This window comes from Streptomyces sp. NPDC111656 (assembly GCF_055656965.1).
On the sequence record NZ_JBVKCA010000004.1, the window covers coordinates 1 to 230,686 of the forward strand.

Here is a 230,686-nt window from a genome sequence, read left to right on the forward strand (position 1 = left end):
CACCGTCGGCCTGGACATCCTCGGCGGCATCGCCGCCCTGCTGACCGCCATGCTCCTGACCGCCGGCTTCCGCGTCGTCCACGTCCCCGGCCTGGCCGTCAACCGTGCCCGTCGCGCGACGAGGGGCGGCGAGAACAAGTCCGACCCCCGTGACGCCAAAGTCATCGCCGAACAGGTCATGCTCCGCGACGACCTGCGCACCGTCGAGCTGCCCGACGACAGCGCCGTGGAGCTGCGGCTGCTGGTCAGCCACCGCACCACGCTGGTCAAGGAGGCCACCGCCCGCACCGCACGGCTGCGCGACCTGCTCACCGGTATCCACCCCGGCCTGGAACGGGCCGTCGACCCGACGAACCAGTCCGGTCTCATCCTGCTGGGCCACTACGTCACACCGGCCGAGATCCGCCGCGCGGGCACCGCACGGATCGCCGGCTACCCGCACCGGCACGGGGTCAAGACCACCACCGCGCAGCCGCTGGCCGACGCGGCGCACACCGCCGCGCTCGCCCAGCACGCCGTCCTGCCCGGCGAACGCCGCACCGCCCAGCTCATCCGGGAACTCGCCGACGAGCTGCTGGCCGGCAAACACCGCATCAAGGCCCTGGAAGCCGAGATTGAAAAACTGGTGACCGGCCACCCTGACGGGGCCCTCATCCGCAGCCTGCCGGGGATGGGGGCCGGCCTCACCGCCGAGTTCATCGCGGCCGTCGGCGACATCCGCCGCTTCACCAGCGGCGACGCGCTGGCCGCCGCCTCCGGACTGTCCCCGGTACTCTCCCAGTCCGGCAAGATCCGCTACTCGCGCAGCGCGACCGGAGGCGACAAGGCCCTCAAACGGGTCTTCTACCAGGCCGCGTTCTGCTCCATCCAGCGCGACCCCACCTCGCGCGCCTTCTACGACCGCAAACGATCCGAAGGCAAACGACACCATCAGGCCCTGATCGCCCTGGCCCGGCGCAAGATCAACGTTCTCTACGCCATCCTGCGCGACCGACGCCCCTACGAGGCCCGGCCACCTCTCCGTCTCGTGGCTTGACAACAGCATTAGGCAGCGTCGACCTCCGCGGTCAGAGTGGTGAGCCGGGCCGCTGTGGTGTCCATCCAGCGGAGATCGGCGTCGAGGTGGGTGAGGGCGTAGTCGGCGGAGAGCACGGTCGCGAGATCGGCGCCCGGGCTCGTCTTCACCGCGGTCAGCTCGCGCATCCGCGCCATGTGCGCGGCACGCTGCGCCCGCAGATAGCCGGCGGCGTCCGTCGAGGCGAGGATCCCGACGACGACCTTGGCGAAGATCTCGTTCGTCACGAAGGGTGCGGGCGGGGCGATCTCCGTGGCCCAGTGGGCCAGTTCACGGGTCCCGTCCTCGGTGGAGCGGTACATGGTGCGCTCCGGGCCGCCGTCCGAGTCGGTCCCGTCGAGCTCGGCGAGTCCGTCGCGGACCAGGCGCTGCAGGGTCGTGTAGACCTGCCCGTAGGCCAGCGGGCGGGCCTGCGGAAAGCGTTCGTCGTGCCGTCGCTTGAGGTCGTAGCCATGGCTCGGGCCTCCGGCGAGCAGCCCCAACAGGATGTGACGGGTGCTCATACAGATCAGTATGCACTCGATATATGTACTGAGTGAATAGTGATCGTCGAAAAGCTCTCGGGGAACTCAGGAAGCTCGGGGAGTCGGGCTCCACCCGAACAGAATGTGACCAGACACACGTTGTCCGTCCGCATACGTCTGCCCCGGCGCCCGCTGGGTAGAGCTGCGATAACCCGCTTCCCGCCGTACGACGACAAGGAGACCCCCGTGGCCGCATCGGCACACCTTTTGCTCTCGGCCCTCTCCAAACGCCCGACGGAGCCCTCCGTCGAGCCCCATGTGTGCGTCTTCAGCGCCGAGGGCGCCTCCGTCGAACCGCCGCTGACCAGCGAGCCTCCCCTCCCCGATGCCGAGCCGCTGACCAGCGAACCGCCGCTGGCCGACGCCGCGCACCTGACCAGCGAGCCCGTCTCCACCGGCGCCGCCACGGACATCTCGGGGGTATAGATGGCGCCTCGCCCGCCCGCGGACCCCTCGCCCGCCGGCTCCTCGCCGGCCGGCCCTCCCGACCCGCACGCACCGCTGGCGCGGCTCGCCGCACTGCACGGCGTCGCCACCTCCTACAGCCCCTCCCCGGACCGTACGGTCGCGGCCACGGACACCGCGGTCGTCGCGGCCCTGGCGGCGCTCGGCGTCGACGCGAGCACCCCGGACGCCGTCCGCGCGGCCCTCGCCTCCCGGGAGGCCGAGACACGGGAGCGGCTGCTGCCGCCGACGGTGGTGTGCTGGGGCGGCAGCCCGCCCGCCGCGCTCGCCGGACTGCCGACCGGCACCCGGCTGCGCATCACCACCGAACAGGGCGAGACCCGCGCCGCCGCCGAGCAACTCCCGCCCGGCGTCCACACCCTGCACGCCACCGCCCCCGACGGCCGCACCGCCGAGGCCCACCTCGTCGCCGCCCCCGCCCGGCTGCCCGCGCCGCCCGGACGCACGTACGGACTCCTCGTCCAGCTCTACTCCCTCCTCTCCCGGCGCTCCTGGGGCATGGGCGACCTCGGCGACCTCGCCGAACTCACCGCCTGGGCCGGCCGGGCGCTCGGTGCCGGATTCGTGCAGGTCAACCCGCTGCACGCGGCCGTACCCGGCATCCCCACCGACCCCTCCCCGTACCGGCCCTCCTCCCGCCGCTTCCCCGACCCGGTCCATCTGCGGATCGAGGACATCCCCGAGTTCGCCTACGTCGACGATCCGGGCCGGGTAGGGGCGCTGCTGGAGCGCGCCGAGCGACTGCGCGCATCCGTGCTCCACAAGGGCGCGTTGATCGACCGCGACGCCGTGTGGGAGCTCAAGCGCGAAGCGCTGGAACTGGTGTGCCAAGTGCCGCTCGGGCCCGGCCGACGCGCCGCCTACGTCGACTTCCTCGCCGACGAGGGCGAGGCACTGGAGGACCACGCCACCTGGTGCGCGCTCGCCGAGGCCTACGGCCCCGAGTGGCAGCGGTGGCCGGTGGGCCTGCGTGACCCGCGCTCACCCGAAACCACCCGCGCCCGCGGTGAGTTGATGGACCGCGTCGACTTCCACAGCCGCCTCGCCTGGCTCACCGACGCCCAGCTCGCCACCGCCCAGCGTTCCGCGCGCGACGCGGGGATGGCGGTGGGCCTCGTGCACGACCTCGCGGTCGGAGTGCATCCCGGCGGAGCCGACGCCTGGGCGCAGCAGGAGTACTTCGCGGCGGGCATGTCCGTCGGCGCGCCCCCGGACGCCTTCAACGCACGCGGCCAGGACTGGGGCCTGCCGCCCTGGCGCCCGGACCGCCTCGCCGCCTCGGGCTACGCCCCCTACCGCCGCCTCCTGCGCGCCCTCCTCCGACACACCGGCGCCTTGCGCATCGACCATGTGATGGGCCTGTTCCGGCTCTGGTGGGTGCCGCAGGGACAGCCGCCCACCGAGGGCACGTACGTCCGCTACGACGCCGAGGCGATGCTCGCGATCCTGACCCTGGAGGCCTCGCGGGCCGGGGCCCTGGTGATCGGCGAGGACCTCGGCACGGTCGAGCCCGGCGTGCGCGAGACGCTGCACGAGCGCGGGGTGCTCGGCACCTCGGTGCTGTGGTTCGAACGGGACTGGGACGGCGACGGGAAGCCCCTGCCCTCCGAGCGCTGGCGCCCCGACTGCCTGGCCACCGCCACCACCCACGACCTGCCGCCCACCGCCTCCCGGCTCACCGGCGACCACGTCGAACTCCGCGACCGGCTCGGCCTGCTCACCGGCTCTCTGGAGGACGAGCGGACCGCGGCCACGGCGGACACGGGGGAATGGCTGGCGCTGCTCGCCCGCCTCGGGCTGCTGCACGGGGCGGGCGACGCGGGTTCGGCGGTGTCGGAGGAGGCCGAGATCCAGGCCGTGTACCGCTTCCTGCTGCGCACCCCGGCCCGCATGATCGGCGTATGGCTCCCGGACACGGTCGGGGACCGGCGACCGCAGAACCTGCCGGGCACGTGGGACCAGTACCCGAACTGGCGGCTGCCCATCGCCGACGCGGATGGCCGCCCGGTGACCCTGGAGGAGCTCGCGGCCTCGCCCCGGCTGTACGCGCTGATCGACGTGCTGCGGGGACGGTCCGGGGATCGCGGCGGGCGTGACGGAGGCGGGTGAGCGGGCGTGACCGGGGTGTGTGAGCGGGGCGTCCGGGCGGGGGTGCGGCCTCCGTACGGCACCCCGGGCGCGCGACTCATTCAGGTGTTCGCTACGTTTGCACCGTGGACAAGAAGAACGCCCTGCGCGCCGGCGCCCTGGCTTCCGGTACGACGCTGATGATGCTGCTCATGTCGTCCCCCGCGCTCGCGCTGACCCGCGACGACGGTGACGACCCCGGCAAGGGCCTGAGCGTGATCGAAACGCTCGGCCTCTACGTCGTGACGCCGATCGTCCTGTTCCTGGTCATCGCGGGCCTCGTGATGGTCCTGGACAAGTCCGACAAGCAGCCGAAGCGGACCTGATCCCGGCTCGCTTCCTGAAGCCCCGGCCGCGCGCCGAGGCCTGGATCCTTCTCGATCGAGGGAGTCCGCGCACCCACCGGGTGCGGGGACTCCCTCGATGTGTTTTCGGAGTCCCTCGGCGTGTTCTCGGGGGACTCTTTTCGGGGCCCGTCACGGATGCGGCGCCGTGAGATACCGCTGCACCGTCGGCGCCAGCCACGCCACGACCTCCTCGCGGGGCAGCGCGACGGCGGGCGGGAACCGCAGGACGTAGCGGGCCATCGCCATGCCCAGCACCTGTGAGGCGGTCAGCGCGGCCCGTGCTGGCGCCTGCTCCGGGTCGGGGCAGACGCGCAGCGCGACCGGCATGAGCTGGTCCCGGAAGATGCCCTGCATGCGCGCGGCGCCGTCCGGATTGGTCACGCCGACCCGGAGCAGCACGGTGAGCACCTCGTTCTCCTCCCAGAGGTCGAGGAAGTGGCCCACCAGGACGCGGCCCACCTCGTGCGGGTCCAGCCCGTCCGGGCCCGGAAGCCGCAGGTCGACGTCGAGGACCGCGGCGAACAGTCCCTCCTTCGAGCCGTAGTAGCGCATCACCATCGACGGATCGATCCGTGCGTCCTTAGCGATCGAGCGGATCGTGGCGCGCTCGTAGCCGTCGGCGGCGAAGCGTTCGCGCGCGGCGGTGAGGATCGCGGTGCGGGTGGTGTCCGAGCGGCGGGCCGCGGGGGACGGGGCGGGTGCGGGGAGTTCCTTGTCGGGCATGCCAACAACCGTAGGCCAACAGTTGTTGACAGTCCAGAGCGGGCTCTCTATGTTGGTAAACAAGCGTTGGCCAACAAACGTTGACCAACGAGCGTTGGCATCAGGAGGCCGCCATGAACGACAAGACGAACGGCCATGTGAACGGCGCCACCGTGCCCCGGAACGTGATCGTCGTCGGCTCCGGCCCCACCGGCCTTCTGCTGGCCGGGGACCTCGCCGCCGCCGGTGTCTCCGTCACCCTCGTCGAGAAGCGCCCGCACGGGATCAGCAACCTCTCCCGCGCCTTCGTCCTGCACGCCCGCACCCTGGAGCAGCTCGACGCCCGCGGTCTCGCCGACGAGCTGGAGAGTCACGGCCGGACCGTCGACCGCATCCGCCTCTTCGGTCGGCTCTCCTTCGCCCTCGACACGCTTCCCTCCCGTTTCAACCACCTGCTCGTCATCCCGCAGTACGAGGTGGAACGGGCCTTGGAGCGGCGGGCCGTCGAGGCCGGGGTGCGGTTCGTGTACGAGACCGAGGTGACCGGACTGCGCCAGGACGCGGCGGGCGTCACGCTCGAAGTCCGGGGTGCGGACGGGGCGGCGGGGGAGTTGGCGGCCGCGTACGTCGTCGGGGCGGACGGGATGCGCAGCGCGGTGCGTGAGGCGGTGGGGCTGCCGTTCCCCGGGAAGTCGGTCATCCGGTCCGTCGTCCTCGCCGACGTCCTGCTCGCCGAGGAGCCGGAGTCGATCCTCACCGCCAACGCCGTCGGCGACGCCTTCGCCTTCATGGTGCCCTTCGGCGACGGCTACTACCGTGTGATCGGCTGGCACCGCGGCCGCGACGTCCCCGACAGCGCGCCGCTCGAACTCGACGAGGTCAAGGAGATCGTCCGGCTCTCCCTCGGCCATGACTACGGCATGCACGACGCGCGCTGGATGTCCCGCTTCCACAGCGACGAGCGCCAGGCACCCGCGTACCGGGTCGGGCGGGTCTTCCTCGCCGGTGACGCCGCCCATGTCCACACCCCGGCCGGCGGCCAGGGCATGAACACCGGCCTCCAGGACGCGGCGAACCTCAGCTGGAAGCTCGCGCTGGTCGTCCACGGCCACGCGGACGCGGACCTGTTGGACACCTACCAGGCCGAGCGCCACCCGGTCGGCAGGGCGGTGCTGCGCAGCAGCGGCGGGATCGTCCGGCTCGCGATGGCCAAGCATCCGTGGACGCTGGCGCTGCGCTCCGCGCTCACCACGGTCCTCAACGGCGTCGGCCCCGTAGGCCGGAAGGCGGCGGGCCAGATCACCGGCATCGGCTTCGCCTACCGGGCTCCGCGCGGCTCTCACACCCTCGTCGGCACCCGCGTCCCCGATGTCGCCCTGAAGAACGGCCGCCTCTACGAGGCCCTGCGCGGCGGCCGGTTCGTCCTCGTCGCACCGACGGCGGCCGTCCGGACGTACCGCCTGGACGACCTCAAGGCGCGCAAGGACCGTCTCACCGTGGAGAGTTGGGCGAGCGACCGGCGTACGACCGTGCTGGTGCGGCCCGACGGATACGTGGCCTGGGCCGCCGAATCCCCCGACGCGGCGGCCGTCGAGCGGGCGTTGGCGGCGGCGCTGGGCGGGGATCCGTCTTCGAACCGATCTCGCCCGGAGGGGGAGTGAGGCGAGGGTGACCGCCGCTTCGTAGAAGCGTCGGGACATCAACACCGCGTCGGGTGCGGTATGTCACCGCGTGCGACGTTGAGTCGAACATGACCGATGGTAACGGTTTACGGTGATTACGACCACGCGTTCGACGCGATGCGTGACGGCGAGGGCAGGGACGTCCTCGTGCGCAAGGACGGGAAGATCTTGGTTCCGACGCATGACAGGTACCGGCCGTGACCGCGTTCCGGATGTACCTGAGAGTGGTCAGCGAGTCCCTGCAACCGGAGGAGATCTCCGCGCGGCTGGGGACCGGGCCCGACGAGGCGACCGCGATCGGCAGCCGTAGGCGCCCCCAGTCGCCGCCGCGCGCGCATGCGACCTGGATCCGGCACGTCTCGGCCGCGGGCGGACCCGGGCGGCCGGAGGATCTCGAACCGGTGGTCCTCGGCTGGGGACCGGAGTTCGCCACGACCCTGGGGCGGCTGGCCGCTTCCGGGGACGCCGACGTCTCCCTGGTGGTCGTCCAGGAGCTCACCGATCCCGAGGACCCGCGGCAGAAGGGCATCTTCCTGGGCGCGCCCCTGCTGGCCTGGTCGGCCGAGGCCGGGGCGTCGCTGGACATCGATCAGTACGTGTACTACGACTGCGACGACCAGCGGGGCGACGGCGACCCCGGCCAGTAGTGGTCGAGCCGCCCGACGCCGAGGACGGCGGCACGCGCCTGGATCTCAACCCGTGGGTTGAGGCGGAAACCCACCCTGGGCTCCACCCTGGAGCCGAGGTGGTTCCGCGTCGTGAAGCGCAAGCTCATGGGCATGACGACGACCGATTACGTGATCTCCGCGTCCCTCATCCTCCTCGTGATCCCGCAGATCCGAGGCGTCCGGCAGACGCTGCACAACACGCTGCTGCCGCTCGTGGCCGTCGCCGCCGCGGCCGCCTACTACCTCAAGTCCTTCCCGACCCAGGGGCACGACCTCGGACTCGACATCGCCGGTGTCGTCGCCGGCGCGGTCCTGGGCGTCGCCTGCGGCGCGGCCACCCGGCTGAGCCGCGCCTCGGACGGGGTCGCGTTCGCCCGCGCCGGGGCGCTCGCCGCGCTCCTGTGGATCGTCGGCATGGCCTCGCGCGCCGGATTCGAGTACTGGGCCACTCATGGCGGTTCCGGGAGCCTGGCGCGGTTCAGCCAGGACAACCTGATCACCGGTGCCGCCGCCTGGACCGCCGCGCTGCTGCTGATGGCACTGGCTCAGGTTCTGGGCAGGCTCGCCGCGATACGCGTCAGGTCGAGCCGGGTCGCCACGGCGGGCTGAGGCCCTCAGGGCCTGGTTCGGGGGCCCGGTCGAGACCCTAGGCGCCGGTGCCCATCAGCAACTCACGCAACAGGGCGGCCAGTTGACCGGCTCGTTCCTCGTCGAGGTGGGCCAGGGCCTCCGTCTGGACGGCGAGCCCCGCGCCGACGGCCTCATCGATGAGCCGCAGCCCCTTGTCCGTGAGCGTCACCTGGAGTCCGCGCCGGTCGTGCGGGTCGGGGGAGCGCCGTAGCAGCCCCGCGCGTTCCAGCTTGTCCAGGCGTCCGGTCATTCCGCCGGTGGTGAGCATGAGCGTCGCCGAGAGCTGCCGGGGCGAGAGGGTGTACGGGGCATCCGAGCGACGCAGGGTCGCGAGCACGTCGAACTCCCCGCGCGAGATCCCGTAGGGCGCGTACGCCTTCTCCATCCGGTCGCCCATCGTGCGGGCGAGCCGGAAGACGCGGCCGAAGACCTCCATAGCGGCGGTGTCGAGGTCCGGCCGGACGGTGGCCCACTGCTCGATGATCGCGTCGACGGGGTCCTGGGGCGTCTTCATGGGGGCGAGTATCCGCCGAGGGGTCGATTGCCCGCAAGAAAGTAGCTGACGAGGAAGTAGCTGGCAAGGGAGTTGCTTGGGGGTGAGTCGCTTGGGGGTGAGTTGTTCAGTGAAAAGTAGCTTGACCAAAAGTCGCTTATGGCTAAGCTACTTCCCACTGACCTACTTTGGAATCGGGTGCCCCCATGGCCGCGAACGCGAACCGTCCCGCCCTCATAGCCCTGACCGCACTGGCCCCCATCTCCTGGGGCAGCACCTACGCCGTCACCACGGAGCTCCTCCCCGCCGACCGCCCCCTGTTCACCGGGGTGATGCGAGCCCTGCCCGCCGGGCTGCTGCTCCTCGCGCTGGCCCGGGTGCTGCCGCGCGGCGCCTGGTGGGGGAAGGCGGCGGTGCTGGGCGCGCTGAACATCGGCGCCTTCTTTCCGCTGCTGTTCCTCTCCGCGTATCGGCTGCCCGGCGGCATGGCGGCGGTCGTCGGCTCGGTCGGGCCGCTGTTCGTCGCGGGCCTCGCGGCGCTGCTGCTCGGTGACCGCCCGACCCTGCGGACGCTCCTCACCGGTATCGCCGCGGCCCTCGGTGTCAGCCTCGTCGTGCTGAAGGCGGCGGGCGCGCTGGACGCGGTGGGGGTCCTCGCGGCGCTCGCCGCGACCGCGTCGATGTCCACCGGCACGGTGCTCACCAAGCGGTGGGGCCGGCCGGACGGGGTCGGTCCGTTGGCGCTCACCGCCTGGCAGTTGACGGCGGGCGGGCTGCTGATCGTCCCGGTCGCCCTCCTGGTCGAGGGCGCGCCGCCCGCGCTGGACGGCCGGGCGGTCGGCGGATACGTCTACCTCGCGTTGGCGAACACGGCGGTGGCGTACTGGCTCTGGTTCCGGGGCATCGGCCGGCTCAGCGCCACCCAGGTCACCTTCCTCGGCCCGCTGTCGCCGCTGACCGCGGCCGTCATCGGCTGGGCGGCGCTGGGACAGGCGCTGGCGCCGGTGCAGGTGGCGGGAATGGTACTGGCGTTCGGGGCGACGGTGTTCGGCCAGCTCGGGCCGCGTGGCGGGCGGCCGGCTCCCGCTGACCAATCCCGCCGGGCGACTCGGGGCCACCCTGCTGGGGGCACAAGGGCGCCGGGTGCGGCTCACGGGCGCGGCTGAGCTGGTGCTGCGGCACGCGGAGGCGGTGTTCGAGCAACTGGAACGGGCGGACGCCGAGTTGAGTGCGTACGAGCACGCGGAGGTGGGCGAGGTGCGGGGGATTCCTGGAGGCTCTTGTGGTCGACGGCGTGTGTCCTGGCTGCGGGAAGCAACCTGGCGATGGAACTGGGGCCGCGCGGGGTGCGGGCCTGTGGGCGGCATCACCGGCACCTTCGTCGACGTCACCGGCGGGATCCCGGGCCAGGAGGACTGACGGCCGCGGCGGTTGCGCCACCATGTGCGGGCCCACACAGCGCAGACGGCCGACCCCGGAGGCGACCAGGCTCTGCGCGGCGTACCCGCCCGTGCCGCCGACGCCGACCAGCAGCACCCGGGCCCGGCGCAGCCGGAGCTGGGCGTCCCAGGTCCTAGTCCGGGGGCCGAGGTCCATCCAGCGCAGCAGCGGCACTCCCCGGCTGTAGCGCAGCCGTTCCCGCTCGGACACCGGCACGGGCGCCGCCGCGTCCTCCATGAACCCGGCGTCGAGCAGGTCCGCCATGGCCTGCCGGGCGTCCTCGGGCGTGAGGTCGGGAAGTTCGGGATGCGCCCTCAGCACCTCGCCGACCACCGCCGACGGCTCACGCGTTCCGTCCGTCGTCTCGACCAGCGTCCAGACCCCCCTGCGGGTCCGCGATCCAGGCGCCGATGCCGTGGATGACGCTGCCGATGCGGACGTTGCCGTCGATCGTGCGGTACGGCCGGTGCTCGGGCTTGATCCGGGGCCTGCGGAGCGTGTCGACCGGCACCGTCACCAGGACCCCTTCCCGTTACAGGTACATGCCTTGACACTCTGGTCCCCCGAGTCGAGCCTTGACAGGACGCGGTCGGCGATCGCGCCCGCAACGCTCAACGTCCCTACCGACGGGAGGAGTTGGGGTGCCCACCAAGATTGTGATCCGCCCGTTGGACAAGAAGGAGACCACGGGCGACAGCAGCGGAGGCAACGGCGGCTGATCCGTTTCGCAGGACAGGTACTCGGCCACCGCAGAGCCCACACAGAGAGGGGGCCACATGGCCGCCAAGATCGTGATCCGTCCGCTGGACAAGAAGGAGACCACCGGGGACAGCAACGCGAACGGCACCTGACCGGAGCCCGGCATGCGGGGAACCCCGTATCCCACCCTCGGTGAGCTGCTGCGACGCGCTCGCGCGACGGTGGCGGCACGGCCCGGTGCACTGCGGTTGCGTGCCGTCGGGACCTCGCGTGCCGGCCGGCCGCTGTGGCTGCTGTCGGCCGGACACGGCCCCCGGCACATCCTCACGGTCGCCGGCGCGCACGCCAACGAACCGGTGGGCGGGGTCACCTCGCTCTCCCTGGCCGAGAGGTTCGCGCGGGAGCCCGCGCTGCTCCAGGAGTCCGGCTGCACCTGGAACTTCCTGCTCTGCCTCGACCCCGACGGCGCGAGCCTCGCCGGGCGATGGCTGACCGGGCGGTCCGGCGAGCGGCTGCCCGGCGAGGGGCTGCCCGGCGAGGGACCGGCGGCCGAGGCCTCGCCGACCCTCCGGGGTTACTACCGGCGCTTCTACCGGCCCGCCTTCGCCGCGCAGCCCGAGTTTCCGCCCGTCGCCAGTGACCCGCGTCCGGTGATGCCGGAGTCCGAGGCGCTGGTGCGGCTCATCGACGAACTGCGCCCGGTCGTGCAGTTCTCGCTCCACGGCGTCGAAGTGGGCGGATCCTTTCTGCAGTTGACTCGCGCGGTGCCGGGGGCGGCGGCCGCCTACCGCCGGATCGCGGCGGACCTCGGCATTCCGCTGGAACACCGGCCGTTCGACGGCATGGGATGGCTGGCCGAGAGCCCGGGCGTGCTCGTCCTGCCGGACAGCAGCCCCACCGAGGAACGGGACCCGTCCGGCTTCACCTCACAGGCGACCTGGCTGTACGCGATGCGGCACGGAACCGTGTCGGCGGTCGTCGAGGCGCCCTTCTGGAGCGTGGCGGGCGTCAGCGATCCACGGCCCGTCGCCGAGCCCCGGCGCGAGGTCGCGGAGGCGAGCGAGATCCTGCTCGGCCGGGCCAAACAACTGGAGGCGGTGGTCGGGGAACTGGGACCCAGGTCACCGGAGACTCCAGAAGAGATCGCCCACTTCACCGCCGCCCGCGAGCTCATGGACATCGGCCCCGGAGTCGTGGACACCTGGAACTCCGCCGAACTCGCCACCACCGTGGGCAACTCCGTCTCCCTCGGCGTCGCCGCCCGGCGCATCCCGCTGCGCGCTGCGGCCATGATGCGGCAGGCCCTGGACGGCGCCCCCGCGCTGGACACCCTCGTGGAGACCTGGGCCCGTGAGCTGGCGAGCACCTTCGACGCCCGCTGGGTCCCCGTGGCCGACCAGACCGAGCTCCAGACCCGCACGATGCTCGCACTCGCCCGCGCCCTGGCGTGACCCCGGGCGCCCACCCGCGCCCACCCGCGCGCTCATGCGAAAGGGGGCTCCCGGCACGACGCCGGGAGCCCCCACTCACGTACGACGGACTACGCGGACGCCGCCGCAGCGTCCGCCGCCTGGGCCTTCAGCGCGCGCTCGACCCCGGAGCGGGACTCCGAGATCAGGCGCCGCAGGGCCGGGGTGGGCTCGGCCGAGGCCAGCCACGCGTCCGTCTTGGCGAGGGTCTCCTCGGAGACCTGGACGGACGGGTAGAGACCGACCACGATCTGCTGGGCGATCTCGTGCGAACGGGCGTCCCAGATGTCCTTCACCACGGAGAAGTACTTGTCCGTGTACGGGGCGAGCAGTTCGCGCTGGTCGGTCTGCGCGAAGCCGCCGATCACCGCTTCCTGCACGGCGTTCGGGAGCTTGTCGGACTCGACGACCGCGGCCCAGGCCTCCGCCTTCGCCTCCTCGGTGGGACGCGAGGCCCGGGCCGTCTCCGCGTGCCGCTCACCGGCCGCCGTCTTGTCGCGCTCCGCCTCGGCGCCGATCTCCGCCTCGTCGTAGCGTCCGACCGCCGCGAGCCGCTGGACGAACGCCCAGCGCAGCTCGGTGTCGACGGCGAGGCCCTCGATGCTCTCCCGGTCCTCCAGCAGGCCCTCCAGGAGGTCCAGCTGCTCCGGCGTACGGGCGGTCGTCGCGAAGGCACGCGCCCAGGCGAGCTGGTGGTCGCCGCCGGGCTCGGCGGCCCGCAGGTGCGCGAGCGTCGCGTCCGTCCAGCGGGTCAGCAGCGCCTCGCGGGCCGTCGGATCGGCGTACAGCTCGATCGCCAGCTTCACCTGGCGCTGCAGCGACTGCACGACACCGATGTCGGACTCCTTGCCGATGCCCGACAGGACCAGGGCCAGGTAGTCGCGGGTGGCGAGCTCACCGTCGCGGGTCATGTCCCAGGCCGAGGCCCAGCACAGGGCACGGGGCAGGGACGACTCGAAGTCGCCGAGGTGCTCGGTGACGAAGGCGAGCGAGTCCTCGTCGAGGCGGACCTTGGCGTACGACAGGTCGTCGTCGTTGAGCAGGAAGACCGCCGGGCGGCGCCCCCCGACCAGCTCCGGTACGGCCGTCAGCTCGCCGTCGACGTCCAGCTCGACGCGCTGGTCGCGCACCAGCCTGCCGCTGGCGTCGTCGAGGTTGTAGAGGCCGATCGCGATGCGGTGCGGGCGCAGCGTCGGCTCACCCTTGGCACCCTCCGGGAGCGCCGGAGCCTCCTGACGGATCGCGAAGGAGGTGATGACCCCGTTCGCGTCGGTCTCGATCTCCGGCCGCAGGATGTTGATGCCCGCGGTCTGGAGCCACTTCTCCGACCAGGTCTTCAGGTCGCGCCCGGAGGTCTCCTCCAGGGCGCCCAGCAGATCGCTCAGGCGCGTGTTGCCGTAGGCGTGCCGCTTGAAGTACGCCTGCACGCCCTTGAAGAACTCGTCCATGCCGACGTAGGCGACGAGCTGCTTCAAGACGCTCGCCCCCTTCGCGTACGTGATGCCGTCGAAGTTGACGAGGACGTCGTCCAGGTCGTTGATCTCGGCCATGATCGGGTGGGTGGAGGGCAGCTGGTCCTGCCGGTACGCCCACGTCTTCATGGAGTTGGCGAAGGTCGTCCAGGAGTGCGGCCAGCGCGACTGGGGGGCGTAGGCCTGGCAGGCCGCCTCGGCGTAGGTGGCGAACGACTCGTTCAGCCACAGGTCGTTCCACCACTCCATGGTGACCAGGTCGCCGAACCACATGTGGGCCAGCTCGTGCAGGATCGTGGCGGCCCGCACCTCGTACGCGGCGTCGGTCACCTTGGACCGGAACACGTACTGGTCGCGGATCGTCACCGCGCCCGCGTTCTCCATCGCGCCGGCGTTGAACTCCGGCACGAAGAGCTGGTCGTACTTCTTGAACGGGTACGCGTAGTCGAACTTCTCCTGGAACCAGTCGAAGCCCTGCCGGGTGACCTCGAAGATCGCGTCCGAGTCGAGGAACTCGGCGAGTGAGGGCCGACAGTAGATGCCGAGCGGCACGCTCTGTCCGTCCTTCTCGTACACGCTGTGCACGGAGTGGTACGGCCCGACGATCAGCGCGGTGATGTACGTGGAGATCCGCGGCGTCGGCTCGAAGACCCAGGTGTCGTCCTTGGGCTCGGGCGTCGGGGAGTTGGAGATCACGGTCCAGCCCGTGGGCGCCTTCACGGTGAACTGGAAGGTGGCCTTCAGGTCGGGCTGCTCGAAGCTCGCGAACACCCGGCGCGCGTCCGGGACCTCGAACTGGGTGTAGAGGTAGGCCTGCTGGTCGACGGGGTCGACGAAGCGGTGCAGGCCCTCACCGGTGTTGGTGTACGCGCAGTCGGACACGACACGCAGGACGTTACGGCCCTCCAGGAGCCCCGGAAGCGCGATCCGCGAGTCCTTGAACACCTCGGCGGGATCGAGAGGGTCCCCGTTCAGGGTCACCTCGTGAACGGCGGGAGCCACCAGGTCGATGAAGGTCTCCGAGCCGCTCTCCTCGACGTCGAAGCGCACCGTGGTAACGGACCGGTAGGTGCCGCCCTCCTGCGCGCCCGAGAGGTCGAGATCGATCTCGTACGAGTCAACGGTGAGCAGCTTCGCGCGCTGCTGCGCCTCTTCGCGGGTCAGGTTTGTGCCAGGCACGCGGTCATCTCCTCGTTATGTGACGGTTGCGCCATCCTTCCATGGGACCTGCACGGATGCGATGTCCGTTTCCCGCCGGTGCCAGGCAGGCGCGGGCGCGAGCCTGGCGACATGACGACGCACACGACCACGGACGCGACGACGTACACGGCACGTCCCATCGATCCGGCGGTCCTGAAGGATCTCCGCACAGCTGACGACGCGGACCGTCCGATGGTTCCCTTCGCGGACGAGGAGGGCGGCGCGCCGCTGCGCTGCTGTCTGCGGCGCAGCGAACCGGGGGAGCGGATCGCCCTCGTCTCCTACGCGCCCCTGCGCCGCTGGGCCGCCGGGACGGGCGTCGACCCGGGCGCGTACGACGAACTGGGCCCGGTCTTCGTCCACGCCGACGACTGCCCGGGCCCCGACCTGCGCGGCCACCCCTTCCCGGGCGCTCACCGCACGGTCCGCCGCTACTCCGCCGAGGGCCGCATCCTGGGCGGCCGTCTGGTCGGGAACGCCGAGGCCCTCGACGGCGCCTTCGACGAGGCCTTCGCGGAGGCCTTCGCCGACCCGGAGGTGGCGCTCGTCCACGTACGGGCCGTGGAGTACGGGTGCTTCCTCTACGAGGTGCGGCGGGCGTGAGAAGGGGCGGTCACCCTGCGGTGACCGCCCCTTGGGCACGTGGTGCGGGTGTCAGCCCTTGGGCTCCGTCAGCCCTTGAGCTCCGCCGCCACCAGCTCCGCGATCTGGACCGCGTTCAGTGCGGCGCCCTTGCGGAGGTTGTCGTTGGAGACGAAGAGGGCGAGACCGTGCTCGGCCGTCTCGTCGGCGCGGATGCGGCCCACGTAGGACGCGTCCTTGCCGGCGGCCTCGAGCGGGTTCGGGATCTCCGAGAGGGTGACGCCCGGGGCGCCGGCCAGCAGCTCGGTCGCGCGCTCCACGCTCAGCGGACGCGCGAAGCGGGCGTTCACCTGCAGGGAGTGGCCGCTGAACACCGGGACGCGGACACAGGTGCCGGAGACCTTGAGGGCGGGGATCTCCAGGATCTTGCGGGACTCGTTGCGGAGCTTCTGCTCCTCGTCCGTCTCGTGCAGACCGTCGTCGACGATCGACCCCGCGAGCGGGAGCACGTTGAAGGCGATGGGGCGCTTGTAGATCCCCGGCTCGGGGAAGTCGACCGCGCCGCCGTCATGGGTCAGCTTGTCGGCGTCCGCGGCGACCTTCAGTACCTGGCCGTGCAGCTCGGCCACGCCCGCGAGGCCGGAACCGGACACGGCCTGGTACGTCGCGACGACCAGCGCCTCGAGCCCCGCCTCCTCGTGCAGCGGCTTCAGGACCGGCATCGCGGCCATCGTCGTGCAGTTCGGGTTGGCGATGATGCCCTTGGGGCGGTCGGCGATCGCGTGCGGGTTCACCTCGGAGACCACCAGGGGCACCTGCGGGTCCTTGCGCCACGCCGAGGAGTTGTCGATCACGACCGCGCCCTGCGCGGCGACCTTCTCGGCCAGCGCCTTGGAGGTCGCGCCGCCCGCGGAGAACAGCACGATGTCCAGGCCGGAGTAGTCCGCCGTCGCCGCGTCCTCCACCGTCACACCGTCGAGCACCGTCCCGGCCGAACGCGCCGAGGCGAACAGCCGCAGCTCCTCGACCGGGAACTTCCGCTCGACGAGGATCCTGCGCATGACTGTGCCGACCTGACCGGTGGCTCCGATGATTCCGACCCTCACGGCGACTCCCTTAGCGTGCGTTTTACGTGGTCCAGCGCTTCCATCATGCGTCTGACCCGTCCCCGCGTGTCCAATCCTTTGCCCGTGCCGCCCGAGGAATGGGACACGTCCGCCGTACGGCATTGCTGCGGCATCCGAAAGAAAACCGTCCGCCGGCCGCCGGGGACCGCAAGCCGTACGGCGTGGGCGTCCTCACCGGCCCCGGCCCGGTGTGACGTACGACTCCTTCGCGTGCGGCCGAACGTTTTGGCCCGCGTCGGCGTCGTAGAGGAAACGCGGGAGGGGAGGGGCGGAGTGCTGCGCAGAAAGGCACGCCGGGTCGAGGGGGCGGACGATCCCCTGGACGCGGCCCAGGAACGCCGGGTGCGGGCGGTGCTCGCGCTCGGTGGCGTACCGCAGGCGGACCTGCCGGACGGGGTGCAGCAGGTCCGCCTGCGGTTGCTGGAACGCGCGGCGAAGGGGGACGAGGCGCCGCGTGACGTGTCCGCGTGGGCGGCGGTCGTCGCCTCGAACCTGGCGATGGACTGGCACCGGGCCAAGCGGCGCCAGGAGCGGCTCGGTGAGCGGCTTGCCTCGCTGCGGCAGCCCGCGGACGCCCGTGACGAGGACTCCAGCGTGCTCTCGCTCGCCGTGGCGCAGGGGCTGGACGAGTTGCCCGACGCCCAGCGCCAGGTCCTCGTCCTGCGCTTCTACGCCGATCTGTCCGTGCGCGGGATCGCCGAGGAGCTCGGTATCCCGGAGGGCACGGTCAAGAGCAGGCTGCACTCGGCGGTCCGCGCCCTGCGCGCCCGCCTGCACGAGGACGAGGTGGTGTGACGTGGCCGAGTATGAGGGAGTGGACGCGCTGTTGGCCGCGATCACTGACGAGGCTCTGCCCGAAGGGGCCGGCGACGACCCGGAGTTCATGGCCGAGCACCGGTCGGCGGTGGCCGATGTGGCGCTGCTGCGGGAGCAGTTGGCGGTCATCGGGGACGCGCTGGCTGACCGTGCGGAGGAAGCGAAGCCGGTCCCGGTACGGGCCCCCAGGAAGCGCGCCCGCCGCCCCGAAGGCGCCCCCAGAAATCGCGGGCGCCGTCCCCTAGCTCTCGTCGTGGGCACCCTCGTCGCGGCCACCGTGGCCGCGATGGTCGTCGGCATGGGCTGGATCCTCGCGCACAACGGGGTGGGCGCGTCGGATACCAGCGGGGCCAAGGCGGCCGACAGCGGGACCGCGGGCGGCAGTGCCTCGCTCAGCGCCCCCGGCTATCTGGCCTGCGCCCGGCTCGTCGCGGAGGGCACGGTCGCCGACGTCGAGCCGCTCCCCGGCACCACGGAGAACCGGATCACCCTGCATGTGGACCGCTACTACAAGCCCGAGAAGGGGAAGGCCGAGGTCGTCCTCGTCCTGGACGAGGAGGTGGCTCCCCGGCCGCGTGAGGGCGAGCGGGTACTCGTCGCCCTCCAGGACGATCCGGCGACAGGGACCGGCTGGACCACGGGGGAGAAGGCCATCGCCGACGAACGGGCGTGGATCGTGAAGGCGCTGCCCGCGTCCCGCACCCTGACGTGCCCGTGAAGAAGGCACGTGCCCGTGAAGAAGGCACGTGCCCATGAAGAAGGGCGGGCGCCCGTTTCCGGACGCCCGCCCCTCGTAGGTCGGCCGGTTGCTACGGCGTGACCTTCTCGATCTTCACGCTGCCGAGGCCGGCGGCCGTGCCGCGGGCGTTCACCAGCTGGACCTGGCCGAAGAACTCGCGTCCCTCGGGGGCCGGCGCGGCCGCGGTGACCTCGCCGGACACCGTCGCCGTACCGCCCGTGGCGAGCTTCACCGGCGTCGACTCGTCGACCTTGACCGAGCCGAGCGCGGAGGAGAAGAACACGTCACGGTAGTCGTACGCGGTCGAGCCCGACGGGACCGAGTAGCCCACGACCTCGATGGTGTACGTACCGGCGGCGGGGTTGGGGATGGAGACCGCCTCCTCCGAGTCGCCGTCCGCGGACTGCGCGACCTGCTTGCCGGCGGAGTCGTACACCGTCAGGTCCAGGTCGGCGGCCGTGTCCGAGACGTTGCCGATGGCGACGTCGAGCGACGCGGCGCCGGCCGGCACCTCGACCGTGCTGGTCTGGGTGGCGCCGCCCGCGATGGTCGGCCGGGCCGTCTTCGAGGAGCCGAGCGGGCCGCCCTTCAGGGTGCCGTCGAGCGCCGCGAAACCGTTCGCCACCTTCCAGGAGGCGGTGACCGGCGTGCCGACCTTGGCCTCGGGGACCGTCACCACGGCCGGGTCGAAGGCCGCGCCGAGCACGGTGGCCTCCAGCTTGTACGGGTTGTCGAGCAGCGGCGAGGTACGGCGCGCCTCGACCTCGACCTCCCAGACACCGGGCTGCGGGTCCGCGTACGCACGCACGTCGGGCCTGCAGCCGTTGGTGTTCGGGTAGTTGCTGTAGCAGTACGGCGTGCCGGTGTCCTCGACCGGGACACCGTAGGGGTGGATGGAGATGAACCGGGTCTGGCTCAGGTCCTTCAGCCCGCCGATCGCGACCTCCAGCGCCTTCGCGCCCTCGGGCACGGTCAGGAAGTACGACTTGGTGCTGTTGCGCTGCACCGAACTCGACGCCGAGTAGCTGTACTTGAGCGGCGTGGAGACCGCGACCGTCGTCAGGATCTGCTTGTCGAGGCCCTCGGTCCGCGGGTCGTCGACCTCGAGGATCGCGCTCTTGATGCCGGCCGAGGAGGCCTTCGCGGCGACCTTGACGGTGACCGGCTTGTTCAGTTCGAGCTTGACCTCGTCGGAGCCGACGATCCGGAAGGTGTCACCGGCGTTGTTCTCGAAGTGCAGCTCGTGGCGGATCGCCTTGTCCGGGCCGGACGTACGCGTGATGGTGATGTCGTACGACTTCTTCACGCCGACCTTGAGGCCGCCCTCGCGGTCGTAGAGGCCGGTGCCGAAGCCCGGGGTCTTCAGGGCGTAGTCGATCGCGGTGTCGACGGGGGCCTTGACGGTGTAGTCGTGGGCGGTCGCGTCGTCCTTGATCGACTTCCACGCGTCCACGATGTTGATGAGGCCCGCGCCCTCCTCGTACGCCTGCACACCCTTGATGTGGTCGGCGGTCGAGGTGAGGGCCGTGCGCAGCTTGGCGGGCGTCAGGGCGATGCCCTTCTGCTTGGCGGCGCTCAGCAGCAGCGCGGACGCGCCGGCGGCCTGCGGGGAGGCCATCGAGGTGCCCTGAAGCATCGAGTAGCCGGCCGGCAGGGAGTAGCCGGCCTGGGCGACCGGGGAGCCCGGCAGCCAGGTCTGCGTGGTGTTGATCGCGGCGCCGGGCGCGGTCAGCGTCGGCGTGAAGCCGCCGTCCTCACGCGGACCGCGCGAGGAGAACGGCATCATCGCGTACTTCTTCTCCACGACGGAGCCGTAGTTGGCGGCCCAGGTGTCCTTGGAGATGGACGCGCCGACCGAGATGACCTTGTCGGCCAGGCCGGGGTCGCCGATGGTGTTGGCACCGGGGCCGGAGTTGCCCGCGGAGATCACCAGCTGGACACCGTAGGTGTCGATGAGACGCGTGTAGAGCTCGGAGCGCGCGTTGTTGCCGTCGTTCAGCGCGGGCAGGCCGCCGATGGACATGTTCACGATGTCGACGCCGTGGTTGACGACGAGATCGATCATGCCCTCGGTGAGCGCGACGTTGGTGCAGCTCGGGCCGAACACGCAGGCGCGCGACGAGACGATCTTCGCGCCGGGAGCGGCGCCGTTCATCTTGCCGCCGAACAGGCCGTTCGCGGAGGTGATGCCGGCGACGTGCGTGCCGTGCTCGCTCGCGATCAGCCCGATGTTGACGAAGTCGGCCTTCTTGCCGACCCAGTCGCCCCCGAAGGGGTCCATCGGCACGTCCTTGCGGATCTGCACGACGAACGGCTGGCTCTCGACGACGTCGGTGGCCGGGTTGTCGGTCCCGAAGTGACCGATCTGGTAGCCGTCCTTGTACGGCTTCATCGCGGTGTCGTCGCTGAAGTCGTGGTTGTTGTTCACGTCGACGGTGACGGTGCCGGCCGCCGGGTCGTACAGGACGCCCCACGCGTCGGTGGTGTCGCCGTCACGGTTCACGTCGCCCGCGGCGTCGCCGCCCGCGGTCGCGGACTCCCGGAACGTGCTGATCTCGTACGAGCCCGCCGGGGACGTCCAGCTCTGGCCGCCGTAGGTGAAGGCGGGCCCGGAGACCGCGCTGACCATGGGCCGCCAGCTCAGGTCGTTGTCGAGGATCGGGTCGGTCGAGGTGACCCAGTCGACGATCTTGCGCTCGCCGGTGGTGGTCTTCTGCAGCGCCGGGTGGCTCAGGTCCACACCGGAGTCGAGGATGCCGATGGTGACGCCCCGGCCGTCCGCCTTCGGGTTCTTCTTCACGAAGTCGACGGCGCCCGTCTCGAAGGACGGGTTGTACGGGTTCTCGGCGGGGGTGTTCTTGTCGGGCGCGGCGTAGGTCTTCGTGGCCTTCGAAGAGGCGCCCTTGGCCGTGTCGGCGCTCGGCGTCGGGTCGTCGAGCGCGATGTCCTGGCGCAGGTCGATGCCGTGCACCGAGGTCAGCTTGGTGGCGGCGGCGATGGCCGCGTCGGCCTTGGCGGTCGGGACCGTGGCCCGGACGTAACCGACCTTGTCGTACGTCTGGCCGACGGACCCGCCCTTGACCGCGTCCATCTCCTTGGCGACCTGTTCGGTCTGCCCGGGAGCGGTGGCGATCATCATCGTGACGTTCTTGGCGCCGTCGGCCTTGGCGTCGGCGAGGAGGTCCGCGTCGTCCGAACCGAGCTTGGCGCTCGCGGACTTGGTGCCCGGATCGGGCGTGGCGGGTGCGTGGTCCGCGGAGAAGGCCATGGGTATCGGCCCGGCCGCGGAGAGCGCGGCCACCAGGCCTGCGGCCACGGCGATGCGGGCCACGCGTCTCGCGCCCGATATCGGTGCGCGCTGAGGATCGGTCATCAGCATCCCTTGTAGGTAAAGGAACGAGCGTGGAGTGACCGGTCCCGACGTTCCCACGGGACACGATCACATCAGTCCGGTATGTGGACCCGGATGACCGCTCAGCTTTACCTAAGGGACAGTTGTTTGGGGAGAGTTGACCGGGGCGGGATGGAGCCATGGCGTACTTCCGCCATGCGTCACGACGGTCAAAGCTCAATATGACAGGACATCGACAAGCATCGTCAACCAATCCGTGGTCGCCCGTCGCCCGCGCCCGGCCGCTCAGGCCTCCCGTGTGCGCGCGTAGTGGCGGGACGCCTTCGCGCGGTTACCGCAGGCCGCCATCGAGCACCAGCGGCGGGTGCCGTTCCGCGAGGTGTCGAAGAAATGCAGGATGCAGGTGTCGTGGGCGCAGCGGCGGATGCGGTCGGGGGCGGTGGCGAGCAGTCCGAGGTAGTCGCGGGCGGCGAGCCAGGCGGGCCCCCAGGACGGGTCGCCGAACTCCGCCTCCTCGCCGGGTCCCTGGCCGGTCAGCGTCAGGCGGACGCGGCCGTGCGCGAGGACGGCGTCGATCCGGGCGGCGGCTTCCTCCAGGGTGCCGTCGACGGCCGAACGCAGGGCGTCACGGGCTTCCCGAGCATGCAGCAGCACGGCGTCGTCGGCCGGGAAGTCCAGCCCGTTCGCCGCCAGCCACACCGCCAGGCCCTCGGTGTCCGTGAGCAGGTCCTGCGTCACTCCCTCGCGGTTCCAGCGGGTGTTGAGCAGGTCGAGCGAGACCGGCTCCCCGGTGAGCGGGCGGGGATCGGCGGTGATGGACATGAGGAACTCCTTTCCGCGCTAACCGCTCAAGAGTAAGTCACTGGTTGACTCTCCCTAGTCTAACCTCTAACCTCGATGACAAAGGTTAGCTCTTCTGTGGGGCGGCCAACGGCAGACGGGACCGTCATGACCTTGCGCACCGGCCACATCGGCCTGAACGTCACCGACCTCGACCGTTCGCTCGCCTTCTACCGTGACCTCCTCGGCTTCGGAGTGATCGCCGAGGGCAAGGAGGAGGAGCGGCGGTACGCGTTCCTCGGCTCCCTCGCCGGAGACGGCCGCCCGGTGCTCACCCTCTGGCAGCAGGCGCAGGGGTCGTACGACAAGGCCCGCGCCGGCCTGCACCACCTCGCCCTCGAAGTGGACTCGGTCGACCGGGTCAGGGAGTACGAGACGGCCCTGCGGGACTACGGCGTCGACTTCGCGCACGAGGGCGTGGTCGCCCACCGTGAGGGCTCGGCGTCCGGCGGCATCATCTTCCACGACCCCGACGGCACCCGCCTCGAGATCTACGCGCCGAGCGGGGCAGAGGGGGCCCCGGTGCCGTCCGCCACCGCCCCCACCTGCGGTTTCTTCTAGGAGCTGTGGAGAGCGGGGCGTGTCATGACGTACCACTTCGGCTCACGGGCCGTACAGGAGCGGGTGGGTGTGCGCGAGGCCGCCGACCATGTGGGGCAGTCCGTCGGACAGGACATCCGCCCCGTGGCCGCCGCCTTCCTCGAACTCCAGCCGATGCTGGTGCTGGGCGCGGCCGACCCGGTGGGCGGAGCGGTGTGGGCCTCGCTGCTCACCGGCGAGCCCGGGTTCGTACGGGCGACGGGTGTCCGGCAGATCTCGGTCACGGGCGGCGGTCCCCGCGAGGGCGACCCCCTGGCGCGGGCGCTCGCCACCCCGGGTACCTCCGTCGGCACGATCGCGCTCGACCCGCGCACCCGCCGACGTATGCGCCTCAACGGCCAGGCCCGCCCGACCCCCCGCGGCTTCGCCGTCGAGGCCGACCAGGTCTTCTCCAACTGCCCGAGGTACCTGCAGAAGAGGGAGTCGTACGAGAAGGCCGAGCGTCCGCCCGGCACCCCCCGCCGGTCCGCCGCACTCTCCCCCGGGCAGCGTCGGTTCGTCGAGTCCGCCGACACCTTCTTCCTGGCCACCGTCCACGCGCACGGCGCCGACGTCAGCCACCGGGGCGGCAACCCCGGTTTCGTCCACGTCACCTCGCCGCACGAGCTGCATTGGCGCGACTACCCCGGCAACTCCATGTTCCTGACCCTCGGCAACCTGGAGACGGACCCGCGGGCGGGGCTGCTCTTCCTGGACTGGGCGGCGGGGACGGTGCTGCAACTGACGGGCACGGCGCGCACGGAGTACGCGGCCGACGGGGAGCGCACGGTCGGTTTCACCGTCACCGAGGTCGTACAGACGCCTGCTGCCAGCCCGATCCGCTGGTCGCCGCCGGAGTACTCGCCGGCCAACCCGTCCCTGCCGTAGGCGACTTGCCGCGCCCCCGTGCCGTAACGTCTGGGCATGCCGAAGCAGTTGAGGGTGGCGGCCTACGCCGTATGCGTGCGGGACGGGCGGATGCTGCTGGCCCGCTGGGTCGCGGGTGACGGAAGCAGGCGGTGGACCCTGCCCGGCGGCGGCATGGACCACGGAGAGGACCCCTACGACACCGTCATCCGCGAGGCCGAGGAGGAGACGGGCTACGCCGTCGAGCCCCTCGCGCTGCTCGGCGTCGACTCCGTACTGCGTTCGCACCCGCGCCGACTCGGCTCGCCCAACGACTTCCACGCCCTGCGGATCGTCTACGAGGCCCGCGTCACCGGCGGCGAACTGCGCCACGAGACGAACGGCTCCACCGACATGGCGGCCTGGCACCCGCTCGACGAGGTACCCGCCCTCGACCGGGTCGCGCTGGTCGACGTGGGACTGCGGCTGTGGCGAGAACGACCGCCCCTCGGCCGCGTCGGCTCCGAAGAGGCGGCGGAGTAGCCGCAGGGGAGAGCAGTGGCGGCGGACTCGTCCCCTACCCCGGAAAATGAACACGGAGTGACCGCGTCCCGGCCGTTCGGAGAGGGGTCGTGGACGCGCAGGGTGTTCCAGGATCCACGTACGGTGATCGGCGTCGGCCGTTGCCGCCTCGTTAACGTCCAGGTCACCCCCGGTGTCAACGATCCAGTATGAGCGGGGAGTTACCGCAACGAGCCCCCGCGACCACTGCCGACGCGTTCGCACTCGGGGAGATCGCGCCATGTCGCGCATACGCTCTGTCGCCACCTCCGCCGCCATGAACCGCCGTACCCTGCTCGCCGCCACCGGGGCGGTGACCCTCTCCGCGGGCATCGGCTACGCCCTGCGGCCCGACTCCGAGGCGCACGCCGCCACCACCGACACCGGTGAGTCCGCCGTCGCCGTGTCCCTCCCCCACTCTCGGCTTCGCTCGAGCGGGGGGACCCCCATGGCGCCCGCCGCACCCCTCGCTCCCTACGAGCGCGGCACCACCCTGGAGAGCGTGGCCGCGCCGCGCTCCGGCTCGGGCGACTACCGGCGGCTCGGTGACGGCCCCGCCTGGAAGCGGGTCGTTCGCAGCGACCTGGCCGCGGCCAAGTCGGGCCGGGCCGACCGGCGCACCGCACTCGCCGCGTTCGTGCAGTTCACCGACCTGCACCTGATCGACGTCCAGCACCCGCTGCGGCTCGAATACCTGCGCACCGCCGCGGCGGGTACCTGGCGTCCGCACGAGTCGCTGACCGTCGCCGGCGCCGTCTCGCTCGTCGAGCGGGTCAACGCGCTGCGGGGCGCCCCCGTCACCGGCTCCCCGCTGCACTTCGTCATGACCACCGGGGACAACACGGACAACAACTCCAAGACGGAGCTGGACTGGTTCCTGAAGGTCATGAGCGGCGGCCGGATCAGCCCCAACAGCGGCGACCCGCGCCACTACGAGGGCGTCCAGAACAGCGGCCTCAAGCTGTACTGGCAGCCGGACGCGGCCCTGCGCGACGCCGACAAGCAGCGCGGCTTCCCGCACCTGCACGGCTTCCTCGCGGCCGCCATCCGTGAGGTGCGCAGCCCCGGTCTCGGCCTGCCCTGGTACTCCACGGTCGGCAACCACGACGCACTGCCGCTGGGCTGCTACCGCCACGGCGACTCCTTCCTCGCCGAGTTCGCCGTCGGCGGCAAGAAGCTGATGACGCTGCCCGCCTCGGCGAGCGTCGCCCTGCGTGCCGCCATCAAGAACGACAAGGACCCCAAGGGCCTCCAGCTCAGGGACCTCCTCAAGACGCACGCGCGGCAGCTGCGCTCGGTCACCCCGGACGAGTCGCGCGCCCCCTTCACGCCCGCCCAGTACCTGAAGGCGCACCTCGACCCCGCGCACACCGGCCCCGGCCCGATCGGCCACGGCTACTCACAGGCCAACCTCGCCGCGGGCACCCAGTACTACGCCTTCCGCATCTCCGACGACATCATCGGCATCAGCATCGACACCACCGACCCGGGCGGCCACTACATGGGCTCCATCGGGACGACCCAGCTGCGCTGGCTGGACAAGACGCTGAGCGACAACAAGGACTCGTACGCCATCGTCTTCAGCCACCACACCAGCAAGTCGATGACCAACCGCCGCACCGACCCCGCGCACCCGAGCGACAAGCGCCACGGCGGCGAGGACGTGGTCGCCACGCTCGCCAAGCACCGCAACGTGCTGGCGTGGGTGAACGGCCACACCCACAAGAACGAGATCATCGCGCACTCCGCGCCGAACCACGGCTCCTTCTGGGAGATCAACACCGCCTCCCACGTCGACTTCCCGCACCTCGCCCGCATCATCGAGGTCGTCGACAACAAGGACGGCACGCTCTCCCTCTTCACCACCCTCATCGAGTCCGCGGCACCGCACCGCACGGACTTCTCCGACCTCAGCCAGACCGGCCTCGCGGCCCTCTACCGCGAGCTCGCCTTCAACGCCCCGGGCCGCAACACCGAACTGGCCGGCGCCTCGCGGGACCGCAACACGGAGCTCGTGCTGAAGAAGGCCTGAGGAAGCCCGAAGAACGGCCGAAATCCACTCAACTGACATACAGGCGGGCAACCTTCACTTCGGTCCGTCGAGTCCCTCCCCCCGACCAGGGGTCTCCGGTGAAGGGGAACGACATGTCAGTGCGTACGGGACTGGTGGCGGCGACGGCGGTGGCGCTCGCGGCCGCTCTGGCGGGGCCCGCGGTGGCGGCTCCCGCCGGGGCCGGCCACCACGGCGCGACCCGCGCCGCCATGGACGCCGCGGTGAAGGCCGGGGTGCCGGGCGTGACGGCGACGGCGCGGGACGCGGGCGGCAGGTGGTCGGCCACGGCGGGCGTGGGCGACGTGCGGACGCACACGCCGCGCGGCACGGCCGACCGCTACCGCGTGGGCAGCATCACGAAGACGTTCGTGTCGACGGTGCTGTTGCAGCTGGAGGCGGAGCGGCGGCTGTCGCTGGACGACAGGGTGGAGAAGTGGCTCCCGGGCGTGGTCCGGGGCCACGGCCACGACGGACGCCGGATCACCGTCCGTCAGCTCCTCAACCACACCAGCGGCATCTTCAACTACACGGCGGACGACGACTTCGCCCGCACGTACTTCCTGAAGGACGGCTTCCTCGAACACCGCTACGACACGAAGACACCCGAGCAGCTCGTGGCGATCGCGATGACCCACGCACCGCTCTTCGCGCCGGGCACGTCCTGGAGCTACTCCAACACCAACTACGTGCTGGCCGGCATGGTGATCGAGAAGGTCACCGGCCACTCCTACGCCACGGAGATCCGCCGCCGCGTCATCGAACCGCTCGGCCTGCGCGCCACGTCCGTCCCCGGCACCAGGACTACGCTCCCACGGCCCAGCAGCCACGCGTACTCGAAACTGTCCCGGGCGACGACGGGCCCGACGTACGACGTCACGCGCCTCAACCCCTCCCTGGCCTCCTCCGCCGGGGAGATGATCTCCGACTCCGCCGACCTGAACCGCTTCTACGCGGCCCTGCTGGGCGGCCGGCTCCTTCCCCCGAAGCAGCTGCAGGAGATGAAGACCACGGTGAAGGCCGACGAGATACCGGGCGCCCGCTACGGCCTGGGTCTCATCGACCGAGAGCTCGGCTGCGGGGTCCATGTGTGGGGCCACGACGGCGGCATTCACGGCTCGACGTCCTCCGCCGTGACGACGGCGGACGGCCGCCACTCCCTGGCCTTCAACTTCAACGGGGACTGGTCGGGGGACAGCGATGCGGTGATCGAGGGGGAGTTCTGCGGCAAGTAGGCCCCTGAACGGCCTTCTTGACGCAGGTCCGAGCCCGACGCAGCTCCGAGCCCGAGGTTCCCCACGGGTACCCGCACGAGGAGGGGCCGCCGGATCGCCGACGGCCCCTCCTCTCCCCTCCTGGTGCCGCCCCGGTCCGTCACTACCGGGGCAGGACCACGACATACGCCGCCGGATCCCGGTCGTTCGCCGCCATCAGCGCGGTGCGGACCACCGTCGCCTGCTGATCCATCGCTTCCCGCAGCTTCCTCGGAGTGATGTGGACGACCGTGATGCCCAGCCGCTCCAGGTGCTCGCGCTTACGGGCGTACTCCGACCAGAGCGCGTCGTCCTGCCGATCGCCTTGCCTGGGCACCCGGGTGTCCAGCTCGACGGCCACCGCCTGCTCGGGCCAGTACGCGTCGAGGCCGCCCAGGTGGGGCCCGCCCGGCAGGCGCAGGTCGACGTTCCAGACCGGGTCGGGCAGGCCGTACTCCCGCACCATCCGGTAGAGGCGGTCCTCCGCGATCGCCCGGCCCGCCGCCAGCAGCGAGTTCACCGCGTCCACCACGTGCGGCCGGCTCAGCAGCCGCGCCTGCGCCAACTCCCGCACCACCACCGGCGCGTCACAGTGCCCGGCGCGCACCGCCTCCGCCAGCAGCCGCCGTACCGCACCCGCGTCCGACAACTCCGCCACCGCGTCGGCGAGGGCACGCGGCACCGGGGCGACCGGGACACCCGTGAGGTACGAGGGTGCGGGCAGCGACGGCGTACGGACGATGTGGGCGCAGCCGTGCGAGCGCAGCCGGCGCAGCCGGGGGACCAGGACGTCGATCTTGTCGAGGGAGGTCAGCGGAGGCGCCGAGGTGAAGCCGTGCAGGGTGAGTGCGGCCAGGCCCGTGATCAGCGCGTCCGCGTACGGCTGCGGGGCGTGCGGTTCCTCGGCGCCCGGCTGGACGGGGATGCCCGACGTCGGCCGGTGCGCGGGGGTGCGGCCCGCGAACAGCAGGACCGCGTGCAGGCGTTCCTCGGAGGTGGGCGGCCCCGGGTGGAGGAGGAAGACGCCGGGGAGGATCTGCTGCCAGGGGCCGCCCGGCCGGCACTGCTCGGTGGTGTCGGCGGCCGTGACGCCGTGGGCGCGCAGCTGAGCGGCGGTCAGGACCCGCCGCTGCGTGTGGGACAGGTGACGGAGGGGGCGGGGGGACAGTGGGGTGTTGTGGTTCATGACCGGGGGTTTTCCGCGCCCGATCCGTCCCCTAACCGCTGTTACACACCCGTCGACAAATCCGGACAAGCTCGTCCTAAAGTACGGGCGTTCGACTGCCGAAAGACGCTGGTCCGGATCGGGGTTACGGGGCCCGGTGCGCGGGTTCCGTAACGGGGCTCCGGGCGGCCGCATGGGCGACCCGGGGCCCCGTCACCTCCCGGCCTTCGTCGCTACGAGCCCGCCGCCGTGTCGCACGCCTGCCCCCGCAGGGTGCGCGCCAGGTCGTCCCGCGCCTCCAGGACCAGACGGCGCAGGGCCGGTGCGGCGTCCTCGTGGGCGGTGAGCCAGGCGTCCGTCGCGTCCAGGGTCTCCTGGGAGTCCCGCAGGGACGGGAACAGGCCCTTGACCACGTCCATGGCGATCTGGATGGACCGCTCGGCCCAGACGCGCTCGATGGCCGCGAAGTACTTCGCGGCGTAGGGAGCAAGCAGCTCCCGCTGGGCGGGCTGCGCGAAGCCCGCGATGGTCGCCTCGACCAGCGCGTTGGACAGCGCGTCCGACTCGACGACCTGCGCCCAGGCCTGGGCCTTGACCGCCGCCGAGGGGCGGGCGGCGAGGCAGCGGACCTGGTGGCGCTTGCCGGAGGCCGTGTCGTCGCGGGCCAGTTCGGCCGCGAGGAGGGACTCGTCGGCGATGCCGTGCGCGGCCAGCGGCTCCAGGAACGCCCAGCGCAGCTCCTGGTCGACATCCAGGCCGTCGACCTTGGCGGTGCCCTCGAGGAGGTGCAGCAGCAGGTGCAGATCGGCCTGGTCGGAGGCGACCGTCGCGAAGAAACGGGCCCAGGTCAGCTGGTGCTGGCTGCCGGGCTCGGCGAGCCGCAGCTCCTTCAGGGCGCCCTGGGCGAGCAGCCGGCCGCCCTCCGCACGCCAGTCGGGGGCCGCGTAGTGGACGAGCGCCGAGTGCGCCCAGGCGTGCAGCATCTGCAGGACGCCGATGTCGGACTCGCGGCCCGCGAAGCGCAGCACCAGTCCCACGAAGTCCCGGGCCGGCATCAGCGCGTCCCGGGTGAGGTTCCACAGCGCCGACCAGCACAGCGCGCGGGCGAGCGGGTCGGTGATGTCGCCGAGCCGCTCGCGCAGCGTGGCCAGCGAGTTCTCGTCGAAGCGGATCTTGCAGTACGTGAGGTCGTCGTCGTTGACGAGGACCAGCTCGGGGGCGTCCGCGCCGACCAGCTCCTCGACCACCGTACGGGGGCCGACGACGTCGACCTCGGCGCGCGCGTACCGCACCAGGGAGCCGTCGGCGTCCTCACGCCGGTACAGGCCCACCGCCACGCGGTGCGGGCGCAGTTCGGGGTGCGACTCGGGGGCCTCCTGGAGCACGGCCAGCTCCGTGATGCGGCCCTCGGCGCTCAGGATCACCTGCGGGGTGAGGGAGTTCACCCCGGCCGTCTGGAGCCAAGCGCGCGACCAGGTGGCCAGATCGCGCCCGCTGGTCTCCTCCAGCGCCGACAGCAGATCGCCGAGGCGCGTGTTGCCGTACGCGTTCCGCTTGAAGTAGCGGCGCGCGCCCTCCAGGAACGCGTCCTGGCCGACGTACGCGACGAGCTGCTTGAGCACGCTCGCGCCCTTCGCGTACGTGATCCCGTCGAAGTTGAGCTTGGCGTCCTGGAGGTCGCGGATGTCGGCCGTGATGGGGTGGGTGGAGGGCAGCTGGTCGGCGCGGTACGCCCAGGCCTTGCGGCGGTTGGCGAAGGTGATCCAGCCGTTCTCGAAGCGGGTCGCCCCGACCAGCGCGAACGCGCCCATGAAGTCGGCGAAGGACTCCTTGAGCCACAGGTCGTCCCACCACTCCATGGTGACGAGGTCGCCGAACCACATGTGCGCCATCTCGTGCAGGATGACGTTGGCCCGGCCCTCGTACGACGCCTGCGTCACCTTGCCGCGGAAGATGAACTCCTCGCGGAAGGTGACGAGCCCCGGGTTCTCCATCGCGCCGAGGTTGTACTCGGGCACGAACGCCTGGTCGTACTTCCCGAACGGGTAGGGGAAGTCGAAGTGGTCGTGGAAGAAGTCGAGCCCCTGCTTGGTCACCAGGAACACGTCGTCGGAGTCGAAGTGGGGCGCGAGCCCCTTGCGGCACATCGCGCCGAGCGGGATCTCCAGCGTCGTACCGTCGTCGAAGGTGCGCGCGTAGCTGTCCGTGACGTAGTGGTACGGGCCCGCCACGAACGCGGTGATGTACGTGGAGATCGGCTTGGTCTCGGCGAACTTCCACACACCGTCGACGAGTTCACCGACGCCGTTGCTCCAGACCGTCCACCCCTCCGGGGCCCGCACCTCGGAGCGGAAGGGGGCCTTGAGGTCCGGCTGCTCGAAGTTCGCGAAGACGCGTCGGGAGTCGGCGGGCTCGTACTGGGTGTAGAGGTAGACCTCGCCGTCCTCGGGGTCGACGAAGCGGTGCATGCCCTCGCCGGTGCGGGAGTAGGCGCACTGCGCGTCGACGACCAGCTCGTTGTCGGCCCGGAGGTCCTCGAGGCGGATGCGGGAGCCGTCGAAGACCTCGCCGGGGTCCAGATCCTTGCCGTTGAGCGACACGGCGGTGACGCTCGGTGCGAGCAGGTCGGCGAAGCTCGTGGCGCCCGGCTCCGCGCAGCGGAAGCGGATCGTGGTCACCGAGCGGAACGTGCGCGGCTCGGCCTCGAGGTCGCCCAGCGCGGAGCGCAGGTCGAGGGAGACCTCGTACCCGTCCACGGACAGCAGCGCTGCCCGCTCCTGGGCCTCGTCGCGGGTCAGATTCTCACCGGGCACGGGCGGCACTCCCTCGGGGCGTCATGGAATGGACATGGGTACTGCGGAACGGACAGGAGCGATCCTGCCATGTGCCCCTGACGTGGGACACCCGGGAATGAGGCGTGACACCCGGGAATGAGGCGAGCGGCCTCCGGTGTTGCTGCGGGAAACACCGCTTTCCGAGGAGAACCATGCCCGAGACCCTCTCCACCAAGACCCCCGTCGACTTCTGGTTCGACCCGCTGTGCCCCTGGGCCTGGATGACCTCGCGCTGGGTGCTGGAAGTGGAGAAGGTCCGGGACATCGAGGTCCGCTGGCACATCATGAGCCTCGCGGTCCTCAACGAGGACAAGCTGGACCAGCTGCCCGAGGAGTACCGGGACATGCTGGCCACCAAGGCCTGGAAGCCGATCCGGGTGGTCACCGCCGCCTGGCAGAAGCACGGCGAGGACGTCCTCGGCCCGCTCTACACCGCGCTCGGCACCCGTATCCACAACCAGGGCGAGGGCCCGACCATCGAGGCGATCGCGGGCGCGCTCGAGGACGTCGGCCTCCCGGCCTCCCTGCTCGACTACGCCGACCAGGAGAACTTCGAGTTCGATGCCGAGCTGCGCGCCTCCCACAAGGAGGGCATCGACAAGGTCGGCCAGGAGGTCGGCACCCCGGTGATCGCGCTCCCCGGCGACGACGGCGAGCAGATCGCCTTCTTCGGCCCGGTCGTCACGCCCACCCCGCAGGGCGAGGCCGCGGCCAGGCTGTGGGACGGCACGCTGCTGGTCGCCTCGACCCCCGGCTTCTACGAGATCAAGCGGACCCGCACGAAGGGCCCGGACTTCAGCAACCTGTAGGGGGCACCAGGAGTCATTCCGGGTTGGGCATCTTCTGGGGCGGGTCGAACGGCTTGACCCTCGACGCCGTGCGGATGTTGCGGCAGTCGAAGTCGGTTCGCCCGCAGATCCAGTAGTCGTCCACATACGCGTTCGTCTTCTGGAGGTTCGCCAGCTTGCGGATGATGTTCCGCTCCCGGTCGTCCCGGGGCTGGCGGTGCGGCTGGTAGGACCCACACGTGTAGCAGGGGTACGTCATTTCCCTCGGCATCCCGCAAACGATGCCCCGGAAGCCCGCATACCGTAAGGCCCCGTGAGGCTCCTTTTCGCTCCTCACGGGGCCTTCGTGGTACTCCTGACAGACCCGGACGGCGGGCTTCCGTCGGAGCGCACACGTGGGCGCGCCCCGACCGGGATACTGGCGGGTCATGAGTACGACGAGCATGACCCACAGCGCCGTGAGTCCCGCAGCCTCAGTCAGCACGACCCTGCTGCTCGCCCGGCACGGCCGGACCGTCTGGCATGCCGAGAACCGCTACGCCGGAGTGAGCGACGTCCCGCTCGCCGACGAGGGCCGTGCCCAGGCCGAGGCCCTCGGCCGCTGGGCCGCCGCGCACCCCGTGGACGCCGTCTGGACGTCGACCCTCTCGCGCGCCGTCGCCACGGCCGAGCCCGCCTGCCGCGCCCTCGGCCTCATCGCGCACCGCGAACCCGCCCTGCGCGAATGCGACTTCGGGGTGGTGGAGGGCCATACCCTCGCCGAGTTCGAGGCCGAGAACCCGGCCCGGGCGAAGGCGTTCCGGGTCGACCCGGTGTCGTACCCCTTCCCGGAGGCGGAGGACCCGCGCACCGCGGCGGCCCGCGGGGCGGCCGTCCTGCGCCGGATTGAGGCCGCGCACCAAGGCGAACGCGTCCTGGTCGTCGCCCACAACACACTGCTCCGGCTGGTGCTCTGCTCGCTGCTGTCCATCCCCCTGGGCGAGTACCGCAGGGTCCTGCCGCGGCTGCGCAACGCCGCGATCACCGAACTGCGCATGACGGACGGGACCGCCGCGCTGCTGTCGCTCAACGTGCCCTGCGCGTGACGCGGGCCGTGTGCACAGGAGGGCCCCCGCGAGTCACGTCCTCGCGGGGGCCCTCCGTTTCTCCGCCTGCCACGTGAAAGGTGAGAAGACGATCACGAGCAGGACGTTTCCTGTCTGCCTCAGGGGGTCGGCAGCAACACGTTCGCGCGGGACCTGGCCGCCTCGTGACGCCGGGCCACGTCCTGCCAGTCGACGACCTGCCACATCGCGTCGATGAAGTCGACCTTCTGGTTGCGGTACTGGAGGTAGAAGGCGTGCTCCCAGGCGTCGAACACCAGGATCGGCACCGAGCCCTGCCCCACGTTGCCCTGGTGGTCGTAGATCTGCTCGACGACGAGGCGACCGCTGAGCGGCTCATAGGCGAGGACGCCCCAGCCGGAGCCCTGGGTGGTCGCGGCGGCCTTCGTCAGCTGCGCCTTGAACCCGGCGAAGGAGCCGAACGATTCGGTGATCGCGTCCGCGAGCTCTCCCAGACCGTCCACGGCGAGGGGCTCACCGCCGCCGTTCCCGGTCATGTTCGTCCAGTAGATGCTGTGCAGGATGTGGCCGGAGAGATGGAAGGCCAGGTTCTTCTCCAGGCCGTTGACCGCCCCCCACGACTCCTTGTCACGCGCCTCGGCGAGCTGCTCCAGCGTGTCGTTGGCCCCCTTCACATACGCCGCGTGGTGCTTGTCGTGGTGCAGCTCGATGATCTCGGGGCTGATCACGGGTGCGAGCGCGGCGTAGTCGTAGGGCAGCTCAGGGAGCGTGTAGACGGGCATGGCGGGGTCCCCTCCGGCCTCGTAAGACCTTATTGCACATAGCTTGCAATTGCACGTTAGCAACAAAAAGGCCCTCGTGCGGGTCGCACGAGGGCCTTTCGGGGAGCGGGAACGGTCGGCGGTCCGGGGCGCCGGAACGGTCAGCGGGCCGCGCGTGCCCGCTGCCAGGCGTATCCGACGGCCGCCAGGAACAGCGTCATCCCGCCCGTCGAGTACAGCTGCACCCGGGTGTCCGGCTGCCGGGCCATCAGGACGAAGATCGCGGCCATGCCGGCCAGCGCCACCCAGGTCAGCGCCGGGAACAGCCACATCCGCACGACCAGCTTCTCCGGTGCCTCGCGCTCCACCCGGCGCCGCAGCAGCAGCTGCGAGACCGCGATGAAGATCCACACGACCAGGATCACCGCGCCGATCATGTTCAGCAGCCAGGGGAAGACGTCGTCCGGCCGCCAGTAGCTCAGCAGCACGCACACGAAGCCGAAGACGCAGGAGACGAGCACCGCGACCCGCGGGACCCCGGCCGAGACCCCGCCGAGGGCCTTCGGGCCCTGGCCGCGCTCCACCAGCGAATAGGCGATGCGCGAGGAGCCGTAGATGTTGGCGTTCATCGCCGAGAGCAGCGCGACGAACACGACCACGTTCATCAGCTGACCGGCGCCGGGGATGCCCAGGTGGTCGAGGGCGGCGACGTACGGGCCCTTCTCGACGACCTCCTTCGAGTCCCAGGGGACCAGCGTGACGATGACCGCCATGGAGCCGATGTAGAAGAGCGCGATGCGCCACATCGCCGTACGGACGGCGCGCGCGACGCCCTGGACCGGGTTCTGCGACTCGGCCGCCGCGATGGTGACCGTCTCCAGACCGCCGTACGCGAAGACCGACGCGAGCAGACCGACGACCAGCCCCTCGCTGCCGTGCGGGAGGAAGCCGCCCTGGCCGGTGAGGTTCGCGGTGCCGGGGGAGTCGGTGCCCGGCAGGACGCCCGCGACGGCCAGTACGCCAAGGACCAGGAACAGGCCGATCGCGCCGACCTTCAGCGCGGCGAACCAGAACTCGAACTCGCCGAAGTTCTTCACGGCGGCGAGGTTCGCGACACAGAAGACCACCATGAACAGGGCGACCCAGGCCCACTCGGGCGTGCCGGGCAGCCAGCCGGTGACGATCTTCGCCGCCCCGATCCCCTCCAGCCCCACGGCCGTGCAGAGCAGCACCCAGAAGGACCACCCCGCGGTGAAGCCCGCCCACGGTCCGATCGCCCGCTCGGCGTGCGCCGAGAACGAGCCCGAGGACGGATACGCGGCGGACATCTCGCCGAGCATCCGCATCACCAGCATGACCAGCAGGCCGGAGACCGCGTACGCGATCACGATCGAGGGTCCGGCGGCGGCGATCCCCGCGCCGGACCCCACGAACAGACCGGCGCCGATCACACCGCCGAGGGCGATCATCGACAGGTGGCGCTGCTTGAGGCCGTGGGACAGCGGGGCGTGTGCGTCGGGAGCGTTGGGTGGGGTGTCGAGGGTGGTGCGGGACATGAGAGCGGGTGGTCCCTTACGTGCGAGTGGGCAAAAACGCCCACAGTCTGGGCAGCCTCTCCGCTCAGGGGGAGAGGCTGCCCAGTATGCGGACACCCGCGGTACGGAGCGTGAGATTCCCTTTACTCGGCCACGGACGTGCGGTGCGTGTTACCCGGCCACGGACGTGTAGTGCGAGGCGTCGCCCTCGATCGCGTAGCTCTCCTTGCCCTCGACGCCGACCGGCACGTCACCGGCGACGGTCACCCGGTGCAGGCGGCGCGGCCGGCCGTCGTAGTTGTCGATCGCGTAGTGCTGGGTGATCCGGTTGTCGAACAGGACCAGCTGGTTCGGGGACCAGCGCCAGCGCAGGATGTTCTCCGGCCGGGTGACGTACGACTGGAACAGGTCGAGCAGCTTGCGGGACTCGCCCACCGACAGCCCGGCGATCCGCTGCGCGAACCCGCCGATGAACAGCCCGCGCTCACCCGTCAGCGGGTGGACCCGGACGACGGGATGGGCGGTACGGAACTTGATGGACGTGAACTGGGCGCGCTGGGCCGCCTGTTCCTCGTCGATCTGCTCGTCGGGCACCGCGTAGTCGTAGTCGTTGGTGTGCTCGGCCCACAGGGTGTCGGCGAGCGCGCGCAGCGGGGCGGGCAGGTCCCGGTAGGCGGCCGCCGAACTGGCGATCAGCGTCTCGCCGCCGTACGGCGGGACCGTGATGCTGCGCAGGGTGCTGGCCTGGGGCGGGTTGAGGACGAAGGTCACGTCGGTGTGCCAGTGGTTGGCGCGCCCGCGCTCGCTGTCGACGGGGAGCACGTTCGGGGCGCCGTCGACGGCGGCCACCGTCGGGTGGGCGGTGGTGAGGTCGCCGAAGTGGCGGGCGAAGGCCTGCTGGCCCTCGTCGTCGAGGTGCACGTCGTCGAAGGCCAGGGCCTTGTGGACGTTGAGGGCCTCGTGGATCGCGGTGACCTGTTCCTCGTCGAGCGGCTTGGAGATGTCTACGCCGGAGACCCGGGCGCCGATGTTCGCGGTGACCTTGCTGATCTCGATGGACATGCGGGGTCGTCCTCTCAGACCGTGGCGAGTGCGGGAGTGAGGTACTGGTTGGCGGGGCGGGGGAGGCCGTAGCGCTCCCGGAGGGTCCGGCGCGGTCCGTACTCCGTGCGGAGCAGGCCGCGGGCCCGCAGGATCGGGACGACGTGGTCGACGAACAGACCGAGACCGGAGGGAAGTACGGCGGGCATGATGTTGAAGCCGTCGGCGGCGCCGCGCGTGAACCACTCCTCGATCGCGTCGGCGACCTGCTCCGGCGTGCCGGCGAAGGTGAGGTGCCCGCGCCCGCCGCCCAGTCGCCCGATCAGCTGCCGTACGGTGAGCCGTTCGCGGCGGGCGAGTTCGACGACGAGCGTGTAGCGGCTCTTGGCGCCCTCGATGACGTCCTCGGGCGGCAGGTCCGCTGGCAGCTGGGCGTCCAACTCCAAGGTTCCGGATTCCAGTTGCAGCAGGTGCTCCAGACGGGCCACGCCGTGCGTGTACACGATGTGGTCCTCCAGGACCTGTTCGTTCGCCCGCGCCTCGGCCTCCGTCGAGCCGAGCACCGGGACGATGCCGGGCAGCACCTTGATGTGCTCGGGGTCCCGACCGGCAGCCGCCGTACGGGACTTGAGGTCCGCGTAGAAGGCCTGGGCGTCGGCGAGGGTCTGCTGCGCGGTGAACACCGCCTCCGCGTAGCGCGCCGCGAACGTCTTGCCGTCCTCGCTCGACCCCGCCTGCACGAGCAGCGGGTATCCCTGCGGCGAGCGGGGCACGTTCAGGGCGCCCTCGACACTGAAGTACGTGCCCTGGTGGCGCGGCGGGTGGATCTTGGCGTCGTCGCCCCACACGCCGGCCGCCTTGTCGGCGACGATCGCGTCGTCCTCCCAGCTGTCCCAGAGCTTGAGCGAGACGTCCAGGAACTCGGCGGCGCGCGCGTACCGTTCGGCGTGCGCGGGCTCGGCGTCGAGGCCGAAGTTGCGGGCGGCCTCCGCACCGGCCGTGGTGACGATGTTCCAGCCCGCCCGACCGCCGCTGATGATGTCGAGAGAGGCGAACTTGCGGGCCAGGTTGTAGGGGGAGTTGTAGGACGTGGACGCCGTGGCGATCAGGCCGATGTGCTCGGTGGCCGTCGCCAGTGCGGTGAGCAGGGTGAGCGGTTCCAGGGCGCCGGCCGGTCGTTGGGCCAGGTTGCTCCACAACTGGGGTCCGTCGGCCAGGAAGAGGGAGTCGAAGGTGCCGCGTTCGGCGATCCGGGCCAGCTCGACGTAGTGGTCGAGTTCGACGTGGGCGTACGGGTCGCTCTCCGGCAGCCGCCAGGACGCCTCGTGATGGCCGGTGTTCATCAGGAAGGCGTTGAGGTGGAGTCGGCGGGTCATGCGTGGTCCTCCGTCACACCGAGGGCGGCAAGAAGGCGCTCCCGGTATTCACTCAGTACCGGCTCCCGGTAGGAGCGCGGGTGGGGGCGGTCGATGGTCAGGTCGAGACCGATCCGGCCCCGGTCGAGCACGAGCACCCGGTCGGCGAGCACGATCGCCTCGTCCACGTCGTGGGTGACGAGCAGCACGGAGGGCCGGTGGCGCTCCCACAGCTCGCGCAGCAGGACATGCATCCGGATCCGGGTCAGCGCGTCCAGCGCGCCGAACGGCTCGTCGGCCAGCAGGAGTTCGGGCTCACGGACGAGCGAGCGGGCCAGGGCGGCGCGCTGGGCCTCGCCGCCGGACAGCTCGTTGGGCCAGGCGCGTTCGCGGCCTTTCAGGCCCACCTCGGCGAGGGCTTCGCGGCCCTTCTCGGCCGCTTCCTTGCCGTTCGTGCCGAGCAGCACGTTGTCGAGGACCCGCCGCCAGGGCAGCAGCCGGGAGTCCTGGAAGACGACCGACACCCGCTCCGGTGCGGTGAGCCGGCCGCTTCCGGCGACCTCGTGGTCCAGGCCCGCGATGGCCCGCAGCAGCGTGCTCTTGCCGGAACCGCTGTGCCCGAGCAGGGCAGTGAACTGTCCGGCGGGCAGGTCGAGGTCGATGTCGTCGAGGACCGTGCGGCCGTCGAACGACCGTGTAAGACCCCGGAGTCGGACGGCGGGGGCGGTTGTCAGCTGCTGAGTGTGCGGCGCCATGACAGCACCCTCCGTTCGACGAGACGGACCGCGCTGTCGGAGAGCAGGCCGAAGACGCCGTAGATCAGCAGGCCGACCAGGATGACGTCCGACTGGCCGTAGTTCTGGGCCTGGAACATCAGGTAGCCGAGTCCGCTGGTGGCGTTGATCTGCTCCAGGACCACCAGGCTCAGCCAGGAGCCGGTCACCCCGAGGCGCAGTCCGACGAAGAAGCCGGGCAGTGCGCCGGGGATGACGATCTGGCGGACGAACTGGAGCCTCGACAGGCCCTGGACCTCGGCGAGTTCGACGTAGCGGTGGTCGATGCCGGACAGCGCGGCGTGCAGGTTGAGGTAGATCGGGATGTAGACGACGATCGCGATGATGGCGATCTTGAAGGTCTCGCCGATGCCCAGCCAGAGGATGAACAGCGGGATCAGGCCCAGGGTCGGGATCGCCCGGTTGAGCTGCACGGTCCCGTCGATCAGCGCCTCGCCGATCCGGCTGAGCCCGGCCGCCAGCGCGAGGACCACACCGGCGGTCAGGCCCAGCGCGAAGCCGTATCCCGCGCGTTCCAGGGAGGTGCGGACGTCGGTGGGGAGCGTGCCGTCGGTCCACAGGTGACCGGCGGTCTTCAGGACCGTCCAGGGCGCCGGGATCGCACCCGGGTCCAGCTGTCCGGCGGCGGAGGCGGCCGCCCACAGGGCGAGGAAGAGGGCGGGGCCGATGAGCCGGGAGGCGGGCAGGCGCTTGCCGGGAGCGAGGCCGCGGCGTCGCCTGCGCCGTACGGCAGGTGTGTCCTCGGCGGCGGTCACCGGCACGGTGGTCGTGGTCGTGGTGGTCGTCATGGCCGTCACTTCCGGTACTCCGCCGGGACGGCCTTCGCCGCGATGCCCTCGAAGCGCCGGTCGAAGAGCGAGCCGACCTTGAACGCCTTCACGAAACCGCCCTCGGCCAGCAGATCGGCGGTCTCCTGCTCCCACTTCACCGCCTCGTCCCAGCTGGGCGGGAACAGCGGCTTGTTGGCGAGCTCCGTGATCGACCGGGCCTGTGCGAGCGTGAGGTTCTGCGTCTTGACGTAGAACTCCTCGTTCCAGGCGTCCGGGTGCTCGTACGCCCACACCTGCCCCTGCGCCCAGCGCGGGATGTACGCGGCGACGGCCGCCGCCTTCGCCGGGTCGGCCAGCACGGAGGTGGGCGCCCACAGCAGGTTGAGCAGGTCGACCACGTCGGTGGTGATCGCGCGGGCGCCCTTCGACTCGTACTGCTTGAGGTACGCCGGTGTCTGGCTGTTGGCGAGCGGGGCGATGTCGACCTGGCCCGACTGCAGGGCCGTGAAGAACTGGTTGCTGGTCAGCGGGACCAGCTTCACCTCGTCGTACGCGAGCCCGGCCTCCTTCAACGCCCTCAGCAGGACGACGCCCTGGGCCTGTCCCTGGGAGAACGCCAGCTTCCTGCCCTTGAAGTCCGCGAGGGTGTGGATGTCGCTGCCGGGCTTGGTCGCGAAGAGGTAGTTGGGCTTGCGGGTGACGTCGATCGCGACGATCTTGGCGTCGTAGCCCTGGTAGTGCGCCTGGATCGGCGGGATACCCGCGTTGTTGGCGACGTCCAGGGACTTGGCGCGGAAGGCGTTGATGACATCGGGGCCGGCGCCGATGTTCACCCAGCTGGAGACGGTGAACGGCAGGTCGGTGAGGCCCGCGAGCTTGAACTGGAGCTGCTGGACGTTCTGGTACGAGGCGATCTTGAGGCTCGTACCGGAGGGGACCTTGGCGGACAGCGGGGCGGACAGGGACCCCTTGGACTTGCTGTCGGCGGCACTGGCTCCCGCGCAACCGCTCAGTCCGGCCGCGGCGGCCACGCCGAGCAGGGAGGACAGGAACAGCCGCCGGTCCACACCGGGCGCGATAGGGGACGACGAAGGAGACAGAGGTGACATGGGAGGACTCCGGGGATCCAAGTGACGGAAATGCGCGCGGAATTCCGGGCAGGGGGAATTCACCGAGGGAAGGAAGTGAAAGCAGCGAAATACGCGCGCATGAGGAGACGGGAGGCGCACGCCGAGGGCGCGGCAGAAGAAACCGGGTGATCGTCTACGCGTCGATGCGTCAACGCGTCAGCAGGTCAAGGCGCCGACGCGGCAGTGACCCGGCGTCAGCAACAACGCGTGCGTGCGACCCGCATAAGGTCGACGACGCGGCACTTGGTCAGCGGAACCTGCACCCGCGAGCTGCTCATGAGAAGGATGCTCCTGTCCTCGGACGACCGCTGTCAACATTCCGAGTTTCTGAATTAATTCGTCCCCGGTGACAGGCTCAGCGGATCCCGGTACACCACGTCGAGTGCCACCGATCCACCCGCCACGGCGAGGACGGATTCCGGGAAACTGGTCGGCAGGACGGAAGCCGCCCGGTCCGCACCCACCTCCGCGCGCAGCGCCCCGAGGCAGTCCTCCCGATGCACGGTCCCGACCTCCGCGACGACGACCGTGTCCGGATTGAGCACGTCCAGCAGCAGCCGGGCCGCCCGCCCGACCGTCCGGGCCCGCTCCAGCAGCAGACGTACGGCGACGGGGTCGCCGTCGGCCGCGGCGCCGACCACGTGCATCGGGTCGGCGATGGTGATGACCCCCGCCTCCCGTGCCCGCCGGCACAGTGTCCGCTCGCTCAACTCGGCCTGAAGGCAGCCGGTCCGGCCGCAGTCGCACCGCTCCGAGCCGCCCGGCAACGGCAGATGGGCGATGGTCCCGGCCTGGGAGCGGGGACCGTGGTGCACCTCGTCGTGGGTGGCGAAGGCGGCGTCCACCACGTTGCCGACGAACAGGTGCAGCACGCTGCGGCTGCCGCGCGCCCGCCCGAACAGCCGCTCTCCGTTGACCAACGCCCGCGCGTGCCCGTCCACATGGACCGGCAGTCCGCTCCGCGTGCCGAGCGCGCCCCGGACGTCGACGTCACGCCAGCCGAGCAGCGCGTGTTCCACGATCATCCCGGAGTCGCGGTCCACCCAGCCGCCGGCCGCGACACCGACGCCGAGGGGGGTGCGGCCGGGGTGGTCGGTGAGCAGGGCGGCCAGCCCGGCGGCGGCGTTCGCGAGTACGCGGTCGGGCTCCGTGCCGTCGTCGTGGGCGAGCCGTCGCTCCGTGACGACCCGGCCGCGCAGGTCGAGCAGGGCGACGGTGGTGTAGGGGACGGCCACGTGGACCCCGCCGACCACGAACCGGGAGTCGTCCAGGTGGATGGGGACGTGAGGACGTCCGACGCCGTTCGACTGCCGGGGCGTCGGAGCCTCCCGGATCAGGCCGAGCGCGGTGAACCGGGCGCAGTAGTCGGTCACCGAGGCGGGGGAGAGGCCGGTCAGCCGGGCGACGGTGCTGCGGGCGACCGGGCCGTGTTCCAGCACGGAGCGCAGGATGACGCTGGCGCTGGTGCGACGGCGGTCGCCTGCGGTGGCGCGGTGGGGTGTCGTGGGCGGGGAGGGGGAGAGGGAGGCAAGGGAGGTACGAGGCATGGCGCTTCCTGGGGAGCGTGTCCGAAACGGTCGCGTCTCGGCGAGCCGGATGCGCTCCGCCCGCCCTACCCGGGGCGACAGGTGGCGGTGCCCTGGCGTCGCAGGTCGACATAGCGACGCGACGCGAAGTTCTCAGCCTGGGCAACCATGCCCTGAAGGGTAGGTCTTACCCCCGATTCCGGCCAGAGGCGCCGTCCTTCGGCCGTCGGCCGACCCGGGGCTTTCAGGGGCGCGGGGAACTGCGCGAACGGCCCCCACCGGGCCGCAGCCGAACGAAGACGCCCGACGGGGTCCGGGGCGGAGCCCCGGAGGGATGGGACGGGTAGGGGCGGCGGGGGCGAATTGGCGAGACCCTACAGAGCGCGCTCGAAGCTCCCCCGGGACAAAACCATCCCACCTCAGTGACCAGCATCACGCCCCGATAGGTGTACGCGGCCTCCTTTGTAAGGGCTCCACCAAGTCCCGGATCCCCGCTTTGTCGATCGCACACGGTGATCCACCCGCCCCCCTGGGATAGCGTCACCGTGTCCCGACCCCCCCCGTCACCCGCCGGAGTCCCCATGAGCACCGCTGCCGCCACCCCCCGCCAAGGCATCCGCCCCGGCGAGGTCCTCGCCGACCTGCTCCCGGCCTCCCGCGTCAGGGACATCACCCTCGTACTCGGCGGAGCCGCCCTCACCGGCCTCGCCGCCCAGATCTCCCTGCCCGTGCCGGGCTCCCCGGTCCCGGTGACCGGACAGACCTTCGCCGCCCTCCTCGTCGGCACGGCCCTCGGCGCGGGCCGCGGCTTCCTCTCGCTCGCGCTCTACGCCCTGGTCGGCATGGCGGGCATGCCGTGGTTCGCCGACGGCGGCTCCGGCACCGCCGCCCCGTCCCTCGGCTACATCCTCGGCATGATGTTCGCCTCCGCCGCCGTGGGCGCCCTCGCACGCCGTGGCGCCGACCGCTCGTTCCTGCGCACCGCGGGCACGATGCTGCTGGGCGAGGCGATCATCTACGCGGTCGGCCTCCCGTACCTGGCCGCCGCCACCGGCATGTCGCTGAGCGCGACCCTCGCGGCGGGGTTCACCCCGTTCCTGATCGGCGACGCCCTGAAGGCGGCGCTGGCGATGGGCGTCCTGCCGACCGCCTGGAAGTTCCTCAACCGCTGAGGCCGTAGTCCCCTCGAAAGAGGTTCGCAGTCCCCTCGCAAGAGGCTCGCCGGGTCGTACTCCGACTTCGACCCGGCGAGCCTCTTCCGCGTTGTGGGGAAGGTGGGCCGGGGACGCCGCGCACACGGCGTCCCCGCCCACCCGGTCACGACTGCGGCTGCCGACGGGGCCGCCGCTGGGCCCACCACATTCCCGCCACCCCGACGGAGACGAGCGCCGCCCCCGCCGCGCCGAGCGGCAGCAGGTCACTCCCGGCGCCGGTCTTGGGCAACTGGTCGCCGCCGGGTGTCACCGGCTTGTTCTCGGTGTCGAGCAGCAGCGGAGTGGCCGGGGCGTTCGGCGACGGGTTCGTCGTACCGAACGGCACCGGGCCCTGCTGCCAGAACGTCTTCTTTCCGTCGCTGTCCTGTACCGGCAGGCAGATCTTTCCGGTCTTGCTCAGATCGAAGGTCGCGGCGACGGCGTACGACTGCGACTTTCCGGCCGCGAGATTTCCGACATCGCACACGAATCCACTGTTCGAACCCTTGGGCAGATCCTTGTCCGCCATGGCGGAACAACCCTTGACACTCTTGACCTGTAGGCCGTCGAATCCGACCACCAGTAGCCGGATCTTTCCGCTGTCCTTGGTTCCCTCATTCTTCACCGTGGCGGTCAGCGCCGTTTCGTGCGAGCTGTTGTCCACCGAGATCTTCTCGGGCAGCAACGTGGTCAGCTTCACCCCCGCCGGCGCCGGGTCCATGGCCTTTCCCCCCTTGCTGCTCCCCGGTCCCTGGTCGTCCGCGACGGCGGTGAAGGAAAGGATCATCACGGCCGAGAAAGATGCCGTGAGCAGTGATCCTGCGATGGTCATCGTGTGACGAGAACTCATGTTCGCCCCCCTTGGCTGCGCCTGAATTCGCAGTACTTGAAGAGGTACCACAAGATTTCTCCGCACTATGCTGGTACGGCATGAAGTGTGACCATTGTGTTTCTGCTGTGTCGGACGATTGTGGCGGGTGTTGAGGGGGTGCAGGGGATTGACGGGGAATACGAGTGGTGGTGTTCCGGGATTATTGGTGACGGGTCGATATCGGCTGGCCGAGAGTATTGGCCAGGGGGGAATGGGACGGGTGTGGCGAGCCACCGACGAAATGCTCGACCGGCAGGTCGCCGTCAAGGAAATGCGGATCGACGGACTCGACCCGGAGGACACCCGAACCCGCCGCGAACGCACCCTGCGCGAAGCCAGGGCCACGGCCCGGATCGACCATCCCAATGTCGTGCGCATCTACGACGTCGTGGACCAGGGCGAGCGGCTGTGGATCGTCATGGAACTCGTCGCCGGCCGCTCTCTCGAACAACTCGTGGTCGAGGACGGACCGCTCGACCCGCCCACCGCGGCCCGCATCGGACTCGAACTGGTCGCGGCCCTGCGCCAGGTGCACGCCGGGGGAGTACTCCACCGGGACATCAAGCCGGGCAACGTCCTGGTCGAACGGCGCGGACACCGTGTCGTCCTCACCGACTTCGGCATCGCCGCGCTCCAGGACGCGGAGGCGCTCACCATGGTCGGGATGCTGGTCGGCTCCCCTGACTACATGGCACCCGAGCGTGTCTCCGGACGCCCCCAGGGTCCGCCGTCCGACGTCTGGTCGCTGGGGGCGACGCTCTGTGCGGCCCTCGGTGGCCGCTCTCCGTTCTCCCGTTCGACCACGCTGGCGACGTTGCACGCGGTCCTGTACGAGGAGCCCGAGCTTCCTTCCACGGCGGGTGACTTGGGGGAGATCCTGGCCGCCCTGCTGGAGAAGGAGCCGTCGACCCGACCGGGTCTGGCGGAGCTGGAGACGGCGTTGCGCCCGATTGCCTTCCCTCGACCGGAGGAGACCGAATCTCCGGAAGCGGGGCTCGTCCCCGAACCAGCGGCGGATTCACCGGATTCACCGGAAGCGCCAGAGACACGGGAACCATCGGAAGCGGCAGAGGCACGGGAGGTACCGGAGGCATCCAAGACGGCGGAGGCATCCAAGACGGCGGAGGCATCCAAGACGTCAGAGGTGGGAGGGACGGCTGAGGCTCCGGATGCAGTGGAGGCACCGGAGGCATCGGAGACACCGGAAGCCGCGCCGCCCCCCGTCCCCCCTTTCCACCAGGAGTCGCCCACGCGCGCGCTCCTGGACGTGAGCCTCATACGCGCGGCGCAACACCTCCCGCCCCAGCGGGCTCCCGAGCCGACCCCCGCACCAGACTCCGAGCCGGACCCCGTACAGGACGCCATCCCGGAGCCCGTTCCCCTACCCGATCCAACCCCCGAACCCCCACCCCCACCAGCGCCCACCCCTGCCCCCGAACCAGCCCCCGAGCCCCTCGCACCCCCGCCGCTTCCCGAACCCCCCTCCCTCGCCACGCACACCACGGTCTCCCGCGCGGTGGTCATGCCGCCGGGCGAACTCCCCGGCCCCGCCGTGCCCGCCGTCCCACGGCGGGGCCGGCGCCGGATGGGCCTGGCCGCCGCCGGTGGCGTGGTGATCGTGGGAACCGTCGTCGGGCTCGTCATGACGCAGACGGGCGGCTCCTCCCACGACACGACCGGCGCGTCGACCTCGACCTCGCCATCGGCCTCGTCGACGTCACCGAACTCCGCGCAGAACCCGTCCACCACCCCCTCCTCCCCACCCCCCACCGTCGACGGCACATCACGCCCGCCGAGCCTGCCGGCGGGCGCCCGGAAGGAGGCCGGACTGTACGCGTGGGTGCCGCCGCAGGGTTGGCAGCGGGTGGCGCAGAGCGGTTCCGAGGTGCACTACACCTCGCCCGACCGTGCGCAGGAGATCGTGGCCAACGCGACCCCGGCCCGTGGTGACCTGCTGGCGCAGTGGCAGCAGGCGGAGGTGAGTACGAGCAAGGGCCTGAACTACCGCCGGATCCGCCTGGAGCGCACCACGTTCCGCGGCGCGCCCGCGGTCGTCTGGGAGTACACCGTCACGGCCAGGGGGCGGCTCTGGCACGTCCGACTGCTCGGCTTCCGCTCCGGCGGCACGTCGTACGAGATCAGCACCTGGTACCACCCCGACATCGAGGCGACCGCGCTCCCCGTCTACGACGCGGTCAAGAAGAGCTTCACGCCCCTGTGAACGGGGAGGGGCCCGGCGGCAGCTGCCGCCGGGCCCCTCCCCGCTACCGATTCCGTCTTACCGATTCCGCCGGAATCCGCGTCCGTGTGCTCAGGCCTCCGACGCGGCGTCGACCGGCTCCTTGGCGTCCACCGGCGCGTCGACGCCCGCGGGCTCGGTCGCCGCGGAGCCGCCGAGCCTCTGCTTCACGAAGGCGATCGCGAGGACGATCGCGGCGACGAGCAGCGACAGCAGCACGGTCTCGCGTCCGTCGTGTTCCGTGTCGGTCAGCATGTAGCCGAGGACGAAGACGATCAGCGCGGCCGTCGCCCAGGTCAGGTAGGGGTACAGCCACATCTTCACGACCAGCTTCTCCGGCGCCTCGCGCTGGATGATCTTCCGCATCCGCAGCTGCGAGAAGCAGATGACCAGCCAGACGAACAGGGCGACCGCGCCGGAGGAGTTGACGAGGAAGAGGAAGACCGAGTCCGGGAACTTGTAGTTGAAGAAGACGGCGACGAAGCCGAAGACGACCGAGACGACGATCGCGGCCATCGGGACACCGCGCGAGGTGGTCTTCGCGAACACCTTGGGCGCGTCGCCACGCTCACCGAGCGAGAACGCCATCCGGGAGGCCGTGTAGAGCCCGGAGTTCAGGCAGGACAGCACGGAGGTCAGCACGATGAAGTTCATGATCTCACCGGCGTGCGCGATGCCGAGGGAGTCGAGGGCGGCGACGTAGGAGCCCTTGTCCTTGATCGAGGGGTCGTTCCACGGCAGCAGGGCCACGACGACGAGGATCGAGCCCAGGTAGAAGACGCCGATGCGCCAGATGATGCTGTTGGTGGACTTGGTGACGGCCCGCTGCGGGTCCTCGGACTCGCCGGCGGCGAGGGTCGCGATCTCGCTGCCCATGAAGGAGAAGACGACCAGGAGCACACCGGTGAGGATCGCGCCGGGCCCGTGCGGCAGGAAGCCGCCGTGCTCGGTCAGATTCCCCAGGCCGGCCTTCGGGGCGTCGACGCCCGGCAGCACGCCGAAGATCGCGAGCCCGCCGACGATGATGAACGCGCCGATCGCCACGACCTTGATCCCGGCGAACCAGAACTCGAACTCACCGTACGAGCCGACGGAGACCAGGTTGGTCGCGGTGAGCACGATCATCACGATGAGCGCCCAGCCCCACTGCGGTACGCCGGGCATCCACCCTTCGAGGATCTTGGCTCCCGCGGTCGCCTCGACGGCCAGCACGACCACCCAGAAGAACCAGTACAGCCAGCCGATCGAGAAACCGGCCCAGCGCCCGAGCGCGCGGTCCGCGTGCGCGGAGAACGAACCGGAGGTCGGGTTCGCGGCGGACATCTCGCCCAGCATCCGCATCACCAGCACCACGAGCGTGCCGACGAGGGCGTAGGAGAGGAGGATTCCGGGGCCCGCGGTGGCGATACCGGAGCTGGAGCCCACGAAGAGGCCGGCTCCGATGACGCCACCAATGGCGATCATGGTCAGATGACGGTTCTTGAGTCCGGCCTGGAGGCCCGAACCGGGTTCTCCGGGGCCTCCGTGGCCGCTTGCGGCCTTTGTGGGGGTCGGCTGCGAGGTCATGAGGGGGATTCCTTTGCGCCGGGTGAGCAGATTCCCGTACGAGCGGTGTACGGACCCGAGCGGGCCCTTGTAGGGACCCTGTAACGAGCCGGTCCAGTGAATCGGAGGCAAAGGAATTCGTGAACCTTTGAATCCAGATCGTTACTTGAGGTTTCCTTGAGGTTTGTAGCCTTGCTCACAGTTTTCGCCAACGACACCCGGCGAGGTCCATCCGAAACGGCCGTGTCACACTCGGACCATGCGCGTGTATCTCGGCTCCGATCATGCCGGTTTCGAACTCAAGAACCACCTCGTCGAGTGGCTCAAGGCCGCCGGGCACGAGCCCGTCGACTGCGGGCCCCTCATCTACGACGCCCAGGACGACTACCCGCCGTTCTGCCTCCGCGCGGCGGAGCGTACGGCGGCCGATCCCGAGGCCCTCGGCATCGTGATCGGCGGCTCCGGCAACGGGGAGCAGATCGCGGCGAACAAGGTGGCCGGGGTTCGTGCCGCGCTCGCCTGGAGCGAGGAGACGGCGTCGCTGGGGCGGCAGCACAACAACGCCAACGTGGTGGCGGTGGGTGCGCGGATGCACTCCGAGGAGGAGGCGACGAAGTTCGTGGAGGTCTTCCTCTCCACGCCCTTCTCCGGTGACGAGCGCCACATTCGCCGCATCGACATGCTGTCGGCCTACGAAAAGACCGGCGACCTCCCGCCCGTCCCGCCCCACCACCCCCAGCAGGCCTGAGCCTTCGGCCGCGTGGGGGTTGCTCGCGCCTAGGGGTTCGGGGCTGCGCCCCGGATCCCCGGCCGTGCGAAGTTCTTCGGCCTCGGGTGGGTGGGGGTTGCTCGCGCAGTTCCCCGCGTCCCTGAGGGATCGGGGCTGCGCCCCGGATCCCCCGTCCGCCCGGAGGTCTTCGTCCGCGGGCCGGCGGGGGCTGGTCGCGCAGTTCCCCGCGCCCCTAAAAGCCCCATCCCATCCGGCGCCGGAGAACAAGCCCCCGCCCCGACCCGCACCTCCGGTCCGTCCGGAGCCTGAGGACAAGCCCGAAGCCGATGCCCCACCCGCCCCGGCCCGCGTCTCCAGCCCGTCCGGCGTTTGAGGACGAGGCCGTGCAGGCCGATGCGGGACGTCCGGGGCGGAGCCCCGCAGGGGTCCAGGGGGCGGCAGCCCCCGGCGGGGTGCGCGGGCGGAGCCCCGCGGGGGATTCGGGGGCGTGCCCCTGGTGGGGTGCAGGGGCGGCAGTCCCGCGGGGGTTTGGGGGCGGAGCCGCCGGTGGGGTTGAAGGGGCGGAGCCCCTGGGGATGATGGGGGTCCCCCCTGCTCGAGCGAAGCCGAGAGCTTGGGGGAGGGTAGGGGCGGCGGGGGCGAGACAACCCCCGAGCCGTCGACGCCGTAGAAGACACTGCTGCACGAGGAGGACCCCGTGCCCGAGGGGCACACGATTCACCGGCTGGCCGAGGACTACGAGGCCAGGTTCGCAGGCGGGCCCACCCGCGTCACCAGCCCCCAGGGCAAGTTCACCGACGCCGCCGCCCTCCTCGACGGCACCCCCCTCGAACACGCCGACGCCCACGGCAAACACCTCTTCCTCGCCTTCCGCACCGCCGACTGGATCCACATCCACCTCGGCCTCTTCGGCAAGGTGAACTTCGGCGACGCCCCCGCCCCACCCCCCACCGACACGGTCCGCCTCCGCCTCGCGAACGCCACGTCGTACGTCGACCTCCGCGGCCCCACCACCTGCGCCCTGATCACGGACGACGAGAAGCACGCGATACACGCCCGCCTCGGCCCGGACCCCCTCCGCGCCGACGCGGACCCGTCGGCGGCGTACCACCGCGTCTCCCGCAGCCGTACGACGATCGCCGCCCTCCTCATGGACCAGAAGATCATCGCGGGCGTAGGGAACGTCTACCGCGCTGAAGTCCTCTTCCGTCACGGCATCGATCCGTACCGCACGGGGAAGGACATCACCCCGACGCAGTGGGACGCGATCTGGACGGACCTGGTGGCACTCATGCGCGAGGGCGTCCGCAACAATCGCATCGACACCGTCCGCCCGGAACACACTCCGGAGGCCATGGATCGCCCACCGCGCGTGGACGACCACGGCGGCGAGGTGTACGTGTACCGCAGGGCCAACCTGCCCTGCCACATCTGTGGCGGCGAGATCCGCACCGCCGATCTCGCCGCCCGCAACCTCTTCTGGTGCCCGACCTGCCAGAACAGGTAGAGCAGTTGGAAGAACAGAACATGCAGTTGGAGCAACGGAACAGATGAACCGGGGTCCCCCCGGGGGCTAGAACCCGTGCGGCAACCAGGGCGCGACCGCCGACGAGAAGCCCACCGAGGCCTCCGCGAGCGCGCCCCGCCGCAACTCCCGCACCCGCCCCGCCGCCGCGAGCGAGGCCAGGGACACCCCGCCGAGATACGCCGCCCCCAACTCCCGTACGGACAGCGCGAGATCGGCGGCGTCCGACGTACGCACACAGGTCGCGCCCTTGGTGTCCCCGGTGAGCCGCCAACGCCCCTCGTTCCAGGGGCAGAACACGTCCTCCACCTCGAACACCACGTCCACCGGCGCCTGATACGTCCGCGCCTCCAACGCGACACCGACGTCCACGAGCCGCACATGCAGCGCGTCCCGCATCCGCACCGCGCAGCGGCGGATGTCGGACACCATGTGCTGCCACGCCTCGTCGACGGGGCGGCCGTGGGCGCGCAGCGTGGACGTCAGGTCGATCTCGAAGAGGAACCGCCACAGCGCCGCGTGCGACGCCGGGTCGAGCGCCTCCAGTTGGTCGAGGCGGACGGTGAACCCGGCCCCGCGGTGGTCGCCGTCCTGCTTGATCCGGTACCGGGCGTAGCCCACGACCTCGTCGTCCCGCTCGGCGACCACGCACTGCAACGGCGACGCCCCGTCCCGCTCGCTCTCCGGGTCGAGCAGCATCGCCCGGTCCCAGCCGGGCCGCCGCGCCAGCATCCCGGGCCGGCCCGGGACCAGCCGCGCGTACACCGCCTCACAGGCGTCGAGCACCTCGGCAGGCGTGGCGTACCGCAGACGTACGTCATCGGTGCCGGGCGGTACGGACAGCCGTACCCGGGTCGTGTCGATCTCGACGTTGTACTGATGGGTCGCGATGCCGTAGCCGAACCGGCCGTAGATCACCGGCTCCGACGCGGTCAGCACGGCGAGCGGTTCGCCCCATGAGCGGATGTCGTCCAGCTGCCGCCGCATCATCGACGTCAACAGCCCGCGCCGGCGGTGGGTGGCCGCGACGCTCACCATCGTGATGCCCGCGGCCGGTACGGAGGTGCCGCCGGGGACGGTGACCCGGAAGGAGAACGCCCCCGCGGTGCCCACACACTGGTCGCCGTCCCAGATCCCCAGGAAACGGTCGTACTCTGTGAGCGCGTTCATCACTTCGCGCTCCTCGGACGACTCCGGTACGCCCCCGAACGCGCGGACCAGGTTGTCGTACCACGTGTTCCACTCGGGCTGCCGCAGCACCCGCAAGTCAGTCGTCATACGCCATGCCTACCAGGGCAATGCGGTACGAGCGAGGGAATTTCCCCCACCTCCGGAGGCGCCGTTCACTGTGATGTTGAGCGCTCGGACGGGGGACAAGTGGGACCTCCCGTGCCAAGCACCTGGTCCGATGGATAGGGTCCCGAACTAATGGCAGCAGGACGAGAGCGGCGCGCGGAAGCCGAGACGTTCACGGCCCGGTTGAAGAAGCAGTGGCACCGGGCCCGCACCGGCGTGCGCAGATCCGCCGTCGACTACTTCCGCGGCGACGGTTCGGACTGGATCGCACTGGCCGGTCTGCTGCTGACCATCCCCGTGATCGCGGCCACGACGCTGATGAACTCGGTCTGGTGCTCCCCGGCCGCGCTGGTCCTGCCGATCGTCGCGGGCGGCCTTCTGCTGCGCCCCGCCAGCCTGCTCGGCCTGTACGCGGCCGCCGCCACCGCGCTGATAGTGGAGTCGGTGAAGCTGGGCCCGTACACCGAGGGCCCCTCGCGGGTCACCCCGGGCGTGGTCCTGGTCGTCGCGGCCTGCGGCTTCTTCGGCCTGCTGATCGCCCAGTTCCGCAGCCGGGTCGGCGTGCCCTGGCGGCGCGGCGGCACCATGCTCTTCGACCTGCGCGAACGCATCCGGGTGCAGAGCAAGCTGCCGGGCCTGCCGCTGGGCTGGCACCGGGAGATGGCGTTGCGCCCGGCGGGCGGTCAGTCGTTCTCGGGGGACTTCGTCGTGGCCGCACGTACGAACACCGGCCGAACGCTCGAAGTCGTCCTGACCGATGTATCCGGAAAAGGTATGGATGCGGGTTCGCGCGCCCTGCTCCTCTCCGGAGCCTTCGGCGGCTTGTTGGGATCGCTCCCACCTCACGCCTTCCTGCCCGCCGCGAACGGCTACCTCCTGCGCCAGGACTGGGACGAGGGCTTCGCCACGTCGATCCACCTGGTCCTGGACCTGGACTCCGGCGACTACGAACTCTTCTCCGCCGGGCACCCGCCGGGCCTTCAGCTCAGCGCGGGCAGCGGGCGCTGGGAGGAGAAGGCCGCGGAGGGTCCGCTCCTCGGGGTGTACGACGGTGCCCAGTTCGACCCCGTCAAGGGTTCCCTGCGGCCCGGGGACGTCCTGATGCTCTTCACGGACGGTCTGGTGGAAACCTCCGACCGTGACATCGTCGAGGGCATCGACCGTCTCACCGGCGAGGCCGACCGCTATGTCGCGGGCGGTTTCCACGGCGCCGCGTGGCACCTCATCGAGGCGGTCGCCAAGGACGTCAACGACGACCGAGCCCTCCTCCTGATCTGCCGGGACGGCGCCACGGCAACCCGCTGACGACGGCGGTACCGGGCTGCGACGGCGAGATCCGGATGAAGGGCGGCTCGGCTCCACCCGCCGCCGGTGCGCATGCTCCGCTGGGAGGCCCCGCCGGTCACCCCGGCCGGCATCGTCCTCGGCACGGCCATCGCGCTCGCCATGCTGGTGCCGATGATGAAGGGGCCGACCGGGCAGGGACCGTACATCCCGCCCCTTTTGTGCGGGTCCTTCGCCGGGGCGGTTGTCATGCTCGGTCTGACGGCGGTCACCGACCCCGCCCGCGCGGCGCTGCGGCGGGAGACACTGGAGGGGTGACGCAGACTCTCCTGACCCTGGCCGAAATAGAGACCCTCGCCCGTACGGCGCATGCCGCCCAGACCGACAAGGCGGGGCGGCCGTACACCGAGCACCTGCAGGCCGTCGCGGACGGGGTCCGTGAGCGCGGGGGCGACGACGAGCAGATCGCGGCGGCCTGGCTGCACGACGCCGTCGAGGACGACGTGCTCTCCGAGGACTGGCTGCGCGAGGCCGCGCTGACCGGGCGGACGAAGGACATCGTGCTGGCGCTGACCAAACGCGAGGGAGAGCCCCCGGAGTCGTACGCGAAACGCATTCGTACGACTCCGGGAGCTCTCGTGGTCAAGGCCTCGGACCTGGCACACAACGCCGATCCGGCCCGGCTCGCGGTCCTCGACGAGCACACCCGCGCGCGGCTGACCAAGAAGTACGCCGCGATGCGGGCGCTGCTCGGCCTGCCGCCGGGCTGACGGTGACCCTGTCGGGTTGACGCTGGTCGCACAGAGTTGACAGTGGTTGCGCCAGGTCAGGGCGATCGCGCCGTGTTGACGGTGGTTACGCCGGGGTCTTGGCCCGCTCGCGGGCCAGCTCCGTGGCGTCCCGCTTGAACGCCCACTCCATGCTGGGCTCCATCGCGAAGCGGAAGACCCGCCGGACCGGCGCCGTGCACAGCAGGGTGACGGCCACGCCCGCGACGAGGGTCACGAAGATCTCGCCGAGCGGCCGGTGCAGCCACTCGTGGTCGAACCACCCCCAGTAGTCGCCGCCCTTGACCAGGAAACCGTGCAGCAGATAGCCGTACAGCGTGCCCGCGCCGAGCGCCGTGAACCACATCCTGCGGCGCGGCACCCAGGCGAAGAAGCACGCCGTGAGCACCAGCGAGCAGCCGAGGAGGGCGAGCACCATCACGGGGCCGACCCACCAGGGGACACCCAGCTCCTGGGCGCTGTCGCGGTGGTAGAACTAGCCGGGGTTCATCCGCGGTACCGCCCACCAGCTCACGACCAGCGCGGCGGCGCACACCGGCACCGACAGGATGCGCACCTCGCGGCGGCGAACCAACTGGAAGTGCTCGGGCTTCATGCACAGGCCCAGCACGAAGAACGGCAGGAACTGGAGCGTCCGCTGCAGATCCAGGTCGTCACCGATGGACGGCGAGGTGGTCGCGAGCATGGCCACGAGGAGCGCGAGCGGAAGCGGCCGGCGGACCAGCTTCCACAGCGGCGTCGTCAGCCGCCAGATGAACAGCGCGCACAGGAACCAGGTGAGGAACCAGGGGTCGAGCAGGCTGACCGGCAGCGACGGATCGTCGTCGGCCCAGCGCTTGAAGAGGACGTACGCCACTTCGAAGACGACGTACGGCACGGCGACGCCGGTGACCAGGCGCTTCAGCCGGTCGGCGCGCATGTCGAAACTGCGGGAGAAGTAGCCGGAGATGATGATGAAGGCCGGCATGTGGAAGGCGTACACGACCATGTACGCGGCTTCGAGGACGCGGCTTTGACCCTTCAGGGGCTCCCACGCATGGCCCATGGCCACGAGCACGATCGCCAGGTACTTGGCGTTGTCGAAGAAGGCGTCACGCGGCTTGCCGGGCTGGGTGGCGGTGGCGGCCGCGGGGGCGGTGGCGGCCGTGGCGCCGGCCGGCTTCGAAGCCCGGTCGGACGGCAGGCTCGGGGCCGAGCGCGGGGTCGGCACCCCCTCCACCGACCGTACTGCCGGGGGGAGCGGCGTTCGACGGGGACCGTTCGGGTGGAGCGAGTTCGTCACGAAGCCTCCCACCAGAAACCGCGGGGAGCGGAGGGAGCGGGGGAGACGAACCAGGACCTTGCTGCTCTTGCGGGGGACGAGGCGGCGTGGAACATCTGAGGCACCCTAGCGTTGCCTGTGTGTCTTCGTAAAACTCCTGGCGTTATTCCTGCATATCACGTGTGAGTTCGTCCGTGAGTAACGTTTCGAGTACCCCGGATTTGGCGATTTCCCCTTACCGCATACGACAGTTGTGGCGCCGTTCTGTCCGCATTCGTCACGACTAATTGGTGCATAACACTCGCGGGCGACTCTGGTGAAATGTCCAGTCTTCGGTGCCTTCGGTGTCTTCGGAGCCATCTTCCGGACGCTCTCCGGCGTTTCTTCGCCGCGCCTGTGGCAACAATTGGAAATTCCTGCGAACGGGATGTGTGGACACAGCAACGACCCCCCGGAATTTCCCATGCGGGTGCCCGGTCGAATTGCCGTACGGGGTCGCACGGTTGGCCCGTCACGGGAGGGTGGGGGAGTGCGGTTCCCGGGCGGTCCCGGCCGACGATGTGTCACCTGCGGCATACGGGGGCCGCGTTGGTGGCACGATGGTTCTGGCGGGGGTGTGCGGGGCTGCACCCCCGGGCCGGGAGAGCGGACCGACCGTAGGGTGTGATCAGTTGTGGCCATTTCGCTGTCAGTGGTACTGCTGTTGGCGATCATCCTCGTGGTGTTGATCCGAGGGGGATCGATCAAGGCGGGGCCCGCCATCGTCGCGGTGCTCTTCGGCTTCTTCCTCGCGTCGACCGGAATGGCTCCGTCCATCCAGCGGTTCCTGGACTCGATAGCGCAGACGATCAACTCGATCAGTTTCTGATCCCTGGTTCTGATCTCCGGGCGGGACGGGCCGACGCCTTCACCGCCCCATTCATGGACGCGGACCCGACGGCCGCGCCCCGGGCCGACCGCGCTCTCCATGCCGACTCGATCAGCGATCCGACCGACCGACCGGGGAAATCCATCGGCGATCCGACCGACCGACAAAACGACCGGCGAAACGATTGGCGATCCGACCGACCGGTAAAACGCTCAGGGCCGGGCCGGAGGAGTGATCCTCCGGCCCGGCCCTGAGCCGTATGGAGCGGGCGACGGGAATCGAACCCGCGTAGCTAGTTTGGAAGACTAGGGCTCTACCATTGAGCTACGCCCGCACAGAGAGCACCGCAGGTCAGTGACCCCGGCACAGGAGGCATCGTAGCGGGTCGCACCCCGTCCCCGCACACCCCGTTCCGCGACCCCGCGGACGCTCGTGAAATGCGGCAGCCGCGCTGTCTCCGGGCATGTACCCTACGTGTCGCACCGACGGGGTGTGGCGCAGCTTGGTAGCGCGTCCGCTTTGGGAGCGGAAGGCCGTGGGTTCAAATCCCGCCACCCCGACCACCAGCCGGTTCCGGCGACACGTCAGGCGACGGATCAGGCGAGAGAACAGACGCCCGACGGCCGATGGCCGGGATCGCAAGATCGCCTTTTGGGGCGTGTACCGCCTGCGGTTACTATGCAGGTTGCGCGCCCGTGTGTCTGCACTGTTACGTCTCTCAAGGGCCGCGAATCCGCTGAGGCTCTGCCTGATCTCGGCAGAAACAAACAGCAGAACCCCGCAGCAGTACCCCCAAGAAGTCAGCCACAAGGAGACCGAACCGTGAAGAGCGCCGTGGAGAACCTGAACCCGACTCGGGTTCGGCTCACTGTTGAGGTGCCCTTCGAGGAGCTCAAGGACAGCCTCGACGCGGCGTACAAGAAGATCAACCAGCAGGTCACGGTGAAGGGCTTCCGGAAGGGCAAGATCCCGGCGCGCGTCATCGACCAGCGGTTCGGTCGCGGCGCCGTGCTCGAAGAGGCCGTCAACGACGCGCTCCCGAAGTTCTACACCGAAGCGGTCAACGAGGCTGAGCTGAACGTCCTCGGCCAGCCCGAGGTCGACATCACGGAGCTGAAGGACGGCGAAACGCTGAACTTCACCGCCGAGGTCGACATCCGCCCGACCATCGAGATCCCGGACTACTCCGGCATCGAGGTTGAGGTCGACGCAGTCGAGGTCGCCGACGAGGACGTCGAGAAGGCCGTCGAGGAGCTCCGTGAGCGCTTCGCGTCCACCTCGCCGGTCGAGCGCGCCGCCCAGGACGGCGACGTCGTCACGATCGACCTGGAGGCCAAGGTCGACGGAGAGGTGCTGGAGGACGGCGTCGCATCCGACGTCTCCTACACCATCGGCTCCGGCGAGCTGCTGGACGGCATCGACGAGGCCGTGAAGGGCCTGGAGGCCGGTGGCGAGGCCACCTTCGCCTCCGAGCTCAAGGGCGGCTCGGCGGCCGGCAAGGAGGCCGAGGTCACCGTCAAGGTCACCCAGGTCGCCGCGCGCGAACTGCCCGAGCTCGACGATGACTTCGCGCAGCTCGCCTCCGAGTTCGACACCCTCGACGAGCTCAAGGCGGACAGCCGCAAGCGCCTCGAGAACATGAAGCAGTACGACCAGGCCACGCAGGCCCAGGAGCGTGTCCTGGAGAAGCTGCTCGAGCTGGTCGAGGTCCCGGTCCCCGAGAAGCTGCTCGAGGACGAGATCAACACCCGTAAGCACAACCTCGAGCACCACCAGCTCGGCCAGATGGGCCTCGACCTTGAGAAGTACCTCGAGATCCAGGGCAAGACGGTCGAGGAGTTCGACGCCGAGACCAAGGAAGCCGCGGTCAAGGGCATCAAGACGCAGTTCGTCCTCGACGAGCTCGTCAACAAGGAGAAGCTGAACGTCAACCAGGAGGAGCTCACCGAGCACCTCATGCGGCGTGCGGCCTCCTCCGGCATGTCCCCCGACCAGTTCGCCCAGGCGGTCGTCGAAGGCGGCCAGGTCCCGATGCTGGTCGGCGAGGTAGCCCGCGGCAAGGCCCTCGCGGTCGTCGTCGAGGCCGCCACGGTCAAGGACACCAACGGCGAGGTCGTCGACCTCGACGACGAGGAGGACGAGACCGAGTCGGCCACCGAGGTCGTCGCCGAGGTCACCGACGGTGACGAGGCCTCCGAGGAGAAGCCCGAGGCGTAAGCCCACGGCGCTTCAGCAGCTGTACGACGGGCCCCCGGGGACTTCTTGTCCCCGGGGGCCCGTCGCCCTTTGGGGGCGCGGGGAACTGCGTGAGCAACCCACGACGAGCCGCACCCGCCGTTGGACCACCCGTGGCAGACGCGACCGCGGCTTTGTGGGGGCGGATCGCACAGTTCCCCGCGCCCCCGACGGGGCACAGCCCCGCCGAACCCCCTGTCCGACCCAGCGGAGCGCATGCGCTCACAGCGAACAGTTCCTTCTGCGGGATTCCCCGGAGGGACCCGCGCGTTAGGGTCCATGAATACGAGGGCAGGGGAGTCCCCGAAGCCGCCCCGGGCGGTTGTCGCACCGGGGTCCCACGCCCCCAGCAGAAGACGTGAGACGGCCCGGCGCCGTCGTAAGACGAGCAGGTGGATACGTGACGAATCTGATGCCCACAGCTGCCGGCGAACCCTTCGGTGGTGGCCTCGGCGACCAGGTCTACAACCGACTGCTCGGCGAGCGGATCATCTTCCTCGGCCAGGCGGTCGACGATGACATCGCCAACAAGATCACGGCGCAGCTGCTGCTCCTTGCCGCCGACCCGGACAAGGACATCTACCTCTACATCAACAGCCCCGGCGGATCGATCACGGCCGGCATGGCGATCTACGACACCATGCAGTTCATCAAGAACGACGTGGTGACGATCGCCATGGGCATGGCGGCCTCGATGGGTCAGTTCCTGCTCAGCGCGGGCACCCCCGGCAAGCGCTTCGCCCTGCCGAACGCCGAGATCCTGATCCACCAGCCCTCGGCCGGCCTGGCGGGCTCCGCGTCGGACATCAAGATCCACGCCGAGCGGCTGCTGCACACCAAGAAGCGGATGGCCGAGCTGACCTCCTTCCACACCGGTCAGACGGTCGAGCAGATCACTCGTGACTCGGACCGCGACCGTTGGTTCGACCCGATCGAGGCCAAGGAGTACGGCCTCATCGACGACATCGTGCCCACCGCTGCTGGTATGCCGGGCGGTGGCGGCACCGGGGCGTCGTAAGCCCCTCAGCGCCCCCCAGGGCGGCGCGTGGCCCCTCTGCCGCTCTCCGGGCGCACCCAGTGCCCCGGAGCGGCGCAGACGGCCCTCCAGCGCCCCCAGCCGACCGCCTCAGGCTCTTACAGGCTCTTCAGGAGACACAGTGAACGACTTCCCCGGCAGCGGCCTCTACGCCCGCACGCAGGCCGAGTACACCGGTCCTCGTGCGGAGTCCCGCTACGTCATCCCGCGCTTCGTCGAGCGCACCTCGCAGGGCGTGCGTGAGTACGACCCGTACGCGAAGCTGTTCGAGGAGCGCGTGATCTTCCTCGGCGTGCAGATCGACGACGCCTCCGCCAACGACGTCATGGCGCAGCTGCTGTGCCTGGAGTCGATGGACCCCGACCGTGACATCTCGGTCTACATCAACAGCCCCGGTGGCTCGTTTACGGCCCTCACGGCCATTTACGACACGATGCAGTTCGTGAAGCCCGACATCCAGACGGTCTGCATGGGTCAGGCGGCCTCGGCCGCCGCGATCCTGCTGGCCGCCGGCACGCCGGGCAAGCGCATGGCGCTTCCGAACGCCCGCGTGCTGATCCACCAGCCCTACAGTGAGACCGGCCGCGGCCAGGTCTCGGACCTCGAGATCGCGGCGAACGAGATCCTCCGGATGCGCGCGCAGCTGGAAGACATGCTGGCCAAGCACTCGACCACGCCGATCGAGAAGATCCGCGAGGACATCGAGCGCGACAAGATCCTCACCGCTGAGGACGCGCTCGCGTACGGCCTGATCGACCAGATCATCTCCACCCGCAAGATGAACAGTTCCGCGATCGTCTGACGTATCGCTGTATCGTCTGCCGCTCGTCTGTCGCCCGTTGGCGCGGTTCACGACAAAGTGAACCGTGCCAAGGGGGGCCCGAACGGGGGGCTCGGCAAGGTACCGTCGGACATAAGGCAGCACCAGGAGCCGCTGGACCTAGGCGTCTCCCAGGCGAAGGGGAAGCACACCGTGGCACGCATCGGTGACGGCGGCGATCTGCTCAAGTGCTCGTTCTGTGGCAAGAGCCAGAAGCAGGTCAAGAAGCTCATCGCAGGCCCCGGTGTGTACATCTGCGACGAGTGCATCGATCTCTGCAACGAGATCATCGAAGAAGAACTCGCGGAAACGAGCGAGGTCCGCTGGGAGGAGCTCCCGAAGCCCCGCGAGATCTACGAGTTCCTCGAGGGGTACGTGGTCGGCCAGGAGTCGGCCAAGAAAGCCCTCTCGGTCGCGGTGTACAACCACTACAAGCGGGTCCAGGCCGGTGAGAACGGCGGCGGTCAGAGCCGGGACGACGCCATTGAGTTGGCGAAGTCCAACATCCTCCTGCTGGGCCCCACGGGCTCCGGCAAGACTCTGCTCGCCCAGACGCTCGCGCGCATGCTCAACGTCCCGTTCGCCATCGCCGACGCGACGGCGCTGACGGAGGCGGGGTACGTCGGCGAGGACGTCGAGAACATCCTGCTGAAGCTCATCCAGGCGGCCGACTACGACGTCAAGAAGGCCGAGACGGGCATCATCTACATCGACGAGATCGACAAGGTGGCCCGTAAGAGCGAAAACCCGTCGATCACGCGAGACGTGTCCGGCGAGGGCGTCCAGCAGGCGCTGCTCAAGATCCTGGAGGGCACGACGGCCTCCGTCCCGCCCCAGGGCGGACGCAAGCACCCCCACCAGGAGTTCATCCAGATCGACACGACGAACGTCCTGTTCATCGTGGGTGGCGCCTTCGCGGGCCTGGAGAAGCTCATCGAGTCGAGGGCGGGTGCCAAGGGCATCGGCTTCGGCGCGACGATCCGCTCCAAGCGCGAGCTCGAGTCCAAGGACCAGTTCGAGGCGGTCATGCCCGAGGACCTGGTGAAGTTCGGCATGATCCCCGAGTTCATCGGCCGGCTGCCCGTCATCACCTCGGTCCACAACCTCGACCGGCCGGCGCTCCTCCAGATCCTCGTGGAGCCGCGCAACGCGCTCGTGAAGCAGTACCAGCGCCTGTTCGAACTCGACGGCGTGGAGCTGGACTTCGAGCGCGAGGCCCTGGAAGCCATCGCCGACCAGGCGATCCTCCGCCAGACCGGCGCGCGCGGCCTGCGCGCCATCATGGAGGAGGTCCTCCAGGCGGTGATGTACGAGGTTCCCTCGCGCAAGGACGTGGCGAGGGTCGTCATCACGGCGGACGTCGTCCTGTCCAACGTCAACCCGACGCTGATCCCGCGCGACGCCCGCGGGCGCGGCCCGGGCGAGCAGAAGACGGCGTAACCGCCACCGTACGGACGTACGCCGAAGGGGCCCCGGTCAACCGACCGGGGCCCCTTCGCCGTTGCTGTGCTCGCGGTTGACGCGTGCGGTCAGATCTTGACGCGGACGTCGTTGCGGAGCTTGGCGGCGGTGGCGGCCGCGTCGTCCAGCGAGCCGCTCTTGCCGGTGAGGAAGGCGGCGATGTCGACCGAGGTGACGGAGGCGACCGTGCTGTGGTCGCCCCAGACGCACAGGGGCACCTTCACGGTCTTGGGAGCGCCGGCCGTCGAGGTCGACGAGTCGGTGTTCGTGATCTCGGCCGCCTGGCACTTCAGGATGCCGTTGCTGAAGCCGGAGGGCGTGAACTCCTGCGGGCTGCCGATCAGCTTGCCCTTGGTGTCTTCCTTGCTCTGGTCCTTCTCGGACTCCGTCTTCAGCTTGGCGAACATGGCGTCGACGACGGCCTCCGGGTCGTCGATGGTGCCGTACACACCGCTGAAGGACAGGTTCTTCGCGGTCAGGCCCGTGCCGTTCGCGTAGCCCGCGCCGGCGCCCTTGGCGTTCTTCACGCCCCACTTCTCGAAGTCCTTGATGTCGCTGTCGGACATCGTGGGGTTGTCATCGGAGCTGTCGGACTTCTTGTAGGTGCCGTTGATGACCGTCGCGGGCGTCGTCAGCTTGTGCGGGCCGTCGTCCGCGACGGAACCGCTGCCGCTGCTGCTGCCACCGATGACGAGATACGCCCCCACGGCGATCGCGGCGACGACCGCGACCGAGCCGATGACGATCGCCGTCTTCTTCTTGCCGCCGCCGGGCGCGGGCGGCTGCGGGGCGCCGTAGGGCTGCTGGCCGTAGGGAGGCTGCTGCCCGTAAGGGGGCTGCTGGCCGTACGCGGGCTGCTGACCGTACGGGGGAGTCTGCGGCGGGACACCCTGAGGAGCCTGTTGGGGGTAGCCGTAGCCGGGCTGCGGAGGGGCCTGCTGCGGGTAGCCGTAGCCGGGCTGGGGGGCCTGCGGCGGCTGGCCGTAGCCGGGCTGAGGAGCCTGCGGCGGCTGGCCGTAAGGGCCTTGCTGCCCCGGCTGACCGTACGGTCCGGGCTGCTGGGGCGGCCCGTCGTACGGGCCCGGCTGGTTGTAGCTCATCTCTGGGTTCCCCTCCAGATGCTTATGTGTTCCTGACATCCTGGCGTAACCCCTGGGGTGCCACGGCAGTGGGGGGCGGACCGTTACGAAGAATCGTGTTTCGGGACAGGGCGGTGACGCCCCTAAACTGACTCCGTGACCGAGAACTCTCAGCAGCCGCAATCAGAGCCCACTCCCGAACTGCCGACCCAGTACGCGCCGGCCGACGTAGAGGGGACGCTGTACGAGCGCTGGGTAGAACGTGGTTACTTCGAGGCGGACGCGAAGAGCGACAAGCCGCCCTACACCGTCGTCATCCCGCCGCCGAACGTCACGGGCAGCCTGCACCTCGGGCACGCCTTCGAACACACCCTCATCGACGCCCTCACCCGCCGCAAGCGCATGCAGGGCTACGAGACGCTGTGGCAGCCCGGCATGGACCACGCCGGCATCGCCACGCAGAACGTCGTCGAGCGGGAGCTGGGCAAGGAGGGCAAGTCCCGCCACGACCTGGGCCGGGAGGCCTTCGTCGATCGCGTCTGGCAGTGGAAGGCCGAGTCCGGCGGACAGATCTCCGGCCAGATGCGCCGCCTCGGTGACGGCGTCGCCTGGTCCCGTGAGCGCTTCACCATGGACGAGGGTCTGTCCCAGGCCGTCCAGACCATCTTCAAGAAGCTCTACGACGACGAGCTGATCTACCGCGCCGAGCGCATCATCAACTGGTGCCCGCGCTGTCTCACGGCCATCTCGGACATCGAGGTCGAGTACCAGGACGACGACGGCGAGCTGGTCTCCATGAAGTACGGGGAGGGGGACGACACGATCGTCGTCGCCACCACCCGTGCCGAGACGATGCTCGGTGACACCGCTGTCGCCGTGCACCCCGACGACGAGCGCTACAAGCACCTCGTCGGCAAGAACATCCGCCTCCCGCTCACTGAGCGTTTCATCCAGGTCGTCGCGGACACCCACGTCGATCCGGAGTTCGGCACGGGCGCGGTCAAGGTCACCCCGGCCCACGACCCGAACGACTTCGAGATCGGCCAGCGCCACAACCTGCCGAACATCGCCGTGATGGACGAGCACGCGGTCATCACGGTCCCGGGTCCGTTCCAGGGCCTGGACCGGCTGGAGGCCCGCTCCGCCATCGTCGCCGCGCTGCGCGCCGAGGGCCGGATCGTCGCCGAGAAGCGGCCGTACGTCCACTCGGTCGGCCACTGCTCGCGCTGCAAGACCACCATCGAGCCGCGGCTGTCCATGCAGTGGTGGGTCAAGGTCGGCCCGCTCGCCAAGGCCGCGGGTGACGCGGTCCGCGACGGCCGGGTCAAGATTCACCCGCAGGAGATGGAGAAGCGGTACTTCGACTGGGTCGACAACCTCCACGACTGGTGCATCTCGCGGCAGTTGTGGTGGGGTCACCGCATTCCGGTCTGGTACGGCCCGAACGGCGAGGTCGTCTGTGTCGGCCCCGACGACGAGGCCCCGACCGGCGAGGGCTGGCACCAGGACACCGACGTCCTCGACACCTGGTTCTCCTCCGGCCTCTGGCCCTTCTCGACCCTCGGCTGGCCCGAACAGACCGAGTCGCTCGCGAAGTTCTACCCGAACTCCGTCCTGGTCACCGGCTACGACATCCTCTTCTTCTGGGTCGCCCGGATGATGATGTTCGGCCTCTACGCGATGGACGGCACCCCGCCGTTCCACACCATCGCCCTGCACGGCATGGTCCGCGACCAGTTCGGCAAGAAGATGTCGAAGTCCTTCGGCAACGCGGTCAACCCGCTGGACTGGATGGACAAGTACGGCTCGGACGCGCTCCGGTTCACGCTCGCGCGCGGCGCCAACCCCGGCGTCGACGTCCCGATCGGTGAGGACTGGGTCCAGGGCTCGCGCAACTTCGCCAACAAGATCTGGAACGCCACGCGCTTCGCGCTGATGAACGGCGCGACGGTGGAGGGCCCGCTGCCGGACGCCTCGGAGATGTCGGCGACCGACCGCTGGATCCTCTCCCGTCTCAACGCGACGGTCGCCGAAGTCGACGCGCTCTACGACGACTTCCAGTTCGCCAAGCTCTCGGACGTCCTGTTCCACTTCGCGTGGGACGAGGTCTTCGACTGGTATGTCGAGTTGTCCAAGACGACGTTCATGGCGGGCGGCGAGCCGGCGAAGGTCTCCGGGCGGGTCCTGGGCGAGGTCCTCGACGTCACCCTGCGCCTCCTCCACCCGATCGTCCCCTTCGTCACCGAGACGCTGTGGACGACGCTGACCGGCGGCGAGTCGGTCGTCATCGCCGAGTGGCCGACCGACTCCGGCTTCCGTGACGCGGGCGCCGAGCGTGAGATCGAGACGCTTCAGCAGGTCATCACGGAGGTCCGCCGCTTCCGTGCCGACCAGGGTCTTCAGCCCGGCCAGCGTGTTCCGGCCCGCCTCACACTGGACGGCACCGCCCTCGCCCCGCACGAGGCGGCCATCCGCCAGCTGCTGCGGCTGCAGCCGGAGGGCGAGGCCTTCGCGGCGACGGCGACGCTTCCCGTCGCCGGGGCCACGGTGGCGCTCGACCTCTCCGGGACGATCGATGTCGCGGCCGAGCGCAAGCGGCTCGCCAAGGACCTCGCCGCCGCGGAGAAGGAGAAGGCCCAGGCGAACGCCAAGCTCGGCAACGAGGCGTTCCTCGCCAAGGCGCCGGACCAGGTCGTGGACAAGATCCGTACGCGACTCGCCAAGGCGGACGAGGACATCGCCCGCATCCAGACCCAACTGGAACGCCTCCCGGAGGCGTAAGGGCTCTGCCGTAGCTGAACGAAGGCCCCCGGGACCTCACCGGTCCCGGGGGCCATCGACGTCCTTCGGCTGCCTCCCGGCCCTCTGGTCGCGCGGAGTTGTTCGGCTGCGGGTGGGTGGGGGCCGGCCGCGCAGTTCCCCGCGCCCCTGAGGCGGGGCTTCGCCCCGCATCCCCGCCCACCCGGATTCGTTTGGCTGCGGGGCGGTGGGGGCTGGTCGCGCAGTTCCCCGCGCCCCTGAGGCGGGGCTTCGCCCCGTATCCCCCGCCCGCCGGATTCGTTTGGCTGCGGGGCGGTGGGGGGAACTGCGCGACCGGCCCCCACTCGCCCGTAGCCGAAGAACCCACCCGGGGGGTCCGGGGGCGGAGCCCCCGGGGATGGGGCGGGTAGGGGCGGCGGGGGCGAGAGACCCGGGGTGGGCTCGGCTCCGTAGACTGGCAGCGTGAGTGAGCTCCCCCCGCACGACAGCAGCGAGCCGGACGAGCCGGACCCCAGCGACCCGCACGGTCTCTTCGACGAGATCATCGCGGCCGAGACCGACCGCGACCCCGACCTCGCGGTGATCGAGGCCGGCAGCCGCACCCTGCGCGCCCAGGGCGCCGACGCGGGCCGCCAGGCCGACGTACCCGCGCGCCCGGCCGACCCCGAGGTCGACAAGGCGCTGCGCGAGGTGGAGGCCGAGCTCGCCAGCCGCTGGGGTGAGACCAAGCTGGAGCCCTCCGTCAGCCGGATCGCCGCGTTGATGGACGTCCTGGGCGAGCCCCAGCGCGCGTACCCCTCGATCCACATCACGGGCACGAACGGCAAGACCTCCACCGCCCGCATGATCGAGTCCCTCCTCGGCGCCTTCGACCTGCGCACCGGCCGGTACACCAGCCCCCACGTCCAGTCGATCACCGAGCGGATCAGCCTCGACGGCGCCCCGATCTCCGCCGAGCGGTTCATCGAGACGTACAACGACATCAAGCCGTACATCGAGATGGTCGACGGCCAGCAGGAGTACCGGCTGTCGTTCTTCGAGGTGCTCACCGGCATGGCGTACGCCGCCTTCGCGGACAGCCCCGTCGACGTCGCCGTCGTCGAGGTCGGCATGGGCGGCAGCTGGGACGCCACCAACGTGATCGACGGGGACGTCGCCGTCGTCACCCCCATCGACCTCGACCACACCGACCGGCTCGGCGAGACGCCCGGCGAGATCGCCACCGAGAAGGCCGGCATCATCAAGCAGGACGCGACGGTGATCCTGGCGCAGCAGCCGGTGGACGCCGCTCAGGTGCTGCTGAAGAAGGCCGTGGACGTCGACGCGACCGTGGCCCGGGAGGGCCTGGAGTTCGGGGTCGTCGCCCGGCAGGTCGCCGTCGGCGGGCAGCTCGTCACACTGCGCGGGCTCGGCGGGGAGTACGAGGAGATCTTCCTGCCGCTGCACGGCCCCTACCAGGCGCACAACGCCGCCGTGGCGCTCGCCGCGGTCGAGGCGTTCTTCGGCGTCGGCGCGGCGCACGCCCAGCGGCTCGACATCGACACCGTGCGGAAGGCCTTCGCCTCCGTCACCTCGCCGGGCCGCCTCGAGGTCGTACGGCGCTCGCCGACCGTCGTCCTGGACGCCGCGCACAACCCGGCGGGTGCCCGTGCCACCGCCGAGGCCGTGGGCGAGGCCTTCGACTTCAGCCGGCTGATCGGGGTCGTCGGCGCGAGTGGCGACAAGAACGTTCAGGGGCTGCTCGAGGCCTTCGAGCCGATCTTCGCCGAGGTCGTGATCACCCAGAACTCCAGCCATCGCGCGATGGACGCCGACGAGCTCGCCGGGATCGCCGTCGAGATCTTCGGCGACGAGCGGGTGCAGGTGGAGCCGCGGCTCGACGACGCGATCGAGGCGGCGATCACGCTGGCCGAGGAGGAGGGCGAGTACGCGGGCGGCGGCGTTCTCGTGACCGGCTCCGTCATCACCGTCGGCGAGGCCCGACTGCTCCTGAGGAGGGGCTGACCGCTGTGCGTACGCTCTGTGCTTCCACCCTGATCGGCGAGTTCTTCGTCATCGGCTTCGCCGGGCTCGTCGCCATGAAGGATCCCGATCTGTCCATGGCCACGGTGTGGACGGTCAGCGGGATCTTCATGGCGGTGAGTGTCCTGCTCTGCGGGATGATCACCCGGCCTGGGGGTGTCCAGCTCGGCTGGGCCCTGCAGATCGCGCTGATCGCCGGCGGGTTCGTCGTGGGGTCGATGTTCTTCCTGGGGGCGATCTTCGCCGCGCTGTGGTGGGCCTCGGTGCACTACGGGCGGAAGATCGACGAGGCCAAGGCGAGGTTCGCTGCGCAGGCGGAGGCGGGCGGGAACCCGGCGTAGGCCTTTTCGCCCCCGCCGCCCCTACCGACTGCGCGCGACCGGCCCCCACCCGCCGCCCGCAGTCGAACTGCCATGAACAGTCCTGAATAGCCGCGAATAGCCCCGAACGCCCCCGCCCACCTGACTCTGCGTAACACCCACCCAGACACGCCCTGTAGCCTCGATCACCCGCACACTTGTGACCCGAAGGAGCCACCACCGTGAGCCAGCGCACCCTCGTCCTCCTCAAGCCCGACGCCGTCCGTCGCGGCCTGACCGGCGAGATCATCAGCCGTATCGAGCGCAAGGCCGGCTGGCAGATCACCGCGCTGGAGCTGCGCACGCTGGACCAGGACACGCTGGAACAGCACTACGGCGAGCACAAGGGCAAGCCGTTCTACGAGCCGCTGGTGGAGTTCATGGCGTCCGGCCCCGTCGTGGCGCTGGTCGTCGAGGGCGAGCGGGTCATCGAGGGCGTGCGCGCGCTCGCCGGCCCCACCGACCCCATCGCCGCCGCCCCCGGTTCCATCCGCGGCGACTACGGCGTGATCGTCCGCGAGAACCTGATCCACGCCTCCGACTCCGAGGAGTCCGCCGAGCGCGAGCTGAAGATCTTCTTCCCCGGCCGCGTCTGACCCCTCCTCGTAGTCGCGTCCGAGCTGCGCCCAAGTCGCCGCCGAGCCGCCTACAAGTCGCCTCCGGGCCAGGTCCCAGTCAGCTGCACGTCAAGTCCAAGTCGCGTCCAAGTCGCGGTAGACCCGCACAGACATCACAATTCCAAGATGTTCTGGTAACGGCTTACGAAGGCTTGTAAAGGGCTTGCGTCCCCAGCCTGATGTCCGACCAGGGACGGCCGTGGAAATTCCGGCCGTCCCGCGGCATATGCGTGCCGATCGGGGGAACGCGTGCCCCCGTTGGGTCGTCTCCACAAGCGGGGCGACGCCACGCATGCTGACAATGGCGAAGACCCTCGCGCAGTGTTCGTGCGGGCGCGTCTACGATGGAGACCTTCACGTCACTGCACCCACCTCGCCGTTCCTAAAAAGCCGTCAAAGCTCCACTTGGGAAGGCCAGACGAATCCTGATGGGGAACTCAATGTCGTTCATCGGCCGTGACATGGCTGTCGACCTCGGGACCGCCAACACGCTGGTGTACGTCAGGGGTCGCGGGATCGTACTCAACGAGCCGTCCGTCGTCGCGATCAACACCAACACCGGTGGCATCCTCGCGGTCGGCGCGGAGGCGAAGAAGATGATCGGGCGGACCCCCGGCAACATCGTTGCCGTGCGCCCGCTGAAGGACGGTGTCATCGCCGACTTCGAGATCACCGAACGCATGCTCCGCTACTTCATCCTGAAGATCCACAAGCGGCGTTATCTCGCCCGTCCCCGTGTCGTCGTCTGCGTGCCCTCGGGCATCACGGGTGTCGAGCGCCGTGCCGTCATCGAGGCGTCGTCCCAGGCCGGCGCGCGCCAGGTGCACATCATCGAGGAGCCGATGGCCGCGGCCATCGGCTCCGGCCTGCCGGTCCACGAGGCCACGGGCAACATGGTGGTGGACATCGGCGGCGGCACCACGGAGGTCGCGGTCATCTCGCTCGGCGGCATCGTCACCGCCCAGTCCATCCGCGTCGCGGGCGACGAGTTGGACAACGCGATCATCCAGCACATCAAGAAGGAGTACAGCCTCCTCCTCGGTGAACGCACCGCCGAACAGATCAAGATCACGATCGGTTCGGCGTACGACCTGGACAACGACGAGCACACCGAAATCCGCGGCCGGGACCTCGTCTCCGGGCTGCCCAAGACCGTTGTCATCTCCGCGGCCGAGGTCCGCAAGGCGATCGAGGAACCGGTCAACGCGATCGTCGACGCCGTGAAGACGACGCTCGACAAGTGCCCGCCGGAGCTGTCGGGTGACGTGATGGACCGCGGAATCGTTCTGACGGGCGGCGGGGCGCTGCTGCGCGGGCTCGACGAACGCCTGCGCCGCGAGACCGGTATGCCGATCCACATCGCCGAGGATCCGCTGGACAGCGTGGCGCTCGGATCCGGCAAGTGCGTCGAGGAATTCGAGGCGCTCCAGCAGGTTCTTGACGCCCAGCCGCGCAGATGAGGCAACTCTTCGACTCCGCCGTACGGGATGATCGCCTCTCGTACGGCGGATCGTTGATATCGAGGCATAAGCTCCCCCATAACACCCTTGGGCGTCAGCACTCGCTCGGGGTGCGTTCCTGTTGACACCGACGAGGAAGGCACGGCCGCCGCACGTGAGGGACACACGAGAGAGCCGGCTGCTCCTGGTGCTGCTGATCGCCATCGCGTTCGCTTTGATCACGGTGGACATCCGTGGTGGACAGGACTCACCGGTCCAGGGTGCCCGCCAAGCCGCCGCGACGGTCTTCGGCCCGATCGAGAACGGGGTGTCCTCCGCGGTCGACCCCGTCGGCAACGCGATCGCCGCGGTCCGCGACTCGGACGGTCGGCACGATCGCATCGCCCAACTCGAGCACGACAACACGGCGCTGAAGGCCAAGCTCGGCAGTGACGACCGCAATCGCAGCCGTCTGAACCAGCTCGACAAGATGCTGAAGACGGCCGGCGCCGGGCAGTACGGCATCAAGGGCGCCGAGGTCATCGCCATAGGAGCAGCCCAGGGCTTCTCCTGGACCGTGACCATCGACGTCGGCAGCAACGACGGCATCCAGCGCGACATGACGGTCCTGAACGGCGACGGGCTCGTCGGCCGCGTGACCACCGTCGGCCCGGACACCGCCACGGTGCTGCTCGCCAACGACCCCGATTTCACCGTCGGTACGCGGATGGAGGCCAGCGACGAGCTCGGCTTCGCCTCCGGTCAGGGCGACCGCCCGCTGCGGGTGGAGATGCTCAACGGCAAGGCGAAGATCAAGAAGGGGGACCGGCTGGTCACCTTCGGCTCGCAGGCCGACAAGCCCTTCGTGCCCGGCGTCCCGGTCGGCGTGGTCTCCCGTGTCGATCCGTCGGGCGGCGACCTGACCCGCACGATCTACGTCACGCCGTACGTCGCGTTCTCGAAACTCGACATCGTCGGCGTCGTCGTAGAGGCCCCCCGCAAGGACCCACGTGACACGGTGCTGCCGGCCAAGCCCAAACCGACGCCCACGCCGACCGTGACCGTGACGGTCACCCCCTCGGCGTCCGAGCCCGTCACCGGCCAGACGCCGTAGGAGCTGAATCCCCATGCGTTTCAATCGGATGCTGCTCTCCGCCACCCTGGTGGTGGTTGCCCTGGTGATCCAGGTGAGCGTCCTCGCCCGTCTCCATCTCCCGGGCGCCGTCCCGGACCTCGTCCTGCTCACCGTGCTGGCCCTCGCCATGGTCTACGGCCATGTCGGCGGCGCCCTCATCGGCTTCGCCGCCGGCCTGCTCGCCGACCTCGCCCCGCCCGCCGACCACGCCGCCGGGCGCTACGCCCTCGTGCTGTGCGTCATCGGCTATCTCGCGGGGCTGGCGAAGCCGGAGAACGGCCAGCTCAAGTCGGCGACCGGCCCGATGGCCGTGGTCGTCGCCGCCGCGGTCGGCTCCACCCTGCTGTACGCCGGTGTCGGCGCCCTCGTCGGTGACACCGCGGCCCGCCATGTGGGCCTGGGCAGCCTGCTGTTCACGGCCGCCCTGTACGACCTGCTGCTCGCGCCGTTCGTGGTCCCGGGACTGATGGCCCTGGCCCGGCGCTCCGAGGGCAGTCCGCTCGGCGATTCCAACAGCCCCAAGGCCGCCGACGTCTCCTCGGGCTGGCTGGCCTCCGGCACCGGCCTGCGCATCGGCAGTCAGCGCGGCCACCGGGTCAGGGCCGCTCGGGCGCGCGTCGCCCGCGCGGGGCGCATCAAGGGGGTCAAGCGTCTGTGAGCACACGTCAGTTGATCGACCCCGGGGTCAAGGCCCCCAGGTTCGCCGTGTACTCGTATGACTTGTATGACTCGTACGCATGTGGCGCCCCGTACGCACACGGCTCGCGCGCCCGTGTCCCGTACCCACTCTGAGAGGGGGAGGCAGCACCAGTGACCAACATTCCCGAGACCGGCAGGACCCCACGGGTACAGATCCGACTCGTCGTCATCCAGATCCTCGTCCTCTCCCTCCTCGGCACCCTCGGCGGCCGCCTCTGGTACCTCCAGATCCGCAACGGCCAGGAGTACGCCAAGGAAGCCTCCGGCAACCACGTCCAGCAGGTCGTCCAGCCCGCCGTACGCGGCTCGATCCTCGACGCGCGTGGGGTGCCGATCGCCGACAACGAGACCCGGCTCGTGGTCTCCGCCTCGCGCACCGACCTGATGAAGATGAAGGACGACGGCAAGGCGGTTCTGACGAAGCTGGCCGGCGTGCTGGACATGAAGCCCGAGGACGTCATCCAGAAGGTCCGGCTGTGTGACGCGAAGACGCCGCAGCCCTGCTGGAACGGCTCCCCGTACCAGCCCATCCCCATCACCGACGAGGCCACCGCCAAGCAGGCCCTGCAGATCCGTGAGCGCTCCGAGGACTTCCCCGGCATCAGCGCCGAGCCCGAGGCCGTACGCCGCTACGCCGCCCCCGGCAAGGCCAACACCGCTCAGGTCCTCGGCTATCTCTCGCCCGTCACGGACGCCGAGATCACCCAGGCCAAGGACAGCAGCTCGCCCTACCTCCGCTCCGACCAGGTCGGCCGCTCCGGCCTCGAGCGCCAGTACGACAAGGAGTTGCGCGGCAAGGCCGGCGTCACCCGTTACGAGGTCGACAACCTCGGCCGCGTGATCGGCAAGGCCAAGAGCGACGCGGCCCAGTCCGGCTCCAACCTCGTCACCAGCATCGACTCCCGCGTCCAGCGGGTCGCCGAGTACGAGCTGGACACGGCGATGAAGACCGCCCGCCAGCAGTTCGACAAGATCACCGGCGAGAACTACAAGGCCGACTCGGGCGCCGTCGTGGTGATGGAGGCCAAGACCGGCCGGATCGTCTCCATGGCGTCCGCCCCGACGTACGACCCGAACGCCTGGGTCGGCGGCATCTCCGCCAAGGACTACAAGGCCCTCACCGGAAAGAACTCCGACTACCCGCTGCTCAACAGGGCCATACAGGGTCAGTCCGCGCCCGGTTCGACCTTCAAGGTGGTCTCCACGGCCGCCGCGGTCGAGGCCGGCTACGAGTGGGACGGCGGCTACCCCTGCACCAGTTCGTACTCGGTGGGCGGCCAGGTCTTCAAGAACTTCGAGGGCGAGAACTTCGGCCCCATCTCGCTCGGCCGGGCCCTCGAGGTCTCCTGCGACACCGTCTTCTACGGCCTCGCGGACAACGAGTGGAAGAAGGACGGCGGCATCAACCCCAAGAAGGGGGAGCCGAAGGACTACTTCTTCAAGGCCGCCCACCAGTTCGGCCTCGGCAAGGAGACCGGCGTCGACCTGCCCAACGAGGTCACCGGCCGCGTCCCGGACCGCCAGTGGAAGCAGAGCTACTGGAAGGCCAACAAGGACGTCTGGTGCAAGACCGGCAAGAAGGACGGCGACTACGTCCAGAAGATCGCGTACGAGAACTGCCTCGAGGGCAACAAGATGCGCGAGGGTGACGAGATCAACTACTCCATCGGTCAGGGCGACACCCTCGTCACCCCGATCCAGGAGGCCATGATCTACGGGGCGCTCGCCAACGGCGGCACCATCCACGCCCCGACCATCGGCAAGGCGATCGTCAGCGCCGACGGCAAGACGGTCCAGGAGATCAAGCCCAAGGCCAAGGGCAAGCTGCCGATCAGCAAGGCCACGCTCAAGGGCATGGACTCGGCCCTGGAAGGCGTCGTCACCCGTGGTACCGCCGCCTGGAAGTTCGGCGGCTGGCCGCAGGACAAGATCGCGCTGCACGCCAAGACCGGTACCGCCGAGGTCTACGGCAAGCAGACCACGTCCTGGTTCGCCACCTACACCAAGGACTACACGGTCGTCATGACCATCGCCCAGGCCGGTACGGGTTCCGGCGCCTCCGGTGAGGCCGTGCGCAACATCTACAACGCGCTGTACGGCGTCCAGGCCGACGGTTCCATCGACAAGTCGAAGGCGCTCCTCCCCACTCCGCAGAAGGGTCTTCCGAAGATCCAGACGGACGGTTCGATCGACACCCCGGAGATCTCCAAGGACCCGGTCAAGGACCTCCAGGCCAGCGAGTCGCCCTCGCCCGGGGCCACCGACCAGCAGTTGCCCGCGGGCACCACGCCGTCCCCGACGGCCAGTAACCGCAACACCCGAAGGCGTACGGACCGTCCGAAGAAGCGGCGGGGGACGAGGATCCTGACATGACCGGAGCGAACAACTTCTCCGTCTCCGGCTACGGCCCCGCCCGCGGCGGGCTGTCACGGCTCCTCGCCCGTGACTCCCTCGCCCGCCGCCTCGACTGGCCGATACTGCTCTCGGCCCTCGCGCTGTCCCTGATCGGCTCGGCCCTCGTCTACTCGGCGACCCGCAACCGCACCGAGATCAACCAGGGCGACCCGTACTACTTCCTCATCCGCCACCTCATGAACACCGGCATCGGATTCGGCCTGATGGTCGGCACGATCTGGCTGGGTCACCGCACCCTGCGCACGGCGGTCCCGATCCTGTACGGCCTCTCGGTCTTCATGATCCTGCTGGTGCTGACCCCGCTCGGCGCGACGATCAACGGCCAGCGCAACTGGCTCGTCGCGGGCGGTCTGTCGCTCCAGCCCGCCGAGTTCACCAAGATCACGATCATTCTGGGCATGGCGATGCTGCTGGCCACCCGGGTGGACGCGGGCGACAAGCAGTACCCCGACCACCGCACGGTGCTGCAGGCGCTGGGCCTCGCGGCCGTCCCGATGATGATCGTGCTGCTCATGCCCGACCTGGGCACGATCATGGTCGCGGTCATCATCGTGCTCGGCGTGCTGCTCGCCTCCGGCGCCTCCAACCGCTGGGTGTTCGGTCTGCTCGGTGCCGGTGCGCTGGGCGCGGTGGCGATCTGGCAGCTCAAGATCCTCGACGAGTACCAGATCAACCGCTTCGCCGCCTTCGCCAACCCCGACCTCGACCCGGCGGGCGTCGGCTACAACACCAACCAGGCCCGTATCGCCATCGGCTCCGGCGGCCTCTTCGGCACGGGCCTGGGCCACGGCTCCCAGACCACGGGCCAGTTCGTCCCGGAACAACAGACGGACTTCGTCTTCACGGTCGCGGGCGAGGAACTGGGCTTCGTGGGCGCCGGCCTGATCCTGCTCCTGCTGGGCGTCGTCCTGTGGCGGGCCTGCCGCATCGCCCGCGAGACCACCGAGCTGTACGGCACGATCGTCGCCGCCGGCATCATCGCCTGGTTCGCCTTCCAGGCCTTCGAGAACATCGGCATGACCCTGGGCATCATGCCGGTCGCGGGCCTCCCCCTGCCCTTCGTCTCCTATGGCGGTTCGTCGATGTTCGCGGTGTGGGTGGCGGTGGGGTTGTTGCAGTCGATCAGAGTCCAACGCCCCATGTCGGCGTAGGCCTCCGGCGGTTGGGCGGGAGGGGGTGCGTTGTCGGCCGGGGGTTCCTTGTCTGCGGGGATGCCGGGTCCGGGTCGGTCGGTTCTTCGGCTGCGGCCCGGTGGGGGCTGGTCGCGCAGTTCCCCGCGCCCCTGAACCGGAGCTTCGCCCCGCGCTTCGGTTGGTTTTTCGGCTGCGGCCCGGTGGGGGCTGGTCGCGCAGTTCCCCGCGCCCCTAAAAGCCTTGGGCGTCCGGTGTTCGAGGGGTGTGCCCGATTCGGTCCCGCCCTCAGCGCATCTCGCGCGTCCGGCGCATGCGGACGTGGCCGAGTCGGCCATGCCACCCAGCCCGGCCCGCATCCTTCAACGCCTCCGGTGCTTGAGGAAGAGGCGGCCGTCACCCCACCACCGTCCAACCCACTCACCCCGGTGCGCATCTTTCAGCCCGTTCGGCGTTTGAGAACGAGGCCGTTCAGGCCGTGCCCTACTCACCCCGCCCCGCCCATCCCACCCGCCCGGGCAGGGGTCTCGGGCGCAGTCCCGGCGGGGGTCGGGGCTGCGGGCCCGCCGGGGTCCAAGGGCGGAGCCCTGCGGGGGGTGTAGGGGGCGGCAGCCCCCAGCGGGGCGCTAGGGCAGAGCCTGCGGGATTTCAGGGGCAGCAGCCTCCGATGAGGCGCGGGGGCAGAGCCCTGTCGGGGGGTGTAGGGGGCAGCGGCCCCCGGTGGGGGCCAGGGGGCGCAGCCCATGGCGGGGTGCAGGGGCTGCAGCCCCGCGGGGGTTCAGGGGGCGTAGCCCCTGGTGGGGTTGAAGGGGCGGAGCCCCTGGGGATGATGGGGGTCCCGCTGCTCGAGCGAAGCCGAGAGCTTGGGGGAGGGTAGGGGCGGCGGGGGCGAGATCCGGTCGTTCCCGGAGGTCCTGGAAGGGGCTGGTACTGCCATCCCGGCCCGACAGCCACTAGATTCAGTTCATGGCGGACACCAAGCGCGAAATCGAGCGAAAGTACGAGGGTCCCCCGGCCGGCGGCGACGCGCCACTCCCGGACCTGACCGACGTCCCGGGAGTCTCGGGCGTCATCGACAAGGGCGTGGCCGAACTGGACGCCACCTACTACGACACGGCCGACCAGCGGCTCGCCACCGCCTCCCTCACCCTCCGCCGCCGCACCGGCGGCGACGACGCGGGCTGGCACCTCAAACTCCCCGTCTCCGAGGGTGTCCGCGACGAAATCCGCGCCCCGCTCTCCGACACCGTCCCCGAAGACCTGACCGCCCTCGTCCGCTCCCGCATCCGCGAGGCCGAACTGGTCCCCGTCGTACGTCTCCTGTCGGCCCGCGACATCCGCCACCTCGTCGACGCCTCCGGCACCCTCCTCGCCGAGGTCAGCGTCGACCGCGTCCGCGCGGAGCGCCTCAGCGGCGGCGCGGGCAGCGCGGAATGGACCGAGATCGAGGTGGAACTCGCCGACGACGGCGATCCGGCCTTCCTCGACAAGGTCGAGAAGAAGTTCCGCAAGGCGGGCATCAAACGCTCCTCCTCGGCGTCCAAACTGGCCAAGGCACTCGACGACACGGCCCCCCGCAAGCCGGAGAAGGCAGGCAGGCCGGAGAAGGCAGGCAAGGAGGGGAAGGCAGGCAAGGTCGCTGACGTGTCGAAGGCGACGACGACGGCCGCGAAGCCCGAACCCCCCGATTCGCCCCCGCACACCGCGGGCGACCACATCCTCACCTACGTCCGCGAGCAGCGCGACGCGATCGTCGAGCTGGACCCAGCCGTCCGCCGCGACGTGCCCGACTCCGTGCACCGTATGCGCGTCGCCACCCGCCGCCTCCGCAGCACGTTCCGCTCGTACGGCAAGATCCTCGACCGCACCGTCACCGACCCGATCGGCGTCGAGCTGAAGTGGCTCGCCGCCGAGCTGGGTGTCGACCGCGACCAGGAGGTCCTCACCGAGCACCTGACGGCGGCGCTCGACGACCTCCCGTCCGACCTGGTCACGGGCCCCGTCCAGGCCCGCCTGGACACCTGGTCGGGAGCCCGCCGCTCCGGCTCCCGGCAGCGCCTGATCGCCGTACTGGACGGCAAGCGCTACCTGGACCTGCTGACGACGCTGGACACCCTGGTGGCCAGGCCGCCCCTGCAGGAGGCGGCCTCGAAGAAGCCCGAGACGGTGATCGCCAAGGCCGTACGGAAGGACTTCAAGAAGGTCGCCGACCTGGTCGGCGAGGCCCTGGAACTGCCTTCCGGCTCCGAGCGCGACCTCGCGATGCACGACGCCCGCAAGAAGGCCAAGCGCACGCGCTACGCGGCCGAGGCGGCCACCCCCGCCCTCGGCGAACCCGCCGCCGACCTGGTCAAGTCGATGAAGTCCCTGCAGACGCTGCTGGGCGACCACCAGGACAGTGTGATGGTCCGCGGGTCCCTGCGGGAGCTGGCGACCGAGGCACACGAGGAGGGCGAGAACGCGTTCACGTACGGCGTGCTGTACGGCCGCGCGGAGCAGCGCGCGGCGGCGGTGGAGGCGGCGCTGCCGGGGGAGTGGGAGGCGATCGAGGGCCAGGGCGCCGTCTGAGGCGTACGGGGGCCGGCCGCGGCCGCGTTAGGCTGGATGGTCAACCCTGTCAGTACCTCCCAGCTCACGAAGGTTCGCGAGATGCCTGCCGAAGCCGCTGTATCGGTGTTTCCACAGCTCGAAGCTCTGCTCCCGCATGTGCAGAAGCCGATCCAGTACGTCGGCGGAGAGCTCAACTCCACGGTCAAGGCCTGGGACGCCTGTGACGTCCGCTGGGCGCTGATGTACCCGGACGCGTACGAGGTCGGGCTGCCCAACCAGGGCGTCATGATCCTTTACGAGGTGCTGAACGAGCGTGAGGGCGTCCTCGCCGAGCGCACGTACAGCGTCTGGCCGGACCTGGAGGAGCTGATGCGCGAGCACCGGGTCCCCCAGTTCACGGTGGACAGTCACCGCCCGGTGAAGGCCTTCGACGTCTTCGGTCTGTCCTTCTCCACGGAGCTGGGCTACACGAACATGCTGACGGCCCTGGACCTGGCCGGGATCCCGCTGGAGTCCAAGGACCGTACGCTCGACGACCCGATCGTCCTGGCCGGCGGCCACGCGGCGTTCAACCCCGAGCCGATCGCCGACTTCATCGACGCGGCGATCATCGGTGACGGCGAGCAGGCCGTGCTCGACATGACGGAGATCATCCGGGCCTGGAAGGCGGAGGGCCGCCCGGGCGGCCGCGAGGAGGTCCTCTTCCGCCTGGCGAAGACGGGCAACGTCTACATCCCGGCGTTCTACGACGTCGAGTACCTCTCCGACGGCCGGATCGCCCGTGTCGTGCCGAACAAGTCGGGTGTCCCGTGGCGTGTGTCCAAGCACACGGTCATGGACCTCGACGAGTGGCCGTACCCCAAGCAGCCGCTGGTCCCCCTGGCCGAGACGGTCCACGAGCGGATGTCGGTGGAGATCTTCCGCGGCTGTACGCGCGGCTGCCGCTTCTGCCAGGCGGGCATGATCACCCGCCCGGTGCGCGAGCGCTCGATCACGGGCATCGGCGAGATGGTGGAGAAGGGCCTGAAGGCGACGGGCTTCGAGGAGGTCGGCCTGCTGTCCCTGTCCTCCGCCGACCACTCGGAGATCGGCGACATCGCCAAGGGCCTGGCGGACCGCTACGAGGAGGACAAGATCGGCCTGTCCCTCCCCTCGACCCGTGTGGACGCCTTCAACGTCGACCTGGCGAACGAGCTGACGAGGAACGGCCGCCGCTCCGGTCTGACCTTCGCGCCGGAGGGCGGCTCCGAGCGCATGCGCAAGGTCATCAACAAGATGGTCTCGGAGGAGGACCTGATCCGGACCGTCTCCACGGCGTACGGCAATGGCTGGCGTCAGGTGAAGCTGTACTTCATGTGCGGCCTGCCGACGGAGACGGACGAGGACGTCCTGCAGATCGCCGACATGGCGATGAGCGTGATCGCCGAGGGCCGCAAGGTCTCCGGGCAGAACGACATCCGCTGCACGGTGTCGATCGGCGGCTTCGTCCCCAAGCCGCACACCCCGTTCCAGTGGGCGCCCCAGCTCTCCGCCGAGGAGACGGACGCCCGCCTGGAGAAGCTTCGCGACAAGATCCGCGGCGACAAGAAGTACGGCCGCTCCATCGGCTTCCGCTACCACGACGGCAAGCCCGGCATCGTCGAGGGCCTGCTCTCCCGCGGTGACCGCCGCATCGGCGCCGTCATCCGCGCGGTCTACGAGGACGGTGGCCGCTTCGACGGCTGGCGCGAGCACTTCTCGTACGACCGCTGGATGGCCTGCGCCGAGAAGACCCTCCCCGCCTTCGGCTTGGACGTCGACTGGTACACGACCCGCGAGAAGACCTACGAGGAGGTCCTTCCCTGGGACCACCTCGACTCCGGCCTCGACAAGGACTGGCTCTGGGAGGACTGGCAGGACGCCCTCGACGAGACGGAGGTCGAGGACTGCCGCTGGACCCCGTGCTTCGATTGTGGCGTCTGCCCGCAAATGGATACGGCCATACAAATCGGCCCGACCGGCAAGAAGCTGCTGCCTCTGACGGTCAAGAACGCGGGTCCGACGCCGGCATCGAGCGGTCACTCTCACTGACGTGAGCGGGGCACTCGATCGAGTGATTGAGGCGCTGGCGGGGGCTAGCGAGGACGAGGTGACGGCGGCACTGTCCGCGGCCGGCGTCTCGGTCCCGTGCCCGCCGACGCCGGCAGCGCCCCTCCGGACGCCGCTGCCGGGCCCCGAGGCTTCGCTGCACATCGTTTCCGAGGTGGAGTGGGTCTGAGGTCCGTATCGGCTTGTGTGTGACTGTGTGTCGCGAGCCCCCTTTCTCACCGGGAAGGGGGCTCGTTGACGTCTGGCGGCACGTGAATTCGTGGGCTTGACGCTGCGGAGTGCCCCGCCGCGGTGGCTGGCCCGCCGAGACAGCGATCCGATGAGATGACAGTCGGATGGGCGGGTAAAATCCCAGAGCTTACGCTCCTGGGCATGACCAAGTTCTACGCCACTGTGTGTCTGCCGCCGACTGCGCCGCGGAAGATTCCGCAGGCTGTAGCTGCCGCCATGGCGCCCTATAACGTCAACCTCACCGAGGAATGGAATCCGGTCAGCCACTGGGACTGGTGGGCCATCCACTCCAGCCCGGGCAATGCCTACCTCGTGTTGCCTCAGCACGACGGTGACCGCAGGCTCGTCACCGCCTCAACGGTGCCGCGCAGGAAGGCCAAGCTCGATGGCCTCGGGCCGCTGGAATGCTACGGCGGGCCTCGGGGTCTGCTCGACTTCGACGGTATGCGGGAACGAGCGGCGCGCGCGCATGACGCCCTGCTCACCGCTTGGACCGGGCTGACCGCGATACACCCGCCAGCCCGCCCGCTCGCCGACTTCCTCGCTCGCCACGAGGCCGATCCTGAGACGTACTCCGCGGCAGACGCCAGGGAGGAGCATCTGGCCCAGCCACTGGTGCAGGACGTGGCCCAGAGGGCCGTCGCGGGAGACCCGCACTTTGATACGTCGTTCCTGCTCAACGACCCAGTCGCCTATTTCGCGCAGGAACATGAGGAAGCCCGGCTGTGGTCGGTCCGGTGCGCCGTGCCCGGCTTCGCCCTGGTCACCCTTGATGGCACGTGGATGGACGCGGACACAGACGGCCACTGGGAACAGGCCAACCGCTATCTCGACGCCCTCGACGCCGAGGCCGTCGTCCTCGACCTGCTCTGTCACTCTTGAGTCGTCAGTCCGGCCGTCCCGCGGCTGCGTGGCGGGACCCCAATGATCGCCCGGACAGGTTCTAGGTGCGCAGACTCAGGGCGACTCGGCGACAACAAGGCAGCACGAGCGTGCACTTGCTGCGGCGCACCGCTCCGTAGCTCATTCCACCCACCGCCCAACCTCGTTCCCTAAAGCGGTAGTCGGCGGTTCGACACGGGTATGGGTGGCTCCCTGTCCGCAGATGGACACGAGCATCCAGATCGGCCCGACGGGCAAGAAGCTTCTGCCGCTGACGGTCAAGAACGCCGCACCGGCCCCCGCGGGGACCGGTCACGCGCACTGAGGTGAGCGACGCACTCGATCGGGTGATGGGCGCGCTTGCGGGGGCGAGTGAGGACGAGGTGGCGGCCGTGCCTGCTGCGGTGGCGCTTCGCCCCCTCGCCCGTCGGCGCCGCCGGCGTCCTCTGGGACGCCCCTGCCGGGTCCTGGCAGTGCCTTGCACATCGTCTCCGAGGTGGAGTGGATCTGAGGGCTCGGTCCAGGCTTGTGCGAGGCTGTGTGGCCATTGAGCCCCTCCCCTGAGCCCCTCCCCGTCCGGGAGGGGCTCTCGGCGTGGCGGTCGGCCGCAGGATGACGGCGCATGTGCGGAACGCGGTGGGTCAGGCCGGGGTGTCGGCGTCCTGCGTGGAGGCTGCGAACGCCTCGGGGCCCTGCTCCGCCGCCGCCGGGTCCATCCACATGACCTGCCAGCCGTGGCCGTCGAGGTCGAAGAAGCTGCGTGAGTACATGAAGCCGTAGTCCTCGGCGCCATCCGCCTCGGAGCCGCCCGCCGCGAGCGCGGCGGCGCTGACCGTGTCGACCTCATCGCGGGACGACACGCTGAAGCAGTACAACGCCAGCGTGTGCGTGGTGGGATCGGCCATCGGCAGTTTCGCGAACTCCGCGAACTTCTCGCGGCTGAGCAGCATGACGAAGGCGTGCTCACCGACCAGCATGCAGGCGGCGGTCTCGTCGGTGAACTTCGGATTGAAGCTGAACCCGAGCTTGGCGAAGAACTCCTTGCTGCGCTCGAGGTCCGCAACGGGGATGTTCACGAACAGCATGCGGCCGGGGTGTGCGGGATTGGTCATGGTGGGTCTCCAGTCGGTGGCTCGATGGCGTACGTCCTGGTAGACCGGCCGAGTCGGCGGAACTCATCGGTGGATCTCGGCCAGGTCGCAGTCGCAGGATTTCGGGCCGTTCCTCTCCTCGTCCGCGCAACCGACATCGGGCAGTACCCGCTCGCCGTCTGATGGCGGTGACCAGGGCCTGGGCGTGAGTGTGGGTGACCAGCTGCCCGCGGATGGATACGGCCGTGCAAATCGGCCCGACCGGCAAGAAGCTGCCGCCTCTGACGGTCAAGAACGCGGCGCTGGCACCGAGCGGTCACGCGCACTGAGGTGGCGAGGCACTCGATCGGGTGATTGAGGCCCTGGTGGGCTGAGCGCTGCCATGCGACCGAGACCAGTTGAGCCCCCTTCCTTGATGGGGAGGGGGCTCGTTGGCGTTCGTCGGCGTGTGGGTGGGTGGCCTGGTCGATGGTGGACGGGATGGGAGCAGGCGCCTCGTCCCAGTGGGCTGGAACTTTTCCCTCGGCACGGGCGTGCAGGCGGGCGAAGCCAGAAATTCATTCGCGGGCCGAGGCGGTGCCTCCGGCAGGGGCACTCGGACTCCGGGATGGACGGGGCGCCGTTCGCGGGTGCCTGCCGCATCGTGGCGGGCGTCGTGGGCTCCCGTCTCGATCACCTTCGCCCCAGGCGGAGCCGAGCGGACACGGCACTGGGCGTCCAGGTCGTTCGTACAGTGGGGCGCTCCACCTGGACGCCCGGCGCCGCGCCTCGCCATTCCGCCTCGGCGTGTCCCTCGCCGAGGCGGGCACCGACTGCTGTTTGAATCGTCATATGACTAAGCGTGACGAGGCGGACCTGTTCGGCAACCGATTCCTGATCGCGCCCGCTCCCTCGGAGACCTTCCCGTTGGAAGGCATGGCTGCGACGGACGCAATGAGGCTGCTGGATGTGGACCTCGCCATGGAGGGCGACCCGCAGCGCAACCTCGCCACGTTCGTCACCACTTGGATGGAGCCGGAGGCGCAACGGATCATCGCCGAGAATCTCCACCGCAATTTCATCGACCATGCGGAGTACCCGATTTCCGCCGAGATCGAGCAGCGTTGCGTGCGCATGCTCGCCGACCTCTTCAACGCGCCGGGCAAGACAACCGGATGCCGGACCCAGGGCTCGTCCGAGGCGATCATGCTCGGGGCGCTGTCGCTGAAGTGGAAGTGGCGGGAGCGCCGTCAGGCGGCCAATCTGTCGGTCGACCGGCCCAACTTGGTCTTCGGCGGGGACGTCCACGTCGTGTGGGAGAAGTTCTGCCGCTACTTCGACGTCGAGCCGCGGATCGTGCCGCTCGCCGAGGGCAAGTACACGATCGGCCCGGAGGACGTGGAGCCTCACCTGGACGGGAACACGATCGGCGTCGTCGCCGTCCTCGGCACCACGTTCACCGGCCACAAGGACGACGTCGTCGGGATCGACAAGCTCCTGCGGGACGTCCGCAAGGAGCGGGACCTCGACATCCCGATCCACGTTGACGGAGCCAGCGGCGCATTCGTGTGGCCCTTCCTCTACCCGGACTCGAAATGGGACTTCCGGCTCGAGCAGGTCCGTTCGATCAACGTCTCGGGACACAAGTACGGCCTGGTCTACCCCGGCATCGGCTGGCTGGTCTTCCGCGAAGAGTCCGACCTGCCCAAGGACCTCGTGTTCCACGAGAACTACTTGGGCAAGACCGACGCGACGTTCACGCTGAACTTCTCCACCGGCGCGTCGATGGTGCTCGCGCAGTACTACAACTTCGTCCGGCTCGGTCGCCAGGGCTACACCTACGTCATGAGGATGTTGCAGGAGAACGCCCACGTGCTGGCGGACAACCTGCGTAGCGGTGGCCGCTTCGAAGTGATCGGGAGCGACCTCGAGCAGTTGCCGCTGGTCGCTTTCCGTCTCGTCGGCCAGCACGCCTACGACGAGTCCGACGTCGCCTGGCAACTCTCGGCCGAGCGCGGCTGGATGGTGCCGGCGTACACGCTCCCGCCCAACGCGGAGCGGGTGAAGATCATGCGTGCCCTGGTCAAGGAGACCCTGAGCCGCGAGCAGATCGATCGCCTGAGCCAGGACATCGCCGACGCGTGTCGCACTTTGGACGACAAGGGTGCGACCCATGGGAGCGAGCGGGCCCAGGTCAAGCGCGGCACCGGCTACTGACGCCCCTCCGCCTGCCCGGGTCGCACACACCTGCTCGCTCGCTCTGTGGGCGTCTCCGGGCGTCTCCTCCGCGAACCCTGCTTCCAGCAGATCTGCTGCGCGCGCCAGATACGTACCAGATCGAACGGCCGACCACGGCCGACCACGGTCGGTTGAACGGTCAGCCACGGTCAGTCGAGGAGCACAGCGGCGTCCACACGTTCGTGACCACCATCGCAGCGCACAGGCGGGATGAGCTGGGGTGACGGCCGAGGTGGCGCAGGTTCCGCTGACATCCAGCGCTGACATCCACGACCACGGGCAGCCGCGGCCTCGGGCGGCTGTAGAACGGCACCCGTGCGCGCCGCTGGGCCCAGCCAAGGTCGAGTCAGGCGTGGGTCCGATCCCGGTTCGGGTCCTTCTGCTGCCCCTGCGCTGTTGCGGAGGGGAGTGGCCCGGCGTTGGAATCAAGTGTGAGGCACTTTGGCGGCGTCGAGTCCGCCGGCCGCCCAGCTCCCGGGACGGGGTCCGGCCGGAAGGGGCTCAAGAACGACGCCCTGGGCATGTTCTCCTCGGTGGCCATGGGCCTGGCCTCCACCGGCCCGGCGTTCAGCCTTGCCGCCACGCTGGGCATCATCGTGGCCGGGGTCGGACTGCAGGCCCCGATCGTCACCATGCTGGCGTTCATCCCGATGCTGCTGGTCGCGTACGCCTTCCGGGAGCTGAACGCGAGCAACGCCGACTGCGGGACCACCTTCACCTGGGCCACCCGCGCCTTCGGACCGCGTACCGGCTGGATGGGCGGCTGGGGCCTCATCGTCGCCAACATCATCGTCATGGCGAGCCTCGCCGAGGTCGCCGCCGCCTACGGCTTCCGGCTGGTGGGCCTGGACGGACTGGCGGAGAACCGGCTGTGGACCACCGTGGCGGGCATCGCCTGGATCGTCGTGCTGACCGCGATCTGCTACGTCGGCATCGAGTTCTCGGCGGCTGTCCAGCGCTGGCTGCTGTGCCTGGAAGTGGTGATGCTGCTCCTGTTCGCCGTCGCCGCGCTGGTCAAGGTCTACACCGACCCTCCCTCGACGGCGATCCACGTTTCCGCCTCCTGGTTCAACCCGTTCGAGGTGCCCTCGGCAACGGCGCTGACCTCGGGCATCCTCGCGGGGGTCTTCATCTACTGGGGCTGGGACACCGCGTTCGCGGTCAACGAGGAAACCGTCGACAGCAGGTGTGTCCCCGGGCGCGCCGCGGTCTTGTCCACAGTGCTGCTCGTGATCATGTACGGGCTGGTGTCCACTTCGGCGCAGGCGTTCGCGGGAGTCGGCACCTCGGGCATCGGGCTCGGCAACACGCACAACGCGAACGACGTGTTCTCCGGACTGGGCGCGGCCGTGTTCGGGAGCGACGACACAGGGCTGTTCCTGTCGAGACTGCTGATCCTGATGGTGCTGACCTCGGCGTTGGCCTCCGCGGAGACCACCATCCTGCCCCTGGCCAGGACCGTCTTCTCCATGGCGGTCCACAAGGCCGTCCCCGCCCGGTTCGCCCGGGTCCACCGCAGATTTCTCACCCCGACCTGGGGAACCGTCGGCATGGGCGTGGTGTCGATCGCCGTGCTGATCCTGCTGACGTCGTTCAGCCACAACGTCCTGGCCGACTCGATCGACGCGGTCGGTCTCGCGATCGCGTTCCAGTACGGACTGACCGGCTTCGCCTGCGTCTGGTACCACCGCAAGGTCCTCACCCGCAGTGCCAGAGACTTGGTCTTCAAGGGCGTGCTGCCGGGGCTCGGCGGGCTGATGATGCTCCTGTTGTTCCTCTACGCCGCCTTCGGCATCTACGCGAAGCCCGAATACGGCAGGACCAGCGTCGACCTGCCGCTGATCGGGAGGACGGGCGGGGTCACCGTCCTGGGCCTGGGCGCCCTGCTGCTCGGTCTCCTGCTGATGCCGCTGGTCACCCGTGGCCACGCCGTGGCCCTCAAACTCCAGCGGAGCCTGCTGCCGGGCCGCCTGCCGCCGCACGCCGCCGTCGACGCGGCGAGCCGCTACCTGCCCGCCGACAGCGGGTCCGGGGTGGGCGGCGACTGGTACGACGTCATTCCCCTGTCGGGCACCCGGGTCGGCCTGGTCGTCGGGGACGTGCTCGGACACGGCCTGCGCGCCGCCGCCACCATGGGCCGCTTGCGTACGGGTGTGCGCGTGCTGGCCCGGCTGGACCTGAGCCCGGACGAGCTCCTGTCCCGCCTGGACGACCTGGTCGAGCAGACCGCGCACGAGCGCGGAGCCGGCCAGGGCCCGGGCCACCTGAGGCCGAAGGCCGACGAGGCCCTGGGCGTGACCTGCCTGTACGCGGTGTACGACCCCGTCTCGGGGAAGTGCAGCCTGGCGCGGGCCGGGGAGTCGGTGCTGTTGGTCGTCGAGCCGCACACGGGTGTCGTCGACCATCCGGAGCTGCCCCCTGGACCGCCGCTGGGAATCGGTGGCCTGCCCTACCAGAGCACGGATCTGGAGCTCCCGCCGGGCAGTCTCGTCGCCCTCTTCACGGGCGGCCTCCTCCAGGCGGCCGACAGTCGTGCCGCCGGACTCGCGCAGCTGTCCCAGATCATCGCCGACCACCGAGCGTCCCTCGAAGAGCTGTGCGACCGGGCGGTGACCACCTTGCTGCCCGGGGCCGTGGACGAGGACGCAACGCTGCTCGTCGCCCGCACCCGCCTGCTCGACCGGAACCAGTTCACCCAGTGGGAGCTGCCCCCGGACCCGGCGGCCGTGGCCACCATCCGCACCGCCGTTGGCAAGCAGCTCCGCGACTGGGGGATGGACGACCTGACGTTCGCCAGCGAGCTCATCGTCAGCGAACTGGTCACCAACGTCATCCGCTACGTCGGCGGTCCGATCCAGGTACGCCTGATCCGCGACCGGACCCTGATCTGCGAAGTCTCCGACACCGGCCACACCACGCCCAATCTGCGGCACGCCGCGAACGACGACGAGGGAGGCCGGGGTCTGTTCATCATCGCCCAGATGACCCACCACTGGGGCACGCGCTACACACCCACCGGCAAGACGATCTGGACCGAGCAGGACCTGCCGCCGACGGACGGCCACTAGGGCCTCCCGAGGTCCGAACAGGCCGAGCCGGTGCCTGTCGGTCACACCGGGGCCTGTCGGTCGCAGGGGCCGCCACGCTGATCCGAGTCGGCCGTAACGGAAAGGGCAATATCGCGCGTGGCGTGATCAACTTGCCTACGCTGCCTGGCATGGGCGGGATCGATGTGGCCAATGGAGTCGTGGGCGCCGTACTCGGGATGCTGTGTGCGGTGCTGTTCCAGCAACCGTTGCAGGACGGCTGGTTCAGGCTGCGTACTCGCTCCACCCGCGCGGTGCGCGCGTATGAGCCGAGGGGTCGCGGATCGATGGGAGCATCAGACCATCGATTACGTGCCTTTCCGGCCTGCGGCAGTGGTCGCGTACATGCTGCGCGCGGATCGGATCCACCGCTGGGCCCCTCTTGCGCCCGCCCTGTTCCATCTCGCCCTGGTCCATGTCTACGGCCGCACGCCCGTCGAGAGGGCGGAGGCGCAGGCCGTTCGGCGTATGTAGTACTCGGGGTACCCGGGGTCCTACAGGGGCCCCGGGTACCCCGTTCTACCTACTGACGGCGGACTACTTGCTGACGGCGAAGCGCATCAGGGCGTGCTCGTCACCCTGCTTGATCTTCCCCGTCACATTGATGACCTCGAGCTTCCAGCTGCCGTCGACCCGAACGGCCTTGGCCACGGCGCACCCGTTGTCCTGGGTGAGCAGGCTCGGCCAGATGTCGGCGACCTGCTGAGTGGTGCCGCCGGTCGCGTCGTACACCTTGAAGCTGATGTTGCGGGCCTTCTGGAAGGAGCTGCCCTTCTTGAAGGCGGCGGCGATGAACACGATCGCCGTGATGTTGGGCGGTATGCGGGCGAACTCGACCGTCAACGTCTCGTCGTCGCCCTCCCCGCGCCCGGTCTGGTTGTCACCGCTGTGGACCAGGGAGCCGTTGCCCATGGGGTCGAGCGAGTCGAGGCCCGCCAGGCGCACCGGGTCCGTGCCCTGCATCGCGATGGCGATCAGGTCCAGGTCGGTGCCGGTTTTGCGGCGGAGTACGCCCATCACTCCACCGCTGCTGCCCGCGGTGGGGTCCCAGGACACTCCGATGGACAGATGGGTGACTCCGTCCAGATCCGCCGGGCCGTCTTCTTTGGAGAGCGTAATCATGCGTGGATCATCCTCTTGGAGGCGGGACTGCGACAGGCAAAGTGTGCATGGAGCTTTCGGTGTTGCCTCGGCAGGGGTCCCTTCATAAGCGGACAAGGAGACACATGAGGCACTGATCGCCGACTAGAGGTTGGTCGGTATCTGGGCTGAGGCGCAGCGCCAGTTGGCGGCGCAGTCCAGACAGCGGCGGGATCGGGAGTGACAAGAGCGCGCCTTCCAGACGGAGTTGGCGCGAGGTCGACGGGAGCAGGGCTTGCCGGGCACCCGCGTTCCGGGCCGCCATGCCCCCCGTTCCCAGCGGGTCGAGCCCGTCGCTCCGGGGCCGCCGGCGCATCCGACGCCCATGCCTGTTCCTGACCACCACCAGGCCCGGGGCGGTTGGGGGTTGTCGGCGTGCCCAGGCACAGGCGGACGCGGGGGGGCCGCTTCGCGCGTGACCGGGAGGCCGCGCGGGCGGCCCGGAGCCGATCTGTCCGGCTTCGCCGAGGCGGGCATCCGGCTGTCGGCCCGATCGGGGACCGAGCTCGGCCGACTCGACGTGTCCGACGGCCGCGTCCACACCGGGCGCGACGGCGCGACCGCCAGGAGTACCGCGAGGAGTTTCGACGGGAGCGCAACCGGCCTCAGGGGTGTGCATCCAGATGGTGCCCTGACGCGTCTACGTCGGTATGGATCTGGAAAAGTCGCCTGCTGAGCGACCCGCAGTACCGGCCGAGGGGTGCCTCACGGTCGCGATCCGCCTGCCCGTGCGGATCGTCGTCCTCGTGCTCGTCGTGCCGGTGCGCATGCTGTGGGACGCCCTGGTGGTCGGCGGAAGGTTTCTGCGGGACACCGTGCTGCGCCCCGTGGGGCGGGTGTTCCAGTGGGTCGCCTGGGCGGTGTTCGTCTGGCCGTGGGTGACGCTGTGGCGGTACGCCGTGGTGCCGGTCGGAAAGGCGCTGGCGTGGCTCGGATACGTGCTGCTCGTCGTGCCCGCCGTGTGGATGTACGAGACGGTGCTCACGCCGGTCGGACACGCGATCGCCTGGGTGGCGCGGGGCATCGGCGCCGGGCTCATGTGGGTCCTCCGCGGTCTCGGCGCCGGGTTCGCCTGGGTGCTCCGTGGCATCGGCGCCGTACTCGCCTGGGTGTACGCCCGGGTGCTGGCCCCTGTCGGGCGGGCCGTCGCCTGGCTGCTCAGGGGCCTGGGGATCGGGGTCGGGGCGGTCGCGCTCGGGACGTACCGGGTCGTGGCCTGGCTGGTCCGCCATCTGATCGTCGTACCGGCGCTGTGGTTGTACGAGTGGATCCTCGCCCCCGTCGGACGGGCGATCGCGTGGGCGGCGCGCGGACTCGGGTGGCTCGTACGGATGATCTTCACCGGGATCGGCGCCGCGCTCTACTGGGCCCTGCGCATCCTGCTCGTGCTGCCGGCGCTCGCCCTGTGGCGTTGGGTGCTCGTGCCGGTCGGACGGGTCCTCGCCGTCGTCGCGCGGGAGGTCGGGGACGCGCTCGGGCACGCCTGGCGGGTGGCCGGACACCTCTCGCTCGCCGTCGGCCGGTTCCTCGGACGACTCTTCCGGTGGATCTTCGTGGAGCCCGTGCGCTGGGTGTACCGCAGCGTGCTGACGCCCGTCGGACACGTCGTCCGGGACACGGTCCTGCGGCCCGCCGCCGACGTCGCGCGCGGCGTCGGCCGTGTGACACGGCAGGCCCTGGCCACCGCACGCGAGTCGGCGCGGCAGACCCGCGCGGACATCCGCCGCATGCTCTTCGGTACGCCCCGGGAGCCCGAGCGGGTACCCCTGGCGAAGCACCGGCGGGAACCGGGAGCCGCCGCGACACGTACTCTAGGTAGCAGTACGACCGCTCTCACGAAGGACTGAACGACACTGGGCAAGCGACAGCCCGAAGGCCCGCCGCCCGCACCCGCGGTGCAGCGCATCCGACTGCGCTACACCAAGCGCGGCCGCCTCCGGTTCACCAGCCACCGTGACTTCCAGCGCGCCTTCGAGCGTGCGTTGCGCCGTGCCGAGGTGCCGATGGCGTACTCGGCGGGGTTCACACCGCATCCGAAGGTGTCGTACGCCAATGCCGCACCCACCGGCACAGGCAGCGAGGCGGAGTACCTGGAGATCGCGCTCACCCAGACGCGAGACCCTCAGAAGCTGCGTGAGCTCCTCGACGAGTCGATGCCCGTGGGGCTCGACATCATCGAGGCGGTCGAGGCCCGCACCTCGGGTCTCGCCGACCGGCTCACCGCGTCCGTGTGGGAGCTGCGCCTCGACGGCGTGGCGCCCGAGGACGCGGAACGCGCGGTCGACGCCTTCAAGGCGGCCGACACGGTGGAAGTCCAGCGCAGGACCAAGAACGGGATGCGCACCTTCGACGCCCGCGGTGCCGTGGCGAGCCTCGAGGCGCACAGTCCGCAGGCCGATAGGCCGACCGACCAGCCCTGTGCGATACTGCGCCTGGTTGTTCGGCACGTGACGCCTGCCGTACGACCCGACGACGTCCTGTCCGGTCTTCGCGCCGTGGCCGACCTGGCGCCGCCGGTCGCCGCAGCGGTGACCAGGCTGGCGCAGGGGCTGTTCGATGAAGAGACCGGCACGGTGACCGACCCGCTCGCGCCCGACCGCGAGGCAGTCACGGCCGCCCCAGCCGATCGCGCAGGGGTCGCCGAAACTGCCGCCGCGAAGGCGTCGGCGTAAGGAAGGTCCCGCGTAAGGACGGACGTCGTAGCGCCGCCCTCGGATCCGGGAGCCACCTGGGTCGGGCAGCGCACCGACCAGAAGACTTTCGCCAGGCCGTACGCACACATGGCGTACGGAACCGGCGAGACAGGACACAGAGAGCTCCCGTGCGGCGCCCGCGCCCCGGACGGCGGCACCGCGCATCGCGCGAGCCGCGGACGTCACCGGCACTGCCGGACCAGGCGCGGCGCCCGGGAGCCTGACGGGAGATCCACCCGCATGCTCGAGCCGACCGAACCCACTGAGGGTTCCGACAACAACAACACTCCGAGCGACACCCTGCCGCCGCGGCGCCGCCGGCGTGCGGCGTCGCGTCCGGCCGGCCCGCCCACGGGCGCGGCCGAGTCCCAGTCCGTGGCCGAGACCACGGCTCCGGCCATACCGCCGGTGGCATCCGCCGAGGCCATGGCAGTCGTCGAGGCCCCCGAGGCTCTCGAGACCGAAGAGACCGAAGCGACGGTGGAGGAGGCGGTGGCTCAGGCCGCTGCCGCCGAGTCGGTCGAGCCCGCCGAGGACGCCGCTCCGCGCCGTACGCGTCGCCGCGCCACCCGCCGGGTGTCCGCGCCCGCCGGTGCGCCGGTGACGGCAGAGGCGGCCCGGGCCGCGGAGACCGTGGTGCCCGCGCCCGCCGAGACCGAGGCCGAGGCCCAGGTCGAAGAGGCCCCCGCTGTCGAAGCGGCCCCCGCCGTCGAGGAGGAGGCGGCGCCCGCCGCCCGTCCGCGTCGACGTGCGACCCGTCGTGCCTCCGCACCGACCGGTGCGCCCAAGGCGGCCGAGGCCGCTGCGACCACCGAGACCGCTCGGACCCCTGAGGTCTCTGAGGCCCCTGAGGCCGCTGAGACCCCTGAGGTCGTCAGGGAGCCCGTCGCGGCGCAGGCCGAAGAGGCCCCCGCCGCCGAGGACGCCGCACCCCGACGCACCACCCGTCGTCGCGCCACCCGGCGCGTCTCCGCGCCCGCCGGTGCGCCCGAGGGCGACGCCGCCGACGAGCGTGTGGAGGCGCCCGTGACCAGCGAGACCAGCCCCAGCGAGAGCAAGCCCGCGGCCGAGGCCGAGAGCGAGCCCGCCGCGGAGGCGGAGACCAAGCCCGCGGCCGAGGCCGAGACCGCCGAGGACGGCGCCCCGCGCCGGACCCGCCGCCGTGCCACGCGCAAGGCCGCTGTCGGTTTCTCCGCCCCCGCGCCGAAGGAGGCCGAGTCCGCGCGACGGCCCGCGCGTCCGGCCGTCGCCGTGTTCCAGGCGCCCGTGTTCACCGAGCCGATGTTCCAGACGCCGGAGCGGGCCGCCGCCGCGGCCGCCGCCGAGGCGGCGGAAGTGGCCGCCGAGACCGCCGAGGCCCCCCGGGCCGAAGAGGTCGTCGAGGCACCCGTGGCCGTCGAGGAGGAGACCGGCGGACGCCGTCGCCGTCGCCGCCGGGCCGTCGAGGAGGCGCCCGCGGCACCGGCCGCGGAGCCCGTCGACGAGGTGGAGGAGCCCGACGAGTCCGCCGAGGACGTCGAGGACGGCGTCGAGGACGACGAGTCCGAGGAGGAGTCCGCGGGCTCGCGCCGCCGTCGCCGTCGTGGTGGCCGGCGCCGTCGCCGCGGCGAGTCCGCCGAGGCGGACGGTGAGGCCGGGGACGACGAGTACGCCGCCGAGCAGGCCGCGCAGGACGCCGAGGACACCGCCGAGCAGGCCGAGGAGGACGCCGAGGAGGCGGACGAGCGCGACGAGCCGGGCGGTTCCGGCTCCAGCAGCAGCCGTCGCCGCCGTCGGCGCCGTCGTCGCGCCGGTGACTCCGGCCCCGAGGCCGAGCCCGGCGAGAACGACCCCGAGCGCACGGTCGTCAAGGTCCGCGAGCCGCGCGGCAAGAAGGACGAGCACCCGTCCGACGAGGTCCAGTCCATCAAGGGCTCGACCCGTCTGGAGGCCAAGAAGCAGCGCCGTCGTGAAGGGCGCGAGCAGGGCCGCCGTCGCGTTCCGATCATCACCGAGGCCGAGTTCCTGGCCCGCCGTGAGGCCGTCGAGCGCGTGATGGTCGTCCGCCAGAGCGGCGAGCGCACCCAGATCGGCGTCCTCGAGGACAACGTGCTCGTCGAGCACTACGTCAACAAGGAGCAGTCGACCTCGTACGTCGGCAACGTCTACCTGGGCAAGGTCCAGAACGTGCTGCCGTCGATGGAGGCCGCCTTCATCGACATCGGCAAGGGCCGCAACGCCGTGCTCTACGCCGGTGAGGTCAACTTCGAGGCGCTCGGCATGGCCAACGGGCCGCGCCGCATCGAGAGCGCGCTGAAGTCCGGCCAGTCGGTCCTCGTGCAGGTCACCAAGGACCCGATCGGCCACAAGGGCGCCCGCCTCACCAGCCAGGTCTCCCTGCCCGGCCGCTACCTGGTCTACGTGCCCGAGGGCTCGATGACCGGCATCAGCCGCAAGCTGCCCGACACCGAGCGCGCGCGCCTGAAGACCATCCTCAAGAAGATCGTCCCCGAGGACGCGGGCGTCATCGTGCGCACCGCCGCCGAGGGCGCGAGCGAGGACGAGCTGAGCCGCGACGTCGAGCGACTGCAGGCGCAGTGGGAGGACATCCAGAAGAAGGCGAAGAGCGGCGGCAGCTCGAACGCGCCGTCCCTGCTGTACGGCGAGCCGGACATGACCGTCCGCGTCGTCCGCGACATCTTCAACGAGGACTTCACCAAGGTCATCGTCAGCGGCGACGAGGCGTGGGAGACCATCCACGGGTACGTGTCCCACGTCGCGCCCGACCTGGCCGACCGTCTCTCGAAGTGGACCTCCGAGGTCGACGTCTTCGCGACGTACCGCATCGACGAGCAGCTGATGAAGGCCCTGGACCGCAAGGTCTGGCTGCCCAGCGGCGGTTCGCTGGTGATCGACAAGACCGAGGCCATGGTCGTGGTCGACGTCAACACCGGCAAGTTCACCGGTCAGGGCGGCAACCTCGAGGAGACCGTGACCAGGAACAACCTGGAGGCGGCCGAGGAGATCGTGCGCCAGCTGCGGCTGCGCGACCTGGGCGGCATCGTCGTCATCGACTTCATCGACATGGTCCTGGAGTCCAACCGGGACCTGGTGCTGCGGCGCCTTCTGGAGTGCCTGGGACGCGACCGTACGAAGCACCAGGTCGCCGAGGTGACCTCGCTGGGCCTGGTACAGATGACGCGCAAGCGGGTCGGCCAGGGTCTGCTGGAGTCCTTCTCGGAGACCTGCGTCCACTGCAACGGCCGTGGCGTGATCGTGCACATGGAGCAGCCGACCTCCGTCGGGGGCGGCGGCAAGCGCAAGAAGCGCGGCCGTGGCGGTGCCGAGCAGGTCCACGAGCACGACCACGAGCTCGAGCACACGCACGAGATCGCGGAGGAGCCGGAGACGGTCGAGAGCGAGGCCGAGGTGGCCGCCGAGGTCGCCGCGCCCGTCGCTCTGGTCGAGCAGGAGTTCCAGCCGGACGAGGAGCTGTACAGCAGCGCCGCCGAGGCGGAGGCCGCGGCTTCCCGTGGCGGCCGCTCGCGGCGCCGGGCGACCCGGCGCGCGTCGGCTCCCGCGGGTGCGCCGAAGGCCGAGGAGCGTGCTCCCCGGGGCCGCCGCGAGGAGCGGGCCGAGCGGACCGAGCGGGCTCTGACGTCCCACGAGGCCGCCCAGTCCGAGCCGGTCGCGGTCGAGGACCCGGTCGTCGAGGCGCCGGTCGCCGAGGTCACGCAGGCTGCCGAGGCCGCTCCGGCCCCCGTGGTCGCCGTACCGGAGGACGAGGCCGCCCCCAAGGGCCGTACGCGTCGTCGCGCCACCCGCAAGGTGTCGGCTCCGGCCGGTTCCCCGAAGGCGGCGGAAGAGGCCGTGGTGACGGTCACGGAGCCGGTCGCGGCGCCCGTGCCGGAGGCCGCCGCCGAGGTCGTCGAGGCGCAGCCCGCGCCGGTCGCCGAGGCGCCCGCCGAGAGCGCCGCGCCGGCCCGCCCGCGTCGTCGCGCCGTCCGCAAGGCCACCGCGCCCACCGCGTCCGAGGAGGCGGCCGTCGTGGTCGTCCCGTCGGCCTCGGCGGAGCCGGCCGAGGCCCCCGCGGCCGTCGAGACGGCGGCCGAGACCGTGGTCGAGACGGACGCCGAGGCCCCGGCCAAGAAGACGGCCGCCCGCAAGACGGCCAAGAAGGCGACGGCGAAGAAGGCCGCCACCAAGAAGACCGCTGCCAAGAAGACGGTGGCCAAGAAGGCCACGGCCAAGAAGGCGACCGCGAAGAAGACGGCCGCCAAGACCACCGCGAAGAAGACCGCGGCGGCCGAGCAGCAGGACCGTTCGTCCGTCTCGGCGACCACCGAGGACTGACGCGGAACCGGCGGAGGGCTGACGGAAGTCGGTCCCTCCGCTGCTCCGACCGCATGACGGTGGCCCGGTTTGACCCCTCAAGCCGGGCCCCGTAACCTAGACCGTCGGCGTGTCCCCTGACGCGCCGCACCCCCGTAAACCTCTTCCTCCCGGAATTCTGCGTGTCGTGCGTGTTCGCATGCCGTGCGCTTCGGGAGAGGCCGCTCGCGCAGCGCGTGGCTGGACTGCGGGGTTCCGTTCCGAGCGAGAGAGAGATCCGCGTGTACGCCATCGTGCGCAGCGGTGGTCGCCAGCACAAGGTTGCTGTCGGCGACATCGTTGAGGTTGACAAGATTTCCACTGCCAAGGTTGGCGACACGGTCGAGCTCTCGACCCTGCTCGTTGTCGACGGCGACGCCGTGACCAGCGACCCGTGGGTCCTTGCCGGCATCAAGGTCCAGGCCGAGATCGTGGACCACCACAAGGGCGTCAAGATCGACATCCTTCGCTACAAGAACAAGACCGGTTACCGCCGTCGTCAGGGCCACCGCCAGCAGTACACGGCGATCAAGGTCACTGAGATCCCCGCGGCTGCGAAGTAAGGGACTGAGGAGAGATGGCACACAAGAAGGGCGCATCGTCCACTCGGAACGGTCGCGACTCCAATGCTCAGCGGCTCGGCGTGAAGCGCTTCGGCGGTCAGGTCGTCAACGCCGGTGAGATCCTGGTCCGCCAGCGCGGCACGCACTTCCACCCGGGCAACGGCGTCGGCCGTGGCAAGGACGACACGCTGTTCGCCCTTGACGCCGGTGCGGTGGAGTTCGGTACCCACCGTGGCCGCAAGGTCGTGAACATCGTTCCGGTCGCCTGACCGGTTCTTTCGCGAGGCGGACCTCACTTCCCGAACGGGAAGCGGGTCCGCCTTTCGCGTGTTTTGTAGAGAAGCGGCTCTGTGGCATACAGGGCTGTGCAGGACTTTCGTACGTAACTGGAGGCACATCCCATGACCACCTTCGTGGACCGCGTCGAGCTGCACGTCGCCGCGGGTAGCGGAGGCCACGGCTGTGCCTCCGTACACCGGGAGAAGTTCAAGCCGCTCGGCGGCCCGGACGGCGGCAACGGCGGCCGGGGCGGTGACGTGATGCTGGTCGTCGACCAGTCCGTGACCACGCTGCTCGACTACCACCACAAGCCGCACCGCAGTGCCACCAACGGCAAGCCCGGCGAGGGCGGCAACCGCTCGGGCAAGGACGGCCAGGACCTGATCCTGCCGGTGCCGGACGGCACGGTCGTGCTCGACAAGGCGGGCAACGTCCTCGCGGACCTCGTCGGCCACGGCACGTCGTACGTCGCCGCACAGGGCGGTCGCGGTGGCCTCGGCAACGCGGCGCTGGCCTCGGCCCGCCGCAAGGCGCCCGGCTTCGCGCTGCTCGGTGTCCCCGGTGACTTCCAGGACATCGTCCTGGAGCTGAAGACCGTCGCGGACGTGGCCCTCGTCGGCTACCCGAGTGCCGGCAAGTCGTCCCTCATCTCCGTCCTGTCGGCCGCCAAGCCGAAGATCGCGGACTACCCCTTCACGACCCTCGTCCCCAACCTGGGCGTGGTGACGGCGGGCGAGACGGTCTACACGATCGCGGACGTGCCCGGCCTCATCCCCGGCGCCAGCCAGGGCAAGGGCCTCGGCCTCGAGTTCCTCCGCCACGTCGAGCGCTGCAGCGTGCTGGTCCACGTGCTGGACACGGCGACCCTGGAGTCCGAGCGCGACCCGGTCACCGACCTCGACATCATCGAGGAAGAGCTGAAGCAGTACGGCGGCCTCGGCAACCGTCCGCGCATCGTCGTCCTCAACAAGATCGACGTGCCGGACGGCAAGGACCTCGCCGAGATGGTCCGCCCCGAACTGGAGGCCCGCGGCTACCGCGTCTTCGAGGTGTCGGCGGTTGCGCACATGGGCCTGAAGGAGCTGTCCTTCGCGCTCGCCGAGATCGTCGGCACGGCGCGCGCCGCCAAGCCCAAGGAGGAGGCGACCCGGATCGTCATCCGCCCGAAGGCGGTCGACGACACCGGCTTCACCGTGGTCCAGGAGGAGGACGGCCTCTACCGCGTGCGCGGCGAGAAGCCCGAACGCTGGGTCCGCCAGACCGACTTCAACAACGACGAGGCCGTCGGCTACCTCGCCGACCGTCTCAACCGCCTCGGCGTCGAGGCGGAGCTGATGAAGGCGGGTGCCCGCTCGGGCGACGGCGTCGCCATCGGCCCCGAGGAGAACGCGGTCGTCTTCGACTGGGAGCCCACCGTCATGGCCGGCGCGGAGATGCTCGGCCGCCGTGGTGAGGACCACCGCCTCGAAGCTCCGCGGCCCGCCGCGCAGCGCCGCCGCGACAAGGAGGCGGAGCGGGACGACGCGGACAAGGAGTACGACGACTTCGAGCCGTTCTGAGGAGCGCCGGATGCCTGGACGGGCCAAGGGCGCCGGGCTCGCCGCCGGCACCTGGGCCCGTCCGTCGGTTCACGGGTGCAGGTGCTGCCAACCCTGCCACGCGGACTCGATCATCTCGTCCAAGCCGTGGCTGGCCGACCAGCCGAGTTCCTGGTGAATACGGTCGGCGGAGGCCACGACCCGGGCGGGGTCGCCGGGGCGGCGTTCCGTGACCTCGGGGACCGCGTCGTCATGTCCGGTGAGCTTGAGGATGCGGTCCACCATCTCGCGGACGGAGCTGCCCTCGCCCCGGCCGATGTTGAGGACGAGTGAGGTTGCCGCAGGAGCGTCCTGAAGACGGCGGGCTGCCGCGAGATGGGCGGAGGCGATGTCCTGGACGTGGATGTAGTCACGCACACAGGTGCCGTCAGGCGTGTTGTAGTCGGCGCCGAAGATCCGCGGGGCCTCACCGGCCTCCAGGCGTTCGAAGACCATGGGGATGAGGTTGAAGACGCCGGTGTCGGCGAGTTCGGGACCGGCTGCCCCGGCGACGTTGAAGTAGCGCAGCGAGGCGGCCCGGATCCCGTGGGCGCGCGCGGCGGCGCCGATCAGCCACTCGCCGATCAACTTGCTCTCCCCGTACGGGCTCATGGGCATGCAGGGAGTGTCCTCGGTGACGAGGTCCACGTCCGGCATGCCGTAGACCGCGGCGGACGAGGAGAAGACGATCCGGGCGACCCCGGTGGCGGTCATGACCTCCAGCAGGGTCTGGAGTCCGGTGACGTTCTCGCGGTAGTAGTGAAGCGGTCGTTCCACGGATTCGCCGACCTGCTTCTTGGCCGCAATGTGCACCACCCCGGTCACAGCATGGTCACGAATCGTCTTCTCGAGCCGGGTGGCGTCCAGCACACTGCCGACGACCAGCGGAACGCCGGCGGGCACGCGGTCGGCACTGCCGGTCGACAGATCGTCGTACACCACGACGCGCTCACCGCCCTCGATCAGGGCGCGTGTGACGTGCGCGCCGATGTATCCGGCGCCCCCTGTTACCAGCCAGTTCATCGTCACTTCTCCTTTGCTGCGGTCAGTGTGTTCAGACTGGTCTCTGGGGCCGGGAAAATCGAGTCAGACAAATGGGGCGCCAATGCAGAAGGGTGGACAAGACGGTTAAGGCCAGGGAGCGGTACGCGACCACCGTCTTCACGGAAACATCTCGTGAATCCTTTACTCTATTGGGCGGTGCGCCCCACGGCCGGTATCGGCCGTGCGTGCCGGCCCGCACGCGCTCTCGAGGTTCGCCCCGGAAACAGGTTGCAAAAGGATGCCAAGACTCTCCCTCGTTGTCCCCGTCTACAAGGTGCAGGGGTATCTCTCTGAGTGTCTTGAATCCGTCCTGGGGCAGGACTACACGGACTTCGAAATAGTCGCCGTCGACGACTGCTCTCCGGACGGGTCGGGCGCCGTCCTCGACGAGTACGCCGCACAGGACGACCGAATTCGTGTGATTCACCTCACCGAGAACGTCGGGCTCGGACGTGCGCGGAATGCCGGGCTGGAAAAGGCCCGGGGCGATTACGTGTTGTTTCTCGACAGTGACGACACGTTGTCCCCGGGGGCGCTCGCGGCGATAGCCGGGCGGCTGGAGGCCACCGGGGACCCCGAGATACTCATCTACGACTACGTCCGCACCTACTGGAACGGCGAGGTCCGCCCGAACCAGCGGAGGGACCTGCTGACGAGCGCCGGCCCGGACGTGTTCTCCCTCGCCGACCGGCCGCAACTGCTCGACCTGCTGCAGATCGTCTGCAACAAGGCCTACCGCCGGGACTTCATCGTCCGCCAGGGCCTTGCCTTCCCGCCGGGCTACTACGAGGACGCCCCCTGGACGTTCTGCTCCTTGATCAGCGCCGATCGCATCGCCGTACTGGACCGCGTCTGCCTGCTGTACCGGCAGCGGCGCGAGGGCGGCAACATTCTCGGGACCGTCAGCCGCAAGCACTTCGACGTCTTCGACCAGTACCGCCGCGTCTTCGACTTCGTCGACGCCCGTGAGGACCGCGCGCGGTGGCGCGCACCTCTGTTCCGCAAGATGGTCAACCAGTACCTGACCATCCTGGAGCGCCCCGGCCGCCTGCCGCAGGACGCCCGGGCGGAGTTCTTCCACCGTGCCGCCGCCGACTACCGCGCCCGCCTTCCCGAGGGCTTCAGGCGGCCGGCCGGCGACCGCGGCCACAAGTTCGCGATGCTCGAGCGCGACGTGTACGCCCAGATGGTGAGCGCCATGGCCGCGGTGAAGATCCGCAACACGGTCAAGGGGCGGGCACGCACCGCGCTCCACCGCTCCAAGCGCGGCGCGATGAGCCTCTTCTACCAGTCCCAGCTGAGGCTGCCGCGTGACGAGAACCTCGCGGTGTTCTCCGCATTCTGGAGTCGCGGTGTCTCCTGCAACCCCGCGGCCATCGACGCCGAACTCGCCCGCCTCGCCCCGCACATACGCCGCGTGTGGGCCGTCCACCCGGACGCGGTGGACACGGTGCCCGAGGGCACTGAGCACGTGCGGGTGGGGTCGCGCGAGTACTGGGCGGCGCTCGCCCGTGCCACCTACCTGGTCAACAACGTGAACTTCGCGAACGCCGTGGTGAAGCGGGAGGGCCAGATCCATGTGCAGACGCACCACGGCACCCCGCTGAAGACCATGGGCCTGGACCAGCAGAAGTACCCGGCCTCGACGAGCATGGACTTCGCCAAGCTTCTCGAGCGCTGCGATCGCTGGGACTTCAGCCTCGTCTCCAACCGGTTCTCGAGCGCCGTGTGGGAGCGGGCGTACCCCTGCGCGTACACCTCCCTGGAGACCGGTTACCCACGCAACGACGTCCTGCTCAACTCCACGGCTCAGGACGTCCGCGAGGCCCGCCGCGACCTCGGGCTGGATGACGGCACGACGGCCTTCCTCTACATGCCGACGCACCGCGAGTACCAGCCCGGCTTCGTACCCCGTCTCGACCTCGAGAAGCTCGCCGAGCGGCTGGGGCCGGAGGCCACGCTGCTCGTACGCGGGCACTACTTCCACAACCGGTCCGACCGGCTCGCCGAGCTGCGGTCCGAGGGCCGGATCCTCGACGTGTCCGCCCACCCCGCGGCCGAGCGTCTCTATCTCGCTGCCGACTGTCTGATCACGGACTACTCGTCAGCGATGTTCGACTACGCCAACCTGGACCGCCCAATCGTGATCTTCGCCGACGACTGGGACACGTACTCCGTCGTCCGCGGCACGTACTTCGATGTGCTCACCCAGGCCCCGGGCGCCGTCGCCACCACTGAGGAGGAGCTGGCCGAGGTACTCTGCTCCGACGGTTGGCGAGGCGAGCGGGCCGCCCGGGCCCGGGACGGTTTCCGGCACCGCTTCTGCGACTTCGACGACGGTCGCGCGGCGGAGCGCGCCGTGCGCCGCATCTTCCTCGGCGAGCCCCTCGAGGCCATGTCACCCGTCGTGCCGCTGGACGAACGGATCCCCGCTCCGCCACCCGCAAGGGCCCACGAAGCATCGGCCCCGATATCCACCTACTCGAGCCAGAGGTAGCTGCAGCAGTGTCCCAGCACCCCGACACAACGCCCGACATCAGCGTCGTCGTCATCGTCTTCAACGACGCGGAACGCCTTCCGACAGCCGTGCAGTCAGTCCTTGACCAGACCCTGCAGAACGTCGAGGTGATCATCGCCGACGACCACTCCACCGACGGCTCGTACGAGGTCGCGCAGCAATTGGCCCTCCGGTCCGACCGCGTGCGGGCGATCCAGTTGGCCGAGAACAGCGGTGGCTGCGGCGAGCCGCGCAACCAGGGCGTGGCCGTCGCCCGTGGCCGCTACGTGATGTTCCTCGACAGCGACGACACCCTTGAGCTCAACGCCTGCCGCAACATGCTGGACGCGGCGGAGAACACCGGGGCCGACCTGGTCTCCGGGCTGTGCGTGCGCGTCCACACGGACAACAGGCACGGCAAGACGGTCAAGTGGTACCCGTGGCTGTACCGGGAGACCCGTACCTTCGACTCCGTCGCGGAGATACCGGACCTGCTGGTCTTCGACACCCTGTCGACGAACAAGTGCTACCGGCGCGAGTTCCTGCTCGAGAACGAGCTGACCTTTCCCCGAGGCATCCACTACGAGGACCTGCTCTTCTCGGCGCAGGCCTACCTGGCCGCGACTCGGATCACCCTCATCCCGAACACGGTCTACTACTGGAACGTGGTCGAGAAGGCCGCCGAGAAGTCGATCAGCAACCGGCGCCACGAGATCAGGAACCTCGCCGACCGAGTGGAGATCCACCGCCGGATCGACCGCATCCTCGCCGAGCTGGGCCACGACGAGCTGAAGCTCCACAAGGACCGCAAGTTTCTCAAGAACGACCTTGTGCTGTACCTGCGGGACCTGCCCTTCCTGGACGAGGACTACTGGCACCGCTTCGCCGAGATGACCCGGGGCTACATCCGGGACTTCCCCCAGGCGGCCTACGACGAGCTGTCCCCGATCCACCGGATCTGCGCCTACCTTCTGTTGCAGGAGGACTGGAAGAACCTCCACCCGGCGATCGACACGCTCATCAACACCAACAAGGTGTCCAGCCCGCTGCTGGAGCGCGACGGCCGGGTCTACTGGTGCGCGGAACACATCGACGACCCGCTGGGCCGCGAGGTCCTCGATGTGACCGACCTCGGCTACCACGCCAAGCCGGTGCAGCGCCTCAGCCTGCGCAACCAGGTGACCGACTACGCGGAGAGCCCCTCGGGCGTCACGCTGGCCGGCGCGCTCGTCAACCCGCTCGGTGTGATCCCGTCGGACGCCAAGCTCAAGGCCGAGCTGGAGTTCCGTGCCCGCCGCAGGAGCCTGCAGACGTTCCGGTTCCCGGTGCAGAACCTGAAGCACGAGGGCGAGTCCGTGACCTGGCGGGCCGCCCTGCCGCTGGCCGCTACGCTCCGTCCCGTCGGCATCGTCGACGACGTGTGGGACGTGCGCCTGCACCTGACCGTCAACGGCGAGCGGACGAGCAGCCGCCTGACGGTCGGTCAGATCTCACTGGAGGATTCGGGAGCCGTCCGTATCCGTCCCCGGCTCGGCCGGATGATGGCCGACCGCCTCCAGCCGCACGCCTCAGCCAAGGGCCACCTCGCCTTCCGCCTCACCCAGCACGGCAGGCTCGCCCGGCGCACCTCGATGCTGGTGCAGCGCAATATGCAGAGCCCGCCCGCCGAGCTGGCGAAGAAGATGGCGCGCAAGGTCGTCTCGGTGCGCAAGGACCTGCATTCGGGCCCCCGGAAGATCGAGGCGTACCACCGGATGATCCGGCTCCTGCCCGTCCGCAAGGGCACGGTCGTCTTCGAGAGCCACCTCGGCAAGCAGTACAGCGACAGCCCACGGGCGATCTACGAGGAGATGTGCCGCCGCGGCGTGCCCTTCAAGGCCATCTGGTCGTACGCCGGTGAGCGTCCCACGGGCTTCCCGAAGGACGTCGAGCTGGTCCGTCGCTGGTCCTGGCCCTACCTCAAGGCGCTGGCACAGGCCGAGTTCTGGATCGACAACCAGGGCTTCCCGCTCAAGCTGAGCAAGCGTCCCGAGACCACGTACATCCAGACCTGGCACGGCTCCGCCCTCAAGCGCATGGGATTCGACGAGCCGAAGTACCGCATCCAGTCGGAGCACGAGCAGCGCTCCTACCAGGAGGCGATCGACCGGTTCGACCACTTCGTGGTGCGCGGCCGGCACGACGAGAAGACCCTGGCCCCCGCCTACCGGATTCCGGAGGAGAAGCTCCTGCGCACGGGCTACCCGCGCAACGACGCCCTGGCACGGGCCAAGGACGCCGAGACCCTCGACCCGGCGGCGCGGGAACTCGCCGAGCGGCTCGGCATCCGCCGGGACCGTCCGATCGTCCTGTACGCGCCGACGTTCCGGGAGCAGGCCAACGGAGGCGTGCGGAAGTTCGAGTTCCCGTTCGACATCGATGCGTTCGCGGACCGTTTCGGTGACCGCTTCACCCTGCTGATCCGGACCCACTACCTCAACAACGTGACGCTCCCGCCGTCCGTGGCCGGCCGGGTGGTCAACGTCAGCGAGGAGCCCGACATCACCCCCGTCCTCCTGCTCGCGGACGCGATGATCACTGACTACTCCTCGGTGATGTTCGACTACGCGCTGCTGCAGCGCCCGATGGTCTTCTTCACCTACGACTGGGAGGAGTACGTCAACAACAGCCGTGGTACGTACTTCGACCTGTCCGAACAGGCCCCCGGCCCCGTCGTGCGGACCGCCGAGGAGCTCTTCGACGTCCTGACGGATCTGGATGCCCTCGCGTCCGACCAGGAGGGACGCCTCAAGGAATTTGTGACCCAGTACGGCGAGTACGACCGCGGCGACGCCGCCGCGCAGATCGTCGACCGCTTCTTCGGAAACCGGGGAGACGCCCGATGACACAGCGTGACATCATCTTTGTGGCCAACGAGGTCAACGAACTCGGTGGCGTGGCACGCTGGCAGGCGCTGATGGCCAGGCTGTTCGCCGAGCGCGGTCACCGGGTGACCATCGTGGGCATCGCGCCGCCCGAAGTGCCCATGGACCTCGGCGGCAACCCGCCGTTCGCCACGGTGACGCTCTACGACGAGCGCCCGCCTGGGCGTTGGCAGGCGCGCACCCTGCGGAACCGTGCCAACCTCGCGGCGCGGCGGCGTGAGGCTGCCCGCGAGACGGGCATGCGGGAGGCCACCGAGCGGCTGTCGCGCGTCTTCCGCGACGCCAAGCCCGGTGCGATGATCATCGTGACCCAGGTGTGGGCCATGGAGTGGGTGGCCATGGCGGACACGGCCGGGCACCCGGTCATCGGCATGAGCCACGAGTCCTACGAGTACTCGCGCGGCTCCTCCCGGTTCCAGCGCGTCGAGCGGTACTACAAGGACGTCGACCGCCTGCTGCTGCTGACCCGCGAGGACGCCGACCTGTGGATAGGCCGCGGCCTCAACAACGTCGGGTACATGCCGAACCCGTTGCCGATGATGCCGGAGGCCCCCTCCCGCCGTACCGAGAAGGTGGCCGTGAGCATCGGCCGGCTGGGGCACCAGAAGGGCATCGACATGCTCCTGGACGCCTGGGCCGAGGCGGCGCCGAAGCACCCCGGCTGGCTCCTGCGCATCTACGGCTCCGGCCCCGACGAGCAGGCGCTGCGGCAGCAGTGCACCCGGCTGGGCCTGGACGGATCGGTGGAGTGGGCCGGCCAGACCGACGACGTCGCCGCCGCGCTGCGCGGGGCGTCCGTGTTCGTGCAGTCGTCCCGAGGTGAGGGCTTTCCACTGGCCCTGCTGGAGGCGATGGCCTGCGCCGTGCCGTGTGCTGCCTTCGACTGCGCCCCCGGCGTGCACGAGATCATCCGGCACGAGGAGGACGGACTCCTCGCCCACCCCGGCAACACCACCGAACTCGCCCACCAGCTGGGCCGGTTGATGGAGGACGCCGACCTCCGCGACGCGATGGGGGAGCGGGCGCGGAAGAACGTCCAGCGCTACTCGCCCGCCGCCATCACCGACCGGTGGGAGGAACTGTTCGCGTTCCTGGAGCGCTGAACATCGTTGCGTCTCGCGCCGGTTGCGGACGCGACCGTGGGGACCGGCCCGAAGGGGGCCGGTCCCCTTCGGGTACGGGAGAGGTGGCCGGGCTCCGGGTGTTCCGCCCCGTGGTGACCTCCAGCCGTACGCTGCACTTCGGTCCCGCCTACGGCTGCGACGTGGAGTTCTGGAGCATCGGTGAAAGGGGGGCTTCCCCGGCTGAGTGCCGGGGAAGCCCCCCTTCGTATTCCAGTGCTTACCGCAGCCGGACTAGCGGACGACGTAGCCGAAGCGTCCGCCGGCGGCCGGGAGACCGCCCTGGCCGGGCTGGTAGGTGGTGATCGCCGCGTTCGTGCCGCCGGCGGTCACATTGGACAGCGGCAGGGCGTAGACCGTGCCGTAGCTGCCCGGACCGTACGGCATGCCGAGGTACAGCTTGGTGCCGGTGTAGTGGATGCTCTGACCGAGGTGCTGGTTGGCGCCCGCGGGACCCGGGATGCCGGAGGTGCCGGCCTCGATCCAGCGGTTGTTCGTCCCGGGCGAGCCGAGGAGCGAGAAGGTGGTGATCGCGCCTGCCTTCGCCGTCGTGCCGACGGCCTCGTCCGTGAGGCCGACGGCCAGCTTCATCGTCGCCGTGGTGCTCACCGCACGCGGCGCCGTGTTCACAGCGGCCAGCGTCTGGCCGAAGCGGTCACCGGCCTCGGAGGTGCCGGGCACGGTGTCGGTGGCGGTGCCGGACGAGTACGAGTTGAGCTGGCTGTACGTGCCGGCGGCGGTGATCTGGAAGGTCTGCACCATGCCGGTGTCCGTCTTGGCGACACCGTCGACGTCCAGGTCCTCACCCGGCGAGCCGACCGCGAGGATCGAGTCGGTGGCGGTAGCCGCCCCCGACGGGCGGTAGGGGACCAGGGCCAGGGACTTGGCGAACTGGTCGCCCGCCTCGGCACCGCCGGAGACGGTGTCCAGGTCCTGGTCGAGGCCGAACAGCGGGGTGGGCCGGTTCTCGGAGTTCAGCTTGTGACTGAAGACCGCGAGGTTGCCGGCGCCCGCATCGGTGCCGATGGTCTCGTCGGGGGCACCGATGACGATGCGGTTGGCGTCGGCCGCGACGGCGCCGCCGAAGCCGTCGTTCGCCTCCACGGAGCCCGGCACGTCCGTGCTGTCCTGACTGATGGCGATGTTGCTGCTGCCGTGCACGTAGAAGGCCATGCCCGCCTTGGCGACGCTGCCGATGGCCTCGCCCGGCGAGCCGATCACCAGGAACGGCTCGCCGGCGGCGGTGGTGCCGGCGGCGAGGGCCTGGCCAGTGCGGTCACCGGTCTCGGGGGTGGACGCCGCGAAGGAGCCGGTGCCGCTGCCCTGCTCGAAGTGGGTGTCCTTGGTCGCACCGGTGCCGAGGCCGCCCGACGCGCCGTACAGGACGTCGACCACGCCGGCGTCGGTGGCGGTTCCCAGGTCCTCGGAGGGGGTGCCGACGACGAGGTCGGTGCAGCCGTCCTCGTTGTAGTCGACGGTGGCCATGGTTTCGCCGAACCAGTCGCTGGCCTCGGCGCCGCCCGACACCCAGTCGAGGTCCTGGTTGATCTCGGCGGTGCCCTTGCCACCGCCGTACACGACCCGGACGAGACCCGCGCCGGCTTTGCCGCCGACGCTCGCCGCGGGGTCGGAGACCGCGGTGTCCTCGATGCCGTCACAGTTGAAGTCGGCGATGCGGGTGGCGCCGACGGCGGAGTTCACCCAGGAGCCCAGGTCGTCGACGCGGGCGGCGATGCCGCCGGTGCGGGTCTCGACGGCGTCGATGCCGAAGCAACCGCCCTGGTAGGACTGGCTGTTGAGGGCCACCAGCTGAGGCGTGCCGTTCACGGTGCGCAGCACGGGGCCGCCGGTGTCGCCCATGCAGGCGGCCGCGCCGTCCTTGCCGGTGACGGTGGCGGTGGTGGCGGCGGACGAGTCCACCGTCAGAGCGCCGGTGTGCAGCTTCAGCGGCGCCCACTCGGTCTTGTTGCGGCCGTATCCGGCGAACTTCAGCTCCTCGCCGGCAGTGGGCGCGGTGTTGGCCAGGGCGATGGGGGCGACGTTGGTGACCGGCCGGTTCAGGCGGGCCAGGACGACGTCGCGGTCGGTGCGGGGGACGAGCTGCACGATGTCGCGCACCGCTCCGTCGGAGCCGCTCAGGTCGGAGCGTCCGATGGTCGCGGTCGTCTGCTTCGCGGGCTTGCCCGCAGACACCGACAGGCTGGTCGCCGGGTTGTCGGCGAAGCAGCTGGCCGCGGTCAGCAGCCACTCGGGGTCGACCAGGACACCGGAGCAACCTCGGTCGTGGTCACCGACGATGATCTGCGCGCTGTAGCTGAACGAGGCATCGGTGACCGGCGTGCCGGTAACGGCGGACGCGGGCGCGGCGCACAGCGCGACCGGGCCGGTGGCCAGGGCGGCGACGAGGGCGGCAAGGCGCACGTGTCTGGAGTGTCGCATGATGTGATTCCTTGGACTCTAGGTCTGAGAGGCCGAGCGGCCTCAGGCAGCGTGGGGGATGCCGACGGGCCTGTGCCCAGGGCTACTTGGAGGCCCTGATCTCCACGAGCATGAACTCGCGGCCCTGTTCGTCGGCGCTCTCCCCGACCGCGGTCCAGGCGTTCTTGTCGACGTCGAAGGACTTCTCCTCGGTGCCGGTGGTCATGTCCACCTGCGTCGCGTAGTCGTTGCCCTTGATCCCGTAGACAGAGGGGATCTCCAGGGTGAGCCAGCCGGAGTTGCCGGTGACCTGGAAACAGATCTTGTCCTTGCTGCGCGCCCAGACCTCGAGCTGTCCCGTTCCGCTCACACAGTCGGCGAGCGTGATGTGGCCGTCGCCGCGCTTGAGGACGATGTTCTTCTCCGCGAGGATCTTGTTCGCCTGCGGGTAGTTGAAGTCCTCCACGGCGTAGCCGGGGGCTTCACCCGCGACGGGCGCGGCCGCCCGCGGTGCGGAGTCCCCGGCTGTGGACGAGCCGCCCGGGACGGCCAGCCAGGTCAGCGCGCCGGCCACCGCTGCTGCCAGTGCGGTACCGACGAGTCTCTTGTATTTCGGCCTTATCGCGATTGCGCTATGCGCCTTCATTGAAGTCCTATGGGTTGATTCTGACGGAACGCTCAGAACACGTTCAAGACGAGCGTGCGGCTGCGACGGACGGGGGTGACAGAAGTCAGCGTGAAATGAGCGCACGCAGAAATGCGCATGGTCATGAAACCGCCCCCAGGAAATGAACCATCGGCGCGAGAGACCCCTTCTGGGGATCACAACGCGAAAACTCACCCGCAGCCTCGTTTATCAAAGTCGCAATTGATGATCTCTGTCCATCGGGCGAAAGGTGGCAAAAGGGGCACTTTGCAAGGGTCGTGCGTGGCATGTGTCACACAGTGGAAAGATTGCTGTCACGCATCTGACAGGTTTTGTTCACCTCGTTGGCATGGATGTGCTGGTCCAGGTCACCACCGCCTTACTGGTCTTCGTGGTCGGGTCCTCGATCGCCCGATTCGCGAGACGCTTCTTCGCGTGGGCCCACAGCAGCTCGACCGGGTTCAACTCCGGTGCGTACCAGGGAAGCTGGAACCCTCCTCCCCTAGAAGCAGATCCACCCTCCGACGTCCATGGCCTGGGTGGATGGGATGCCGTCGACCACGTCTTGGTGGGCGGCGCCTCCGCAACGCGGGCCTGCCTCAAGCCCTGTTCGAACAGATCCGCCGCCTGCCGGCGGTGCCGTTCCAGCTCAACCGGGTTGAAAACCCGGTCAGTTCGCCCCCTGCCGCTGGCGCGTGACCTCACGATTCTGACTCTCCGTTCGCTCGCATGTCCAACGCGACAAATTGGATAACTGTTTCAAAAGGTAGACGAAAAGCTGCAGAAAACTGAAAGGTCTGGAAGGTTGTACCGGTCATCGTGAAGAAACGGTGAAGGTAATTTGCGCGAGAACATCGGGTTGTACGGATCCCCGTAAAGATCGAGCAAGGAAAATTCTTCGCGCTTGAATGGGCGCTTTTGGCCATTCTCGAATGCCGCAATATAGGGGCAACTGCGCCAGACCGGGAGGACGCGTCGGTCGCTTTGCCGCCCTCCTTTACTTGCGCCGAAAAACTGTGTGAGGATCCCTTTTCGGTTGGCGCGCAAGAGAAGCGATGGGGGCGATATCGCCGTGCGTCGATAGGGAGCGTCCTACGCGCAAGCAGCACGGTCACAGCAGCCAACGGCCGCAGAGCCATGCGCCCAGGGCGTCCGCCGTGGTTGCCGCCTTGCGCTCCACCGGCCTCAACGAGATGTCCGTCCATCGGTGTCGCGTGCCGCCAGCCACTTCGCCCTGTCAGTCAGAACCTTGAGGACGACACATATATGCAGACGACTTTCTGGAGCAGACGGCGCCTCCTGACTGTGGCGGCTGCCACCGTGGCAGCCACGGCGCTGCCACTGACCACGAGGCCCCGGGCCTTCGCCGCCACGACCGACATCCCCAGCCTCCCGTCGCTTCCCGACACGCCGCGGGCCAAGGCCGTCGCCGCGTGGCAGGGCGGTGGCAAGGCGACCAAGGCCGCGGCGGCCGCCGCGCTCGTCGGTACCGACGCGGACGTCGAGGCGTTCCTCACCACGGCGCTGCCGGCCGCCATCGCCGAGGACAACCGCGTCGGCGTCTTCAAGGCGCTCTCTCTCGCCGGCAAGGGCACGACCGCAGAGATCTCCCGCGTCCTGGAGGCGGGGGACGCCGAGATCTCGGCCTTCCTCGCCGGTGGGTACAAGACGGCGCAGACGGAGGACATGCGCGTCCTCGCCCTCACGCTGAAGTCGATGGGCGGCAAGGGCGTGCAGGCCGCCGCGGACGCCGCCATCAACGACGGTTCCGGCGACGCGCTGATGAAGTTCATCACCGACACCCAGTTCTCCGCGCGCCTGGAGGACGAGACCGTCGAGGTCTTCAAGACCCTCAACCGTGCCGGGCCCGAGCTCAGCAAGTACGCGCAGCGCGCCCTGGAGGACGGCGGCGCCGACGCCGTCCGCTGGTTCCTGGAGATCGGGCAGAACATCGCCCGGGCCCGGGACGACGAGGCCGCCACCATCGAGCAGCTCGTCGCCGTCACCGAACGGCAGTCCAAGCGCGCCCAGTTGTCGACGGAGAAGGCGAAGGAGGAGTCGGACAAGGCGAAGACCGCCGCCGCCGAGGCCAAGAAGGCCGCCCTGGAGGCCGCCGACGAGGCGCAGGCCGCCAAGGGGGACGTCGCCAAGTCCGCTGCCGCCGCCCGCAAGGCCGCGAGCGCCGCCAAGGGTGCGGCCAACGCCGCGTCCATCGCCATCTCCGCCTCGTACGCCGCCCAGACCGCGGCCCGCAAGGCCGCCTGGGCCGCGCACGCGGCGACGTCCGCCGCCGCCACGGCCGCGCACGCCGCCTCCACCGCGTACCAGGCCGCCACGGCCGCCTCCCAGGACGCGTCCAAGACGGCGGCCGCGAAGGATGCCGCGGTCGCCGCCCGCAACGCCGCGGCCAAGGCGCGTACCGCCGCGAAGGCCGCCGACGCCGCCAAGACCGCCTCCGACCAGTCGGTCGCCGCCGGCAACTCGGCTGCTGACGCCGCCCGCGACTCCGCCGCCGCCGCGAACGCCGCGGCCACCGCCGCCACCGCCGCCGGCGCCGCCAACTCCGAGGCCGCCGCCGCGCGCGCCGCCGCCGTCGAGGCCGACGCCCAGGCCGCACGCGCCACCAAGGCCGCCTCCGCCGCGCAGTCCCTGGCCAACACCGCGGCGACCGCCGCCGGGGCCGCCCGCGACGCGGCCAACTCCGCGGCCGACCACGCGGAGAAGGCGGCTGCCGCGGCCGACGAGGCGGTCAAGTACGCGGGCCAGGCCCTCGACTTCGCCAACAAGTCCACCGCGTACGCCAACGACGCCCAGGCGGCGGCCGACGCCGCGGTCAAGGCCGTTCTTGACGCGCAGGACGTGGAGCAGAAGGCCCGCGACGCCGAGCAGGCCAAGCTCGACGAGTACGCCGATCAGGGCAAGGCCGATGCCGCCGCGCTCGCCGCGCTGGAGCAGCAGGACGTCGAAGCGTCCCGCAACCAGCTGACCCAGAAGCAGGCCACGGACTCGGCCACTCTGGACCTGATCGCGGCGGCCGAGAAGGCGTTCAGGGACGGCGACCACCCGACCGCCGTCGGCCACGGCCGCAACGCCTGCTTCGCCCAGTTGTCGTCGCACGGCACCTGGACCCGCGAGGCCGCGGCGTTCGCGCTCGCTGCCGGCGACGAGTCGGTCCTGAACTGGATCGACGCCGACCGGGCCATCGCGCAGCAGCAGGACGACCGTGAGACCGTCCTCTTCCTCAGCGCCGTCTCCACAGCCGGTGTGGCGGCCGCGGCGCAAGCGGCCCTGGAGTCCACGGACGCAGCCGCGCCCACCGCCTTCCTCACCACCGGCGCGATCGACGCGGCCAGGGAGGACCAGACCGCGGCGATCTTCAGGATCCTCGGCAACAATCCCGGCAACGCGGTCAAGCAGGCGGCGAACGACGCGCTCAGCGACGGCTCGGCCAAGGCGGTGCACGAGTTCTTCACCGTCAAGTACGCGCCGGCACAGGCCGAGGACGACAACGTGGCCGTCTTCTCGTCCATCGACTCCGCGGGCCCGTACACCAAGATGATGGCGACCGTGGCGCTCGAGGGCCCGAGCTGGATGCGCCGCAACTTCGTCACCACCGTCCACCTGCGGACGCTGCAGCTCGACGCGGACTCCGCCGCCCACATCGCGGCGATGCAGGCCATGCTCGCGCACGCCGCCAAGCTGGCGCAGGACGCGACGACGAACGCGGCCTACGCGCAGAAGGTCGCGGCGGACGCGCGCAAGGCGTCGGACGAGGCGCAGAAGTGGGCCACCGCCGCCACGAACTCCGCCGCGAAGGCGAAGACATACAAGGATCAGGCGGACGCCCACGCGGACGACGCGGAGAAGTCCGCGGCCGACGCCCAGGCCTCCGCCGACAAGGCGAAGAGCGCGGCGCTGGCCGCCCGGGGCGCCTCGCGGCGCGCCAACTACTCGGCGAACCAGGCGACCGCCGCCGCGGCCGCGGCGACCATGTCCTCCAACAACGCGCAGGCTTCCGCCAATTCGGCCGCCGCCTCCGCGATCCAGGCGGGCAAGGACGCCACGGAGGCGGCGAACGCCGCGTCCGAGGCGAAGCAGATCGCCGCCACGAAGCGCAGGCAGGAGCAGATCGAGGCGGCCAAGGCGGCCGCGGAAGCGGCCGCGAAGGCCAAGCAGACCGGCGTCAACCCGGCGGACAACGCCGACAACGACGGGGCGAAGGAGCCGTACAAGTTCCTGGGCGGCACGGCCGACGACTGGAAGGGTGCCGCCGACACGCTCGGCACCATCTCCACCTACGCCGGTTACGCCGCCGCTCTCTCGCTGCTGGTGCCACCGCCGGCCGGCGAGGCCCTCTACGGGTTCTTCGGCGGGGTCTCCCTGATCACCGGTGTGGCCAGCACCGTCATCTACGGGTTCGCCGAGGGACCCTTCTCCTCGGACTGCCTGACCTCGGCGTTCGGTGTGGCCGTCGGTGTCTTCACCACCGGCCTTCCGTGGGGCAAGTTCGGTGGGGTGATCGGCGATGCCCTCGGCCCGCTCGAACACGGCGCCCTGTCCGTCGGCGCCCAGCTTGAGCGCCTCGGTACAGCAGCCCTGTCGCCGGCCACCGGCGCCGCCGTCTCCGCCGGAAAGGCCGTGGGTGATGCGGTCAGTGACACTTGGCACGATCTGACGCCGTGGTAATCCGCCGCTGATACCTTGCGGGGCGGAATCTCGACATCAAGACAAATTACATCGTCTTTCCATACCGGGGAGGGCCCGCGCTCATGTCTGCTCATGTATCCAGGGACGGTTGGGTCCTCATCGCCGGCGTCGTCACCATCGTCCATGTGGCGGCGATGCGCTGGTGCATGCCGACGCCCAAGACGAAGCAGAGGATCACCCTCGCCCCCTTCGTCGGGCTCATCCTTCTGGTGCCCAACGCCATGGTGAAAGGGTATTCCTTCTCCTTCACCCTGTATTTGTACTGCTGCGTACTGCTCGGGTTCGTCGTCCTGTTGGTGCCGGTCAGGAAGAAAGTCTTGGCCGACACTCTGGAGCAGGAGCAGAAACCCTGGGACAAAGTGCCGCTGAATACAGTGACCTTGTACTGGATGCCCATCTCGATCACCGTGTGCATCATCGGGGCGGTCCTCCTCTGGCCCGTCCTCAAGTAGCGGAAAAAGGCGGCGCACACGCGTTTCGGGTGTGCGCCGCCTTGTGACGTCCGCTCGGCGGTCGCGCCTTGGCCGGCTTCGTGCCGACGTCGGCCCATCGGTTGTCCAGGGCGCCCTGGCCCTCAACGGACCCTGCCGGCTCTCTTGCTGACGTCCGGAGACTGACTGGCTCCTTCAGCGCTGCGGCTCTCTGCCCCTTGTCTGCGTACTGGACGACCGCGCGGCGACCGCCCCGCCTCGCGTAGATTCGGCACGTGGACATGGGCGTGCGGCGGGATCGGCGTGAGGAGACGGACAGCAAGGTGGCAAAGACAAGGCAGGCCGTGCACGAGGCCCACAGAATCGTCGTCAAGGTGGGTTCCTCCTCGCTGACCACGGCCGCGGGCGGTCTCGACGCGGACCGCGTGGACGCGCTCGTCGACGTCCTCGCCAAGCACCGCAGCGGCGGCGAGAAGGAGATCGTCCTCGTCTCGTCCGGCGCCATCGCGGCCGGCCTCGCCCCGCTCGGGCTGCGCCGCCGCCCCAAGGATCTGGCCCGGCAGCAGGCCGCCGCCAGCGTCGGCCAGGGTCTCCTGGTCGCCCGCTACACCGCCTCCTGCGCCCGCCACGGCGTCCGTGTCGGGCAGGTGCTCCTCACCGCCGACGACACCAGCCGGCGCGCCCACCACCGCAACGCCGCCCGCACCCTCGACAAGCTCCTCGCGATGGGCGCCCTGCCGATCGTCAACGAGAACGACACCGTCGCCACGGACGAGATCCGCTTCGGCGACAACGACCGGCTCGCCGCGCTCGTCGCCCATCTCGTACGGGCCGACCTGCTGGTCCTGCTCTCCGACGTGGACGGCGTGTACGACGGCGATCCCAGCAAGCCCGGCACCTCGCGGATAGCGGAGGTCCGCGGACCGGGGGACCTCGCGCACGTCGACATCGGCACCGCGGGCAAGGCGGGCGTCGGCACCGGCGGCATGGTCACCAAGGTCGAGGCGGCCCGGATCGCGGCGGCCGCGGGCATCCCCGTGGTGCTCACCTCCGCGGTGCACGCCGCCGAGGCCCTCGCGGGCGGCGACACCGGCACGTACTTCCACCCCACCGGCAAGCGCTTCGCCGACCGGCTGCTGTGGCTGCAGCACGCCTCGACCCCGCAGGGCGCGCTCGTCCTGGACGACGGTGCCGTGCGCGCGGTCGTCGACCGGCGCACCTCGCTGCTGCCGGCGGGTATCGCGGCCGTCGAGGGCGACTTCACCGCGGGCGACCCCGTCGAGCTGCGCGACAGCGCGGGGCGGGCGGTCGCGCGGGGTCTGGTGAACTTCGACGCCAAGGAGATTCCCCAGCTCATCGGGCGCTCGACCCGCGAGCTGGCCCGCGAGCTGGGCCCGGAGTACGAACGCGAGGTCGTACACAGGGACGACCTCGTGCTCCTGCATCCGTAAGACGCCTGTTCCGCACTACCTCTGAAACAGCTGTCCAGTACACCCGTAAAAGGCCGATTCCGAGGCCCCCGCCGGGGGACGTTGTGTAAAAGCGCCACACGGCGGCTCCCCACCTGCTCAACTTTGTTGCGGGGAGACCCCGATGCAGCCCGATGCAGTACGACGATCACGGACCATTGCGGACCATTGCGAAAAGGAGGCCGTCGTGAGACGAGTGCGCCCTGGGGCGGCGGCGTCCCGCGGCGGTGCAGCCTCCCGGGCGGGTGGTCCGGCTTCCCGCGCGGCGGGCGAGGAACGGGCCCTGACGAGCGTCGCGGCCGGTGACACCTACGAGGGCGAGAGGCCGGCCGACCAGCCCCGGCTGTGGCACGTCACGCTGAGCGTCTCGGGTGGCGAGGCCCCGCTGAAGGAGGTCAGGCGTGCCCTCGAACAGCTGGCCCACGACCACCCGTTCCTGCTGACCAGCCGCTACGCCAACGACCACGCGGAGATCCGCTACTGGGAAGAGGCCCGCGACCTGCACGACGCGGCGGCCGTCGCCCTGCGCCTGTGGGGCGAACACCGCCAGACCGCCAAGCTCCCGCCCTGGGAGATCGTCGGCCTGGAGGTCATCGACCGCGAGACGTACCACCAGCGGATAGCGGAGGGGTATGGGCCACTTCCGGCCACTCCGGTCGGAGTCCATCCCTTTTGACCCTGTCTCGGGGTGTGGGACAGCCGCTGGACGGGTCCGTCCGGCGCACTACCCTTCCGATATGACCACGCTCTCGCCGTACGACTCGATGTCCCCGGTCACGCAGGCCGCCTACCGCGCCAAGGCCGCCGCCGCCGATCTCGCACCCCTGCCGCGGGCCGAGAAGGACGACGCGCTGCTCGCGATCGCGGACGCGCTGGAGGTCCGTACGAGCGAGATCGTCGCGGCCAACGCCAAGGACATCGCGCGCGCCCGCGAGGCAGGCACCAGCGAGACCGTCATCGACCGGCTCACGCTCACGCCCGAGCGCGTGCGTGCCATCGCCTCGGACGTGCGGGACGTCGTCTCGCTGCCCGACCCGGTCGGCGAGGTCGTGCGCGGCTCGACCCTCCCGAACGGCATCGACCTGCGTCAGGTCCGCGTCCCGCTCGGTGTCGTCGGGATCATCTACGAGGCCCGCCCGAACGTCACGGTCGACGCCGCCGCCCTCTGCCTGAAGTCCGGCAACGCCGTCCTGCTGCGTGGCTCCTCCTCGGCCTTCGAGTCGAACACCGCCCTGGTCCGGGTGCTGCGTGACGCCGTGGGCGGCGCCGGACTGCCCGCCGACGCCGTCCAGCTGGTGCCCGGCGAGGGCCGCGAGTCGGTGCGCGAGCTGATGCGCGCCCGCGGTCTGGTCGACGTCCTCATCCCGCGCGGCGGCGCCTCGCTGATCCGCACGGTCGTCCAGGAGTCCACCGTCCCCGTCATCGAGACCGGCACGGGCAACTGCCACGTGTACGTCGACGCCAACGCCGACCTCGACATGGCGATCGACATCCTGATCAACTCCAAGGCGCAGCGGCCCAGCGTGTGCAACTCCGCCGAGACGCTCCTCGTGCACCAGGACATCGCTCCCGAGTTCCTGCCGCGCGCCCTGGACGCCCTCGCGGACGCCGGGGTCACCGTGCACGCCGACGAGCGCGTCCTCGCCTACGCCAAGGACTCCAAGGCCACCGTCGTCGAGGCCACGCCCGAGGACTGGGAGACCGAGTACCTCTCGTACGACATCGCCGCCGCCGTCGTCGACTCGCTCGACCGGGCCGTCGAACACATCCGGCTGTGGACCTCGGGCCACACCGAGGCCATCGTCACCACCTCGCAGCAGGCCGCCCGCCGCTTCACCCAGTTGGTGGACTCCACCACGGTCGCCGTGAACGCCTCGACCCGCTTCACCGACGGCGGCCAGTTCGGCTTCGGCGCCGAGATCGGCATCTCCACGCAGAAGCTGCACGCGCGGGGACCGATGGGGCTGCCGGAGCTGACGAGCACCAAGTACATCGTCACGGGCGACGGACACATCCGGCGCTGAGCCCGCGCTCCGCGTGAGCCGCGTCTCGTCAGGCGGATGAATTTCCATACCGTCTGCCCAAAATGACCCCCCAGGTCTACTCTGGATCCGTGCCGGAGGACGTGGGGGGCACGCCGTTCCCTGACGGCTGGGAGCCCGACGACGACCGCGACCGCGGGGGTGCGGACGAAGAGTTCGCCTCCGTGGTCTTCGACGAGGACTTCGTACGTGCGGCGGTGATCCATGAGCCGACCGCCGTCGAACGCCTCCTAGCAGCCGCGCAGGCCCGCGCGGAGGCCTCAGAGGCCGAGGCGCGCCGGGCGCACTCCCGGGGTGCCCGCGGCGACGACGAGCGCTACGAGGACGGGTTCGGGCCCGACGGCCCTGGCGACTTCGGCCATGACCCGGACCTGGACGACCTCGACGACACCGAGATCCTCGAAGGCCGCTACGGAGTGCCGGGCCCGTACCGCAGATACGGCAGGGCCTACGGAAAGCAGGCCCGCTGGCACCGCCCCGTCGCCTGGGTGCTCGCCCTGGTGATGGGCGTCGGCATGGTCGCCCTGGCCTTCACGGCGGTCTACCGGGGTGCCTCCTCGGGCCGCCAGGACCAGGTCCCGTCACCCGCCTCCACGGGCCTCGAACAAGGCCAGGACAAGGTCACCGGCACCGGCCCCTCCGCTTCGGCCGAGTACTCCCATTCGGCCGTGTCCGCGGTTCCCCGAACGCCCTGACACCCAGGGCGCCCGCGCCGCCCGTGACGGCCCTTCGAACATTCTGGCGATCGTGACGGGCCTTGGCGATCCTGGTGAGAACCTGTCAGAAGTTGTCGTGTACCACGGCGTTTACCTGAGCTCCCAGAGACCTACCCTGAAGGTATGGGCGGGCCTGGAGACCCACCTGAGGGGACACCCGAGGGCGCTCCCGCTGGTGGAGAGGACGAATACCGATCCGTCGTCTTCGACGAGTCGTTCGTCCGTGCTGCCCGCCTCCAGGAGTTCTCCGCGCAGGAGCGGATGGCCGACCACGCCCCGGCCGTACGCCGCCGTCCCACCCTCCAGCGCGGTCTGCCCCGGCAGGCGCTGATCCTGGTCCTGCTGATCGCCGTCGCCTTCGGCACCGCGATCTACATGGGCGTGCGGCACCCGTACCAGACCCCGGCCGCCCAGCCCCCCGAACCGCTGCGGATGACCGTCATACCCCTCGCGCCCCAGACCGCCGTACCGGGGGCCACGAGCGCCGAGGAGCTGTACGCGCACAGCCCGGCCGCCCAGTTCGCCGTCGGCGCCGACGGCATCGCGCTGCCCGCCTACCGGCGCACCGCGCACTTCTCCGACAGCCAGGTCGTGGCCGCCCTGACCACCGCCAAGGACTACCTCGTGAAGTCCTCGCTCGACCCGGAGGTACTCACGGGCGTCACCAACCGGCCCGTGCGGATCCTGCTCGCCCCCCAGCAGCTCGACCAGTTCGACCAGAGCTTCGACCACCCGGCCGCCGACGGTCGGCACGCGCCCACCGGCTGGCTGGTCCGCTTCGACCCAACCCGCGCCCAGCTCGCCGACTCCAGGATCAGGGTGCAGGGCACCCTTCAGGCCGCCGAGTTCGACTCCAGCACCCTTGAGGTCGTCGCCGACCACACTTTCGTGTACGCCTTGAAGCCGGCAGGCTCGGACCCCAACGCGAAGGCCTCGCTGTTCACCGTCCGGCGCGAGCTGCAGTTCCGCTTCGATCGCGACGACCTGCGCATGCACCAGGCCGAGGTGGTCGTCTCCTACGTCCAGGCCGGACCGCTCGCCTGCTCCGAGGACTCGGTGCCCCATCTGCGTCCGCTGCTCGCGGGCCAGACGGCGAAGGCGGGCGGCCCGGCCGGCACCGACCCGTACGCGACGGGCAGCGCGACGGCACTGTGCGGCTCACTGGCGACGAGCTCGCAGCCGAGGGTCTGACGGTCGTCCCCGGCTTTCGTGCGTGTCAGTCGTCGTCCTCGGGGGTGCTGTCCCGGGGCGGCTGGTCCTTCGGCGAGGTCGGGTCCTCGGGGGCGCTCTGGTCCTTCGGGGCGCTCTGGTCCTTCGAGGTGCCGCCGGTGAAGCCTCCGAACCCGCGCCGCACCCGCCCGCCGAGGTCGCCCGCGCCCCCCGCGATGTCGCTGACCAGCTTCATCAGCGGGTCCTTGGAGTTCTTGACGTCCGTGGCGTAGCTCGCCGCCGACTGCCGGAAGGAGTCGGAGACCGAGGTCTCCTTGTCCTCGGTGCGCCGCGGATAGTGACCGTCCATGATCCGCTGGTAGTCGCGGGACTCGGCCCACTTCTTCAGCTCGGCGGCGCGCACGGTGGTGAAGGGGTGTGTGCGGGGGAGGGTGTTGAGGATCTTGAGCACGGAGTCGCGCAGGTCGCCCCCGGCCTCGTACTCCTCGGCCTGCTCGAGGAACGCGTCCACGTTCATCTCGTGCAGGTGATTTCCGCCCGCGAGCTTCATCAGGCCGCGCATCGAGGCCTTCAGGTCCTGCCCGACGAGGAGCCCCGCCCGGTCGGCCGACAGCTCCGACTTGCGGAACCATTCGCGCAGCGCGGTCACGATCGCCATGATCGCGATGTTGCCCAGCGGGATCCAGGCCACCCGGAGCGCGAGATTGGTCAGGAAGAGCAGGATCGTGCGGTAGACGGCGTGCCCGGAGAGCGCGTGGCCGACCTCGTGCCCGACGACGGCCCGCATCTCCTCCTCGTCCAGCAGCTCGACGAGCCCGGTCGTCACGACGATGATCGGCTCGTCCAGGCCGATGCACATCGCGTTCGGCTGCGGGTCCTGGGCGACGTACATCGGCGGGACCTTCTCCAGGTCCAGGATGTGGCAGGCGTCCCGCAGCATCGTGTTGAGGTGCGCGAACTGGGCGTCCGAGACGCGCACCGAGTCGGACAGGAACAGCAGCCGCAGGCTGCGCTCGGGCAGCAGGCCGCTCAGGGCCTTGAAGACCGTGTCGAAGCCGCTGAGCTTGCGCAGGGCCACGAGGGCCGAGCGGTCCGCCGGGTGCTCGTAGGTGCGCGAGGAGATCCCCTCGAAGCGCCTGCGCTGCCTGCTCGGCACGTTCTCGTGCCCGTTCTGCTGGTGGCCGTTGTCGGACATGTGTTCCCCCATGTGCGTCTGAGTGCCCTATGCGCCCCCAAGGCACGGCCCAGCCTAGGCGGAGATAACGTGGACGGGCAGTACAGAGAAGGAGTCCATCGCCATGGAGCACATCCCCGCAGCCGCCTGGCTCACCGAGGCCGCGAACGCGGCAGACAAGCAAGGCCCGGGCAATCTGCTCCGTGTCGTGCTGATCTTGATGATCGTCGGGGTGGGCCTGACCGCCTGGTTCCTGCTGCGCGGGTACAAGCGGGACGACTGACGCGGGTACACGCCGGACGGCCGAGGCTGTGTCGGCCGGGGAGGCCGGAGCAACCGGCGTCCCCAACGGCGGAGTCGGCGTGATCGCGACCGAGGCCCCCGCATACGATGGGACGACGTCTTTATCCCGCCCACACCGGATAGGTCCTGCCGAGATGAGCTTCCACAGCACCGCTGCACAGTTGGTCACCGTTGCCGCCGAGGGCGAGCAGGGGGGCAACCACGAGAGCCTCAACCCGTTCCTGACCGGCGGTGGCGCGCTGTTCGTGCTGCTCCTGCTGCTGTGGATCACCACGCGTTTCAACCGCGACCGCTGAGTCTTTTCGGACGTTCGGAGCCGTCCCGGGGACCCCTGTCGGGCGGAGCCCCTCGACAGGGCCGGTAGGGTCTGCACGCATGGGAGAGCAGGACATGCCTACCGGTCCGGCGAGTGACACGGAGGGCGGGGCCGTCGGCGGCGCCGCGGGTGACGCGCTCGGCGGCCGAGTGAGAGGCGGGGCGAGCCGGCTGACGACCGGCCCCGGGAACGGCCCCTCGAATCCGGGCAAGCGCCGCCTCGGCGTCATGGGCGGAACGTTCGACCCGATTCACCACGGGCACCTCGTGGCGGCCAGCGAGGTCGCCGCGCAGTTCCACCTCGACGAGGTGGTGTTCGTGCCGACCGGGCAGCCGTGGCAGAAGTCCGACCGGAAGGTCTCACCGGCCGAGGACCGCTACCTGATGACGGTCATCGCCACCGCCGAGAACCCGCAGTTCTCGGTGAGCCGCATCGACATCGACCGCGGCGGCCCGACCTACACCACGGACACCCTGCGCGATCTGCGCGCCCTCAACCCCGACACCGATCTGTTCTTCATCACCGGTGCCGACGCGCTCGGTCAGATCCTGACCTGGCGGTACGCGGAAGAGCTGTTCTCCCTCGCGCACTTCATCGGAGTCACCCGGCCCGGTCACACTCTGACCGACCCGGGCCTCCCCGAGGGCGGCGTCTCGCTGGTCGAGGTTCCCGCGCTGGCCATCTCCTCCACAGACTGCCGTGCGAGAGTCGCCAAGGGCGACCCCGTCTGGTACCTGGTGCCGGACGGTGTGGTGCGCTACATCGACAAGCGTGAGCTGTACCGCGGCGAGTGAGGCGAGTGAGCCGAGAGGGGCACCGGTGAACGACCGATACGACGGATACGCGGGCGGCGACCAGTACGAGCTCGTCGGCTACGACGAGTTCGGGCAGCCTGTGTACCAACAGGTGTCGCCCCAGCAGCCCCCACAGGGCTACGACCCGTACGCACAGCCGCAACAGCCCCCACAGCACCAGGGCTACGGCTACGACCCCTACGCGACCGGCGCGGGGGGCTATGACACCGGTCAGCAGCCCGTGTCCTCGTACGACACCGGTCAGCAGACCGCGGTCCCCGCCTACGACCCGTACGGAGCCGCCACGTCCGGCGCCGCCGGGACGACGCCGTCGTACGACCCCTACGGGCAGACGGCGCACACGGGGCAGGCTGGTCAGGCCGGGCAGACGGGGCGGGCCGGGCAGGCGGGTCAGTCCCGGAGCGGGACCGGCGCCGCGGGCAGGAGCACCGGGCAGCAGCCCCGGGTCGCCGAGCAGACCGCCTACATTCCGCAGCAGGCGCGCCCCGCGGAGGAGAACGAGCCCCGGGCCGACCGGGACTACCGCACCGAGCAGTTCGCCTTCGTCGAGGAGCAGGAAGCCGAGCCCGAAGACGTCATCGACTGGCTCAACTTCACCGAGAACCGTACGGAGCGGCGCGAGGAGGCCAAGCGCCGCGCCCGCAGCAGGGTCGTCGCCCTGGGCGTGGTGCTCGCCCTGGTCGTGGTCGGCGGCGTCGGCTACCTCTGGTACGCGGGGAAGCTGCCCGGCACCTCCTCCGGCGGCAAGTCCGCCGCGACGACGGCCACGGGTGCCCAGAACCGCGATGTGATCGTCGTCCACCTGCACAACACGAAGGGCGGCGGCACCTCCACGGCGCTGCTCGTCGACAACACCACCACCAAGCAGGGCACCACCGTCCTGCTGCCCAACTCCCTTGCCCTGACGGACGACAGTGGCTCGACGACCACGCTCGCCAAGTCCGTCGGCGACGACGGCTCCTCCGGGACCCGGGACGCGATCGACACGGTGCTGGGGACCAATATCCAGGGCACCTGGCGCCTCGACACTCCCTACCTCAACAACCTCGTCGACCTGGTCGGCAACATCGACCTCACCACCAACGCCGATGTCCCGGACCCCGACGCGAAGAAGAAGGGCGAGGCGCCCCTCGTGAAGAAGGGCGAGAACCAGACCCTCAGCGGCAAGATGGCCGTCGCCTACGCCACCTACCGGGCCTCCGGCGAAGCCCAGAACGCGCAGTTGGAGCGGTTCGGAGAGGTGATGCAGGGCGTGCTGCGCAAGCTGTCCTCGGACAAGCAGGCCGCGACCACCACCGTGCAGACCCTGGCGCAGATCCTCGACCCCTCCCTGACCGACCAGGACCTCGGCGCCTTCCTCGCCAAGCTCGCCGACCTCGCCAAGGGCGGCGACTACAAAACGGCGCTGCTGCCCGTGCAGCAGGACGGCACCCTGAGCGAGAGCGCCACCAACAGCGTGGTCAAGGACGTCCTCGGCGGCACCGCCAAGAGTCCCGACGCCGGTGCCGCCGTCCGTGTCGGCATCAAGAACGCCACCGGGAACAAGGACGCCACCGAGAAGGCCCGGGTCGTCCTGGTCAACGGCGGCTACACCTTCCTGGACTCCGGCACCTCGGCCACCGCCCAGAGCGTGTCCCAGATCACGTACACCGACGCTGCCACGAAGGACGACGCCATCGAGGTCGCGAAGACCCTCGGCCTGCCCACCAGCACCGTGAAGAAGGGCAGTGGCTCGTCCAACGCGGACGTCTCGGTGGTCCTCGGCCAGGACTACAAGGTGACCACCTCCACCGGGTGATCACGGTGACCACTCCACTGGGCGATCACGAGGAGTGGTCGCGGGTGACCCTCCGGAGCGGTCGGCGCCACGTCCCGGGGCCCCCGGGACGTGGCCACGGAAACGCGTGGGGCGCCGTCGGCGGTCCGTGAGACCCTTGAGTCATTACTGACCGCCGACGGAAAGCCGCGTAGTGACCGCCACGGACCGCTCCATCGAGCTCATCACCACCGCCGCGCAGGCGGCCGCAGACAAGCTCGCGCACGACATCATCGCCTACGACGTCAGCGACGTTCTCTCGATCACCGACGCCTTCCTGCTGGCGTCCGCCCCCAACGACCGCCAGGTCAAGTCGATCGTCGACGAGATCGAGGAGCGGCTGAACAAGGAGCTCGGCGTCAAGCCGGTGCGCCGCGAGGGCGACCGCGAGGCCCGCTGGGTACTGCTCGACTACGTCGACATCGTGGTGCACGTGCAGCACAGCGAGGAGCGTGTCTTCTACGCTCTGGAGCGGCTGTGGAAGGACTGCCCGGAGCTTGACCTGCCCGCCGACGCCAAGGCCACCCGCGGCAAGGCCGCCGAGCACGCCAAGCTGCAGGCCGAGGAGGACTCCGTCGAATACGGGGAGCTGCGGTGACTACGGCGGCCAGGGCATCCGCCACGGATGACGCCCGGGCGCAGCGACAGCCGACCGTCGCGGGCGTCGAGGCCGGGGAGAAGCCGGGCCGCGGTCGCCGCGTCATCCTGTGGCGCCACGGCCAGACCTCGTGGAACGTGGATCGCCGCTTCCAGGGCACCACGGACGTCGAGCTCACCGAGACGGGCATCGGCCAGGCCCGCCGCGCCGCCCGGCTGCTCGCCTCGCTGAAGCCCGGCGTGATCGTCGCCTCGGACCTCCAGCGCGCCGCGAACACGGCCGCCGAGCTGTCCACGCTCACCGGCATCGACGTCATCCACGACGAGGGCCTGCGCGAGACCTACGCGGGCGTCTGGCAGGGCCTGACGCACGAGGAGATCATCGCCCGGTACGGCGACGAGTACGCCGCCTGGAAGCGTGGTGAGCCGGTGCGCCGCGGTGGCGGCGAACTGGAGACCGAGGTCGCCGACCGCGCCGCCCCCGTGGTGCTGCGCCACGCCGACAAGCTTCCCGAGGACGGCACCCTCGTGGTCGTCAGCCACGGCGGCACCATCCGCACCACCATCGGGCGCCTGCTCGGCCTGGAGTCCCGGCACTGGGAGAGCCTGGGCGGCCTCTCCAACTGCTGCTGGTCCGTCCTCGGAGAGGGCGCACGGGGCTGGCGGCTGCTCGAGCACAACGCCGGCACACTGCCGGAGCCGGTGCTCGGCGACGACGACTGAGCGGCCCCCTGTCCGGTCCCGGGGGCCGGGCGGGACCGGATTTCACTTTCTGGCAGGTCGCAGGCTAAAGTTCTTCTTGTTCGCCCCGCCGGGCGGGAAGAACACAAGGGGCTATAGCTCAGTTGGTAGAGCGCCTGCATGGCATGCAGGAGGTCAGGAGTTCAATTCTCCTTAGCTCCACAGATCAACTCTCTTGAGTTGTCAAAGATCAGCACAGATCAGTGATGAGAATCCCGTTCCTTTCGAGGGGCGGGATTTATTCATGTCCCCCAGGTTGTCGGTGACATGGGCGACATCGGTCCCAGGGATGCCGTGGCGGCCGCGAGTGACGGTGGCCACAACCGCTCCCGCCGCTCGCGCAGAACCGCCAGCCCCTTGCGCGCCCTCTCGTCGTCCGGGGTGTAGGCGACGAGCCGGCACTCCGGCATCCCGTCGATGGACAGCGACACCGAGGTCATCCGCAGTTCGCCCACCGCCTCATGGCGGAACGTCTTCACACGCGGTCCCGGCGGGAGGACGTCCCCGCCCGCCCACAACTCGGCGAAGCGCGGGCTGGCGGCCGACAGTCCGCGTATGTAGTCCTCCCAGGCGGGCTCACCGACATGTCTGCCGTACGCGGAGCGCAGCGTCGCCACCATCAACGGCAGTTCGCTGTCCCGGAACACCACGGGGCAGCCGGGCTCGGGCACGGTGAACAGGGTCCACAGCACGTTGGGCACGCCGATGTCGAGCGTCTGCGGCACGAAGAACAGGTCGCGGTAAGGGGGGTTGGCGGCCAGGATGTCGTACCGCGAGTTGTAGACCGCCGCAGGGCGCGGATCGAGGGCGTCGATGATGCTCTGGATCTCCGCGCTCACGGTCTGCGCGGGGAGCTCCGGCTCGGACTCGTAGGGCACTTGGGCCAAGTGGTACAGGTGCTCCCGCTCGGTCTGGTCCAGGCGCAGAGTGCGCGCCACCGCGTCCAGGACCTGAGGAGAGGCGTTGATGGGGCGGCCCTGCTCCAGCCATGTGTACCAGGTCACACCGACCCCGGAGAGCTGCGCGACCTCTTCGCGGCGCAGACCCGGCGTGCGGCGTCGTAAGCCCGGGGGCATCCCGACGTCGGCGGGTGTCACCCGCGCCCGCCGTCCGCGCAGAAAGCCGGCCAGCTCCGGCCTGCGACGCTGTGTCGTGTTCATCGGCTTCACTTCCCCCGTCTTCCATCGTGCGCGCCGAACCCGTCCGCTGCCAGGTGCTGTCAGTACCAGCATCGGCGGGCTCTCGGCACCCGTATCCGGCCGCCGCCAGGCTCGGAGCCATGACGACGACAACCCCCGCGGGCCCAGGTCCCGCAGCGGATTCAAGTCCTGCGACCAGTAAAGCCCCCGGCACTGACAATCGCCCCGGACGGCTGCTCGCGGTCGTGCTCACAGCCCAGTTCATGGCACTGCTCGACGTTTTCATCGTGAACGTCGCCGTGCCCACGATCGGTTCCGAACTCCACGCGACCGGCGCCGGAATGCAGTTGGTGGTCGCCGGATACTCCATCGCGTACGCCGTACTGCTGATCACCGGCGCGCGCCTCGGCGACCTGCTCGGCCACCGCCGCGTCCACCTCGCCGGGCTCGCGCTGTTCACCGCGGCCTCGCTGGCGTGCGGACTCTCCCGGGGAACCGGGGAGTTGATCGCCTTCCGGCTGGTGCAGGGCGCCGGTGCGGCCGTGATGATCCCGCAGGTGCTCAGCCTGATCCAGCGCCACTTCACCGGCGAGGCCCGGGCCCGTGCCCTCGGCGCTTACTCCGCCGTCGTCGCGACGGGAGCCGCGGCCGGACAGGTGCTGGGTGGCGTCCTGGTCAGCGCCGACCTGTTCGGCACCGGCTGGCGGCCGGTGTTCCTGGTCAACGTGCCCGTGGGCCTCGTACTCCTGGCCGTCGGCCACCGAGTCCTGCCCCGGGACGTCCCCGGGGCCGTGGAGCGCTCACGCGGCCTCGACCTGCCGGGTCTCGTCCTGCTCGGCGCCGCCGTGTCGCTGCTCACCGTGCCGCTCGTGCTCGGTCAGGAGGAGGGCTGGCCGCTGTGGTCCTGGCTGTCGCTCGGCGCGGCCGCGATCCTCTTCACCCTTTTCTGTCTGTACGAGTCCCGGCTCGCCCGGCGGGGTGGAGCGCCGCTGATCTCACCCCGGGTGCTGCGCCACCCCGGCATGGGCCTCGCGGTCTTCCGCCTGCTCGCGGTGATGGCGGTCAACGCGGGTTTCCTGTTCACTCTGACCCTGCACGTTCAGGGTGGCCTCGGGTACAGCGCGCTGCGCGCCGGACTCACCTTCGCGCCGACCGCGGTGGTCTTCGGCCTGGTCGGTCTGACCTGGCGCAACTGGCCGGCCGCTCTGCAAGGTGTCCTGATCCCGGTCGGCTTCGCCGTCGCCGCCGTTTCCGTGGCCGGCGTCGGAGCCGTGCTGAAGGGCGGGAGCGGCGGCGGTTTCTGGTTGTACGTGGCGTTCGCGGGCATGGGGACCGGTCTCGCGCTGGGCTTCAGTCCCACGCTGACCAGGGCTCTGGCCACGGTGCGGCCCGAGGACGCGGCGGACGCCAGCGGACTGCTGGCGACGGTCGCCCAGCTCGGTCAGCTGATCGGTGTCGCGACCTTCGGCACACTCTTCTTGAACCGACTTGAGTCACTTGGGGCTCCGGGGGCGTATACCTCTGCGGACGCGCTCCTCATGTGCACGTATGCGCTGGCCGCGACGGCCACGTCGGGTGCCGTGTCCGGACTGGTACGAAGGCGTCGCTGACCGTATTGCTCCGGCCGTGGCAGAATCAAACGGCCGGAAGGGGGCGCGGCCCGACGGGAGGGAGAAGCGATGCCTGCGAGCATCCTCGAGGAGGTCGACGATCTCCTCGATGTGGCACAGACACGTAGAAGAGCCACTCTCCTCGACTGTCCTTCCTGCGGATCGGTCCACGTCGCCCAGGTCCTCGGCGACAACGGCGGGATCTCCTACGTGTGCACGGCCTGCGGCCACAGCTGGAGCTGATCGATGGGTGCACACAGGCGGAAGTGCGATTGGTGCGGCAGTGGTACGCCGATCGTCCGCGACATGGAGCCGGTCAACCACGACTACCAGTACTGGTGCGAGGAGTGCGCGAGGGCGCTGATCATAAAAGGCGACCCGATCGAGACGTACCGCGAGCTGGAGGGCGAGCCGATCTACGGCCGGCTCCTCGACGAGCACTGCACGCTCAAACGGTTCTACACGTTCGCCACAGCCTGACCCCGATCAGGGTCAGGAAGACGAGACCGGCTCCTTCGTAGAGGGCCGACAACGTCAACTGGGCGCCCGTCTGTTGCAGTTCGAGCCGTCCGGGGCCGTGTGGCACCCACCACAGCGCGTACGAGCAGAAGACCAGCGACGTACCGGCGGCGGTCACCAGTGCCGTACTGACGGCGGTCGCCTGTACCGAGCCGACAGCGGTCGCCCTGCCGCGCGTGCCGAGGATCAGTACCATCGGCACGCACCACACCCAGTGGTGCGACCACGACACCGGACTGATCAGCAGCGCCGTGACCGCGCAGGCGGCCACCGCCCAGGCGCGCCGCCCGCGCAGCTCCGCCGCCACGGCGACCCCGAGGCCCAGGGAGCCCGCCACGGCCGCCACGGCGACCCACCAGAGGCCCGGCCGAGTGGTGTGCAGCAGCCGGGCCAGCACCCCGCGCAGCGACTGGTTCGCGGTGTCCTCCACGAGCCCGACCCGGCCCGTCTCGAAGACCATGCGGCTCCAGAAGCGCCATGAGTCGTAGGGCAGGGCGGAGGCCGCCAGCAGGGTTGCCCCGGCGAACGCGACGGCCGCCCCGCGCGCGTGCCGCAGCCAGGGGCCTGCGGGGCCTCGCCGCGCGTAGGCCACGACACCGGTGACCAGCAGTAACACCGCGAAGAGCGCCGGCGTCAGCTTGATCGCCGCCGCGAGCCCGATGCCCACTCCGGCCCACCGGTGCCAGGGCCGCCGCGTCAGGTCCCACAGCACCAGCACGCCGAGCAGCAGATTGATCTGCCCGTACCGCACGGTCGTCCACACCGGCTCGCACCACACGGCTGCTGCGGACGCCCACCAGACACCCTCCACGCGCGCGTGGTCGACGAGCCGTAGCGAGAGGGCCACGAACACCACAAGAAGGGCCAGATTTCCGGCCGTCGCGAGAGTCCGCATGGTCGACAAGTCCAGCAGCGTCAGCGGTGTGAACAGCAGCGCCGCGAACGGCGGGTAGGTGGTCGGCAGATGGGCCTCGGTCGTACGCAGCGCGTAGAGGTCGCCGCCCGCGCGGACGGTCTCACCCTCCGCCCGGTACACCATCAGGTCGATCATCGACACGTGCGCGGCCCGCTGTGCCCACCAGAAGGCGGCGAAGGACAACAGGCACGCCCCCAGGGCGACGGGCGCACAGCGGCGGACACGGGGGAGCGCGATCACGGTCACGAAGGCCGACACTATCCCTCATGTCCGCATTGTCCGCACGGCGCGGAATCGATTTGGTGGTCCACGGGGAGGACCGTGTAATGTTGGCGTCGCCGCCGGGGAAACCGGGCGACACGGTCGATATGCGGCTTCGCCGCATGGCGACAAGGGGCTATAGCTCAGTTGGTAGAGCGCCTGCATGGCATGCAGGAGGTCAGGAGTTCAATTCTCCTTAGCTCCACACATATTGAAGGCGGGTCACCCGGTCAGGGTGACCCGCCTTCGTCGTGTTCAGCGGCCGCTGCCGAGCGCCCGACGACCACGGCGCTGGGAGAGGACCGGAAGGTTGTTGCGTGCCGGGGCGGAGGAGCGGGTGTCTTCCTCGATGCGCAGGGCGAGCGCCGGGCAGCGGCGTACGGCCCGCAGCGCCTTCGCCTCCGCGTACCGGGGCACCTGGGCCTGCGCGACGGTGGGGAAGCCGTCGGCGCCCAGTTCGAAGACCTCGGGAAGGATGTCCGCGCACAGGCCGTGACCGCGGCACAGTGTCCAGTCGACGTAGATCTTCTGGCGGCTGGGGCCGGCCTCCTCGACCGCCTGGCCGCCGGGGATGCCGGTGGGCAGCTGACCGCCCTCGAAGAGCGGCAGAACGCCCTCCACGGGCCTTCCGCAGCCATTGCCGAGGACATGGGCGGCCAGGTCGTCCGTGAAGGCCTTGATGGTCGACTCGATGAACATCGCCGAGCCGTCGGGGTGCGAGCAGGCGCCGCGTCTTTTCACGGCCTTGGCGACCTGCTTCACGGCCTCCAGGGCGGCCGGTCCGCCGCCGTTGAGGATGTCCTCCAGGCCGCGCGCCGCGGCGGGCAGGCCGAGGTAGCAGGGGCCGCACTGTCCCGCGCTCTCCTCCGCCAGCCACTGGGCCACCCGGAGAGACTCGCCCAGCGGGCATGTCTCCTGGGTGATCGGAAGGATCGCGCCGGCGCCGAGCGCGCCGCCCACCGCGTCCAGGGAGTTGCGCGAGACGATCGCCTCGTTGACCGTCGCCGCGTCCAGCCACTTGCCGTGGTAGCCGCCGGTCAGCACGCCCTGCGGCATCGGCGGAGCGCCGGCCAGCTGGAGCACGTAACGCAGCGGCACGCCGGTGGGGACCTCGATCACCATGGGGCGGGCGACCGCCCCGGAGACGGTGAGCATGACGGTGCCGGGCTCGTCGTACAGACCGGTGTTGCGGTAGCGGTCGGGGCCGATACGGGCGGCGATGGCCAGCTGCGCGTACGTCTCGGCGTTCGACAGCAGGGTGGGCGCGCCGCCGACACCGCTCTGCGACGCGCTGATCTTGCGGCCCGGCGGGATGGCCGGGCCGCCGTCGATGGAGCGGATGAGCGAAGCGGCCGCTCCGGTCACCATCCGCACCGGATTGCGCTGCACGCGTGCGCGCAGCGGCGATCCGCGCCGGTCGCTGAGGCCGCGCTCGGCCAGCGCGGCCTCCATGGACCGCTGGGTCGACTCGCGGGTCACCCCGATGACCAGGGTGCGGGCGCCCATGGCCTCCGCGGCCAGCAGGGCGCCGTCCAGGATGAGGTGCGGGGCACGGTTGATGAGCACCGTGTCCTTGCGGCAGGCGGGTTCGTCCTCACTTCCGTTGACGACCACGACGGGTCGGATGCCCTTGCTGATGGCCGACTCGGCGACCGAGCGCAGTTTCTTGGCGAAGGGGAAGCCCGCGCCGCCGCGGCCCTTCAGGCCGATGGCCTCGGCGAGGCCCGCGAGCTGTTCACCGCCCATCGGCTCGAGCGGCCCGTGCACCTTGAGGTGCATGGGCAGATCGAGCCGTTCAACCAGGTCGAAGCCCGACGTGAGCTGCGGAAGTCCGACGACGCGGACCTCCGGGACGTCGGGCAGGGCCTCGTTCACTTAAAGCCTCCGGAAGGGGCGTTCCATGGTTCACCGGAGCCAGGAGCGTCGAAGGCGCCCGGCAGTACGTCAGGCGTGGGACCGCTGCCGTACGTGTCGTTGGTGTTGTACGTACCGAAGGCGGGGTTCGTCTCACCGTTGTTGTACACATCACTCGTGCCGTACCCGCCGGTGGCCGAATTGTCATAGACGGGGATGTTGTATCCCGTGTCGGCGAGCGGGTCGTACGCGGAGCGGGGCGCCTCGCCGACCGGCGGCGGCGAGGGGATGGGCCAACTGCCCGACGTGCTGCCGCCGACGTCGGCGCGGGGGAACGTCTCCGTCGGCTGCATGTTCATGGGCATCTGGACGCGCTCGGTCGGGGCCGCGCCGGCGGGGTTCGCGCCGGGCGTGCCCGAGACGGCCCGGTAGGCGGCCGCGAAACCGGACGTGGCGTCCGCGGCGGCGGGGTCGGCCGGGGTCTGGTACAGCGACTGCGCGGGGGACGGCGTGCGCTGCGGGGGTACGAAGGGGGCGCCCGAGGGCTGCTGCGCGGAGCGCGGGGCGAAGCCCTGCAGGGAGTTCTCCGACAGGGCGGCACGGGACGCCGTCAGGTCTTCGCGGGCCATGCGGCCACCGGCGCCACCGCCCTCGCCGAGGATCGCCAGGATCCGGTCGGCGACCTTGCGCTTGAAGGGGTGGGGAGCCGCACGCAGGGCGAGGGCCCCGCCGACCGCGACCAGGCACAGCTCGTACGACACCATGAAGAACGGCTTCGCCGCCCGTCCCGCGAAGAGACCATGGATCAGCGCCGCGCACAGGGCCGGGTACGCCAGCATGTGCATCGCGCGCCAGCGTGCCGCGACCGGTGCCGGGGCCGCGAACTGGTTGCGCAGTGCGCCGGTGATGCCCACGAAGATCATGAGCAGCCCGGCCAGGGAGCCGAGGCCGATGAGTCCGGCGCTGCCCTTGACGCCCAGGCTGAAGGGGATCAGCGCGGCGATCAGGACGGTGTGGTCCAGTGCCAGTTTGATGGTGATGTGCACCAAGAGGAACGCGATCGAGCCGACGGCCGTCACCCGGTGGACGCCCTGTGCCACGATCCGCTGACGCGTGTTGAGGATGAGCCGGTCCTGGGCGATGAGGCCCCAGATGACCGAGCAGGTGAGGGAGACGAGCGACAGGACGCCCGCACCGAAGTTGAGGAAGTCCTGGACTTGGTTGCCTCCGGCCAGCACGACCACGGGTATGAGCAGCAGGACGACAGCCGTCGCCATCCCGTAGGCCGAGCGGCCCGGTCGGGGAAGCGTGCTGCCACTGCGACGAGGGTTCATAGGGGGTTACTCCCAACGGTTCGGGGAAGCGGTCCCGAAGCCGAACTCTAAGTCGAGCCATACCGATGGGTACGAGGTTTGAGTTATTGCGTTGTTACCAAAGCGCGGCCAGGTCCTTGTGTTGTCCCGTAGCGTCCCCTTACGCGAAGTAATATTTGAATATTGTTCAGTTTTTTTGACGTGATTGTGACGAGCGGCACGGCGTGTCCGGCCCCGTCCAAAGCTCGTCGCTGCGCGCGCGGGGGCTGCGGTACCCTGACGCCATGCGTGCCGTACGCCTTCTGCTTAGTGAGCCGCGCTGATCAGTCCCGACCACTGACGACCCGTGGTCGGCATCGGCGCGGCGTCCCCTCCTGTGCGAGGGGATTTTTCATTTCCAAGCCGCTGGCAGAGACGATCGATGGAGCTTTGAGGATCATGAGCGAGACGAACCCCGCTGCCGCCTCCGAGGTGGCAGCGCCGCACCGCTACACGGCCGCGATGGCCGCTGAGATCGAGGCACGCTGGCAGGACTTCTGGGACGCCGAGGGCACGTACGAGGTGCCGAACCCCAGCGGTGACCTGGCGGGCGACCCCGAGCTGGCCGCCAAGCCCAAGAAGTTCATCATGGACATGTTCCCGTACCCCTCGGGAGCGGGTCTGCACGTCGGCCACCCCTTGGGCTACATCGCCACCGATGTATTCGCCCGGTTCCAGCGCATGACGGGCCACAACGTCCTGCACACCCTGGGCTTCGACGCCTTCGGTCTGCCCGCAGAGCAGTACGCCGTGCAGACGGGCACCCACCCGCGCGTGTCCACCGAGGCCAACATCGAGAACATGAAGGCCCAGCTGCGCGCGCTGGGCCTGGGTCACGACAAGCGCCGGTCGTTCGCCACGATCGACCCGGGGTACTACAAGTGGACCCAGTGGATCTTCCTGCAGATCTTCAACGCCTGGTACGACGACGAGGCGGACAAGGCCCGTCCGATCTCCGTGCTGATCGCCCAGTTCGAGAGCGGCGAGCGCGCCGTACCGAGCGTTGACGGCGTCACGCGCGCGTGGAACGAGCTGACCGCCACCGAGCGCGCCGACGTCCTGAGCGAGTACCGGCTGGCGTACGCCTCCGACGCGCCCGTCAACTGGTCCCCCGGGCTGGGCACGGTGCTGGCCAACGAGGAGGTCACCGCCGACGGCCGCTCCGAGCGCGGGAACTTCCCCGTCTTCAAGGCCAAGCTGCGCCAGTGGAACATGCGCATCACGGCGTACGCCGACCGGCTGCTGGACGACCTGGAGGCGCTGGACTGGCCCGAGGCGATCAAGCTGCAGCAGCGCAACTGGATCGGCCGCTCCGAGGGTGCCCGCGTCGGCTTCCCGATCGACGGCGAAGCCATCACGGTCTTCACCACGCGCCCGGACACCCTGTTCGGCGCCACCTACATGGTGCTGGCGCCCGAGCACCCGCTGGTCGACAAGTTCGTCCCCGAAGCCTGGCCCGAGGGCAGCCACGAGGTGTGGACCGGCGGTCACGCCACGCCCGCCGAGGCCGTCGCCGCCTATCGCGTGCAGGCCGCCTCGAAGTCCGACGTCGAACGGCAGGCCGAGGCCAAGGACAAGACCGGTGTCTTCACCGGCGCCTACGCGACCAATCCGGTCAACGGCGAGCAGGTCCCCGTCTTCATCGCCGACTACGTCCTGATGGGCTACGGCACCGGCGCGATCATGGCCGTCCCGGCGGGCGACCAGCGCGACTTCGAGTTCGCACGCGCCTTCGAGCTGCCGATCCACTGCATCGTCGAGCCGACCGACGGCCGGGGCACCGACACGTCGACGTGGGAGAACGCCTTCGGGTCGTACGACGCGAAGATCATCAACTCCTCCAACGACGACATCTCGCTGGACGGCCTGGCGGTGGCCGAGGCGAAGGAGCGCATCACCGAGTGGCTGGCGCGCAAGGGCATCGGTGAGGGCACCGTCAACTTCCGTCTGCGCGACTGGCTGTTCAGCCGCCAGCGCTACTGGGGCGAGCCCTTCCCGATCGTCTACGACGAGGACGGCGTCGCGCACGCGCTGCCCGAGTCGATGCTGCCCCTGGAGCTGCCGGAGGTCGAGGACTACTCGCCGCGCACCTTCGACCCGGACGACGCGAACACCTCTCCCGAGACGCCGCTGTCCCGCAACGAGGACTGGGTCAACGTCACCCTGGACCTGGGCGACGGCCGCGGCCCGCAGAAGTACCGCCGCGAGACCAACACCATGCCCAACTGGGCCGGTTCCTGCTGGTACGAGCTGCGCTACCTGGACCCGCACAACGACCAGAAGCTGGTCGACCCGGCCATCGAGCAGTACTGGATGGGCCCGCGCGAGGGCCAGCCGCACGGTGGCGTCGACCTGTACGTCGGCGGCGCCGAGCACGCCGTGCTGCACCTGCTGTACGCGCGTTTCTGGTCGAAGGTGCTGTACGACCTGGGGTATGTCTCCTCGGTCGAGCCGTTCCACAAGCTGTTCAACCAGGGCATGATCCAGGCCTTCGTGTACCGCGACAGCCGTGGCATCGCCGTGCCGGCCGCCGAGGTGGAGGAGCGCGACGGCGCGTACTACTACCAGGGAGAGAGGGTCTCCCGACTGCTGGGCAAGATGGGCAAGTCCCTGAAGAACGCGGTCACTCCGGACGAGATCTGCGCCGAGTACGGCGCGGACACCCTGCGCCTGTACGAGATGGCGATGGGTCCCCTGGACGTGTCGCGGCCGTGGGACACGCGTGCGGTGGTGGGCCAGTACCGGCTGCTGCAGCGGCTGTGGCGCAACGTCGTCGACGAGACCACGGGCGAGGTCTCGGTCGTCGACACCCCGGCCGACGAGGACACCCTGCGGGCGCTGCACAAGGCGATCGACGGCGTGCGCCAGGACCTGGAGGGCCTGCGCTTCAACACCGCCATCGCCAAGGTCACCGAGCTGAACAACCACCTGACCAAGGCCGGCGGCCCCGTGTCGCGCACGGTCGCCGAGCCTCTGGTGCTGCTGGTCGCGCCGCTGGCCCCGCACATCGCCGAGGAACTGTGGCGCAAGCTGGGCCACACCGACTCGGTCGTCCACCAGGACTTCCCGGTGGCCGACCCGGCGTACGTCGTGGACGAGGCCGTGACCTGCGTCGTGCAGATCAAGGGCAAGGTCAAGGCCCGCCTGGAGGTCTCCCCGTCGATCTCCGACGCGGACCTGGAGAAGATCGCGCTGGCCGACGAGAAGGTCGTCGCCGCGCTGGACGGCGCGGGCATCCGCAAGGTGATCGTGCGGGCGCCGAAGCTGGTGAACATCGTCACGGCATAGCCGCTTGCCCCGGTCCGGCACGGATGGGTGGCTTGGCTAGGGGTAGTCCCCTACGGGCAGGTTCGGGGTTCTTCTGGAACTCCCGACCTGCCCGTTGCGTTTACCGTTGAAGAGCGACGCGGCGGCTGCCGCGACCGTCCGAGGAGGAGGAGCGTGGTGGAAGCCGTGATCACAGTGATCGCCCTGCTCTTCCTGCTGTTCGTGGTGCTGGGCGCATACGCCACAGTGAAGGTGATCGGCGCCGCCAAGCGCGGTGTGGACCGCACGATCTCCCAGGCCCGCCGCACGGTCGAGGACACCACCCTGCGTGCCAAGACCTTCACACAGCTGGGCCCGGCGGGGGAGATCGCCCAGCTGAGGCTGACGCTGCGCACCTCCATGCGGGCCACGCAGGACGCGCTGCACTCGGGCGTGGCCGAGGACGAGTCCCTGAAGGAGTCCCTGGGGCTGTTCGAGCGGCTCAGTGTGCACGGGCGCGAGCTGGACGACGAGCTGAGGCGCCTGGAGAGCGAACCGGACAAGAGGACGCTCTCCACGCGGCTGCCCGAGCTGCGCGAGCGCACCGAACGGATCACGCAGTCCGCGGACTCGCTGCGCTGGGCCGCGCGCGACCGGGCCCGCCGGTTCGCCGCCGACGACCTGGATTCGCTGAGTGAGCAGATCGACGTGGAGGCGGGCGCCCTGCGGCACTGGACGACCGAGCCGGGACCCACCGCCTCCTGGCCCGAGGCACCGGCACCGGACACGGCCACTTCCAGCGGCCAGACCTGGCCGGAGCCCCCACGGTCCCGCCCGGCCGACGAGCCGCCGCGCTCCGCGATCACCCCGCCGGTACAGCGGCCCACCTACCCCTGGCAGAAGAAGCCCCGTCCCGAGAGCACGACTTGACCTGACCTAGACCGCAGGTGAAAGGGGCCGGGCTGCCGTCCGCGCTCCCCGGCAGGTAACCTCCAGCTCATGTCCCGCCATGTCGCGATCGTCACCGATTCCACGGCCTACTTGCCGCCCCGGACGATGGAGCGCCACGGCATCACCGCGGTGCCCCTGACCGTCGTTCTCGGCAATGAGGCGCTCGAAGAGGGCACCGAGATCTCGGCCCGCTCCCTGGCGCAGGCACTTCAGAAGCGGCGCTCCGTCACCACGTCCCGCCCCAGCCCCGAGGTTTTCGCCGCGGCCTACCGCAGGGTCGCCGAGTCGGGCGCGACCGACATCGTCTCGCTCCACCTGTCCGCCGAGCTCTCCGGCACCTACGACGCCGCCGTCCTCGCGGCCCGTGACGCCCCGGTCCCCGTGCGGGTGGTGGACACCGGGATGATCGCGATGGCCCTCGGATTCTGCGCACTGGCCGCGGCCGAGTCCGCGGAGGCGGGGGGGACCGTCGACGAGGCGGTCGCGGCCGCGGAGAAGCGGGCCGCCGGCACCTACGCGTACTTCTACGTCGACACACTCGACTATCTGCGCCGTGGCGGCCGAATCGGTGCCGCGCAGGCGCTGTTGGGCTCCGCGCTCGCGGTGAAACCGCTGCTCCAGCTCGACGGAGGGCGGATCGAACCTCTGGAGAAGGTACGGACGGCGTCCAAGGCGATCGCCCGGCTCGAGGAGATCGTGGCCGAACGGGCGGGCAGTGCCCAGGTCGACATCGCCGTCCACCATCTCGCCGCTCCCGAGCGGGCGTCCGCTCTCGCGGACCGGTTGCGGGCGCGGGTGCCGGGCGTGGTCGATCTGCATGTGAGCGAGGTCGGTGCGGTGATCGGGGCGCACACGGGCCCCGGGCTGCTGGGGGCGGTCGTCTCGCCTCGATGAGGCTGAGGAATCCGGTGGTGGCGGGGCGGGGGCGCCTGCGTCTGGTGGGACTACTGCGTGTGCTGCGTCTGCTGCGTCTGCTGCGTCTGCTGGGCCTGGTGTGACTCGTGTGGGTGACGGAGTTATCCACAACTGGATAGTTTTCCCCGGGATTTGAGCAAGATCATCGCGAGGGCTGCGAGTTGCCCGATCCTCGACGCATGGCACTTCGATCACGCTCACGCACCGCCACACCGACCAGCGGCCCGGGCCGCGGCCCCGTCTCCGACGGCCGCACCCGCCATCGACGCCATCGCTCGCCAAGCCGCGCAGGCGCAGGCGCAGGTGTAGGTACAAGTGCAGGAACAGGTACAGGCACGGATACAGGCGCCCGCGCCCGACGTCGCGATGCCTCGGCCGAGGCGCTCCGCCTGCGCGCGCAGGCACTCTTCTCCGAAAGGCCCGGCACGCGAGGGGAGTTGAGGGAAGGGCCGCCGGGCGTGGACCGGGATGTGGGAGGCCCGAGGACGAGCACCTCGGTGGGGGTCGGGGCCGCCGTCGTTCGGGGAAATGGCGGCTCTTCGCCCACCGGGGTCCTGGACCGTGACGAACCGGGCCCGAGCCCAGGTGTGCTGGCGCGTGCGGGCGACCATGCCGAGCATGGCGCTCCCGCTCCCGCGTCCGGGGCAACGGCGGCATGGCGAGAGCGGGCCGGGCTTGCCGTGCGGGAGCGGATGCCGCTGTGGCTGCAGTCGAGGTGCGGTCTGGAGCGCAGGAGCGTGACCGCACTCGGTGTGCTGCTCGTTGTCGCCGTGGTCTTCGCCGTGCAGCAGTTCTGGGGTGGCCGGACGCAGTCGGTGCGGGCTCCCGAGGTGGTGCGGGCAGTGGCGCCGTACGGCGGGCAGAGCGGCGCGGTGGAGCGGAAGTCGGCGGAGCCGGGAGGCGCAGCCGGGGCGCCGCCGAGCCCGGCCGGTTCGGCCGGTTCGATCGGGACCGCGATCGTGGTGGACGTCAGCGGCAAGGTGCGCAGTCCCGGGCTGCAACGACTGCCGGCCGGGTCGCGGGTCGAGGACGCGCTGCGGGCCGCGGGTGGGGTGCGGCCGGGTGCGAACACCGAGGGGCTCAACCGGGCCCGCCTCCTGGTGGACGGCGAACAGGTCCTGGTGGGCGTCCCCGTCGCCGTGACTGGACCGGTCGTGGGCGGCGGCTCCAGTGCCACAGGGACCGGCGGATCCGCTTCAGGAGCGGCTCCTTCGGCGCCCGTCTCCCTCAACACGGCCACCGTGGACCAGCTCGACACCCTGCCGGGCGTCGGTCCCGTTCTCGCCCAGCACATCATCGACTACCGCACCCAGCACGGCGGCTTCCGCTCGGTCGACGAGCTCCGCGAGGTCAATGGCATCGGCGACCGCCGATTCTCCGATCTGCAGAAACTCGTCCGGCCGTGAGCGAGCCCGCCAGGACCGCGGCGGCCTCCGCAACCAATTCGCCCCCTGCGCCTCCCTCACCTCCTTCGCCCCACGGGACCTCCGCACCGACGGATGCCACGCGGAGCACCCGGCACTCCCGGAGCCGCCGCGCCGTGCACGCCGCCTCGGGAAAGCGGCTCGGTAGCGCCCACCCCCGGGAGGAAGGGCCGACGGATCTGCGGCTCGTGCCGCCCGCGCTCGCGGTCTGGGTGACGGCGGCGGTGACGGTGGGCGCACCGCCCGGACGGGTCACGGCCGTGGTGGTGGGCTGCCTGGTCCTGGTCGGCGCGTTGTTGGCGGTGGAGCGGACCGCGGCGCGCAGGGTGACGCAGGACGGCGCAGGGCGGTCCCGTGCGTGGCCGCGGGTCTCCGTCGCCGCCTCGCTGCTCTGTGTCGCGGCGGCCGCCGCCTCCGCGGGGCTGCACGGGGCGGACGCGCGCCGCGGCCCGATCCCGGCCCTGGCACGGCAGCACGCCCATGTGACCGCCGAGGTGGAGATCACCTCCGACCCACGGCTCACCCGGCCTCGGATCAAGGGGGATCACGCGGCTCCCACGGCTGTGCTGCTCGACGCGGAGGTCCGGCAGGTGACGCGGGCGGGTGGAGACGGGTCCGTGGTGGCGACGCGCACGCCGGTGCTGGTGATCGTCGACGCGAGTTCGCCGAGGGGCTCGCCCCGGCTGCCCGGCGGGCGCTCGCCCTGGCTGGCGCTGCTGCCGTCCACACGGTTGCGGGTGGCCGCGCGGCTCGCCCCCGCGCTGTCGGGCGGGGACCGGATTGCGGCCGTGCTGCGCGTGCGGGGGAGCGGGCCGCCGGAGGTGGTGGGGCAGCCGTCCGGGCCGCAGCGGTTCGCCGGCCGGTTGCGCGAGGGCCTGCGGCAGGCGACCGACGGGCTGGAGGCGGACGCGCGGGCGCTGCTGCCGGGGCTGGTCGTGGGAGACACCTCACGGGTCACACCGGAGCTGGACGAGGCGTTCAAGGCGACAGATCTCACACACCTGCTGGCGGTCAGCGGCGGCAACTTCACGATCTTGCTCGCCCTGTTCGTCGGACCGCCAGGTCTCGCCCAGCGCGCCGAGCGGCGTGGCCTCGCACCGCGGCTCGGTATCCCGCTGCGGGCCACCGCCCTGCTCGGTGGCGCGGTCACGCTCGGCTTCGTGATCGTGTGCCGGCCGGACCCGAGCGTGCTGCGGGCCGCGGCCTGCGGATCGATCGCGTTGCTCGCCCTCGCGACCGGTCGCCGCAGATCGCTGATCCCCGCCCTGGCCACGGCCGTACTGCTGCTGGTGCTGTACGACCCCTGGCTGTCACGGAGTTACGGCTTCCTGCTCTCCGTGCTGGCGACCGGCGCCCTGCTCACGCTCGCCCCGCGGTGGAGTGCGGCGCTCCAGAGACGCCGGATGCCGCCGCGCCTGGCCGAGGCACTGGCCGCCGCGGGTGCGGCACAGGCCCTGTGCGCGCCGGTCGTCGCGGTTCTGTCGGCCCGGGTGAGCCTGGTGGCGGTGCCGTGCAATCTGCTCGCGGAGTTCGCCGTCGCTCCGGCCACGGTGCTGGGGTTCGCGGCGCTGGCGACGGCGCCGGTGGTGCTGCCCGTGGCCAAGGGGCTGGCGTGGTGCGCGAGTTGGCCGGCCCGGTGGATCGCCGACATCGCACGGACCGGAGCCGCTCTGCCCGGCGGGGGAGTGGACTGGCCCGCGAGCTGGCCGGGGGCGCTGCTCCTCGCCCTGGTCACGGCGGTCGTCGTGCTCGCCGGCCGACGTCTCCTGAAGCACCCTTGGCTGAGCGGTGCCTGTGTCGTGGTGTTCCTGCTGGTCGTGGTGCAGCCGGCGCCGCTCACCAGGGTGATCACGGGATGGCCGCCGCCCGGCTGGCGGTTCGCGATGTGCGACGTGGGACAGGGCGACGCGACGGTGCTCGCGGCGGGCGACGGCACCGCGCTGGTGGTGGACGCGGGCCCCGATCCGGCGTTGGTCGACCACTGTCTGACCACGCTCGGCATCACCCGGATCCCGCTCGTCGTGCTGACGCACTTCCACGCCGACCATGTGGCGGGGCTGCCGGGCGTGCTGCGCGGGCGTGCGGTGGGGGCGATCGAGACGACGGACTTCGCGGAGCCGCCAGAGCAGGCCGAGTTCGTACGGAGGGAGGCGGCCGCTCGCCGCATCTCGGTCACGTCGGCCGTGGCGGGTGAACGGCGGCGCATCGGCGGTCTCGACTGGCAGGTGCTGTGGCCGCCACCGAGCCCGGCGCCCACCCCGGACGGGCCGAACGACGCCAGCGTCGCCCTCGTCGTACGGTCGGCGGGGCTGCGGTTGCTGTTGCTCGGCGACCTCGAACCGCCGGCGCAGCAGGCGCTGCTGCGATCACCGGCGGCCGGGGAGCTGACGGCCGTGGACGTGCTCAAGGTCGCCCACCACGGCTCGGCCTACCAGGACCCGGAGCTCATACGGAGGGTGGCCCCGCGGCTGGCCCTGATCTCGTGCGGCAGGGACAACCCGTACGGACATCCCGCGCCCAGCACGGTCGCTGCGCTGCGTGCCGGGGGTGCCGTGGTGCTGCGGACGGACAAGGACGGGGCGCTGGCCGTCGTCGGTGGGAGCGGAGGGCTGAGCGTGGCGAGAGACTGAGGGCATGAATTCCGCACAGGCCGATGCCTACCTCCGCCGGATCGGCGCCCATCACCCCGCGTGGCCCACTTCAGGTGTGCTGCGTGACCTGCACCTGCGCCACCTGAAGGCGGTGCCGTTCGAGAACCTGTCGATCCATCTGGGTGAGGAGATCGTGCTGGAGGAGAAGAGGCTGCTGGACAAGGTTGTGGGCGGGCGCAGGGGTGGCTTCTGCTACGAACTGAACGGGGCGTTCGGGGCGTTGCTCGGGGCGCTGGGCTTCGACGTCACGCTGCTCGCGGGGCGGGTGTACGGGGAGGAGGGGCGGCTCGGGATCCCGTACGACCATCTCGCGCTGCGGGTGCGGACGGTGGACGGGGGCGACTGGCTGGCGGACGTCGGGTTCGGGGCGCACAGTCACTATCCGCTGGCCTTCGGGGCGCGGACCGAACAGGTGGACCCGGGCGGCACGTTCAGGGTGCTCGAGGCGGGGCCGGACGCGGCGGGGGTGCGGGGCGTCGGCGGGCGGCGGGAGGCCGAGGACCTGGACGTCATCCGGGACGGCGGCCCGCAGTACCGCCTGGAGGTGCGGCCGCGGGTGCTGGGGGACTTCGCCGCCGGGGCCTGGTGGAACAGCACGTCGCCGAAGTCGCATTTCACGCGGTCGCTGGTCTGTTCGCGGGTGACGGAGGCCGGAGGGCGGATCACGCTCAGCGGTCGGAACCTGACGGCGACGGCGCCGGACGGGACGAAGGAGGTGTCGGAACTGGCAACGGACGAGGAGGTGCTGGCGCTGTACCGGGAGCGCTTCGGGATCGAGCTGGACCGGGTGCCGGAGGTGCGGAAGGGCTGATTCCTCCGTTCGGAAGGGCCGACCCCGGCGTCGGTCGTGTCCGGCGTGGCGGAAAATGTTCTCGTGAGCGATGTGAGACATGTGCTGGTGCTGCCCGACCGCGATGCCGCGGAAGAGGCGGCGGAGGTGATCGGTGACCGGTTCGGGCTCGACGAGGAGCCGCTGCTCGTCAGGGACGCGCTGGCCGGTGAGGACGATGCCGAGGACGCGCAGTGGCTACTGGTCCTGACGGATCCCGGGGAGCGGCTCGATTCGAAGGAGCTGGACGAGTTCGCGGGGGAGTGGGACGGCTGGCGCGAGGAGCCGTAGCGCTCCGCCGGGGCTGGGCGTGCGGGTTCCCGTGCGGGGCGCGTTGTCAGTGGCGCGTGGGATGCTTTCGGTGATGGCCAAGAAGACCGCTCAAGACGACCCTCTCGCCCCCGTCACACTTGCCGTGGGCCAGGAGGACCTCCTGCTCGACCGTGCCGTGCAGGAGGTGGTGGCCGCCGCCAGGGCCGCCGACGCCGACACGGACGTACGGGACCTCACTCCGGACCAGCTGCAGCCCGGCACGCTGGCCGAGCTGACGAGTCCCTCGCTCTTCTCCGAGCGCAAGGTCGTGGTCGTGCGCAATGCGCAGGATCTGTCGGTCGACACCGTCAAGGACGTGAAGGCGTACCTGGACGTGCCGGCCGAGGAGATCACCCTCGTGCTGCTGCACGCCGGTGGGGCCAAGGGCAAGGGGCTCCTCGACGCCGCGCGCAAGGTGGGGGCGCGGGAGGTGGCGTGCCCCAAGATGACGAAGCCCGCGGACCGGCTGGCGTTCGTGCGTGGCGAGTTCCGGGCGCTCGGGAGATCGGCCACGCCCGAGGCGTGCCAGGCGCTGGTCGACTCGATCGGGAGTGATCTGCGGGAGCTGGCGTCCGCGGTGTCGCAACTGACGGCGGATGTCGAGGGGACGATCGACGAGGCCGTTGTCGGGCGGTACTACACCGGGCGGGCCGAGGCGTCGAGCTTCACCGTGGCCGACCGGGCCGTGGAGGGGCGGGCCGCGGAGGCGTTGGAGGCGTTGCGATGGTCTTTGTCGACCGGGGTCGCGCCCGTCTTGATCACCAGTGCGTTGGCTCAGGGGGTGCGGGCGATCGGGAAGCTGTCCTCCGCCCGCGGGGGTCGGCCGGCCGATCTTGCCCGTGAGCTGGGGATGCCGCCGTGGAAGATCGATCGGGTGCGGCAGCAGATGCGGGGGTGGACGCCGGACGGGGTCGCGGTTGCCCTGCGGGCGGTCGCCGATGCCGATGCCGGGGTCAAGGGCGGGGGAGATGATCCCGAGTACGCGCTGGAGAAGGCGGTCGTGGTGATTGCTCGGGCGGCTCGGTCTCGACGGGGGTAACGCTCGGCTGGGCTGAGCCGGGTTCTTTCGCCCCCGCCGCCCCTACCCGTCCCATCCCGGGGGGCTCCGCCCCCAGACCCCCTCGGGTGGGGTTGTCGGGTGGGGGTTGCTCGCGCAGTTCCCCGCGCCCCTAGAACGGGGCTTCGCCCCGATGTTTCCCCGCCTGCGCGACTGACGGGGCGCACCCCGTCACGCCAAAGGCCCCGTCCGTCTCCTGGGGAAGGAGGGGAACGGGGCCTTCGGATCACGATGGTGGATCCACGCCCGCGTGGCGAACGCGAGTCGTGGCTCTGCTCGTAGACCACGGGTGCCTCCTGGCCCAGGCACCCGTTGACGATGGTGGAGCTGGTGGCTTCGCTCCCAGCTCTGGATACAGCAATGCCCCCGAAGTGGGTCCGGGGGCACTGTACGCGGCGTGGCGACCACGATGTCTGTCCGTGAGTCGAGGTAGAGGGCTCGACGTGTCCTCACGGTGGATTGAACTTTGGCGCAGCTTGCGAACGCAGGCCGCGCGTGGGTCCGGGGGTGCCGGGCAGGAGCGGAAGAGAGGGCCCGCTGGGTCCTTTCCGGCGGTCAAGTCAGGGGTTGAGCCCGATAGGGCCCAGCCGACTCAGCCCTTGAGGGAAGAGACCTTCGAAGCAAGCGCCGACTTCTTGTTGGCGGCCTGGTTCTTGTGGATGACGCCCTTCGAGACGGCCTTGTCGAGCTGGCGCGACGCAGCGCGCGTGTACTCGGTGGCCTTCTCGACGTCACCCGCGGCAGCAGCCTCGCGGGCCTTGCGGATCGCGGTCTTCAGGGAGGACTTGACCGACTTGTTGCGCAGCCGAGCCTTCTCGTTGGTCTTGATCCGCTTGATCTGGGACTTGATGTTCGCCACGAATGAGCCTTTACAGGTTCAGGCGCGCGAGACAGCACGTCTCACTCGCCGTTTGATTTCCTTGGGGTGTGCCTCCTGCAGAGAGGGCACGAGACACAGCGACCCAGGCTACCAGTAGCCGCACGACCGGCCCAAACCGGTCGCAGCTCCCCACCCGTGGGACCATGGAGCCTACGTATCGATCCGACCCGAGGCGACAGGCGCCTCAAGAGACAGGACCCTGCGTGCCCGCGACCCCTAACAATGTGCCCGAGCCGAGCCGTACCGCGCCGGCTCAGATCCGCAATTTCTGCATCATCGCGCACATCGACCACGGCAAGTCCACGCTCGCCGACCGCATGCTCCAGCTGACCGGGGTGGTCGACCAGCGGCAGATGCGTGCTCAGTACCTCGACCGCATGGACATCGAGCGCGAGCGCGGCATCACGATCAAGTCCCAGGCGGTCCGGCTGCCCTGGGCCCCGACGGAGGATCCGGGCAACACCCACATCCTCAACATGATCGACACCCCCGGGCACGTGGACTTCACGTACGAGGTGTCCCGGTCGCTGGCCGCCTGCGAGGGGACCGTCCTCCTCGTCGACGCCGCCCAGGGCATCGAGGCGCAGACCCTCGCCAACCTCTACCTGGCGATGGAGAACGACCTCAAGATCATCCCCGTACTCAACAAGATCGACCTGCCGGCCGCCCAGCCGGAGAAGTTCTCCGAGGAGCTCGCCAACCTCATCGGCTGCGACCCCGAGGACGTACTGAAGGTCTCCGCCAAGACCGGTGTCGGCGTCGAGGCGCTGCTGGACAAGGTCGTGGCCGAGATTCCGGCTCCGGTCGGTGTCCAGGACGCGCCCGCGCGCGCCATGATCTTCGACTCCGTGTACGACTCCTACCGGGGCGTCGTGACGTACGTACGAGTCATCGACGGGCAGCTCAACAAGCGTGAGCGGATCCGGATGATGTCCACGGGGGCTACGCACGAGCTTCTGGAGATCGGGACCAATTCGCCCGAGATGCTGCCCGCGGACGGACTGGGTGTCGGTGAGGTGGGCTACCTCATCACCGGGGTGAAGGACGTCCGGCAGTCCAAGGTCGGTGACACCATCACCACCCTGCACAAGGGCGCGACCGAGGCGCTCGGCGGGTACAAGGACCCCAAGCCCATGGTCTTCTCCGGGCTCTATCCGCTGGACGGGTCCGACTACCCCGAGCTGCGCGACGCCCTCGACAAGCTGCAGCTCAACGACGCCGCGCTCGTCTACGAGCCGGAGACCTCCGCCGCGCTCGGCTTCGGTTTCCGCGTCGGTTTCCTCGGGCTGCTGCACCTCGACGTGATCCGTGAGCGGCTCGAGCGCGAGTTCGGGCTCGATCTGATCGCGACCGCGCCGAACGTGGTCTACCGGGTCGTCATGGAGGACCGCAGCGAGCACATCGTCACCAACCCGAGCGAGTTCCCCGAGGGCAAGATCGACGAGGTGTACGAGCCCGTCGTGCGCGCCACGATCCTTGCGCCCTCCGAGTTCATCGGCTCGATCATGGAGCTGTGCCAGACCCGGCGCGGCACCCTGCTCGGCATGGACTACCTGTCCGAGGACCGGGTCGAGATCCGGTACACGCTGCCGCTCGCCGAGATCGTCTTCGACTTCTTCGACCAGTTGAAGTCGAAGACCCGGGGTTACGCCTCGCTCGACTACGAGCCCACCGGCGAGCAGACCTCCAGCCTGGTCAAGGTCGACATCCTGCTGCACGGCGACAAGGTGGACGCCTTCTCGGCGATCACCCACAAGGACGCGGCGTACGCGTACGGTGTGCGGCTCGTCGCGAAGCTGCGTGAGCTGATCCCGAGGCAGGCCTTCGAGGTGCCCATCCAGGCCGCCATCGGCTCGCGCGTCATCGCGCGCGAGACCATCCGCGCCATCCGCAAGGACGTCCTCGCCAAGTGCTACGGCGGTGACATCTCCCGTAAGCGGAAGCTGCTGGAGAAGCAGAAGGAAGGCAAGAAGCGGATGAAGATGGTGGGCTCTGTGGAGGTTCCGCAAGAGGCCTTCATCGCCGTGCTGTCCAGCGACGACAGCGGCGGTTCGGCGAAGGGCAAGAAGTAACGGCGGTTGCCCCGGAAAACCGGGCGCAACAGGGGCCCGTCGCGCGAATGTGCGGCGGGCCCTCAGTATGCGAGCGGTCGCTCTCTGTAGCAATTGAACCCTCCCCGGCCGAAAGCAGGGGATTCCTGGCTCACGCTGCTCGGCCGCTCAGCGAACGGCCCAGTCTCACGCGATCAACACCAGCCGGGTTGGAACCAGCCCGGTTGACATCAAATGTCAAGGATTAGCGCGTGCTTGGCTCTCGCGACGCGCTGGGCGCACCGTACCCGGTCCGCAGGTCAAGAATCCGGGGATTCGCAAGATCGCAGACCGTGGCCTCTTACGCAGGGGCCGGACGCGCCTTACTCTGATCTCTGCTCGATGGTTACTCGCGAGTTAAACAACAGCCGAACCAGCCAGCCGCACAGCAACAGTCAGCAGTCGGTCGAGCCAGACGCACGCACTGTCGCGGGCCCCGGAGGATGTCGTGAGCGACACACAGACCCTGATCGAGAACCGTCCGCCGTCCGTGGCGGCCCTCTTCCTGGAGCGCGTGGCCGCCACGCCCAACGCCGAGGCGTACCGCTACCCGATCCCCCCTGCCTCAGGTGAGGGCCCGGACGAGTGGAAGTCGCTGAGCTGGGCGCAGGCCGCCGAGCGGGTCTACGCCATCGCGGCCGGACTGATCGAACTGGGCGTACAGCCGGAGCAGCGCGTCGCGCTCGCCTCCTCCACCCGGGTCGAGTGGATCCTCGCCGACCTCGGCATCCTGTGCGCGGGCGCGGCCACGACGACGATCTACCCGCAGACGAACGCCGAGGAATCGGCCTTCATCCTCTCCGACTCCGACAGCAAGGTCCTGATCGCGGAGAACGCGGCCCAGCTCGCCAAGGCCCGTCAGAAGCGCGCCGAGCTGCCCGAACTCAGCCACATCGTCGTCATCGACCCGGCGGGCGTCGAGACCGGCGACGGGGTGCTCACCCTCGCCGAACTGGAGACGCGCGGTGCCGCGTACCTGGAGAAGAACCCCGAGCTGATCAAGGAGCGCGTCGGCGCCATCACCGCCGACCAGCTCGCGACCCTCATCTACACCTCCGGTACCACCGGCCGCCCCAAGGGCGTGCGCCTCCCGCACGACAACTGGTCGTACATGGCGAAGGCCATCGCCTCGACCGGGCTGCTCGGCCCCGACGACGTGCAGTACCTGTGGCTGCCGCTCGCCCACGTCTTCGGCAAGGTGCTCACCTCCGGCCAGATCGAGGTCGGGCACGTCACCGCCGTCGACGGCCGCGTCGACAAGATCATCGAGAATCTGCCGATCGTGCAGCCGACGTACATGGCGGCCGTGCCGCGCATCTTCGAGAAGGTCTACAACGGGGTCGCGGCCAAGGCGCGGGCCGGCGGCGGCGCCAAGTACAAGATCTTCCAGTGGGCCGCCGAGGTCTCCCGCGAGTACGCGAAGGCCAGCCAGGACAACTTCCGCCGCACCGGTACCGCCTCCGTGCCCTTCGGGCTGGGCGCCAAGCACAAGGTCGCGGACGCGCTCGTCTTCGCCAAGATCCGCGAGGCCTTCGGTGGCCGGCTGCGTGCCTGCGTCTCCGGCTCCGCCGCGCTCGCCCCCGAGATCGGCTACTTCTTCGCGGGCGCCGGCATCCACATCCTCGAGGGGTACGGCCTGACGGAGTCCTCCGCCGCCTCCTTCGTGAACCCTGGCGAGGCGTACCGCACCGGCACGGTCGGCAAGCCGCTGCCCGGCACGGAGGTGCGCATCGCGGACGACGGCGAGATCCTGCTGCGCAGCCCCGGCATCATGGAGGGCTACCACGGGCTGCCCGAGAAGACCGCCGAGGTCCTCGAATCCGACGGCTGGTTCCACACCGGCGACATCGGCGAGCTGTCGCCCGACGGGTACCTCCGGATCACCGACCGCAAGAAGGACCTCATCAAGACCTCGGGCGGCAAGTACATCGCGCCCGCCGAGGTCGAGGGCCAGTTCAAGGCCGTCTGCCCGTACGTCTCCAACATCCTCGTGCACGGCGCCGACCGGAACTTCTGCACCGCCCTCATCGCCCTGGACGAACCGTCCATCCTGGAGTGGGCGAAGGAGAACGGGCTGGAGGGCAAGTCGTACGCCGAGGTCGTCGCGGCCCCTGTGACGGTCGCCCTCGTCGAGGGGTACGTCAAGGAGCTCAACGAGGGGCTCCAGCGGTGGCAGACCATCAAGAAGTTCCGGTTGCTGCCGCGGGATCTTGATGTGGAGCACGGGGAGATCACGCCGAGTCTGAAGTTGAAGCGGCCGGTCGTGGAGCGGGAGTACAAGGGGCTGATCGAGGAGATGTACGCCGGTTCCAGGGAAGCGTGAGCCTCCGGCGGTCGGGCGGGTATTCGGCTGCGGGTGCGTTGTGGCTGGTCGCGCCCACGCGGCGGAGCCACATATGTCACGGCCCCGCGCCCCTACGGGGCGCGGGTGTCGGCCGCCTTGGCCATCAGGTGCTGTAGCTCTGCTACCTGCCTGCGGAGGTCCGGCACGTTCGGAGGGTCCTCTGTCGCCAACTGCTTCTCCAGAGCCGCAAGCCGTGTGCTGATCTGGGCCGCGTGGGTGTGTTCCTGGGTCAGGAGGCGTTCCAGCTGCTGGTTCTTGCGGTGGAGGTCCAGGAAGACCGTGACCTTGGCGCGCAGGACCCAGGGGTCGAAGGGCTTGGTCAGGTAGTCGGCGGCGCCGGTGGCGTAGCCGCGGAAGGCGTAGCCCGCGTCGGCGTCGGTGCCGGTCAGGAAGATGATCGGGACGTCCTTGGTCTGGTCGAGCCGCTTGATGTTGGCGGCTGTCTCGAAGCCGTCCATGCCGGGCATGCGGATGTCGAGGAGGACGACGGCGAAGCGTTGCCTGAGCAGCGCTTTCATCGCCTCCTCGCCCGAACGCGCACGTACGAGCGGCTCGTTGAGGGACCCCAGGACGGCCTCCAGCGCGATCAGGTTGTCCTCCATGTCGTCGACCAGGAGGATGCTGGCGCGCTCGTAGGTCGTTTCCTCAGCGCTCATGGTGACTGTCCTCATTCGGTCGTCGGCGGGGCCGCGGCCTCCTCGGACGATGTGCTCGGCCCCGGAACAACGGATCCTTCGGAGTCGTCCTGCTCCGCGTCGCGCACGCTCTCCGGGTCGAGGAGGGCGCAGACGACCGTGAGCAGCTGATCGACGTCCACCGGCTTGGGTACGTAGTCGTTGGCACCGCGCGCGATGGACTTCTCGCGGTCTCCCGGCATCGCCTTCGCGGTGAGCGCGACGATCGGCAGGCCCGTCCAGCGGGGGGTGCGGCGGATGGCGGAGATCGTCTCGTAGCCGTCCATCTCCGGCATCATGATGTCCATCAGGACGAGTTCCACGTCGGGGTTGCGCTCCAGGGTCTCGATGCCCTCGCGGCCGTTCTCCGCGTACAGCACGGGCATGCCGACGCGGCCCAGGACATGGGTGAGCGCGAAGACGTTGCGGATGTCGTCGTCCACGATCAGCACCCGTCGCCCCGGCAGGACCTGACCCGCCCGGCCGGCCTTCCACTCCTCCAGCTTGGTGGGGGTGGGCCAGGAGTCGTCGGTGTCGTGGGAGGTGTACGGCTCGGTGGACAGCTGTTCGGGCACGAGCGGCCGGAGGTCCTCCGGGGCGGCGCCGGTCGCCGTGTGGCCGGGGCTGATGACAGGGACGTACAGCGTGAAGGTGGAGCCCTTGCCGGGGGCGCTCTCCGCGATGATGCGGCCGCCGAGCAGCCCGGCGATCTCCCGGCTGATGGACAGGCCGAGGCCGGTGCCGCCGTACTTGCGGTTGGTGGTGCCGTCGGCCTGCTGGAACGCCTCGAAGATCACCGGGAGTTTCTCCGCGGCGATCCCGATGCCGGTGTCGGAGACGGCGAAGGCGATCACGTCGTCGCTGTTCTCCCGGGTGAAGGCGTGTTCGGGGTCCTTGAGGCGGTTGACGCGCAGTTCGACCCGGCCGGTCGCGGTGAACTTGATCGCGTTGGAGAGCAGGTTGCGCAGGATCTGCTGGAGCCGCTGCTCGTCCGAGTACATCTCCCGCGGTACGTCCTCCCCGACCGTCACCTCGAAGGCGAGACCCCGGTCGAGGGTGAGCGGACGGAACGTGGCGTGGACGTAGTCGAGGAGTTTGATCAGGGGGAGCTTCTTCGGGCGTACGTCCATACGGCCCGCCTCGATCTTCGACAGGTCGAGGATGTCGTTGATGAGCTGGAGGAGGTCCGATCCCGAGCGGTGGATCGTCGTCGCGAACTGCACCTCCTGGTCGGAGAGATGGCCGTCCGGGTTGTCCGACAGCAGCCGGGCCAGGATCAGCAGCGAGTTCAGCGGGGTGCGCAGCTCGTGCGACATGTTCGCCAGGAACTCCGACTTGTACTGCGAGCTCGTCGCCAGGAGCGCCGCCTTCTCCTCCAGCTCGGCGTTCGAGCGTTGCAGCTCCGCCTGCTGCGACTGGAGTTCGTCCGAGCGGTCCTGGAGCTGGATGGCGAGGCGCTGGGACTCGCCGAGCAGGGACTCCGTGCGGGAGTTGGCGATGATCGTGTTGATGGCCACGCCGATGGTGTTCACGAACTGGTCGAAGAAGGCCAGATGGACGTCGGAGAAGCGGGAGAAGGAGGCGAGCTCGATCACGCCGAGGAGTTTGTCCTCGAAGAGGATCGGGATGATGACGACGCTGGCGGGGGCGGCTTCCCCCAGACCGCTGTTGATCTTGATGTAGTCCGGCGGGGCCTCCTCGACGAGGATCCGCTTCTTCTCGCGGGCCGCCTGCCGGACCAGGCCGTGCACCGGCATGCCGCCCGTGTCGACCGTGGCGCCCTGCGCCGAGCCGTATCCGGCGATGAAGGCGAGTCCCTTGGCGGGGACGGCGGTGTGGAGGGAGGCCCCGTCCTCCTCCGGGTCGGCCAGGAAGAAGGCGCCGTACTGCGCGTTCACCAGCGGGGTCAGCTCGCGCAGGATCAGGTCGGCGACCTCCATCAGGTCGCGGTGGCCCTGCATCAGCGCGGCGAGGCGGGCGAGGTTCGACTCCAGCCAGTCCTTCGCGCGGGTCGTCTCGCGGAGGTTGGCCACCATCAGGTTGATGTTGTCCTTCAGCTCGGCGACCTCGCCCTGCGTCTCCACGGTGATGGAGCGGGACATGTCGCCCTGTGCCACCGCGGAGGCCACCTCGGCGATCGCGCGGACCTGGGTGGTGAGGTTGGAGGCGAGTTCGTTGACGTTGGTCGTGAGGCGTTTCCAGGTGCCGTACACGCCCTCGACCCGTGCCTGACCGCCGAGTTGGCCCTCCGAACCCACCTCGCGGGCCACCCGCGTCACCTCGGAGGAGAAGGAGGAGAGCGTGTCGACCATCGTGTTGATGGTCGTCTTCAGTTCCAGGATCTCGCCGCGGGCGTCCACGTCGATCTTCTTCGACAGGTCGCCCTGCGCCACGGCCGTCGCGACCTGCGCGATGTTCCGCACCTGTGAAGTCAGGTTGTCGGCCATGTAGTTGACGTTGTCGGTCAGATCACGCCAGACGCCGGAGACGCCGAGCACCTGGGCTCGTCCGCCGAGCCGCCCGTCGGTGCCGACCTCGCGGGCCACCCGGGTCACCTCGTCGGCGAAGGCCCGCAGCTGCTCCACCATCGTGTTGACGGTGTCCTTCAGCTCCAGGATCTCGCCGCGGGCGTCGACCGTGATCTTCTTCGACAGGTCGCCGTTCGCGACGGCCGTCGTCACCTGGGCGATGTTGCGGACCTGGGAGGTCAGGTTCAGGGCCATGAAGTTGACGTTGTCGGTGAGGTCTTTCCAGACGCCGGAGACGCCTCTGACCTGGGCCTGGCCGCCGAGGTTGCCTTCGGTGCCGACCTCGCGGGCGACGCGTGTGACCTCGTCGGCGAAGGCGGAGAGCTGGTCGACCATGGTGTTGATGGTCGACTTGAGTTCGAGGATCTCGCCCTTCGCCTCGACCGTGATCTTCTTGCCGAGGTCGCCCTGCGCGACGGCCGTGGAGACGAGGGCGATGTTGCGGACCTGGGAGGTCAGGTTGTCCGCCATGAAGTTGACGTTGTCGGTGAGGTCCTTCCACACGCCGGAGACGCCTCTGACCTGGGCCCGCCCACCGAGGTTGCCTTCGGTGCCGACCTCGCGGGCCACGCGTGTGACCTCGTCGGCGAACGCGGAGAGCTGGTCGACCATGGTGTTGATGGTCGACTTGAGTTCGAGGATCTCGCCCTTCGCGTCCACCGTGATCTTCTGGCTGAGGTCGCCGTTGGCCACGGCCGTGGTGACCTGGGCGATGTTGCGGACCTGGGAGGTCAGGTTCGAGGCCATGAAGTTGACGTTGTCGGTGAGGTCCTTCCAGACTCCCGAGACGCCTCTGACCTGGGCGCGGCCACCCAGTTGCCCTTCGGTGCCGACCTCGCGGGCCACCCGTGTGACCTCGTCGGCGAAGGCGGACAGCTGGTCGACCATCGTGTTCACGGTGAGCTTCAGTTCGAGCAGCTCACCGGTCGCCTCGACCGTCACCGTACGGGTCAGGTCGCCGCGCGCCACCGCCGTGGTCACCAGGGCGATGTCACGGACCTGCGCCGTCAGCCGGGACGCCATCGTGTTGACCGCCTCGGTCACATCGCGCCAACTGCCCGACAGGCCCTGCACCTTGGCGCGCCCGCCGAGACGGCCCTCGGTGCCGACCTCGCGCGCGACCCGGGTCACCTCGCCCGTGAAGAGGGAGAGCTGATCGACCATCTTGTTGACGGCGCGCCCCAACCTCCGGAGATCTCCTCTGAGTTGACGGTTGCCGTCGTGCAGGTCGACCCGCTGGGTGAGGTCGCCGCCGGCCACCGCGTCCAGGACGCGCGTCGCGTTCGCGGCGGGCGCCACCAGGGCGTCGAGCAACTGGTTCACGTCATTGACGCGGGTCGTCCAACTGCCCTGGCCCGGGCTCGCCGACAGCCGCTCGTCGAGCCGTCCGTGCCGGACCAGCTCCCGTCGTACCCGCTGTACTTCCGTGTTGAAGTGGGTGCTGCGGTCGATGATCTGGTTGAACGCCGCGCTCAGGTCGGCCACCAGGCCGTGCCCCGTCTCCGGCACCTTGGTGAAGTCACCGTCCCGCGCGGCGGTCATGGCGGCGAGCAGCGGACGCAGATCGGACGCCGGGATCCAGCCGTCGTCGAATGCCCGAATCTGTCCGTCTTCGAGCACACGCGTAGCACTGTTCTCACTCATGGCGGCCCACTTCGGTAACTCGGCGCTTATGGGCGTGGCCAGTCTGTCACTCTGTCCGTGTCGCCTGAGGCGTATTCGTCCGAACTGCTCAGGGAGCCGCACAGTGGGGGCCATTCCGACGCAACGGGAGTCGCAACCGGACTCCATGGCGCTCGCCCCTGGTACGCCCGCGCACTACCGCGTGGGTCAGGAAGCCATGGCGCGCGCCGCGCTGCCGGGCACTCCGCTCGCGCCCGGCGCCGCCCGCCGCATGGTGCGCGAGACGCTCGCCGACTGGGGGGAACTGGCCCTGCCCGGCGCCGAGATCGTCCGCGAGCGCCTCGCCGAGGACGCCGTCCTGGTCGTCAGCGAACTCGTCACCAACGCCGTCGTGCACGCGGGCACCGACGTCGAACTGCTGTGCCGGCTGGAGATCACCGACGGCGGTGCGGTGGGCGCGGTGGTCGTCGAGGTCTCCGACCACCATCCCTCGCGGGCGGTACGCGAGGAGTCGGCCGAACGGGCTTACGGCACACCGGAGTACGGGCGGGGGCTGCGGTTGGTCGCCTCCCTGTCGGAGGCGTGGGGGATCACGTATCGGACCGGGGTCAAGACCGTGTGGGCGCGGCTGCCGGTGGATGGGGGGCTGGGGGTCGAGGAGGAGCTGGGGGGTCAGGGTGGGTTGGGTGTTCAGGGTGGACTGGGTGTCGAGGGTGAGTTGGGTGTTGAAGGCGGGCTGAGTGTTGAAGGTGCGTTGGGTGTTGGTGGTGGGTTGGGCGTTGAGCGTGGGCTGAGTGTGGGTGGTGGGTTCGGCGCCGATGGGGGGATGGGTGTCGGGCCGGGAATGACGGACGCCATGGGACTGTCCGCCGGTTCGGGGTTGGCCGACGGAATCGGACTGCCGGGTGGGATCGGACTTCCGGGTGGGACGGGACTGCCGGGTGGGACGGAACTGGCTGGAGAGACGGGACCGGACGGAGAGACGGGACCGGTCGGCGGGACGTTCGCTGCCGGACAGCGGCAAAGGCCGCGCCAGGACGGCGACTGGCTCAACCGCGGCGCTCTCTCCTTCCTCGCCGAGGCCTCCGACCTGCTCGCCGGTCAGCTCGACGAGGACCTCGTCGCCGCGCTCGCCGGGCAGCTCCTCGTGCCGCGGCTCGCCGACTGGTGTGCCGTATGGCTGGAGGACGAGGCCACCGACCGGGCGGGTGGGCTCGGGCTGGCCCTGGGACCCCGGCTCGCCCGCGTCTGGCACGGCAGTGAGAACCGGATCGAGGAGCTGCGGCGGGCCCTGGAGAAGGATCCGCCACGGTTGCCGGACTCGGTGCGGTCCCGGGCGGTGCCGGTGCCCTGGCCGGGGGAGACGTTAGGCACGGGGCAGGGCCAGGGGCAGGGACAAGCACAAGGACGAGGACAAGGTGGCGTGGGTGGCGCGGGCGGGATGAGCGGGGCGGCGCTCGCGTACCGGCTGATCGCCGGCGGCCGACCGCTCGGCACCCTCGTCATCGGCCGGGCCGGACTGACCGCCTTCCCCGACGAGATCACCGGGCTCGTCGAGGACCTCAGCCGGCGGATCGCCCTCGCCATCGGCGCGGCCCGCCAGTACGCGCGCCAGGCCACCATCAGCCGGGTCCTGCAGCGCGGCCTGCTGCCCGGCGCGGTCGCCGAGATCCCCGGGGTACGCAGCGCCCTCGTGTACGAGCCGCTCGACAAGGGCGGACCCAGCGGCGACTTCTACGACCTGTTCCCAGCGGGCGACGGACGCTGGTGCTTCGTCCTCGGCGACGTCCAGGGCAAGGGGCCCGAGGCCGCCGTCGTGATCGGCCTCGCCCGGCCCTGGGTGCGACTGCTGGCCCGCGAGGGCTACCACGTCGCGGACGTCCTCGACCGCCTCAACCAGCTCCTCCTCGACGACGCGACCGAGGCGGCGGACGCGGCGGCCCGTGCGCTGGTGGCGGCGGGCGGTCCGGGTCTCGGCCCCGACGAGGGTCCGCAGACCCGCTTCCTCTCCATGCTGTACGGCGAGCTGGTGCCCTTCGAGGGCGGCGTGCGCTGCACCCTCGCCTCCGCCGGGCACCCGCTGCCGCTGATCCTCGGCCCGGACGGCGACGTACGGGAAGTGGCCGAGCCGCAGACCCTCCTCGGGGTCTTCGAGGACGCGACCTACGTCTCCGAGACCTTCGACCTGTACCCCGGTGACACCGTCCTGTGCGTCACCGACGGGGTGACGGAGCGCCGCAGCGGGCCCCGCCAGTTCGATGACGACGAAGGGCTCGCGGAGGCCCTCGCGGGCTGTACGGGGCTGAGCGCGGAGCTCGTCGCGGAACGGATCCGGCGGCTCGTGCACGAGTTCGGCAGCAAGCCGCCGGAGGACGACCTGGCGTTGTTGGTGCTGCAGGCGGAGTGGACGGAGTAGGGCGGAGTCGGGGGAGCGGGGAGAGTGGGGAGAGTGGGAGGAGCGGGGGAGAGAGAAACCGCAGGTGAGTGGCGGGAAAGGGGTATGTGGCCGGGTACGGGACAATGGAAGGCATGCCTTCCGCACTTCCCGACGGTGAGCCCGTCCCCGACGACGGGGCGCTGCCCGCGCACGCCCTGGCCGGCGCCGCCGAGCGACCTCTCGGCTTCTACCTCCACGTGCCGTACTGCGCGACCCGCTGCGGCTACTGCGACTTCAACACCTACACGGCGACCGAGCTGCGGGGCACCGGAGGCGTGCTCGCCTCCCGCGACAACTACGCGGACACGCTGATCGACGAGGTCCGGCTCGCCCGCAAGGTCCTCGGCGACGACCCGCGACCCGTCCGTACGGTGTTCGTCGGCGGCGGTACTCCCACGCTGCTGGCCGCCGACGACCTCGTACGGATGCTGGGGGCGATCCGGGACGAGTTCGGGCTCGCGGACGACGCGGAGATCACGACCGAGGCGAACCCGGAGTCGGTTGATCCGCGGTATCTGGAGACGCTCAGGGCCGGAGGGTTCAACCGGATCTCGTTCGGCATGCAGAGTGCCCGGCAGCACGTCCTCAAGGTGCTCGACCGTACGCACACCCCCGGTCGGCCCGAGGCATGTGTCGCGGAGGCGCGCGCGGTCGGGTTCGAGCATGTGAACCTCGACCTGATCTACGGCACGCCCGGTGAGTCCGACGACGACTGGCGGGCCTCGCTCGACGCCGCGCTCGGTGCCGGGCCCGACCATGTCTCCGCGTACGCGCTGATCGTCGAGGAGGGGACGCAGCTCGCCCGTCGTATCCGGCGGGGCGAGGTGCCGATGACGGACGACGATGTGCATGCGGACCGGTATCTGATCGCCGACGAGGTGCTGTCCGGGGCGGGGTTCGACTGGTACGAGGTGTCCAACTGGGCCACTTCCGCCGCCGGGCGGTGCCTTCACAACGAGCTGTACTGGCGGGGTGCCGACTGGTGGGGGGCCGGGCCCGGGGCCCACAGCCATGTGGGCGGGGTGCGGTGGTGGAACGTGAAGCATCCCGGGGCGTATGCGGGGGCGTTGGCCGCGGGGCGGTCTCCGGGGGCGGGGCGGGAGCTGCTCTCGGAGGAGGACCGGCGGGTGGAGCGGATTCTGTTGGAGCTGCGGCTTCGGGAGGGGTGTCCGTTGTCGTTGCTGCGGGTGGAGGGGCTTGCGGCGGCGGGGCGTGCGTTGTCGGAGGGGTTGCTCGAATCCGGGCCGTATGGGGAGGGGCGGGCGGTTCTTACGTTGCGGGGGCGGTTGCTGGCGGACGCGGTCGTACGAGACCTGGTGGACTGAGGGGGCTGCGCCCCCACGCCCCGGCTGTGTTCTTGGGCTGCGGGTGGGTGGGGGTCGTTCGCGCAGTTCCCCGCGCCCCTAGGGGATCGGGGCTGCGCCCCGGATCCTTTGTCCGTGCGGGGTTCTTGGGCTGCGGGTGGGTGGGGGTTGTTCGCGCAGTTCCCCGCGCCCCTAAAGACCCCGGGTCGTTCGGCGTTTTGGAGCGAGGTCGGGGGACGCACCCCACCCACCCCGGCCCGCGACCTCCAGCCCGTCCGGTGAACGTGTGTCAGTGCGGGGCTGTGACGAAGTCGATGAGTTCTTCTACTCGGCCCAGGAGTTCTGGCTGCAGGTCCTTGTAGGAGCGGACGTGGGACAGGATGTGCTGCCAGGCGGCGCCGGTGTTGTCGGGCCAACCGAGGGCGCGGCAGACGCCGGTTTTCCAGTCCTGGCCGTGGGGGACCCGGGGCCAGGACGGGATGCCCACGGACGACGGCTTCACGGCTTCCCAGATGTCGATGTAGGGGTGGCCGAGGACCAGGGCGTGGTCGCTCGTGACCGACGCCGCGATACGGGACTCCTTGCTGCCGGGCACCAGGTGGTCGACGAGGACGCCGAGGCGGGCGTCCGGGCCGGGTGAGAAGTCCGCCACGATCGCGGGCAGGTCGTCGACGCCCTCCAGGTACTCGACCACGACGCCCTCGATGCGCAGATCGTCGCCCCAGACCCGTTCGACCAGCTCGGCGTCGTGGCGGCCCTCCACGTAGATCCGGCCGGCACGGGCGACCCGGGCCCGCGCGCCGGGGACGGCCACCGAACCGGAGGCCGTGCGGGCGGGACGGACGGGGGTGGTGGAGGAGGGGCGGGTGAGAGTGACCACCTGGCCCTCCAGGAGGAAGCCGCGCGGTTCCAGGGGGAACACGCGGTGCTTGCCGAAGCGGTCCTCCAGCGTCACCGTGCCCGCCTCGCAGCGGATCACCGCACCGCAGAAACCGGTACCCGGCTCCTCGACCACCAGACCCGGCTCCGCCGGAACCTCCGGCACGGGCTTGGGCTTCTTCCACGGCGGAGTCAGGTCCGGAGAGTACTGGCGCATTCGGATGACGATAGGAGAAGCCCGGCGGCGCTCAACGCGACACGCCGAAATCCGACGCGTCGAAACCCGGCGTGGCGAGACCCGGCCCGCCGATATCCGGCCCGCCGATATCCGACACGCCGAAACGCGCGGCCAGCGCGTCCCGCTGGGACCGTACGAACCCGGCGTCCACCACCGCTCCGTGACCGGGCACGTACAGCGCGTCCTCGCCCCCGAGTTCGAGCAACCTGTCGAGAGCCCCGGGCCAACGCGACGGTACGGCGTCGGGGCCCGCCTGGGGCTCGCCGGACTCCTCGACCAGGTCGCCGCAGAACACCACCGTCGGCTCGCCCGGCACCACGACCACGAGGTCGTGGGCGGTGTGGCCCTCGCCCGTCCGCACCAGCAGGACCTCGACGCCGCCGGCCAGCTCGAGATGTTGGGTGCCGCACACGTAGTTCCGGGGACGCACCAGGGTGTCCGCCGCGTCCTCCGCCGCCCGCGCGTCCAGCCCGCCCCGTACCGCGTCCGTGTACAGCTCCTCGCGCCCGTGCTCGTACACCTCGGCCGAGCCACCCGCGACGAGGACCTCCGCGCCCGCGAACGCCGCCGCGCCCAGGACATGGTCGAAGTGGGGGTGGGTGAGCGCGAGGAAGGTCACACGGCGGCCGGCGAGCGCCTGCGCCTCCCCGCGCAACCGTGCGCCCTCCGCGAGGCTCGACCCCGGGTCGATGATCAGCGCCCCGCCCTCGCTCACGACCAGCCCGACCGTGCAGTCCCAGACCGGAAGCCGCCGCCGCCCCACCCGCGGCGTCAGCTGCTCCCACCCGGCCTCTTCCCAAGTCACCTTCATACGCCGACGCTAGCGGTGAGAGCGTGGACGGTACGACATCGGGGGCAGGGACGGTGTGACATCACGGGACACGTCGGTGTACGTCCGTGCACCTTGCACAAGATCGCGGGGCCGCCCTTGCCGGGGCCGTACCCACCGGCCGTACACTGGGCCGGGGAATGCTGGCACTCGCACACGCTGAGTGCCAAGCGAGGCGCCGAGGGGTCGAGAGCTGGAGGTGTGCGCGATGCTCAGTGAACGCAGGCTCGAAGTGCTGCGCGCCATCGTCCAGGACTATGTCGGCACCGACGAGCCGGTCGCGGTCGGTTCCAAGGCGCTGACCGAGCGGCACCGGCTGGGAGTGTCCCCGGCCACCGTCCGCAACGACATGGCGGCCCTGGAGGACGAGGGGTACATCGCCCAGCCGCACACCAGCGCCGGGCGGATCCCCACCGACAAGGGCTACCGGCTCTTCGTCGACAAGCTCGCCGGCGTCAAGCCGATGACCGCGCCCGAGCGGCGGGCCATTCAGAACTTCCTGGATGGTGCCGTTGATCTCGACGATGTCGTCGGGCGGACGGTGCGGCTGCTCGCGCAGCTGACCCGGCAGGTCGCCGTCGTGCAGTATCCGTCGCTGACGAGATCGACCGTGCGGCATGTGGAGCTGCTGTCCCTCGCCCCCGCCCGTGTGATGCTCGTGCTGATCACGGACACCGGGCGGGTCGAGCAGCGCATGATCGACTGCCCGGCCCCGTTCGGAGAAACGTCTCTCGCGGATCTGCGGGCCCGGCTCAACAGCAGGGTCGCGGGCCGTCGCTTCGCGGACGTCCCGCAGCTCGTGCAGGACCTCCCGGACGCGTTCGAGGCGGAGGACCGAGGTACGGTCGCGACGGTGCTCTCCACTCTTCTGGAGACGCTCGTCGAGGAGACCGAGGAGCGGCTGATGATCGGCGGAACCGCCAATCTGACGCGCTTCGGACATGACTTCCCTCTCACCATCCGGCCGGTGCTCGAAGCGCTGGAGGAGCAGGTCGTGCTTCTCAAGTTGCTTGGTGAGGCCGGGGATTCGAGCATGACCGTGCGAATCGGTCACGAGAACGCGTATGAGGGACTCAACTCCACGTCCGTGGTCTCGGTCGGCTACGGTTCGGGCGACGAGGCAGTAGCGAAACTCGGCGTGGTCGGACCGACCCGCATGGATTACCCCGGCACGATGGGAGCGGTACGAGCGGTGGCACGGTACGTCGGACAGATCCTGGCGGAGTCTTAAGTGGCCACGGACTACTACGCCGTACTCGGCGTGCGCCGCGACGCGTCCCAGGACGAGATCAAGAAGGCCTTCCGGCGGCTCGCACGCGAGCTGCACCCGGACGTCAATCCCGATCCGAAGACGCAGGAGCGGTTCAAGGAGATCAACGCCGCGTACGAGGTGTTGTCGGACCCGCAGAAGAAGCAGGTCTACGACCTCGGCGGCGACCCGCTGTCCCAGTCGGGCGGCGGCGGTGCGGGCGGCTTCGGCGCCGGCGGGTTCGGGAACTTCTCGGACATCATGGACGCCTTCTTCGGTACGGCGTCGCAGCGCGGTCCGCGGTCGCGTACGCGGCGTGGCCAGGACGCCATGATCCGGCTCGAGATCGAGCTGGACGAGGCGGCCTTCGGCACGACGAAGGACATCCAGGTCGACACCGCTGTCGTCTGCGCCACCTGCAACGGTGAGGGCGCGGCGCCGGGTACCTCGGCCCAGACCTGCGACATGTGTCGCGGGCGGGGTGAGGTGTCCCAGGTCACGCGGTCCTTCCTCGGGCAGGTCATGACCTCCCGGCCGTGTCCGCAGTGCCAGGGCTTCGGGACCGTCGTCCCGACTCCCTGCCCCGAGTGCGCCGGTGACGGACGGGTCCGGTCGCGTCGCACGCTGACCGTCAAGATCCCCGCCGGTGTCGACAACGGCACGCGGATCCAGCTCGCGGGCGAGGGCGAGGTCGGGCCCGGTGGCGGTCCCGCCGGTGACCTCTACGTCGAGATCCACGAGCTGCCGCACTCCACGTTCCAGCGGCGCGGGGACGACCTGCACTGCACGGTGACCATTCCGATGACCGCGGCCTCGCTCGGCACCAAGGTGCCGCTGGAGACCCTCGACGGTCTCGAGGAGGTCGACATCCGTCCGGGCACGCAGTCCGGGCAGTCGATTCCGCTGCACGGGCGGGGTGTCACACATCTGCGGGGCGGTGGCCGCGGTGACCTCATCGTGCACGTCGAGGTGACCACGCCCACGAAGCTCGATGCCGAGCAGGAGCGGTTGCTGCGGGAGCTGGCGATACTGCGGGGCGAGGAGCGGCCCACCGGGCAGTTCCAGCCCGGGCAGCAGGGTCTGTTCTCGCGCCTGAAGGACGCGTTCAACGGTCGCTGACGGGTGTTCCCGGGGGCTCCGCCCCCGGGCGCTCGAGCGTCCATCCCGGTGGCCTATGCCAGGCGGAAGGCCCGATTCGGACTTGTTCGGTGGACGTGACAACATGCCGTCATGTCCACCGCACTGACCGATCTCTTCCCTCACCCGATCGTGCAGGCCCCCATGGCGGGCGGCGTCTCCGTCCCGGATCTCGCGGCCGCCGTGTCCGAGGCCGGCGGGCTCGGGTTCCTTGCCGCCGGGTACAAGACCGCCGACGGCATGTACCAGGAGATCAAGCAGTTGCGCGGGCTCACGGGCTGCCCCTTCGGGGTCAATCTGTTCATGCCGCAGCCCGAGTACGCGGACCCCGCCGCGGTCGAGGTCTACGCCCACCAGCTCGCGGGCGAGTCCTCCTGGTACGAGACCGAACTCGGTGAACCGGACAGTGGCCGTGACGACGGCTACGACGCCAAGCTCGCCGTCCTCCACGACAACCCGGTGCCGGTGGTCTCGTTCCACTTCGGCGTCCCGAGCACCGACGTCCTGGACTCCCTGCGCCGCGCCGGCACCCTCACCGTGATCACCGCGACCACGGCCGAGGAGGCCCTCGCCGTCCAGCGGGCCGGCGCCGACGCGGTCATCGTGCAGGGCGTGGAGGCGGGCGGCCACCAGGGCACCCACCGCGACAACCCGGAGACGGACGGCACGGGTGTCGGGCTGCTTTCGCTGATCGCGCAGGTGCGCGAGACCGTGGACATCCCGATCATCGCCGCCGGCGGCATCATGCGCGGCAGCCAGATCGCCGCGGTGCTCGCCGCGGGCGCGAACGCGGCGCAGCTCGGCACCGCGTTCCTCGCCACCCCGGAGTCCGGCGCCAACGCGGTGCACAAGCAGGCGCTGACCAACCCGTTGTTCGTACGGACGGAACTGACGCGCGCGTTCTCCGGCCGGCCGGCGCGCGGCCTGGTGAACCGCTTCCTGCGCGAGCACGGCCCTTACGCGCCCGCCGCGTACCCCGAGGTCCACCACCTCACCTCCCCGCTGCGCAAGGCGGCCGCCAAGGCGGGCGACGCGCAGGGCATGGCGCTGTGGGCGGGGCAGGGGCACCGCATGGCGCGCGAGCTGCCCGCCGGGCAGCTGGTGGAGGTGCTGAGCGCGGAGCTCGAGGAGGCCAGGACAGCGTTGTCGGCCGCCGGGGAAGCGGGGGGTGAGGTCCGATGACGGCACCGGTGTTCGTGGTCGAGCACTTCGAGGCGGGCAGCGGCGGACGGTACGTGCTCGACGGCCCGGAGGGGCGCCACGCCGTCTCCGTGAAGCGGTTGAACCCTGGTGAGGACGTCGTCCTCACGGACGGCGCCGGGCGGTGGGCCGAGTGTGTGGTCGTCGCCACCGAGGGCAAGGACCGGCTGATCGTCCAGATGGACTCGTACGGCGAGGAGCCCGCGGAGGAGCCCCGTATCACCGTCGTCCAGGCGCTTCCCAAGGGCGACCGGGGCGAGGTGGCCGTGGAGACGATGACCGAGACCGGCGTCGACGCGATCGTCCCCTGGGCCGCCTCCCGCTGCATCACCCAGTGGAAGGGCGACCGGGGTCTGAAGGCGCTCGCCAAGTGGCGGGCCACGGCCCGGGAGGCCGGCAAGCAGTCGCGCCGGGTGCGCTTCCCGGAGGTCGCGGACGCGGCGACGACCAAACAGGTTGCCGCACTTCTGGCCAATGCCGACTTCGCGGCGGTGCTGCACGAGGACACAGAGGTCGGCACCGAGCCGTTCGTGACGGCCGCACTCCCCGCCTCGGGCGAGATCGTGCTGGTGGTCGGCCCCGAGGGCGGGATCTCCCCCGAGGAGATCGAGCTGTTCACCGGGGCGGGCGCGAAGACGTGCCACCTGGGGCGTACCGTGCTGCGTACATCGACCGCTGGGACGGTGGCGACCGCGCTGCTGATGGCGCGCACCGGCCGCTGGTCCTGACCTCGCGCGCACGGGGGACGCCTTGGAACTCGCCCAAGTACGGCTGCTCGTCTCGGACTTCCCGGTCTGCTACCACTTCTACGCGGAGGTCCTCGGCCTCAAGCCCCAGTCGGGCGCGACCGAAGGACCGTACGAGAAGTTCAGTCCCACCGTCGGTTCGGCGGGCATCGCGCTCCAGGACCGCGCGATGATGGCCCGGATACTCGGTGAACTGGGCGACTCGGCGAGCGGCCACCGCTCGCTTGTGGTCCTGCGCGTCGACGACCTCGACTCCTACTGCGAGGCCATCACCTCGCGTGGCGCCGTCCTCGTGCACGGGCCGGACTTCATGACGGACCGGATGCGGGTCGCCCATCTCAAGGACCCCGAGGGCAATCTGGTGGAACTTCAGGAGTGGCTCCTCCTGCGGACCTGACAGAGTTTCACGCATACGCGTTCGACGGGGGACCACGAGGGTGTGTAGTGGCCGTATGGGGTCTACCGCGACGCCCGTGACAGTGGCACTCTGCCGTCTATGGGGGCATTGATGCGTATTCGACGAGTGGTGAGGCGACTGGTGACGGGCCGTCGGGGACCGATGGTCGCCGGGCTCGCCGTGGTGAGCGCCTTCGGGGTGGCCGCGTGCGAACCGGTCGGCGGGCTGAGCGCCTCCGCGGTGGCGTACACGACCGACCGGGCCGGGACCGCGGAGCTGCAGCGGCGGCACGTCGACGTGCAGTACCTGAGCTGCACCGGGTCCTACGGCGGCGGGAACAAGGCCTACACCCCGGGGCGCACACCGTCGGCCTCGAGTTCCACGCCCTCCGTGGTGGAGGTGGACTGCCGGGGACAGACCAAGGACCGGCGGGAGATCACCATCACCGGGAAGGTCACCCGCGAGGTCGAGGGCAAGTGCGTCCGCGGGGACCTGACGGCCAAGGTGGGCGGCAAGAAGTGGTTCCACGTGAACGTACTGGGCAACTGCAACGCCCCGAGCACGCCCTCGTACACGCCCCCCACCTACGGCGCGCCCACCTACCACCGTCCGGGCCCCACCACCACCGTCACCGTGACGAAGACCATGTGGTGCAAGGGCGATCCCACCTGCTGGCCCTCCCAGGGCAAGTGATCCAAACCCCTGTCGGGCCGAGCTGTCCCTGCATAGGGTGATCGGGTGACTCAGTCTGCATCGTCCGCGTCGTCGGTATCGCCCGCGTATCTCCGGTTTCCGCATCTGCACGGCGAGCTGGTCGCCTTCACCGCCGAGGACGACGTCTGGGTCGCCCCCCTCGACGGCGGCGGTCGCGCCTGGCGGGTCAGCGCCGACAACATGCCGGTGAACCATCCCCGCATCTCCCCGGACGGTACGACCGTCGCCTGGACGTCGTCCCGCGACGGAGCGCCCGAGGTGCACGCCGCGCCCCTGGAGGGCGGACCGTCCACGCGGCTGACGTACTGGGGGAGTTCGAAGACCCAGGTGCGCGGCTGGACCCCGGACGGCCAGGTGCTCGCGCTCAGCACCCAGGGCCAGGCCAGCCTGCGCCGCAGCTGGGCCCGGGCCGTCCCGCTCGACGGGGGCCCCGCGACCACCCTCCCGTACGGGCCGGTCGGCGATGTGGTCCACGGCGGTCCGGGTGTGCTGCTGCTGTCCGCTCCGATGGGGCGCGAGGCCGCCTGGTGGAAGCGGTACCGGGGCGGCACGGCGGGCAAGTTGTGGATCGACAGGGCCGGCGGCGACGGGGCGGGGTCCGGCGAGTTCGTACGGCTGCACGAGGACCTGGACGGGAACCTCGAATACCCCCTGTGGGTGGGGGAGCGCGTCGCCTTCCTCTCCGACCACGAGGGTGTCGGAGCGCTCTACTCCTCCCTCGCCGACGGCTCCGATCTGCGCCGCCACACGCCGATCGACGGCTTCTACGCCCGGCATGCGGCGACCGACGGCGCCCGGGTCGTGTACGCGTCCGCCGGTGAACTGTGGCTCCTGGACGACCTGGACGGCGCCGAGCCGCGCCGGCTCGACCTGCGGCTCGGCGGGCAGCGCGTCGACCAGCAGCCGCACCTCGTGAGCGCCTCCCGCTGGTTCTCGGCCGCCGCCCCCGACCACACCGGACGCGGCAGCGCGGTCTCCGTGCGCGGCGCCGTCCACTGGGTCACCCACCGCTCGGGGCCGGCCCGCGCGCTCGCCGCCCGGCCCGGTGTGCGCGCCCGGCTGCCCCGCGCCTTCCGGGTGGAGGGCGAGGAGTACGTGGTGTGGGTGACGGACGCGGCGGGCGACGACGCGCTGGAGTTCGCCCCGGCGACCGGCCTCGCGCCCGGAGCGACCCCGCGCCGGCTCGCCGCCGGACAGCTGGGACGGGTCCTCGGGCTCTCCATGGCCCCCGACGGCAGCCGCGCCGCCGTCGCCTCGCACGACGGACGGGTGCTGCTCGTCGAGCGGGAGACCGGAGAGGTGAGGGAGGTCGACCGGAGCGAGGACGGCGAGGTCTCCGGGCTGGTCTTCTCGCCGGACTCCGCCTGGCTCGCCTGGTCGCACCCCGGTCCGCGCCCGCTGCGCCAGCTCAAGCTGGCCAACACCGCCGACCTGTCGGTGACCGAGGCGACCCCGCTCCGCTTCCGCGACTACGCACCCGCGTTCACCCTCGACGGCAAGCACCTCGCCTTCCTCTCGGCCCGCTCCTTCGACCCCGTCTACGACGAACACGTCTTCGACCTCGCGTTCGTCGGGGGCTCCCGGCCGCATCTGATCACCCTGGCCGCCACCACCCCGTCCCCCTTCGGACCGCAGCGCCACGGCCGCCCCTTCGAGGCACCCGACAAGGACGAGACACCCGACAGTGAGGGCGCCCCCACCACCCGGATCGACCTCGACGGACTCGCCGACCGGATCGTCCCGTTCCCCGTCGAGGCGGCCCGCTACTCGACCCTGCGCGCCGCCAAGGACGGGCTGCTGTGGCTGCGCCACCCGGTCGTCGGAGTCCTCGGCGCCTCCCGCGCCACTCCGAACGACCCGGACCCGAAGACCGAACTGGAGCGCTACGACCTCGCCCAGCAGCGCGTCGAGCACCTCGCCGCGGACGCCGACCACTTCGCCGTCAGCGGCGACGGCAAACGCGTCCTGCTGTGGACCGACGGCAAGCTCAAGGTCGTCCCCAGCGACCGCCGCGCCTCGAACGACGACGAGAGCGACACGAACATCACCGTCGACCTCTCCCGGGTCCGCCAGACCGTCGACCCGGCCGCCGAGTGGCGGCAGATGTACGACGAGACCGGCCGCCTCATGCGCGACAACTTCTGGCGGCCCGACCTGGGCGGGGTCGACTGGGACGGCGTACTGGACCGCTACCGGCCGGTGCTCGAACGGGTCGCCACCCACGACGACCTCGTCGACCTGCTGTGGGAAGTGCAGGGCGAGCTCGGCACCTCGCACGCGTACGTGACCCCGCGCGGCGGCTGGGGCGGCGGCGACCGGGCGCAGGGACTGCTCGGGGCGGACATCTCCCGTCACGAGGACGGCAGTTGGCGCATCGACCGGATCCTCCCCTCGGAGACCTCCGACCCGGACGCGCGGGCGCCGCTCGCCGCGCCCGGCGTCGCGGTGCGCGCGGGGGACGCGATCGTCGCGGTCGCCGGGCAGCCGGTGGACCCGGTGGCCGGACCCGGGCCGCTGCTCGTCGGCACCGCGGGCAAGCCGGTCGAGCTGACCGTCTCCCCGTCGGGCGGCGGCGATCCGCGGCACGCCGTCGTCGTCCCGCTCGCCGACGAGGAGCCGCTGCGCTACCACGCCTGGGTCGCGGACCGGCGCGCCTACGTCCACGAGAAGTCCGGCGGACGGCTCGGCTATCTCCATGTGCCCGACATGCAGGCGCCCGGCTGGGCCCAGATCCACCGCGACCTGCGGGTCGAGGTGGCCAGGGAAGGGCTGGTCGTGGACGTCCGGGAGAACCGCGGCGGCCACACCTCCCAGTTGGTCGTGGAGAAGCTCGCGCGGCGGATCGTGGGCTGGGACCTGCCGCGCGGGATGCGGCCGTACAGCTATCCGGAGGACGCGCCGCGCGGACCGGTCGTCGCCGTCGCCAACGAGTTCTCCGGCTCGGACGGCGACATCGTCAACGCGGCGATCAAGGCGCTGGGCATCGGGCCGGTCGTCGGGACACGGACGTGGGGCGGGGTCGTCGGCATCGACAGCCGGTACCGGCTCGTCGACGGCACCCTCGTCACCCAGCCCAAGTACGCGTTCTGGCTGGACGGTTACGGGTGGGGCGTGGAGAACCACGGTGTCGACCCGGACGTCGAGGTCGTCCAGACGCCGCAGGACTACGCGGCCGGGCGCGACGCGCAGCTCGACGAGGCGATCCGGATCGCGCTGGCCGCGCTCGCGGAGAACCCCGCCAAGGCGGCGCCGACGCTCCCGGAGCTCTGATCCGGGCATCCACCCCCACCTACCGAGGCCGATACGATGCACGACGTAATGATCAGACGGCGTGAGGAGGCACACGCATGACGGGAGCACCGCAGGACGACTGTCTGTTCTGCAAGATCGTCGAGGGGCACGTTCCCGCGAACGTCGTCCGGGAGACCGACACGACCGTCGCCTTCCGCGACATAAACCCCCAGGCGCCCACGCACATCCTGGTCATCCCCAAGGTGCACCACCCGGACGCGGCCTCCCTCGCCGCCGCCGACCCCGCCATCGCCGCGGACCTGCTGCGCGAGGCCGGCGAGGTGGCGTCCGAGGAGAAGCTGGAGAGCTACCGCATCGTGTTCAACACGGGCAGCGGCGCGGGCCAGACCGTCTTCCACGCGCACGCCCACCTCCTGGGCGGTCGTGGCATGCAGTGGCCGCCGGGGTAACCGACCTTGTCCGTACGTGAACTGGTGGTCCTCGGCACCGCCAGCCAGGTCCCCACCCGGCACCGCAACCACAACGGCTATCTGCTGCGCTGGGACGGGGAGGGCCTGCTCTTCGACCCCGGTGAGGGCACCCAGCGGCAGATGCTGCGAGCCGGGGTCGCCGCGCACGACCTGCACCGGATCTGCGTCACCCACTTCCACGGCGACCACTCCCTCGGTCTCGCCGGGGTGATCCAGCGCATCAACCTCGACCGTGTCCCGCACGAGGTGACCGCGCACTACCCACGCTCCGGGCAGCGCTTCTTCGACCGGCTGCGGTACGCGACGGCCTACCGCGAGACCGTCGAGCTGACCGAGGCACCGGTCGAGGCGGACGGGGTGCTCGCGACCACCCCCTCGTACACCCTGGAGGCCCGCAGGCTCTCCCACCCCGTGGAGTCCTTCGGCTACCGGCTGGTCGAGCCGGACGGCCGGCGGATGCTGCCCGAACTGCTCGCGGAGCACGGGATCAAGGGGCCGGACGTGGGGCGGATCCAGCGCGAGGGCGCGCTCGGCGGGGTCTCGCTCGACGACGTGAGCGAGGTGCGGCGCGGACAGCGGTTCGCGTTCGTCATGGACACGCGGCTGTGTGCGGGTGTGGACGCCCTCGCCGAGGACTGCGACCTCCTCGTCATCGAGTCGACGTTCCTGGACGGGGATCACCAACTCGCCGTCGACCACGGCCACCTGACGGCTGGTCAGGCCGGACGGGCGGCGCGGGACGCGGGCGTACGGCATCTGGTGCTCACGCACTTCAGCCAGCGGTACTCCGAACCGGACGAGTTCGAGCGACAGGCCCGGGCCGCCGGGTTCGAGGGCGAGCTGACCGTGGCGCGCGACCTGGTGCGGGTGCCGGTGCCGAAGCGCCGATGAGTCGGCGGCGCACGAGATCGTCGGTATACGCCCGTACGATATTTCGATGCCCCTCCCCAAAGCAGAACTGCACCTCCACATCGAAGGCACCCTCGAACCCGAGCTGGCCTTCGAGCTCGCCGCGCGCAACGGCGTCACGCTCCCGTACGCGGACACCGAGGAACTGCGCAAGGCGTATCTCTTCGACGACCTCCAGTCGTTCCTGAACCTGTACTACGAGCTCATGGCCGTCCTGCGGACCGAGCAGGACTTCGCCGACCTCGCCGACGCCTACCTCGCACGGGCCGCCGCGCAGGGCGTGCGACACGCGGAGATCTTCTTCGACCCGCAGGCCCACATCGCCCGGGGGGTCGGCATGGGCACGGTCGTCGAGGGACTGCATCGGGCGCTCTCCCGCAGCGAGGAGACGCACGGCGTCTCCACCCAGCTGATCATGTGCTTCCTGCGTGACGAGTCCGCCGAGTCGGCGCTTGCGACCCTGGAGGCCGCGAAGCCCTACCTCGACCGGATCGTCGGCATCGGCCTCGACTCCGCCGAGGTCGGGCACCCGCCGGTCAAGTTCCGCGAGGTCTACGAGGCCGCCGCCGCGCTCGGCCTGCGGCGCGTCGCCCACGCGGGCGAGGAGGGGCCGCCGGCGTACATCACCGAGGCGCTGGACGTGCTCGGCGTCGAGCGCATCGACCACGGGCTGCGCTGCATGGAGGACCCCGAGCTGGTCGAGCGGCTCGTACGGGACCGGGTGCCGCTGACGCTCTGCCCGCTGTCGAACGTACGGCTGCGCGCCGTGGACGTCCTGGAGGACCACCCGCTGCCCGCGATGCTGGACGCCGGGCTGCTGTGCACGGTCAACTCCGACGATCCCGCGTACTTCGGCGGGTACGTCGCCGACAACTTCCACGCGGTGCACGAGGCGCTCGGGCTGGACCGGGAGCGGATGCGGGAGCTGGCGCGCAACTCGTTCGTGGCGTCCTTCCTCGAGCACGACGAGGAGCGGCGGGCGCGCTACCTCGCCGAGGTCGAGGCGTACGAGTTCGGATAGACCGCGGCGGGACTACCTGCTTGCGGGCCCCGGTCCGGCCGCCGCACCCGCGGTCGCCTGCCGGGGCCCTGCCGTGTCGTACGCCGTCCGGGGTGCCGGGACGGCGTCCAGCGGGATCTCCACGACCGGGTGCTCCTGCGGGAGCGGCGCGGCGCGCCGGGTGCGCAGGGCCACGGCCGTCATCGGGCCGGTGATCAGGAGCAGGCCGAGGGCCAGGATCACGCCCATCGCCGGGTACCCGACCCGCGCGGCGAGCAGACTGCCCGCGAGCGGACCGCATGCCGTGCCGAGCGAGGACGCGGAGCCGACGAGGACCGCCCACCGGCCGCGCCGGTCCAGGGACGCGGCGAGGCCGATGACGTAGGAGAGCACGACCGGGTAGACCGTGTTCCAGGCGATCTCGCCCGTCGCGAAGGACGTCAGGTCGGTGGCCGCCGCGCTGAGCGCGATGCATCCGGCGATCAGGGCCGTGCCCGCGCCGATGGGCAGTGCCCGGCCCAGGCGCTGGCCGAGTGCGCCCGCGCCGATCACCCCGAGCAGCCCCGCGCCGAGCGCCACCGCGAAGACCGCGCCGACGGTCACCTCCGTCAACCCCGCCTGCTGCAGACCGATCCGGCCGCTGACACCCCAGAGTGAATTCTGGGCGAGGGACCAGCAGAGCATCGCGGCGGCGAGGACGAGTCCGGCGCGGCGGTGGGGGAGGGGAGTGGCGGGGGTGCGGAGCGTGCGGGCGGCGGGGGTGTGGGGGGCCTCGGGGGCCCCGGCGCCGGGGAGGCGGCGGGTCACGGGCAGTACGAGCAGCGCGGTGACGGCGATCGCGGCTAGGGGCTGGCCGTGGCCCGGGCCCAGGTGGGGGATCGTCAGATACAGCGTGCCCGCGAGGGCGGAGACGCCCAGCAGGCCCAGGGTGGTGGTGCGGTGGGGGTCGCGCTGGCCGGCGATCCCGGTGGCGGCGACGCTGGTGATCGTGCCGGAACCGAGGCCGCCGACGATCGCGCCCAGGACGACCAGGGGGACGGTCGTCGTGAGGGCGGCGGTGCCATAGCCGGCGGTCGCCAGGAGCAGGCCGCCGCGGGCGAGCCCGCGGGGGCCGAAGCGGTCCACCCGGGACGCGAGCAGGAAGCCCGCCGTCGCCGAACTCAGCAGCAGGGCACTGCCGATGGAACCGGCCTCGGTGGCGGAGAGGGGGAGGCCCGCGCTCAGCCGGCCGACGGTGGTCGGGAGCAGGTACGGGGCGAGGTACCCGGCCGTGAAAAGGGCGACGAGGGGCCAGGGCGTGGTGGTGCGGGCGGACACGGGCGTTCCCAGGGCATGCGAAAGAGCGGCTTGATAAGGGGGGTTGGGCGGCTGTCGACGGACAGGAACGCGCGGGCAATTTGTATCAAGCGGGTGGGGGTGCGACGTAGGCGGGGAGGCGTGATCCGGGTCACGTTCTGTTTGCAGGGGGAAGGGTGGGGTAGGCGGGTGGATTTCACCCGGCCGCCGTTCATCGGTCCGCTCCGGCCTCGACCGGCGCCGTGCCGTGTGCCGTTTGGTGCACACTGGCCTGAATCCGCACCACCTCAGGGAGCGCACCGTGATCGAGACCAACGGAGAGCGACCGTACTGTCACGCTCACGTCGACCCGCTCGCCGGTCTGCGCACCCCTCAGGACCCGCCCTGGGACGTCTACCTCACCGGCACCGTCTTCCTCGACATCATCTTCACCGGGCTCGACACCGCCCCGGTGCGCGGCACCGAGTCCTGGGCGCGCGGCATGGGGTCGAGCCCCGGCGGCGTCGCCAACATGGCGACCGCGCTCGCCCGCCTCGGCCTCAAGACCTCCCTGGCGGCGGCCTTCGGGGACGACCACTACGGGGAGTACTGCTGGGACGCCCTGGAACAGGGCGAGGGCATCGACCTCGCCCCGTCGCGCACCGTGCCCGACTGGCACTCGCCGGTCACCGTGTCGATGGCGTACGAGGGCGAGCGGACGATGGTCAGCCACGGGCACGAGCCGCCGCCGGAGGAGCCGGCGCCGGAACATGCCCCCCGCGCACGTGCCGCCGTCGCCTCGCTGACGCCCGGCACGCGCGCGCACTGGATCGCCGAGTCCGCGCGTGCGGGCACCCGGATCTTCGCGGACGTCGGCTGGGACGACACCGGGCGCTGGGATCTGGCCGGGCTCGCGGACCTGGAGCACTGCGAGGCGTTCCTGCCGAACGCGGACGAGGCGATGCGGTACACGGGGGCGGACTGTCCGCGGGCCGCCGCGCACGCGCTGACCGAGTACGTGCCCCTGGCCGTCGTCACCCTCGGTGCCGAGGGCGCGTACGCCGTGGACGGCCGTACCGGGGAGACCGCCGAGGTCCCCGCGATCGCCGTGGAGGCCCTCGATCCCACCGGTGCCGGTGACGTCTTCGTCGCCGGCTTCGTGATGGGTACCCTCGCCGACTGGCCGCTCGCCGACCGGCTCGCCTTCGCCGGGCTGACCGCCGCGCTCTCCGTCCAGGAGTTCGGCGGCTCCCTGTCGGCGCCCGGCTGGGCCGAGATCGCGGCGTGGTGGCGCCGGGTCCAGTCCGTCGACGACCAGGAACCGGCCGCGCTGCGCCGGTACGCCTTCCTGGAGAGCCTCCTCCCGGAGGTGACCCGTCCGTGGCCGCTGCGGCGGGCGGTCCCGACCATCGGCTTCCGCCGGTCGGCCTGACGCTCCCCGCCCCGCGCGACCGGTTCCGCGTGCCTTCGGGTTCGGGGCCCCGCCCCCGAACCTGCGCCGAAAAGCCCTACGGCACTGTCACCCCACCGTCGTACCCTTGGAACCGCAAGGCTGCCCCCGTGGCAAGCGTGCCGATCAAGGAGGAAAAGCAGGCCTACAGAGCCGGCCCATGACTCAGACACCCACAGCTCACAGCCCCGCTTCGGGGCAGGCACGAGCGCATTTCACCGTCCCGGCCAAGCACCCCATGGTGACCGTGCTGGGTTCCGGAGACGCGCTGCTTCGCGTGATCGAGAAGGCCTTCCCGGCGGCCGACATCCACGTCCGGGGCAATGAGATCAGTGCGGTCGGCGACGCCGGTGAAGTCGCTCTCGTCCAGCGCCTGTTCGACGAGATGATGCTGGTGCTCCGCACGGGGCAGCCGATGACGGAGGACGCAGTGGAACGCTCGATCGCCATGCTCAGGGCGAGCGAGAACGGGGAGGGCGACGGTCAGGAAACCCCTGCCGAAGTGCTCACGCAGAACATCCTGTCCTCGCGCGGCCGCACCATCCGACCCAAGACGCTCAACCAGAAGCGGTACGTCGACGCCATCGACAAGCACACCATCGTCTTCGGCATCGGCCCCGCCGGTACCGGCAAGACGTACCTCGCCATGGCGAAGGCCGTACAGGCGCTGCAGTCCAAGCAGGTCAACCGGATCATCCTCACCCGCCCGGCGGTGGAGGCGGGCGAGCGGCTCGGCTTCCTGCCCGGCACGCTCTACGAGAAGATCGACCCCTACCTGCGGCCCCTCTACGACGCGCTGCACGACATGCTGGACCCCGATTCCATCCCGCGGCTCATGGCGGCGGGGACCATCGAGGTCGCGCCGCTCGCCTACATGCGTGGCCGCACGCTGAACGACGCCTTCATCATCCTGGACGAGGCCCAGAACACGAGCGCCGAGCAGATGAAGATGTTCCTCACCCGTCTCGGCTTCGAGTCGAAGATCGTGGTCACGGGCGACGTGACGCAGGTCGACCTGCCCACCGGGACGAAGTCGGGCCTGCGCCAGGTCCAGGACATCCTGGAGGGCCTCGACGACGTCCACTTCTCGCGGCTCACGTCCCACGATGTCGTACGGCACAAGCTGGTCGGCCGTATCGTCGACGCGTACGAGAAGTACGACAGCGAGAACGGCACCGAGAACGGCTCCCACAAGAGCCGCGGCAAAGCCGGCCACAAGGGGAAGTAGACAAGCGAGCACCATGTCGATCGACGTCAACAACGAGTCCGGAACCGAGGTCGACGAGCAGGCGATCCTCGACATCGCCCGCTACGCACTCGCGCGGATGCGCATCCACCCGCTCTCCGAACTCTCGGTGATCGTCGTGGACGCCGACGCCATGGAGCAGCTCCACATCCAGTGGATGGACCTTCCGGGGCCCACCGACGTGATGTCGTTCCCCATGGACGAGCTGCGGCCGCCGTCCAAGGACGACGACGAGCCCCCGCAGGGACTCCTCGGTGACATCGTCCTGTGCCCGGAGGTCGCCGAGCGGCAGGGCAAGGAAGCTCCCACACAGCACTCCATGGACGAGGAACTGCACCTCCTCACCGTCCATGGAGTGCTGCACCTGCTCGGCTACGACCACGAGGAGGCGGACGAGAAGGCCGAGATGTTCGGTCTGCAGGCCGCCATCGTGGACGGCTGGCGCGCGGAGAAGGGCATGACGGGCCCCTCGCCGGCCCCGACCGTTTCATGAGTCCGCAGCTCGTCATCGGTGCCATCGCGCTGGTCGTGGTCGCCTGGCTCGCCGCCTGCGCGGAGGCGGGCCTCGCGCGTGTCTCCAGCTTCCGCGCGGAGGAGGCCGTACGGTCCGGGCGGCGCGGCAGTGCCAAGCTCGCCCAGGTCGCCGCCGACCCGACCCGCTATCTGAACGTGGCACTGCTGGTGCGGGTGGCCTGCGAGATGGCCGCCGCCACGCTCGTCACGTACGCCTGCCTGAAGGAGTTCGACGAGACCTGGGAGGCCCTCGTCGTCGCCCTCGGGGTCATGGTCCTCGTCTCGTACGTCGCCGTGGGCGTCTCGCCCCGCACCATCGGTCGCCAGCACCCGCTGAACACGGCGACGGCGGCCTCGTACGTCCTGCTGCCGCTGGCCAGGATCATGGGCCCGATCCCGCCCCTCCTCATCCTCATCGGCAACGCGCTGACGCCCGGCAAGGGCTTCAGGCGCGGTCCGTTCGCCTCCGAGGCCGAGCTGCGCGCGCTGGTCGACCTCGCCGAGAAGGAGTCTTTGATCGAGGACGAGGAGCGCCGCATGGTGCACTCCGTCTTCGAGCTGGGCGACACCCTCGTACGAGAGGTGATGGTGCCGAGGACCGACCTCGTCGTCATCGAGCGGTACAAGACCATCCGCCAGGCCCTCACCCTGGCGTTGAGGTCCGGCTTCTCGCGCATCCCCGTCACGGGGGAGAGCGAGGACGACGTCGTCGGGATCGTGTACCTGAAGGACCTGGTCCGCAAGACGCACATCAGCCGCGAGGCCGAGTCCGAGCTCGTGTCCACGGCCATGCGGCCCGCGACCTTCGTGCCCGACACCAAGAACGCGGGCGACCTGCTGCGCGAGATGCAGCAGGAGCGCAACCACGTCGCCGTCGTCATCGACGAGTACGGCGGCACGGCCGGCATCGTCACCATCGAGGACATCCTCGAGGAGATCGTCGGCGAGATCACCGACGAGTACGACCGTGAGCTGCCGCCCGTTCAGGAGCTCGGCGACGACAGCTACCGGGTGACCGCCCGTCTCGACATCGGCGACCTCGGCGAGCTGTACGGCTTCGAGGCGTACGACGACGAGGACGTGGAGACGGTCGGCGGACTGCTGGCGAAGGCACTCGGGCGGGTTCCGATCGCCGGTGCCTCCTCGGTGGTCGAACTGCCCGACGGGCGCGAGCTGCGGCTGACGGCGGAGGCCGCGGCCGGACGCCGGAACAAGATCGTCACGGTGCTCGTCGAGCCGGTCGGCCCGGCGGAATCGGAGTCTTCCGAGGAGGAGAAGAAGCCCGAGTGATGCCGCCGGAGAAGGAGACGTGGGAGAAGGAGATGCGGGCGAAGGAGACGTGGGCGAAGGAGACATGGGCGAAGGAGACATGGGAGTGAAACCGCAGCAGCTGCGTGCGTTCTGTCTGTCCTTCAACGCGACCGTCGAGGACTTCCCCTTCGCCCCGGACATCTCCGTCTTCAAGGTGCTGGGCAAGCTCTTCGCGCTGACACGACTGGACGCGCGCCCCCTCACGGTCAACCTCAAGTGCGACCCGGAGGACGCGGTCCGGCTGCGCGGCGAGCACCCGGGGCTGATCATCCCGGGCTATCACATGAACAAGCGGCACTGGAACACGGTGACGGTCGACGGCGAGCTCCCGGACCGTCTGGTCCGGGAGCTCGTCGAGGACTCCTACGATCTCGTCGTCGCCGGTCTACCGAAGGCCGAGCGCCTCCGCCTCGACCGGGCGTGAGCGGTCGCGGCCCAGCCCGGCCGCGACCAGCACCGCCGCCGCCAGGACGATCACCGCGTCCAGGGCGAGGACCGTGTGGACACCGGCCAGCAGGTCGCTCGACGTCGTCGCCAGGACACCGAGCAGCGGGATGCCGATCGTGAGGCCGACCTGCTGGGTGGAGGTCACCAGGCCCGTGGCCAGCCCCTGCTCCTCGTCGGGAACGCCCGAGGTCACCGTCAGGCCGTACGAGATGATCGCGCCCAGGTGGCACATGCTGGCCAGCGAGACCGCGGCGGTGGCGAGCCAGACCGACCAGGTGTGGGCGTTCAGCAGCACCAGCCCCGCCACGAACAGGCCCTGACCGGCGAGCGAGCCGACCAGCGTACGGCGGGCGCCGAAGCGGCCGATGACCTTCGGGGCGTACATCCCGGCGACGGCGGACATGACGCCCTGGACCCCGAATACCAGCCCCGTCTCGAACGCGGACAGACCGAGGGTCTCCTGCAGGTACAGCGTCAGTGCGAAGACGACCGTCGACATCATCGAGAAGGTGACCAGACCGCCCAGGTTGCCCCACGCCACCGTGCGGCGGCGCAGCATGGGGAGGCTGACGAGCGGGGCGTGGGCGCGGGACTCGATGGACACGAAGGCGGCGAGCAGGAGCACACCCGCGGCGAGGGTCGCGATGACGTCCGCGCCGCCGAAACCGCGCTCGGCGGCCGTCGACAGGGCGTAGATCAGGGCCAGCAGACCGCCGGTGACGGTGACCGCGCCGGGGATGTCCAGGCGCGGGCGGTCGGGGGTGCGGGACTCGGGCAGCAGGCCCGGGGCCAGCGGCAGCACGATCAGCGCGAAGACCGACAGCAGGCCCATCGTCGAGCGCCAGCTCAGTACGTCGGTCAGGACGCCGCCGGCCACCATGCCGACCGTGAAGCCCAGGGAGAGGAGCGTGCCGGAGATGCCGAGCGCACGGTCGCGCGCCGGGCCCTCGGGGAACGTCGTCGTCAGCAGCGACATGCCCGTCGGCACGATCGCCGCCGCGCCGAGGCCCTGCAACGCCCGGCCCGTCAGGAACGACGCCGGGTCCCAGGCGAAGGTCGCCAGCAGCGAAGCCGTACCGAAGAGGGCGAGGCCGGTCAGGAAGAGCCTGCGGCGGCCGTACAGGTCACCGATGCGGCCGAAGAGGAGCAGGAAGCCGCCGGACGGCAGGGCGAAGGCGGTGACCGCCCACTGCAGCGCGGACTGGCTCATGCCCAGGTCCTTGCCGAGCACGGGCAGTGCCACGTTCAGTACGGAGAAGTCGAGCGCGACCATGAACTGCGCGGCGCACAGCACGAAGAGGACGAGTTTGTCGCGGGTCGACAGCCGGGTGCCGAGCGGGGAGTGGGCAGTTGGGGAAGCGGATGTGGTTTCGGTGGTGTCGATCGCCATGGCAAGAGCGTGCGGCCGTCGGAATATCCGTGGAGAGCGGGAACTTATGCTGGTGGTCGCACCACCAGTCACCAACAGGGGGATTCACGCGTGACGGAGGACGTGCTCAGGACCCAACGACGGCGTGAGCTGCGGGACTTCCTGATGAGCCGCCGGGCGAGGGTGTCACCGGCCCAGGCCGGTCTGCCGGACGGCGGGGCCCGCCGCCGCACGCCCGGGCTGCGCCGCGAGGAGGTGGCCGTGCTCGCGGGCGTCGGCGCGTCCTGGTACCAGTGGCTGGAGCAGGGGCGGGACATCTCCGTCTCGCCCCAGGTACTCGACGCGGTCGCCCGCGTCCTGCGGCTCAGCAACGCCGAACGACGCCATCTGTACCTGCTCGCCGGGCTGAACCCGCCCGCGCCGGAGGTCGCGCCCGAGGTCCGGGACATGTGCGACGGGCTGCGGCGGCTGATCGACACGTGGATGCCGTATCCGGCGCACATCATGGACCCCTACTACAACTGCGTCATGTACAACGACGCCGCCGGGATGGTCCTCGGGATGCGGCCCGACAACACGCAGAACTGCATCATCGACTTCTTCACCGACCCGCTGTACCGGGGGCAGTCCCGGACCTGGGAGAAGAACGCGCGCACGGTCGTCGCCCAGTTCCGCGCGTCGTGCGCGGCGGCGCCGGACGACGAGGGATACCAGGAGGTACTGGACCAACTCCGGGACGCCTCGCCGGAGTTCGCGGTGCTGTGGGAGGAGCGGGACATCGAGGACGCCGGGCAGATCCGCAAGGAGCTCGACCACCCGCTCGTCGGGTTGCTCGCCGTCGAGTCCACCGCGATGAAGGTGCCGGCGCGGCCCGATCTCACGATCGTGCTGCACACGCCGCTGCCGGAGGCGAACACGGCGGCGAAGCTGGAGTGGCTGGCCTCGCCGGAGGGCCGACGGGGCTCGATGTATCCCGTGGCCGGTTAGGTCTGTGTTGCTGGGTCTGTGCGGGTGGGCGTGTGCGGGTAGGTGTGTGCGTGCGGGTAGGTGTGTGCGTGCGGCTCCCGATCCCTTCGTATGCTCTGAACATGACCGACAGCAGCGCGCTTGACCCCGAGGACCGCAAGATCGTCACCCTGGCCCGTTCCGCGCGGGCGCGCAACGGGGTGCCGGAGGGGGCGGCCGTCCGTGATGAGACCGGCCGTACGTATGTCGCGGGGACGGTGGATCTTCCCTCCCTGCGGTTGAGCGCGTTGCGTACCGCGGTGGCGATGGCGGTGGCGTCCGGGGCGAAGTCTCTTGAGGCGGCGGCGGTGGTGTCCGAGGCGGGGGAGGTCTCTTCGGAGGACCGGGCGGCGGTCCGGGACCTCGGTGGGGCGGCGACGCCGGTACTGCTGGCGGGCCCCGACGGCACGGTCCACCTGACGACACCCGCAGGCTGAGCCCGCCTTTTTCGCCCCCGCCGCCCCTACCCGACCCATCCCCAGGGGCTCCGCCCCAGACCCCGGCCCTGTCCGTCGGCTGCGGGCGGGTGGGGGCTGGTCGCGCAGTTCCCCGCGCCCCTAAAAGCCTTGGGCCGCCCGGCGTTCGAGGGCGAGGCCGGAGGCCGCACCCCGGTCCGCATCTCTCAGCCCGTCCGGCGTTTGAGGACGAGGACGTTCAGGTCGGTGCGGGGGGCTGGGGGCGGCAGCCCTCAGGGAGGGGACGGGTAGGGGCGGCGGGGGCGAGGGTCAGAAGCCGAGTTTGCGGAGTTGGCGTGGGTCCCGTTGCCAGTCCTTCGCGACCTTCACATGGAGGTCGAGGAAGACCGGCGTACCCAGCAGCGCCTCGATCTGCTTGCGGGACTTGATGCCGACCTCCTTCAGGCGCTTGCCCTTGGGGCCGATGATGATGCCCTTCTGGCTGGGGCGCTCGATGTAGACGAAGGCGTGGATGTCGAGGAGGGGCTTGTCGGCGGGACGGTCCTCGCGGGGAAGCATCTCCTCGACGACGACGGCGATGGAGTGGGGGAGCTCGTCGCGCACACCCTCCAGCGCCGCCTCGCGGATCAGCTCCGCGATCATGACCTGCTCGGGCTCGTCGGTGAGGTCACCCTCCGGGTAGAGCGCCGGGCCCTCGGGAAGGAGCGGGACGATCAGGTCGGCCAGCAGGTCCACCTGCTTGTCCCCGACCGCCGACACCGGCACGATCTCCGCCCACTCGAACCCCAGCTCCCGCCCGAGCTGATCGATCGCGATGAGCTGCTCGGCGAGCGTCTTGCTGTCGACGAGGTCGGTCTTCGTGACGATCGCGATCTTCGGCGTCTTCTTGATGGACGCCAGTTCCTTCGCGATGAAACGGTCACCCGGACCGAGCTTCTCGTTCGCGGGGAGGCAGAAGCCGATGACGTCGACCTCGGCCCACGTCGTGCGCACGATGTCGTTCAGACGCTGGCCCAGTAGCGTGCGCGGCTTGTGCAGACCGGGGGTGTCGACCAGGATCAGCTGGGCGTCGGGGCGGTGCACGATGCCCCGTACCGTGTGCCGCGTGGTCTGCGGCTGGTTCGCGGTGATCGCCACCTTCTGGCCGACCAGAGCATTCGTGAGGGTGGACTTGCCCGCGTTGGGGCGGCCCACGAAACAGGCGAAGCCGGCGCGGTGGGGAGCCCCCGACGAATCGGACGGCTCGGATGACTGGGTACGAACGCTCATGGCGCCCATTGTCCCTGATCCACAGGCCCGCGCCGTACGCCATATGCCTTTGACCGCTCCCGCACGGTCCGGTGAGGTTTCGGAAACCCCCACGCAATACGAAACACGCCGGAAACGCACACGTGCACAACCGGAAACGCGAGCCCGTGACTCTCTGACGACGCCCCCGCACCCAGGAGAACCGAGGAGAGCCGTCCGTGGAGTTCGTGCAGACCGTGGAGACCCTGGACACCGTCGACCTGGCCGCCGCACCCCACCTCGACACCGGCGACACCGCCTGGCTGCTCGCCGCCACCGCCCTCGTTCTCCTGATGACACCGGGCCTGGCCCTCTTCTACGGCGGCATGGTCCGCACGAAGAGCGTCCTCAACATGCTGATGATGAGCTTTGTGTCGATCGCCCTGGTCACCGTCGTATGGCTGGCGGGCGGCTACTCGCTCGCCTTCGGAGACGACGCCTTCGGGGGGCTCATCGGCGGGCTGCAGCATGCCGGCATGAGCGGTATCGGGCCGGACAGCGTGCACGGGAGTGTGCCCACCCTGCTCTTCGCCACCTTCCAGCTCACCTTCGCGATCATCACCGCCGCGCTGATCAGCGGGGCGATCGCCGACCGCGCGAAGTTCGCGGCGTGGCTGGTGTTCGTGCCTCTCTGGGCGCTGCTCGTATACGTTCCCGTCGCGCACTGGGTGTGGGGTCCGGGAGGTTGGGTCCTGGCGAAGCTGGGGGCGCTGGACTTCGCGGGCGGGCTGCCGGTCGAGATCACCTCCGGTGCCTCCGGCCTGGCTCTCTGTCTCGTCCTCGGCCCCCGTCTCGGCTTCAAGACGGACGCCATGCGGCCGCACAACCTGCCGATGGTGATGCTGGGCGCGGGGCTGTTGTGGTTCGGCTGGTTCGGCTTCAACGCCGGGTCCGCGCTGGGCGCCAACGGACTCGCCGCCGCCGCTTTCCTCAACACCCTCGCCGCCGGCTGCACCGGTCTGCTCGGCTGGCTCTTCGTCGAGCAGAAGCGCGACGGCCACCCCACCACCCTCGGCGCCGCCTCCGGCGCGGTCGCGGGCCTGGTGGCCATCACCCCGTCGTGCGGGTCCGTGTCGCTCCTGGGCGCGCTGGTCGTCGGTCTCGCCGCCGGCGTTGTCTGCTCGTACGCCGTGGGCTGGAAGTTCAGGCTGAACTACGACGACTCGCTGGACGTCGTCGGCGTTCACCTGGTCGGCGGCATCATCGGCACCGTCCTCATCGGTGTCTTCGCCGACGCGACGATGACCGGTGACGCCGAGGGACTGCTGTACGGCGGTGGGTTCGGACAGCTCGGCAAGCAGCTGGTGGCGGTCGTGGCCGTGGGGGCGTATGCCTTCACCGTCACGTACGGCCTCGGGAAGGTGCTCGACAAGGTCGTGGGGCTGCGGGCGGACGAGGAGCACGAGCACACCGGCCTGGACCTTACAGTGCACGCCGAGACCGCTTACGATCACGGGGTCCTGGGCCACGGCGCCCCGGTCTCGTCATCCCTCCCCACCGCTCAGAAGGCCAAGGCCCAGGCATGAAGCTCATCACCGCCATCGTCAAGCCGTACCGCCTCGACGAGGTCAAGACCGCTCTCCAGGAGCTCGGCGTGCACGGGCTCACCGTCACCGAGGCCAGCGGGTACGGGCGCCAGCGCGGCCACACGGAGGTCTACCGCGGCGCCGAGTACCAGGTCGACCTGGTCCCCAAGGTCCGTATCGAGGTCGTCGTCGAGGACGCGGACGCGGAGGCCGCGATCGACGCGATCGTCAAGGCCGCGCAGACGGGGAAGATCGGCGACGGGAAGGTGTGGTCCGTACCGGTCGAGACGCTCGTACGGGTACGGACGGGCGAGCGCGGCCCCGACGCACTCTGAGCCACCATCGGCGGGTACCGCCCCTGCGTGCTCCGAGCGGCCACGGGCGGGTACCGCCCCTGCGCGCCCTGATCACCACCACGGCTGCGGCGATCCCCGCGCCCGCCACCACGGCCATCAGCCACGGGAGCGCGAAGAACGACGTGCTCGCCGACTCCCGGGTGCCGGGCGAGCTGGCCGTCAATGTCACGTGACCCCAGTCGAGTTGGGGCGCGCTGTGCCACGGCTCGGTCAGCCGGACCCGTTGCCCGGGCAGCAGCTCCGAGGGGATCTTCGTGAGCCCCCTGGAGAGCAACGTACGCCCGAAGAGGCCTTCGGCCCTGAGCCGCACCTTCGGGTTCAGGGTCACGTTCCCGGTGTTGTGCAGGGTGTACGAGACGGTGGCGCCGCTCTCGCCGAGGCCGGGGACCAGGGGCTGATGGTGGCTGATGCGGACCTTCTCGACGGCGAGGGCGGGGACGGTGGGTCCGCCGACCCGGAGGTAGATCCGGGCGCCGACCGCCCGTTGCACCGCCACCGAGGAGGACGCCGCGTCCCCGGACTCGAGGCGCTCGTCGAGTGCGACCAGTGCGCCCGGATGGTCGCCGGGTTCGGCCTTCTCGGGCACCCGGAGGGTGAACGGCACGGTCACCGAACCGTGCGCGGGCACCGTCACCCGGGAGCGGGCGGGGTGCGCCCACGCGCCGACCCCGAGCTGCTTCTCCTTCACCGTCCGCACCGCGAACCCGCCGTCCCGCGCGGTGTTGTACGCGTCGGCGGCGTACAGCCGGAAGGTCAGCGGGCCGCCGGTCTTGTTGGCGACGGTGACCTTGTCCCGGAGGGTCTGTCCGGGGTCGGCGGAGAGGTAGAAGTACGGGCGGGCCGCGATCTGCGTGGAGACGGGGTAGACGGACCAGCTGCCGTTGTCGGCGGCGTACGAGGCGGGCGTGGTGAGCGCGAGAAGGAACACGGACAGGATGAGGACGTACAGCTTGCGCATGGGTGCGGACCCCCGCGGATGTGGGTGGACAGGCCCTGGGTGGACGGGCGGGTGCGCGCCCGGCCACCGCGGTGCGGAGGGGTGGATCAGGTGAGCGTCAGCGTGAGCACGCCGGAGTAGGAACCCGGCGGGGTGAACGCCGGTACGTCCAGTGACAGCCCGGCGTCGACGGTGAACTCACCACCGGTGAGCGCCCCGTTGGGGGTGGACGCCAGCGTCGCTCCCGCACCGCCCACCGCGCCGGACGAACCGGCCTGGCAGGTGCTCGGGCTGCCCGCCTTGGTCGCGCAGGCTGGGGTCCAGCTCAGCTTCCCGGCATCGATCTTGGCGCCGGGACCGGTGAAGTCGGTGACCTTGCCGGTCAGGGACCAGCCCGCGGGGCCGCCGCGGAAGTCCTTGACGGTCACCGTCTGCAGGGCACCGGTGGAGGCCCCGCCCTTGCCGAAGTCCACCGCCGACAGCTGGACGGCGTCCCCGGCCTGGGACATCGACAGGGTCCCCGCCTTCACCGTGGTGGTGAGTTTCTGGGAGCCCGCGGGGATCGGGGTGTCGTCGACGACCACGTACGCCGCCGGCCCCGCGCCCTTGGTGTCGCTCCAGCTCGCGCCCTCGTACGCCACCACACCGGTCGTCGTCTTGTCGTTGACGGCCAGCGTGCCGCTGATCGAGCCCTGTGCGTCGGCGGTCGTGGTGGCGGTGTCCGCGGTCTGGGTGGCCCCCGACCGGCCGGCGAGGGTCACGCTCGCGCCCGGGGTGAAGTTGCTGCCGGTGACGGTCACGCTGTCACCGGGCTTCCCGGAGGCCGAACCGAGCGAGATGGCACGGTTGTTGGTCTGGGTTCCGTCCGTGGCGGTGATCGTCCCGGAGACCGGGGCGGGCGGGTTGGTGACCGTGCAGGGGGTGTCCAGCTCCAGGATGTAGCTGGTGTGGATGTTGTAGTCGCCGGGCGCGAGGGTGATGGCGCCCGGGCTGGTGACGGTGAAGGTGCCCGTCATGCTGAACCCCGGGAAGGGCGCGTTGCCCGCCACCGGGTCGTTCTTCCTGGGGCCCGCGACCGTGACGTCTCCCGTCTGCGCCCCGCCGAGGGCGACCTTGCCGGTGGGCGTCATGATGTCGGCGGGCAGGGCGAGGGCGGTCGGGTTGTTCGCGGCGGGCGTGACCACCTTGTACGTCACGGTGACGGTGTCACCGACCTTGGGACTGGGGTTGTCCACCGTGATGATCGCGGTGGTGGTGCCGTCGATCGGCGGGATGCCCGCGATCGCCGGCGGGATGCAGTGCGTGGCGAAGTCCACGTTGTGGGAGTCCGCGGCCGCGGCGCCCGCCGGGGCCGCCAGCGCGCCTCCCGCGGTGACCGCCAGCGCGGTCACCCCGAGCAGTGCCGCCCAGCGGCGTCTTCGGGCGTGCGAACCCCTGGTTCCCCTGTGCGTTGCCATGTGCCCCCTCCTGAGGGATGCGGGCGCAGCGGCTCGTCTGCGCCGACAGGGGGCCATTGATGTGCGGGTTGTGTGAGAAGTCAATGGAGGGCCCGGACGGCAACTGATGGGCCATCAGGTCGTGTCAATATCGTCAACTGGACACCCCTGTAGGCCAGTTGGCTGTGATCAGGCAGTTGTTCAGGCAGTACGAGGACCGGTGCCGCCGTGCGCCGGCGACACCGGTCTTCACGTAGGTGCTGTGGCGGGGCTCAGCTGAAGACGAACGGGCCCGGTGCCTGCGCCGCACTCGCGGTGCATGTGATGGTGATGCCGAAGACGACCATCTTCAGCGAGCCACCGTACGCGTCGAGGCTGTCGCCGGAGGCGACGGTGCCGCTGAGCGGGCCCACCGTGACCCCGCCGCCCAGCGGGATGGCGGGATTCTTCGTGCCGGTGAACGCGACGGTGCCGCCGCCGGTCTTCGCCATCGTCAGGGTGGAGGCGATGGAGTCCTGTGCCAGCGGGAGCGGCGCCGTGATCGAGGTGGAGCTGAGGGTGATGGTCGCGGCCGTGCCGGTCTGGGTGGCGGTGAGGGTGGCCGCGCCACCGCCGCCGATCGTGCAGGTCGCGTTGATGGTGGCGGTGAGCGGGGTGACGGCCGCGGCGGTCGGCGCGAGGGCCAGTCCGGTCGCGGCGAGGGTGCCGGCGGCTAACGCCGCGGCGATTCCGAGTTGCTTGCGTCTCATCGGGTTCCCTTCCCTTGTGGGGGAATTGCCATGTGGGGATGGAGGGACGGAACCGTCTGCTCAGAGGCCGGGGCCGGGCCGGGCACACGGACGCGTCACCGGTGAACGCCGGTGCGGGTGCGGAGAGATGTGTACACGGACCGTCCGCGAGCGGGGTGCGGGACGCCAGCGGAGGCGTTTCTGACGGTCCGTCGGAACTAGCGGTTCCATTGATGCGCGAGCGGCTTGGGATTGCAAGGCATGCCGGGCGGTTTCTTCAGGGGTTGTCAAAAGTGGCCGAAGTTCGTCCCTGTCCCCTGATCGGCCCGCTACTCGGCGAGTTCCGCGATCAGCGCCGTCGCCACGGTCCGGAACCCCAGGCGGCCGTACATCCGCGCCACGTCCTCGTCCCCGGCCGACAGGAACAGCGTCTCGACGCCCCGCCCACGCGCGTCGGCCACGAGGGCGGCCGTGACGCCGTACGCCAGCCCGCGGCGCCGTTCGGCGGGCAGAGTGCCGACGCCCGCGATCTCGCTCACGCGACCGACGGGCAGGTGCATCCCGGAGCAGACCACGACGCCGTTCTCGACCGCCGCGGCCAGTACGGTGCGGCCCGCGCGGATGCGGTCCGCGGCGGCGGGTACCTCGGCGGCGTGGGCGGTGATCTCGGTGGCCAGCTCGCCGGTTCCGGCCTCTCCCACCGCCGTGCCCGGCGCCGCGAATGCCACATGCGGCACCGCCAACGCGCCCGCCAGGAAGGGGTCTTCGGTATCCAGGACGCGGACCAGGGGATGCGGGTCGGGCAGCGGCGCGTCCTCGTCGCGGATCATCAGAGGATGCGCGTGCACCCGTAGCCCCGTCGCCTCGACCGCCTTCCGCAGGCCCGGCGTCACCTCCGCCACCCACTCGAAGGCCTCCGGCACACACAGCTCCCGCTGCCGCGCCCGCACCCGTTCGACGTCCTCGGCGGTGGCCGCCGGGCCCGTCCACTGAAGGGTGGGGCGCGCGTAGTAGGGCCAGCCCGTGGCCTCCCGGACGAAGAGGGTCAGCGGGCCGAAGTCCTCGGCCCGCGCCGCGGCGCGCGGCACCGAGTCGTAGTAGCGCTCAAGACGGTCGAGGGACGCGTTCACAGTCGTCATGCCGCCATCCAAGAGCAACACCGATGCCGGTGGCACCCGAATTCAGTCGACGCCCCTGATCCGCCCCACCAGCAGCGCCCCCGCCAGTCCGATCACCGCCGCCACCAGGTACAGCACCCGGTAGCCGCCCAGATACGTCACGATCGGGGCCGCCAGGGCGGGGGCGGCGACCTGGGGGAGGGCGTTGGCGACGTTGATGACGCCGAGGTCCTTGCCGCGGTCCAGGGCCTTGGGCAGGACGTCTGTCATCAGCGCGAAGTCGACGGAGGTGAAGACGCCGAAGCCGATGCCGAGGACCGCCGCCGCGACGAGCGCGCCCGGCCAGGTCTGCCACCCGGAGAGGACCGCCGTCGCCACCGCCATGAGGACGCCCGACCAGATCACGAACGGCTTGCGGCGGCCCACCCGGTCCGACCACACCCCGCCGACCACGACCGTGGCGAGGAGGGTGACGCCGTTGACCGCCGTGAGGATCAGTACACCGTTCTCGGGGTCGTCGTAGTGGAGCCGGTCGCGGAGGTAGTACAGGAGGTAGAGCAGGACCAGGGCGTTGCTCAGGTTGATCAGGAAGCGGGTCAGCCAGGCCCAGGCCAGGTCCGGGTGGCGGCGTGGACTCAGCCAGAAGGAGGCCGTGAACGTGCGCCAGGACCAGGCGGGCCGGGCCGCGGCCGGCAGCCGTAGGTCCTGGTGGCGCAGTACGTACGGCAGCACGCCCACCAGTGTGAACACCGCACACGCCGCGTAGCCGCCGCCCACACCCCCCGCCGCCGTCGCGAGGCCCGTCCCGCCCACCACGCCCAGGATCTGTGCCGCGCCCAGCCAGCCGCCCACGGACCCCCGCTGGAGTCGGGGCACCCGGTCGGGGACCGCCGCGGTGATCGCGGCGAAGGCGGCGTTCAGGGTGAGCTGGACCAGGCACCAGCCGGCCGCCATCGTCCAGACCCCGCCCGCGCCCGCCAGGAGCAGCAGGGAGAGGGCACCGCCCGCCGCACCCGCCACGATCCACGGCGTACGGCGGCCCCAGCGCGCCGTCGTCCGGTCGGACAGCGCGCCGAAGAGCGGGTTGGCGAACAGCGACACCACCGCGCCCGCGCCCGTGACCCACGCCAGCATCGTCTCCTTCGACATGCCGGTGCCGGGCGCGAAGTCCTCCGCCTGGGAGGCCAGCAGGATCTGCAGCGGGCCGTACCAGCCCACCCAGATCGCCCCGTTGGCGAGCGAGAGCGCCGAGGTCCAGCCCCGGCCGACCCGCTCGACGGGCTCGGCGAGCGCCCCCACGTTCGCGACGGGGTCCGCCGCCGTCATCCCCGCGCCCGCAGCGCGTCGCGCAGCCAGGTGTACGACGCCTTCGGGGTCCGCTCCAGCGTGTCGTAGTCGACGTGGACCAGTCCGAAGCGCCGCGCGTACCCCTCGGCCCACTCGAAGTTGTCCAGCAACGACCACACGAAATAGCCGCGAACGTCCACGCCCTGCTCCAACGCCCGGTGCAGCGCCCGGACATGGCCGTCGAGGAACGTGATCCTCTCCTGGTCGTCGATGCCCTCGTAACTGCAGCCGTTCTCGGTGATGACCACCGGCGGGAGGCGGTCCCCGTAGCGCTCGCGGAAGCCCACGAGCAGCTCGGTCAGCGCCTCGGGGACCACCGGCCAGCCGAAGTCGGTGACCGGGTAGCCCTCCAGTTCCCGGACGGAGAAGGGGAGTTCGGCGGGCAGGGTCAGTCCGCTGAACTCGATCTCCGCGCCCTGGGGGGCGCCCACCTTGGTCGGCTGGTAGTAGTTGATCCCGTACCAGTCGATCGGCTCCGCGATGACCTTCAGGTCCGCCTCGACGTCGCCCGGCATCAACTCCCCGATGCCGTCCGGGTAGTGGCCCAGCAGCAGCGGGTCCGCGAACAGGCGGTTGAGGAGGAGGTCGTAGAAGTCGGCGGCCGCCACGTCCTCGGGCTGCTCGGAGGCCGCCCAGGTCGGGCCGTGCGAGTTGGCGATGCCGATGTCCGTGACGCCGGCCGCGCGCAGGGACCGGACGGCGAGGCCGTGAGCCAGCAGTTGGTGGTGCGCGACCGGCAGCGAGTCGAACAGGAGCTGCTTGCCCGGGGCGTGGGCGCCGAGCGCGTGGCCGAGCAGGGTGTGTTCGGCGGGCTCGTTGAGGGTGATCCACTTCTTGACGCGGTCGCCGAGGCGGGCGGCGACGACACCGGCGTACTCGGCGAAGCGCTCCGCGGTGTCCCGGTTCAGCCAGCCGCCGGTCTCCTCCAGCTTCAGCGGGAGGTCCCAGTGGAAGAGGGTGGGTACGGGGCGGATGCCCGCCGCGACCAGGGCGTCCACCAGGCGGTCGTAGAAGTCGAGGCCGCCGGGGGAGTTCACGCGGGGCCAGGAGATCGAGAAGCGGTACGCGTCGACGCCGAGGTCGGCGAGGAGGGCCACGTCCTCGGGGTAGCGGTGGTAGTGGTCGCAGGCCACGTCCGCCGTCGAGCCGTCCTTGATGTGGCCGGGCTCGGCCGTGAACGCGTCCCATACCGACGGGTCGCGTTCGGTCGCGGCTCCCTCGATCTGGTGGGCCGAGGTGGACACGCCCCAGAGGAAGCCGGGCGGGAACTGCGGTAGGGGGTGGCGAACTGTTGGGCGTTTATCGGGGTTTATCGCGTTCTGGTGAGCGGGAGTGAGCGTCATGGTCGTGCTCCTGTTCAGGGGGCGGGGCTCGAAGGGGGCGGGAACGGAGGTTCTTGTGTCGAATGGGTGACCTTTTACGGGGGTGCTCGTTGGGCTGTTCATCGGATGACCGGAGCGAATGGGGGCGGGCGGGTGGCGGGGGAGGCGTTGCGGACGCTGGCTGCCCCGTTCGTCGCTCCGGTTTCGGTGGGGGTGGCGGTGCGGACCCGGTTGAAGGGCCTGTCCGGGGCGGATGTGCGGGTGCTGGGTGAGGTCGGCCGTCATCTGGGCGCGCTGGCCGGGCGGGACCTGAAGGCGCGCTGCGCGGCAGGGGTGGGGCATGACGCGGCCGCTTGGGCGGTCCGCAAGCGGGAGTTGAGCGCTGTGTCGTCGTCGCGGTGGGCGGGGGCGATCACCAAGGCGAGCCATGATCAGTGGGCGCTGGCGCGGCGGTGTCTGGCGACACACATCCGGGACCTGGAAGCGGGCATCACGGTCCTGCGTCGCCGGCTGGCGCTGCCGCTGGGGCAGAAGGGCACCAGGAAGCAGCCGGGCGGCTATCGCTCGCGCCGGGAGTGGCATGCCAAGTCCCGCCGCCTGAAGGTGCTGCAGGAGCGACTCGCGGCGGCGCGGGCAGACTGGGCAGCAGGCCGGGTACGCATCGTGCGTGGTGGCAGGAAACTCGCGAACACCCGCCACCACCTCCAGGCCGCCAGGCTGGATGAGGCGGAGTGGCGGGGACGCTGGGAGGCTGCCCGCATGTTCCTTTCCGCGGACGGGGAGTCGGGCAAGCGGTTCGGCAACGAGACCATCCGACTCACCCCCGACGGCGAGCTGAGCATCAGACTCCCTGCCCCGCTCGCTCACCTGGCGAACGCCCCACACGGCCGCTACCGGCTCACCGCGCGGGCCGTCTTCGCCCACCGAGGGCATGAGTGGGCGGACCGGATCGCGGCGAACCGGGCGGTGGCCTACCGCATCCACCACGACCCGGTCCGGGACCGCTGGTATGTGACCGCCTCCTGGCAACGCGCCCAGCCCGCCACCCCGCCCGTCTCGCTGGAAGCGCTCCTGGCTGCCGGAATTACGGTGGTCGGCGTGGACACCAACGACGACCACTATGCGGCCTGGCGCCTGGACGAGCACGGCAACCCGATCGGGGAGCCGCAGCGGTTCCTCTACGACCTGTCCGGCAACGCCGCGCACCGGGATGCGCAGATGCGGCACGCCACCAGCCGTCTGCTGCACTTCGCCGGGCGGTGCGGGGCCCGCGCCATTGCGATCGAGGACCTCGACTTGAACACCTCCACGTCCCGCGAGCAGCACGGCCGTAGGAAGCGGTTCCGTAGGCTGATCTCCCGGTTTCCGACCGCACGGTTGGCGGCCCGGTTGGTGTCGATGGCCGCCACCCAGGATCTCGTGATCATCGCGGTCGATCCCGCGTACACCAGCCGGTGGGGTGCCCAGCACTGGCAGCGGCCGATGTGCTCCCCCACCCGCAAGACCACCCGGCACGACGCCGCGAGCATCGTGATCGGACGGCGTGCCCAGGGTTTCGGGGCGCGGCGACGGACGGCACCGCCCCCATACGACCGGAGTGATCGTGTCGGGCATCGGACCGCCCAGGCCGCCCCCCGAACCTCTGGGCGTGAGGGAAACCGCCCACCCCGGAAAGGACCACCACCAGGAGTGGTGTCGCCACCGGGGACGCGAACGCGGCAACCCAGCCCGCCCAACACCGTTCGGGGCAGGCGTAGTGAACAGGAGTGGATCCACGACTCACTCCCACTCACTACCTAGGAACGGTTCGTCGCCATGCGCGCGATCATCCCTACCGGCAGTAACGGAAGTCAACGGGTCGGTGTGAACTGGGAGTTACGGCTTCTTGGGGCGCCATGAGAGGGGTGGTGCGGTGAGTTTCGAGGCCTCGGCCCGGTGGGGGCCGGGCGCGCAGTTCCCCGCGCCCTTGAAGGGCGCTACGCGCCCTCCTTCAGGACCCGCACGATCAATTGGCGCTGTTCCTCCGTCAGTCTCGGGTCGGCGGCGTAGACCGTTTTCCCGTTCACCGTGATCTCGTAGCTGAAGCCGTCGGGGACCCCGGCGGGGCGCGAGCCCTGGCCGGAGGCGATCGCCCGCTCGGCCAGGGCATGCCACTCGGGGGCGTCGGAGCGTCCCGAGGTGTCCACCTCGGCACGGCGCTCGATGCCCGCGAATCCGCCCGTGCGCCTTACCTGAATACGCATGGGTCCTGTCTAGTACGAGCCGGGCGCCGAAGCTACGACGTCGGCACCCCGACCTGTTCCCAGGCCTTCGTGACGGACTGGAGCTCCTCGCCCTCGCCGTACCGGCTCCTGGCCTGGGCGACCGTCAGCTTGGCGAAGTCGGAGAAGCTCGCCTGGGACTGGAGCTCGCCGCCGGTGAGGACGTCGTACCAGATCTGCCCGGCGCGCTCCCAGGCGTGCCCGCCGAGGGCCTGGGCGACCAGGTAGAAGGCGTGGTTGGGGATGCCGGAGTTGATGTGGACACCGCCGTTGTCGCGGCCGGTCTTCACATAGCCGTCCATCGTCGCGGGCTGCGGGTCCTTGCCGAGCACGTCGTCGTCGTACGCCGTGCCGGGCTCCTTCATGGAGCGCAGCGCCTTGCCGGTGACGCGCGGGGCGAGCAGGCCCGCGCCGATCAGCCAGTCGGCGTCGGCGGCGGTCTGGCCGAGCGTGTACTGCTTGATCAGCGAGCCGAAGACGTCCGACATGGACTCGTTCAGGGCGCCCGGCTGGCCGAAGTAGGTGAGGTTCGCCGTGTACTGGGTGACGCCGTGGGTCAGCTCGTGGCCGATGACGTCGACCGGGATGGTGAAGTCGAGGAAGATCTCGCCGTCGCCGTCGCCGAACACCATCTGCTCGCCGTTCCAGAAGGCGTTGTTGTAGTCGACGTCGTAGTGGACGCTCGCGGTGAGCGGCAGGCCCTCGCCGTTGATCGAGTTGCGGGCGTAGGCGTTCAGGTAGAGGTCGAAGGTGGCGCCGAGTCCGGCGTATGCGCGGTTGACCGTGGCGTCCTTGCCGGGCTTGTCGGCCTCGCCGCGGACCTTCTTGCCCGGCAGGTCCTGGTGGTGCCTGGCGTCGTAGATGGTGCGCTGCGGCTTGTCCGCGGGCGCGCCCTCGGGCGGGGCCACGGTGGGCGCGCCGATGACCGTGGTCAGCCGGCGGTGGGTGCGCTCGAAGGCGTCGCGCTCCAGGGTGCGGCGCGCGGGCCCGGCGAGCGCGGGGTCCTCGTGCTGGGCCAGCGTGTCGAGGACGTGGGGCGGCACGATGGTGCAGAAGACAGGCTCGAAGCCTGCCGGGTTCGCGGTCATGCCCGGCACGATTGCACTGAGTTACTCTGCTGTCACTACCGGCGACCAAGATCGTGTGAAATGCGACGATAAGGAGCCCATCGGTCCGCTCTTCAGTGATAGGAGGATTCACTCTGAGTGGTCCGCCACACTTTTTGTCCGTTTTCTTCCTTATGTGGTCACGATCCCGCATACTGATACAGCCCTCCGGAGAGAGTGAGGCTCGGCTAGGCTGCGGAGCATCATGCGTATCGGGCTGCTTCTCCTTAGCTGCCGCGGCGAGGGCCTGTAGTCGAGGCCGACCCCCTCCCCGCGGAGTTCGGCGTTGCGCCGTCGGCCGTCCTTCCGGACACCCTCTGAGGAGCCCACGCATCATGCCGAACTTCCAGCAGTCCACCGCCATGCCGGTCCACAAGTACGGCAAGTACGAGCAGGTGGACATTCCTGACCGCACCTGGCCGGACAAGCGTGTCACCGTCGCCCCCCGCTGGCTGTCGACGGACCTGCGGGACGGCAACCAGGCGCTGATCGACCCGATGTCCCCGGCTCGCAAGCGCGAGATGTTCGACCTGCTCGTGACGATGGGCTACAAGGAGATCGAGGTCGGTTTCCCGGCCTCCGGGCAGACCGACTTCGACTTCGTCCGTTCGATCATCGAGGACGAGACCGCGATCCCGGACGACGTCACGATCTCCGTACTGACCCAGGCCCGCGAGGACCTGATCGAGCGCACGGTGGAGTCCCTGGTCGGCGCCAAGCGCGCCACGGTCCACCTGTACAACGCGACGGCCCCGGTCTTCCGCCGGGTCGTCTTCCGCGGCTCCAAGGACCAGATCAAGCAGATCGCCGTCGACGGCACGCGGCTGGTCATGGAGTACGCCGAGAAGCTGCTCGACGAGCGGACGACGTTCGGCTACCAGTACAGCCCCGAGATCTTCACCGACACCGAGCTGGACTTCGCCCTGGAGGTCTGCGAGGCGGTGATGGACGTCTACCAGCCCGGCCCGGGCCGCGAGATCATCCTCAACCTGCCCGCCACGGTGGAGCGTTCGACGCCGTCCACGCACGCGGACCGCTTCGAGTGGATGTCGCGCAACCTGTCCCGCCGCGAGTTCGTCTGCCTGTCCGTGCACCCGCACAACGACCGAGGTACGGCCGTCGCCGCCGCCGAGCTGGCCCTGATGGCCGGCGCCGACCGCATCGAGGGCTGTCTGTTCGGCCAGGGCGAGCGCACCGGCAACGTCGACCTGGTCACCCTGGGCATGAACCTGTTCTCGCAGGGCGTCGACCCGCAGATCGACTTCTCGAACATCGACGAGGTCCGCCGCACCGCCGAGTACTGCAACCAGATGGAGGTCCACGCCCGTCACCCGTACGTCGGCGACCTCGTCTACACCTCCTTCTCCGGCTCCCACCAGGACGCCATCAAGAAGGGCTTCGACGCCATGGAGGCCGACGCGGCCGCGAAGGGCGTCACCGTCGACGACATCGAGTGGGCCGTCCCGTACCTGCCGATCGACCCGAAGGACGTCGGCCGTTCGTACGAGGCAGTGATCCGCGTCAACTCGCAGTCCGGCAAGGGCGGGATCGCCTACGTCCTGAAGAACGACCACAAGCTGGACCTGCCGCGCCGGATGCAGATCGAGTTCTCGAAGATCATCCAGGCGAAGACGGACGCCGAGGGCGGCGAGGTCACCCCGAAGGACATCTGGGCGATCTTCCAGGACGAGTACCTGCCGAACCCCGACAACGCGTGGGGCCGCATCCAGGTCAAGGCCGGCCAGACCACGACCGACCGCGACGGCATCGACTCGCTGACCGTCGAGGCCTCGGTGGACGGCGTCGACACGGTCCTGACCGGTACGGGCAACGGTCCGATCTCCGCGTTCTTCGACGCCCTGCAGTCCGTCGGCATCGACGCACGCCTCCTGGACTACCAGGAGCACACGATGAGCGAGGGCGCCTCCGCGCAGGCCGCCTCGTACATCGAGTGCGCGATCGACGACAAGGTCCTGTGGGGAATCGGCATCGACGCGAATACGACACGCGCGTCGCTGAAGGCCGTCGTCTCCGCGGTCAATCGCGCGACCCGCTGAGGACTTTGACCGGCACTTTCGGGGCCCCGTCCGCCTTTCGAGGCGGGCGGGGCCCCGTCGTATACCGGCCAATCGCCGTGGAGATCACGGAAAGGTCTCGTCCAAGGTACTGACTCTGCCTCAACAATGTGGCTAACATCACGCCAGCGCGGCGATGTTGCCGCGGCGTTACGGAGGTGTGCGAGCGTGCTGCCAGGATGGGGACGAAACGGTCGTGCAGTGCAGATTTCCCGCATCCTAGGCACCCGTACCGCGTGGACCACCATGGGGGACGGCGAGTTCTTCTGCCCGGGCTGCGGGGGCGACCGCAACTACCAGCGACTCACCGGCCGGCGCCGCTTCACCCTCCTCGGCGTCCCGGTCCTGCCGCGCGGTGACACGGGACCCGTCGTCGAGTGCGCCGCCTGCGGCTGCCACTACGGCGCGGACGTCCTCGACCACCCGACCACCACCCGCTTCTCGGCGATGCTCCGCGACGCCGTCCACACCGTCGCGCTCGCCGTGCTCGCCGCCGGCGGCGCCTGTTCCCGTACGTCCCTGGAGACCGCGGCGACCGCGGTGCGCTCGGCCGGCTTCGACGACTGCACGGAGGACCAACTCGGCGCCCTCGTCGAGGCGCTCGCCGCGGACACGGGCCGGATCTTCGGGGAGCCGTGCGGGGCGGGCCTCGCCATAGAGCTGCACGAGGCCCTGGATCCGCTGGCGCCGCACCTCGCCGCGACGGGACGCGAATCGATCCTGCTCCAGGGCGCCCGGATCGCCCTGGCGGACGGCCCGTACACCCCCGCCGAACGGGACGTCCTCGCCACCGTGGGCGCGGCGCTGACGATCTGCGCGGACGACGTGACGCGACTGCTGGCGGCGGCGCGCACGCCCTCGTAGCGAGGGGTCGGGAGTGACGATCGGTGACTCAGGGTACGGTGTGAGCGACACACCGTAACCGGACCCTCGTGTTGCGCGGGGGAGAGCGGGGACCACCCTGAGCCGCAGCCTCGTCGCCGCCCTGGCCGTCGGCCTGCTCGCCTCCGGCGTCGGCATCGCGTCCGCCGCCGCCCCCCGTGCCGACTGCGCCTCCTCCGTGCCGTACACCGCGGGCGAGGGCGGCTACGACACCTACCGCATCCCAGCGGTCGTCACCACCCGCGCGGGCACGGTGCTCGCCTTCGCCGAGGGGCGGCACCACGGCGCGGGCGACAGCGGCCACATCGACGTCGTCCTCAGACGCTCCTTCGACGGCGGCTGTACGTGGGATGCGCTGCGAGTCGTCGCGGCGGGGGCCGGGGACACCCGGGGCAACCCGGCGCCCGTCGTGGACCCGCGCGCCGGCCGGATCGTCCTGGTCACCTCCTGCAACAGCGGCGCGGTGACCGAGGCGCGCATCATGCGGGGCGAGGTCACGGCGCGCCAGGGCCGCCGTGTCTTCGTCCAGACGAGCCGTGACGACGGCGTGCGCTTCTCCGCTCCCCGGGACATCACGGCCGAGGTGAAGCCGCCGGGCTGGCGCTGGTACGCGACGGGCCCCGGCCATGCGATCGCCCTCCGCCACGGCCCGCACGCCGGTCGTCTGGTCGTCCCCGCCAACCACTCCGCCGCCCCGCCCGCGGGCTCGACCGACACCGGCCGGGAAGCCAAGTACTACGGGGGACACGCGATCTACTCCGACGACGGCGGCCGTACCTGGCACCTGGGCTTCACCGACCGCACCTACGACGGCCGGGTCGACACCAACGAGAGCAGCGCGGCCGAACTCCCCGACGGACGCCTGTACTTCAGCGCCCGCGACGAGGGCGGCACCGCCCCCGGCAACCGCCTGGACACCTACTCCAGTGACGGCGGCCAAACCCTGGACCGCCCCTACGCGATCCAGCCCACCCTGGGCGACGTCCCCGTCGTCCAGGGCAGCGTCCTCCAACTTCAGGGCGCCCACGCCCCCTTGCTCTTCTCGGCCCCCTCCGTTCCCACCGCCCGCCGCGCGATGACCCTCTGGCGCAGCACGGACGACGGCACCACCTTCACCAGGGCGGCGACCCTCTCCTCCGCACCCGCCGCCTACTCGGACCTGGTGGACCTCGGGCACGACCTGGTCGGGATCCTCTACGAGACGGGCTCGACACGGCCGTACGACAGGATCGAGTTCCGCCGTCTGGGTCGGCCGGGTCCGCCAGTCAGGTGAACGCGGGCAGGACCTCGCGCTCGAACAGGCGCAGGCTCGGCCAGGCCAGCTCCATCGGCATTCCGCCGCACAGGGGGTGGAGCTGGGTGAAGGGCCGCGGTGAGGACTTCAGTTCCGCCACGAACCGCTCGGGTGTCAGGACCCGGTACTGGCCGCTCTCCCGCAGTTCGTCGGCGCCGGTGACGGAGTGGAAGGGGGCGGCGAGGTGGTCCTGGGCCTGCCAGGCCCCGTAGGCGTTCGTCTCGTGGAGGAAGAACGGCGCCATCTGCTCCCACCCCTTGTCGGGGTCCTCGGCGAGCGCCACGACCTGGTTCCTGCCGATCGGGCTCGGGCCGGGGTCGGGCCGGCCGAGCTTCAGAACCTCGTCCCGGTAGTACTCCCACACCTCGGACACGGAGGGGATGAAACCGTCGGCGATACGGGCGGCCCGGCGCGCGGCCGGTTCGGTGCTGCCGCCGAGCGAGACGCTCGGGCCTCCCGGCCGAAACGGCGCGGGTGTGAGGCGTACGGTGCGGCCCCGGTAGGTGAACTCCTCGCCGGTGAACGCCGCCTTCAGGGTGGTGACCACCTCGGTCACGCGTTTCGCCCGCTCGTTCATCGGCACGCCGAACAGGGCGAACTCCTCGTGCACATAGCCGCCCGCGACGACCAGGTCGACCCGCCCCCTGCTCAGGTTGTCGAGCACGATCATTTCCTCGGCGAGCAGCAGCGGATCGTGGAACGGGGCGATCAGCGCGGCGACGAGGAAGCGGACGTCCGTCGTCCGTGCCGCCATCGCCGCGAGAATCGGAATCGGGGCGGGGAGGTAGCCGTCCGGTGAGCCGTGGTGTTCGGAGACGGTGATCCGCGCGCAGCCCAGACGGTCGGCCCACTCGGCCATGTCCAGGGCGGCCGCGTAGCGATCGGCCATGGTGGTTCCGGACTGCGCCGGATTGCGGAAGTCGAATCGAAGCGCGAAGGCGGTCACCGGGCAAGAGTATGATTCTGATATTTCAGAATGCAATACGCGTGAAGTGAAAATGAGATTCTCACTTGGAGTTTGTTCTCTTCCAGGGCTTGTTCTAGAGCAGGCCCGCTCCCGCCAGGTACTTCCCCACCCGCTCGACCTCCGCCTCCGACAGCGGCACCTGCGGCTCCGCCGTGGCCGGGCAGGCGATGACGCCGCGCAGGTGCAGGGCCGCCTTGAACGCCCCGAGCGCCGACGAACCCCCGCCCATCCGGGCCGGGTCCCCCACCCCGACCATCCCGAACAGCCCGCACAGCCGCTCCTGTTCGGCCCGCGCCCGCTCCCAGTCACCCCCTCGGCAGAGCCGGTCGAGCCGTACGTACCCGTGCGGGTCGACGTTGGCGAGACCCGGCACGGCCCCGTCCGCCCCGAGGGCGAGCGCGGAGTCGACGACGAGTTCGGACCCGGTGAGAGTGGTGAAGCCGGTGATGTCGGGGTGGGCGCGGGCGCCCGTGACGATCGCGCGGAAGGCGGCGAGGTCACCGCTGGAGTCCTTGAGTCCGCTCAGCACGCGCTCCGCGGCGAGCGACAGGACCAGCTCCGGGTCCAGCTTGGCGTGGACGGACACCGGGATGTCGTAGGCGAAGACGGGCACGGACGAACGGGCGGCGAGCAGGCGGAAGTGGCGCGCGATCTCCGCCGGATGGGTGCGGGCGTAGAAGGGCGCGGTCGCCACGATCGCGTCCGCGCCCGCCGCCGTCACATACGCCACATGGTCCAGCACCCTCGGCGTGGTCATGTCGATCACCCCGGCCAGCACGGGGAGCCGCCCGGCCACATGGGCGACCACCGTCTCCACCACCAGCCGCCGCTGGGCGTCCGTCAGGAACGCCGCCTCCGAGGACGAGCCAAGGACGAACAGGCCGTCGACGCCCCCCTCCACCAGGTGGTCCACGAGCCTGATGAGCGAGGGGACGTCCACCTCGCGGTCCGGTGTCAGGGGCGTGCAGACGGGCGGAACGACACCGGTCAGCGGGGTGGGGATCGGCATGAAGACTCCCTCGGGACGATCAAGGCTGCTGCTGGGCGGGGATGTCGGCCACGGCGGGCGCCGCGGACACGGCCTGGGCCACCAGGTCGCGCGTCGACTGGTCCTCCTGCACAGGATGGTGGCACCGGAAGCGGTGGTCCGGCGTCGACGCGGCCGTGAAGTCCGGCATCACGCTCACGCACTCCCCGTCGGCCTTCCAGCAGCGGGTGCGGAACGGGCAGCCGGTCGGCGGGTGCGTGGCCGAGGGCACCGGGCCCACCAGCGGGATCGGGTCGATCGGGTCCAGGAGGCCGGGCGTGGCGGAGAAGAGGGCCCGGGTGTACGGGTGTCGGGCGCGGTCGGTGACCCGGTCCGCCGGGGACTCCTCCACGATCCGGCCCAGGTACATCGTGATCACCCGGTCGCTCATCCTCCGTACCGTCTGGATGTCGTGCGAGACGAAGACCAGGGCCAGGTCCAGGCGCTCCTTCAGGTCCAGCAGGAGGTTGAGGATCTGGGCGCGGACCGAGACGTCCAACGCGCTCGTCGGTTCGTCCGCCACCACCAGGTCCGGGTCCAGGGCCAGGGCGCGCGCGATGGCCACCCGCTGGCGTTGGCCGCCGGACAGCTGGCCGGGCAGGGCGTCCGCCAGGGCGCGGGGGAGGCCCACCAGGGACATCAGCTCCCGCACCCGGTCGTCCCGTTCCCGTGCCGTGCCGCGCCGGTGCACGTCGAGGGGGTCCCGCAGGATCCGGCGTACGGGCAGGCGGCGGTTCAGGGCCGTCGACGGGTCCTGGAAGACCATGCCCGTGCTGCCGCCGACGGACGCTCGTCGCTCGGCGGGCCGCATCGACCACAGGTCACGGTCACGGAAGCGCACGGTGCCGGACGTCGGCCGCTGGACGCCCACCAGCACCTTCGCCAGCGTCGACTTCCCGCACCCGGACTCGCCGACGACGCCGACCGTCTCGCCGGGCGCGATGGTGAGGTCGGCGCCGGTCAGGGCGTACACCCGGTCGCGGGTGAACAGGCCGCCGGAGCGGGCCTTGTGGACGACATGGGCGTCGGAGAGGGTGATGAGCGCGTTCACTGGATCCCTCCGAGGACGTCCCGGCCTTCAGACCGGGCAGGAATCGGACATGTGTGCAGCAGGGCAGGGAAAGCCGGTTCGCCTCCAGGGCGGACCGGCGTGCCGTTGGGGTGAGCCGCAGACGGTGCGTCGCGAGAGCCAAGCACGCGGAGTCTCCTTGAAGTTGTGCGACCTTGCAGCAGGTGAATGCCCGGGCTGGTTTCAACCCGGCTGGTGTTGATCGTGGAGGACCTGACGGACCGTCGGTCCGAGAGGCGGCGTGAGCCAGGAATCAGCTCCGTTCACGGAGGTGAGGATTCAATGGACGGCTTCGCTCTCCGTGGTGGATCAGATCGACCGCGGGGTGATGGCACGCGGCCGTGTGTGTCCGGGTGCCCAGCAGGTCGGGCGCCGTCGTCCGGCACACCTCGCTCGCCGGCGGACAGCGGTCGGCGAACCGGCAGCCCGCCGGGAAGTCGGCGGGTGCGGGCACGACCCCCTTGATCTGCGTCATCCGTTCGGCCGCCGACTCCAGGGACAGGACGCTGCCGAGCAGGCCGCGCGTGTAGTGGTGGGCCGGCGCCTCCACCAGGTCCGCCGTCACGCCCGTCTCCACGATCTGCCCGCCGTACATCACCACCACCCGGTCGGTGACGTCCGCGACGAGGGCCAGGTCGTGCGAGACGAGGATCAGCGCGAAGCCCAGCTCTTCCCGCAACTTCAGCAGCAGGGTGATGATCTGCGCCTGGACCGTCACGTCCAGGGCCGTGGTCGGCTCGTCCGCCACGATCAGCTTCGGGCCCCGGGACAGGGCCATCGCGATCAGGACACGCTGACGCTGGCCGCCGGAGAGCTCGTGGGGGTAGCTGCGCAGGGTGCGTTCGGGGTCGAGACCGACCAGAGCGAGCAGCTCAGCGGGGGTCTGTCGGCCGCCCCGGCGCACCAACTGCTTCAGCTGCGCCCTGATCGTCATCGCCGGGTTCAGGGACGACAGCGCGTCCTGGTAGACCATCGCCATCTCGTGGCCCAGCAGACGGCGTCGTACGCGCATCGGCTCGCCCACCAACTGACGTCGGCCGAAACGGACATGGCCCCGGACCCGGGCCCCCTTCGGTTCCAGGCCCATCACCGCGAGCGCCGTCAGCGACTTGCCGCAGCCCGACTCGCCGACCAGGCCCAGGACCTCACCGGGGTGCACGTCGAAGCCGATGCCGTCGACGATGTCCACCCCGCCGTGCCGGGCGTCGAAGCCGATGGCGAGGTTCTCCACGGAGAGGACCGGCCGGCCGGTGGGCAGGGGGCGGGCCCGGGAGCGCAGGCGCGCGGCGGCCTCCGTCAGACCGGGCAGTTCGAGGACCTCTCCGCTGCCGGGCTCGGGCGCCTCCAGCCGGTCACCGGCCGCCGTCGCCGCCACCTCCCGCGCCACGGGCGCCGCCCACGCGTCCGAGACGCCTTCGGAGAGGATGTTCAACGACAGTACGGTGATCAGCATCAGCAGCCCTGGGAAGACCGTCGCCCACCAACCGCCGGTCAGCACCATGTTCTTGCCGTCCGCGATGACACTGCCCCAGGACGGGTCGGGCGGGCGGACGCCCGCGCCGATGAAGGACAGCGAGGCCTCGAAGACGATGGCCTCGGCGACCTGGACCGTGCAGAACACCAGCACGGGGGCTGCGCAGTTGACGGCCACGTGGCGCAGCACGATGTGCGGGGTGCGGGCGCCGATCACCCGTTCCGCCGTCACGTAGTCCTCGCCGTACTGGTCGAGGACGTTCGCGCGGACGACCCTGGCCACCGACGGGGTGAACAGGAACGCGATCGCGCAGATCAGCACCGTGATGCCGCCGCCGAAGACGGCGACCAGGACGGCGGCCAGCGCGATGCCGGGGAACGCCATCACGACGTCCAGGCAGCGCATCAGCGTCTCGTCGACGGCCCCCCGGGAGGTCGCGGCGATCGCGCCGAGGAGCGCGCCGACGACGAGGGCGAGCGAGGTGGCGCCCAGGCCGATCGCGAGGGACCAGCGGGCGCCGTACATCAGCCGGCTCAGGATGTCCCGGCCGAGGCTGTCCTGCCCCATCCAGTGACTGCCGGAAGGGGCGCCGGTGCCGTCGACCTGCGGTTGCTGGTCGAGCGGGTCGTGCGGGGAGAGCAGGGGCGCGAACACGGCCAGCAGGACCACGAGCGTGAGGAAGCCGAGGGCGATCCGGGAGAGGACGGGCAGGCGTCGCGGCCGGATGCCGGGCCGGGCGAGGCCCTCGGTGAGACGTCGGCGGGAGAGTGGGGGGATCGTCACGTGGCATCCCTCAGTCGCGGATTGACCAGCAGATACAGGATGTCGATGGCGAGGTTCACGACCACGAACCCGGTGGCCGTGGTCAGGACGACGCCCTGGACGACCGCCGGGTCGCCGTTCTTCACGGCGTCGATCATCAGCTTGCCCATGCCGGGGAGCGAGAAGATCGTCTCGATGACGACCGCGCCGCCGAGCAGATAGCCGACGCGCAGACCGAGCACGGTCAGCGGGTTGATCAGCGCGTTGCGGAGCACATTGCGGCCGACCACGACCACCGGCGGCAGTCCGCTGCCGATCGCCGTCCGGACGTAGTCCTTGTCCAGTTCCTCGACCACGGCCGTGCGCACGATCCGGGTGAGCTGGGCGGCGACCGGGAGGGAGAGCGCGAAGGCGGGGAGCGTCATCGTCTTCAGCCAGCCGCTCAGTGAGTCACCGGGGTTGATGTATCCGCCGGTCGGGAACCAGCCGCGGTCCACCGCCAGGTACTGGATCATCAGCAGCGCCAGCCAGAAGCCGGGCGCCGCGACCCCGGTCAGCGACACGACCCGGATGACCTGGTCGGGCAGCCGGTCGCGGTGGATCGCGGCGGTGACCCCGCCGAGCAGCGCGAGCACCACCGCGATGGCGAGGCCGAGGAAGGTGAGCTGGAGGGTGAGTGGAAGCGCGGTGGTGACCTGGTCGACGACCGGCGCCCGGGTCAGGGCGCTGGTGCCCAGGTCGCCGTGGAGCAGAGCGCCGATGAAGTGGACGTAACGCACCGGGAGGGGGTCGAGCAGGCCGTTCTGCTGCCGGAAGTCGTGCAGTTGCCGTGGAGTGGGGTTGGCGCCCTGGAAGAACGCGGACGCCGGGTCGACGTCCGAGAACCGCATCACCAGGAACACGAACAGCACGATGCCGAGCATCAGCGGCACGAGCAGGGCGACACGGCGGGCCAGGATGCGGACGATGGCCGTCATCTACGTCAGGCCCACTTGGCCTGGAGGAGGTTGATCCCCGGATAGGGCTGGGCCCTGATCCCCGTGAGCTTCCTGGGGTCCCAGGCCGTCATCAGTTCGTTGTGCACGACCGGGTAGAGCACGGCCTGTTCGGCGACGACGTCGATGTAGTCCTGGATCATCGTCTTCTTCTTGTCGGCGTCCGGTTCCCGCGTCGCCCGGTCCATGTCCTTGAAGAGCTGCTTCGCGACCGGGTCGCCCGCCCATCGGGCGTACTGCATCCACAGGTTCTCGGGGCCGTAGTTGTAGTGCATGATCAGATCGGCGTCCAGGCCGAACTGGTTGGGGTTCGAGGCGGCGGCCACCACCTGGTAGTCCTGCTTCTGGTCCATCTTCGTGAAGACGGCCGTCGTCTCCTGCGGCGAGAGCGTGGTCTCGACGCCGATCGCGTCCCAGGACGCCTTGATGGTCGGCAGGCAGTCGACGATCCAACTGACGTTCACCGACAGGATCTCGATCTTCAGCCCGGAGACCCCGGCGGCCTTCAGGAGCTGCTTGGCCTTCTGCGGGTCGTAGCCGTACACGGTCTTCGCCGGCCGGAAGGCCGGGTTCCCCTCGTTGAGGAACGAGCTCGACGGCTTGCCGTGTCCGTGGAGGGCGACCTCGACCATCTTGCCGGTGTCGATGGCGTAGTGCAGGGCCTGGCGCACCCGTACGTCGTCGAAGGGCTTGTGCTGGGTGTTGAACATCAGGAAGAGGTTGTTCATCCCCGCGCCGCCCTCGACGGTCATGCCGCCCTTCCTCAGCCGCTCGATGTTGGCGTACGGGATGTTGTCGGCGATCTGGGCCCCGGCGCTCGCGCCCGAGATCTTCGCGACGCGCGGGGCCGCGTCGACGATCGTCAGCCAGTTCATCTTCTTGAAGGCCGGTTTGCGCGGGCCGTTGTAGGCGGCGAACGCCTCGAAGGTGGTGTTCGACTTGGGGTGGTGGGCGGTCTGCCGGTACGGTCCCGAGCCCACCGCCTTCCCCTTGATCGCGTCGTCCCAGGCACCGGGCAGGGAGAACACGTGCTTGGGCATGATCTTGGCGAGGGTGAGCCGCGCGATCCCTTCCGGGAAGGGGAACTTCAGCACCAGCTCGACGTTCGAGGCGTCGATCTTCCGGACCTCCTTCAGCCAGCTCGCGAAGAACCCCTTGCCGAGGGTCTGCGTCTTCGGGTCGAGGATCCGGTCGAAGACGAAGACCACGTCGTCGGCGGTGACGGGCTTCCCGTCGTGGAAGGTGGCCCCGGCCCGCAGCGTGAACTTCCAGGACGTACCGCTGAGATCGCCCGGCACCTGGGTGGCGAGCGCCGCGTACGGCTCGCGCGAGATCGGGTCCGTGTCCAGCAGCCCCTCGTAGATGTGGTTGTTGGCCGCCATGGCGAAGGCGGACGCCGTCTGCGTCGGGTCCCAGCTGCCGTCGTTCCCGTAGCCGATGACGGCCGTGAGCGTCGCGTCCTTGCCGCCCTTCCCGCCGCCGGTGTCATTGGTGGACTGCGGCCCGGACGAACAGGCCGCCAGCGAGGAGGAGAGGGCGGCGGCCGCGCCGAGGGCGCCGGAGTACTTCAGGAAACGTCGGCGGTGCAGCGCCGAGTGGTCGGTCACGTCGCGCACGGTTCCTCCAGGGAGAGGCGGGAGATACGACGTCCTACGTCATGGTGGGCAGCGTGACCATAAGAGGGCCCGTGAGGGCGGTCAAGGGATCGCACACGAATGGCGTATCTTCCAGAGGTGCGACCAATGAAGCCCTGAAACATGGGTAGTTGGTGCTGAATCCGCCCGGAGGTGGGACGTCGGATGTCCAGTGAGCGTACGATGCGGCGCATGTCTGAGGAGACCGGGAACCGGCGCGGGCCCGAGCGCAGGTCCGAGCGCCGGGTGAGCAGTCAGATCCAGAGCGAGGTCATGCAACTGATCCTCGACCGCAGACTCCAGGCGGGCGCCCCGCTGCCGACCGAGACCGAGCTGATGCAGGACCTCGGCGTCAGCCGCAACTCCGTCCGCGAGGCCCTCAAGGCCCTGCAGGCCCTCGACATAGTCGACATCCGGCACGGCTACGGCACGTACGTGGGGGAGGCCTCCCTGACCCCCTTCGTCGACGGCCTCACCTTCCGCACGCTCGCCCAGCCCGACGACAAGAACGAGACCGGGGCGCTGGCGGAGATCCTCCAGGTACGGGAGGTGCTGGAGGAGGGGCTGATACGCCGGGTCGCGGCCGTGCTCACCGAGCCGGAGCTCGACCGCCTCGAAGCCGTCGTGGCCGAGATGGAGGCGGCGGGCCGCTCAGGGCGCCCCTTCCCGGAACTCGACCGCGAGTTCCACGAGTTGCTGTACGCCTCGCTCGGCAACGCGCTCGTGCCACAGCTCCTGGGCGCCTTCTGGACCGTCTTCAGCCGGGTCGCCGGCATACGCGGCTGGACCGACGACCCGTCCCCCGAACTGACCGTCCGCCGCCACCGCGACATCGTCACCGCCCTGCGCGCCCGCGACGTGGAGGCCGCCCAACGCGCGATGGCCGACCACTTCCGCGGCATCGAGGCGAGGGCGGCCCAGGAGTCCAGGGGAGTGGGCTGAGCACGGGGTCCTGTGCGCCTCTAGGCGTCGGCCAGGCGCCACACCTGGAGTTCCTTCGTGTCCTCGGCGATCGTGTACCACCTGCCGTCGCCCAGAGTGTTCGGAACGCCGGACGTCGGGAAGGGGTAGGTGACCTCGCCGAGCAGCCGCATGTCCCGCATGTCGACCAGCCAGTGCCGTCCCTCCCCGAACTCCTCGTCGGCCTCGGTGGTGCCCGCGATGACGGTGTGTTCGTCGAGGAAGCCGCCGTAGTAGTCCCAGTGCACCTCGGGCTCGTCGTCGTCCGGGTCCAGGGCGGGGTGATCGGGTATGACCTCCTCCGCGTCCAGCTCCGAGACCACCGAGCCGTCCTCGACCCGGTGCAGGGACAGAAGCTCCTGATAGTGGGTCACGGTCAGGAAGTGCTCGCCCGACGGGCTCACGGCGAGCAGGCACCGGTCGTCGTCGATCCGTTCGACGGAGAGCCGCTCGCCGTCCCAGCGGCCCCACAGCAGCGGCGCCCCGTCCTGCCCCTCGCCGACGCTCAGCCCCATCTGTCCGGGGTCCGGGTGCGACACATGACCCGAACCGGCGGCCACGGTCTGGGTGTCCGCCCTCCCGAGGACCGTCCCGTCCGTGGCGTCCAGCACCAGCCACTCCTCGATCACGTCCGGATCCCCGCCCCCCGCCGCGAGCGGCCCGCGCACATGGGCCCACACGAGCTTGCCGTCCGCGGAGAAGACCACCGAGCCGCTGTCGGCGTACAAGTGCCCGCGACTGTCCGTGTTTTCGCCGTATTCGCCGTATTCGCCGTATTCGTCGAACGAGGCGTGCATCTCCCGGCAGCTCCCCTCCCAGCAGCCGTGCCGCACCTCCCACAGAGTGGCGCCCCGCGGGTCCACCGCCCGCACCGCGTGCACGCCCGCGAAGACGGCGACGTCCAGCCCCGGCGACACGGTGCACGTCCCGAAGCGGCGCGGCCACGGCAGCGGGAAGCGGGCCACCGACGCCTCACCCGCGAGCGCCGCGGCCAGGTCGTACGCGGCCAGTTGGGTGTCATCGCTCTGGAGGATCAGCGTCCGGCCGGGCAGGCACCGCTCTCCTGGGAAACCGGCCGTGGCCGACTCCAGCGGGCCTGCGAGCGTGGTGACGAGACGGGCGCTCGCGGACATGGTTCCTCCAGTGCGCGTGATGCCGTACGGCGTTGTGTGCGTGGGGTGCACAGTACGGCCGCCCACTGACAATCCCGTACGCGGCCGTCCCGTACGACCTCTCACACGTCCCGGCGGTCGACTGCCACCACGACGATCACCGCCGACACCACCGCCCACGCCCCCAGCACCACCCAACTGCCCGCCACCGTCGCCCCGTAGCGCGGGAGCCGGGTGAAGGGGTCGTGGCCGTAGGCGATGTCGGTCAGCCGCGTCCAGGCGTTGACGGGCATGGCGTGCCGCACGGCGGCCGTCCAGCGGTAGCGGTCGGTGATGAAGCTGGGGACGAGGAGCAGGACGGCGGTGACGGCGACCATCGTGCTCGCGCTGTGCCGGATCAGGGCCCCCAAGGCCATGCCCGCCAGCGCGCAGACCGGGGCGAGCAGCGCGGAGGCGACGACCACACGCAGGGCACCGAAGTGGGCGATCGACACGGCGGCGTCACGGCTGGTGAGGATCGCCTGCGTCGAGGCGAAGGAGGCACTCGCGACGCACGCGCCGTACAGCGTCGTGACCGCCGTCACCACCACGACCTTCGCCGCCATCAGGGCACGCCGGTCCGGTACGGCCGCGAGGGTCGTACGGATCAGGCCCGTCGAGTACTCCCCGACGACCGTGATCGCGCCGATGCTCGCCGCCGCGAGGATCAGGATCAGTGCCGATCCGTCGGTGAAGGCGTCACGCAGGGCCAACTGCCATGCGAGACAGCGCATTTGTGGGGTGCAGTGCGGATAGTCGTGCGCGTGTACCCGTGCCGCGTTGGCGTTGAAGCCGATGACGGCGAGAGCGCCCGCGCCGAGCGCCCAGTAGGTCGAGCGCAGGGAACGGAGTTTGATCCACTCGGCGGCGAGGAGAGCGGTGAACCGCGCGGCGGGGTGTGCGGGAGCGGGGGTGAGGGCGAGAGTGGTCATCGGGCGTCTCCGGCGAGGAACTCGATGCTTTCGGCGGTCAGTTCCATGAAGGCGGCCTCCAGGGACGCGGCCTGCGGGGTCAGTTCCTCGAGCGGGATCCGGTGGTGGAGGGCGAGTTCACCGATGCGCGCCGCGCTCAGGCCCGTCACCTTGAGGGTCCGGTCGTCGTACGGCGCCACCGCCGCGCCCTCCTCGGACAGCACGGCCGTGAGCTTCGCGAGGGCCGGCGTCCGCACGGTCACCGTCGGCCGGGTGCCGCGCGCCGCGAACGCGGTCACGCTCTCCGCGGCGATCAGCTCACCCCGGCCGATGACGATCAGCTCGTCCGCGGTGTGCTCCATCTCGGACATCAGATGGCTGGAGACGAAGACGGTACGCCCCTCGGCGGCGAGCCCGCGAAACAGCTCCCGAACCCACAACACACCTTCCGGATCGAGCCCGTTGAGGGGTTCGTCGAAGAGCAGCACCGGAGGTTCGCCGAGCAGCGCGGTGGCGATGCCGAGTCGCTGCCGCATGCCCAGCGAGAACCCGTCGACCCGGCGCCGCGCCGCCGCCCCCGCGAGCCCCACCTCCTCCAGCACCTCGTCCACCCGGCTCCGGGGGATGCGATTGCTCCGCGCCAGCGCCTCCAGATGGGCCCGCGCGCTGCGCCCGCCGTGCACGTCGCCCGCGTCGAGCAGCGCGCCCACGTGCCGCAACCCGCGCGGATGACGCCGGAACGGCTGCCCGTCGATCGTGGCGCTCCCGCCGGTCGGGCCGATCAGCCCGAGCAGCATGCGCAGCGTCGTCGTCTTGCCCGCGCCGTTCGGGCCGAGGAACCCGGTGACGTGCCCGGGGCGCACCTGGAACGTCAGATTCCGTACGGCGGTGGTGTCGCCGTACCGTTTGGTCAGTTCGTTGACTTCGATCACACCGACCACCGTCTCGTCGGCGCCCCGCCGCGCGGTATCGCCCCGTGGCCGACACTCTCCCCGGGCGGTGTCGACCAGGGGTGTACGTCCCCGGACCGATGCCCCTCCACGGCCCGCGTGCCTACGATCGCCGCATGCATGCCATGCCGCTCCCGCCCCGCCTCAAGCTCGTGCCGCCCGGTGCCTGGGTGGCCCTGGCCTGGAGCGCGAGCACGGCGTTCACCTTCCTCGCCCGCGTACGGCTCCCCGGTGAGGAGGCAGCCAACGAGTTTGCCGCCGTCCAGTTCTACCGCTGGGACGGCCTGGTGGTCCTGACCATCGCCTGCGCCCTGGCGCTGCTCGGCAGCATGTGGTTGCACCGACGGCCGCTCGGGGCCCTCGCCCTGCTCCTGACGGCCGCCGCCTTCCTGACCACCAACCTGGCCGCGGTGGCGATCCAACTGGCCCAGTTCCTCGCCGTCGACCTCGCCCTCTACTTCATCGCGGCCGGCCGCCCCCGCCGCACCGGAGTCACCGCCCTGGGCATGGCGCTCGCCGTCCTGGTGTTCTGGGAGTCCCTACGGCTGCTGCTCGGGTGGGGCATCGGCACGCTGGTCGAGCTGACCGTGGCGCTGACGGCCGTCGTCGCCTGGCTCCTGGGCGACGCCTCCCACCGCACCCGCGCGTACGGCGAGACGCTCCGCGCGCGGGCCGCCACCCAGGCGGTCACCGACGAACGCCTGCGCATCGCCCGCGAGATGCACGACATGGTCGCCCACAGCATCGGCATCATCGCCCTGCAGGCCGGGGCGGCGGCCCGTGTCGTCCACACCCAGCCGGATGCCGCCCGCGAGGCGATGACCGCGGTGGAGACGGCCGGACGGGAGACCCTGTCGGGGCTGCGCCGGATGCTGGTCGCCCTGCGCCATGCGGACCAGGACCAGAACCAGGACCGGAACCGGCACCGGGCCCGCGGCGCCGCCGAGGCCGACCGGTTGCACCCGGCCGAGGGCCTTGCCGACCTCGACCGCCTGGCCGCCGCGACAACGGCGGCGGGCGTCCGGGTCGACGTCCACTGGAAGGGCGCGCGCCGCCAACTCCCCCCGGACATCGGCCTCTCCGTCTTCCGGATCGTCCAGGAGTCGATCACGAACGTCGTACGCCACGCGGCGACGCCCGCCTGCCGGGTCACGGTCGACTACCTGGAGGAGTACGTGGCCGTCGAGGTCACCGACGACGGGCGGGGCCGGGGCGGCACCACCGACACCGGTTTCGGCCTGGTCGGGATGCGCGAGCGCGTGGCCCTGCTGCACGGCGAGTTCACGGCGGGCCCCCGTCCCGAGGGCGGCTTCCGGGTGACGGCCCGCCTGCCGGTCCCGGCGACCGCGGCGACGGCGACCGCGGCGACGGTGGCCGCGTGATGCCGATCCGTGTCGTCCTCGCCGACGACCAGCAGCTGATCCGCACGGCCCTGCGGATGGTCATCGCCGACATCGAGGACGTGGAGGTGGTGGGGGAGGCCGCGGACGGCGAGGAGGCGGTGACCCGCGCCGAGGAACTCCGGCCCGACGTCGTGGTGATGGACATCCGCATGCCCGGTGTGGACGGCATCGAGGCGACCCGCCGGATCACGACGGGTGCGGGCGAGTCGAGGATCGTGGTCCTGACCACCTTCGACGACGACGACTACGTGTACGGGGCTTTGCGCGCGGGCGCGTCGGGGTTCCTGGTCAAGGACATGGCCATGGACGACATCATCGGCGCCATACGGGTCGTGGCGTCCGGCGACGCCCTCATCGCCCCCAGCGTCACCCGCCGCCTGATCCAGGACTTCACCTCCGCGCGCTCCTTCGAGCCCGCGCGGCCACGCCGCGACCTGACCGCGATCACGGACCGCGAGCGCGAGGTCCTCACCCTGGTCGGTACGGGCCTGTCCAACGCCGAGATAGCCGAACGGCTCTTCATCAGCGTCGCCACGGCGAAGACGTACCTGACCCGCCTGCTGTCCAAGCTGGACGCACGGGACCGGGTCCAGCTGGTCATCATCGCGTACGAGGCGGGGCTGGTGTCCGTGACCCGGTGAGCGGGCCCCGCATGGGGCGACTTGTCGAGGTCAGTGGCGCAACGCCAGCAGAATGCGGTCGTTGCCCGGCCCGAAGTAGCCCTCCCGGCCGCCCTGTTCGGCGAAGCCGAGGGACTGGTAGAGGGCGATCGCGGCGGTGTTGGCCGGCTCCACGGTGAGCCACACCTCGTGCACTCCGTCGGTGGGCAGTCTCCGCAGCGTCTCCTGCATGAGCCGCCGGGCCAGCCCCTGTCCCCGCAGCTGCTTGGCGACACCCAGGCCCAGGATCCAGCTCCTGCACCCGTCCGTGGAGGGGGCGCTCAGCGCGTAGCCGTGGAGGGAGGAGCCGTCGTCGAGCACGAGGAGATGGTCCGTGTACAGGTCGAAGAGCTGGCGCAGTACGAAGTACGGGTACGCGAAGTCCGGGAACAGCTCGGTGTCCAGGCGGACGAGCGCGGGCAGGTCGTCCTCTGATGCCGGTCGTATGCGAAAGGGCCCAATGTCGGAAGGCGGTGAGAACGGGACCAAAGGATGAGCGGACATCCGGTCAGCATCGCGTGGCGCGACATGATCCTTCAAGGGGTGAAGAGGAGATCGCTTCACCGATTGCTGCGATGCGCCCCCCTTGCATCCGTCGGTGCGCCGGATCAGGTTGAAGGAGAGCCGATGGCCTGGTCGTGTTGATACCTTGGGGCATGGATTCGAGATCACCGGGGAACGTCGACCAGTTGAATGCGGACGCACCCTGGGACTACTTCGACCCTCGTTACTACATTGATCACAACTACCGCTCCATGCTCGCCGAGGACGAAGAGATCATCTCCGTCGTGCGAAGCCATTTCAGTGATCATTTCCGCAGGAATCCCGCTGATCGGGTTCAGGGTATCGATGTGGGCGCCGGAGCCAATCTCTATCCCGCCCTCGCGATGCTGCCCTGGTGCGAAGAGATCACGCTGCTCGACCGCTCGGCCGCGAACGTGAGCTATCTGGAAGCCCAGGTGGATCGGTACGATCCGAACTGGGACCAGTTCTGGGACGCCCTGTGCCAGAGCGGGCCCTACGCGGCGCTCGGCAGCGACCCCCGGACGAGGTTCCGCCGGGCCGTCCGGATCGAGAAGGGCAATCTCTTCGACCTGGTCCGCCGAGAGGGGAAGTGGTCCATGGGGACCATGTTCTTCGTGGCGGAGTCCATGACCAACTCCCGCAAGGAGTTCCGGAGCGCGGTGGAATGCTTCCTGCGCGCCCTCGCCCCGGGAGCACCCTTCGCGGCCGCGTTCATGGAGCATTCCCTTGGCTATGTGGTGGGCCAGAATCGATTTCCCGCATGTGACGTGAGTGAATCCCAGGTACGCGACAGCATCGTGGGATTCGCGGGAAATGTGGAGACGTGTCGGATGGGACAACCGAACGTTCTCCGCGAGGGATACACGGGAATGATCCTGGCCTGCGGGCTGCGTGATCCTGATACCGTCAAAAGCAGGCCGTTTGGGCGACATCACCTGTGAGGGGGCATGGGGATGCGGATCGAGCCGCGTCAGTACCTGTTGGACATATGGCGGGCGATGGCCAGAAATTCAATCGACGACGGCGCCTGGTCCTGGGGGAAATGGGGCGGGCTCAGCAGCGTGGCGGATGCCGAGCGGCTGCTCTGTCTGATGTACCCGGCCACCGAGATCGCCGGATTTCGCCTCGACGACCCGGACCTCACCCAGTACGACGTGGAGAAGGCGTTGGGGCGGCCCGGCGGGCGGACGGAGATCCCCGGGCTCCTCCTGACGGCCGTCGGCGACTTCATGCGCAGGCACACCGGTGACGACGAGAGGCCGACCTTCGCGGGCGGCCACTACTTCGCCCCCCAGGAGGACGGCCGGGAACTCACCGGGAAACAGCGGGAGATGGAGGTCGTCGACTCCTACTCGATGTCGGTCACCCTCTGCCTCGCCACCCTCGGCTTCCTCAGGACGTACGAGGCCAGGACCGGCCGCCGCGACATGCTGCACCTGATCCAGGAACTCAAGACCGCCTGCAGCAACCGGCTCACCGCCGCCATGGTGAGCCTGCTCCGCTCGTTCACCGTCGACGTCTTCGACGCCGAGTCCCCCCAGGGCCGTACGCTCTGCGAACTCCTCGGCCAGGGGCGGCTGCCCCCACGGCTCGTCCTGCAGACGTTCCAGCGCCGCTTCCGGTCGCTGCGCGCCACCCTCACGGAGAGCGTCGTCCTCGGTGTCGAGGTCGATGAGGCCCTCCGCGACGAGAGTCGGTTCTTCGAATGCGGCTGGACCTGGAGTCTGGTGAAGGACGCGCCCGCAGTGGAGACCGGCGAACCGATCGGACCGCAGCCGAACGGCGTCGCCGACCCCGTGCCGTACCTCTACTTCACCGTCGTCGCCCTGGACGGCATCCAGGACCTGTTCTCGGACCGCACCCTCACCCTCGGCCTGCTCAACCCCGAACAGCAGAAGCTCGCCGAAGCACTCCGACTGCGCTGGGAGATCACCCAGCAGTACTGGTCGGGCATCGCCCGCTTCGACGCCCAGCGCTGGCCGCTGGAGGACATCCCCTGGCGGACCACGGGCCAAGACCTGGAGTCCCCGTACTTCTCGCTCTCCGTCGCCGCCATCCTCGTCCACGACCTGGTACGCCGCCGCGCCACCGACGACGACCTCACCCGCACCGTCGACGTCATGGAGCGCCTCGCCGAACACGGCCGGATCACCAGCCGGATGGCCCGTGACGACACGACCGCCCTGCTCCTGCACCGGCCCGGTGTCGCACTGCCGCTGCAGGGCAGCGAGGCCCTGGGCCCACCCATGCAGTGGACCATCGCCGACTTCTCGGCGCAGCTGCTCAAACGGACCGTGCAGCTCTGCACCCTGTCCCGCAACCCGGACTCCCACGACCGGCTCCTGCGGCTCGCGGAACAGGTCTTCGCGCATCTGTGGCAGCGCCGCATCGAGGAGGGCGAGGGAACCGGTCTGTGGGACGACGTCCACGCCGTCTATCCGTCGGCGCCGCGCAGCGAGGAACCCCCGTCCTGGAGCGTCACCGAGCGCGTCACCGAATGTATGGTCGCCGCCCACGACCTCTACTCCCAGCGCCCCATACGCAGCACCGAACTCACCACCCTCGCACGGGCCCTGCTCAGCGAATCGACCCATCTCCTGGGCCACGAACAACTGGAGGTGCCGGCCATCCCGGGCAGTGGGCAGGGGAGGGCGCTGAAGAGCTTGGAGATCAGGCTCCGCCGCGCGCGCAGGATCGTCGACGATCGGCCCGGATCGGCCTGCGCGTTGGCCCTGTCGGTACTCGGTGAACTCGAGACCCTGGCCCAGGCCAGGGACGACGCTCAGGGGGCATGAACCGTGCTCGTCTTCGCCGCCTCCGACAAGGGAGGCACGGGCCGCTCCGTCACCAGCGCGAACCTCGCCTATCAGCGGGCACTCGCCGGGGACGACGTGTGCTACGTGGACTTCGACTTCGGCTCACCCACCGCCGTGGCCGTCTTCGACATACCGACAGCCCCGCGCGGTACCGAGGACAGCGGCCTGCACTCCTACCTGGAGGGCACGATCGGTGAGCCGGCCCGCTTCGACATCTGGAAACTCACCGAGCACCCCGTCCTGCGGAACAAGCCCAACGGCGCGGGCCGACTCGTCCTGCTGCCCGGCGACCCCAGCGGCGGCGAGTTCGCCACGAACCAGGGGACCCTGCGCCGTTGCGCGGACCTGTTGCTCCGTCTGAACGGAGAGTTCGACCTGATCATCGTGGACCTGAGCGCCGGCCGCAGCTACGCGGTGGAGATGGCGCTGGAAGTGACCGCACAGCCCGAGATGCGCGGCGTCGAGACCCGCTGGCTGGTCTTCCACCGCTGGACCCGGCAGCACGTGATCGCCGTGCACGGGCTGGTGTTCGGGAAACACGGCATCCTGGAAGCCGGAGCGGCCAGGGGACACGACAGGCACGTACTCAGGGACGCCATCCGCTTCGTCCGCGCGGCCGTACCCGACCCCGAATCCCCGCTGTGGTCCCATGTGTCACCCGCGCAGATCGCCTGGATGCACAAGTGCGAAGAGGAACTGCGCGTGCTGGCCTCGGAACACGGCATCGGTGACAGCCGGGTGCTGGGAAGCGTCCCCCTCGAACCCGTCCTGCAGTGGCGCGAGCAGCTCATCACCGAAGAGGACGTCCTCTCCACCCAGATCGCCAACAAGCAGACCCTGGAGGCGCTGGAGAACCTCGCCCGAAGGCTGACCGACGACATGTACTGGGGGCAGCCGTGACAGAAGCCGTATTCCGGGAGACCACCGCGGAGCCCAGTACCCGATCCGTACCGCTCTCCCATCTCTCCCTGGAACTGGGCCACTTGTACATGGAGGACTTCGAGGAAGGCCCCGACCGGCTGCGCCGGCACTTCGCACGGGTACGGCCCTGGGTGGACGCGGCCCGCGCGGAGGCCGCCGTCCGGACCGCGGGCAGGCGGCCCCGCATCAGCACCTGCTTCCTGATCGACGACTACTTCACCCGCTTCTCCTCGCCCGCCGACCTCGTCCCGCTGCTGCTCGCCGAGGCCGAGCGGGCCGGGCTGGTCATCGACTACCTGGCCAGGGAGTCCGGCTGCGCCGTCGCGGACAAGGTGCCCCTCGCCGAGTCCGTCTCCCACCGCCTGGTCGAATCACCGCCGCCCGGCACCTACGGCCTGCGTCCACCCGTCGGTGTGACCGGCTGGCTCGCCAACGGCGAACGCACCCCGTCCGCCGGCACCACACGGGCGATGACGACGGCCACCGCCTGGCGGCCGCCCCACGAGACCGCGGCACGCCGCCACTCCGTCTTCCTGGACATCGAGCTGTGGGACGACGACAAGGAGGGACACCGCACCTGGTCCTGCCCCTTCCTCGCCGCGGTCTGGCAACTGGCCCGCCTCGGCCTCCTGCGCAACGAGGGCGAGCCCGTCCTCGCGCCGCGCCCCTGGAGTTCCGGCGACTTCCCGCGCGACTGGGACGAACTCCCGCCGCTGCTTCAGCTCAACACCTCCGCGGCACCCTTCAGCGCCTACCGCACCTGTTCCGTGCTCCCCAACCGGTTCGTGCCCGTCGAGCACGCGGTACGCGTCATCCTCGACCAGACCGACGTGGACTCCGGAGCGCTGCGGCAGGTCACCGAGCGCGCCAGCCGGGAGGGCACGCCCGTGCCGGACGCGGTCGCGGACCGTGTCGCGTACGTCTTCTACGCGGGGCTGTGACATGCGAAGCCCCATGGACACGACCCACGCGGTGCTCGCCTGCGGCGAAGTACGCACCTGTCTGCTGCCGTCCTTCCAACCGCTGGACACCCGGGCCGCCGCCCACTTCCTGCAACTGCGCTCCGACGAACGCGTCCTCGTCTCCGAACGGCCCCAGGTGTACGCGCTCTCACCGGACACGCTCACCGGGGTGGACTGTCGGCTGCCGGCCGCGGGCGGGGCGAAGGTGCGCGCGGTCGGTACGGTCGTCGCCCGCGCCGCACTCACCGAAGGCCGTGTCCTGCAGGCCACCGCGTACTTCCGGGCCCCGGCCGTGGGACCGGACCGACGCCACCCGTGGGGCCACTACCTGGTGCGTCCCGGAGTGCTGGAGCCGTTCGGCAAGCTGCCCGAACAGGCCCTGGCCCAGGGAATTCTGCGGGATCCCCAGAAGGGCGAGCTGCATCTCGGACTGATCGCCGAGGGCCTGCTCGCGCAGCTGCGCAGACATCCCCTCCTCGATCGGAAGGCCCCCTTCAAGTCCCGCGCCACCCGGCTGCGCTGGGTGGCGCGGCGGGCCCCGGACGGCGAAGGCGCCTCGATCGAACGCTTCACCCTCGCCGAGGACGAACTGCGCACCGTGGAACTGCGCGTCCCGGCGGCGCAGGAGGCGTCCGCCGTCGCGGGCCTGTGCGAGGACCTCGCCCTCCACGACTGGCTCTTGACGACGGTCGTACGGATGCTGGACACCAGCCGGCTCGGAGCGACCGGCGGCGCCGCCACCGTCCTGGCGCTGCGCCCGGCCGTCGACCATCTGCTGCACCTGTGGATGCCGAGGGCCCGTGTGGACCCGGCACTGGGCCTGCTCTGGGAGGTGCTCGAACGAGAACCCGGATTCAGTCGGCAGTGGCAGGCCCTGGTTCAACGCATTCGGGACCAACTGGCCCTCCAGGCCATACCGTTGCTGCGTGAGGCACTGGCATCACGCTGATCGGGACATCCCAGGATCGATGCCGCGGGGGGAGAGGCAGGAATGGACGGATCGTCAGGGGCACCGGCACCCGCACCGGCGCCGATACCGGCTCCGGGGACGGCGGAGGGCTTGCGCATACCGCCGGTTCTGCTGAAGACACTGGTCACCGTCGTCGTCGCCACCATCGCGTATGTGACGACCAACCTGATCAACCAGGATCAGAACAAACTGTGGCAACTCGCGGTTTCCATCGTCATCGGCGGTGCGACGCTCATCGTCCAGTACATGGTCGACTTCGAACGACGGCTGGCATCGGTGGAGACCGGTCAACAGGCTTACGCACGGGACGTCGCCGACCGTCTGGCGGGCCACCACCGTGAGATGCGGACCCTGGTCGACCGGAGGTTCACGGACATCAGCGAGGCGACCGAACTCTTCGACACCCTCGACCACTCCATGCTCCGCCTGGACGGGGTGACGCGACTGGCCCGCAGCGCCACGCGGGTGAGTTCCCTGGGCCCCGGCCTCGTGAGTGCCTTCGCCCGCGAGGAGATCGATCGCCTCGCGTCGGTCATGGAGAACCTCACCACGATGAGTGCCGACTGCCCCGGCGAGAACCACGACTGGCTGATGGCCCTCACCAAGTGCACCACCGGGACCATGGACGCCACCAGCAGCTTCGTGGAGCGAAACTACTGGGACAGCGAGCCCGCCCTCCGCTATCTCCAGGCGCAGGCGGAGGCCATCGCGCAGCGGGGTGTGAAGGTGCGGCGCCTGTTCATCGTGCAGGAGGGCGTCGACCCGGCCCTGCTGCGACTCTGCGAAGAGCAGAGGAACATGGGCATCGACACGCGCGTCGTGGCCCTGTCCGAGCTCCCGCCGAACATCCGGCGCGGCACGACGAACGACTTCGTCATCTTCGACGAGACACTCTGCTACGAAGTCGAGCCGGACCTGCTGCACGAGAACGCCAAGACCACGCTCAACGCCCGCGAGGACCATCTCAGGCAGCGGGTCAAGAGGTTCCGGGAGCTCTGGGACGTGGGCCTCAGCGATACGTGACACGACGCGACGCGACGCACGACGTGACGTCGCGTCGCGTCGTGCGTCGCGTCAGTGGGTGGCCACGGCCGGCTTCGGTGTGGCCTTGGGGCGGTCCGGGCGTACGGAGAAGGCCGTGTCGCCCGCCACGGCCACGATCGCGTCCTTCACGAGCAGCAGGCTCGGGACCGTGGTCTCCGGCGAGTTCCCCGGGTTGTCCAGCTTGTCCGTGTTCCATCGCGCAGCGCCGGTCGCGCGGTCGAGCGCGAGCAGTCGGCCGTAGCGGTTGGCGAGGAAGAGGTCGTCGTACGTCGTCGACAGCACCGGCTTCGACAGATTCTCGATCTGCGTCTCACGCTGCCAGAGCCGGGCGCCGTCGGTCACCCTGACCGCGGTGACGGTCCCGTCGGGCCGGACGAAGTACACGACGCCGTCGAGGAGGGTGACCGAGCCGCGCGGGGGGCCCACCAGGGGGATCCGGACGAGGGCGCCGCTGGTCGGGTTCACCCTCAGCAGGCTCGAGTACGGGGTGTCCGCATCGTCGACGAACTCGTCCTCCGCCGCGTTGCGTGGCACCGCGAACAGCGGCTGCCCGCCCGTGGTGCCCAGCGGCACCACCCCGTGGGGCAGCTTGGCGAGGTCGTGCGCCGTGCCGTCGGCCGGGTCGAGGCGCACCAGGCCGGTCGAGCCCGTGTCGGAGTTCTGCTGCGTGCACAGGCCGTAGGGGATGCCGCCCAGGGCCAGCGGGGAGCAGGAGTCGGTCACCGACGACCTCGCCGGTGTCCGCCACAGGTCCTTGCCCGTCCGGGCGTCGAAGGCGACGAACTCCGTCCCGTCCTCCCCGTCGTCCGACTTCGCCAGGATGCCGCCGTCGAACAGGACGGCGGGCCAGACCTGGTTGATCGGGCGGTACCAGAGCCGTTTTCCGGTGCCGGCGGAGAGGGCGACCAGCCGCCAGGTCTCGCGCACGTTCAGGCCCGGCTTCTCGTAGGTGTACACGATCCCGTCCCGGACGCCGAGCGGCAGCGTGGTCTGCGGGGTGTGGCCGGCCCGCCACTCGACGCGGCCGGAGGCGGCGTCCAGCTTGGCGACCGTGAAGCCGGACCCCGCGCAGTACAGGGAGGAGCCGCCGGACACGCAGCCGGACTCCGAGCCGCTGATGGAGATGTCCGCGTACGCCTTGTCCGGGGCCTGGGTGAGGTTCGCACGCCAGGGCTTCCAGCCGGCGGGGAGCGCCGCGGCGGGAGAAGCGGCGGCGTGGGACGCGGTCGTCCGCCCGCCGGGCGTGCCCTCGGTGCTCTTCGGGCGCGCCACCAGGTAGTACACCGACGCGGACACCACCGTGACGGCCAGGGCCGCGCCGAGAGCGACGAGGAGACGGACCCGGCGACCGCGGCGGCCGGAGCCGGTCGAGGTCGTCGTGTCACCGTGCCTCCGGGCGGCCCCGCGGCCTCCCGCGACGGTCGAGGGGACCGACGCGGCCGAAGTGGCCGGGGCGGTCGCCACGTCCGGCAGGTCCCTGAACAGCCGGTGCAGCTCGGTGAGGTCGGGCCGGGCGGTCGCGTCCTTGTCCAGGCAGCGCTCGGCGATGCTCCTGAGAGGCTCCGGTACGCCGTCCAGGACCGGCTGCTCGTGCACCACCTGATAGCCCGTCGTGTACGGGCTGCCGCCGTCGAAGGGACGGTTGCCGGTGGCCGCGTACACCAGCAGCGAGCCCAGCGAGAACACGTCCGAGGCGGCGGTGACGTCCCGGGGCGAGGCGAACTGCTCCGGGGACATGAAGGGCGGGGTGCCGATCAGCCGCCCCGTCACGGTGAGGGCCTGGTTGTCGGCGGCGCGCGAGATACCGAAGTCGATGACGCGCGGACCGTCCTCGGCCAGCAGGACGTTGCTCGGCTTCAGATCCCGGTGCACCACACCGGCCTGGTGGATGTCCCGCAGCGCCTCGACGAGCCCCAACGCCAGTGTGCGCAGCGCGTGCCCGCTCAACGGGCCTTCCTTCGCCACGATTTCGGACAGCGTCCGGCCCGGCACGTACAGCGTCGCCATCCACGGCACTTCGGCGTCCGGATCGGCGTCCACCACGGGAGCGGTGAACGCTCCGCTCACCCGGCGGGCCGCCGAGATCTCCTGCCGGAAGCGGACGCGGAACTCCTCGTCCTGCGCGTACTGCGCGTGTACGACCTTGACCGCGACCTGCCGTCCCGAGGCGGAACGTCCCAGGTAGACGACGCCCATGCCACCGCTGCCGAGCCGGTCGACGAGCGTGTAGCCGCCTATGGACCCGATGGACTCCGATTCCCCGGTGCTCAGCGGCATGGCCGGTCACCTTTCCCAAATCCCCTGTGTCGCACGCCTGTTCTGCGGCATCACACTAGTGCCTGCGTCACTCGAACACTGGCGAGGTCGACCGACCTGGGGTGGTGGGAGCGCACCTACGCGGAGTAATCGCCTTACGGCGCGCCGAATTTGTAGGGAACGGACTCCTGTCGAGTGTAGATGCGGAGCGTCACTCCGGAGATGCGAAGAGTGAAACTCGGCAAGTCGGGGGAGCAGGGTGAAGGCACTGCACGCGGCGCTCTGCGTCGAAGAGGCGGAGGTAACGGTGAAGGAACTACGGGTCGCGACCCGGCTCGCGGCGGCGCTGCGGTGAGGCCGCCGACGGAGCCGCCGATCGGCTCGTACGTCGTCGACACGCACACAGGGAGGATGGGCATGGTGATGGGACACGAGGGACCGTACGTACAGCTGAGACCGCTGGGCGGGGGCAAGGAGTGGGACTGCCCGCCGGACACCGTCCGGCGGGCCACCGCGGCGGAGCGGCTCAGCGCGGCCACGGCGTGTGCGAACGCACTCCGGCGCGGTGAGGTCCCCTAGGAGCGCGTACCGCACGGCCTTCGGTGTCGGTCCGGGAGGCCGTGCGGTCCTGGAGGCCGTGCGGTACGGGCGGGGGGCGGGGCTAGGAGGTGGCGTTCCAGGAGTGCGCGACGTCGATGATCAGCTGGTTGCCCGACTGCGTCACCCGGAACGGCAGCCGTGCGCGCACGCCGAGCCCGATCACCGCGTCATCCTCGAGGGCATCGACGTAGCGGGTGTCCTTGAACGTCTTGTAGCCGGTGAGGTCCACTCCGGGCAGCGGCTGCGCGTGCTTCCCCGGGTACGAGTTCGTGCCGGTCGCCGGGTCGAAGTTCGGGCCCACGGCGATCTGGAGGATCGCCCCTCCGGAGACGGGGATTTCTCCCGTACCGGCCGAGATCAGCTTGTCGACGTACTTGACGCGGTAGCCGAGCGCCCCGGCCGTCTTGCCGCCCTCGAAGTCGATGACCATACGGTCGAAGCACTCGTACTGGCCGGTCTTGATGTCCGTCAGCGGTGGCTTGTGGTCCTCCGCCGGCGTGACGAGCCTCTCCAGGCTTCCCCAGCCCGTCTCGCACACCGTCGACGCGGCGGAGTCGGCCTGTGCCGTCCCCACCGTTCCCGCGATCCCGGCTCCCGCCAACGCAACCGCTGCCAGGGTGATTCCGAGTCGTCGCATGCTTGCTCCCCATGATCGAGTGGACGTGCGGTGGTTCACGCTGGGCTCGCCATGTGATCGGACCTGGACCGGACGATCACGAAACCGTAACGGCAGCGCGCCGCTCGCGCCGTACGCGAGAATGGCTCCATGAGTCTGTTCCGCGACGACGGCATCGTGCTGCGCACCCAGAAGCTGGGTGAGGCGGACCGGATCATCACGCTGCTCACCCGCGGTCACGGCCGCGTACGGGCCGTGGCCCGTGGTGTCCGGCGGACCAAGTCGAAGTTCGGGGCGCGGCTCGAACCCTTCTCACACGTGGACGTGCAGTTCTTCGCGCGGGGGAGCGAGCTGATCGGGCGCGGCCTTCCGCTGTGCACGCAGAGCGAGACGATCGCTCCGTACGGCGGCGGGATCGTGACGGACTACGCGCGCTACACCGCCGGTACGGCCATGCTCGAAACCGCCGAGCGGTTCACCGATCACGAGGGGGAGCCCGCCGTGCAGCAGTATCTGCTGCTCGTCGGCGGGCTGCGCACCCTCGCCCGGGGCGAGCACGAGCCGCACCTTGTCCTCGACGCCTTCCTGCTGCGCTCCCTCGCCGTGAACGGCTACGCGCCCAGCTTCAGCGCCTGCGCGAAGTGCGGGATGCCGGGACCGAATCGGTTCTTCTCGGTCGCGGCGGGAGGTTCCGTCTGCGTGGACTGCCGGGTGCCCGGCAGCGTCGTACCCTCGGCGGGGGCCCTCGAACTGCTCGGCGCGCTGCTGACGGGAGACTGGGAGACCGCGGACGCGTGTGAGCCGCGGTACGTCCGGGAGGGCAGCGGGCTGGTGTCGGCCTATCTGCACTGGCATCTGGAGCGCGGGCTGCGCTCACTCCGGTACGTGGAAAAGTAAGACTGAGGGAGACGAGAAGCACATGGCCGTACGCGGGATCCTGGGACGCCAGCGCCGCGAGTACAAGACGCCGGAACCGCACCCGTCCGGCGCCGTCGCGCCCAAGCTCCCCGGTGAGCTGATCCCGAACCACGTGGCGATCGTCATGGACGGGAACGGCCGCTGGGCGAAGGAGCGCGGGCTGCCGCGTACCGAGGGGCACAAGGTCGGCGCCGAGCGCGTCCTCGACGTGCTGCAGGGCGCGATCGAGATGGGGGTCGGCGCCATCTCGCTGTACGCCTTCTCCACCGAGAACTGGAAGCGCTCGCCCGACGAGGTGCGCTTCCTGATGAACTTCAACCGCGACTTCATCCGTAAGACCCGCGACCAGCTCGACGAACTCGGCATCCGGGTCCGCTGGGTGGGCCGGATGCCCAAGCTGTGGAAGTCGGTGGCCAAGGAGCTCCAGATCGCCCAGGAGCAGACCAAGGACAACAACCGGCTGACGCTGTACTTCTGCATGAACTACGGCGGTCGCGCCGAGATCACCGACGCCGCGCAGGCCTTGGCCCAGGACATCAAGGACGGCCGGCTCGACCCGTCGAAGGTCACCGAGAAGACCTTCGCGAAGTACCTCTACTACCCGGACATGCCCGACGTGGACCTGTTCCTGCGGCCGAGCGGCGAGCAGCGCACCTCCAACTACCTGCTCTGGCAGAGCGCCTACGCCGAGATGGTCTTCCAGAACGTGCTGTGGCCGGACTTCGACCGGCGCGACCTGTGGCGGGCGTGCGTCGAGTTCGCCCAGCGCGACCGCCGCTTCGGCGGGGCTGTCCCGAACGAGCAACTGCTCGCGATGGAGCAGGGCATGCGGGGCGACGGCTCGTAACACCTGCTGCCTGGGGCGTTGTCCGAACCCGGCGTTACGATCACGGCTCATCACCACTGAACTGGGGAGGGGCCGTGGTCGAAGGCCAGGGTGCTGCGCAGCAGCAGGAATTGCAGGGGCAGGGGTACGGGGCGGATGCCGTCGAGCTGGAGTACCGGCCGGCCGTCGGGGACTACACGTCGGCGCTGAGCGCGCGAAGACGTGTCAGCCGGGCGAGCCGGATCCAGCTCGGGGTGGTCGGCGTCGTGGCCGTCATCGTCGCCCTGGCGGGTGTGGTCGCGCTGGTCGGCGGCGAGGTACCGGTGTTCCCGCTGGTCTGGATGGTCTTCAGCGCGCTCCTGATCGGGTTCACGCCCTGGCTCCAGGCCCGTCAGGTGTACCGCGTCTCGGAGCGGCACGGCACCTTCCGGGTGAGGGTGACGGACGCCGGGGTGTCGGTGGCCACCGACAACACGACGGCGTCGGTCAACTGGGCCGCCCAGCCCCGCTACCGCGAGAAGCCGGACATCTTCGTCCTGTTCAGCGCCGACAAGAACGCCACCTGCTTCACCGTGCTGCCCAAGCGCGCCGCCCGGACCCCCGCGGACGTGGAGAGGCTGCGGGCGATCCTCGACCGCAACCTGACGCGCGCCTGACGCGCTCGGGGTTCAGCCCTTCGCCGCCGCGCACTGCGCGCAGTCCGCGCAGGTGCCGAAGATCTCCACCGTGTGCGCGACGTTCACATAGCCGTACTCCACCGCGATCGCCTCCGCCCACTTCTCGACGGCCGGGCCCTCGACCTCGACCGCCTTGCCGCAGACGCGGCAGACGAGGTGGTGGTGGTGCTCGCCGGTGGAGCAGCGGCGGTAGACGGACTCGCCGTCGGAGGTACGCAGTACGTCGACCTCGCCGGCATCGGCGAGGGACTGCAGCGTGCGGTACACGGTGGTGAGTCCGACGGAGTCACCCTTGTGCTTGAGCATGTCGTGGAGCTCCTGCGCACTGCGGAACTCGTCCACCTCGTCGAGTGCCGCCGCCACGGCGGCACGCTGCCGGGTGGAACGGCCCCGAACGGGCGATCCAGCGGTTGTCACCGTTGCCTCCTCACGTCTGCCCTTGCCCGGCCATTGTGCCAGCCCGGACTGTGCGTGGTCAGACGCCGACCTTGCGTTCCGGGCCGCGGGTGGCCGGAATTGCGCACTCCGCGGGGTCTCCGGCCCCCTGCGCGGCGGCCAGGGCCCGGGCACGGCGCCGGGCCAGCGGGGTCGCCAGCGCGGTGAGCACGATGAACGCGCCGATGGTCAGCAACACGATCGTCGCACCGGGCGGCACGTCCTGGTAGTACGACGTCACGGTGCCGCCGATCGTCACGCTCACCCCGATGGCCACCGCGATCGCGAAGGTGGCGGCGAAGCTGCGGCTGAGCTGCTGGGCCGCGGCCACCGGGACCACCATCAGCGCGCTGACCAGGAGCAGGCCGACCACCCGCATCGCGACCGTCACGGTGACGGCGGCGGTGACGGCGGTGAGCAGGTTCAGGGCACGCACGGGCAGACCCGTCACCCGCGCGAACTCCTCGTCCTGGCTGACCGCGAACAGCTGTCGGCGCAGGCCCAGGGTGACCAGGACCACGAAGGCCGCGAGTACGCAGATCGCCGTCACGTCGGACTCGGAGACCGTGGACAGGGAGCCGAAGAGGTACGAGGTCAGGTTGGCGTTGGACCCGCCCGGCGCGAGGTTGATGAACATCACGCCGCCCGCCATACCGCCGTAGAAGAGCATGGCGAGCGCGATGTCGCCGCGCGTCTTGCCGTACCAGCGGATCAGCTCCATGATCACGGCGCCGAGGACCGAGACGGCCGTCGCCATCCACACCGGGTTGGTGGAGAGCAGGAAGCCGAGGCCGACACCGGTCATCGCGACATGGCCGATGCCGTCGCCCATCAGGGCCTGGCGGCGCTGGACGAGGTAGATGCCGACGGCCGGCGCGGTGATGCCCACCAGGACGGCGGCGAGCAGCGCCCGCTGCATGAAGTCGTAGTTCAGGATGTCCATCAGCTCTGCGGTCCCATCAGCTCAGCAGTCCCGTCCGGATCGGTTCGGCGTCGTGAGCCGCGTGCGGGTGTACGTGGTCGTGGCCGGGCAGCGCGTGCTGGCCGACCGCCCGTGGGGGCGGGCCGTCGTGCAGGACGCAGCCGTCGCGCAGGACGACCGCGCGGTCGATCAGTGGCTCCAGGGGGCCCAGCTCGTGCAGGACGAGCAGGACGGTGGTGCCCGCCGCGACCTGCTCGCGCAGGGTCCGGGCCAGCACCTCCTGGCTCGCGAGGTCGACGCCCGCCATCGGCTCGTCCATGATCAGCAGCTCGGGTTCGGAGGCGAGGGCGCGGGCGATCAGGACGCGCTGGTGCTGGCCGCCCGACAGGGCGTTCACCGAGTCCTTGGCGCGGTCCGCCATGCCGACGAGCTCCAGGGCGTGCCGTACGGCCTCGTGGTCGGCCTTGCGCAGCACGCCGAAGCGGGCACGGGAGAGCCGGCCGGAGGCGACGATCTCGGTCACCGTGGCGGGCACGCCGCCCGCGGCGGTCGTGCGCTGCGGCACGTACCCCACCCGCTTCCAGTCGCGGAAGCGGCGCCGCGGGGTGCCGAAGATCTCTATCTCGCCGCCACTGACCGGGACCTGGCCGATGACGCTGCGGATGGCCGTCGACTTGCCGGAGCCGTTGGCGCCGAGCAGCGCGACGACCTCGCCGCGGTGCACGGTGAGGTCGATGCCGCGCAGGACGGGGCGCGAACCCAGCTCGGCGGTCACGCCGCGCAGGGATATGACGGGCTCGCTCACGCTGTCCTCCTGGAACTCGGACTGGGTGTCACTTGGCGCCCAACGCCGTGCGCAGCGCCTTCAGGTTCGACTCCATGACCTGGAAGTAGTCGCTGCCCCTGGACTTGCCGGTGATGCCCTCGATCGGGTCGAGGACGTCCGTCTTCAGGTTCGCGTCGCCGGCGATGGTCTTGGCGGTCTTGTCGCTGACGAGCGTCTCGTAGAACACCGTCGAGACGCCGTCGGCCTTCGCCATCTTCTCAAGGTCCTTCACGCGGTTCGCGCTGGGCTCCGACTCCGGGTCCAGACCGTTGATGGCCTCCTCGGTGAGGCCGTAGCGCTCGGCGAGGTAGCCGAAGGCGGCGTGCGTGGTGATGAAGACCTTGGTCCTGGTGTTCGTCAGCCCGGTCTTGTACTGGGTGTCGAGATCGGCGAACTTCTTCCGCAGCGCCGCCATGTTCTTGTCGTAGTCCGCGGCGTGCTTCGGGTCGGCCTTCTTGAGCGCCTCGGCGACCCCTTCGGCGACCTGGCCGTACTTCACCGGGTCGAGCCAGATGTGCGGGTCGGTGGCGCCGCTCTCCTCGCCCTTGGAGGTGTCGTGCGAGGCCGCGTGCCCGCCGACCTCGTTGCCGTGCTTCTCCAGGGTCGTCAGCGACGCGGCGTCGATCTTGGTCTTGACCTCGGACTGCGCCACGGCGTCGTCGACGGCCGGCTGCAGGTTCTTGAGGTAGACGACGGCGTCCGCCGACTGGAGCTGCGCGGTCTGCCGGGCGCTGATCTCCAGGTCGTGCGGCTCCTGACCGGGCTGGGTCAGGCTCGTGACGTGCACGTGCGTCCCGCCGATCTGCTCGGCGAGGTACTGCATGGGGTAGAACGACGCCACGATGTCGAGCTTCCCGTCGCTCCTGCCGTCGGCCGCCGTGGAAGCCGAGCAGCCGGTGAGGGCGCCGAGGCCGACGGCGGTGGCCGCCAGGGCCGCGGGCCCGGCCGTGCTTATTCGAGAAGCGGCGAGGCGCCGTCGTACGTTCATGACAGTCATTTTCAACAAACCTGGAAACGATTGTCAACAAGCCTTCGGTAAGCCATCGGTAAACGAGGCGGCGAATGAGCCGGTAAGGGGCACGATGAGGGGAGGTGTCCCCGAACCGATTTGATACGAGGGTGGGCGGCGCCGGTAACCTGAATCATTCGCTGCCGTCCGTTCGTAATGAAGAGAGCACCGTGGCCGCCGACAAGATCGACACCATCGTCAGCCTGAGCAAGCGCCGTGGCTTCGTTTTCCCCAGTAGTGAGATCTACGGCGGACAGCGTGCCGCCTGGGACTACGGCCCGCTCGGCGTCGAGCTCAAGGAGAACATCAAGCGTCAGTGGTGGCGCTACATGGTCACCTCCCGCGAGGACGTCGTCGGTATCGACTCGTCGGTGATCCTGGCGACCGAGGTCTGGGTCGCGTCGGGGCATGTCGCCACCTTCACCGACCCGCTCACCGAGTGCACCTCCTGCCACAAGCGCTACCGCGCCGACCACCTGGAGGAGGCCTACGAGGCGAAGCACGGCCGCCTCCCGGAGAACGGCCTCGCCGACCTCAACTGCCCCAACTGCGGCAATAAGGGCACGTTCACCGAGCCCAAGCAGTTCTCGGGCCTGCTCACCACCCACCTCGGCCCCACGCAGGACAGCGGCTCCGTCGCCTACCTGCGCCCCGAGACGGCCCAGGGCATCTTCACCAACTTCGCCCAGGTCCAGCAGACCTCGCGCCGCAAGCCGCCCTTCGGCATCGCGCAGATGGGCAAGTCCTTCCGCAACGAGATCACGCCCGGCAACTTCATCTTCCGCACCCGCGAGTTCGAGCAGATGGAGATGGAGTTCTTCGTCAAGCCGGGCGAGGACGAGAAGTGGCAGGAGTACTGGATGCAGGAGCGCTGGAACTGGTACACCGGCCTCGGTCTGCGCGAAGAGAACATGCGCTGGTTCGATCACCCGCAGGAGAAGCTCTCCCACTACTCCAAGCGCACCGCCGACATCGAGTACCGCTTCAGCTTCGGCGGCAACGAGTGGGGTGAGCTGGAGGGCGTCGCCAACCGCACCGACTACGACCTCGGTGCGCACTCCAAGGCCTCCGGCCAGGACCTCTCCTACTTCGACCAGGAGGCCGGCGAGCGCTGGACTCCGTACGTCATCGAGCCCGCCGCCGGTGTCGGCCGCGCGATGCTGGCGTTCCTGCTGGACGCCTACGTCGAGGACGAGGCGCCCAACGCCAAGGGCAAGATGGAGAAGCGCACGGTGCTGCGCCTCGACCCGCGCCTCGCGCCGGTCAAGGTCGCCGTGCTCCCGCTCTCCCGCAACCCCGAGCTGTCCCCGAAGGCCAAGGGCCTCGCCACGGCCCTGCGCCAGCACTGGAACATCGACTTCGACGACGCGGGCGCCATCGGCCGCCGCTACCGTCGCCAGGACGAGATCGGCACCCCGTTCTGCGTCACGGTCGACTTCGACACCCTCGACGACAACGCCGTCACGGTGCGCGAGCGCGACTCGATGAAGCAGGAGCGCGTCTCCCTCGACCAGATCGAGGGCTACCTGGCCGCGCGCCTGATCGGCTGCTGACCTGGCTTGTCCGTGAAAGGCCCCCGGTTCCCGTGATGCGGGAACCGGGGGCCTTTTTGGATCGCCGGACAGGTCCTAGTGGTCAAACAGGTCCTAGCGGCGAGCGCCGGTCGGTGTGCCCATGGCGCGGGCGACGAGCGCGTCGTAGGCGCGGTCGGGCAGGGCGCGGCGCAGGAAGATGAGGGGCCTGGCCCCGAAACCGACGGCGTACCGGGTCCTGGGGCGGCGAGCCGTGACGGCCTTGGCGACGGTGTCGGCGATGACCGAGGGCGGGGAGCTGCGGCGGGCGGTGCTCTCGGAGCCCAGGGACTCGGCCATCGCGTCGGCCTGCACGGCGTACGCGGTGTCGCCGGAGGTCTTGCGCAGGTTGTCCGCGGCGATACCGCCCCACTCCGTCCTGATGGCTCCGGGCTCGACGACGACCACGTCGACGCCGAACGGCTTGAGCTCCATGCGCAGGCAGTCGCTGAGCCCCTCGAGGGCGAACTTCGTTCCGTGGTACCAACCGCCCAGCGGGGTGTGGATCTTGCCGCCCATGGACGAGATGTTGACGATCGTGCCGCTCCGCTGCGCCCGCATGTGCGGCAGCACGAGCTGGATCAGACGGGCGGCGCCGAAGATGTTGACCTCGAACTGGGCCCGCGCCTCGTCCAGCGGTACGTCCTCGATGGCCCCGTAGGACCCGTACCCCGCGTTGTTCACCAGGACGTCGATACGGCCTGATTCGGCGATGATCCCGTCGACGCCCGCCTGCATCGAGGCGGTGTCGGTGACGTCCATGGGCAGGACGTGGACGCCCGCCTCGGCGAGCCGGGACATCCGTTCCACCCGGCGGGCAGCGCCGTACACGGTGTATCCGAGCTCCTGGAGCTTGAGTGCGGTGACTTCGCCGATACCGGAGGAGGCACCGGTGACCAGGGCGACCTTGCTGGACATGGGGCAAACCTTTGAGTCGGCCCCTCGCGGGGCGGGGAACGCCAGGTAAAGATGAACCATGGCTCACCTTCATCATGAACCACGGTTCACTTTCCTGCAAGCGAACCGCATAGGCTTGACCCCTCGATAAGACTGGAGGGCACGATGACCCAGGCCCGGCCGCTGCGCGCCGACGCGGTCCGCAACCGCAAGAAGATCCTCGACGCGGCGCACCTGCTGATCACGCGGCACGGCCCCGAGGTGCCCATGGACGCGATCGCCGAGGCT

The 230,686-nt window shown here is 70.3% G+C and carries 186 protein-coding genes, 4 tRNA genes and 3 pseudogenes (1 of these 193 cut by a window edge); 125 read left to right on the forward strand and 68 right to left on the reverse strand.

Annotated features, from left to right (window positions below; translation table 11 throughout):
* Window positions 1–1,036 (forward strand): IS110 family RNA-guided transposase (locus ACZ7M3_RS13460; protein ID WP_472063140.1); only part of this gene is annotated, 1,036 nt, incomplete at its 5' end.
* A gap of 8 nt (window positions 1,037–1,044) precedes the next feature.
* Here the strand turns inward: ACZ7M3_RS13460 and ACZ7M3_RS13465 are convergent.
* Window positions 1,045–1,578, reverse strand: coding sequence for a PadR family transcriptional regulator (locus ACZ7M3_RS13465; protein ID WP_472063142.1), 534 nt, complete (start codon window positions 1,576–1,578; stop codon window positions 1,045–1,047).
* A 207-nt stretch (window positions 1,579–1,785) separates the two neighbouring features.
* Here ACZ7M3_RS13465 and ACZ7M3_RS13470 point away from each other — a divergent pair, with 207 nt between their 5' ends.
* The 3 genes from ACZ7M3_RS13470 (at window position 1,786) to ACZ7M3_RS13480 (ending at window position 4,517) form a co-directional block, all read left to right on the forward strand.
* On the forward strand, window positions 1,786–2,025 hold the full coding sequence (locus ACZ7M3_RS13470) for a hypothetical protein (RefSeq protein ID WP_054231771.1): 240 nt from the start codon (window positions 1,786–1,788) through the stop codon (window positions 2,023–2,025).
* On the forward strand, window positions 2,026–4,173 hold the full coding sequence (gene malQ / locus ACZ7M3_RS13475; RefSeq protein ID WP_472063144.1) for a 4-alpha-glucanotransferase: 2,148 nt from the start codon (window positions 2,026–2,028) through the stop codon (window positions 4,171–4,173).
* A gap of 104 nt (window positions 4,174–4,277) precedes the next feature.
* Window positions 4,278–4,517 (forward strand): hypothetical protein, encoded by a 240-nt coding sequence (locus ACZ7M3_RS13480; RefSeq protein ID WP_054231770.1) that lies wholly within the window; start codon window positions 4,278–4,280, stop codon window positions 4,515–4,517.
* Between the two features lie 150 nt (window positions 4,518–4,667).
* Here the strand turns inward: ACZ7M3_RS13480 and ACZ7M3_RS13485 are convergent, their stop codons facing one another.
* Window positions 4,668–5,261 carry a TetR/AcrR family transcriptional regulator gene (locus ACZ7M3_RS13485; RefSeq protein ID WP_355308162.1) on the reverse strand — a complete coding sequence of 198 codons (594 nt, stop codon included), beginning with the start codon at window positions 5,259–5,261 and terminating at the stop codon, window positions 4,668–4,670.
* 113 nt (window positions 5,262–5,374) lie between these two features.
* On the opposite strand from ACZ7M3_RS13485, the gene ACZ7M3_RS13490 reads away from it, so the two are divergent.
* The 3 genes from ACZ7M3_RS13490 to ACZ7M3_RS13500 all read left to right on the forward strand — a co-directional run bounded on the left by ACZ7M3_RS13490 (window position 5,375) and on the right by ACZ7M3_RS13500 (window position 8,199).
* Entirely contained in the window at window positions 5,375–6,901 is a 1,527-nt protein-coding gene (locus tag ACZ7M3_RS13490; RefSeq protein ID WP_472063146.1) for an FAD-dependent monooxygenase, read from the forward strand.
* A gap of 218 nt (window positions 6,902–7,119) precedes the next feature.
* Complete coding sequence (locus ACZ7M3_RS13495; protein ID WP_472063148.1) at window positions 7,120–7,569, forward strand: DUF4279 domain-containing protein; 450 nt, start codon at window positions 7,120–7,122, stop codon at window positions 7,567–7,569.
* Between the two features lie 132 nt (window positions 7,570–7,701).
* Window positions 7,702–8,199 (forward strand): hypothetical protein, encoded by a 498-nt coding sequence (locus ACZ7M3_RS13500; protein ID WP_472063150.1) that lies wholly within the window; start codon window positions 7,702–7,704, stop codon window positions 8,197–8,199.
* 37 nt (window positions 8,200–8,236) lie between these two features.
* On the opposite strand, the gene ACZ7M3_RS13505 is transcribed toward ACZ7M3_RS13500, so the two are convergent.
* Window positions 8,237–8,734 carry a MarR family winged helix-turn-helix transcriptional regulator gene (locus tag ACZ7M3_RS13505; RefSeq protein WP_382117818.1) on the reverse strand — a complete coding sequence of 166 codons (498 nt, stop codon included), beginning with the start codon at window positions 8,732–8,734 and terminating at the stop codon, window positions 8,237–8,239.
* A 185-nt stretch (window positions 8,735–8,919) separates the two neighbouring features.
* On the opposite strand from ACZ7M3_RS13505, the gene ACZ7M3_RS13510 reads away from it, so the two are divergent.
* A complete protein-coding gene (locus ACZ7M3_RS13510; RefSeq protein WP_472063152.1) occupies window positions 8,920–9,879 on the forward strand; it encodes an EamA family transporter in 960 nt (319 codons plus the stop codon).
* Window positions 9,800–9,976 (forward strand): annotated as a pseudogene (locus tag ACZ7M3_RS13515) (LysR family transcriptional regulator); the annotation flags it as partial. The gene ACZ7M3_RS13510 and the pseudogene ACZ7M3_RS13515, both read left to right, overlap by 80 nt.
* Window positions 9,977–10,150: 174 nt before the next feature.
* On the opposite strand, the pseudogene ACZ7M3_RS13520 reads toward ACZ7M3_RS13515, so the two are convergent.
* Window positions 10,151–10,634 (reverse strand): annotated as a pseudogene (locus tag ACZ7M3_RS13520) (ThiF family adenylyltransferase); the annotation flags it as partial.
* A gap of 382 nt (window positions 10,635–11,016) precedes the next feature.
* Between ACZ7M3_RS13520 and ACZ7M3_RS13525 the strand changes: the two are divergent.
* Window positions 11,017–12,303 (forward strand): M14 family zinc carboxypeptidase, encoded by a 1,287-nt coding sequence (locus ACZ7M3_RS13525; RefSeq protein ID WP_472063154.1) that lies wholly within the window; start codon window positions 11,017–11,019, stop codon window positions 12,301–12,303.
* Between the two features lie 89 nt (window positions 12,304–12,392).
* Here the strand turns inward: ACZ7M3_RS13525 and pepN (ACZ7M3_RS13530) are convergent, their stop codons facing one another.
* Complete coding sequence (pepN, locus tag ACZ7M3_RS13530; protein ID WP_472063156.1) at window positions 12,393–14,972, reverse strand: aminopeptidase N; 2,580 nt, start codon at window positions 14,970–14,972, stop codon at window positions 12,393–12,395.
* Window positions 14,973–15,083: 111 nt separating this feature from the next.
* On the opposite strand from pepN (ACZ7M3_RS13530), the gene ACZ7M3_RS13535 reads away from it, so the two are divergent.
* Window positions 15,084–15,596: a DUF1203 domain-containing protein gene (locus tag ACZ7M3_RS13535; protein ID WP_472063158.1), complete on the forward strand. Its 513-nt coding sequence runs from the start codon at window positions 15,084–15,086 to the stop codon at window positions 15,594–15,596.
* A gap of 68 nt (window positions 15,597–15,664) precedes the next feature.
* On the opposite strand, the gene ACZ7M3_RS13540 is transcribed toward ACZ7M3_RS13535, so the two are convergent.
* On the reverse strand, window positions 15,665–16,681 hold the full coding sequence (locus tag ACZ7M3_RS13540) for an aspartate-semialdehyde dehydrogenase (protein WP_452972643.1): 1,017 nt from the start codon (window positions 16,679–16,681) through the stop codon (window positions 15,665–15,667).
* Between the two features lie 294 nt (window positions 16,682–16,975).
* Between ACZ7M3_RS13540 and ACZ7M3_RS13545 the strand changes: the two genes are divergently transcribed.
* Together ACZ7M3_RS13545 and ACZ7M3_RS13550 are read left to right on the forward strand one after the other, a co-directional pair.
* Window positions 16,976–17,497 (forward strand): sigma-70 family RNA polymerase sigma factor, encoded by a 522-nt coding sequence (locus ACZ7M3_RS13545; protein WP_472063160.1) that lies wholly within the window; start codon window positions 16,976–16,978, stop codon window positions 17,495–17,497.
* A gap of 1 nt (window position 17,498) precedes the next feature.
* Window positions 17,499–18,236 carry a hypothetical protein gene (locus ACZ7M3_RS13550; protein WP_472063162.1) on the forward strand — a complete coding sequence of 246 codons (738 nt, stop codon included), beginning with the start codon at window positions 17,499–17,501 and terminating at the stop codon, window positions 18,234–18,236.
* Between the two features lie 91 nt (window positions 18,237–18,327).
* On the opposite strand, the gene ACZ7M3_RS13555 is transcribed toward ACZ7M3_RS13550, so the two are convergent.
* Both ACZ7M3_RS13555 and ACZ7M3_RS13560 read right to left on the reverse strand, forming a co-directional pair.
* Entirely contained in the window at window positions 18,328–21,630 is a 3,303-nt protein-coding gene (locus ACZ7M3_RS13555; RefSeq protein ID WP_472063164.1) for a S8 family serine peptidase, read from the reverse strand.
* 264 nt (window positions 21,631–21,894) lie between these two features.
* On the reverse strand, window positions 21,895–22,431 hold the full coding sequence (locus ACZ7M3_RS13560; RefSeq protein ID WP_472063166.1) for a CGNR zinc finger domain-containing protein: 537 nt from the start codon (window positions 22,429–22,431) through the stop codon (window positions 21,895–21,897).
* Between the two features lie 126 nt (window positions 22,432–22,557).
* On the opposite strand from ACZ7M3_RS13560, the gene ACZ7M3_RS13565 reads away from it, so the two are divergent.
* The 5 genes from ACZ7M3_RS13565 to ACZ7M3_RS13585 all read left to right on the forward strand — a co-directional run bounded on the left by ACZ7M3_RS13565 (window position 22,558) and on the right by ACZ7M3_RS13585 (window position 27,720).
* Window positions 22,558–23,010, forward strand: a complete 453-nt coding sequence (locus tag ACZ7M3_RS13565) for a VOC family protein (RefSeq protein ID WP_472063167.1) — start codon at window positions 22,558–22,560, stop codon at window positions 23,008–23,010.
* A 24-nt stretch (window positions 23,011–23,034) separates the two neighbouring features.
* The gene (locus ACZ7M3_RS13570; RefSeq protein ID WP_472063169.1) at window positions 23,035–23,916 is read left to right on the forward strand and encodes a pyridoxamine 5'-phosphate oxidase family protein; all 882 of its coding nucleotides are present in this window, start codon (window positions 23,035–23,037) and stop codon (window positions 23,914–23,916) included.
* A gap of 36 nt (window positions 23,917–23,952) precedes the next feature.
* Window positions 23,953–24,417, forward strand: a complete 465-nt coding sequence (locus ACZ7M3_RS13575; RefSeq protein ID WP_472063171.1) for an NUDIX hydrolase — start codon at window positions 23,953–23,955, stop codon at window positions 24,415–24,417.
* Between the two features lie 259 nt (window positions 24,418–24,676).
* A complete protein-coding gene (locus tag ACZ7M3_RS13580; RefSeq protein WP_472063173.1) occupies window positions 24,677–26,467 on the forward strand; it encodes a TIGR03767 family metallophosphoesterase in 1,791 nt (596 codons plus the stop codon).
* A 113-nt stretch (window positions 26,468–26,580) separates the two neighbouring features.
* On the forward strand, window positions 26,581–27,720 hold the full coding sequence (locus ACZ7M3_RS13585; protein ID WP_472063175.1) for a serine hydrolase domain-containing protein: 1,140 nt from the start codon (window positions 26,581–26,583) through the stop codon (window positions 27,718–27,720).
* A 142-nt stretch (window positions 27,721–27,862) separates the two neighbouring features.
* Here ACZ7M3_RS13585 and ACZ7M3_RS13590 read toward each other — a convergent pair whose 3' ends face one another.
* Together ACZ7M3_RS13590 and pepN (ACZ7M3_RS13595) are read right to left on the reverse strand one after the other, a co-directional pair.
* Window positions 27,863–28,924: a hypothetical protein gene (locus ACZ7M3_RS13590; RefSeq protein WP_472063177.1), complete on the reverse strand. Its 1,062-nt coding sequence runs from the start codon at window positions 28,922–28,924 to the stop codon at window positions 27,863–27,865.
* Between the two features lie 212 nt (window positions 28,925–29,136).
* A complete protein-coding gene (gene pepN / locus ACZ7M3_RS13595) occupies window positions 29,137–31,716 on the reverse strand; it encodes an aminopeptidase N (RefSeq protein WP_472063179.1) in 2,580 nt (859 codons plus the stop codon).
* A 173-nt stretch (window positions 31,717–31,889) separates the two neighbouring features.
* On the opposite strand from pepN (ACZ7M3_RS13595), the gene ACZ7M3_RS13600 reads away from it, so the two are divergent.
* Complete coding sequence (locus ACZ7M3_RS13600; RefSeq protein ID WP_393013941.1) at window positions 31,890–32,546, forward strand: mycothiol-dependent nitroreductase Rv2466c family protein; 657 nt, start codon at window positions 31,890–31,892, stop codon at window positions 32,544–32,546.
* A 13-nt stretch (window positions 32,547–32,559) separates the two neighbouring features.
* Here the strand turns inward: ACZ7M3_RS13600 and ACZ7M3_RS13605 are convergent, their stop codons facing one another.
* Window positions 32,560–32,796 carry a hypothetical protein gene (locus ACZ7M3_RS13605; protein WP_472063181.1) on the reverse strand — a complete coding sequence of 79 codons (237 nt, stop codon included), beginning with the start codon at window positions 32,794–32,796 and terminating at the stop codon, window positions 32,560–32,562.
* 157 nt (window positions 32,797–32,953) lie between these two features.
* On the opposite strand from ACZ7M3_RS13605, the gene ACZ7M3_RS13610 reads away from it, so the two are divergent.
* Entirely contained in the window at window positions 32,954–33,610 is a 657-nt protein-coding gene (locus ACZ7M3_RS13610; protein WP_472063183.1) for a histidine phosphatase family protein, read from the forward strand.
* A 119-nt stretch (window positions 33,611–33,729) separates the two neighbouring features.
* Here ACZ7M3_RS13610 and ACZ7M3_RS13615 read toward each other — a convergent pair whose 3' ends face one another.
* From ACZ7M3_RS13615 to ACZ7M3_RS13650, 8 genes are all read right to left on the reverse strand, one after another.
* The gene (locus ACZ7M3_RS13615) at window positions 33,730–34,371 is read right to left on the reverse strand and encodes a superoxide dismutase (protein ID WP_472063185.1); all 642 of its coding nucleotides are present in this window, start codon (window positions 34,369–34,371) and stop codon (window positions 33,730–33,732) included.
* A gap of 140 nt (window positions 34,372–34,511) precedes the next feature.
* Entirely contained in the window at window positions 34,512–35,906 is a 1,395-nt protein-coding gene (locus tag ACZ7M3_RS13620; RefSeq protein WP_472063187.1) for an amino acid permease, read from the reverse strand.
* 150 nt (window positions 35,907–36,056) lie between these two features.
* A complete protein-coding gene (locus tag ACZ7M3_RS13625) occupies window positions 36,057–36,947 on the reverse strand; it encodes a TauD/TfdA dioxygenase family protein (RefSeq protein ID WP_472063189.1) in 891 nt (296 codons plus the stop codon).
* A gap of 14 nt (window positions 36,948–36,961) precedes the next feature.
* Window positions 36,962–38,302 (reverse strand): LLM class flavin-dependent oxidoreductase, encoded by a 1,341-nt coding sequence (locus ACZ7M3_RS13630; RefSeq protein ID WP_472063191.1) that lies wholly within the window; start codon window positions 38,300–38,302, stop codon window positions 36,962–36,964.
* On the reverse strand, window positions 38,299–39,036 hold the full coding sequence (locus ACZ7M3_RS13635) for an ABC transporter ATP-binding protein (RefSeq protein WP_472063193.1): 738 nt from the start codon (window positions 39,034–39,036) through the stop codon (window positions 38,299–38,301). The genes ACZ7M3_RS13630 and ACZ7M3_RS13635 overlap by 4 nt, the downstream gene beginning before the upstream one ends.
* Complete coding sequence (locus ACZ7M3_RS13640; RefSeq protein WP_472063195.1) at window positions 39,012–39,863, reverse strand: ABC transporter permease; 852 nt, start codon at window positions 39,861–39,863, stop codon at window positions 39,012–39,014. The genes ACZ7M3_RS13635 and ACZ7M3_RS13640 overlap by 25 nt, the downstream gene beginning before the upstream one ends.
* A gap of 5 nt (window positions 39,864–39,868) precedes the next feature.
* Window positions 39,869–40,954, reverse strand: coding sequence for an ABC transporter substrate-binding protein (locus tag ACZ7M3_RS13645; protein WP_472063197.1), 1,086 nt, complete (start codon window positions 40,952–40,954; stop codon window positions 39,869–39,871).
* 353 nt (window positions 40,955–41,307) lie between these two features.
* Window positions 41,308–42,522, reverse strand: a complete 1,215-nt coding sequence (locus ACZ7M3_RS13650) for an ROK family protein (protein ID WP_472063199.1) — start codon at window positions 42,520–42,522, stop codon at window positions 41,308–41,310.
* 560 nt (window positions 42,523–43,082) lie between these two features.
* Between ACZ7M3_RS13650 and ACZ7M3_RS13655 the strand changes: the two genes are divergently transcribed.
* Window positions 43,083–43,673 carry a biotin transporter BioY gene (locus tag ACZ7M3_RS13655; protein ID WP_075031829.1) on the forward strand — a complete coding sequence of 197 codons (591 nt, stop codon included), beginning with the start codon at window positions 43,083–43,085 and terminating at the stop codon, window positions 43,671–43,673.
* Window positions 43,674–43,818: 145 nt separating this feature from the next.
* On the opposite strand, the gene ACZ7M3_RS13660 is transcribed toward ACZ7M3_RS13655, so the two are convergent.
* A complete protein-coding gene (locus ACZ7M3_RS13660) occupies window positions 43,819–44,544 on the reverse strand; it encodes an LPXTG cell wall anchor domain-containing protein (RefSeq protein ID WP_472063201.1) in 726 nt (241 codons plus the stop codon).
* A gap of 232 nt (window positions 44,545–44,776) precedes the next feature.
* Here ACZ7M3_RS13660 and ACZ7M3_RS13665 point away from each other — a divergent pair, with 232 nt between their 5' ends.
* Complete coding sequence (locus tag ACZ7M3_RS13665; protein WP_472063203.1) at window positions 44,777–46,786, forward strand: serine/threonine-protein kinase; 2,010 nt, start codon at window positions 44,777–44,779, stop codon at window positions 46,784–46,786.
* A 90-nt stretch (window positions 46,787–46,876) separates the two neighbouring features.
* On the opposite strand, the gene ACZ7M3_RS13670 is transcribed toward ACZ7M3_RS13665, so the two are convergent.
* Window positions 46,877–48,370, reverse strand: coding sequence for an amino acid permease (locus ACZ7M3_RS13670; protein WP_472063205.1), 1,494 nt, complete (start codon window positions 48,368–48,370; stop codon window positions 46,877–46,879).
* Between the two features lie 238 nt (window positions 48,371–48,608).
* Between ACZ7M3_RS13670 and ACZ7M3_RS13675 the strand changes: the two genes are divergently transcribed.
* Window positions 48,609–49,097, forward strand: a complete 489-nt coding sequence (locus tag ACZ7M3_RS13675; protein ID WP_095854679.1) for a ribose-5-phosphate isomerase — start codon at window positions 48,609–48,611, stop codon at window positions 49,095–49,097.
* Window positions 49,098–49,776: 679 nt separating this feature from the next.
* A complete protein-coding gene (locus ACZ7M3_RS13680; RefSeq protein WP_472063207.1) occupies window positions 49,777–50,586 on the forward strand; it encodes an Fpg/Nei family DNA glycosylase in 810 nt (269 codons plus the stop codon).
* 66 nt (window positions 50,587–50,652) lie between these two features.
* On the opposite strand, the gene ACZ7M3_RS13685 is transcribed toward ACZ7M3_RS13680, so the two are convergent.
* Window positions 50,653–51,882: a GNAT family N-acetyltransferase gene (locus ACZ7M3_RS13685; RefSeq protein ID WP_472063209.1), complete on the reverse strand. Its 1,230-nt coding sequence runs from the start codon at window positions 51,880–51,882 to the stop codon at window positions 50,653–50,655.
* A 150-nt stretch (window positions 51,883–52,032) separates the two neighbouring features.
* On the opposite strand from ACZ7M3_RS13685, the gene ACZ7M3_RS13690 reads away from it, so the two are divergent.
* The 3 genes from ACZ7M3_RS13690 (at window position 52,033) to ACZ7M3_RS13700 (ending at window position 53,954) form a co-directional block, all read left to right on the forward strand.
* Complete coding sequence (locus ACZ7M3_RS13690; protein ID WP_472063211.1) at window positions 52,033–53,205, forward strand: PP2C family protein-serine/threonine phosphatase; 1,173 nt, start codon at window positions 52,033–52,035, stop codon at window positions 53,203–53,205.
* Between the two features lie 66 nt (window positions 53,206–53,271).
* Window positions 53,272–53,502 carry a hypothetical protein gene (locus tag ACZ7M3_RS13695; RefSeq protein ID WP_472063213.1) on the forward strand — a complete coding sequence of 77 codons (231 nt, stop codon included), beginning with the start codon at window positions 53,272–53,274 and terminating at the stop codon, window positions 53,500–53,502.
* Window positions 53,499–53,954 (forward strand): HD domain-containing protein, encoded by a 456-nt coding sequence (locus tag ACZ7M3_RS13700; RefSeq protein ID WP_095854683.1) that lies wholly within the window; start codon window positions 53,499–53,501, stop codon window positions 53,952–53,954. Before ACZ7M3_RS13695 ends, ACZ7M3_RS13700 begins: the two co-directional genes overlap by 4 nt.
* An 85-nt stretch (window positions 53,955–54,039) precedes the next feature.
* On the opposite strand, the pseudogene ACZ7M3_RS13705 reads toward ACZ7M3_RS13700, so the two are convergent.
* Window positions 54,040–55,254: pseudogene (locus tag ACZ7M3_RS13705) on the reverse strand (acyltransferase family protein).
* Between the two features lie 652 nt (window positions 55,255–55,906).
* Here ACZ7M3_RS13705 and ACZ7M3_RS13710 point away from each other — a divergent pair.
* Window positions 55,907–56,101 (forward strand): hypothetical protein, encoded by a 195-nt coding sequence (locus ACZ7M3_RS13710; RefSeq protein WP_054231893.1) that lies wholly within the window; start codon window positions 55,907–55,909, stop codon window positions 56,099–56,101.
* Window positions 56,102–56,361: 260 nt separating this feature from the next.
* Here ACZ7M3_RS13710 and ACZ7M3_RS13715 read toward each other — a convergent pair.
* Window positions 56,362–56,435: transfer RNA gene (locus tag ACZ7M3_RS13715), tRNA-Gly, on the reverse strand.
* Between the two features lie 152 nt (window positions 56,436–56,587).
* Here ACZ7M3_RS13715 and ACZ7M3_RS13720 point away from each other — a divergent pair.
* The 5 genes from ACZ7M3_RS13720 (at window position 56,588) to clpX (ending at window position 61,632) form a co-directional block, all read left to right on the forward strand.
* Window positions 56,588–56,664, forward strand: a tRNA-Pro gene (locus ACZ7M3_RS13720).
* Between the two features lie 259 nt (window positions 56,665–56,923).
* Window positions 56,924–58,318, forward strand: coding sequence for a trigger factor (gene tig, locus ACZ7M3_RS13725; RefSeq protein WP_472063215.1), 1,395 nt, complete (start codon window positions 56,924–56,926; stop codon window positions 58,316–58,318).
* 430 nt (window positions 58,319–58,748) lie between these two features.
* Window positions 58,749–59,354, forward strand: coding sequence for an ATP-dependent Clp protease proteolytic subunit (locus tag ACZ7M3_RS13730; RefSeq protein WP_054231895.1), 606 nt, complete (start codon window positions 58,749–58,751; stop codon window positions 59,352–59,354).
* A gap of 139 nt (window positions 59,355–59,493) precedes the next feature.
* Complete coding sequence (locus ACZ7M3_RS13735) at window positions 59,494–60,174, forward strand: ATP-dependent Clp protease proteolytic subunit (RefSeq protein ID WP_054231896.1); 681 nt, start codon at window positions 59,494–59,496, stop codon at window positions 60,172–60,174.
* 171 nt (window positions 60,175–60,345) lie between these two features.
* A complete protein-coding gene (gene clpX, locus ACZ7M3_RS13740) occupies window positions 60,346–61,632 on the forward strand; it encodes an ATP-dependent Clp protease ATP-binding subunit ClpX (protein ID WP_067370615.1) in 1,287 nt (428 codons plus the stop codon).
* Window positions 61,633–61,721: 89 nt separating this feature from the next.
* Here clpX and ACZ7M3_RS13745 read toward each other — a convergent pair whose 3' ends face one another.
* Window positions 61,722–62,753, reverse strand: a complete 1,032-nt coding sequence (locus ACZ7M3_RS13745; RefSeq protein ID WP_472063217.1) for a hypothetical protein — start codon at window positions 62,751–62,753, stop codon at window positions 61,722–61,724.
* 135 nt (window positions 62,754–62,888) lie between these two features.
* On the opposite strand from ACZ7M3_RS13745, the gene ACZ7M3_RS13750 reads away from it, so the two are divergent.
* From ACZ7M3_RS13750 to ACZ7M3_RS13805, 12 genes are all read left to right on the forward strand, one after another.
* Complete coding sequence (locus ACZ7M3_RS13750) at window positions 62,889–65,513, forward strand: valine--tRNA ligase (protein ID WP_472063219.1); 2,625 nt, start codon at window positions 62,889–62,891, stop codon at window positions 65,511–65,513.
* Between the two features lie 441 nt (window positions 65,514–65,954).
* Complete coding sequence (gene folC / locus ACZ7M3_RS13755) at window positions 65,955–67,496, forward strand: bifunctional tetrahydrofolate synthase/dihydrofolate synthase (protein WP_472063221.1); 1,542 nt, start codon at window positions 65,955–65,957, stop codon at window positions 67,494–67,496.
* Window positions 67,497–67,501: 5 nt separating this feature from the next.
* Entirely contained in the window at window positions 67,502–67,855 is a 354-nt protein-coding gene (locus ACZ7M3_RS13760) for a DUF4233 domain-containing protein (RefSeq protein ID WP_075031812.1), read from the forward strand.
* A 200-nt stretch (window positions 67,856–68,055) separates the two neighbouring features.
* Complete coding sequence (ndk, locus tag ACZ7M3_RS13765; protein WP_054231901.1) at window positions 68,056–68,469, forward strand: nucleoside-diphosphate kinase; 414 nt, start codon at window positions 68,056–68,058, stop codon at window positions 68,467–68,469.
* Between the two features lie 461 nt (window positions 68,470–68,930).
* Entirely contained in the window at window positions 68,931–69,950 is a 1,020-nt protein-coding gene (locus ACZ7M3_RS13770) for a rod shape-determining protein (RefSeq protein ID WP_037747701.1), read from the forward strand.
* Window positions 69,951–70,104: 154 nt separating this feature from the next.
* On the forward strand, window positions 70,105–71,043 hold the full coding sequence (gene mreC / locus ACZ7M3_RS13775) for a rod shape-determining protein MreC (protein ID WP_472063223.1): 939 nt from the start codon (window positions 70,105–70,107) through the stop codon (window positions 71,041–71,043).
* Between the two features lie 13 nt (window positions 71,044–71,056).
* Window positions 71,057–71,722, forward strand: coding sequence for a rod shape-determining protein MreD (mreD, locus tag ACZ7M3_RS13780; protein ID WP_472063225.1), 666 nt, complete (start codon window positions 71,057–71,059; stop codon window positions 71,720–71,722).
* A 152-nt stretch (window positions 71,723–71,874) separates the two neighbouring features.
* A complete protein-coding gene (mrdA, locus tag ACZ7M3_RS13785) occupies window positions 71,875–74,136 on the forward strand; it encodes a penicillin-binding protein 2 (RefSeq protein WP_472063227.1) in 2,262 nt (753 codons plus the stop codon).
* Window positions 74,133–75,329 (forward strand): rod shape-determining protein RodA, encoded by a 1,197-nt coding sequence (gene rodA / locus ACZ7M3_RS13790; protein WP_095854694.1) that lies wholly within the window; start codon window positions 74,133–74,135, stop codon window positions 75,327–75,329. Before mrdA ends, rodA begins: the two co-directional genes overlap by 4 nt.
* A 945-nt stretch (window positions 75,330–76,274) precedes the next feature.
* Window positions 76,275–77,876: a CYTH and CHAD domain-containing protein gene (locus tag ACZ7M3_RS13795; protein ID WP_472063229.1), complete on the forward strand. Its 1,602-nt coding sequence runs from the start codon at window positions 76,275–76,277 to the stop codon at window positions 77,874–77,876.
* 81 nt (window positions 77,877–77,957) lie between these two features.
* The gene (locus tag ACZ7M3_RS13800; RefSeq protein WP_472063231.1) at window positions 77,958–79,928 is read left to right on the forward strand and encodes a TIGR03960 family B12-binding radical SAM protein; all 1,971 of its coding nucleotides are present in this window, start codon (window positions 77,958–77,960) and stop codon (window positions 79,926–79,928) included.
* Window positions 79,929–80,318: 390 nt separating this feature from the next.
* Window positions 80,319–81,059 (forward strand): hypothetical protein, encoded by a 741-nt coding sequence (locus ACZ7M3_RS13805; RefSeq protein WP_472063233.1) that lies wholly within the window; start codon window positions 80,319–80,321, stop codon window positions 81,057–81,059.
* A gap of 641 nt (window positions 81,060–81,700) precedes the next feature.
* Here the strand turns inward: ACZ7M3_RS13805 and ACZ7M3_RS13810 are convergent.
* The gene (locus ACZ7M3_RS13810) at window positions 81,701–82,171 is read right to left on the reverse strand and encodes a VOC family protein (protein ID WP_472063235.1); all 471 of its coding nucleotides are present in this window, start codon (window positions 82,169–82,171) and stop codon (window positions 81,701–81,703) included.
* Window positions 82,172–82,981: 810 nt separating this feature from the next.
* On the opposite strand from ACZ7M3_RS13810, the gene ACZ7M3_RS13815 reads away from it, so the two are divergent.
* From ACZ7M3_RS13815 to ACZ7M3_RS13825, 3 genes are all read left to right on the forward strand, one after another.
* Window positions 82,982–84,346, forward strand: a complete 1,365-nt coding sequence (locus ACZ7M3_RS13815; protein WP_472063237.1) for a glutamate decarboxylase — start codon at window positions 82,982–82,984, stop codon at window positions 84,344–84,346.
* Between the two features lie 452 nt (window positions 84,347–84,798).
* Window positions 84,799–87,435, forward strand: a complete 2,637-nt coding sequence (locus ACZ7M3_RS13820; RefSeq protein ID WP_472063239.1) for an amino acid permease — start codon at window positions 84,799–84,801, stop codon at window positions 87,433–87,435.
* Window positions 87,436–87,765: 330 nt separating this feature from the next.
* Entirely contained in the window at window positions 87,766–87,927 is a 162-nt protein-coding gene (locus tag ACZ7M3_RS13825) for a hypothetical protein (protein WP_472063241.1), read from the forward strand.
* Window positions 87,928–87,990: 63 nt separating this feature from the next.
* On the opposite strand, the gene ACZ7M3_RS13830 is transcribed toward ACZ7M3_RS13825, so the two are convergent.
* The gene (locus ACZ7M3_RS13830) at window positions 87,991–88,575 is read right to left on the reverse strand and encodes a TerD family protein (RefSeq protein WP_472063243.1); all 585 of its coding nucleotides are present in this window, start codon (window positions 88,573–88,575) and stop codon (window positions 87,991–87,993) included.
* A gap of 668 nt (window positions 88,576–89,243) precedes the next feature.
* On the opposite strand from ACZ7M3_RS13830, the gene ACZ7M3_RS13835 reads away from it, so the two are divergent.
* From ACZ7M3_RS13835 to obgE, 6 genes are all read left to right on the forward strand, one after another.
* Window positions 89,244–90,440, forward strand: a complete 1,197-nt coding sequence (locus tag ACZ7M3_RS13835; protein ID WP_472063245.1) for a hypothetical protein — start codon at window positions 89,244–89,246, stop codon at window positions 90,438–90,440.
* A gap of 48 nt (window positions 90,441–90,488) precedes the next feature.
* Window positions 90,489–91,265, forward strand: coding sequence for a TIGR03936 family radical SAM-associated protein (locus ACZ7M3_RS13840; RefSeq protein WP_472063247.1), 777 nt, complete (start codon window positions 90,489–90,491; stop codon window positions 91,263–91,265).
* A 261-nt stretch (window positions 91,266–91,526) separates the two neighbouring features.
* Window positions 91,527–95,618, forward strand: a complete 4,092-nt coding sequence (locus tag ACZ7M3_RS13845) for an Rne/Rng family ribonuclease (protein WP_472063249.1) — start codon at window positions 91,527–91,529, stop codon at window positions 95,616–95,618.
* A 260-nt stretch (window positions 95,619–95,878) separates the two neighbouring features.
* On the forward strand, window positions 95,879–96,199 hold the full coding sequence (gene rplU / locus ACZ7M3_RS13850) for a 50S ribosomal protein L21 (RefSeq protein WP_006374708.1): 321 nt from the start codon (window positions 95,879–95,881) through the stop codon (window positions 96,197–96,199).
* 14 nt (window positions 96,200–96,213) lie between these two features.
* Window positions 96,214–96,468 carry a 50S ribosomal protein L27 gene (rpmA, locus tag ACZ7M3_RS13855; RefSeq protein ID WP_028802588.1) on the forward strand — a complete coding sequence of 85 codons (255 nt, stop codon included), beginning with the start codon at window positions 96,214–96,216 and terminating at the stop codon, window positions 96,466–96,468.
* Between the two features lie 132 nt (window positions 96,469–96,600).
* Window positions 96,601–98,037, forward strand: a complete 1,437-nt coding sequence (gene obgE / locus ACZ7M3_RS13860; RefSeq protein ID WP_472063251.1) for a GTPase ObgE — start codon at window positions 96,601–96,603, stop codon at window positions 98,035–98,037.
* Window positions 98,038–98,106: 69 nt separating this feature from the next.
* Here obgE and galE read toward each other — a convergent pair whose 3' ends face one another.
* Window positions 98,107–99,078, reverse strand: a complete 972-nt coding sequence (gene galE / locus ACZ7M3_RS13865) for a UDP-glucose 4-epimerase GalE (RefSeq protein ID WP_472063253.1) — start codon at window positions 99,076–99,078, stop codon at window positions 98,107–98,109.
* Window positions 99,079–99,337: 259 nt separating this feature from the next.
* Here galE and ACZ7M3_RS13870 point away from each other — a divergent pair, with 259 nt between their 5' ends.
* Genes ACZ7M3_RS13870 through ACZ7M3_RS13880 form a run of 3 tightly spaced genes read left to right on the forward strand, consistent with a single transcriptional unit; the run spans window position 99,338 to window position 105,623 of the window.
* Complete coding sequence (locus ACZ7M3_RS13870) at window positions 99,338–101,596, forward strand: bifunctional glycosyltransferase/CDP-glycerol:glycerophosphate glycerophosphotransferase (RefSeq protein WP_472063255.1); 2,259 nt, start codon at window positions 99,338–99,340, stop codon at window positions 101,594–101,596.
* An 8-nt stretch (window positions 101,597–101,604) separates the two neighbouring features.
* Entirely contained in the window at window positions 101,605–104,481 is a 2,877-nt protein-coding gene (locus tag ACZ7M3_RS13875) for a bifunctional glycosyltransferase/CDP-glycerol:glycerophosphate glycerophosphotransferase (RefSeq protein ID WP_472063257.1), read from the forward strand.
* Window positions 104,478–105,623 carry a glycosyltransferase family 4 protein gene (locus ACZ7M3_RS13880; protein ID WP_472063258.1) on the forward strand — a complete coding sequence of 382 codons (1,146 nt, stop codon included), beginning with the start codon at window positions 104,478–104,480 and terminating at the stop codon, window positions 105,621–105,623. The genes ACZ7M3_RS13875 and ACZ7M3_RS13880 overlap by 4 nt, the downstream gene beginning before the upstream one ends.
* A 252-nt stretch (window positions 105,624–105,875) precedes the next feature.
* Here ACZ7M3_RS13880 and ACZ7M3_RS13885 read toward each other — a convergent pair whose 3' ends face one another.
* Together ACZ7M3_RS13885 and ACZ7M3_RS13890 are read right to left on the reverse strand one after the other, a co-directional pair.
* Complete coding sequence (locus tag ACZ7M3_RS13885; RefSeq protein ID WP_472063260.1) at window positions 105,876–108,080, reverse strand: trypsin-like serine protease; 2,205 nt, start codon at window positions 108,078–108,080, stop codon at window positions 105,876–105,878.
* An 82-nt stretch (window positions 108,081–108,162) separates the two neighbouring features.
* Window positions 108,163–108,705: a hypothetical protein gene (locus ACZ7M3_RS13890; RefSeq protein WP_355433473.1), complete on the reverse strand. Its 543-nt coding sequence runs from the start codon at window positions 108,703–108,705 to the stop codon at window positions 108,163–108,165.
* A gap of 1,266 nt (window positions 108,706–109,971) precedes the next feature.
* Here ACZ7M3_RS13890 and ACZ7M3_RS13895 point away from each other — a divergent pair.
* From ACZ7M3_RS13895 to ACZ7M3_RS13925, 7 genes are all read left to right on the forward strand, one after another.
* Complete coding sequence (locus tag ACZ7M3_RS13895) at window positions 109,972–113,391, forward strand: ALF repeat-containing protein (protein ID WP_472063262.1); 3,420 nt, start codon at window positions 109,972–109,974, stop codon at window positions 113,389–113,391.
* Between the two features lie 83 nt (window positions 113,392–113,474).
* A complete protein-coding gene (locus ACZ7M3_RS13900; protein WP_472063263.1) occupies window positions 113,475–113,864 on the forward strand; it encodes a hypothetical protein in 390 nt (129 codons plus the stop codon).
* A 323-nt stretch (window positions 113,865–114,187) separates the two neighbouring features.
* On the forward strand, window positions 114,188–115,294 hold the full coding sequence (gene proB, locus ACZ7M3_RS13905; protein ID WP_472063871.1) for a glutamate 5-kinase: 1,107 nt from the start codon (window positions 114,188–114,190) through the stop codon (window positions 115,292–115,294).
* Between the two features lie 214 nt (window positions 115,295–115,508).
* Complete coding sequence (locus ACZ7M3_RS13910) at window positions 115,509–115,988, forward strand: hypothetical protein (protein ID WP_095854711.1); 480 nt, start codon at window positions 115,509–115,511, stop codon at window positions 115,986–115,988.
* A gap of 61 nt (window positions 115,989–116,049) precedes the next feature.
* Window positions 116,050–117,336: a glutamate-5-semialdehyde dehydrogenase gene (locus tag ACZ7M3_RS13915; RefSeq protein WP_351294172.1), complete on the forward strand. Its 1,287-nt coding sequence runs from the start codon at window positions 116,050–116,052 to the stop codon at window positions 117,334–117,336.
* An 89-nt stretch (window positions 117,337–117,425) separates the two neighbouring features.
* Window positions 117,426–118,049, forward strand: coding sequence for an SCO2584 family spore wall biosynthesis protein (locus tag ACZ7M3_RS13920; RefSeq protein WP_472063264.1), 624 nt, complete (start codon window positions 117,426–117,428; stop codon window positions 118,047–118,049).
* A 144-nt stretch (window positions 118,050–118,193) separates the two neighbouring features.
* Window positions 118,194–119,261, forward strand: coding sequence for an SCO2583 family membrane protein (locus ACZ7M3_RS13925; protein WP_472063266.1), 1,068 nt, complete (start codon window positions 118,194–118,196; stop codon window positions 119,259–119,261).
* 25 nt (window positions 119,262–119,286) lie between these two features.
* Here ACZ7M3_RS13925 and ACZ7M3_RS13930 read toward each other — a convergent pair whose 3' ends face one another.
* Window positions 119,287–120,435 carry a M48 family metallopeptidase gene (locus ACZ7M3_RS13930; protein ID WP_472063267.1) on the reverse strand — a complete coding sequence of 383 codons (1,149 nt, stop codon included), beginning with the start codon at window positions 120,433–120,435 and terminating at the stop codon, window positions 119,287–119,289.
* 103 nt (window positions 120,436–120,538) lie between these two features.
* Here ACZ7M3_RS13930 and ACZ7M3_RS13935 point away from each other — a divergent pair, with 103 nt between their 5' ends.
* From ACZ7M3_RS13935 to ACZ7M3_RS13965, 7 genes are all read left to right on the forward strand, one after another.
* Window positions 120,539–120,697 carry a hypothetical protein gene (locus ACZ7M3_RS13935; RefSeq protein WP_472063269.1) on the forward strand — a complete coding sequence of 53 codons (159 nt, stop codon included), beginning with the start codon at window positions 120,539–120,541 and terminating at the stop codon, window positions 120,695–120,697.
* 154 nt (window positions 120,698–120,851) lie between these two features.
* The gene (locus tag ACZ7M3_RS13940) at window positions 120,852–121,013 is read left to right on the forward strand and encodes a hypothetical protein (RefSeq protein ID WP_095854717.1); all 162 of its coding nucleotides are present in this window, start codon (window positions 120,852–120,854) and stop codon (window positions 121,011–121,013) included.
* Window positions 121,014–121,260: 247 nt separating this feature from the next.
* Window positions 121,261–121,827, forward strand: coding sequence for a nicotinate-nucleotide adenylyltransferase (gene nadD / locus ACZ7M3_RS13945; RefSeq protein WP_248297702.1), 567 nt, complete (start codon window positions 121,261–121,263; stop codon window positions 121,825–121,827).
* Window positions 121,828–121,852: 25 nt separating this feature from the next.
* Window positions 121,853–123,646 carry an LCP family protein gene (locus ACZ7M3_RS13950; protein WP_472063271.1) on the forward strand — a complete coding sequence of 598 codons (1,794 nt, stop codon included), beginning with the start codon at window positions 121,853–121,855 and terminating at the stop codon, window positions 123,644–123,646.
* Between the two features lie 172 nt (window positions 123,647–123,818).
* Window positions 123,819–124,262: a ribosome silencing factor gene (gene rsfS, locus ACZ7M3_RS13955; protein ID WP_095854720.1), complete on the forward strand. Its 444-nt coding sequence runs from the start codon at window positions 123,819–123,821 to the stop codon at window positions 124,260–124,262.
* Between the two features lie 104 nt (window positions 124,263–124,366).
* Window positions 124,367–124,984 carry a histidine phosphatase family protein gene (locus tag ACZ7M3_RS13960; protein WP_472063873.1) on the forward strand — a complete coding sequence of 206 codons (618 nt, stop codon included), beginning with the start codon at window positions 124,367–124,369 and terminating at the stop codon, window positions 124,982–124,984.
* Between the two features lie 107 nt (window positions 124,985–125,091).
* Window positions 125,092–125,164: transfer RNA gene (locus ACZ7M3_RS13965), tRNA-Ala, on the forward strand.
* A gap of 80 nt (window positions 125,165–125,244) precedes the next feature.
* Here the strand turns inward: ACZ7M3_RS13965 and ACZ7M3_RS13970 are convergent.
* The gene (locus tag ACZ7M3_RS13970; protein ID WP_472063273.1) at window positions 125,245–126,162 is read right to left on the reverse strand and encodes a helix-turn-helix transcriptional regulator; all 918 of its coding nucleotides are present in this window, start codon (window positions 126,160–126,162) and stop codon (window positions 125,245–125,247) included.
* A 224-nt stretch (window positions 126,163–126,386) separates the two neighbouring features.
* Here ACZ7M3_RS13970 and ACZ7M3_RS13975 point away from each other — a divergent pair, with 224 nt between their 5' ends.
* From ACZ7M3_RS13975 to ACZ7M3_RS13985, 3 genes are all read left to right on the forward strand, one after another.
* Window positions 126,387–127,751, forward strand: coding sequence for an MFS transporter (locus tag ACZ7M3_RS13975; RefSeq protein WP_472063274.1), 1,365 nt, complete (start codon window positions 126,387–126,389; stop codon window positions 127,749–127,751).
* A gap of 69 nt (window positions 127,752–127,820) precedes the next feature.
* Window positions 127,821–127,994, forward strand: coding sequence for a hypothetical protein (locus ACZ7M3_RS13980; protein WP_101405208.1), 174 nt, complete (start codon window positions 127,821–127,823; stop codon window positions 127,992–127,994).
* A gap of 3 nt (window positions 127,995–127,997) precedes the next feature.
* Window positions 127,998–128,231 carry a hypothetical protein gene (locus ACZ7M3_RS13985; RefSeq protein ID WP_054231942.1) on the forward strand — a complete coding sequence of 78 codons (234 nt, stop codon included), beginning with the start codon at window positions 127,998–128,000 and terminating at the stop codon, window positions 128,229–128,231.
* On the opposite strand, the gene ACZ7M3_RS13990 is transcribed toward ACZ7M3_RS13985, so the two are convergent.
* Window positions 128,200–129,432, reverse strand: a complete 1,233-nt coding sequence (locus ACZ7M3_RS13990) for a glycosyltransferase 87 family protein (RefSeq protein WP_472063276.1) — start codon at window positions 129,430–129,432, stop codon at window positions 128,200–128,202. The two genes, ACZ7M3_RS13985 and ACZ7M3_RS13990, sit on opposite strands and share 32 nt — an antisense overlap.
* Before the next feature lie 147 nt (window positions 129,433–129,579).
* Here ACZ7M3_RS13990 and ACZ7M3_RS13995 point away from each other — a divergent pair.
* Window positions 129,580–129,652 (forward strand) — tRNA-Ala (locus ACZ7M3_RS13995).
* 50 nt (window positions 129,653–129,702) lie between these two features.
* Here ACZ7M3_RS13995 and ACZ7M3_RS14000 read toward each other — a convergent pair.
* A complete protein-coding gene (locus tag ACZ7M3_RS14000; protein ID WP_402036216.1) occupies window positions 129,703–131,322 on the reverse strand; it encodes an NADH-ubiquinone oxidoreductase-F iron-sulfur binding region domain-containing protein in 1,620 nt (539 codons plus the stop codon).
* Window positions 131,319–132,635 carry a cytochrome b/b6 domain-containing protein gene (locus ACZ7M3_RS14005; RefSeq protein WP_472063278.1) on the reverse strand — a complete coding sequence of 439 codons (1,317 nt, stop codon included), beginning with the start codon at window positions 132,633–132,635 and terminating at the stop codon, window positions 131,319–131,321. Before ACZ7M3_RS14005 ends, ACZ7M3_RS14000 begins: the two co-directional genes overlap by 4 nt.
* Window positions 132,636–133,052: 417 nt before the next feature.
* Between ACZ7M3_RS14005 and leuS the strand changes: the two genes are divergently transcribed.
* The 8 genes from leuS to holA all read left to right on the forward strand — a co-directional run bounded on the left by leuS (window position 133,053) and on the right by holA (window position 144,020).
* Window positions 133,053–135,941 carry a leucine--tRNA ligase gene (gene leuS / locus ACZ7M3_RS14010; protein WP_472063280.1) on the forward strand — a complete coding sequence of 963 codons (2,889 nt, stop codon included), beginning with the start codon at window positions 133,053–133,055 and terminating at the stop codon, window positions 135,939–135,941.
* Window positions 135,942–136,097: 156 nt separating this feature from the next.
* Window positions 136,098–136,829 carry a hypothetical protein gene (locus tag ACZ7M3_RS14015; protein WP_351294347.1) on the forward strand — a complete coding sequence of 244 codons (732 nt, stop codon included), beginning with the start codon at window positions 136,098–136,100 and terminating at the stop codon, window positions 136,827–136,829.
* A gap of 69 nt (window positions 136,830–136,898) precedes the next feature.
* On the forward strand, window positions 136,899–137,744 hold the full coding sequence (locus ACZ7M3_RS14020; protein ID WP_472063282.1) for a DegV family protein: 846 nt from the start codon (window positions 136,899–136,901) through the stop codon (window positions 137,742–137,744).
* A 200-nt stretch (window positions 137,745–137,944) separates the two neighbouring features.
* Complete coding sequence (locus ACZ7M3_RS14025) at window positions 137,945–139,171, forward strand: ComEA family DNA-binding protein (protein ID WP_472063284.1); 1,227 nt, start codon at window positions 137,945–137,947, stop codon at window positions 139,169–139,171.
* Between the two features lie 134 nt (window positions 139,172–139,305).
* Window positions 139,306–141,819, forward strand: coding sequence for a ComEC/Rec2 family competence protein (locus ACZ7M3_RS14030; protein WP_472063286.1), 2,514 nt, complete (start codon window positions 139,306–139,308; stop codon window positions 141,817–141,819).
* A 4-nt stretch (window positions 141,820–141,823) separates the two neighbouring features.
* On the forward strand, window positions 141,824–142,651 hold the full coding sequence (locus ACZ7M3_RS14035; protein ID WP_095854727.1) for an arylamine N-acetyltransferase family protein: 828 nt from the start codon (window positions 141,824–141,826) through the stop codon (window positions 142,649–142,651).
* 63 nt (window positions 142,652–142,714) lie between these two features.
* Complete coding sequence (locus ACZ7M3_RS14040; protein ID WP_388529129.1) at window positions 142,715–142,960, forward strand: hypothetical protein; 246 nt, start codon at window positions 142,715–142,717, stop codon at window positions 142,958–142,960.
* 73 nt (window positions 142,961–143,033) lie between these two features.
* Window positions 143,034–144,020 carry a DNA polymerase III subunit delta gene (gene holA / locus ACZ7M3_RS14045; protein ID WP_472063288.1) on the forward strand — a complete coding sequence of 329 codons (987 nt, stop codon included), beginning with the start codon at window positions 143,034–143,036 and terminating at the stop codon, window positions 144,018–144,020.
* Between the two features lie 610 nt (window positions 144,021–144,630).
* On the opposite strand, the gene rpsT is transcribed toward holA, so the two are convergent.
* Window positions 144,631–144,897 carry a 30S ribosomal protein S20 gene (gene rpsT / locus ACZ7M3_RS14050; RefSeq protein ID WP_054231951.1) on the reverse strand — a complete coding sequence of 89 codons (267 nt, stop codon included), beginning with the start codon at window positions 144,895–144,897 and terminating at the stop codon, window positions 144,631–144,633.
* A gap of 224 nt (window positions 144,898–145,121) precedes the next feature.
* Here rpsT and lepA point away from each other — a divergent pair, with 224 nt between their 5' ends.
* Together lepA and ACZ7M3_RS14060 are read left to right on the forward strand one after the other, a co-directional pair.
* Window positions 145,122–146,990 carry a translation elongation factor 4 gene (gene lepA, locus ACZ7M3_RS14055; RefSeq protein ID WP_472063290.1) on the forward strand — a complete coding sequence of 623 codons (1,869 nt, stop codon included), beginning with the start codon at window positions 145,122–145,124 and terminating at the stop codon, window positions 146,988–146,990.
* Window positions 146,991–147,456: 466 nt separating this feature from the next.
* Window positions 147,457–149,331 (forward strand): AMP-dependent synthetase/ligase, encoded by a 1,875-nt coding sequence (locus ACZ7M3_RS14060; RefSeq protein ID WP_472063292.1) that lies wholly within the window; start codon window positions 147,457–147,459, stop codon window positions 149,329–149,331.
* A gap of 92 nt (window positions 149,332–149,423) precedes the next feature.
* On the opposite strand, the gene ACZ7M3_RS14065 is transcribed toward ACZ7M3_RS14060, so the two are convergent.
* Together ACZ7M3_RS14065 and ACZ7M3_RS14070 are read right to left on the reverse strand one after the other, a co-directional pair.
* The gene (locus ACZ7M3_RS14065) at window positions 149,424–150,008 is read right to left on the reverse strand and encodes a response regulator (RefSeq protein WP_472063294.1); all 585 of its coding nucleotides are present in this window, start codon (window positions 150,006–150,008) and stop codon (window positions 149,424–149,426) included.
* 11 nt (window positions 150,009–150,019) lie between these two features.
* A complete protein-coding gene (locus tag ACZ7M3_RS14070; RefSeq protein WP_472063875.1) occupies window positions 150,020–154,096 on the reverse strand; it encodes a HAMP domain-containing protein in 4,077 nt (1,358 codons plus the stop codon).
* A gap of 247 nt (window positions 154,097–154,343) precedes the next feature.
* Between ACZ7M3_RS14070 and ACZ7M3_RS14075 the strand changes: the two genes are divergently transcribed.
* Window positions 154,344–156,593 (forward strand): SpoIIE family protein phosphatase, encoded by a 2,250-nt coding sequence (locus ACZ7M3_RS14075; RefSeq protein WP_472063296.1) that lies wholly within the window; start codon window positions 154,344–154,346, stop codon window positions 156,591–156,593.
* A gap of 113 nt (window positions 156,594–156,706) precedes the next feature.
* Window positions 156,707–157,939: a radical SAM family heme chaperone HemW gene (gene hemW / locus ACZ7M3_RS14080; protein WP_261684626.1), complete on the forward strand. Its 1,233-nt coding sequence runs from the start codon at window positions 156,707–156,709 to the stop codon at window positions 157,937–157,939.
* A gap of 268 nt (window positions 157,940–158,207) precedes the next feature.
* Here hemW and ACZ7M3_RS14085 read toward each other — a convergent pair whose 3' ends face one another.
* Both ACZ7M3_RS14085 and ACZ7M3_RS14090 read right to left on the reverse strand, forming a co-directional pair.
* Window positions 158,208–159,014, reverse strand: coding sequence for a DUF3097 domain-containing protein (locus ACZ7M3_RS14085; protein ID WP_472063298.1), 807 nt, complete (start codon window positions 159,012–159,014; stop codon window positions 158,208–158,210).
* A 31-nt stretch (window positions 159,015–159,045) separates the two neighbouring features.
* Window positions 159,046–159,846 carry an MBL fold metallo-hydrolase gene (locus ACZ7M3_RS14090; protein WP_472063300.1) on the reverse strand — a complete coding sequence of 267 codons (801 nt, stop codon included), beginning with the start codon at window positions 159,844–159,846 and terminating at the stop codon, window positions 159,046–159,048.
* Between the two features lie 226 nt (window positions 159,847–160,072).
* On the opposite strand from ACZ7M3_RS14090, the gene hrcA reads away from it, so the two are divergent.
* The 10 genes from hrcA (at window position 160,073) to ACZ7M3_RS14140 (ending at window position 170,959) form a co-directional block, all read left to right on the forward strand.
* Window positions 160,073–161,095, forward strand: a complete 1,023-nt coding sequence (hrcA, locus tag ACZ7M3_RS14095) for a heat-inducible transcriptional repressor HrcA (protein ID WP_067369957.1) — start codon at window positions 160,073–160,075, stop codon at window positions 161,093–161,095.
* A complete protein-coding gene (dnaJ, locus tag ACZ7M3_RS14100; protein ID WP_099941298.1) occupies window positions 161,096–162,232 on the forward strand; it encodes a molecular chaperone DnaJ in 1,137 nt (378 codons plus the stop codon).
* A gap of 111 nt (window positions 162,233–162,343) precedes the next feature.
* Entirely contained in the window at window positions 162,344–163,432 is a 1,089-nt protein-coding gene (locus tag ACZ7M3_RS14105) for a nitronate monooxygenase (protein ID WP_452962445.1), read from the forward strand.
* On the forward strand, window positions 163,429–164,178 hold the full coding sequence (locus ACZ7M3_RS14110) for a 16S rRNA (uracil(1498)-N(3))-methyltransferase (protein ID WP_388529145.1): 750 nt from the start codon (window positions 163,429–163,431) through the stop codon (window positions 164,176–164,178). Before ACZ7M3_RS14105 ends, ACZ7M3_RS14110 begins: the two co-directional genes overlap by 4 nt.
* 22 nt (window positions 164,179–164,200) lie before the next feature.
* Complete coding sequence (locus ACZ7M3_RS14115; RefSeq protein WP_095854736.1) at window positions 164,201–164,593, forward strand: VOC family protein; 393 nt, start codon at window positions 164,201–164,203, stop codon at window positions 164,591–164,593.
* A 111-nt stretch (window positions 164,594–164,704) separates the two neighbouring features.
* Entirely contained in the window at window positions 164,705–165,286 is a 582-nt protein-coding gene (locus tag ACZ7M3_RS14120; protein WP_452962447.1) for a hypothetical protein, read from the forward strand.
* A 45-nt stretch (window positions 165,287–165,331) separates the two neighbouring features.
* Window positions 165,332–168,577, forward strand: coding sequence for a S41 family peptidase (locus ACZ7M3_RS14125; protein ID WP_472063303.1), 3,246 nt, complete (start codon window positions 165,332–165,334; stop codon window positions 168,575–168,577).
* A gap of 77 nt (window positions 168,578–168,654) precedes the next feature.
* Window positions 168,655–169,008: a histidine triad nucleotide-binding protein gene (locus tag ACZ7M3_RS14130; protein WP_351294051.1), complete on the forward strand. Its 354-nt coding sequence runs from the start codon at window positions 168,655–168,657 to the stop codon at window positions 169,006–169,008.
* Between the two features lie 6 nt (window positions 169,009–169,014).
* Entirely contained in the window at window positions 169,015–169,920 is a 906-nt protein-coding gene (locus tag ACZ7M3_RS14135; protein ID WP_472063305.1) for a ribonuclease Z, read from the forward strand.
* Window positions 169,921–169,966: 46 nt separating this feature from the next.
* Window positions 169,967–170,959, forward strand: a complete 993-nt coding sequence (locus ACZ7M3_RS14140; protein WP_472063307.1) for an adenosine deaminase — start codon at window positions 169,967–169,969, stop codon at window positions 170,957–170,959.
* Between the two features lie 12 nt (window positions 170,960–170,971).
* Here the strand turns inward: ACZ7M3_RS14140 and ACZ7M3_RS14145 are convergent, their stop codons facing one another.
* The gene (locus tag ACZ7M3_RS14145) at window positions 170,972–172,255 is read right to left on the reverse strand and encodes an MFS transporter (protein ID WP_472063309.1); all 1,284 of its coding nucleotides are present in this window, start codon (window positions 172,253–172,255) and stop codon (window positions 170,972–170,974) included.
* 280 nt (window positions 172,256–172,535) lie between these two features.
* Here ACZ7M3_RS14145 and ACZ7M3_RS14150 point away from each other — a divergent pair, with 280 nt between their 5' ends.
* The 5 genes from ACZ7M3_RS14150 (at window position 172,536) to ACZ7M3_RS14170 (ending at window position 177,157) form a co-directional block, all read left to right on the forward strand.
* Entirely contained in the window at window positions 172,536–173,645 is a 1,110-nt protein-coding gene (locus ACZ7M3_RS14150; protein WP_054235446.1) for a carbohydrate kinase family protein, read from the forward strand.
* Between the two features lie 178 nt (window positions 173,646–173,823).
* Entirely contained in the window at window positions 173,824–174,891 is a 1,068-nt protein-coding gene (locus ACZ7M3_RS14155; RefSeq protein WP_351294038.1) for a PhoH family protein, read from the forward strand.
* 13 nt (window positions 174,892–174,904) lie between these two features.
* The gene (gene ybeY, locus ACZ7M3_RS14160; RefSeq protein ID WP_054235448.1) at window positions 174,905–175,402 is read left to right on the forward strand and encodes an rRNA maturation RNase YbeY; all 498 of its coding nucleotides are present in this window, start codon (window positions 174,905–174,907) and stop codon (window positions 175,400–175,402) included.
* Window positions 175,399–176,712, forward strand: a complete 1,314-nt coding sequence (locus ACZ7M3_RS14165) for a hemolysin family protein (RefSeq protein WP_472063312.1) — start codon at window positions 175,399–175,401, stop codon at window positions 176,710–176,712. Before ybeY ends, ACZ7M3_RS14165 begins: the two co-directional genes overlap by 4 nt.
* Before the next feature lie 85 nt (window positions 176,713–176,797).
* On the forward strand, window positions 176,798–177,157 hold the full coding sequence (locus tag ACZ7M3_RS14170; protein ID WP_351294031.1) for an MmcQ/YjbR family DNA-binding protein: 360 nt from the start codon (window positions 176,798–176,800) through the stop codon (window positions 177,155–177,157).
* On the opposite strand, the gene ACZ7M3_RS14175 is transcribed toward ACZ7M3_RS14170, so the two are convergent.
* The gene (locus ACZ7M3_RS14175) at window positions 177,119–178,570 is read right to left on the reverse strand and encodes an MFS transporter (RefSeq protein WP_472063314.1); all 1,452 of its coding nucleotides are present in this window, start codon (window positions 178,568–178,570) and stop codon (window positions 177,119–177,121) included. The genes ACZ7M3_RS14170 and ACZ7M3_RS14175 overlap by 39 nt on opposite strands.
* Before the next feature lie 144 nt (window positions 178,571–178,714).
* Here ACZ7M3_RS14175 and ACZ7M3_RS14180 point away from each other — a divergent pair, with 144 nt between their 5' ends.
* Window positions 178,715–179,536, forward strand: a complete 822-nt coding sequence (locus ACZ7M3_RS14180) for a helix-turn-helix transcriptional regulator (protein ID WP_472063877.1) — start codon at window positions 178,715–178,717, stop codon at window positions 179,534–179,536.
* Between the two features lie 101 nt (window positions 179,537–179,637).
* A complete protein-coding gene (locus tag ACZ7M3_RS14185) occupies window positions 179,638–179,991 on the forward strand; it encodes a cytidine deaminase (RefSeq protein WP_266414056.1) in 354 nt (117 codons plus the stop codon).
* Window positions 179,992–180,279: 288 nt separating this feature from the next.
* Here ACZ7M3_RS14185 and era read toward each other — a convergent pair whose 3' ends face one another.
* Complete coding sequence (gene era, locus ACZ7M3_RS14190; protein WP_472063317.1) at window positions 180,280–181,248, reverse strand: GTPase Era; 969 nt, start codon at window positions 181,246–181,248, stop codon at window positions 180,280–180,282.
* Between the two features lie 188 nt (window positions 181,249–181,436).
* On the opposite strand from era, the gene ACZ7M3_RS14195 reads away from it, so the two are divergent.
* Together ACZ7M3_RS14195 and ACZ7M3_RS14200 are read left to right on the forward strand one after the other, a co-directional pair.
* Window positions 181,437–182,783 (forward strand): ammonium transporter, encoded by a 1,347-nt coding sequence (locus tag ACZ7M3_RS14195; protein ID WP_472063319.1) that lies wholly within the window; start codon window positions 181,437–181,439, stop codon window positions 182,781–182,783.
* The gene (locus ACZ7M3_RS14200; protein WP_054235454.1) at window positions 182,780–183,118 is read left to right on the forward strand and encodes a P-II family nitrogen regulator; all 339 of its coding nucleotides are present in this window, start codon (window positions 182,780–182,782) and stop codon (window positions 183,116–183,118) included. Before ACZ7M3_RS14195 ends, ACZ7M3_RS14200 begins: the two co-directional genes overlap by 4 nt.
* Here ACZ7M3_RS14200 and ACZ7M3_RS14205 read toward each other — a convergent pair.
* From ACZ7M3_RS14205 to ACZ7M3_RS14230, 6 genes are all read right to left on the reverse strand, one after another.
* On the reverse strand, window positions 183,012–184,097 hold the full coding sequence (locus tag ACZ7M3_RS14205; RefSeq protein WP_472063321.1) for a DUF916 domain-containing protein: 1,086 nt from the start codon (window positions 184,095–184,097) through the stop codon (window positions 183,012–183,014). The genes ACZ7M3_RS14200 and ACZ7M3_RS14205 overlap by 107 nt on opposite strands.
* An 86-nt stretch (window positions 184,098–184,183) precedes the next feature.
* Window positions 184,184–185,533, reverse strand: coding sequence for a beta-xylosidase (locus ACZ7M3_RS14210; RefSeq protein ID WP_388208879.1), 1,350 nt, complete (start codon window positions 185,531–185,533; stop codon window positions 184,184–184,186).
* A gap of 251 nt (window positions 185,534–185,784) precedes the next feature.
* Window positions 185,785–186,261, reverse strand: a complete 477-nt coding sequence (locus ACZ7M3_RS14215; protein ID WP_054235457.1) for a hypothetical protein — start codon at window positions 186,259–186,261, stop codon at window positions 185,785–185,787.
* Window positions 186,262–186,569: 308 nt separating this feature from the next.
* Window positions 186,570–187,379, reverse strand: coding sequence for a GNAT family N-acetyltransferase (locus ACZ7M3_RS14220; RefSeq protein ID WP_472063324.1), 810 nt, complete (start codon window positions 187,377–187,379; stop codon window positions 186,570–186,572).
* A gap of 42 nt (window positions 187,380–187,421) precedes the next feature.
* A complete protein-coding gene (locus ACZ7M3_RS14225) occupies window positions 187,422–188,684 on the reverse strand; it encodes an MFS transporter (protein WP_472063325.1) in 1,263 nt (420 codons plus the stop codon).
* Window positions 188,681–190,048, reverse strand: a complete 1,368-nt coding sequence (locus ACZ7M3_RS14230) for a GH1 family beta-glucosidase (RefSeq protein WP_472063327.1) — start codon at window positions 190,046–190,048, stop codon at window positions 188,681–188,683. Before ACZ7M3_RS14230 ends, ACZ7M3_RS14225 begins: the two co-directional genes overlap by 4 nt.
* A 105-nt stretch (window positions 190,049–190,153) precedes the next feature.
* Here ACZ7M3_RS14230 and ACZ7M3_RS14235 point away from each other — a divergent pair, with 105 nt between their 5' ends.
* A complete protein-coding gene (locus tag ACZ7M3_RS14235; RefSeq protein ID WP_472063329.1) occupies window positions 190,154–191,827 on the forward strand; it encodes an IS200/IS605 family accessory protein TnpB-related protein in 1,674 nt (557 codons plus the stop codon).
* Window positions 191,828–192,003: 176 nt separating this feature from the next.
* On the opposite strand, the gene ACZ7M3_RS14240 is transcribed toward ACZ7M3_RS14235, so the two are convergent.
* Together ACZ7M3_RS14240 and ACZ7M3_RS14245 are read right to left on the reverse strand one after the other, a co-directional pair.
* A complete protein-coding gene (locus tag ACZ7M3_RS14240; protein ID WP_452962478.1) occupies window positions 192,004–192,270 on the reverse strand; it encodes a protealysin inhibitor emfourin in 267 nt (88 codons plus the stop codon).
* Between the two features lie 32 nt (window positions 192,271–192,302).
* Window positions 192,303–193,376 carry a M4 family metallopeptidase gene (locus ACZ7M3_RS14245; protein ID WP_472063331.1) on the reverse strand — a complete coding sequence of 358 codons (1,074 nt, stop codon included), beginning with the start codon at window positions 193,374–193,376 and terminating at the stop codon, window positions 192,303–192,305.
* Between the two features lie 353 nt (window positions 193,377–193,729).
* Here ACZ7M3_RS14245 and leuA point away from each other — a divergent pair, with 353 nt between their 5' ends.
* The 3 genes from leuA (at window position 193,730) to ACZ7M3_RS14260 (ending at window position 197,624) form a co-directional block, all read left to right on the forward strand.
* Entirely contained in the window at window positions 193,730–195,451 is a 1,722-nt protein-coding gene (gene leuA / locus ACZ7M3_RS14250; protein WP_472063333.1) for a 2-isopropylmalate synthase, read from the forward strand.
* A 186-nt stretch (window positions 195,452–195,637) separates the two neighbouring features.
* Window positions 195,638–196,333 (forward strand): tellurite resistance TerB family protein, encoded by a 696-nt coding sequence (locus ACZ7M3_RS14255; RefSeq protein ID WP_075026794.1) that lies wholly within the window; start codon window positions 195,638–195,640, stop codon window positions 196,331–196,333.
* Between the two features lie 97 nt (window positions 196,334–196,430).
* Window positions 196,431–197,624, forward strand: a complete 1,194-nt coding sequence (locus ACZ7M3_RS14260; protein WP_472063879.1) for a sialidase family protein — start codon at window positions 196,431–196,433, stop codon at window positions 197,622–197,624.
* Here ACZ7M3_RS14260 and ACZ7M3_RS14265 read toward each other — a convergent pair.
* From ACZ7M3_RS14265 to ACZ7M3_RS14290, 6 genes are all read right to left on the reverse strand, one after another.
* Window positions 197,617–198,591, reverse strand: a complete 975-nt coding sequence (locus ACZ7M3_RS14265; protein WP_472063335.1) for an LLM class flavin-dependent oxidoreductase — start codon at window positions 198,589–198,591, stop codon at window positions 197,617–197,619. The two genes, ACZ7M3_RS14260 and ACZ7M3_RS14265, sit on opposite strands and share 8 nt — an antisense overlap.
* Before the next feature lie 94 nt (window positions 198,592–198,685).
* Entirely contained in the window at window positions 198,686–199,621 is a 936-nt protein-coding gene (locus tag ACZ7M3_RS14270; protein WP_472063337.1) for a dihydrodipicolinate synthase family protein, read from the reverse strand.
* 19 nt (window positions 199,622–199,640) lie between these two features.
* On the reverse strand, window positions 199,641–200,690 hold the full coding sequence (locus ACZ7M3_RS14275; RefSeq protein ID WP_472063339.1) for an oligopeptide/dipeptide ABC transporter ATP-binding protein: 1,050 nt from the start codon (window positions 200,688–200,690) through the stop codon (window positions 199,641–199,643).
* 271 nt (window positions 200,691–200,961) lie between these two features.
* Window positions 200,962–202,965 (reverse strand): dipeptide/oligopeptide/nickel ABC transporter permease/ATP-binding protein, encoded by a 2,004-nt coding sequence (locus ACZ7M3_RS14280; protein ID WP_472063341.1) that lies wholly within the window; start codon window positions 202,963–202,965, stop codon window positions 200,962–200,964.
* Complete coding sequence (locus tag ACZ7M3_RS14285; RefSeq protein WP_452962488.1) at window positions 202,962–203,921, reverse strand: ABC transporter permease; 960 nt, start codon at window positions 203,919–203,921, stop codon at window positions 202,962–202,964. The genes ACZ7M3_RS14280 and ACZ7M3_RS14285 overlap by 4 nt, the downstream gene beginning before the upstream one ends.
* 5 nt (window positions 203,922–203,926) lie before the next feature.
* Window positions 203,927–205,555: an ABC transporter substrate-binding protein gene (locus tag ACZ7M3_RS14290; RefSeq protein ID WP_472063343.1), complete on the reverse strand. Its 1,629-nt coding sequence runs from the start codon at window positions 205,553–205,555 to the stop codon at window positions 203,927–203,929.
* Window positions 205,556–205,765: 210 nt separating this feature from the next.
* Between ACZ7M3_RS14290 and ACZ7M3_RS14295 the strand changes: the two genes are divergently transcribed.
* On the forward strand, window positions 205,766–206,515 hold the full coding sequence (locus tag ACZ7M3_RS14295) for a FadR/GntR family transcriptional regulator (protein WP_472063345.1): 750 nt from the start codon (window positions 205,766–205,768) through the stop codon (window positions 206,513–206,515).
* A 20-nt stretch (window positions 206,516–206,535) separates the two neighbouring features.
* Here the strand turns inward: ACZ7M3_RS14295 and ACZ7M3_RS14300 are convergent, their stop codons facing one another.
* The 3 genes from ACZ7M3_RS14300 to ACZ7M3_RS14310 form a co-directional block, all read right to left on the reverse strand.
* A complete protein-coding gene (locus ACZ7M3_RS14300) occupies window positions 206,536–207,666 on the reverse strand; it encodes a hypothetical protein (protein ID WP_472063347.1) in 1,131 nt (376 codons plus the stop codon).
* A 101-nt stretch (window positions 207,667–207,767) separates the two neighbouring features.
* Window positions 207,768–208,616, reverse strand: a complete 849-nt coding sequence (locus tag ACZ7M3_RS14305) for an ABC transporter permease (RefSeq protein WP_472063349.1) — start codon at window positions 208,614–208,616, stop codon at window positions 207,768–207,770.
* On the reverse strand, window positions 208,613–209,527 hold the full coding sequence (locus tag ACZ7M3_RS14310; protein WP_472063350.1) for an ATP-binding cassette domain-containing protein: 915 nt from the start codon (window positions 209,525–209,527) through the stop codon (window positions 208,613–208,615). The genes ACZ7M3_RS14305 and ACZ7M3_RS14310 overlap by 4 nt, the downstream gene beginning before the upstream one ends.
* A gap of 134 nt (window positions 209,528–209,661) precedes the next feature.
* Between ACZ7M3_RS14310 and ACZ7M3_RS14315 the strand changes: the two genes are divergently transcribed.
* Both ACZ7M3_RS14315 and ACZ7M3_RS14320 read left to right on the forward strand, forming a co-directional pair.
* Window positions 209,662–210,927 (forward strand): sensor histidine kinase, encoded by a 1,266-nt coding sequence (locus ACZ7M3_RS14315; RefSeq protein ID WP_472063352.1) that lies wholly within the window; start codon window positions 209,662–209,664, stop codon window positions 210,925–210,927.
* Entirely contained in the window at window positions 210,927–211,589 is a 663-nt protein-coding gene (locus ACZ7M3_RS14320) for a response regulator (RefSeq protein ID WP_472063354.1), read from the forward strand. Before ACZ7M3_RS14315 ends, ACZ7M3_RS14320 begins: the two co-directional genes overlap by 1 nt.
* 30 nt (window positions 211,590–211,619) lie before the next feature.
* Here the strand turns inward: ACZ7M3_RS14320 and ACZ7M3_RS14325 are convergent, their stop codons facing one another.
* Window positions 211,620–212,111, reverse strand: a complete 492-nt coding sequence (locus ACZ7M3_RS14325; protein WP_472063356.1) for a GNAT family N-acetyltransferase — start codon at window positions 212,109–212,111, stop codon at window positions 211,620–211,622.
* Window positions 212,112–212,263: 152 nt separating this feature from the next.
* On the opposite strand from ACZ7M3_RS14325, the gene ACZ7M3_RS14330 reads away from it, so the two are divergent.
* From ACZ7M3_RS14330 to ACZ7M3_RS14355, 6 genes are all read left to right on the forward strand, one after another.
* Window positions 212,264–213,073 (forward strand): SCO2525 family SAM-dependent methyltransferase, encoded by an 810-nt coding sequence (locus tag ACZ7M3_RS14330; protein WP_472063358.1) that lies wholly within the window; start codon window positions 212,264–212,266, stop codon window positions 213,071–213,073.
* 12 nt (window positions 213,074–213,085) lie between these two features.
* Entirely contained in the window at window positions 213,086–214,927 is a 1,842-nt protein-coding gene (locus ACZ7M3_RS14335) for an SCO2524 family protein (RefSeq protein WP_472063360.1), read from the forward strand.
* A gap of 3 nt (window positions 214,928–214,930) precedes the next feature.
* The gene (locus ACZ7M3_RS14340) at window positions 214,931–215,848 is read left to right on the forward strand and encodes an SCO2523 family variant P-loop protein (RefSeq protein WP_472063362.1); all 918 of its coding nucleotides are present in this window, start codon (window positions 214,931–214,933) and stop codon (window positions 215,846–215,848) included.
* Window positions 215,845–216,810, forward strand: a complete 966-nt coding sequence (locus tag ACZ7M3_RS14345) for an SCO2522 family protein (protein ID WP_472063364.1) — start codon at window positions 215,845–215,847, stop codon at window positions 216,808–216,810. Before ACZ7M3_RS14340 ends, ACZ7M3_RS14345 begins: the two co-directional genes overlap by 4 nt.
* A 1-nt stretch (window position 216,811) precedes the next feature.
* Window positions 216,812–217,780 (forward strand): SCO2521 family protein, encoded by a 969-nt coding sequence (locus tag ACZ7M3_RS14350; RefSeq protein ID WP_472063366.1) that lies wholly within the window; start codon window positions 216,812–216,814, stop codon window positions 217,778–217,780.
* Between the two features lie 111 nt (window positions 217,781–217,891).
* Complete coding sequence (locus ACZ7M3_RS14355; RefSeq protein ID WP_472063368.1) at window positions 217,892–218,824, forward strand: DUF6879 family protein; 933 nt, start codon at window positions 217,892–217,894, stop codon at window positions 218,822–218,824.
* A 51-nt stretch (window positions 218,825–218,875) separates the two neighbouring features.
* Here ACZ7M3_RS14355 and ACZ7M3_RS14360 read toward each other — a convergent pair whose 3' ends face one another.
* Window positions 218,876–221,122: a protein kinase domain-containing protein gene (locus ACZ7M3_RS14360; RefSeq protein WP_472063370.1), complete on the reverse strand. Its 2,247-nt coding sequence runs from the start codon at window positions 221,120–221,122 to the stop codon at window positions 218,876–218,878.
* Between the two features lie 330 nt (window positions 221,123–221,452).
* Between ACZ7M3_RS14360 and ACZ7M3_RS14365 the strand changes: the two genes are divergently transcribed.
* A complete protein-coding gene (locus ACZ7M3_RS14365) occupies window positions 221,453–221,680 on the forward strand; it encodes a hypothetical protein (protein ID WP_472063372.1) in 228 nt (75 codons plus the stop codon).
* Between the two features lie 82 nt (window positions 221,681–221,762).
* Here the strand turns inward: ACZ7M3_RS14365 and ACZ7M3_RS14370 are convergent, their stop codons facing one another.
* Window positions 221,763–222,338 (reverse strand): AMIN-like domain-containing (lipo)protein, encoded by a 576-nt coding sequence (locus tag ACZ7M3_RS14370; RefSeq protein WP_472063374.1) that lies wholly within the window; start codon window positions 222,336–222,338, stop codon window positions 221,763–221,765.
* A gap of 129 nt (window positions 222,339–222,467) precedes the next feature.
* Here ACZ7M3_RS14370 and recO point away from each other — a divergent pair, with 129 nt between their 5' ends.
* The 3 genes from recO (at window position 222,468) to ACZ7M3_RS14385 (ending at window position 224,717) form a co-directional block, all read left to right on the forward strand.
* Window positions 222,468–223,214, forward strand: coding sequence for a DNA repair protein RecO (recO, locus tag ACZ7M3_RS14375; RefSeq protein WP_054235479.1), 747 nt, complete (start codon window positions 222,468–222,470; stop codon window positions 223,212–223,214).
* Window positions 223,215–223,236: 22 nt separating this feature from the next.
* Window positions 223,237–224,082, forward strand: coding sequence for an isoprenyl transferase (locus ACZ7M3_RS14380; protein ID WP_472063376.1), 846 nt, complete (start codon window positions 223,237–223,239; stop codon window positions 224,080–224,082).
* A 74-nt stretch (window positions 224,083–224,156) separates the two neighbouring features.
* Window positions 224,157–224,717, forward strand: a complete 561-nt coding sequence (locus ACZ7M3_RS14385; protein WP_472063378.1) for a YcxB family protein — start codon at window positions 224,157–224,159, stop codon at window positions 224,715–224,717.
* Window positions 224,718–224,729: 12 nt separating this feature from the next.
* On the opposite strand, the gene ACZ7M3_RS14390 is transcribed toward ACZ7M3_RS14385, so the two are convergent.
* The 4 genes from ACZ7M3_RS14390 to ACZ7M3_RS14405 are packed head-to-tail and all read right to left on the reverse strand — an operon-like array spanning window position 224,730 to window position 227,909.
* Window positions 224,730–225,155 (reverse strand): Fur family transcriptional regulator, encoded by a 426-nt coding sequence (locus tag ACZ7M3_RS14390; protein WP_095854772.1) that lies wholly within the window; start codon window positions 225,153–225,155, stop codon window positions 224,730–224,732.
* 58 nt (window positions 225,156–225,213) lie between these two features.
* Window positions 225,214–226,116, reverse strand: coding sequence for a metal ABC transporter permease (locus tag ACZ7M3_RS14395; protein ID WP_067369819.1), 903 nt, complete (start codon window positions 226,114–226,116; stop codon window positions 225,214–225,216).
* A gap of 16 nt (window positions 226,117–226,132) precedes the next feature.
* The gene (locus ACZ7M3_RS14400; RefSeq protein ID WP_054235483.1) at window positions 226,133–226,900 is read right to left on the reverse strand and encodes a metal ABC transporter ATP-binding protein; all 768 of its coding nucleotides are present in this window, start codon (window positions 226,898–226,900) and stop codon (window positions 226,133–226,135) included.
* A gap of 28 nt (window positions 226,901–226,928) precedes the next feature.
* Entirely contained in the window at window positions 226,929–227,909 is a 981-nt protein-coding gene (locus ACZ7M3_RS14405; RefSeq protein ID WP_472063381.1) for a metal ABC transporter substrate-binding protein, read from the reverse strand.
* A 191-nt stretch (window positions 227,910–228,100) separates the two neighbouring features.
* Between ACZ7M3_RS14405 and ACZ7M3_RS14410 the strand changes: the two genes are divergently transcribed.
* Window positions 228,101–229,483 (forward strand): glycine--tRNA ligase, encoded by a 1,383-nt coding sequence (locus ACZ7M3_RS14410; protein WP_472063383.1) that lies wholly within the window; start codon window positions 228,101–228,103, stop codon window positions 229,481–229,483.
* Between the two features lie 93 nt (window positions 229,484–229,576).
* Here the strand turns inward: ACZ7M3_RS14410 and ACZ7M3_RS14415 are convergent, their stop codons facing one another.
* Window positions 229,577–230,419, reverse strand: coding sequence for an oxidoreductase (locus ACZ7M3_RS14415; protein ID WP_351293933.1), 843 nt, complete (start codon window positions 230,417–230,419; stop codon window positions 229,577–229,579).
* Between the two features lie 144 nt (window positions 230,420–230,563).
* Here ACZ7M3_RS14415 and ACZ7M3_RS14420 point away from each other — a divergent pair, with 144 nt between their 5' ends.
* Window positions 230,564–230,686: the start of a TetR/AcrR family transcriptional regulator gene (locus tag ACZ7M3_RS14420; RefSeq protein WP_472063385.1), read on the forward strand. The gene runs 438 nt beyond the window's last position; the window shows 123 of its 561 coding nt (coding positions 1–123); it begins with the start codon at window positions 230,564–230,566; its stop codon lies off the right edge, out of view.

Bases quoted from the DNA above. Each gene is read 5' to 3' on its own strand.
- ACZ7M3_RS14090 (WP_472063300.1), bottom strand. From the start codon at position 159,846: ATGAAGGTGACTTGGGAAGAGGCCGGGTGGGAGCAGCTGACGCCGCGG.
- ACZ7M3_RS13620 (WP_472063187.1), bottom strand. From the start codon at position 35,906: ATGTCCCGCACCACCCTCGACACCCCACCCAACGCTCCCGACGCACAC.
- ACZ7M3_RS13830 (WP_472063243.1), bottom strand. From the start codon at position 88,575: ATGATTACGCTCTCCAAAGAAGACGGCCCGGCGGATCTGGACGGAGTC.
- ACZ7M3_RS14295 (WP_472063345.1), top strand. From the start codon at position 205,766: ATGTCTGAGGAGACCGGGAACCGGCGCGGGCCCGAGCGCAGGTCCGAG.
- ACZ7M3_RS14165 (WP_472063312.1), top strand. From the start codon at position 175,399: ATGAGTCCGCAGCTCGTCATCGGTGCCATCGCGCTGGTCGTGGTCGCC.
- ACZ7M3_RS14370 (WP_472063374.1), bottom strand. From the start codon at position 222,338: ATGCGACGACTCGGAATCACCCTGGCAGCGGTTGCGTTGGCGGGAGCC.
- ACZ7M3_RS14005 (WP_472063278.1), bottom strand. From the start codon at position 132,635: ATGAACCCTCGTCGCAGTGGCAGCACGCTTCCCCGACCGGGCCGCTCG.
- ACZ7M3_RS14200 (WP_054235454.1), top strand. From the start codon at position 182,780: ATGAAGCTCATCACCGCCATCGTCAAGCCGTACCGCCTCGACGAGGTC.
- hemW (WP_261684626.1), top strand. From the start codon at position 156,707: ATGCCTTCCGCACTTCCCGACGGTGAGCCCGTCCCCGACGACGGGGCG.
- ACZ7M3_RS13500 (WP_472063150.1), top strand. From the start codon at position 7,702: ATGACGACGACCGATTACGTGATCTCCGCGTCCCTCATCCTCCTCGTG.
- galE (WP_472063253.1), bottom strand. From the start codon at position 99,078: ATGAACTGGCTGGTAACAGGGGGCGCCGGATACATCGGCGCGCACGTC.
- ACZ7M3_RS14035 (WP_095854727.1), top strand. From the start codon at position 141,824: ATGAATTCCGCACAGGCCGATGCCTACCTCCGCCGGATCGGCGCCCAT.
- ACZ7M3_RS14350 (WP_472063366.1), top strand. From the start codon at position 216,812: ATGCGAAGCCCCATGGACACGACCCACGCGGTGCTCGCCTGCGGCGAA.
- ACZ7M3_RS13835 (WP_472063245.1), top strand. From the start codon at position 89,244: ATGGATCTGGAAAAGTCGCCTGCTGAGCGACCCGCAGTACCGGCCGAG.
- ACZ7M3_RS14325 (WP_472063356.1), bottom strand. From the start codon at position 212,111: ATGTCCGCTCATCCTTTGGTCCCGTTCTCACCGCCTTCCGACATTGGG.
- ACZ7M3_RS14285 (WP_452962488.1), bottom strand. From the start codon at position 203,921: ATGACGGCCATCGTCCGCATCCTGGCCCGCCGTGTCGCCCTGCTCGTG.
- ACZ7M3_RS13795 (WP_472063229.1), top strand. From the start codon at position 76,275: ATGGCGGACACCAAGCGCGAAATCGAGCGAAAGTACGAGGGTCCCCCG.
- ACZ7M3_RS14120 (WP_452962447.1), top strand. From the start codon at position 164,705: ATGCGTATTCGACGAGTGGTGAGGCGACTGGTGACGGGCCGTCGGGGA.
- ACZ7M3_RS14075 (WP_472063296.1), top strand. From the start codon at position 154,344: ATGGCGCTCGCCCCTGGTACGCCCGCGCACTACCGCGTGGGTCAGGAA.
- ACZ7M3_RS13870 (WP_472063255.1), top strand. From the start codon at position 99,338: ATGCCAAGACTCTCCCTCGTTGTCCCCGTCTACAAGGTGCAGGGGTAT.
- ACZ7M3_RS14155 (WP_351294038.1), top strand. From the start codon at position 173,824: ATGACTCAGACACCCACAGCTCACAGCCCCGCTTCGGGGCAGGCACGA.
- ACZ7M3_RS13885 (WP_472063260.1), bottom strand. From the start codon at position 108,080: ATGCGACACTCCAGACACGTGCGCCTTGCCGCCCTCGTCGCCGCCCTG.
- ACZ7M3_RS13625 (WP_472063189.1), bottom strand. From the start codon at position 36,947: ATGTCCATCGAGATCAGCAAGGTCACCGCGAACATCGGCGCCCGGGTC.
- ACZ7M3_RS13900 (WP_472063263.1), top strand. From the start codon at position 113,475: ATGTCTGCTCATGTATCCAGGGACGGTTGGGTCCTCATCGCCGGCGTC.
- ACZ7M3_RS14415 (WP_351293933.1), bottom strand. From the start codon at position 230,419: ATGTCCAGCAAGGTCGCCCTGGTCACCGGTGCCTCCTCCGGTATCGGC.
- leuA (WP_472063333.1), top strand. From the start codon at position 193,730: ATGCCGAACTTCCAGCAGTCCACCGCCATGCCGGTCCACAAGTACGGC.
- ACZ7M3_RS14020 (WP_472063282.1), top strand. From the start codon at position 136,899: ATGTCCCGCCATGTCGCGATCGTCACCGATTCCACGGCCTACTTGCCG.
- ACZ7M3_RS14205 (WP_472063321.1), bottom strand. From the start codon at position 184,097: ATGCGCAAGCTGTACGTCCTCATCCTGTCCGTGTTCCTTCTCGCGCTC.
- era (WP_472063317.1), bottom strand. From the start codon at position 181,248: ATGGGCGCCATGAGCGTTCGTACCCAGTCATCCGAGCCGTCCGATTCG.
- ACZ7M3_RS13890 (WP_355433473.1), bottom strand. From the start codon at position 108,705: ATGAAGGCGCATAGCGCAATCGCGATAAGGCCGAAATACAAGAGACTC.
- ACZ7M3_RS14230 (WP_472063327.1), bottom strand. From the start codon at position 190,048: ATGACGCTCACTCCCGCTCACCAGAACGCGATAAACCCCGATAAACGC.
- ACZ7M3_RS13510 (WP_472063152.1), top strand. From the start codon at position 8,920: ATGGCCGCGAACGCGAACCGTCCCGCCCTCATAGCCCTGACCGCACTG.
- ACZ7M3_RS13525 (WP_472063154.1), top strand. From the start codon at position 11,017: ATGCGGGGAACCCCGTATCCCACCCTCGGTGAGCTGCTGCGACGCGCT.
- ACZ7M3_RS13800 (WP_472063231.1), top strand. From the start codon at position 77,958: ATGCCTGCCGAAGCCGCTGTATCGGTGTTTCCACAGCTCGAAGCTCTG.
- malQ (WP_472063144.1), top strand. From the start codon at position 2,026: ATGGCGCCTCGCCCGCCCGCGGACCCCTCGCCCGCCGGCTCCTCGCCG.
- ACZ7M3_RS13730 (WP_054231895.1), top strand. From the start codon at position 58,749: ATGCCCACAGCTGCCGGCGAACCCTTCGGTGGTGGCCTCGGCGACCAG.
- ACZ7M3_RS14315 (WP_472063352.1), top strand. From the start codon at position 209,662: ATGCATGCCATGCCGCTCCCGCCCCGCCTCAAGCTCGTGCCGCCCGGT.
- ACZ7M3_RS13665 (WP_472063203.1), top strand. From the start codon at position 44,777: ATGGGACGGGTGTGGCGAGCCACCGACGAAATGCTCGACCGGCAGGTC.
- ACZ7M3_RS14130 (WP_351294051.1), top strand. From the start codon at position 168,655: ATGACGGGAGCACCGCAGGACGACTGTCTGTTCTGCAAGATCGTCGAG.
- ACZ7M3_RS14395 (WP_067369819.1), bottom strand. From the start codon at position 226,116: ATGGACATCCTGAACTACGACTTCATGCAGCGGGCGCTGCTCGCCGCC.
- ACZ7M3_RS13935 (WP_472063269.1), top strand. From the start codon at position 120,539: ATGGAGCACATCCCCGCAGCCGCCTGGCTCACCGAGGCCGCGAACGCG.
- ACZ7M3_RS13610 (WP_472063183.1), top strand. From the start codon at position 32,954: ATGAGTACGACGAGCATGACCCACAGCGCCGTGAGTCCCGCAGCCTCA.
- ACZ7M3_RS13605 (WP_472063181.1), bottom strand. From the start codon at position 32,796: ATGCCGAGGGAAATGACGTACCCCTGCTACACGTGTGGGTCCTACCAG.
- ACZ7M3_RS14305 (WP_472063349.1), bottom strand. From the start codon at position 208,616: ATGACCACTCTCGCCCTCACCCCCGCTCCCGCACACCCCGCCGCGCGG.
- ACZ7M3_RS13805 (WP_472063233.1), top strand. From the start codon at position 80,319: ATGACCAAGTTCTACGCCACTGTGTGTCTGCCGCCGACTGCGCCGCGG.
- ACZ7M3_RS13505 (WP_382117818.1), bottom strand. From the start codon at position 8,734: ATGAAGACGCCCCAGGACCCCGTCGACGCGATCATCGAGCAGTGGGCC.
- ACZ7M3_RS14335 (WP_472063360.1), top strand. From the start codon at position 213,086: ATGCGGATCGAGCCGCGTCAGTACCTGTTGGACATATGGCGGGCGATG.
- ACZ7M3_RS14110 (WP_388529145.1), top strand. From the start codon at position 163,429: ATGACGGCACCGGTGTTCGTGGTCGAGCACTTCGAGGCGGGCAGCGGC.
- ACZ7M3_RS13815 (WP_472063237.1), top strand. From the start codon at position 82,982: ATGACTAAGCGTGACGAGGCGGACCTGTTCGGCAACCGATTCCTGATC.
- ACZ7M3_RS13630 (WP_472063191.1), bottom strand. From the start codon at position 38,302: ATGACCCGCCGACTCCACCTCAACGCCTTCCTGATGAACACCGGCCAT.
- ACZ7M3_RS13535 (WP_472063158.1), top strand. From the start codon at position 15,084: ATGACGACGCACACGACCACGGACGCGACGACGTACACGGCACGTCCC.
- ACZ7M3_RS13810 (WP_472063235.1), bottom strand. From the start codon at position 82,171: ATGACCAATCCCGCACACCCCGGCCGCATGCTGTTCGTGAACATCCCC.
- rpmA (WP_028802588.1), top strand. From the start codon at position 96,214: ATGGCACACAAGAAGGGCGCATCGTCCACTCGGAACGGTCGCGACTCC.
- ACZ7M3_RS13645 (WP_472063197.1), bottom strand. From the start codon at position 40,954: ATGTCACCTCTGTCTCCTTCGTCGTCCCCTATCGCGCCCGGTGTGGAC.
- ACZ7M3_RS14065 (WP_472063294.1), bottom strand. From the start codon at position 150,008: ATGAGCGCTGAGGAAACGACCTACGAGCGCGCCAGCATCCTCCTGGTC.
- ybeY (WP_054235448.1), top strand. From the start codon at position 174,905: ATGTCGATCGACGTCAACAACGAGTCCGGAACCGAGGTCGACGAGCAG.
- ACZ7M3_RS14270 (WP_472063337.1), bottom strand. From the start codon at position 199,621: ATGCCGATCCCCACCCCGCTGACCGGTGTCGTTCCGCCCGTCTGCACG.
- ACZ7M3_RS14185 (WP_266414056.1), top strand. From the start codon at position 179,638: ATGACCGACAGCAGCGCGCTTGACCCCGAGGACCGCAAGATCGTCACC.
- rodA (WP_095854694.1), top strand. From the start codon at position 74,133: ATGACCGGAGCGAACAACTTCTCCGTCTCCGGCTACGGCCCCGCCCGC.
- ACZ7M3_RS14225 (WP_472063325.1), bottom strand. From the start codon at position 188,684: ATGACGGCGGCGGACCCCGTCGCGAACGTGGGGGCGCTCGCCGAGCCC.
- ACZ7M3_RS14070 (WP_472063875.1), bottom strand. From the start codon at position 154,096: ATGACCGCCGCGCGGGACGGTGACTTCACCAAGGTGCCGGAGACGGGG.
- ACZ7M3_RS14210 (WP_388208879.1), bottom strand. From the start codon at position 185,533: ATGGCAACGCACAGGGGAACCAGGGGTTCGCACGCCCGAAGACGCCGC.
- ACZ7M3_RS13565 (WP_472063167.1), top strand. From the start codon at position 22,558: ATGACCTTGCGCACCGGCCACATCGGCCTGAACGTCACCGACCTCGAC.
- ACZ7M3_RS13670 (WP_472063205.1), bottom strand. From the start codon at position 48,370: ATGACCTCGCAGCCGACCCCCACAAAGGCCGCAAGCGGCCACGGAGGC.
- ACZ7M3_RS13925 (WP_472063266.1), top strand. From the start codon at position 118,194: ATGGGCGGGCCTGGAGACCCACCTGAGGGGACACCCGAGGGCGCTCCC.
- ACZ7M3_RS14085 (WP_472063298.1), bottom strand. From the start codon at position 159,014: ATGCGCCAGTACTCTCCGGACCTGACTCCGCCGTGGAAGAAGCCCAAG.
- ACZ7M3_RS13690 (WP_472063211.1), top strand. From the start codon at position 52,033: ATGGCAGCAGGACGAGAGCGGCGCGCGGAAGCCGAGACGTTCACGGCC.
- ACZ7M3_RS13970 (WP_472063273.1), bottom strand. From the start codon at position 126,162: ATGAACACGACACAGCGTCGCAGGCCGGAGCTGGCCGGCTTTCTGCGC.
- ACZ7M3_RS13560 (WP_472063166.1), bottom strand. From the start codon at position 22,431: ATGTCCATCACCGCCGATCCCCGCCCGCTCACCGGGGAGCCGGTCTCG.
- ACZ7M3_RS14175 (WP_472063314.1), bottom strand. From the start codon at position 178,570: ATGGCGATCGACACCACCGAAACCACATCCGCTTCCCCAACTGCCCAC.
- ACZ7M3_RS14220 (WP_472063324.1), bottom strand. From the start codon at position 187,379: ATGACGACTGTGAACGCGTCCCTCGACCGTCTTGAGCGCTACTACGAC.
- ACZ7M3_RS13940 (WP_095854717.1), top strand. From the start codon at position 120,852: ATGAGCTTCCACAGCACCGCTGCACAGTTGGTCACCGTTGCCGCCGAG.
- ACZ7M3_RS13930 (WP_472063267.1), bottom strand. From the start codon at position 120,435: ATGTCCGACAACGGCCACCAGCAGAACGGGCACGAGAACGTGCCGAGC.
- ACZ7M3_RS13485 (WP_355308162.1), bottom strand. From the start codon at position 5,261: ATGCCCGACAAGGAACTCCCCGCACCCGCCCCGTCCCCCGCGGCCCGC.
- ACZ7M3_RS13580 (WP_472063173.1), top strand. From the start codon at position 24,677: ATGTCGCGCATACGCTCTGTCGCCACCTCCGCCGCCATGAACCGCCGT.
- ACZ7M3_RS13590 (WP_472063177.1), bottom strand. From the start codon at position 28,924: ATGAACCACAACACCCCACTGTCCCCCCGCCCCCTCCGTCACCTGTCC.
- ACZ7M3_RS14300 (WP_472063347.1), bottom strand. From the start codon at position 207,666: ATGTCCGCGAGCGCCCGTCTCGTCACCACGCTCGCAGGCCCGCTGGAG.
- ACZ7M3_RS13675 (WP_095854679.1), top strand. From the start codon at position 48,609: ATGCGCGTGTATCTCGGCTCCGATCATGCCGGTTTCGAACTCAAGAAC.
- ACZ7M3_RS13650 (WP_472063199.1), bottom strand. From the start codon at position 42,522: ATGCCTCGTACCTCCCTTGCCTCCCTCTCCCCCTCCCCGCCCACGACA.
- ACZ7M3_RS13640 (WP_472063195.1), bottom strand. From the start codon at position 39,863: ATGACGACCACCACGACCACGACCACCGTGCCGGTGACCGCCGCCGAG.
- ACZ7M3_RS13615 (WP_472063185.1), bottom strand. From the start codon at position 34,371: ATGCCCGTCTACACGCTCCCTGAGCTGCCCTACGACTACGCCGCGCTC.
- ACZ7M3_RS14380 (WP_472063376.1), top strand. From the start codon at position 223,237: ATGGCCGTACGCGGGATCCTGGGACGCCAGCGCCGCGAGTACAAGACG.
- ACZ7M3_RS13585 (WP_472063175.1), top strand. From the start codon at position 26,581: ATGTCAGTGCGTACGGGACTGGTGGCGGCGACGGCGGTGGCGCTCGCG.
- recO (WP_054235479.1), top strand. From the start codon at position 222,468: ATGAGTCTGTTCCGCGACGACGGCATCGTGCTGCGCACCCAGAAGCTG.
- ACZ7M3_RS13895 (WP_472063262.1), top strand. From the start codon at position 109,972: ATGCAGACGACTTTCTGGAGCAGACGGCGCCTCCTGACTGTGGCGGCT.
- ACZ7M3_RS14235 (WP_472063329.1), top strand. From the start codon at position 190,154: ATGACCGGAGCGAATGGGGGCGGGCGGGTGGCGGGGGAGGCGTTGCGG.
- leuS (WP_472063280.1), top strand. From the start codon at position 133,053: ATGAGCGAGACGAACCCCGCTGCCGCCTCCGAGGTGGCAGCGCCGCAC.
- ACZ7M3_RS13660 (WP_472063201.1), bottom strand. From the start codon at position 44,544: ATGAGTTCTCGTCACACGATGACCATCGCAGGATCACTGCTCACGGCA.
- ACZ7M3_RS14105 (WP_452962445.1), top strand. From the start codon at position 162,344: ATGTCCACCGCACTGACCGATCTCTTCCCTCACCCGATCGTGCAGGCC.
- ACZ7M3_RS14320 (WP_472063354.1), top strand. From the start codon at position 210,927: ATGCCGATCCGTGTCGTCCTCGCCGACGACCAGCAGCTGATCCGCACG.
- ACZ7M3_RS13745 (WP_472063217.1), bottom strand. From the start codon at position 62,753: ATGAGCTACAACCAGCCGGGCCCGTACGACGGGCCGCCCCAGCAGCCC.
- ACZ7M3_RS14360 (WP_472063370.1), bottom strand. From the start codon at position 221,122: ATGCCGCTGAGCACCGGGGAATCGGAGTCCATCGGGTCCATAGGCGGC.
- ACZ7M3_RS13600 (WP_393013941.1), top strand. From the start codon at position 31,890: ATGCCCGAGACCCTCTCCACCAAGACCCCCGTCGACTTCTGGTTCGAC.
- ACZ7M3_RS13770 (WP_037747701.1), top strand. From the start codon at position 68,931: ATGTCGTTCATCGGCCGTGACATGGCTGTCGACCTCGGGACCGCCAAC.
- ACZ7M3_RS13575 (WP_472063171.1), top strand. From the start codon at position 23,953: ATGCCGAAGCAGTTGAGGGTGGCGGCCTACGCCGTATGCGTGCGGGAC.
- holA (WP_472063288.1), top strand. From the start codon at position 143,034: ATGGCCAAGAAGACCGCTCAAGACGACCCTCTCGCCCCCGTCACACTT.
- ACZ7M3_RS13980 (WP_101405208.1), top strand. From the start codon at position 127,821: ATGCCTGCGAGCATCCTCGAGGAGGTCGACGATCTCCTCGATGTGGCA.
- ACZ7M3_RS13880 (WP_472063258.1), top strand. From the start codon at position 104,478: ATGACACAGCGTGACATCATCTTTGTGGCCAACGAGGTCAACGAACTC.
- ACZ7M3_RS14330 (WP_472063358.1), top strand. From the start codon at position 212,264: ATGGATTCGAGATCACCGGGGAACGTCGACCAGTTGAATGCGGACGCA.
- mreD (WP_472063225.1), top strand. From the start codon at position 71,057: ATGCGTTTCAATCGGATGCTGCTCTCCGCCACCCTGGTGGTGGTTGCC.
- ACZ7M3_RS13465 (WP_472063142.1), bottom strand. From the start codon at position 1,578: ATGAGCACCCGTCACATCCTGTTGGGGCTGCTCGCCGGAGGCCCGAGC.
- ACZ7M3_RS13570 (WP_472063169.1), top strand. From the start codon at position 23,035: ATGACGTACCACTTCGGCTCACGGGCCGTACAGGAGCGGGTGGGTGTG.
- nadD (WP_248297702.1), top strand. From the start codon at position 121,261: ATGGGCGGAACGTTCGACCCGATTCACCACGGGCACCTCGTGGCGGCC.
- ACZ7M3_RS13555 (WP_472063164.1), bottom strand. From the start codon at position 21,630: ATGACCGATCCTCAGCGCGCACCGATATCGGGCGCGAGACGCGTGGCC.
- ACZ7M3_RS14180 (WP_472063877.1), top strand. From the start codon at position 178,715: ATGAGCCGCCGGGCGAGGGTGTCACCGGCCCAGGCCGGTCTGCCGGAC.
- ACZ7M3_RS13490 (WP_472063146.1), top strand. From the start codon at position 5,375: ATGAACGACAAGACGAACGGCCATGTGAACGGCGCCACCGTGCCCCGG.
- ACZ7M3_RS13915 (WP_351294172.1), top strand. From the start codon at position 116,050: ATGACCACGCTCTCGCCGTACGACTCGATGTCCCCGGTCACGCAGGCC.
- ACZ7M3_RS13685 (WP_472063209.1), bottom strand. From the start codon at position 51,882: ATGACGACTGACTTGCGGGTGCTGCGGCAGCCCGAGTGGAACACGTGG.
- ACZ7M3_RS14240 (WP_452962478.1), bottom strand. From the start codon at position 192,270: ATGCGTATTCAGGTAAGGCGCACGGGCGGATTCGCGGGCATCGAGCGC.
- ACZ7M3_RS14245 (WP_472063331.1), bottom strand. From the start codon at position 193,376: ATGACCGCGAACCCGGCAGGCTTCGAGCCTGTCTTCTGCACCATCGTG.
- ACZ7M3_RS13845 (WP_472063249.1), top strand. From the start codon at position 91,527: ATGCTCGAGCCGACCGAACCCACTGAGGGTTCCGACAACAACAACACT.
- ACZ7M3_RS13635 (WP_472063193.1), bottom strand. From the start codon at position 39,036: ATGGCGCCGCACACTCAGCAGCTGACAACCGCCCCCGCCGTCCGACTC.
- ACZ7M3_RS13985 (WP_054231942.1), top strand. From the start codon at position 127,998: ATGGGTGCACACAGGCGGAAGTGCGATTGGTGCGGCAGTGGTACGCCG.
- ACZ7M3_RS14025 (WP_472063284.1), top strand. From the start codon at position 137,945: ATGGCACTTCGATCACGCTCACGCACCGCCACACCGACCAGCGGCCCG.
- ACZ7M3_RS14140 (WP_472063307.1), top strand. From the start codon at position 169,967: ATGCCCCTCCCCAAAGCAGAACTGCACCTCCACATCGAAGGCACCCTC.
- hrcA (WP_067369957.1), top strand. From the start codon at position 160,073: ATGCTCAGTGAACGCAGGCTCGAAGTGCTGCGCGCCATCGTCCAGGAC.
- ACZ7M3_RS14215 (WP_054235457.1), bottom strand. From the start codon at position 186,261: ATGAGACGCAAGCAACTCGGAATCGCCGCGGCGTTAGCCGCCGGCACC.
- ACZ7M3_RS14405 (WP_472063381.1), bottom strand. From the start codon at position 227,909: ATGAACGTACGACGGCGCCTCGCCGCTTCTCGAATAAGCACGGCCGGG.
- obgE (WP_472063251.1), top strand. From the start codon at position 96,601: ATGACCACCTTCGTGGACCGCGTCGAGCTGCACGTCGCCGCGGGTAGC.
- ACZ7M3_RS13655 (WP_075031829.1), top strand. From the start codon at position 43,083: ATGAGCACCGCTGCCGCCACCCCCCGCCAAGGCATCCGCCCCGGCGAG.